The 227,252-nt window shown below is 71.3% G+C and carries 216 protein-coding genes and 4 tRNA genes (1 of these 220 running past the window's edge); 63 read left to right on the top strand and 157 right to left on the bottom strand.

All coding sequences use genetic code 11. From position 1 onward, the window contains the following. Positions 1-91 precede the first annotated feature (91 nt). Positions 92-784: a response regulator transcription factor gene (locus AB0D44_RS01700; RefSeq protein WP_362582873.1), complete on the bottom strand. Its 693-nt coding sequence runs from the start codon at positions 782-784 to the stop codon at positions 92-94. Continuing rightward, positions 781-2,076 (bottom strand): PspC domain-containing protein, encoded by a 1,296-nt coding sequence (locus AB0D44_RS01705; RefSeq protein WP_362582875.1) that lies wholly within the window; start codon positions 2,074-2,076, stop codon positions 781-783. The genes AB0D44_RS01700 and AB0D44_RS01705 overlap by 4 nt, the downstream gene beginning before the upstream one ends. A 131-nt stretch (positions 2,077-2,207) precedes the next feature. Here AB0D44_RS01705 and AB0D44_RS01710 point away from each other — a divergent pair, with 131 nt between their 5' ends. Both AB0D44_RS01710 and AB0D44_RS01715 read left to right on the top strand, forming a co-directional pair. Beyond that, entirely contained in the window at positions 2,208-3,539 is a 1,332-nt protein-coding gene (locus AB0D44_RS01710) for a PspC domain-containing protein (RefSeq protein WP_362582878.1), read from the top strand. Then, positions 3,526-3,759, top strand: a complete 234-nt coding sequence (locus tag AB0D44_RS01715) for a hypothetical protein (protein ID WP_362582881.1) — start codon at positions 3,526-3,528, stop codon at positions 3,757-3,759. The genes AB0D44_RS01710 and AB0D44_RS01715 overlap by 14 nt, the downstream gene beginning before the upstream one ends. Here AB0D44_RS01715 and AB0D44_RS01720 read toward each other — a convergent pair. The 4 genes from AB0D44_RS01720 to guaA all read right to left on the bottom strand — a co-directional run bounded on the left by AB0D44_RS01720 (position 3,696) and on the right by guaA (position 8,097). Continuing rightward, positions 3,696-4,214, bottom strand: coding sequence for a TQO small subunit DoxD (locus AB0D44_RS01720; protein WP_362582884.1), 519 nt, complete (start codon positions 4,212-4,214; stop codon positions 3,696-3,698). The genes AB0D44_RS01715 and AB0D44_RS01720 overlap by 64 nt on opposite strands. An 18-nt stretch (positions 4,215-4,232) precedes the next feature. Next, positions 4,233-5,489 (bottom strand): hypothetical protein, encoded by a 1,257-nt coding sequence (locus AB0D44_RS01725; RefSeq protein ID WP_362582887.1) that lies wholly within the window; start codon positions 5,487-5,489, stop codon positions 4,233-4,235. A 102-nt stretch (positions 5,490-5,591) separates the two neighbouring features. Then, the gene (locus AB0D44_RS01730; protein ID WP_362582890.1) at positions 5,592-6,365 is read right to left on the bottom strand and encodes a class II aldolase/adducin family protein; all 774 of its coding nucleotides are present in this window, start codon (positions 6,363-6,365) and stop codon (positions 5,592-5,594) included. A 145-nt stretch (positions 6,366-6,510) separates the two neighbouring features. Next, complete coding sequence (gene guaA, locus AB0D44_RS01735; protein WP_362582892.1) at positions 6,511-8,097, bottom strand: glutamine-hydrolyzing GMP synthase; 1,587 nt, start codon at positions 8,095-8,097, stop codon at positions 6,511-6,513. A gap of 298 nt (positions 8,098-8,395) precedes the next feature. Between guaA and AB0D44_RS01740 the strand changes: the two genes are divergently transcribed. Then, positions 8,396-8,659, top strand: coding sequence for a chorismate mutase (locus AB0D44_RS01740; RefSeq protein ID WP_362582895.1), 264 nt, complete (start codon positions 8,396-8,398; stop codon positions 8,657-8,659). 394 nt (positions 8,660-9,053) lie between these two features. Here the strand turns inward: AB0D44_RS01740 and AB0D44_RS01745 are convergent, their stop codons facing one another. The 6 genes from AB0D44_RS01745 to AB0D44_RS01770 all read right to left on the bottom strand — a co-directional run bounded on the left by AB0D44_RS01745 (position 9,054) and on the right by AB0D44_RS01770 (position 21,259). Further along, the gene (locus AB0D44_RS01745; RefSeq protein WP_362582898.1) at positions 9,054-10,850 is read right to left on the bottom strand and encodes a GMC family oxidoreductase; all 1,797 of its coding nucleotides are present in this window, start codon (positions 10,848-10,850) and stop codon (positions 9,054-9,056) included. A gap of 12 nt (positions 10,851-10,862) precedes the next feature. Beyond that, complete coding sequence (locus AB0D44_RS01750) at positions 10,863-12,491, bottom strand: succinic semialdehyde dehydrogenase (protein WP_362582901.1); 1,629 nt, start codon at positions 12,489-12,491, stop codon at positions 10,863-10,865. 93 nt (positions 12,492-12,584) lie between these two features. Beyond that, positions 12,585-14,231: a serine/threonine-protein kinase gene (locus AB0D44_RS01755; protein WP_362582904.1), complete on the bottom strand. Its 1,647-nt coding sequence runs from the start codon at positions 14,229-14,231 to the stop codon at positions 12,585-12,587. Positions 14,232-14,356: 125 nt separating this feature from the next. Continuing rightward, positions 14,357-16,801 (bottom strand): serine/threonine protein kinase, encoded by a 2,445-nt coding sequence (locus AB0D44_RS01760; RefSeq protein WP_362582906.1) that lies wholly within the window; start codon positions 16,799-16,801, stop codon positions 14,357-14,359. Positions 16,802-16,880: 79 nt separating this feature from the next. Continuing rightward, entirely contained in the window at positions 16,881-19,361 is a 2,481-nt protein-coding gene (locus AB0D44_RS01765; RefSeq protein ID WP_362582909.1) for a protein kinase, read from the bottom strand. A 176-nt stretch (positions 19,362-19,537) separates the two neighbouring features. Then, positions 19,538-21,259, bottom strand: a complete 1,722-nt coding sequence (locus AB0D44_RS01770; RefSeq protein ID WP_362582911.1) for a glycerol-3-phosphate dehydrogenase/oxidase — start codon at positions 21,257-21,259, stop codon at positions 19,538-19,540. A 256-nt stretch (positions 21,260-21,515) separates the two neighbouring features. Between AB0D44_RS01770 and AB0D44_RS01775 the strand changes: the two genes are divergently transcribed. Both AB0D44_RS01775 and AB0D44_RS01780 read left to right on the top strand, forming a co-directional pair. Continuing rightward, complete coding sequence (locus AB0D44_RS01775) at positions 21,516-22,745, top strand: nucleotide sugar dehydrogenase (protein ID WP_362582914.1); 1,230 nt, start codon at positions 21,516-21,518, stop codon at positions 22,743-22,745. 117 nt (positions 22,746-22,862) lie between these two features. Next, positions 22,863-23,339 (top strand): hypothetical protein, encoded by a 477-nt coding sequence (locus AB0D44_RS01780; RefSeq protein ID WP_362582917.1) that lies wholly within the window; start codon positions 22,863-22,865, stop codon positions 23,337-23,339. A 110-nt stretch (positions 23,340-23,449) separates the two neighbouring features. On the opposite strand, the gene AB0D44_RS01785 is transcribed toward AB0D44_RS01780, so the two are convergent. From AB0D44_RS01785 to AB0D44_RS01800, 4 genes are all read right to left on the bottom strand, one after another. Beyond that, positions 23,450-24,574, bottom strand: coding sequence for a GuaB3 family IMP dehydrogenase-related protein (locus tag AB0D44_RS01785; protein WP_362582920.1), 1,125 nt, complete (start codon positions 24,572-24,574; stop codon positions 23,450-23,452). Between the two features lie 144 nt (positions 24,575-24,718). Beyond that, positions 24,719-26,218: an IMP dehydrogenase gene (gene guaB, locus AB0D44_RS01790; RefSeq protein ID WP_362582923.1), complete on the bottom strand. Its 1,500-nt coding sequence runs from the start codon at positions 26,216-26,218 to the stop codon at positions 24,719-24,721. A gap of 126 nt (positions 26,219-26,344) precedes the next feature. Beyond that, positions 26,345-26,974 carry a sigma-70 family RNA polymerase sigma factor gene (locus tag AB0D44_RS01795; RefSeq protein WP_266574431.1) on the bottom strand — a complete coding sequence of 210 codons (630 nt, stop codon included), beginning with the start codon at positions 26,972-26,974 and terminating at the stop codon, positions 26,345-26,347. A gap of 288 nt (positions 26,975-27,262) precedes the next feature. Beyond that, positions 27,263-27,874, bottom strand: coding sequence for a response regulator transcription factor (locus AB0D44_RS01800; protein ID WP_003948568.1), 612 nt, complete (start codon positions 27,872-27,874; stop codon positions 27,263-27,265). A 379-nt stretch (positions 27,875-28,253) separates the two neighbouring features. Between AB0D44_RS01800 and AB0D44_RS01805 the strand changes: the two genes are divergently transcribed. Continuing rightward, positions 28,254-28,580, top strand: a complete 327-nt coding sequence (locus AB0D44_RS01805) for a WhiB family transcriptional regulator (RefSeq protein ID WP_362582926.1) — start codon at positions 28,254-28,256, stop codon at positions 28,578-28,580. Positions 28,581-28,716: 136 nt separating this feature from the next. Here the strand turns inward: AB0D44_RS01805 and AB0D44_RS01810 are convergent, their stop codons facing one another. Beyond that, positions 28,717-29,616, bottom strand: coding sequence for a LysR family transcriptional regulator (locus AB0D44_RS01810; protein ID WP_362582929.1), 900 nt, complete (start codon positions 29,614-29,616; stop codon positions 28,717-28,719). A gap of 88 nt (positions 29,617-29,704) precedes the next feature. On the opposite strand from AB0D44_RS01810, the gene AB0D44_RS01815 reads away from it, so the two are divergent. From AB0D44_RS01815 to AB0D44_RS01825, 3 genes are all read left to right on the top strand, one after another. Beyond that, complete coding sequence (locus AB0D44_RS01815) at positions 29,705-30,391, top strand: MOSC domain-containing protein (protein WP_362583398.1); 687 nt, start codon at positions 29,705-29,707, stop codon at positions 30,389-30,391. Positions 30,392-30,422: 31 nt separating this feature from the next. After that, positions 30,423-31,196, top strand: a complete 774-nt coding sequence (locus AB0D44_RS01820; RefSeq protein WP_362582932.1) for an SDR family oxidoreductase — start codon at positions 30,423-30,425, stop codon at positions 31,194-31,196. Positions 31,197-31,277: 81 nt separating this feature from the next. Continuing rightward, positions 31,278-31,985: an ester cyclase gene (locus AB0D44_RS01825; RefSeq protein ID WP_362582934.1), complete on the top strand. Its 708-nt coding sequence runs from the start codon at positions 31,278-31,280 to the stop codon at positions 31,983-31,985. A 130-nt stretch (positions 31,986-32,115) separates the two neighbouring features. Here the strand turns inward: AB0D44_RS01825 and groL are convergent, their stop codons facing one another. Together groL and groES are read right to left on the bottom strand one after the other, a co-directional pair. After that, positions 32,116-33,744 (bottom strand): chaperonin GroEL, encoded by a 1,629-nt coding sequence (gene groL / locus AB0D44_RS01830; RefSeq protein ID WP_362582937.1) that lies wholly within the window; start codon positions 33,742-33,744, stop codon positions 32,116-32,118. 136 nt (positions 33,745-33,880) lie between these two features. Beyond that, positions 33,881-34,189 (bottom strand): co-chaperone GroES, encoded by a 309-nt coding sequence (gene groES, locus AB0D44_RS01835; protein WP_007265952.1) that lies wholly within the window; start codon positions 34,187-34,189, stop codon positions 33,881-33,883. Between the two features lie 256 nt (positions 34,190-34,445). Between groES and AB0D44_RS01840 the strand changes: the two genes are divergently transcribed. Beyond that, positions 34,446-35,099: a hypothetical protein gene (locus tag AB0D44_RS01840; protein ID WP_362582940.1), complete on the top strand. Its 654-nt coding sequence runs from the start codon at positions 34,446-34,448 to the stop codon at positions 35,097-35,099. Beyond that, positions 35,087-36,484 (top strand): FtsW/RodA/SpoVE family cell cycle protein, encoded by a 1,398-nt coding sequence (locus tag AB0D44_RS01845; protein ID WP_362582943.1) that lies wholly within the window; start codon positions 35,087-35,089, stop codon positions 36,482-36,484. The genes AB0D44_RS01840 and AB0D44_RS01845 overlap by 13 nt, the downstream gene beginning before the upstream one ends. 139 nt (positions 36,485-36,623) lie before the next feature. On the opposite strand, the gene AB0D44_RS01850 is transcribed toward AB0D44_RS01845, so the two are convergent. Next, positions 36,624-37,241, bottom strand: coding sequence for a DUF2867 domain-containing protein (locus tag AB0D44_RS01850; RefSeq protein WP_362582946.1), 618 nt, complete (start codon positions 37,239-37,241; stop codon positions 36,624-36,626). Between the two features lie 97 nt (positions 37,242-37,338). Here AB0D44_RS01850 and AB0D44_RS01855 point away from each other — a divergent pair, with 97 nt between their 5' ends. Continuing rightward, on the top strand, positions 37,339-37,899 hold the full coding sequence (locus tag AB0D44_RS01855) for a TetR/AcrR family transcriptional regulator (protein WP_362582949.1): 561 nt from the start codon (positions 37,339-37,341) through the stop codon (positions 37,897-37,899). Between the two features lie 24 nt (positions 37,900-37,923). Here AB0D44_RS01855 and AB0D44_RS01860 read toward each other — a convergent pair whose 3' ends face one another. Together AB0D44_RS01860 and AB0D44_RS01865 are read right to left on the bottom strand one after the other, a co-directional pair. Then, positions 37,924-38,799: a polysaccharide deacetylase family protein gene (locus AB0D44_RS01860; protein WP_362582952.1), complete on the bottom strand. Its 876-nt coding sequence runs from the start codon at positions 38,797-38,799 to the stop codon at positions 37,924-37,926. Beyond that, positions 38,796-39,671 (bottom strand): polysaccharide deacetylase family protein, encoded by an 876-nt coding sequence (locus tag AB0D44_RS01865; protein ID WP_362582955.1) that lies wholly within the window; start codon positions 39,669-39,671, stop codon positions 38,796-38,798. Before AB0D44_RS01865 ends, AB0D44_RS01860 begins: the two co-directional genes overlap by 4 nt. A 197-nt stretch (positions 39,672-39,868) precedes the next feature. On the opposite strand from AB0D44_RS01865, the gene AB0D44_RS01870 reads away from it, so the two are divergent. After that, positions 39,869-41,065 carry a methyltransferase domain-containing protein gene (locus tag AB0D44_RS01870; RefSeq protein ID WP_362582958.1) on the top strand — a complete coding sequence of 399 codons (1,197 nt, stop codon included), beginning with the start codon at positions 39,869-39,871 and terminating at the stop codon, positions 41,063-41,065. A gap of 70 nt (positions 41,066-41,135) precedes the next feature. Here AB0D44_RS01870 and AB0D44_RS01875 read toward each other — a convergent pair whose 3' ends face one another. From AB0D44_RS01875 to tsaB, 5 genes are read right to left on the bottom strand one after another with little or no spacing between them, the layout of a single operon-like run. Beyond that, on the bottom strand, positions 41,136-41,756 hold the full coding sequence (locus AB0D44_RS01875; protein WP_362582961.1) for a hypothetical protein: 621 nt from the start codon (positions 41,754-41,756) through the stop codon (positions 41,136-41,138). Between the two features lie 43 nt (positions 41,757-41,799). Beyond that, positions 41,800-42,066: a hypothetical protein gene (locus AB0D44_RS01880; RefSeq protein WP_362582963.1), complete on the bottom strand. Its 267-nt coding sequence runs from the start codon at positions 42,064-42,066 to the stop codon at positions 41,800-41,802. Beyond that, positions 42,063-43,199, bottom strand: coding sequence for a tRNA (adenosine(37)-N6)-threonylcarbamoyltransferase complex transferase subunit TsaD (tsaD, locus tag AB0D44_RS01885; protein WP_362582966.1), 1,137 nt, complete (start codon positions 43,197-43,199; stop codon positions 42,063-42,065). The genes AB0D44_RS01880 and tsaD overlap by 4 nt, the downstream gene beginning before the upstream one ends. Next, complete coding sequence (gene rimI / locus AB0D44_RS01890; protein WP_362583401.1) at positions 43,192-43,671, bottom strand: ribosomal protein S18-alanine N-acetyltransferase; 480 nt, start codon at positions 43,669-43,671, stop codon at positions 43,192-43,194. Before rimI ends, tsaD begins: the two co-directional genes overlap by 8 nt. Positions 43,672-43,697: 26 nt before the next feature. Beyond that, positions 43,698-44,360, bottom strand: a complete 663-nt coding sequence (gene tsaB / locus AB0D44_RS01895) for a tRNA (adenosine(37)-N6)-threonylcarbamoyltransferase complex dimerization subunit type 1 TsaB (RefSeq protein WP_362582968.1) — start codon at positions 44,358-44,360, stop codon at positions 43,698-43,700. Positions 44,361-44,479: 119 nt separating this feature from the next. On the opposite strand from tsaB, the gene AB0D44_RS01900 reads away from it, so the two are divergent. Further along, a complete protein-coding gene (locus AB0D44_RS01900; RefSeq protein WP_362582971.1) occupies positions 44,480-45,037 on the top strand; it encodes a hypothetical protein in 558 nt (185 codons plus the stop codon). Between the two features lie 53 nt (positions 45,038-45,090). Here the strand turns inward: AB0D44_RS01900 and AB0D44_RS01905 are convergent, their stop codons facing one another. The 8 genes from AB0D44_RS01905 to AB0D44_RS01940 all read right to left on the bottom strand — a co-directional run bounded on the left by AB0D44_RS01905 (position 45,091) and on the right by AB0D44_RS01940 (position 53,281). After that, entirely contained in the window at positions 45,091-45,276 is a 186-nt protein-coding gene (locus AB0D44_RS01905) for a hypothetical protein (RefSeq protein ID WP_362582974.1), read from the bottom strand. Positions 45,277-45,450: 174 nt separating this feature from the next. Beyond that, positions 45,451-46,017: a tRNA (adenosine(37)-N6)-threonylcarbamoyltransferase complex ATPase subunit type 1 TsaE gene (gene tsaE / locus AB0D44_RS01910; RefSeq protein ID WP_362582977.1), complete on the bottom strand. Its 567-nt coding sequence runs from the start codon at positions 46,015-46,017 to the stop codon at positions 45,451-45,453. After that, complete coding sequence (locus tag AB0D44_RS01915) at positions 45,968-47,158, bottom strand: alpha/beta hydrolase (RefSeq protein WP_362582980.1); 1,191 nt, start codon at positions 47,156-47,158, stop codon at positions 45,968-45,970. Before AB0D44_RS01915 ends, tsaE begins: the two co-directional genes overlap by 50 nt. A 20-nt stretch (positions 47,159-47,178) precedes the next feature. Next, positions 47,179-48,315: an alanine racemase gene (alr, locus tag AB0D44_RS01920; RefSeq protein WP_362582983.1), complete on the bottom strand. Its 1,137-nt coding sequence runs from the start codon at positions 48,313-48,315 to the stop codon at positions 47,179-47,181. Between the two features lie 367 nt (positions 48,316-48,682). Then, positions 48,683-50,074 (bottom strand): NAD(P)H-hydrate dehydratase, encoded by a 1,392-nt coding sequence (locus AB0D44_RS01925; protein WP_362582986.1) that lies wholly within the window; start codon positions 50,072-50,074, stop codon positions 48,683-48,685. A gap of 35 nt (positions 50,075-50,109) precedes the next feature. Then, positions 50,110-50,478 carry a holo-ACP synthase gene (locus AB0D44_RS01930; protein ID WP_362582988.1) on the bottom strand — a complete coding sequence of 123 codons (369 nt, stop codon included), beginning with the start codon at positions 50,476-50,478 and terminating at the stop codon, positions 50,110-50,112. 75 nt (positions 50,479-50,553) lie between these two features. Further along, positions 50,554-52,401, bottom strand: a complete 1,848-nt coding sequence (gene glmS, locus AB0D44_RS01935; RefSeq protein WP_362582991.1) for a glutamine--fructose-6-phosphate transaminase (isomerizing) — start codon at positions 52,399-52,401, stop codon at positions 50,554-50,556. Between the two features lie 112 nt (positions 52,402-52,513). Further along, entirely contained in the window at positions 52,514-53,281 is a 768-nt protein-coding gene (locus tag AB0D44_RS01940) for a hypothetical protein (protein WP_362582994.1), read from the bottom strand. A gap of 213 nt (positions 53,282-53,494) precedes the next feature. Here AB0D44_RS01940 and coaA point away from each other — a divergent pair, with 213 nt between their 5' ends. Together coaA and AB0D44_RS01950 are read left to right on the top strand one after the other, a co-directional pair. Next, entirely contained in the window at positions 53,495-54,544 is a 1,050-nt protein-coding gene (gene coaA, locus AB0D44_RS01945; protein WP_362582997.1) for a type I pantothenate kinase, read from the top strand. Between the two features lie 38 nt (positions 54,545-54,582). Then, a complete protein-coding gene (locus tag AB0D44_RS01950; RefSeq protein WP_362583000.1) occupies positions 54,583-55,542 on the top strand; it encodes a DUF389 domain-containing protein in 960 nt (319 codons plus the stop codon). Between the two features lie 55 nt (positions 55,543-55,597). On the opposite strand, the gene glmM is transcribed toward AB0D44_RS01950, so the two are convergent. From glmM to rfbB, 45 genes are all read right to left on the bottom strand, one after another. After that, positions 55,598-56,956, bottom strand: coding sequence for a phosphoglucosamine mutase (gene glmM, locus AB0D44_RS01955; protein ID WP_362583003.1), 1,359 nt, complete (start codon positions 56,954-56,956; stop codon positions 55,598-55,600). Between the two features lie 136 nt (positions 56,957-57,092). Continuing rightward, the gene (gene rpsI / locus AB0D44_RS01960) at positions 57,093-57,614 is read right to left on the bottom strand and encodes a 30S ribosomal protein S9 (RefSeq protein ID WP_215143970.1); all 522 of its coding nucleotides are present in this window, start codon (positions 57,612-57,614) and stop codon (positions 57,093-57,095) included. A 42-nt stretch (positions 57,615-57,656) separates the two neighbouring features. Further along, a complete protein-coding gene (rplM, locus tag AB0D44_RS01965; protein WP_136213237.1) occupies positions 57,657-58,100 on the bottom strand; it encodes a 50S ribosomal protein L13 in 444 nt (147 codons plus the stop codon). Between the two features lie 231 nt (positions 58,101-58,331). Beyond that, a complete protein-coding gene (locus AB0D44_RS01970; protein WP_362583006.1) occupies positions 58,332-59,588 on the bottom strand; it encodes a glycosyltransferase family 87 protein in 1,257 nt (418 codons plus the stop codon). 66 nt (positions 59,589-59,654) lie between these two features. Then, complete coding sequence (locus AB0D44_RS01975; RefSeq protein ID WP_362583009.1) at positions 59,655-61,283, bottom strand: ATP-binding cassette domain-containing protein; 1,629 nt, start codon at positions 61,281-61,283, stop codon at positions 59,655-59,657. 51 nt (positions 61,284-61,334) lie between these two features. Then, the gene (gene truA / locus AB0D44_RS01980) at positions 61,335-62,186 is read right to left on the bottom strand and encodes a tRNA pseudouridine(38-40) synthase TruA (protein ID WP_362583012.1); all 852 of its coding nucleotides are present in this window, start codon (positions 62,184-62,186) and stop codon (positions 61,335-61,337) included. Between the two features lie 105 nt (positions 62,187-62,291). Continuing rightward, positions 62,292-62,756, bottom strand: coding sequence for a 50S ribosomal protein L17 (rplQ, locus tag AB0D44_RS01985; protein ID WP_069921530.1), 465 nt, complete (start codon positions 62,754-62,756; stop codon positions 62,292-62,294). A 108-nt stretch (positions 62,757-62,864) separates the two neighbouring features. Then, a complete protein-coding gene (locus AB0D44_RS01990) occupies positions 62,865-63,887 on the bottom strand; it encodes a DNA-directed RNA polymerase subunit alpha (protein ID WP_007265920.1) in 1,023 nt (340 codons plus the stop codon). A gap of 150 nt (positions 63,888-64,037) precedes the next feature. Beyond that, positions 64,038-64,442 (bottom strand): 30S ribosomal protein S11, encoded by a 405-nt coding sequence (gene rpsK / locus AB0D44_RS01995; protein ID WP_003956432.1) that lies wholly within the window; start codon positions 64,440-64,442, stop codon positions 64,038-64,040. Positions 64,443-64,496: 54 nt separating this feature from the next. Next, positions 64,497-64,877, bottom strand: a complete 381-nt coding sequence (rpsM, locus tag AB0D44_RS02000; RefSeq protein WP_007265919.1) for a 30S ribosomal protein S13 — start codon at positions 64,875-64,877, stop codon at positions 64,497-64,499. 198 nt (positions 64,878-65,075) lie between these two features. Next, positions 65,076-65,189 (bottom strand): 50S ribosomal protein L36, encoded by a 114-nt coding sequence (gene rpmJ / locus AB0D44_RS02005; RefSeq protein ID WP_003956441.1) that lies wholly within the window; start codon positions 65,187-65,189, stop codon positions 65,076-65,078. A 73-nt stretch (positions 65,190-65,262) separates the two neighbouring features. Beyond that, positions 65,263-65,484, bottom strand: a complete 222-nt coding sequence (gene infA, locus AB0D44_RS02010; RefSeq protein ID WP_003956442.1) for a translation initiation factor IF-1 — start codon at positions 65,482-65,484, stop codon at positions 65,263-65,265. A 137-nt stretch (positions 65,485-65,621) separates the two neighbouring features. Further along, positions 65,622-66,473: a type I methionyl aminopeptidase gene (gene map / locus AB0D44_RS02015; RefSeq protein WP_069921528.1), complete on the bottom strand. Its 852-nt coding sequence runs from the start codon at positions 66,471-66,473 to the stop codon at positions 65,622-65,624. 94 nt (positions 66,474-66,567) lie between these two features. Continuing rightward, positions 66,568-67,215, bottom strand: a complete 648-nt coding sequence (locus AB0D44_RS02020) for an adenylate kinase (RefSeq protein WP_362583016.1) — start codon at positions 67,213-67,215, stop codon at positions 66,568-66,570. Then, complete coding sequence (gene secY / locus AB0D44_RS02025) at positions 67,215-68,528, bottom strand: preprotein translocase subunit SecY (protein WP_362583018.1); 1,314 nt, start codon at positions 68,526-68,528, stop codon at positions 67,215-67,217. The genes AB0D44_RS02020 and secY overlap by 1 nt, the downstream gene beginning before the upstream one ends. A gap of 187 nt (positions 68,529-68,715) precedes the next feature. Next, positions 68,716-69,171: a 50S ribosomal protein L15 gene (rplO, locus tag AB0D44_RS02030; RefSeq protein WP_069921525.1), complete on the bottom strand. Its 456-nt coding sequence runs from the start codon at positions 69,169-69,171 to the stop codon at positions 68,716-68,718. Between the two features lie 2 nt (positions 69,172-69,173). After that, positions 69,174-69,356, bottom strand: a complete 183-nt coding sequence (rpmD, locus tag AB0D44_RS02035; protein ID WP_005313525.1) for a 50S ribosomal protein L30 — start codon at positions 69,354-69,356, stop codon at positions 69,174-69,176. Further along, positions 69,356-69,958, bottom strand: a complete 603-nt coding sequence (gene rpsE / locus AB0D44_RS02040; RefSeq protein ID WP_007265914.1) for a 30S ribosomal protein S5 — start codon at positions 69,956-69,958, stop codon at positions 69,356-69,358. The genes rpmD and rpsE overlap by 1 nt, the downstream gene beginning before the upstream one ends. Before the next feature lie 45 nt (positions 69,959-70,003). Beyond that, complete coding sequence (gene rplR / locus AB0D44_RS02045; protein WP_030026334.1) at positions 70,004-70,387, bottom strand: 50S ribosomal protein L18; 384 nt, start codon at positions 70,385-70,387, stop codon at positions 70,004-70,006. A gap of 2 nt (positions 70,388-70,389) precedes the next feature. Next, positions 70,390-70,929, bottom strand: coding sequence for a 50S ribosomal protein L6 (rplF, locus tag AB0D44_RS02050; protein WP_030773832.1), 540 nt, complete (start codon positions 70,927-70,929; stop codon positions 70,390-70,392). A 20-nt stretch (positions 70,930-70,949) separates the two neighbouring features. Beyond that, positions 70,950-71,348 carry a 30S ribosomal protein S8 gene (rpsH, locus tag AB0D44_RS02055; protein WP_007265911.1) on the bottom strand — a complete coding sequence of 133 codons (399 nt, stop codon included), beginning with the start codon at positions 71,346-71,348 and terminating at the stop codon, positions 70,950-70,952. A gap of 220 nt (positions 71,349-71,568) precedes the next feature. Beyond that, positions 71,569-71,754, bottom strand: a complete 186-nt coding sequence (locus tag AB0D44_RS02060) for a type Z 30S ribosomal protein S14 (RefSeq protein WP_003956452.1) — start codon at positions 71,752-71,754, stop codon at positions 71,569-71,571. A gap of 5 nt (positions 71,755-71,759) precedes the next feature. Next, positions 71,760-72,311, bottom strand: a complete 552-nt coding sequence (gene rplE / locus AB0D44_RS02065) for a 50S ribosomal protein L5 (protein WP_030298216.1) — start codon at positions 72,309-72,311, stop codon at positions 71,760-71,762. Then, positions 72,311-72,622, bottom strand: coding sequence for a 50S ribosomal protein L24 (rplX, locus tag AB0D44_RS02070; RefSeq protein WP_150258782.1), 312 nt, complete (start codon positions 72,620-72,622; stop codon positions 72,311-72,313). The genes rplE and rplX overlap by 1 nt, the downstream gene beginning before the upstream one ends. Before the next feature lie 2 nt (positions 72,623-72,624). Next, entirely contained in the window at positions 72,625-72,993 is a 369-nt protein-coding gene (gene rplN / locus AB0D44_RS02075; protein WP_003956455.1) for a 50S ribosomal protein L14, read from the bottom strand. A gap of 109 nt (positions 72,994-73,102) precedes the next feature. Then, on the bottom strand, positions 73,103-73,384 hold the full coding sequence (gene rpsQ, locus AB0D44_RS02080; protein WP_030008467.1) for a 30S ribosomal protein S17: 282 nt from the start codon (positions 73,382-73,384) through the stop codon (positions 73,103-73,105). Beyond that, on the bottom strand, positions 73,384-73,608 hold the full coding sequence (gene rpmC, locus AB0D44_RS02085; RefSeq protein WP_008739703.1) for a 50S ribosomal protein L29: 225 nt from the start codon (positions 73,606-73,608) through the stop codon (positions 73,384-73,386). Before rpmC ends, rpsQ begins: the two co-directional genes overlap by 1 nt. Then, positions 73,608-74,027: a 50S ribosomal protein L16 gene (gene rplP, locus AB0D44_RS02090; RefSeq protein ID WP_030026326.1), complete on the bottom strand. Its 420-nt coding sequence runs from the start codon at positions 74,025-74,027 to the stop codon at positions 73,608-73,610. Before rplP ends, rpmC begins: the two co-directional genes overlap by 1 nt. A gap of 5 nt (positions 74,028-74,032) precedes the next feature. Continuing rightward, positions 74,033-74,872: a 30S ribosomal protein S3 gene (gene rpsC / locus AB0D44_RS02095; RefSeq protein ID WP_007265905.1), complete on the bottom strand. Its 840-nt coding sequence runs from the start codon at positions 74,870-74,872 to the stop codon at positions 74,033-74,035. Further along, on the bottom strand, positions 74,872-75,219 hold the full coding sequence (gene rplV, locus AB0D44_RS02100) for a 50S ribosomal protein L22 (protein WP_007265904.1): 348 nt from the start codon (positions 75,217-75,219) through the stop codon (positions 74,872-74,874). Before rplV ends, rpsC begins: the two co-directional genes overlap by 1 nt. Positions 75,220-75,262: 43 nt before the next feature. Continuing rightward, positions 75,263-75,544 carry a 30S ribosomal protein S19 gene (gene rpsS, locus AB0D44_RS02105; protein WP_249767356.1) on the bottom strand — a complete coding sequence of 94 codons (282 nt, stop codon included), beginning with the start codon at positions 75,542-75,544 and terminating at the stop codon, positions 75,263-75,265. A gap of 12 nt (positions 75,545-75,556) precedes the next feature. Next, positions 75,557-76,393: a 50S ribosomal protein L2 gene (gene rplB, locus AB0D44_RS02110; RefSeq protein WP_362583027.1), complete on the bottom strand. Its 837-nt coding sequence runs from the start codon at positions 76,391-76,393 to the stop codon at positions 75,557-75,559. Between the two features lie 39 nt (positions 76,394-76,432). Beyond that, positions 76,433-76,756, bottom strand: coding sequence for a 50S ribosomal protein L23 (gene rplW, locus AB0D44_RS02115; protein ID WP_007265901.1), 324 nt, complete (start codon positions 76,754-76,756; stop codon positions 76,433-76,435). Beyond that, the gene (gene rplD, locus AB0D44_RS02120; protein WP_031152736.1) at positions 76,756-77,406 is read right to left on the bottom strand and encodes a 50S ribosomal protein L4; all 651 of its coding nucleotides are present in this window, start codon (positions 77,404-77,406) and stop codon (positions 76,756-76,758) included. The genes rplW and rplD overlap by 1 nt, the downstream gene beginning before the upstream one ends. A gap of 4 nt (positions 77,407-77,410) precedes the next feature. After that, on the bottom strand, positions 77,411-78,055 hold the full coding sequence (gene rplC, locus AB0D44_RS02125) for a 50S ribosomal protein L3 (protein WP_007265899.1): 645 nt from the start codon (positions 78,053-78,055) through the stop codon (positions 77,411-77,413). A 14-nt stretch (positions 78,056-78,069) separates the two neighbouring features. Continuing rightward, positions 78,070-78,378, bottom strand: a complete 309-nt coding sequence (gene rpsJ / locus AB0D44_RS02130; protein WP_003948644.1) for a 30S ribosomal protein S10 — start codon at positions 78,376-78,378, stop codon at positions 78,070-78,072. Between the two features lie 469 nt (positions 78,379-78,847). Further along, on the bottom strand, positions 78,848-79,954 hold the full coding sequence (locus AB0D44_RS02135) for a hypothetical protein (protein WP_362583031.1): 1,107 nt from the start codon (positions 79,952-79,954) through the stop codon (positions 78,848-78,850). A 90-nt stretch (positions 79,955-80,044) separates the two neighbouring features. After that, positions 80,045-82,633, bottom strand: a complete 2,589-nt coding sequence (locus AB0D44_RS02140; protein WP_362583034.1) for a peptidoglycan recognition protein — start codon at positions 82,631-82,633, stop codon at positions 80,045-80,047. A 201-nt stretch (positions 82,634-82,834) separates the two neighbouring features. Beyond that, a complete protein-coding gene (locus tag AB0D44_RS02145) occupies positions 82,835-84,706 on the bottom strand; it encodes a hypothetical protein (RefSeq protein WP_362583037.1) in 1,872 nt (623 codons plus the stop codon). Between the two features lie 32 nt (positions 84,707-84,738). Then, positions 84,739-85,638 (bottom strand): glycosyltransferase family 2 protein, encoded by a 900-nt coding sequence (locus tag AB0D44_RS02150; protein WP_362583040.1) that lies wholly within the window; start codon positions 85,636-85,638, stop codon positions 84,739-84,741. A 6-nt stretch (positions 85,639-85,644) separates the two neighbouring features. Further along, positions 85,645-86,055 carry a DUF2304 domain-containing protein gene (locus tag AB0D44_RS02155; RefSeq protein ID WP_362583042.1) on the bottom strand — a complete coding sequence of 137 codons (411 nt, stop codon included), beginning with the start codon at positions 86,053-86,055 and terminating at the stop codon, positions 85,645-85,647. Continuing rightward, entirely contained in the window at positions 86,052-86,741 is a 690-nt protein-coding gene (locus tag AB0D44_RS02160) for a glycosyltransferase family 2 protein (protein WP_362583044.1), read from the bottom strand. Before AB0D44_RS02160 ends, AB0D44_RS02155 begins: the two co-directional genes overlap by 4 nt. A gap of 68 nt (positions 86,742-86,809) precedes the next feature. After that, positions 86,810-88,141 (bottom strand): hypothetical protein, encoded by a 1,332-nt coding sequence (locus tag AB0D44_RS02165; protein WP_362583047.1) that lies wholly within the window; start codon positions 88,139-88,141, stop codon positions 86,810-86,812. Beyond that, positions 88,138-89,007 carry a dTDP-4-dehydrorhamnose reductase gene (gene rfbD, locus AB0D44_RS02170; RefSeq protein WP_362583404.1) on the bottom strand — a complete coding sequence of 290 codons (870 nt, stop codon included), beginning with the start codon at positions 89,005-89,007 and terminating at the stop codon, positions 88,138-88,140. Before rfbD ends, AB0D44_RS02165 begins: the two co-directional genes overlap by 4 nt. A gap of 47 nt (positions 89,008-89,054) precedes the next feature. Continuing rightward, a complete protein-coding gene (gene rfbB / locus AB0D44_RS02175) occupies positions 89,055-90,032 on the bottom strand; it encodes a dTDP-glucose 4,6-dehydratase (protein WP_362583049.1) in 978 nt (325 codons plus the stop codon). 82 nt (positions 90,033-90,114) lie between these two features. Here rfbB and rfbA point away from each other — a divergent pair, with 82 nt between their 5' ends. Then, on the top strand, positions 90,115-90,990 hold the full coding sequence (gene rfbA / locus AB0D44_RS02180; RefSeq protein ID WP_362583051.1) for a glucose-1-phosphate thymidylyltransferase RfbA: 876 nt from the start codon (positions 90,115-90,117) through the stop codon (positions 90,988-90,990). Next, complete coding sequence (gene rfbC / locus AB0D44_RS02185) at positions 90,987-91,586, top strand: dTDP-4-dehydrorhamnose 3,5-epimerase (protein ID WP_362583053.1); 600 nt, start codon at positions 90,987-90,989, stop codon at positions 91,584-91,586. The genes rfbA and rfbC overlap by 4 nt, the downstream gene beginning before the upstream one ends. 97 nt (positions 91,587-91,683) lie before the next feature. Here the strand turns inward: rfbC and AB0D44_RS02190 are convergent, their stop codons facing one another. The 5 genes from AB0D44_RS02190 to rpsL form a co-directional block, all read right to left on the bottom strand. Beyond that, positions 91,684-92,049 carry a hypothetical protein gene (locus AB0D44_RS02190; protein WP_362583056.1) on the bottom strand — a complete coding sequence of 122 codons (366 nt, stop codon included), beginning with the start codon at positions 92,047-92,049 and terminating at the stop codon, positions 91,684-91,686. A 219-nt stretch (positions 92,050-92,268) separates the two neighbouring features. Next, a complete protein-coding gene (gene tuf / locus AB0D44_RS02195) occupies positions 92,269-93,462 on the bottom strand; it encodes an elongation factor Tu (RefSeq protein ID WP_352214024.1) in 1,194 nt (397 codons plus the stop codon). Between the two features lie 149 nt (positions 93,463-93,611). Next, positions 93,612-95,744, bottom strand: coding sequence for an elongation factor G (gene fusA, locus AB0D44_RS02200; RefSeq protein WP_362583059.1), 2,133 nt, complete (start codon positions 95,742-95,744; stop codon positions 93,612-93,614). Positions 95,745-95,783: 39 nt separating this feature from the next. Beyond that, entirely contained in the window at positions 95,784-96,254 is a 471-nt protein-coding gene (gene rpsG / locus AB0D44_RS02205; RefSeq protein ID WP_007265894.1) for a 30S ribosomal protein S7, read from the bottom strand. Positions 96,255-96,256: 2 nt separating this feature from the next. Continuing rightward, a complete protein-coding gene (rpsL, locus tag AB0D44_RS02210; RefSeq protein ID WP_007265893.1) occupies positions 96,257-96,628 on the bottom strand; it encodes a 30S ribosomal protein S12 in 372 nt (123 codons plus the stop codon). Between the two features lie 490 nt (positions 96,629-97,118). Here rpsL and AB0D44_RS02215 point away from each other — a divergent pair, with 490 nt between their 5' ends. The 7 genes from AB0D44_RS02215 (at position 97,119) to AB0D44_RS02245 (ending at position 106,786) form a co-directional block, all read left to right on the top strand. Further along, complete coding sequence (locus tag AB0D44_RS02215; RefSeq protein WP_362583061.1) at positions 97,119-99,605, top strand: YfhO family protein; 2,487 nt, start codon at positions 97,119-97,121, stop codon at positions 99,603-99,605. 99 nt (positions 99,606-99,704) lie between these two features. Then, positions 99,705-100,427, top strand: a complete 723-nt coding sequence (locus AB0D44_RS02220) for a Crp/Fnr family transcriptional regulator (protein ID WP_362583063.1) — start codon at positions 99,705-99,707, stop codon at positions 100,425-100,427. A gap of 129 nt (positions 100,428-100,556) precedes the next feature. Next, entirely contained in the window at positions 100,557-101,228 is a 672-nt protein-coding gene (locus tag AB0D44_RS02225; RefSeq protein WP_362583066.1) for a hypothetical protein, read from the top strand. Positions 101,229-101,316: 88 nt separating this feature from the next. Further along, positions 101,317-103,422 (top strand): hypothetical protein, encoded by a 2,106-nt coding sequence (locus AB0D44_RS02230; RefSeq protein WP_362583069.1) that lies wholly within the window; start codon positions 101,317-101,319, stop codon positions 103,420-103,422. Positions 103,423-103,441: 19 nt separating this feature from the next. Further along, positions 103,442-104,851 carry a hypothetical protein gene (locus AB0D44_RS02235; RefSeq protein WP_362583072.1) on the top strand — a complete coding sequence of 470 codons (1,410 nt, stop codon included), beginning with the start codon at positions 103,442-103,444 and terminating at the stop codon, positions 104,849-104,851. Beyond that, complete coding sequence (locus tag AB0D44_RS02240; RefSeq protein WP_362583074.1) at positions 104,848-105,387, top strand: Pycsar system effector family protein; 540 nt, start codon at positions 104,848-104,850, stop codon at positions 105,385-105,387. Before AB0D44_RS02235 ends, AB0D44_RS02240 begins: the two co-directional genes overlap by 4 nt. Positions 105,388-105,412: 25 nt before the next feature. Then, positions 105,413-106,786 carry a M48 family metalloprotease gene (locus AB0D44_RS02245; protein ID WP_362583077.1) on the top strand — a complete coding sequence of 458 codons (1,374 nt, stop codon included), beginning with the start codon at positions 105,413-105,415 and terminating at the stop codon, positions 106,784-106,786. A gap of 110 nt (positions 106,787-106,896) precedes the next feature. Here the strand turns inward: AB0D44_RS02245 and AB0D44_RS02250 are convergent, their stop codons facing one another. The 11 genes from AB0D44_RS02250 to AB0D44_RS02300 form a co-directional block, all read right to left on the bottom strand. After that, the gene (locus AB0D44_RS02250) at positions 106,897-110,796 is read right to left on the bottom strand and encodes a DNA-directed RNA polymerase subunit beta' (RefSeq protein WP_362583080.1); all 3,900 of its coding nucleotides are present in this window, start codon (positions 110,794-110,796) and stop codon (positions 106,897-106,899) included. A 98-nt stretch (positions 110,797-110,894) separates the two neighbouring features. Next, positions 110,895-114,377: a DNA-directed RNA polymerase subunit beta gene (rpoB, locus tag AB0D44_RS02255; protein ID WP_362583082.1), complete on the bottom strand. Its 3,483-nt coding sequence runs from the start codon at positions 114,375-114,377 to the stop codon at positions 110,895-110,897. Between the two features lie 596 nt (positions 114,378-114,973). Continuing rightward, the gene (gene rplL / locus AB0D44_RS02260) at positions 114,974-115,360 is read right to left on the bottom strand and encodes a 50S ribosomal protein L7/L12 (RefSeq protein WP_362583084.1); all 387 of its coding nucleotides are present in this window, start codon (positions 115,358-115,360) and stop codon (positions 114,974-114,976) included. 110 nt (positions 115,361-115,470) lie between these two features. Further along, complete coding sequence (rplJ, locus tag AB0D44_RS02265; RefSeq protein WP_229337006.1) at positions 115,471-116,001, bottom strand: 50S ribosomal protein L10; 531 nt, start codon at positions 115,999-116,001, stop codon at positions 115,471-115,473. Positions 116,002-116,297: 296 nt separating this feature from the next. Beyond that, a complete protein-coding gene (locus AB0D44_RS02270) occupies positions 116,298-117,194 on the bottom strand; it encodes a hypothetical protein (protein WP_362583086.1) in 897 nt (298 codons plus the stop codon). A 50-nt stretch (positions 117,195-117,244) separates the two neighbouring features. Then, a complete protein-coding gene (locus AB0D44_RS02275; protein WP_362583089.1) occupies positions 117,245-118,114 on the bottom strand; it encodes a hypothetical protein in 870 nt (289 codons plus the stop codon). 164 nt (positions 118,115-118,278) lie between these two features. Beyond that, positions 118,279-119,007: a 50S ribosomal protein L1 gene (rplA, locus tag AB0D44_RS02280; protein WP_073912938.1), complete on the bottom strand. Its 729-nt coding sequence runs from the start codon at positions 119,005-119,007 to the stop codon at positions 118,279-118,281. 89 nt (positions 119,008-119,096) lie between these two features. Next, entirely contained in the window at positions 119,097-119,531 is a 435-nt protein-coding gene (gene rplK / locus AB0D44_RS02285; protein ID WP_069921505.1) for a 50S ribosomal protein L11, read from the bottom strand. Positions 119,532-119,696: 165 nt separating this feature from the next. Further along, entirely contained in the window at positions 119,697-120,608 is a 912-nt protein-coding gene (nusG, locus tag AB0D44_RS02290; RefSeq protein ID WP_362583092.1) for a transcription termination/antitermination protein NusG, read from the bottom strand. 84 nt (positions 120,609-120,692) lie between these two features. Beyond that, positions 120,693-120,974 (bottom strand): preprotein translocase subunit SecE, encoded by a 282-nt coding sequence (gene secE, locus AB0D44_RS02295; RefSeq protein ID WP_030298162.1) that lies wholly within the window; start codon positions 120,972-120,974, stop codon positions 120,693-120,695. A gap of 106 nt (positions 120,975-121,080) precedes the next feature. Next, a tRNA-Trp gene (locus tag AB0D44_RS02300) sits at positions 121,081-121,153 on the bottom strand. A gap of 205 nt (positions 121,154-121,358) precedes the next feature. Here AB0D44_RS02300 and AB0D44_RS02305 point away from each other — a divergent pair. Next, complete coding sequence (locus AB0D44_RS02305) at positions 121,359-122,585, top strand: pyridoxal phosphate-dependent aminotransferase (RefSeq protein WP_362583095.1); 1,227 nt, start codon at positions 121,359-121,361, stop codon at positions 122,583-122,585. 246 nt (positions 122,586-122,831) lie between these two features. Next, complete coding sequence (locus AB0D44_RS02310; RefSeq protein WP_362583098.1) at positions 122,832-123,851, top strand: adenosine deaminase; 1,020 nt, start codon at positions 122,832-122,834, stop codon at positions 123,849-123,851. Here AB0D44_RS02310 and AB0D44_RS02315 read toward each other — a convergent pair. The 10 genes from AB0D44_RS02315 to AB0D44_RS02360 all read right to left on the bottom strand — a co-directional run bounded on the left by AB0D44_RS02315 (position 123,841) and on the right by AB0D44_RS02360 (position 130,313). Continuing rightward, a complete protein-coding gene (locus tag AB0D44_RS02315) occupies positions 123,841-124,257 on the bottom strand; it encodes a hypothetical protein (RefSeq protein ID WP_362583101.1) in 417 nt (138 codons plus the stop codon). The two genes, AB0D44_RS02310 and AB0D44_RS02315, sit on opposite strands and share 11 nt — an antisense overlap. Before the next feature lie 16 nt (positions 124,258-124,273). Then, complete coding sequence (locus tag AB0D44_RS02320; RefSeq protein WP_362583104.1) at positions 124,274-125,329, bottom strand: UDP-N-acetylmuramate dehydrogenase; 1,056 nt, start codon at positions 125,327-125,329, stop codon at positions 124,274-124,276. Positions 125,330-125,396: 67 nt separating this feature from the next. Beyond that, positions 125,397-125,795, bottom strand: a complete 399-nt coding sequence (locus tag AB0D44_RS02325; protein WP_362583106.1) for a DUF3291 domain-containing protein — start codon at positions 125,793-125,795, stop codon at positions 125,397-125,399. 62 nt (positions 125,796-125,857) lie between these two features. Beyond that, a complete protein-coding gene (locus AB0D44_RS02330; protein WP_362583406.1) occupies positions 125,858-127,258 on the bottom strand; it encodes a DHA2 family efflux MFS transporter permease subunit in 1,401 nt (466 codons plus the stop codon). Between the two features lie 165 nt (positions 127,259-127,423). Further along, on the bottom strand, positions 127,424-128,017 hold the full coding sequence (locus tag AB0D44_RS02335; protein WP_362583108.1) for a TetR/AcrR family transcriptional regulator: 594 nt from the start codon (positions 128,015-128,017) through the stop codon (positions 127,424-127,426). An 852-nt stretch (positions 128,018-128,869) separates the two neighbouring features. Then, a complete protein-coding gene (locus AB0D44_RS02340; RefSeq protein WP_362583110.1) occupies positions 128,870-129,298 on the bottom strand; it encodes a MaoC family dehydratase in 429 nt (142 codons plus the stop codon). Position 129,299: 1 nt separating this feature from the next. Further along, a complete protein-coding gene (locus AB0D44_RS02345) occupies positions 129,300-129,752 on the bottom strand; it encodes a MaoC family dehydratase N-terminal domain-containing protein (protein WP_215144055.1) in 453 nt (150 codons plus the stop codon). Positions 129,753-129,866: 114 nt separating this feature from the next. Next, positions 129,867-130,031, bottom strand: a complete 165-nt coding sequence (gene rpmG, locus AB0D44_RS02350) for a 50S ribosomal protein L33 (RefSeq protein WP_003956487.1) — start codon at positions 130,029-130,031, stop codon at positions 129,867-129,869. Between the two features lie 88 nt (positions 130,032-130,119). Then, a tRNA-Met gene (locus AB0D44_RS02355) sits at positions 130,120-130,192 on the bottom strand. A 48-nt stretch (positions 130,193-130,240) separates the two neighbouring features. After that, a tRNA-Thr gene (locus AB0D44_RS02360) sits at positions 130,241-130,313 on the bottom strand. 371 nt (positions 130,314-130,684) lie between these two features. Between AB0D44_RS02360 and AB0D44_RS02365 the strand changes: the two genes are divergently transcribed. Together AB0D44_RS02365 and AB0D44_RS02370 are read left to right on the top strand one after the other, a co-directional pair. Then, the gene (locus tag AB0D44_RS02365) at positions 130,685-132,079 is read left to right on the top strand and encodes an amidohydrolase family protein (protein WP_362583112.1); all 1,395 of its coding nucleotides are present in this window, start codon (positions 130,685-130,687) and stop codon (positions 132,077-132,079) included. Positions 132,080-132,132: 53 nt separating this feature from the next. After that, a complete protein-coding gene (locus AB0D44_RS02370; RefSeq protein ID WP_362583115.1) occupies positions 132,133-132,789 on the top strand; it encodes an SDR family oxidoreductase in 657 nt (218 codons plus the stop codon). 13 nt (positions 132,790-132,802) lie between these two features. Here the strand turns inward: AB0D44_RS02370 and AB0D44_RS02375 are convergent, their stop codons facing one another. Further along, on the bottom strand, positions 132,803-133,225 hold the full coding sequence (locus AB0D44_RS02375) for a DUF3574 domain-containing protein (RefSeq protein ID WP_362583118.1): 423 nt from the start codon (positions 133,223-133,225) through the stop codon (positions 132,803-132,805). 47 nt (positions 133,226-133,272) lie between these two features. On the opposite strand from AB0D44_RS02375, the gene AB0D44_RS02380 reads away from it, so the two are divergent. Both AB0D44_RS02380 and AB0D44_RS02385 read left to right on the top strand, forming a co-directional pair. Next, complete coding sequence (locus tag AB0D44_RS02380) at positions 133,273-133,857, top strand: maleylpyruvate isomerase N-terminal domain-containing protein (protein ID WP_362583121.1); 585 nt, start codon at positions 133,273-133,275, stop codon at positions 133,855-133,857. A gap of 195 nt (positions 133,858-134,052) precedes the next feature. Continuing rightward, a complete protein-coding gene (locus tag AB0D44_RS02385; protein ID WP_362583124.1) occupies positions 134,053-134,466 on the top strand; it encodes a hypothetical protein in 414 nt (137 codons plus the stop codon). Between the two features lie 488 nt (positions 134,467-134,954). On the opposite strand, the gene AB0D44_RS02390 is transcribed toward AB0D44_RS02385, so the two are convergent. Then, positions 134,955-135,036: transfer RNA gene (locus tag AB0D44_RS02390), tRNA-Tyr, on the bottom strand. Positions 135,037-135,236: 200 nt separating this feature from the next. Between AB0D44_RS02390 and AB0D44_RS02395 the strand changes: the two genes are divergently transcribed. The 3 genes from AB0D44_RS02395 to AB0D44_RS02405 all read left to right on the top strand — a co-directional run bounded on the left by AB0D44_RS02395 (position 135,237) and on the right by AB0D44_RS02405 (position 138,599). Further along, entirely contained in the window at positions 135,237-135,725 is a 489-nt protein-coding gene (locus AB0D44_RS02395; RefSeq protein WP_069924001.1) for a YajQ family cyclic di-GMP-binding protein, read from the top strand. Positions 135,726-135,917: 192 nt separating this feature from the next. Further along, positions 135,918-137,345: a SulP family inorganic anion transporter gene (locus AB0D44_RS02400; protein ID WP_362583127.1), complete on the top strand. Its 1,428-nt coding sequence runs from the start codon at positions 135,918-135,920 to the stop codon at positions 137,343-137,345. Positions 137,346-137,363: 18 nt separating this feature from the next. After that, positions 137,364-138,599 (top strand): APC family permease, encoded by a 1,236-nt coding sequence (locus AB0D44_RS02405; protein ID WP_362583130.1) that lies wholly within the window; start codon positions 137,364-137,366, stop codon positions 138,597-138,599. Here AB0D44_RS02405 and AB0D44_RS02410 read toward each other — a convergent pair. The 13 genes from AB0D44_RS02410 to AB0D44_RS02470 form a co-directional block, all read right to left on the bottom strand. Continuing rightward, the gene (locus tag AB0D44_RS02410) at positions 138,583-139,107 is read right to left on the bottom strand and encodes an SMI1/KNR4 family protein (RefSeq protein ID WP_362583133.1); all 525 of its coding nucleotides are present in this window, start codon (positions 139,105-139,107) and stop codon (positions 138,583-138,585) included. The two genes, AB0D44_RS02405 and AB0D44_RS02410, sit on opposite strands and share 17 nt — an antisense overlap. A gap of 66 nt (positions 139,108-139,173) precedes the next feature. After that, positions 139,174-139,566, bottom strand: coding sequence for a YccF domain-containing protein (locus AB0D44_RS02415; RefSeq protein WP_362583135.1), 393 nt, complete (start codon positions 139,564-139,566; stop codon positions 139,174-139,176). Beyond that, entirely contained in the window at positions 139,563-140,426 is an 864-nt protein-coding gene (gene htpX, locus AB0D44_RS02420) for a zinc metalloprotease HtpX (RefSeq protein ID WP_362583136.1), read from the bottom strand. The genes AB0D44_RS02415 and htpX overlap by 4 nt, the downstream gene beginning before the upstream one ends. A 207-nt stretch (positions 140,427-140,633) precedes the next feature. Then, complete coding sequence (locus AB0D44_RS02425) at positions 140,634-142,214, bottom strand: NADH-quinone oxidoreductase subunit N (RefSeq protein WP_362583139.1); 1,581 nt, start codon at positions 142,212-142,214, stop codon at positions 140,634-140,636. Continuing rightward, on the bottom strand, positions 142,211-143,764 hold the full coding sequence (locus AB0D44_RS02430; RefSeq protein ID WP_362583409.1) for an NADH-quinone oxidoreductase subunit M: 1,554 nt from the start codon (positions 143,762-143,764) through the stop codon (positions 142,211-142,213). Before AB0D44_RS02430 ends, AB0D44_RS02425 begins: the two co-directional genes overlap by 4 nt. 38 nt (positions 143,765-143,802) lie before the next feature. Beyond that, positions 143,803-145,803, bottom strand: coding sequence for an NADH-quinone oxidoreductase subunit L (locus AB0D44_RS02435; RefSeq protein WP_362583142.1), 2,001 nt, complete (start codon positions 145,801-145,803; stop codon positions 143,803-143,805). Beyond that, positions 145,800-146,174 (bottom strand): NADH-quinone oxidoreductase subunit NuoK, encoded by a 375-nt coding sequence (gene nuoK, locus AB0D44_RS02440; RefSeq protein WP_362583145.1) that lies wholly within the window; start codon positions 146,172-146,174, stop codon positions 145,800-145,802. The genes AB0D44_RS02435 and nuoK (AB0D44_RS02440) overlap by 4 nt, the downstream gene beginning before the upstream one ends. Then, positions 146,174-146,764, bottom strand: a complete 591-nt coding sequence (locus AB0D44_RS02445) for an NADH-quinone oxidoreductase subunit J (RefSeq protein WP_362583148.1) — start codon at positions 146,762-146,764, stop codon at positions 146,174-146,176. Before AB0D44_RS02445 ends, nuoK (AB0D44_RS02440) begins: the two co-directional genes overlap by 1 nt. Beyond that, positions 146,761-147,372, bottom strand: coding sequence for an NADH-quinone oxidoreductase subunit I (locus tag AB0D44_RS02450; RefSeq protein WP_362583151.1), 612 nt, complete (start codon positions 147,370-147,372; stop codon positions 146,761-146,763). Before AB0D44_RS02450 ends, AB0D44_RS02445 begins: the two co-directional genes overlap by 4 nt. Beyond that, on the bottom strand, positions 147,372-148,340 hold the full coding sequence (locus AB0D44_RS02455) for a complex I subunit 1 family protein (RefSeq protein WP_362583154.1): 969 nt from the start codon (positions 148,338-148,340) through the stop codon (positions 147,372-147,374). Before AB0D44_RS02455 ends, AB0D44_RS02450 begins: the two co-directional genes overlap by 1 nt. Continuing rightward, positions 148,337-149,635 carry an NADH-quinone oxidoreductase subunit C gene (locus tag AB0D44_RS02460; RefSeq protein WP_362583156.1) on the bottom strand — a complete coding sequence of 433 codons (1,299 nt, stop codon included), beginning with the start codon at positions 149,633-149,635 and terminating at the stop codon, positions 148,337-148,339. The genes AB0D44_RS02455 and AB0D44_RS02460 overlap by 4 nt, the downstream gene beginning before the upstream one ends. Further along, entirely contained in the window at positions 149,632-150,234 is a 603-nt protein-coding gene (locus AB0D44_RS02465; RefSeq protein WP_362583159.1) for an NADH-quinone oxidoreductase subunit B family protein, read from the bottom strand. Before AB0D44_RS02465 ends, AB0D44_RS02460 begins: the two co-directional genes overlap by 4 nt. After that, complete coding sequence (locus AB0D44_RS02470) at positions 150,225-150,632, bottom strand: NADH-quinone oxidoreductase subunit A (protein ID WP_362583161.1); 408 nt, start codon at positions 150,630-150,632, stop codon at positions 150,225-150,227. Before AB0D44_RS02470 ends, AB0D44_RS02465 begins: the two co-directional genes overlap by 10 nt. A 147-nt stretch (positions 150,633-150,779) precedes the next feature. Here AB0D44_RS02470 and AB0D44_RS02475 point away from each other — a divergent pair, with 147 nt between their 5' ends. The 7 genes from AB0D44_RS02475 (at position 150,780) to AB0D44_RS02505 (ending at position 160,893) form a co-directional block, all read left to right on the top strand. Next, positions 150,780-151,955 carry a sensor domain-containing protein gene (locus tag AB0D44_RS02475; protein ID WP_362583163.1) on the top strand — a complete coding sequence of 392 codons (1,176 nt, stop codon included), beginning with the start codon at positions 150,780-150,782 and terminating at the stop codon, positions 151,953-151,955. A gap of 699 nt (positions 151,956-152,654) precedes the next feature. After that, the gene (locus AB0D44_RS02480; protein WP_362583411.1) at positions 152,655-153,974 is read left to right on the top strand and encodes a sensor domain-containing protein; all 1,320 of its coding nucleotides are present in this window, start codon (positions 152,655-152,657) and stop codon (positions 153,972-153,974) included. 259 nt (positions 153,975-154,233) lie between these two features. Further along, on the top strand, positions 154,234-154,893 hold the full coding sequence (locus AB0D44_RS02485) for a response regulator transcription factor (protein ID WP_362583414.1): 660 nt from the start codon (positions 154,234-154,236) through the stop codon (positions 154,891-154,893). Between the two features lie 143 nt (positions 154,894-155,036). Continuing rightward, positions 155,037-156,980 carry a 2-oxoacid:acceptor oxidoreductase subunit alpha gene (locus tag AB0D44_RS02490; RefSeq protein ID WP_362583166.1) on the top strand — a complete coding sequence of 648 codons (1,944 nt, stop codon included), beginning with the start codon at positions 155,037-155,039 and terminating at the stop codon, positions 156,978-156,980. Then, positions 156,973-158,040 carry a 2-oxoacid:ferredoxin oxidoreductase subunit beta gene (locus AB0D44_RS02495; RefSeq protein WP_362583169.1) on the top strand — a complete coding sequence of 356 codons (1,068 nt, stop codon included), beginning with the start codon at positions 156,973-156,975 and terminating at the stop codon, positions 158,038-158,040. Before AB0D44_RS02490 ends, AB0D44_RS02495 begins: the two co-directional genes overlap by 8 nt. 346 nt (positions 158,041-158,386) lie before the next feature. Continuing rightward, positions 158,387-159,331: an EamA family transporter RarD gene (gene rarD, locus AB0D44_RS02500; protein WP_362583171.1), complete on the top strand. Its 945-nt coding sequence runs from the start codon at positions 158,387-158,389 to the stop codon at positions 159,329-159,331. Positions 159,332-159,576: 245 nt separating this feature from the next. Then, entirely contained in the window at positions 159,577-160,893 is a 1,317-nt protein-coding gene (locus AB0D44_RS02505) for a M28 family metallopeptidase (protein ID WP_362583174.1), read from the top strand. Here the strand turns inward: AB0D44_RS02505 and AB0D44_RS02510 are convergent. The 4 genes from AB0D44_RS02510 to AB0D44_RS02525 form a co-directional block, all read right to left on the bottom strand. Next, entirely contained in the window at positions 160,890-161,306 is a 417-nt protein-coding gene (locus AB0D44_RS02510) for a hypothetical protein (RefSeq protein WP_362583175.1), read from the bottom strand. The two genes, AB0D44_RS02505 and AB0D44_RS02510, sit on opposite strands and share 4 nt — an antisense overlap. Next, on the bottom strand, positions 161,303-161,506 hold the full coding sequence (locus tag AB0D44_RS02515) for a ribbon-helix-helix domain-containing protein (RefSeq protein WP_225884906.1): 204 nt from the start codon (positions 161,504-161,506) through the stop codon (positions 161,303-161,305). Before AB0D44_RS02515 ends, AB0D44_RS02510 begins: the two co-directional genes overlap by 4 nt. Positions 161,507-161,601: 95 nt before the next feature. Continuing rightward, entirely contained in the window at positions 161,602-162,795 is a 1,194-nt protein-coding gene (locus tag AB0D44_RS02520) for a sigma-E factor regulatory protein RseB domain-containing protein (RefSeq protein ID WP_362583178.1), read from the bottom strand. A gap of 259 nt (positions 162,796-163,054) precedes the next feature. Next, positions 163,055-164,065 (bottom strand): polyprenyl synthetase family protein, encoded by a 1,011-nt coding sequence (locus AB0D44_RS02525; RefSeq protein WP_362583181.1) that lies wholly within the window; start codon positions 164,063-164,065, stop codon positions 163,055-163,057. Positions 164,066-164,413: 348 nt separating this feature from the next. On the opposite strand from AB0D44_RS02525, the gene AB0D44_RS02530 reads away from it, so the two are divergent. Next, entirely contained in the window at positions 164,414-166,423 is a 2,010-nt protein-coding gene (locus AB0D44_RS02530; RefSeq protein WP_362583184.1) for a CocE/NonD family hydrolase, read from the top strand. Positions 166,424-166,510: 87 nt separating this feature from the next. Here AB0D44_RS02530 and AB0D44_RS02535 read toward each other — a convergent pair whose 3' ends face one another. Then, the gene (locus tag AB0D44_RS02535; RefSeq protein WP_362583186.1) at positions 166,511-167,317 is read right to left on the bottom strand and encodes an HAD family hydrolase; all 807 of its coding nucleotides are present in this window, start codon (positions 167,315-167,317) and stop codon (positions 166,511-166,513) included. Positions 167,318-167,458: 141 nt separating this feature from the next. On the opposite strand from AB0D44_RS02535, the gene fahA reads away from it, so the two are divergent. Together fahA and AB0D44_RS02545 are read left to right on the top strand one after the other, a co-directional pair. Next, the gene (gene fahA / locus AB0D44_RS02540; protein ID WP_362583189.1) at positions 167,459-168,682 is read left to right on the top strand and encodes a fumarylacetoacetase; all 1,224 of its coding nucleotides are present in this window, start codon (positions 167,459-167,461) and stop codon (positions 168,680-168,682) included. 194 nt (positions 168,683-168,876) lie between these two features. After that, entirely contained in the window at positions 168,877-169,455 is a 579-nt protein-coding gene (locus AB0D44_RS02545) for a hypothetical protein (RefSeq protein WP_362583192.1), read from the top strand. 113 nt (positions 169,456-169,568) lie between these two features. On the opposite strand, the gene nuoN is transcribed toward AB0D44_RS02545, so the two are convergent. The 14 genes from nuoN to AB0D44_RS02615 are packed head-to-tail and all read right to left on the bottom strand — an operon-like array spanning position 169,569 to position 185,476. After that, positions 169,569-171,188 (bottom strand): NADH-quinone oxidoreductase subunit NuoN, encoded by a 1,620-nt coding sequence (gene nuoN / locus AB0D44_RS02550; protein WP_362583417.1) that lies wholly within the window; start codon positions 171,186-171,188, stop codon positions 169,569-169,571. A gap of 32 nt (positions 171,189-171,220) precedes the next feature. Beyond that, positions 171,221-172,816, bottom strand: a complete 1,596-nt coding sequence (locus AB0D44_RS02555) for an NADH-quinone oxidoreductase subunit M (protein WP_362583195.1) — start codon at positions 172,814-172,816, stop codon at positions 171,221-171,223. Position 172,817: 1 nt separating this feature from the next. Continuing rightward, positions 172,818-174,758 carry an NADH-quinone oxidoreductase subunit L gene (gene nuoL / locus AB0D44_RS02560; protein ID WP_362583197.1) on the bottom strand — a complete coding sequence of 647 codons (1,941 nt, stop codon included), beginning with the start codon at positions 174,756-174,758 and terminating at the stop codon, positions 172,818-172,820. A 12-nt stretch (positions 174,759-174,770) separates the two neighbouring features. Further along, a complete protein-coding gene (nuoK, locus tag AB0D44_RS02565; protein WP_045946785.1) occupies positions 174,771-175,070 on the bottom strand; it encodes an NADH-quinone oxidoreductase subunit NuoK in 300 nt (99 codons plus the stop codon). Next, the gene (locus AB0D44_RS02570; RefSeq protein WP_362583200.1) at positions 175,067-175,885 is read right to left on the bottom strand and encodes an NADH-quinone oxidoreductase subunit J; all 819 of its coding nucleotides are present in this window, start codon (positions 175,883-175,885) and stop codon (positions 175,067-175,069) included. The genes nuoK (AB0D44_RS02565) and AB0D44_RS02570 overlap by 4 nt, the downstream gene beginning before the upstream one ends. Beyond that, positions 175,882-176,481, bottom strand: a complete 600-nt coding sequence (gene nuoI, locus AB0D44_RS02575; protein ID WP_362583203.1) for an NADH-quinone oxidoreductase subunit NuoI — start codon at positions 176,479-176,481, stop codon at positions 175,882-175,884. The genes AB0D44_RS02570 and nuoI overlap by 4 nt, the downstream gene beginning before the upstream one ends. After that, positions 176,474-177,844 carry an NADH-quinone oxidoreductase subunit NuoH gene (gene nuoH / locus AB0D44_RS02580; protein ID WP_362583205.1) on the bottom strand — a complete coding sequence of 457 codons (1,371 nt, stop codon included), beginning with the start codon at positions 177,842-177,844 and terminating at the stop codon, positions 176,474-176,476. Before nuoH ends, nuoI begins: the two co-directional genes overlap by 8 nt. Next, positions 177,841-180,348 (bottom strand): NADH-quinone oxidoreductase subunit G, encoded by a 2,508-nt coding sequence (locus AB0D44_RS02585; protein ID WP_362583207.1) that lies wholly within the window; start codon positions 180,346-180,348, stop codon positions 177,841-177,843. The genes nuoH and AB0D44_RS02585 overlap by 4 nt, the downstream gene beginning before the upstream one ends. Continuing rightward, positions 180,345-181,721: an NADH-quinone oxidoreductase subunit NuoF gene (nuoF, locus tag AB0D44_RS02590; protein WP_362583210.1), complete on the bottom strand. Its 1,377-nt coding sequence runs from the start codon at positions 181,719-181,721 to the stop codon at positions 180,345-180,347. The genes AB0D44_RS02585 and nuoF overlap by 4 nt, the downstream gene beginning before the upstream one ends. Further along, a complete protein-coding gene (nuoE, locus tag AB0D44_RS02595; protein ID WP_362583213.1) occupies positions 181,721-182,482 on the bottom strand; it encodes an NADH-quinone oxidoreductase subunit NuoE in 762 nt (253 codons plus the stop codon). The genes nuoF and nuoE overlap by 1 nt, the downstream gene beginning before the upstream one ends. Then, positions 182,479-183,813 (bottom strand): NADH-quinone oxidoreductase subunit D, encoded by a 1,335-nt coding sequence (locus tag AB0D44_RS02600; protein WP_362583215.1) that lies wholly within the window; start codon positions 183,811-183,813, stop codon positions 182,479-182,481. The genes nuoE and AB0D44_RS02600 overlap by 4 nt, the downstream gene beginning before the upstream one ends. Further along, a complete protein-coding gene (locus AB0D44_RS02605; protein WP_362583218.1) occupies positions 183,813-184,550 on the bottom strand; it encodes an NADH-quinone oxidoreductase subunit C in 738 nt (245 codons plus the stop codon). Before AB0D44_RS02605 ends, AB0D44_RS02600 begins: the two co-directional genes overlap by 1 nt. Next, on the bottom strand, positions 184,547-185,101 hold the full coding sequence (locus tag AB0D44_RS02610) for an NADH-quinone oxidoreductase subunit B (protein ID WP_007265818.1): 555 nt from the start codon (positions 185,099-185,101) through the stop codon (positions 184,547-184,549). Before AB0D44_RS02610 ends, AB0D44_RS02605 begins: the two co-directional genes overlap by 4 nt. A gap of 15 nt (positions 185,102-185,116) precedes the next feature. Then, complete coding sequence (locus AB0D44_RS02615) at positions 185,117-185,476, bottom strand: NADH-quinone oxidoreductase subunit A (protein WP_008738438.1); 360 nt, start codon at positions 185,474-185,476, stop codon at positions 185,117-185,119. Between the two features lie 805 nt (positions 185,477-186,281). Here AB0D44_RS02615 and AB0D44_RS02620 point away from each other — a divergent pair. Both AB0D44_RS02620 and AB0D44_RS02625 read left to right on the top strand, forming a co-directional pair. Next, the gene (locus AB0D44_RS02620) at positions 186,282-187,121 is read left to right on the top strand and encodes an NlpC/P60 family protein (protein ID WP_362583222.1); all 840 of its coding nucleotides are present in this window, start codon (positions 186,282-186,284) and stop codon (positions 187,119-187,121) included. Positions 187,122-187,238: 117 nt separating this feature from the next. Further along, positions 187,239-187,550 carry a hypothetical protein gene (locus tag AB0D44_RS02625; protein WP_362583225.1) on the top strand — a complete coding sequence of 104 codons (312 nt, stop codon included), beginning with the start codon at positions 187,239-187,241 and terminating at the stop codon, positions 187,548-187,550. On the opposite strand, the gene AB0D44_RS02630 is transcribed toward AB0D44_RS02625, so the two are convergent. Next, on the bottom strand, positions 187,516-188,799 hold the full coding sequence (locus AB0D44_RS02630) for a geranylgeranyl reductase family protein (RefSeq protein ID WP_362583228.1): 1,284 nt from the start codon (positions 188,797-188,799) through the stop codon (positions 187,516-187,518). The two genes, AB0D44_RS02625 and AB0D44_RS02630, sit on opposite strands and share 35 nt — an antisense overlap. A 98-nt stretch (positions 188,800-188,897) precedes the next feature. Here AB0D44_RS02630 and AB0D44_RS02635 point away from each other — a divergent pair, with 98 nt between their 5' ends. Then, the gene (locus AB0D44_RS02635) at positions 188,898-189,428 is read left to right on the top strand and encodes a GNAT family N-acetyltransferase (RefSeq protein ID WP_362583231.1); all 531 of its coding nucleotides are present in this window, start codon (positions 188,898-188,900) and stop codon (positions 189,426-189,428) included. A 174-nt stretch (positions 189,429-189,602) separates the two neighbouring features. On the opposite strand, the gene AB0D44_RS02640 is transcribed toward AB0D44_RS02635, so the two are convergent. Both AB0D44_RS02640 and AB0D44_RS02645 read right to left on the bottom strand, forming a co-directional pair. Further along, a complete protein-coding gene (locus tag AB0D44_RS02640) occupies positions 189,603-190,514 on the bottom strand; it encodes a glutaminase (protein ID WP_362583233.1) in 912 nt (303 codons plus the stop codon). A 6-nt stretch (positions 190,515-190,520) separates the two neighbouring features. After that, positions 190,521-191,213, bottom strand: a complete 693-nt coding sequence (locus AB0D44_RS02645) for a demethylmenaquinone methyltransferase (RefSeq protein WP_362583236.1) — start codon at positions 191,211-191,213, stop codon at positions 190,521-190,523. A 277-nt stretch (positions 191,214-191,490) separates the two neighbouring features. Between AB0D44_RS02645 and AB0D44_RS02650 the strand changes: the two genes are divergently transcribed. Next, positions 191,491-192,405 carry a DUF3152 domain-containing protein gene (locus tag AB0D44_RS02650; RefSeq protein WP_362583239.1) on the top strand — a complete coding sequence of 305 codons (915 nt, stop codon included), beginning with the start codon at positions 191,491-191,493 and terminating at the stop codon, positions 192,403-192,405. 54 nt (positions 192,406-192,459) lie between these two features. Continuing rightward, positions 192,460-192,801, top strand: a complete 342-nt coding sequence (locus tag AB0D44_RS02655) for a helix-turn-helix transcriptional regulator (RefSeq protein ID WP_362583242.1) — start codon at positions 192,460-192,462, stop codon at positions 192,799-192,801. Here AB0D44_RS02655 and AB0D44_RS02660 read toward each other — a convergent pair. The 4 genes from AB0D44_RS02660 to AB0D44_RS02675 form a co-directional block, all read right to left on the bottom strand. After that, complete coding sequence (locus tag AB0D44_RS02660) at positions 192,767-193,411, bottom strand: hypothetical protein (RefSeq protein WP_362583245.1); 645 nt, start codon at positions 193,409-193,411, stop codon at positions 192,767-192,769. The two genes, AB0D44_RS02655 and AB0D44_RS02660, sit on opposite strands and share 35 nt — an antisense overlap. Then, entirely contained in the window at positions 193,411-194,610 is a 1,200-nt protein-coding gene (gene mqnC, locus AB0D44_RS02665) for a cyclic dehypoxanthinyl futalosine synthase (RefSeq protein WP_362583247.1), read from the bottom strand. Before mqnC ends, AB0D44_RS02660 begins: the two co-directional genes overlap by 1 nt. A gap of 72 nt (positions 194,611-194,682) precedes the next feature. Next, positions 194,683-196,446, bottom strand: coding sequence for a serine/threonine-protein kinase (locus AB0D44_RS02670; RefSeq protein WP_362583250.1), 1,764 nt, complete (start codon positions 196,444-196,446; stop codon positions 194,683-194,685). Between the two features lie 208 nt (positions 196,447-196,654). Continuing rightward, positions 196,655-197,518 (bottom strand): menaquinone biosynthesis protein, encoded by an 864-nt coding sequence (locus tag AB0D44_RS02675; RefSeq protein ID WP_362583253.1) that lies wholly within the window; start codon positions 197,516-197,518, stop codon positions 196,655-196,657. A gap of 237 nt (positions 197,519-197,755) precedes the next feature. Here AB0D44_RS02675 and AB0D44_RS02680 point away from each other — a divergent pair, with 237 nt between their 5' ends. Continuing rightward, positions 197,756-197,959: a cold-shock protein gene (locus AB0D44_RS02680; protein ID WP_030012116.1), complete on the top strand. Its 204-nt coding sequence runs from the start codon at positions 197,756-197,758 to the stop codon at positions 197,957-197,959. 273 nt (positions 197,960-198,232) lie between these two features. On the opposite strand, the gene AB0D44_RS02685 is transcribed toward AB0D44_RS02680, so the two are convergent. Next, entirely contained in the window at positions 198,233-199,921 is a 1,689-nt protein-coding gene (locus tag AB0D44_RS02685; RefSeq protein WP_362583257.1) for a hypothetical protein, read from the bottom strand. A gap of 456 nt (positions 199,922-200,377) precedes the next feature. Here AB0D44_RS02685 and AB0D44_RS02690 point away from each other — a divergent pair, with 456 nt between their 5' ends. Together AB0D44_RS02690 and AB0D44_RS02695 are read left to right on the top strand one after the other, a co-directional pair. Next, a complete protein-coding gene (locus AB0D44_RS02690; RefSeq protein WP_362583260.1) occupies positions 200,378-201,577 on the top strand; it encodes a kelch repeat-containing protein in 1,200 nt (399 codons plus the stop codon). Between the two features lie 54 nt (positions 201,578-201,631). After that, a complete protein-coding gene (locus AB0D44_RS02695; protein WP_362583263.1) occupies positions 201,632-202,837 on the top strand; it encodes a serine hydrolase domain-containing protein in 1,206 nt (401 codons plus the stop codon). Between the two features lie 44 nt (positions 202,838-202,881). Here AB0D44_RS02695 and AB0D44_RS02700 read toward each other — a convergent pair whose 3' ends face one another. Then, positions 202,882-204,108 carry an amidohydrolase family protein gene (locus AB0D44_RS02700; protein ID WP_362583266.1) on the bottom strand — a complete coding sequence of 409 codons (1,227 nt, stop codon included), beginning with the start codon at positions 204,106-204,108 and terminating at the stop codon, positions 202,882-202,884. Positions 204,109-204,261: 153 nt separating this feature from the next. Between AB0D44_RS02700 and AB0D44_RS02705 the strand changes: the two genes are divergently transcribed. The 4 genes from AB0D44_RS02705 (at position 204,262) to AB0D44_RS02720 (ending at position 208,760) form a co-directional block, all read left to right on the top strand. Beyond that, positions 204,262-207,246, top strand: coding sequence for a BTAD domain-containing putative transcriptional regulator (locus tag AB0D44_RS02705; protein ID WP_362583268.1), 2,985 nt, complete (start codon positions 204,262-204,264; stop codon positions 207,244-207,246). Between the two features lie 202 nt (positions 207,247-207,448). Then, entirely contained in the window at positions 207,449-207,637 is a 189-nt protein-coding gene (locus tag AB0D44_RS02710; protein WP_362583271.1) for a hypothetical protein, read from the top strand. 152 nt (positions 207,638-207,789) lie between these two features. Beyond that, positions 207,790-208,518 carry a class I SAM-dependent methyltransferase gene (locus tag AB0D44_RS02715; RefSeq protein WP_362583274.1) on the top strand — a complete coding sequence of 243 codons (729 nt, stop codon included), beginning with the start codon at positions 207,790-207,792 and terminating at the stop codon, positions 208,516-208,518. Between the two features lie 44 nt (positions 208,519-208,562). After that, a complete protein-coding gene (locus AB0D44_RS02720) occupies positions 208,563-208,760 on the top strand; it encodes a hypothetical protein (RefSeq protein WP_362583277.1) in 198 nt (65 codons plus the stop codon). Between the two features lie 12 nt (positions 208,761-208,772). On the opposite strand, the gene AB0D44_RS02725 is transcribed toward AB0D44_RS02720, so the two are convergent. Continuing rightward, on the bottom strand, positions 208,773-210,431 hold the full coding sequence (locus tag AB0D44_RS02725) for a FadD3 family acyl-CoA ligase (RefSeq protein ID WP_362583280.1): 1,659 nt from the start codon (positions 210,429-210,431) through the stop codon (positions 208,773-208,775). Between the two features lie 103 nt (positions 210,432-210,534). Here AB0D44_RS02725 and AB0D44_RS02730 point away from each other — a divergent pair, with 103 nt between their 5' ends. Genes AB0D44_RS02730 through AB0D44_RS02740 form a run of 3 tightly spaced genes read left to right on the top strand, consistent with a single transcriptional unit; the run spans position 210,535 to position 212,910 of the window. Further along, the gene (locus AB0D44_RS02730) at positions 210,535-211,686 is read left to right on the top strand and encodes a lipid-transfer protein (protein WP_362583282.1); all 1,152 of its coding nucleotides are present in this window, start codon (positions 210,535-210,537) and stop codon (positions 211,684-211,686) included. A 1-nt stretch (position 211,687) separates the two neighbouring features. Next, positions 211,688-212,137, top strand: a complete 450-nt coding sequence (locus AB0D44_RS02735) for an OB-fold domain-containing protein (RefSeq protein WP_362583285.1) — start codon at positions 211,688-211,690, stop codon at positions 212,135-212,137. Continuing rightward, positions 212,134-212,910, top strand: coding sequence for an enoyl-CoA hydratase/isomerase family protein (locus AB0D44_RS02740; RefSeq protein ID WP_362583288.1), 777 nt, complete (start codon positions 212,134-212,136; stop codon positions 212,908-212,910). The genes AB0D44_RS02735 and AB0D44_RS02740 overlap by 4 nt, the downstream gene beginning before the upstream one ends. A gap of 18 nt (positions 212,911-212,928) precedes the next feature. On the opposite strand, the gene AB0D44_RS02745 is transcribed toward AB0D44_RS02740, so the two are convergent. The 4 genes from AB0D44_RS02745 to AB0D44_RS02760 form a co-directional block, all read right to left on the bottom strand. Beyond that, a complete protein-coding gene (locus AB0D44_RS02745; protein WP_362583290.1) occupies positions 212,929-213,561 on the bottom strand; it encodes a hypothetical protein in 633 nt (210 codons plus the stop codon). Between the two features lie 120 nt (positions 213,562-213,681). Further along, positions 213,682-214,179: a peptidylprolyl isomerase gene (locus AB0D44_RS02750; RefSeq protein WP_362583293.1), complete on the bottom strand. Its 498-nt coding sequence runs from the start codon at positions 214,177-214,179 to the stop codon at positions 213,682-213,684. A gap of 56 nt (positions 214,180-214,235) precedes the next feature. After that, positions 214,236-216,644 (bottom strand): PQQ-binding-like beta-propeller repeat protein, encoded by a 2,409-nt coding sequence (locus AB0D44_RS02755; RefSeq protein ID WP_362583296.1) that lies wholly within the window; start codon positions 216,642-216,644, stop codon positions 214,236-214,238. Between the two features lie 217 nt (positions 216,645-216,861). Beyond that, positions 216,862-217,656, bottom strand: a complete 795-nt coding sequence (locus tag AB0D44_RS02760; protein WP_362583299.1) for a VOC family protein — start codon at positions 217,654-217,656, stop codon at positions 216,862-216,864. A gap of 400 nt (positions 217,657-218,056) precedes the next feature. On the opposite strand from AB0D44_RS02760, the gene AB0D44_RS02765 reads away from it, so the two are divergent. Further along, on the top strand, positions 218,057-218,704 hold the full coding sequence (locus AB0D44_RS02765; protein WP_362583301.1) for a TetR family transcriptional regulator: 648 nt from the start codon (positions 218,057-218,059) through the stop codon (positions 218,702-218,704). Between the two features lie 163 nt (positions 218,705-218,867). Here the strand turns inward: AB0D44_RS02765 and AB0D44_RS02770 are convergent, their stop codons facing one another. Together AB0D44_RS02770 and AB0D44_RS02775 are read right to left on the bottom strand one after the other, a co-directional pair. After that, positions 218,868-219,350, bottom strand: coding sequence for a nitroreductase family deazaflavin-dependent oxidoreductase (locus AB0D44_RS02770; protein WP_362583304.1), 483 nt, complete (start codon positions 219,348-219,350; stop codon positions 218,868-218,870). Next, a complete protein-coding gene (locus AB0D44_RS02775) occupies positions 219,350-220,594 on the bottom strand; it encodes an acyl-CoA dehydrogenase family protein (protein ID WP_362583307.1) in 1,245 nt (414 codons plus the stop codon). Before AB0D44_RS02775 ends, AB0D44_RS02770 begins: the two co-directional genes overlap by 1 nt. A 140-nt stretch (positions 220,595-220,734) precedes the next feature. On the opposite strand from AB0D44_RS02775, the gene AB0D44_RS02780 reads away from it, so the two are divergent. The 3 genes from AB0D44_RS02780 (at position 220,735) to AB0D44_RS02790 (ending at position 227,102) form a co-directional block, all read left to right on the top strand. Next, complete coding sequence (locus AB0D44_RS02780; RefSeq protein ID WP_362583310.1) at positions 220,735-221,934, top strand: acetyl-CoA acetyltransferase; 1,200 nt, start codon at positions 220,735-220,737, stop codon at positions 221,932-221,934. A gap of 294 nt (positions 221,935-222,228) precedes the next feature. After that, on the top strand, positions 222,229-226,416 hold the full coding sequence (locus tag AB0D44_RS02785; RefSeq protein WP_362583313.1) for a trypsin-like peptidase domain-containing protein: 4,188 nt from the start codon (positions 222,229-222,231) through the stop codon (positions 226,414-226,416). 11 nt (positions 226,417-226,427) lie between these two features. Then, positions 226,428-227,102, top strand: a complete 675-nt coding sequence (locus tag AB0D44_RS02790; RefSeq protein WP_362583316.1) for a pyridoxal 5'-phosphate synthase — start codon at positions 226,428-226,430, stop codon at positions 227,100-227,102. Between the two features lie 134 nt (positions 227,103-227,236). Here AB0D44_RS02790 and AB0D44_RS02795 read toward each other — a convergent pair whose 3' ends face one another. Next, a protein-coding gene (locus AB0D44_RS02795; RefSeq protein ID WP_362583319.1) for a Zn-ribbon domain-containing OB-fold protein crosses the window boundary here: on the bottom strand, positions 227,237-227,252 show its final stretch. It continues 404 nt past the right edge of the window; 16 of the gene's 420 nt are visible here — the last part of the coding sequence; the start codon falls outside the window, past its right edge — the gene reads right to left on this strand; the stop codon is at positions 227,237-227,239.

A 227,252-nucleotide genomic window follows, 5' to 3' on the forward strand; every position in this document is an offset into this window, starting at 1 on the left:
CAAGTACGTCCAGTACGGGGGCATCCGGCCGGCACGCCGAGAGCACGCACCGGACACCGCTCCTTCACCACGGACCTCCGTCAGACACCCCCTAGACCAGCCGTCGGGCCGTCGCCCAGCGGGTCAGCTCGTGCCGGTTGGAGAGCTGGAGCTTCCTGAGGACGGCCGAGACGTGCGACTCCACCGTCTTGACGGAGATGAAGAGCTGCTTGGCGATCTCCTTGTACGCGTACCCGCGCGCGATGAGCCGCAGCACCTCGCGCTCGCGCTGGGTCAGGCGGTCCAGGTCCTCGTCGACCGGCGGCGCGTCCGTGGAGGCGAAGGCGTCGAGCACGAAGCCGGCCAGCCGCGGGGAGAACACCGCGTCGCCCTCCTGCACCCGGAAGATCGAGTCCACCAGGTCGGAGCCGGTGATCGTCTTGGTGACGTAGCCGCGCGCGCCGCCGCGGATGACCCCGATGACGTCCTCCGCCGCGTCCGACACCGACAGGGCCAGGAACCGCACCTGGTTCTCGGCCGCCGCCATCAGCGGGGCGCAGCGCCGCAGCACCTCGACCCCGCCGCCGCCGGGCAGGTGCACGTCCAGCAGGACGACCTCGGGCCGGGTGGCGGTGATCACGGTGACGGCCTGGTCCACGTCGGCGGCCTCGCCGACGACCTCGACGCCGGTCCGCCCGGTGTCGCCGATCTCGGCCTGTACTCCGGTGCGGAACATCCGGTGGTCGTCGACGAGCACCACCCGGACCCGCCTGCCGGTCTGCGTCACCGCGTTGTCCTCGGTCATGCTGCGTTCGCCGCCCTCTCCATCTCCAGCTCGACTTCCGTGCCGCCGTCGGGCGCCGACCGCAGCCGTGCGGTCCCGCCGTTGCGCTGCATCCGGCCGATGATCGATTCTCGTACGCCCATCCGGTCGTCCGGTACCGCGTCGATGTCGAAGCCCGGTCCCCGGTCCCGTACGGACACGAACACCGTCTGCCCCTCCACCTCCGCGTACACCTGCACCGGCCCGCCCTCGCCACCGTACTTGGCGGCGTTGACCATTGCCTCGCGCGCGGCCTGGACCTGGGCGGCCAGGCGTTCGTCGAGCGGGCAGTCGCCGACGACGACGACCTCGATGGGGACGCCGTGGTGGTCCTCCACCTCGGCGGCGGTCTTCTTCACGGCCTCCGCGAGGCCGGCCGGTTCCTCGGCCTCCTCCTTGCCGGTTCCCCCGGGCTTGTAGAGCCAGTTGCGCAGCTCGCGCTCCTGCGCCCGCGCGAGACGGCGCACCTCTGACACGTCCTCGGCGTTGCGCTGGATCAGGGTCAGGGTGTGCAGGACCGAGTCGTGCACGTGGGCGGCCACCTCGGCCCGCTCCTGGGCGCGGATGCGCATCAGGCGCTCCTCGGAGAGGTCCTGGGTCATCCGGATCAGCCAGGGGCCGGCGAGCAGGGCGACGCCGACGAGGACGGCGAGGGTGGCGGTGAGGACGTTGCCGAGCTGGGCCGCGGAGCCGCGGACGACGATGAAGACGGTGAGACCGACGCCGACCAGGGCGACCCCGGCCAGCGCGCGGGCCGCTTGCAGCAGCCTCCCGTGCCGTCCGGCGGCCTCGGTCCAGTGGGCCCGGCGGGCGTTGTCGGCCTGTCGCCAGACGAGGACCACCCCGGCCCCGACCAGCAGCGTCGGCCACACGTACCGGCCGGAGGCGCCGCCGACCTGGACCTGCGAGATGAAGATGCCCGCCCCGACGCACAGCGCGATCAGCGCGCTGATCTGCCCCTTGTCGGGTTTGCGCAGGCGGCGGGTGCCGTCGGGCAGGGTTTCGAGGTAGGAGCGGTGCCCGCTGCGGCCGCCGACGCCCAGGGGTACGAACACCCAGAACGCGGCGTACAGCAGCACCCCCAGGCCGTCGCCCCACATGAACAGGCCGAGGAACGCCAGCCGCACCCAGATCACCGGCAGCCCGAGGTGTCCGGCGAGACCCCGCGCGACACCGCCGAGCATCCGGCCGTCGGCGCTGCGGTAGAGCTTGCGCGGCGGCACTTCCTCGCTGTCGGGTGCGAGCGGGGTACGGGGAGCGGCGGCTGCGGGCATGTCACCAAGGGTCACACGCGCCGACGCGGCCGGGCATCAGGGCAGCCCCCCAATTCCGCCCGGGGGATATCAGGGTTGCGCCAGGGTCGGGCCCGGTGCCACGGGCCGCCGGAGCCCGTCACCATGGACCCATGACCGATGTACACGATGCCCCGCCTGCGGGTCCCCCCGGAGGGAGTCCGGGGGAGGCGCCCGGGGCGCACCGGCCCTCCGACGACCGGCCTCCGCTGCGCCGCAGCAGGCGCGACAAGGTCCTCGCGGGCGTGTGCGGGGGTCTGGGCCGGTACTTCGACCTGGACCCGGTGGTCTTCCGGATCGTGCTGGGCGTCCTCGCGGTCACCGGCGGCGTCGGCCTGATCTTCTACGGCTTCGCGTGGCTGCTGCTCCCCCAGGAGGGCGAGGAGGACAGCGAGGCGAAGAAGATGCTGACCGGCCGCGTCGAGGGAGCCACCCTCGCGGCGGTGTTCGCCGCGCTGGTGGGCTGCGCGCTGTTCCTGTCGATGCTGGACAACGGCGTCCTCGCGGTCTTCTCGGTGCTGGTCGTCCTGGCGCTGGGCGGGGCCTCGTACTGGTCGCAGCGGCGGCGGACCGCGGGCCCGGTGGAGGCCGAGGCCCCGGTCGCGCCGGAGACGAAGGCCCCGCCGGAGACGAAGGCCCCGCCCGCTCCGGGCGGCCCGTCGTGGTGGCGGGACCCGCTGGTCAAGGACGGCACGACCGGACCGGTCGGCACGACGGGGTACCTGTGGGGCCCCGCCGACTCGGTCGCCCCCGCGGACCCCGGCGCCGCGCCGCCCCGGTCCGCCCAGGCGCCCGCCGCCCCGGCCCGCCGGCGCGGCGGCATCGGCGGCCGGGTCTTCCTGCTCGCGCTGATCGCCGGGATCGCCGCGACGGGCGCCGCCTGGGAGGGCAGTCCGCTGGGCCGGGCCCTGCAGACCGGGCTGGCGGCCGCGCTGGTCGTCTTCGGCCTGGGCCTCGTGGTCAGCTCCCTGCTGGGGCGCACCGGCTTCGGCACGATCGTGCTGGCCGTGCTGACCTCGGGACTGCTCGCGGGCGCCGCCGTACTGCCCCGGGAGATCGGCACGGACTGGCGGGAGGTCGAGTGGCGTCCGGCCGCGGTGGCCGACGTACGGCCCGTGTACGAGGCGGGGACCGGGCTCGCCACCTTGGACCTGAGCCGGCTGGACGTGCCCAGGGGCACCGCGCTGGCCGTCGGGGCCTCCGTGGACGCGGGGCGGCTGAAGGTGATCGTGCCCCGGGAGGTGACGGCCGTGGCCGACGTGACCATCCGGCTGGGCGACATCCAGATGCCCGGCGACACGAGCGAGGACGTACGGGTGCGCGGCGGCGGCGAGCACCGGCGGGCGACCCTGCCGCCCCCGGCCGGCACCGAGGCGGGCGGGACGATCGAGCTGTCCCTGAACGCAGGTGTGGGACAGGTGGAGGTGGCCCGTGCGGCTTCATGAGTTCCAGCCGGGACGGCTGATCGCGGGGCTGGCCCTGCTGGTGGCGGGCGTGCTGTACCTGCTCGACAGCAGCGGCGAGGCCGACGTGCCCTGGTTCCTGGTCATCCCGCTCACGGTGGGCGGGCTCTCGCTCGCCGCCCTGACCGGGATGGTGGCCTACGCCGTACGGCGTGACCGGCGCGAGGGGCGCGACCCGATCAGCGAGTCCAGCGACCAGTAGGGCGCCCCGGCGATGATCAGCGGGATCCAGGCGATCATGTAGATCAGGTCGTTGCCGTAGTAGTACGGGGTCACCGCCCACGACACCGTGAGCCACAGGCTGAGCGAGATCAGCGCTCCGCCGACGGCCGCGACGCGGGTCAGCAGACCGGCCAGGGTCCCCAGGCCGACGAGGATCTCCCCGATGGCCAGCGCGACGGCGAAGCCGACGGGGGACTCCAGGGCCAGGTCCACCATGGCGGGGACCGCGGAAGTGTCGCGCACGCCCGTCATCAGCTCCCCGATGGAGCCGGCGCCGGAGGCGGAGAGGAACGCGGAGTCGGTCAGCTTGTCCAGGCCCGCGTAGACGAAGGTCACGCCGAGGAAGAGCCGCAGGGGCAGCAGTGCGTAGCCGGCCGCTCGTTCCTTCAGCGGGGGGACTGCGGACGCGTCTGTCGAGACATCAGTTCGGGTCACGCGTCATGTGTACCCCGATCACTCGGCCACGTCGATGATGCAGCGGTTGGATTCCACCCCGGCGGCGGTCACCACCTGGATGTCGATCCGGCCCGGTTCCACCTCGGCCGGCACCGGCACCGTCAGCACCGTGTCGGAGGGGTTGGTGAACCCGCCCGGCACCGGGACCAGCGGCACGTGCACGTGCACCGCCCCGATCCGCACCACCAGCCGGGCCAGCATCTCCGGCGTCTGCGCCCCGGGCGGCACGAAGCCCACCCCCCGGATCTCGATGTCGTCCCCGGGGCGGACGGCCGCGTCCAGGTCCCCGGGCTCGCGTCTGCGCACCACCGACAGCACCAACGGGCGGGTGCCCTCCGCGTACTTGGCCGCCAGGTACACGGCGGCCGACAGGGCCACCAGCAGGGCCAGGGCCCACGGCAGCTGCGGCAGCCGGTCCGGGAAGCGGGCCAGCGACACCGCCGCGTAGGCCAGCACCACCGTGGAGACGAGCACGTACTGCGCGTCCGGGAAGCTGCCGCGTCCCGCGTCGTCCGTCAGCAGGTCCACCCCGCGCGGCCGGTCGGCCGGCAGCTTCTGCAACCGCTGGCCCATGATCCGCACCGACACCACCCGGCGCACCACCACGGCCACCACCGAGGTCAGCGAGACCACCGCCAGCAGCGGCAGCGCCCGGTTCAGCGCGAGCCCCTCGTACAGGGCCTGCCGTTCGGGACCCGGCGCCGAGGCCGCCAGGCGCAGCGCGGGCAGCAGCGCGGCGAACGCCGTCAGCACGACCCAGGCGCTGGGCACCGACTTGGACGTCGACAGCCGGTTGTCCTCGCCGACCAGCGGGGCCAGTAGTCCGCCGCGCACCGACTGGGCCCGGGCCGCGACGGTGAGCAGTCCGGCGAGGACCAGGGCCGCCAGCAGCCCGGCGGTGCGGGCCGTGGACCAGCCGGTGCCGAGCGCGGTGCCGACCTGGACGAGGAGCAGCACCCCGGCGGCGATCCACACGGCGAGCACGGCCCGCCGCGAGAACAGGTACAGCCAGGAGTTCCCGGCCTCCCGGCCCCGGTCGGCGACGGTGCGGGCCGACAGGGTCAGCTCGTCGGAGACCCACTGCCGGGACGCTCCGAGGGAGTGGGCCACGGCGGCCGGCAGCCCCTGTCCGGCGGCGAACTCGTCGCGCTTCTCCAGGAAGGCGGCCACGGCGCGGCGGTGCCCTTCCCGTGCGCAGTCGTCGCATGCGCAGGCCGCGGTGTGAGTACCCCGGGACATCTCTTGGACAGCCACGTGCGTGCCGCCTCTCTGAACTACGGTGCAATGCCAGCGAATTGTGCACCACTGCGGCAGTGTTCCGGATTGCGCACGATGTCAGAGCAGGTGATTAACGGTTCATGATGTTGACGCCACCGGCGTGTCACCGGATGGGCGCAGGGTTTGGTAGTTCACCCAGGCGGCCAGGTCGGAGCCGAACCGCTCGCGGGTGGCGAGCGCGCTGTGGTGGTCGATGAGCACCGGTTTCCCGGCCGCCCGCGCGATCAGCTGCACCTGCGCGGCCCGCTCCGCCGCGATGAACCACCAGACGGCGGCGTCCACCGAGTCCCCGACCGTCAGCAGCCCCCGGTTGCGCAGGATCAGCGCCTTGTACGGGCCGAGCGCGCGCCCGATCCGGCCCGCGTCCTCGGCTCCGGCGTATTCGTCGAGCAGCGCGTGGTCCTCGTAGAAGGCGCAGGCCTCCTGGGTGATCGGCGCCAGCAGCTCGCCGAGACTGGCCAGGGCGCGGCCGTACGGGGCCTGCGTGCGCACCACGGCCACCACCCCCGGCCGCTCCCGGTGCACGGCGGCGTGCACGGCGAAGGCCAGCTCGTTGACCCGGCGCTCCCCCCTCAGGACCCGCCCCTCCCCGTCCACCAGCAGCAGGTCACCGGGGGTCAGCCCGGCGAAGGCCCGCCCGAAGGGGTTGACCCAGTAGCAGTCCTCGAACTCCGGGTCTCGCGCGCTGACGTGCCCCGACACCCCGTCCTCGTAGCCGAGCCGCCCCAGCAGCCGCAGCGCCCCGGCGAGCCGTTCCTTTCGGTGCGCGCGCTCGTCGGCCGGATCCGCGTGCACGGGCGGCATCGCGAAGCCGAGCCGTTCCACGGGTACGGGTACGGGCTGATCCGGCATGGGACCTCCTCCGACGGCTCCGGTCGCGGCGCAAGGTACCGGCGGCCCCGCGAAGAGACCAGAGGAAGGCGGCCGGGGAACGGGGAAACGGCGAAGCCGCCGCTCCGCGGGGGAGCGGCGGCTTCGTGTCGCGTGCGGGTGGGGACTACTCCCACTCGATGGTGCCCGGGGGCTTGCTCGTGCAGTCCAGGACGACGCGGTTCACGTCCGGCACCTCGTTGGTGATGCGGGTGGAGATCCGCGCGAGCACCTCGTACGGCATGCGCGTCCAGTCCGCGGTCATCGCGTCCTCGGAGGAGACGGGGCGCAGCACGATCGGGTGGCCGTAGGTGCGGCCGTCGCCCTGGACGCCGACGCTGCGGACGTCCGCGAGCAGGACGACCGGGCACTGCCAGATCTCGCGGTCCAGGCCGGCCGCGGTGAGCTCGTGGCGGGCGATGGCGTCGGCCTCGCGCAGCAGGTCCAGGCGCTCCTTGGTGACCTCGCCGACGATGCGGATGCCGAGGCCGGGGCCGGGGAAGGGCTGGCGGTGGACGATCTCGTCCGGCAGGCCCAGCTCCTGGCCGACCATCCGGACCTCGTCCTTGAACAGCTGGCGCAGCGGCTCGACGAGCTCGAACTCGATGTCGTCGGGGAGCCCGCCCACGTTGTGGTGGGACTTGATGTTCGCGGTGCCGGTGCCGCCGCCGGACTCGACGACGTCCGGGTACAGGGTGCCCTGTACCAGGAAGGCCACCGCCGGGCCCTCCTCCTGGAGGATCTCCAGCTGGGCCTGCTCGAAGACGCGGATGAACTCGCGGCCGATGATCTTGCGCTTGGTCTCCGGGTCGGAGACCCCGGCCAGCGCGTTCAGGAAGCGCTCCTGCGCGTCGACGACCTTCAGCTGCACGCCGGTGGCGGCGACGAAGTCCTTCTCGACCTGCTCGGTCTCGCCCTTGCGCATCAGACCGTGGTCGACGTAGACGCAGGTCAGCTGCGAGCCGATGGCCTTCTGGACGAGCGCGGCGGCCACGGCCGAGTCCACGCCGCCGGAGAGGCCGCAGATGGCGCGCTTGTCGCCGACCTGCTCGCGGATGGCCGCGATCTGCTCCTCGACGATGTTGCCGGTGGTCCAGGTCGGGGTCAGGCCCGCGCCCCGGTAGAGGAAGTGCTCGAGCACCTGCTGGCCGTGCGTGGAGTGCATCACCTCGGGGTGGTACTGCACGCCGTACAGCTTCTTCTCGTCGTTCTCGAAGGCCGCGACCGGGACGACGTCGGTCGACGCGGTGACGCTGAAGCCCTCGGGGGCGGCGGAGCAGGCGTCACCGTGGGACATCCACACCGACTGCTGCTCGGGGGTGCCCTCGAAGAGGGTGGAACCGGACTTGGAAACGGCCAGGGGGGTGCGGCCGTACTCGCGGGCACCGGTGTTGTCGACCGTGCCGCCGAGGGTGGTCGCCATCAGCTGGAAGCCGTAGCACATGCCGAAGACGGGGACGCCGGCCTCGAACAGGGAGCGGTCGAGCTGCGGGGCGCCCTCTTCGTAGACGGAGGACGGGCCGCCGGAGAGGATGATCGCCTTGGGGTTCTTGGCCAGCATCTCGTCGACGGGCATCGAGCTCGGCACGATCTCGCTGTAGACCCGTGCCTCGCGGACGCGGCGGGCGATGAGCTGGGCGTACTGGGCGCCGAAGTCGACGACGAGAACCGTGTCCGGGGCGCTGTCGTGGGCGGCGGAGGGTGCTTCTGGCACGGGGCGGCCTTCCGGCGGAAGAGGTGGCTGTTTTGTCGATTCTAACGGGGGACCCGCACCTCTCTTCGTCTCACCATCCGAACCGGCTTGGCCGGGAGCGGGACGGACGGTAATAATCCGTTCCATGCGCAAGCAGCTGAGCTTCCTCTTTACCTATGGCACCGGCCGGTCCGGTCGCCATGGGTCCTCGTGATGCTCGCCTGAGCCGCTGACTTCCCAGAGCGCCCCGGTCCGACAGGACCGGGGCGCTCTGGCGTTCCGCGACCTGCCGGACCCCACCCGACAGGAGACGAAGACCATGACCACGATCACCGCCACCCCCGAGCAGCTCATCGCCGACTCCCGCGCGCGCATCGACGCCATCGACGACCGGATCATCGGCCTGATCCAGGAGCGCATGGCCGTCTCGACGGTCATCCAGGAGGCCCGGATCTCCTCCGGCGGCCGCAGGGTGCACCTGTCGCGCGAGATGGAAGTGCTCTCGCACTGGAGCGATGCCCTCGGAAAGCCCGGCACCGCCCTCGCCATGACCCTGCTGGAGCTGTGCCGGGGGCGTGTGTGACGGCTGTTCGTCACCCGTCCGGAGCGTGACCGCCCAAGGCGGCCTTCGTTGGTGAGGTTGTCCGCGCCAGCCAGGTGCGGGACGCACCACCACGCGTGGCTCAGCCGGAGCGATGAGACGCACCCCCCCGTGGGGCGTGCGCCGTGGGACCTCGCTCCCCCGCGTGACCGGACGGCAGGGGACAGCAGCCCGGTCACCCCACGAGGACGGCCGGCCCCGGGGACGCCCCGGGCCGGCCGTTCTTCCGTGCCCGCAACGGGCACGCTTCGCTGTGTGATCGACACCACAGCCCGGGATGCCGGATTCCGGTACAACCATCCGTGGCGACCGCCTGTCACTCATGTACCGCGGTGGGTACCGCGCTCGGAGGGGGAGCGCGGTACCGACCCGGTCATCAGGCCTGGTCCACGACCTTGGGCGGGATCTCGGGCACCGCCAGGAACGGCAGCCGCAGCGCGCCGAAGGCCTCCTTCGGAACCGCCGGACGGACCGGTTCCACGGCCGCGAGCCGTACGTAGCCCGCTCCTTGCTCCGGCCGCGGGTCCTGCTCCCCCTTGTTCGGCCAGTACGACATCGCCCGCTCGGCCTGCGCCGTGATCGTCAGCGACGGGTTGACACCGAGGTTCGCGGAGACGGCGGAGCCGTCCACCACGGAGATCCCCGGATGCCCGTAGAGCCGGTGGTACGGGTCCACCACGCCCTCCTCGGCCGAGGCGCCGATCGGGCAGCCGCCGAGGAAGTGCGCGGTCAGCGGGGTGCCCATGAGCTCGCCGATGTTGCTGCCGGGGAACCCGTTGATCTCCTCGGCGAGCAGGGTCGCGGCCCGGGTGGCCTCCGCGATCTGGACCGGGTTGGGGGCGCCGTGGCCCTGGCGGGCGGTGAGCAGGCCCTTCCCGATGCCGCCGGGCTTGCGGTAGGTGGTCAGCGAGTTGTCCAGCGACTGCATGACCAGGCCGATGATGGTCCGCTCCGACCAGCGCCGGTTGGACAGCGAGCGGGCCAGCTGCAGCGGGTGCCTCGCGGTACGCGCGAACCAGGCGCGGACCCGGTGCTTGGCGTAGGGCACCTGGAGGACCGTCATGAACCCCATGGCGTTGGAGCCCTTGCCGTAGCGGACGGGCTCGATGTGGGTGTCGGCGTTGGGGTGCACCGAGGAGGTGATCGCGACGCCCCGGGTGAAGTCGGCCCGCTGTGCCTTGCCGGAGCCGTCGCCGTGCCGCTTGCGGTAGCGGCGGTCGTCGGTCTGGGCGCCGACCAGGCCCTCGGAGTTGGTCCGGGTCAGATCGCCGAGCCGGTCGGAGATCCTGGGCAGCTCGCCCCGGTCCTTCATGGTGTGCAGCAGGGTCTGGGTGCCGTACGTGCCCGCCGCGACGACCACGTGCCGGGCGCGCAGCACCTTCGCCCTGCCCGTGCGGCGGGCGTCGGTGGGCACGGTGCGGACCCGGTAGCCGCCCTCGGGGTGGTCCGAGAGCGCGGTGACCGTGGTCATGGGGTGGATGACCGCTCCGGCGGCCTCGGCGAGGTGCAGGTAGTTCTCGTTCAGGGTGTTCTTCGCGCCCAGCCGGCAGCCGGTCATGCACGCGCCGCATTCGGTGCACGCCGTGCGGGCGGGGCCGGCGCCGCCGAAGTACGGGTCGGCGACCTCCTCCCCGGGGCGGACCGGGTGCCGGCCCGCGGCGTCGTCCCCGTCGCCGAAGAAGACGCCGACGGGGGCCATGTGGAAGGAGTCCGCCACCCCCATCTTCTCGGCGACCGCCTTGAGGTGGACGTCGGAGGGGGTCATGGTCGGGTTGAGGCGCACCCCGAGCATCCGCTTGGCCTGGTCGTAGTACGGGGCCAGTTCCTCGCGCCAGTCGGTGATGGACGCCCACTGCCGGTCCTCGAAGAAGGCGGCGGGCGGCACGTACAGGGTGTTGGCGTAGTTGAGCGAGCCGCCGCCGACGCCGGCGCCGGCGAGCACCATCACGTTGCCGAGCAGGTGGATCCGCTGGATCCCGTACAGCCCGAGGGCCGGGGCCCACAGGTAGTTGCGCAGGTCCCAGCTGTTCTTGGGCAGGCTGTCGCGGGTGAAGCGCCGCCCGGCTTCCAGGACGCCGACCCGGTAGCCCTTCTCGGTCAGGCGCAGGGCCGAGACCGACCCCCCGAAACCCGATCCGATGACGATGACGTCGTAGTCGTACGGCTCAGACACGGTGGTGCCCCTTCAGCGCAGTCGGAGGGCCTTCATGACCCGCAGGCTGCGGGTCATGAACGCCGCGTACTTCTCGTCGTCCATGCCCAGCGAGGGCGCCATCGGGAGGAGCCGCTGGTGGGCGACGGTCTGGGCCTCGGTGTACTTGAGGATGCCCTCGGAGCCGTGGCGGCGGCCGAGGCCGGAGTCCTTCATGCCGCCCATGGGGGCCTGCGCGCTGCCGTAGGCCGGGGCGTAGCCCTCGTTGATGTTGACGGTGCCGGTGCGCAGGCGGGCGGCGACGGCGTGGCCGCGGCGGGCGTCCTTGGTCCAGACGCTGGAGTTGAGGCCGTAGGCGGTGTCGTTGGCCTCGGCGATCGCCTGGTCCTCGTCCGTGAAGCGGTAGATCGAGACGACCGGGCCGAAGGTCTCCTCGCCGCACACCGCCATGGGCGCCTCGACTCCGTCGAGGATGGTGGGCTCGTAGAAGAGCGGGCCGATGTCGGGGCGGGCGGTCCCGCCCGCGACGAGGGTGGCGCCCTTGGCGACGGCCTCGTCCACGTGCCGCTGTACGGTCTCCAGCTGGCGTTCGCCGACCAGCGAGCCCATGTCGGCGCCGTACGCCAGCGAGCTGCCCAGGCGCATGGCCTTGGTGCGCGCGGCGAACCGCTCGACGAAGGCGTCGGCGATCGAGGCGTGGACGTAGAGCCGCTCGATGGAGATGCACAGCTGTCCGGCGGAGGAGAAGCAGGCGCGGACCGCGCCCGCGGCGGCCTTCTCCACGTCGGCGTCGTGCAGGACGAGCATGGCGTTCTTGCCGCCGAGTTCGAGGGAGACGCCGACGAGGCGGTCGGCCGCACCCCGGGCGACCTCGCGGCCGGTGCGGGTGGAGCCGGTGAAGGAGACGTAGTCGGCGTGCCGGACGACCTCGGGGCCGACGACGGGGCCCTCGCCGAGGACGATCTGGAAGACCTCGGCGGGCAGTCCGGCCTCGATGAGCAGGTCGCGGGCCCACAGGGCGGTCAGCGCGGTCTCGGTGTCGGGCTTCATGACCAGCGCGTTGCCCGCCACGAAGGCGGGCAGGGCGTCTCCGACGGAGAGTTCGAGCGGGTAGTTCCAGGGGGCTATCTGGCCGACGACCCCGCGCGGCTGGCGCAGTTCGGTGACCTTGGTGAGGGTGGGCATGGCGCCCGTGTGGCCCTTGGGGCGCAGGTAGGCGGGGGCCTTGCGCCCGTAGTGGCGGGCGGCGACGGCGACCGCCTGGACCTCTTCGTGGGCGTGCAGGCGGGCCTTGCCGGTCTCCAGCTGGATGAGGTCGAGGACCTCGGCCTGCCGGGCGAGCACCAGGTCGTGGAAGCGGAGCAGGACCGCGGCCCGCTTGCGCACGGGGACGGCGGCCCAGGCGGGCTGGGCGGCGCGGGCCCGCGCGAAGGCCTCGGCCACGTCCTCGGGGGTCGCCTCCGGGAGTTCCGCCAGCCGGTCCCCGGTGAAGGGGGTGTGGTTGGCGGTGCGGCCGGAGCCGATCACCCCGCGGGTGAGGCGGACGACCAGATCGGGGGTCACCACGTCGGCGGCGGTGCGGGCGCCGGCCGGGGCCGGGGCGACCGGGTTGGTGGGTGCCGGTGCGGTGCGGAGGGGGGCCGGGGCCTGCGAGTCCGTCATGGCGGTGAGCGTATTGCGCCCGGAAGGCTTTGGGTACCCGTGGGTAACCGGATTTTGCCATTTCCGCCAGTGATCGCTGGCAGGATGACGGGATCAGGGCTTCGCGGCGGGCGGCTCCCAGCCGCTGAGCACGATGTCGAACTGCTGCCGCGTCGTGTCCCACTCGGCGGCGGGGCTCGACATGTACACCGCGTACTCCGTGCCGTCCGGGGCGACGTACATCTGCTCCTTGGCCCGCCGGGGACCGGCCAGCGTCCCCTTCTCGGTCCAGGTGAAGTCCCACAGAGCGCCCCGGGTGGTGTCCCGGAAGCTGTTCTGCTCCAGCCGCAGCCGCTTGTACTCCGCCCGCTTGCGCACCTGCTTCTCCAGGTCGAGCAGGTGCATGTACGGGTTCTCGTAGTCCGGGGTCGGGTCGATGGCGATGCGGATGAAGTGGTTGCCGTTGTCGGGGGTGTAGTCGATCTGGGTCCCGTTCGCCTCCCGCCTCCAGCCGTCCGGCACGAACAGGGTGAACCCCTCCGGGTCGGTGACCTTGGTCCAGCCGGCCGGCGGGGCGGCCTGGGACTTCTGCGACTTGGAACCCTGGTCCTGCTGGTCGGGGGCGCTCGCGTTCTTGTCCGAGCCGCCCCCACCCCAGCCGCCCGTGTACGTGAGGACCCCGAACACACCGCCACCGCCGATCAGCGCCGCCACCAGGGCCACGGCCGCGGCGCGCTTGGTCCAGCCACCCCCCGGCCGGTCGGCGGCGGAGGCCGGCGCGGGCGCCGGGGGCTCCGGCAGCGGGGCCGTCCGGGCGGTGTCCGCGGGTGCGGCCGGTGCCTGCGGTTCCTCCTGCGGCGCTTCCTGCGCCGGGGCGAGCTCCCGAGAGGTCACCGCCCGCGTGGGCACGTACGCCTGCGCCGCCTTCGGCGCCCGGCCCTCCATCGCCTCCAGCAGCATCCGCTCGGCCTCCACGGCCGTGGGCCGGTCCGCCGGATCCTTCTGCAGCAGGGCCGTGATGACCGGCCCCAGCGCTCCGGACTGCTTCAGGGCCGGCGGATCGTCGTTGACCACGGCCTGGAGGCTCGAGATGGGCGAGGTGCGGCGGAACGGGGAACGGGCCTCCACCGCCGTGTAGAGGGTGGCGCCCAGCGACCACAGGTCGGAGGCCGTGCCCGGGGTCCCGCCGGTGACCCGCTCGGGGGCCAGGTAGTCGATGGAGCCGACGATCTCGCCGGTGCGGGTGATGGAGGAGTCCCCCTCGATCGCCGCGATCCCGAAGTCCGTCAGCAGCACCCGGCCGTCCTTCGCCAGCAGGACGTTGCCCGGCTTCACGTCCCGGTGCAGTACGCCCACCGCGTGCGCGGCGCGCAGCGCACCCAGCACGTGCAGCCCGATCCTGGCCGCCTCGCGGGGCTCGATGCGCCCGGCGGCCTTGGCCGCGTCCGCCAGGGAGGGACCGTCGATGTACTCCATGACGATCCACGGCCGGGCGTCGTGTTCGAGCACGTCGTGGACCGTGACGACCGCCGGATGCTGGATCCGGGCCGCGGCCCGGGCCTCCTTCTGCGTCCGGGCGTGCATGACGTCCCGGTCGGCCTGGGCGACGTACAGACCGGCCGTCAGTTCCTTGACGGCGACGGTCCTGTGGAGCAGCTCGTCATGCGCGCGCCACACCTTGCCCATGCCGCCGCGGCCGATCGGCTCGATGAGCCGGTACCGGCCCGCCAGCACGGCGCCCCCACCTGTCTGCTGTTCCACAAAACCCCGCCGCTCTCTGCACTTCAGGCCAGATTACGGAGCCCACGGGCGCTGTCGGAACCGCCCGGCCGCGGAAAGCCCGCACTGTGACGCAATCGCCGTACTGACCGCCCGTCAGGCACCCTTCATCCGCCCGACTTGTAACTCGTCGTGGCCTTTTCGAAGACCTCGGTCACCTTCGCCTGCTCGTCCTCCGGGCCGGTGACCATGACCACGTGGTAGCTGCCGCCGAGCGCGACGACGAAATTGCGGGCGAAGACGTTGCGGCCCGTCCCGTCGATCCACGTGTAGCGGCCCGTGGCGCGCAGTTGCTGGCCGACCTTGGTGGTCTTGACGTCGCCGACGGTGGACCAGGTGGAGGTGCGGTAGGGCGTCAGCTCCTGCTCCTTGTCCTTCTGGTACGCCGCCGGGTCCGGATTGCCCTCGACCTTGTCCCGGCCGGGGACCACGGTCAACGTGAACTGACCGCCGGTGTAGCGCACCTGGCCCGCCTCGTTGATGCCGCGGCGCTCCCAGCCCTCCGGCACCACGATCTCGAAGTGCTCCGGGTCCTGCTGGGTGGTGTAGCCGGCCGGGGCGGGCGCGGCCGGAGCCGTCGCGGTGGGGGGCGGGGTGGTCGTCTGGGGCGCCGGCTTGGACTCGGGGGTCGCGGTGGGGACCTGCGACGGGCTCTGCCGGGGCGGGGTCTGCGCGGTTCCGCCCGGACCCTCGGGGGCGGCGGACCGCGGCATGAACAGCAGCGCGTACGCCACGGCCCCGGCGAGCAGGACGAGGATGCCGAGGAGCAGGGTCCGGCCGAGGGCGCGCGGCCGCCGGGGGGCTGAGGGATTGCGGTGCCGCCCGTGCAGGTCGCCGCGACGGCGTACGACGGGCAGCCGCGCGGGGTCCGGATCGGGCATCGGGAGCATGGCGAAGCCCGCGTCGGGCTCGGGGGCGGACCGTACGAGCGAGCGCAGCCAGCCGCGGAGCTCCTCGAAGTCCGGGCGCTCGGTGGGGTCCTGACGCAGCAGCGATTCGACGACGGGGCGGAGCGCGCCGCACTCCTCGGCGAAGGCGGGGGGCTCGGCGCAGACCATCTCGACGAGCTCGGCGACGGACTCCTCGGGGTACGGGGCGTGCCCCTGCACGGCCCGGTACAGCAGCGCGCCGAGCGCCCAGAGGTCGGTGGCGGGGCCGACGGGGGCCGCCAGCTGCCAGGGGCCGGTCACGGGGCGGGCCTGCTCGGGCGCCCACCGCTCGGTGACCGCGCCGACGACCGCCATCCGCGTCTGGCGCGCCCGCTCGGCGTCCAGGCCGCTGCGCGGACCGGCCCAGCCCGTCCCGCTTCCCGCGCCTGCCTGCGGGGGTGGCGGGGTCGGGGCGGCCGGCGCCCTGTCCGGGGCCTCGGCCTGACGGTAGCCCTGCGGCAGCGCGAGCTGGGCGGGCAGCACGGGGGGCTGCGGCGGCGCCTGCGCTGCCCGAGCCGCCTCCCCTGCCGGTGCCGACTGCGCGTCGGAGTCCCGGGCGGGCTCCGGCTCGGGAGGGGTGAGCGCCGGGCGGCGGGGGGTCGCGCCGTGCCAGGGCGCGCCGGTGCCGGTCTGCGGGCCGCCGTACGGGTACGCGTACTCCTGAGGGACGGTCGACCCCTGCGGCCTGGGCTCGGGCACGACGACGGGGTCGGCCCCGCGCTGCTCGCCGACCTTGGCGGCGGCCGCCCGTGCCCCGGCCCGGTACGCGGCGATGGCCCCGGCCCGCGCGGCCGCCTTGAGCTCGGGCCGGTCCTCGGGGCGCCCGGGGGTGATGTGATCGGTGTACCGCGGCCCGGTGTCGTACCCGGGAGCCACCAGCGGCGCGTACCCGGCCTCGGGGGCGCGGGGCCGGCCCCCGGGACCGGGTCCGCGGCCGGCGTCGAGCTGTCCCTCCGGGGGGCCCGGGGGATCCGTGCCGCCAGCCCCGCCGGCCGGGGCCTGGGACGGGGCCGCGCCCCATCCCGCGTCGGTTCCGGACGCGTCCGCGACCGGGACGGGGTCGTAGCCGCACAGGGCCTCCTCCGCCGCGCCCGCCGCCAGGCCGGTCAGCACGACCCGCCCGTCGTCGCAGACCAGCACCGTCCGTACGGTGATGTTGCGGTGGGTCCAGCCGTGCGCGTGCAGCGCCCGCAGGGCGGTCAGGACGTCCGAGGCCACTTCCGCCGCCCGGTAGGGGCTCAGCGGTTCATCGGCGATCAGCGCCGCCAGCGGCCTGGCCGGGACCAGTTCGCTCACTATCCACAGCGACCCGCCCTCGGCGAACACGTCGAAGACCTGGTCGAGCCGGGGGTGGTCGGGAACGGCGGCCGCGGCCTGCGCCGCCTCGATCGCACGCCGCACGGCCGGCAGATCGCCCGGTGCGCGGTGCCCGGCCGCCGGGACGGCACGGCGGCCGTCCAGCAGCTCGGCGTCCACGACCTCCGGCAACGGAACCTGCCGGACCAGGACTTCCTGGCCGCTGCGGGTGTCGAAGGCCCGGGTCTCCACCAGCTCGTACTCGTCCGTCGGCGGCAGCGGCAGACGGTAGCGGTGGGCCAGGATCCGGCCCGCGTAGTCCTCCACATCGCCTCCCCCGAGTGCTGGGGGCGCCCCCGCGGCCCCGCTGACACGATACGTCTCCGGGGCCGCCCGCGTCCCGAGGTCAGCCGAGCGGCTGGAAGGTCTCGAAGGCGGTGGTGCGCATCTGGGAGCACTCGGGGCCGTCCCACTGGTCCGCGGCGCAGCTGATCATGATGGCGTAGCCGTGCGTCGCGTCCACCTTGAAGCCCCGGTTGAGCACCCGGACCCGGACGCCGCTCTGCTCCCGCTCGAACTCCCAGTCGGCGACGGTGGGGTAGTTCCGGTAGCTCGTCGGGTTGATCCCGATCAGCCGGTACCCCTTGCTGCTGCCCGCCACGGCGGGCGCCAACTGGGCCCAGGCCAGCCGCGCGTCGTCGCCCGGGCTCGAGTTGTAGTCGACCTGGATCCGCGGGAAGCCGCCGTCACGGCTGTATATCCCGCCGGAGTTCTCGCCCGCTATGCCCGTCTGACGGAAGCCCTGGGGCATCGCCATCGAGAAGTGGAACCCGGGGTCCGTCACCATGGCGTACCCCGCCGGGAGTCCGCCGCCCCCGCCGCCGGGCTGTGCGCCCTGCCCCTGGCCTTGGCCCTGGCCCTGGCCCTGGGCAGTGCCCGGGGTCTGCTGGCCCTGGCCGCCGGGGGTGGCGTTGCCGTTCCCCGTCCCGCCGCCCGGCTCACCGGACTTGGCCGGGGGCTGGGGGCTCTGCGCGGCGCCGCCCGACGGGCTCGCGGACGCGGAGGGGTTGCCCTTGCCGCCCTTGCCCTCGTCCTTGCGGCCGTCGGCGTCGTCGCCGCCGACGGCGTAGGCGATGAGCGAGCCGACCGCCGCGAGCACCACGACCACGGCGGCTATCGCGAGGGCGATGGTGCGGCGGGGCATGACGTCGGTGAGCGGGGCCGCCACGGGGGCGGCCTTCCTGGCCGGGGGCTTGGGAGCGGAACCGGGCTTGTCCGCCGGCGCCTCGGCAGCCGTGGCGGCGGACGCGGCCGATGCGGCGGCCGCTGCCTTGCGCGCCGACTTCAGGGCGGCGCGGGCGCGTTCGCGCTGCTCGCGCTCCTTGCGTTCGCGCTCCTTCTTCGCCGCCTTCTCGGCCGCCTTCTCCGCGGCGGCCTTCTCGGCGGCCGCCTTGGCGTCCGCGAGCGCTATCTGGCGGGTCTCCTCGGCGGCCGGAGTCGGCACCGGGACGGGCGCGGGGTCGGGGGCGTTGATGACCGCGGTCAGCATCGCCCGCGCGCGGACGTCGTCCAGGCGCTGTGCCGGGTCCTTGGCGAGCAGACCGTAGATGACGTCGGTCAGCGGGCCGGCGTTCTTGGGCGGGTCCACCGGCTCGGTCATCACCGCGGTGAGGGTGGCGAGGGCGGAGCCCTTGTCGTACGGGGGCACGCCCTCGACGGCGGCGTACAGCAGGCCGCCGAGCGACCACATGTCGGCGGGCGGGCCGGGCTTGTAACCGCGGGCACGCTCGGGGGAGATGTAGGAGGGGGCGCCGACGAGCATGCCGGTGGAGGTGACGGAGGGGTCGCCCTCGACCTGCGCGATGCCGAAATCGGTGAGGACGACGCGGCCGTTGGCGGCGATGAGCACGTTGGACGGCTTCACGTCACGGTGCAGGATGCCCTGGCCGTGCGCGGCGCGCAGCACGTCGAGCACGGCGAGGCCGACCTCGGCGGCGCGGCGCGGGGTGAGGGCGCCGTTCTCCCGGATGAACTCGGCGAGGGAGGGGCCCTCGATGAGCTCCATGACGATCCACGGGCGGGCGTCCTCGTCGACCACGTCGTAGACGGTGACCGCTCCACCGCTGCGGATCCGGGCGATGGCCTTGGCCTCGCGGAGGGTACGGGTGATGAGGCGTCGCTTCTCGTCCTCGTCGACGCCGCTGCCGAACCGGAGCTCCTTGACGGCGACCGTCCGGCCGAGGGTCTCGTCCTGGGCGCGCCAGACGGTACCCATGCCGCCCTTGCCGAGCACGGCGCCCAGCCGGTACCGGCCCGCGAGCAGCCGGCCCTTGTCCTGGCCGCCTCCGGCGGACTTGGCGGCCTCGGCCCTGGCCTTGACCTCGGCGGCCACCGCATCCGCCTTCTCCACCACGGGGTTGACGGGCTTCGCCGCCTCGGCCTTGCCGCCTCCGGCCTTCGCGTCCTCGGCCCGCGCCTCGTCCAGCCCGGGCTTCACACCGTCAGGCCCGACCTTGACCACCTTGGGCTTCGCATCGTCAGGCTCAGCCTTGGCCGCCTTGGCCCCCGCAGGCTTCGCACCCTCAGGATCGGCCTTGGCCAAACTCGGCTTCGCGCCCTCAGAGCCGGCCTTGGCCAGACTCGGCTTCGCGCCCTCAGGCCCGGCCTCGGTCCCCGCAGGCTTCGCATCCTCAGGCTCTGCGCCGGCCCGGGGCTTCGTGTCCTCGGGCGCGGCCGCAGCCGCCGACTCGGCGCCCCCGGACTCGGACTCCGCCTGCGCCGCAGGCTTCGCACCTTCGGCGGGCGCCGCCTCGGCTGACGCAGCCGGAGCCGCAGCCCCCACGTCTTCGGGCTTGGCCGCAGGCGCCTCGTGCTCCGGCTTCGACATGCGTCCCCTCTGCGATCGTGCCGCTGCTCCGCCTGCCCCGGCGACCGGCCAACCCGGCGGCCGAGCGACCCGGCGTCCGGGGTCCGCGTAACCCGCCCCGGCAGAACCTTCATTGTTCCTCACTCCGCAACGGACGGGCGCCCCGGGTCCGCGGTTCCCCCCTCCGCATCCCGGAGTTACAACGGAACGATGTCGGGCGCCCCCAGCCGCGCCGCGTCCGCCGTCTGGTCGTCCGGCTGGCGCTGCGACTCCCGCTCCGCCTGGACCCGCTTCTCGTAGTGCTCCACTTCCTTCTCGATCTGCTGTTTGTCCCACCCCAGCACCGGCGCCATCAACTCCGCGCACTCGCGCGCCGACCGCGTCCCCCGGTCGAAGGTCTCGATCGAGATCCGCGTCCGCCGCGTGAGCACGTCGTCCAGGTGCCGGGCCCCTTCGTGCGAGGCGGCGTACACGATCTCCGCCCGCAGGTAGTCCTCCGCCCCCGCCACCGGCTCGCGCAGCCCCGGATCGGCGGCGATCAGGTCCAGCAGCTCCTCCGTGAGCGAGCCGTACCGGTTCAACAGGTGCTCCACCCGCACCACGTGAAGCCCCGTCCGGGCCGCCATCCTCGCCCGCCCGTTCCACAGCGCCCGGTAGCCCTCCGCGCCCACCAGCGGCACGTCCTCCGTCACGCATTCGGCCACCCGCTGGTCCAGCCCGTGCACCGCCTCGTCGACCGCGTCCTTCGCCATGACCCGGTACGTCGTGTACTTGCCGCCCGCCACCACCACGAGCCCCGGCACCGGGTGCGCCACCGTGTGCTCGCGCGACAGCTTGCTCGTCGCGTCCGACTCGCCGGCCAGCAGCGGCCGCAGGCCCGCGTACACGCCCTGGACGTCGTCCCGCGTCAAAGGCACCGCCAGGACCGAGTTCACGTGCTCCAGCAGGTAGTCGATGTCCGCGCTCGAGGCCGCCGGGTGCGCCTTGTCCAGGTCCCAGTCGGTGTCCGTGGTTCCCACGATCCAGTGCCGCCCCCACGGGATGACGAACAGCACGGATTTCTCGGTCCGCAGGATCAGCCCGGTGCTCGAGTGGATCCTGTCCTTCGGCACGACGAGGTGGATGCCCTTCGACGCCCGTACGTGGAACTGCCCGCGCTCCCCGATCAGCGCCTGGGTGTCGTCCGTCCACACCCCGGTCGCGTTCACGATCTGCTTCGCGCGGATCTCGTACTCCCCGGCACCTCCCCGCCGCCCGCTCTCCACATCCCGGACCCGCGCGCCGACCACCCGTTCGCCCTCGCGCAGGAAACCCACCACCCTCGCCCGGTTGGCGCAGTGCGTCCCGTACGCGGAGGCCGTCCGCACCAGCGTGGCCACGTACCGCGCGTCGTCCATCTGGGCGTCGTAGTACTGCAGGGCGCCCACCAGCGCGTCCTTGCGCAGCGCCGGGGCCACCCGCAGCGCGCGCTTGCGCGAGAGGTGGCGGTGCACCGGCAGTCCCCGGCCGTGCCCGCTGGAGACCGACATCGCGTCGTACAGCGCCACGCCCGAGCCCGCGTACCACCGCTCCCAGCCCTTGTGCTGCAAGGGGTAGAGGAACGGCACCGGCTTCACCAGGTGAGGCGCGAGGCGCTCCAGGAGCAGCCCGCGCTCCTTCAGCGCCTCCCGCACCAGGGCGAAGTCGAGCATTTCCAGGTACCGCAGGCCGCCGTGGATGAGCTTGCTCGACCTGCTGGAGGTGCCCGACGCCCAGTCGCGCGCCTCCACCAGGCCCGTGGACAGGCCTCTGGTCGCCGCGTCGAGCGCGGTGCCGGCACCCACCACGCCCGCGCCCACGACCAGTACGTCCAGCTCCCGCTCGGCCATCCGGGCGAGGGCCTCGGCGCGCTGCGCCGGTCCCAGTGTCGCTGTCCTCACGGCTGCCTCCCGTTGGTGCGGGGGTTGCCCGCGTCGTGCGGGTGATCCCGCTCACATCCCCGCTTCATGATTCTGACCGTCCGGACCCACATCAGCCACCGCCTGTGGACAACACAACGGCGACCACCACCCCAGAATGCGACATATCTGTCATATATACGCCTAGTCTGACATTGCGCCAGCTTCCTCCGGGGTTTCCCCGTCCACAGGGCTTGCGCGCGCATCCCCCTCATGTCAGGGAAGGGACGGCACCCCCATGCCCGCAGACCTCGCCGTCATCGGACTCGGCCATCTCGGCCTCCCCCTCGCCCAGGCGGCCGTCGCCGCAGGGATCGAGACGGTCGGCTACGACAGCGGTCCGGTCACGGACTCCACCCTCACCGCCGCCGAGATCCGCCGCATGTCGGCGGCCGGCTTCCGGGTCACCACCAACCCCGCCGAGCTCGGCCGGGTCCGTACGGCCGTCATCTGCGCCCCCACCCAGCTCGGCGCCGACCGTGCACTGGACCTGTCCGCCATCGGGGAGGCCGGCCGCGCCCTCGCCGCCCGGCTGCGCCCGCACACCACCGTGATCCTCGAATCCGCCGTCCACCCCGGCGTCACCGAGGACTACCTGCGCCCGGTCCTCGAGGAGGGCTCCGGGCTCCGGGCCGGCCGGGACTTCCACCTGGCCTACTCCCCCAGCCGCCTCGACCCCGGCAACCGCACGCACGGCATCTCCAACACCCCCAAGGTGATCGGCGGCCTCACCCCCGCCTGTACGGAGTCCGCGCACGCCTTCTACGCCCGCCTCACCGAGAAGGTGGTCCGCGCCCGCGGCCTGCGCGAGGCCGAGACCGTACAGCTGCTGGAGACCAACTACCGGCACGTCAACATCGCCCTCATGAACGAGATGGCGGTGCTCTGCCACGACCTCGGCGTCGACCTGTGGGACGTCATCCGCTGCGCCGAGACCAAGCCGTACGGCTTCCAGGCGTTCCGTCCCGGCCCGGGGGTCGGCGGCCACGGCGTCCCCCTCGACCCCAACTACCTCCCCCACACCACCCGCACCCCCGGCCACCCCCTGCGCATGGTCGGCCTGGCGCAGGAGATCAACAACCGGATGCCGCACTACGTCATCCAGCGCTCCGCCACCCTGCTGAACGAGCACGGCAAGTCCGCCCGCGGCGCCCGCGTCCTGCTCCTCGGCGTCACCTACAAGCCCGACCTCGCCGACCAGGAGGGCTCCCCGGCGCGCGAGATCGCCAGCCGCCTCCTCGACCTGGGCGCGCTGGTCAGCTACCACGACCCGTACATCACGGGCTGGCGGGTGAGGGACCAGCCGGTCCCCCGGGCCGAATCCCTGTACGAGGCCGCCGCGAACGCGGACCTGACGATCCTGCTCCAGCACCACCGCACCTATGACCTGCAAGGCCTCGCGGTAAAGGCGCAGTTGCTCCTGGACACCCGCGGCGCCAGCCCGGCGGGCGCAGCCCACCGGCTCTGATCCCGGGAAATTCCCCCTCACGGATGCCGCCCGGGCCTGCTAGCCTGCGGCGTCACTTATCTCGCACTTACGCCCTCCGGGCGTTCGCATGCCCGAATCCCTGGGGGGGATTTCCCAATGAGCCAGAACTTCCAGCCGCCGGCGCCCGACTCCTTCACCGAGGCCCCGGCCGCCCCGGCTCCGGCCCGCACCGGCAACTTCGGTCTGGGCATCGTCGCCGCCGTCGTCGCGGCCCTGGTCGCCGCCGGCGCGTACGGCGGCATCATGAACGCCATCGACCGCGAGGTCGGCTACGCCGCGGCCGGTGTCGGCCTGCTCGTCGGCCTCGCGGCCGGCAAGATCGGCGGCCGCAACCCGGTCCTGCCCGTGATCGCCGCCGTCCTCTCGCTCGGCGCCGTCTACCTCGGCCAGCTGTTCTTCATCGCGCTCGTCCTGGCCGACTACGGCAACGTCGGCGTGGGCGAGGTCCTCAGCCAGGCGGGCGTCAGCGGCCTCAACGACGTCTGGAAGGAGAGCATGGACGCCATGTCCTTCGTCTTCCTCGCGATCGGCGGCTTCGTCGCCTTCGGCTCGGCCAAGAAGGTCAGCGACTGACCCCGCAGCGCCGCGTACGCCGGAGGGCCGGCACCCCGCTCGGGGGTGCCGGCCCTCCGGCATTGCGTACGGCAGCGCTGACCGGCACCGATCGGCGCCGGTCAGCGGTGTCAGCGGCTGTGCTGCGAGTCCGCGACCGTGACCTCGACCCGCTGGAACTCCTTGAGCTCGCTGTAACCGGTGGTGGCCATCGAGCGGCGCAGCGCGCCGAAGATGTTCATCGAGCCGTCCGGGGTGTGCGACGGGCCGGTGAGGATCTCCTCGGTGGTGCCGACCGTGCCCAGGTCCACCTTCTTGCCGCGCGGCACGTCCTCGTGGACGGCCTCCATGCCCCAGTGGTTGCCCTTGCCCGGCGCGTCCGTGGCGCGGGCCAGCGGGGACCCCATCATCACGGCGTCGGCGCCGCAGGCGACGGCCTTCGGGATGTCGCCCGACCAGCCCACGCCGCCGTCGGCGATGACGTGCACGTAGCGGCCGCCGGACTCGTCCATGTAGTCGCGGCGGGCCGCGGCCACGTCCGCGACGGCGGTCGCCATCGGGACCTGGATGCCGAGCACGTTGCGCGTGGTGTGCGCGGCGCCGCCGCCGAAGCCCACCAGGACGCCCGCGGCGCCGGTGCGCATCAGGTGCAGGGCCGCGGTGTAGGTGGCGCAGCCGCCCACGATGACCGGGACGTCGAGCTCGTAGATGAACTGCTTGAGGTTCAGCGGCTCGGCGGCGCCGGAGACGTGCTCCGCGGAGACGGTGGTGCCGCGGATCACGAAGATGTCCACGCCCGCGTCCACGACGGCCTTGGAGAACTCGGCGGTGCGCTGCGGGGACAGCGCGGCGGCGGTGACGACGCCCGAGTCGCGCACCTCCTTGATGCGCTGCCGGATCAGGTCGGCCTGGATGGGGGCGGAGTAGATCTCCTGGAGGCGGCGGGTCGCGGCCTGCTCGTCCAGCTCCGTGATCTCGTCGAGCAGCGGCTGCGGGTCCTCGTACCGGGTCCACAGGCCTTCGAGGTTCAGCACGCCGAGGCCGCCGAGCTCGCCGATGCGGATCGCGGTCTGGGGGGAGACGACCGAGTCCATGGGGGCGGCCAGGAAGGGGAGCTCGAAGCGGTACGCGTCGATCTGCCAGGCGATCGAGACCTCCTTCGGGTCCCGGGTACGCCGGCTCGGGACGATGGCGATGTCGTCGAACGCGTACGCCCTGCGGCCGCGCTTGCCGCGCCCGATCTCGATCTCAGTCACGTGTGGTGGCCTTTCCTCTGGGTCTGCCCGTCCAGTATCCCCGAACCCCGGGGGCCCGCGTTCCGGTGACCGCTGTACGGACGGGTGCGCGGGCACGGCGAAGGGGGCGGGCCCGGCCGGACCCGCCCCCTCACCTCACGCTCTTCAGCCCTTGCGGGAGTAGTTCGGCGCTTCCACCGTCATCTGGATGTCGTGCGGGTGGCTCTCCTTGAGGCCCGCCGAGGTGATCCGGACGAAGCGGCCGCGGTCCTGCAGCTCGGGGACCGTGCGGCCGCCGACGTAGAACATCGACTGGCGCAGGCCGCCGACGAGCTGGTGCACGACTGCGGAGAGCGGACCGCGGTAGGGCACCTGGCCCTCGATGCCCTCGGGGATGAGCTTGTCGTCGCCGCCCACGCCCTCCTGGAAGTAGCGGTCCTTGGAGAAGGACTTGCGGTCGCCGCGGGACTGCATGGCGCCGAGCGAGCCCATGCCACGGTAGGACTTGAACTGCTTGCCGTTGATGAAGAGCAGCTCGCCCGGGGACTCCTCACAGCCCGCGAGCAGCGAGCCGAGCATCACCGTGTCGGCGCCCGCGACCAGGGCCTTCGCGATGTCGCCGGAGTACTGGAGGCCGCCGTCGCCGATGACCGGGACGCCCGCGGCCTTCGCGGCGAGCGAGGCCTCGTAGATCGCGGTGACCTGCGGGACGCCGATGCCGGCCACGACGCGGGTGGTGCAGATGGAGCCGGGGCCGACGCCGACCTTGATGCCGTCGCAGCCGGCGTCGATCAGCGCCTGGGCGCCGTCGCGGGTGGCGACGTTGCCGCCGATGACGTCGACGGAGGAGTTCGACTTGATCTTGGCGACCATGTCGCCGACCAGGCGGGAGTGGCCGTGGGCGGTGTCGACGACGATGAAGTCGGCGCCCGCCTCGATCAGCGCCTGGGCGCGGTCGTACGCGTCACCGGCGACGCCGACGGCAGCGCCGACCAGCAGGCGGCCGTCCTTGTCCTTGGCGGCGTTCGGGTACTTCTCGGCCTTGACGAAGTCCTTGACCGTGATGAGGCCCTTGAGGATGCCCGCGTCGTCGACCAGCGGAAGCTTCTCGATCTTGTGGCGGCGCAGCAGCTCCATGGCGTCGACGCCGGAGATGCCGACCTTGCCCGTGACCAGCGGCATCGGGGTCATGACCTCGCGCACCTGGCGGCTGCGGTCCGACTCGAAGGCCATGTCGCGGTTGGTGACGATGCCGAGGAGCTTGCCCGCCGCGTCGGTGACCGGGACGCCGGAGATGCGGAACTTCGCGCACAGCTCGTCGGCCTCGCGCAGGGTCGCGTCCGGGTGCACCGTGATCGGGTCGGTGACCATGCCGGACTCGGAGCGCTTGACCAGGTCGACCTGGTTGGCCTGGTCGGCGATGGAGAGGTTGCGGTGCAGTACGCCGACGCCGCCCTGGCGGGCCATCGCGATGGCCATGCGGGCCTCGGTGACCTTGTCCATGGCGGCGGACAGCAGCGGAACGTTCACCCGGACGTTGCGCGAGATGAGGGAGGAGGTGTCGATCTCGTCCGGGGCCATGTCCGACGCGCCCGGCAGCAGCAGCACGTCGTCGTAGGTCAGTCCGAGCGTGGCGAATTTGTCGGGCACTCCGTCGGCAGTCATGACACCTTCCCAAATGGTCTTGCTCAGCGCGGATGTCCATGCTAACGGGATCCCGCAGCGTCTCATTCCACGAGCAAGGCCGATCGAAAGTTTCGTCGCTTCCTACGACGATCCGCCGGAGGGTTCCTACTGCTCGGCGAGGGCGCGCAGCCGGCTGAGGGCGCGGTGCTGGGCCACCCGCACGGCTCCCGGCGACATCCCGAGCATCTGCCCGGTCTCCTCGGCGGTCAGCCCGACGGCCACCCGCAGGACGAGGAGCTCGCGCTGGTTCTCCGGCAGGTTGGCCAGGAGCTTCTTGGCCCAGGCCGCGTCGCTGCTGAGCAGCGCCCGCTCCTCGGGGCCGAGCGAGTCGTCGGGGCGCTCCGGCATCTCGTCGGACGGGACCGCCGTGCTGCCGGGGTGCCTCATGGCGGCCCGCTGCAGGTCGGCGACCTTGTGCGCGGCGATGGCGAAGACGAAGGCCTCGAAGGGCCGCCCGGTGTCCCGGTAGCGCGGCAGGGCCATCAGGACGGCGACGCAGACCTCCTGCGCCAGGTCCTCCACGAAGTGGCGGGCGTCACCCGGGAGCCGCGAGAGCCGGGTGCGGCAGTAGCGGATCGCGAGCGGGTGAACGAAGGCGAGCAGGTCGTGCGTGGCCTGCTCGTCGCCCTCCACCGCCCTGCGTACGAGCGCGCTGACGGCCCCGGCACTGCCGCCTTTGGCGGCGCCGGTCGGGCCTGTGGCCGCGGGGGACCCCAGGGCCTCGTCGTCGCGCATCAATCCATGGTGCCTTGGCGCCGGAGGTTCCGCGGCACCACGGCCGGTTTCGTGCGTCGAAGCGTTATGAGCGGGTGCGCCGGAACTCATGGTCTGCACCCTCCCCTCCCGCTCGGCCGAATGGTCCCCGAGGACGAGGACCCCACATTTCCAAGAATGCGGCACACCCTCAAGGATGCGGCATCGCGCACGAAGCGACACGTCCCCCGGATTGTGCCCCGCCAATCCCCGGGTGCGCACCGGGTACGACGGGGCTCACGGTCGTCGGACCGGGCCGTGACCCGTGGGTCAGCGGACCAGGCCCCAGCGGAAGCCGAGCGCGACGGCGTGCGCCCGGTCCGAGGCGCCGAGCTTCTTGAACAGCCTGCGGGCGTGCGTCTTGACCGTGTCCTCGGAGAGGAAGAGCTCGCGCCCGATCTCCGCGTTGGACCGGCCGTGGCTCATGCCCTCCAGCACCTGGATCTCGCGCGCGGTGAGCGTGGGCGCGGCGCCCATCTCGGCCGAGCGGAGCCGGCGCGGGGCCAGCCGCCAGGTCGGGTCGGCGAGCGCCTGGGTGACCGTGGCCCGCAGTTCGGCGCGCGAGGCGTCCTTGTGCAGGTAGCCCCGGGCTCCGGCGGCGACCGCGAGGGCCACGCCGTCCAGGTCCTCGGCGACCGTGAGCATGATGATGCGGGCGCCGGGGTCGGCCGAGAGCAGCCGGCGCACCGTCTCCACACCGCCCAGCCCGGGCATCCGTACATCCATCAGAATGAGGTCGGAGCGGTCGGCACCCCAGCGGCGGAGGACTTCCTCGCCGTTGGCAGCCGTCGTCACACGCTCGACGCCGGGCACGGTGGCAACCGCGCGACGGAGCGCCTCTCGGGCAAGCGGGGAGTCGTCGCAGACGAGGACGGATGTCATGACCGCCCTCCGCAGCTGCTGATGCGCGTCACCTTGAGCCTCCAGGCTGGTACGTATCGTCACCTGTGCGGTCGATGTCCCCGGACACCTGTCCGAGAACTTATGGGTTCAACCGCCTTCGCACTCTCAACGATGGTCACTCGAAAGAGTTACGGGTCGGACGGACACCTTCGCAACTCTACGTGAGGAAGCGAACACGACACGGACGCCACAAGGCAACTGTCCTCCATGTGGAGCTATGCCCTATTTGGCGGCTTTCCTTCCGTTTGGCACATGTCTGAGGCTAGATTCCCAATGAGTCATATTTACATCTACTACGACAGTAGGTGTGGAGACATGGACCCTATCCGCCTCAGTACCGGCACCAAGAGGACTACCCATGGCAGATTTCTCCCGCCTCCCCGGCCCGAACGCCGACCTCTGGGACTGGCAGCTCCTCGCTGCCTGCCGCGGGGTCGACAGCTCCCTCTTCTTCCACCCGGAAGGTGAGCGGGGCGCGGCCAGGAGCGCGCGCGAGGCCTCGGCTAAAGAGGTCTGCATGCGATGCCCGGTCCGCGCGGAATGTGCCGCGCACGCGCTCGCCGTCCGCGAGCCCTACGGAGTGTGGGGAGGCCTCACGGAGGACGAGCGAGAGGAACTGATGGGCCGCGCGCGCCACCGCCTGATCCCGGCGTCCAGTGCGATCGGACCGATCCCGCCCCACTGATCCGGAGAACACACGCCCGAAGGAACGTTTCTGCGATTCCTGTGGGTTCACTCGACCCGCCACGGCCACCGGGCGTGTCGCAGCCCGGGGCGAAACGTCACGCGTTCGGCCGTACGTACCCGCCAGACACGGAGGGTCAGCGCGTGGCGGCCCGCTCCAGCTCGGCCAGCGTCGCGGCCACGGCCGGCACCCGGGCCAGGTCGGGCAGGGTCAGCGCCACGACCTCCCGCTCCACGGCCGGCTCCACGGCCACCGTGCTGACGCCCTTGGCCCGTACGGACTCCACGGCGAGCTGTGGCAGCACCGCGACGCCCAGCCCCGCGCCCACCAGGCCGACGACCGCCGGGTAGTCGTCGGTCGCGAAGTCGATCCGCGGGGTGAAGCCCGCGCTCTCGCACACCTCCACCAGATGGCGGCGGCAGCGCGGACAGCCCGCGATCCACGGTTCGTCGGCGAGCTCCGCCATGCCCACGCGTTCGGCCCCGGCCAGCCGGTGGCCCTCGGGAACCAGCCCGACGAGGCGGTCGGTCAGCAGCGGGCGCACCACCAGGTCCTCCCATTCCGCCGCCGATCCGGCCGCCCCGCCGTAGCGGAAGGCCAGCGCGAGGTCGCCCTCCCCCTCGCGCAGCATCTCCACCGAGCGCGGCGGTTCGGCCTCGACCAGGGAGATCCGGGTCCCCGGGTGCTCGGCGCGCATCGCCGCGAGCGCGGTCGGCACCAGGGTGGAACTGCCGCTGGGGAAGGACACCAGCCGGACCCGGCCCGCGCGCAGCCCGGCGATGGCCGCCACCTCTTCCTCGGCGGCGGTCAGCCCGGACAGGATGCCCGAGGCATGCCGGACCAGGGCGGCGCCGGCCTGGGTCAGCCGCATCTCGCGGCCGGTGCGGATGAGCAGCGGAGTGCCGGCCGACTGCTCCAGCGCCTTCATCTGCTGCGAGACGGCGGGCTGGGTGCAGCCGAGCTCGCGGGCGGCGGCGGAGAAGGACCCCGTCCCGGCGACGGCGCGCAGTACCCGGAGATGACGTGCCTCGATCATTTCTCGAGCATAAGCCCCGCTTTGGCCGCTGCGCGAATACCCCCGTGACGCTTTGGGGTCGCTCGGCTAATTTGACTGCATGGGCCCGATGCAACTGATCTCCGTGAACCTCGGCCGCGCCACGGCCGTCGACTACACCGACGCCGAAGGGGGCATGACCGGCCACGGCAAGCGCCCGGTCCCCGGACCGGTCCGCGTCTTCGCCCCCGGCCCCAGGGCCACCGGTCCGGGCAGCGGCCTGGAGGGTGACGCCGTCTGCGACCGCCGCCACCACGGCGGAGACCACCAGGCCGTCTACGCGTACGCGCGCGAGGACCTGGACCTGTGGGAGCGCGAGCTGGGCCGCGAGCTGCCCGCCGGCGCCTTCGGCGAGAACTTCACCACCTCCGGCATCGACCTCAACACCGCCCGCCTCGGCGACCGCTGGCGCGTCGGTGCGGACCTGGTGCTCGAGGTGGCCTCGGCCCGCATTCCGTGCCGGACCTTCCAGGGGGCCCTGGGCGAGAGCGCCTGGGTCAAGCGGTTCACCCGGGAGGCACGGCCGGGCGCGTACCTGCGGGTGATCGAGGAGGGCTCCGTCAGGCCGGGCGACACCATCGAGATCACCCACCGTCCGGACCACGACGTGACGGTGGAGTTGTGGTTCCGCGCCTTCACCACCGAGCGCACCCTGCTGCCGCGCACCCGGGCCGCGGGCGCGGCGATGGAGCCGGAGGCCCACGAGCGGGTGCGCCAGTACGTGGAGAAGTACGGGGCCGGGGCCGGGGCGAGGTAGGGCCGCCGTCCGGGAGCACTAGGTTGCGCCTATGACGACTGCGTTGATTACAGGATCCACGGCGGGCATCGGCGCCGCCTTCGCCCGGCGGCTCGCCGCCCAGGGGCACAGTCTGGTGCTGGTGGCTCGCGACACCAAGCGGCTCGGCGAGCAGGCCACCGAACTCCACGACCGGCACGGCATCGAGGCCGAGGTGCTGGCCGCAGACCTCTCCACCGAGGAGGGCATCGCGGCGGTCGAGCGCCGCCTCGACGACCGCACCCACCCGGTGGACCTGCTGGTCAACAACGCCGGCTTCGGCAACAAGGGCCGCTACCTCGAGGTCTCCATGGCCGACGAGCTGACCATGCTGAAGGTGCACGTCGAGGCGGTGCTGCGGCTGACCTCGGCGGCCACCGGGTCGATGCGCTCGCGCGGCCGCGGCGGCGTGATCAACGTGGCCTCGGTGGCGGCGTTCGTACCGCGCGGCACCTACGGGGCGAGCAAGGCCTGGGTCGTGCAGTTCACGCAGGGCGCGGCGCGTGACCTGTCGGGGTCCGGGGTACGGCTGATGGCGCTGTGCCCCGGCTTCGTACGGACGGAGTTCCACCAGCGGGCCGGCATGGGCACGGACAACATCCCGGGGTGGATGTGGCTCGACGCCGACAAGCTGGTGGCCGCGGCCCTGGCGGACCTGGCGCGGGGCAAGACGGTGTCGATCCCCGACCCGCGGTACAAGGCGCTGATGGGCGTGGTGAAGCTGACGCCGCGCGGGCTGCTGGGCGGGATGTCCTCACGTACGGGCCGCAAGTACGGTCCCCAGTAGTCCTCGTACTCACGGGTAGACCAACCTATTGGGCGAAATCTTCCTAAAATGGACATGCCCCTTCGAGTCCGGGAGACCGTCATGACATTCGTACAGATAATCGATTACAAGACCAGTCGGCAGGACGACCTCACTCAGCTGCTGGACCGGTACGTCTCGCAGAGCCAGGGCAAGCGCACTGTCACCCACAGCATCGTGGGCAAGGACCGCGAGAACGAGAACCACTACGTGGACGTGGTCGAATTCCCCTCGTACGAAGAGGCCATGAAGAACTCTCAGCTCCCGGAGACGGACAAGATGTTCCAGGAGATGGTGGCCCTCTGTGAGGGGATGCCCAGCTTCACCAACCTGGACGTCGTACGGGACGAGCACCTCAACAAGATGCTCGCGGCCCGCATGTTCGACGAGCTGGCCATGTCGGGGGACCGCTCCGTCGCCGAGGAGATCTTCGCCTCCGACTACGCCGACCACGACATGGTCAAGGCCGACACCAACGCCCAGGGGATCGACGCCCTGATGGCGGACCTCGACATGTGGCGGTCCGCTTTCGAGATGTCCTTCACCAAGAACCAGCAGATCGCCGAAGGCGACTTCGTCACCACCCTGTGGACCTGGAACGCAACGCACACAGGGGAGTTCATGGGCCTCGCCCCGACCGGCAAGAAGGTCAGCGCGACCGGCTCGACGACGTTCCGCTGCAAGGACGGAATGATCGCCGAGGGCTGGTGGCATTACGACATCTTGAGCGTGATGCGGCAGTTGGGCCTCATGGAGGGCATGCCGGCCTGACCGCGCTCCTCACGACCCGCGCGGAAGGCGCCCACGCGAAGGCGACCCACGCGAAGGCGACCCACGCGAAGGCCCCCGTCCCACCGTACGAAGCGGTGGGACGGGGGCCTTCACACATGCGGCGACAGCGTCAGTGGCTGTGACCGTGACCGTGGCCGTGGCCCGCGTCGGCCTCTTCCTCGGCCGGCTTCTCGACGACCAGGGTCTCGGTCGTGAGCAGCAGGGAGGCGATGGAGGCGGCGTTCTCCAGCGCGGAGCGGGTGACCTTCACCGGGTCGATGACGCCGGCCTTGACCAGGTCGCCGTACTCGCCGGTGGCGGCGTTGAAGCCCTGGCCCTTGTCGAGCTCGGCGACCTTCGAGGTGATGACGTAGCCCTCGAGGCCGGCGTTCTCGGCGATCCAGCGCAGCGGCTCGACGGCGGCGCGGCGCACGACCGCGACACCGGTGGCCTCGTCGCCCGACAGGCCGAGGTTGCCCTCGAGGACCTTGACGGCGTGGACGAGCGCGGAGCCACCGCCGGAGACGATGCCCTCCTCGACCGCGGCGCGGGTCGCCGAGATGGCGTCCTCGAGGCGGTGCTTCTTCTCCTTGAGCTCCACCTCGGTGGCGGCGCCGACCTTGATGACGCAGACGCCGCCGGCGAGCTTCGCCAGACGCTCCTGCAGCTTCTCGCGGTCCCAGTCGGAGTCCGTGGCCTCGATCTCGGCCTTGATCTGGTTGACGCGGCCGAGAACGTCCTCGTGGCTGCCGCCACCGTCGACGATGGTCGTGTCGTCCTTGGAGATCGTGACGCGGCGGGCGGTGCCCAGGACGTCCAGACCGGCCTGGTCGAGCTTGAGGCCGACCTCCTCGGCGATGACGGTGGCACCGGTGAGGGTGGCCATGTCCTGCAGCATCGCCTTGCGGCGGTCACCGAAGCCGGGGGCCTTGACGGCCACCGCGTTGAAGGTGCCGCGGATCTTGTTGACGACGAGGGTGGAGAGCGCCTCGCCCTCGACGTCCTCGGCGATGATCAGCAGCGGCTTCGAGGCGCCGGCCTGGATGACCTTCTCGAGCAGCGGCAGGAGGTCCTGGATGGAGGAGATCTTGCCCTGGTTGATCAGGATGTACGGGTCGTCGAGGACGGCCTCCATGCGCTCCTGGTCGGAGACCATGTACGGCGAGAGGTAGCCCTTGTCGAAGGCCATGCCCTCGGTGAACTCCAGCTCCAGGCCGAAGGCGTTGGACTCCTCGACGGTGATGACACCGTCCTTGCCGACCTTGTCCATCGCCTCGGCGATGAGCTCGCCGACCTGCTGGTCCTGCGCGGAGAGCGCGGCCACGGCGGCGATGTCAGACTTGTCCTCGATGGGGCGGGCGGTCGCGAGGAGGTCCTCGGACACGGCCTTGACCGCGGCGTCGATGCCCTTCTTCAGGGCGGCCGGGGACGCACCCGCGGCGACGTTGCGCAGACCCTCGCGGACCAGCGCCTGGGCCAGCACGGTGGCGGTGGTGGTGCCGTCACCCGCGATGTCGTTGGTCTTGGTCGCCACCTCCTTCACGAGCTGCGCGCCCAGGTTCTCGTACGGGTCGTCCAGCTCGACCTCGCGGGCGATGGTGACACCGTCGTTGGTGATGGTGGGGGCGCCGAACTTCTTGTCGATGACGACGTTGCGGCCCTTGGGACCGATCGTCACCTTCACCGTGTCGGCAAGCTTGTTGACGCCGCGCTCGAGGGCGCGACGGGCGTCCTCGTCGAACTTCAGGATCTTCGGCATGGGAGCGGTTCAGTCCTCTCGTTGCGATCCTCGGCCGCTCACCGCGACCTCCACCGCCTAGAACGAACTACGCCCCTCGCCGCCCGGCATCAGCAGGGTGACCAGGGGCGCAGCTCAAATCAAAACTGGAAGCGAATTACTTCTCGACGATCGCGAGCACGTCGCGGGCCGAGAGGACGAGGTACTCCTCGCCGCTGTACTTCACTTCGGTGCCGCCGTACTTGCTGTACAGCACGATGTCGCCGACGTTGACGTCCAGCGGGAGACGCTGGCCGTCCTCGAACCGGCCCGGGCCCACGGCGAGGACGACGCCCTCCTGGGGCTTCTCCTTCGCGGTGTCCGGGATGACCAGGCCGGAGGCCGTGGTCTGCTCGGCGTCGAGCGGCTGGACCACAATGCGGTCCTCAAGCGGCTTGATGGCAACCTTGGAGCTGGCGGTCGTCACGATCCGACCTCCCCCTTCGGAGATCCGGGGTTAACTGTCTGAGGTGGCGACCAGGTCGATCCGTCGTCGCGGGTGCCGGACCTGCCTGTCGCTGTGTTGGCACTCACCGGGGGCGAGTGCCAGGTGCGAGACTATTCCGGCGATTAGCACTCGGTCAAGCGGAGTGCCAATTATCGACGGTGGGCGTTGCGCGGACCGGCTCCCGGAACCGGCGAAATCCCGGCGCACGGACGTTCGATCTCCTTACCCTCCGGTCATGACCAGGACGAACTCCGGCGTGCGGTGGCGGTACGCCGTCCCGATCGCGGTCGGCCTCGTGGCCGGTACCTACATGCTGTCGAACGCCGTGCCGCGGCTCGCGGCCCAGGCGGCCGGGGTCGAGGGCGCCTTCAGTGCCACCCGGTGTACGGAGGAGCGGGACTCGGACGGGGACCTGCACTGGATGTGCGAGGGCTCCTTCGCGGCGGGCGACGGATCGTTCGCGATCCCCCGGGTCGAGGTCGATACCGCCTTCGACACCCGGCCGGACGGACCCACGACCGCCTTCGTCCTCGGGCCGTCCTCCGGCACGGCCGTCCGGCCGGGCGTCCTCGTGTGGCTAGGGCCGGGGGCGGTGGGGGCGCTCTCGCTCGCCCTTCCCGTGTGGGCGCTGCGTCGGGGGAGGAAGGGCGCGAGGAACCACGGGGAGGACATCAACGTCATAGACGATATGAAGATAAAGCGCCTCATTGCCGAGCAGATCGGGCCGAAGGCCCCTCCGAGCCCGAGCGCACCAGGCGCTGCTTCCCCTTCATCTCCCCCACCGTCGCCGGCGGCAGGACCTTTCGCACCCTCCGGGTCGTCCGCGTCGTCCGCCCTCACGGCCGGGCCCGGCTCCACGGACGGTGGCGGCATCCCGTGCGTGGACTGAAACCCCTGACGACGGCGGGCTCGCGCCGCCGCACCGAGGCGCTGCTGCTCGTCTTCGTCGTCGCCCTCGCCGTTTTCGGCCACGCCAACGCCGGCCTCGCCATGAACGGCGAGCTGCCACCCAACCTCACCGGCTTCACGATCAGCATGACGCTGCTGTCGCTGGTCGGGCACCTGGGCATCCGCCGGTTCGCGGCGTACGCCGACCCGCTGGTCTTCCCGTTGGCCATGCTGCTGACCGGGCTGGGGCTGGTGCTGATCCACCGCCTCGACCAGGGGTACATCGAGCGGTACAACTCGGACGCGAACGCTCCGGGCCAGCTGATGTGGACGGTGGTCGGGGTCGCCGCCTGCCTCCTGGTGGTGGCGCTGCTGCGCGACCACCGGCTGCTGCAGCGGTTCATCTACCTCACGATGGCCGTCGCGCTGGTGCTGCTGATCGCCCCGGCGTTCTTCGGGGCGGACACGTACGGCGCCAAGCGGTGGATCATCCTCTTCGGGTTCTCGCTCCAGCCCGGCGAATTCGTGAAGATCATGATTGCGATCTTCTTCGCGGGCTACCTCGTCGTCCACCGGGACTCGCTGGCCCTGGCCGGCCGCACGTTCCTCGGCATGCGGCTGCCGCCCATGCGCCAGCTGGGACCGATCATCACGGTGTGGATCGTCTCGATGCTGGTGCTGGTCTTCGAACGCGACCTGGGTACGTCGCTGATCTTCTTCGGCGTCTTCGTGGTGATGCTGTACGTGGCCACCGAGCGCACCAGCTGGATCGTGTGCGGCCTGTTCATGGCGGCGGTGGGCGCCTTCGCCGTGGGCTCGACGGAACCGCACGTCAAGGCGCGCGTGGCGGCCTGGCTGAATCCACTCTCCGTCTACTGGGACACCCCTCCCCCGGGGATCACCTCGGACCAGTCGGCGCAGGCGCTGTTCAGCTTCGGCACGGGCGGCATCTCCGGAACGGGTCTCGGCATGGGCCACCCGGAGCTGATCAAGTTCGCGGGCCGCAGCGACTTCATCCTGACGACGGTCGGCGAGGAGCTCGGCCTGGCCGGGGTCATGGCGGTCCTGATCCTGTACGCGCTCCTCGTGCAGCGAGGGCTGCGGATGGCACTCGGCGCCCGCGACCCCTTCGGCAAACTGCTGGCGGTGGGCCTCGCCTCGGCGCTGGCCCTCCAGGTCTTCGTGGTCGCGGGCGGCGTCACCGGCCTGATCCCCCTGACGGGCAAGGCCCTGCCGTTCCTGGCCAAGGGCGGCTCGTCCCTCCTGGCCAACTGGATCATGATCGCCCTGCTGCTCCGCATCAGCGACAGCGCGGAACGCCAACGCCAGGCGGACGCCCGGGGCCCGGTGGAAACGACGATCACGCCGGTGGTGTCGGGGGTGTAGGGGGCTCGGCCTTGGCCCGGGGTGGGCCCGGAGTCAGCCGGTGACATGCGCAGCACGGGTGGCCGGCGGGCGGGGGCGCCGTGCGAAGGTCGCGCCGTGCGAAGGTCGCGCCGTGCGAAGGCGCTGCCCTGATGGCCGTTCAGGCCTTGCTGCCGGGGCTGCCGGGGCTGCCCGTGGCCGGGGAGCCGGCCTGCCATTCGCGGGCGATCCCTCGGATCAGTGCCGGGTAGACGCCGAGGTACCGGAAGGGCTTGATGGCCGCCATGTACGCGGCGCCGAGCGGTCCGTTCGGTTTCACCAGGACGGCCATCTGGCCGCGGTAGCCGCCGGAGCCGTCCGGGACCCAGCCGATGTGCATCACGCCGTGCACGGTCCTGTTGGCCATCTCCGCCGCCCACTCGTCCCGCGTCTGGTAGACGGAGGTGAACGGGACCGAGTCGAGGTCCGGCCCGCGGGGACCTTCGCGGAGGTCCGCCGGCAGGCGGTCCCGCAGCGTCGGCACCCGGCCGCCGATGCCGGTGGTGGGCTTGTCCAGGCCGAGCAGTGCGCCGAGCTTCCAGCGGAGCGCGAAGAGCATGCGCCCCACCGGGGAGGGCACGGGATCGCCCTTGCCGTGCGCGAGCTGGCGCACGAGCCGCTCGAGGTCGTCGGGGCCGCCCGGCGTCGGGAGCGCCCACACGTCCTCCAGGTGGAAGTCGCCGGCGATTTCGTGGATCCGCCAGGGCTGGGAGGTGTGCGCGGTCCGGGGGAGTCTCATGAACAAGCTCCTGTCTATACGATGCCGTATAGATGCAGGCTAGCACCTGTCTATACGGCACCGTATAGACAGGGGGAGACGTGAGCGGAGACACAGCATGGGCACGACCCGCACGCCCCGCGGCAAGTGGATCGAGGAGGGGTTGCGGGCGCTCGCCTCGGGCGGTCCCGAGGCCGTCAGGATCGAGTCGCTCGCGCAGGCCCTCGGCGTCAGCAAGGGCGGTTTCTACGGGTACTTCGGCAACCGGGGCGCGCTCTTGACCGAGCTGCTCGACACCTGGGAGCACGAGGCCGCCCAGGCGGTGATCGACCAGGTCGAGAGCGGCGGCGGAGAGGCCAGGGCCCGGCTGGAGCGGCTGTTCGCGATCGCCTCGTCCGGCGCCGAGGGGCCGATGACGGGCGTCGCGGCCGAGCTCGCGATCCGCGACTGGGCCCGGCGCGACGAGGACGTCGCGCAGCGCCTGCGGCGCGTCGACAACCGGCGCATGGACTACCTGCGCTCGTTGTTCGGGGCGATCTGCACCGACCCGGACGACGTCGAGGTGCGCTGCATGCTCGCCTTCTCCGTGCGGATCGGCGAGTACTTCATCGCCGCCGATCACGGAGGTCGCAGCCGGGCCGAGATGATGGAGCTGACCAAGCGCTGGCTGCTGCGGTAGCGGCGCCCGTCCCGCCCTTCCGCCCTACAGGTAGTCCTCCAGGCGCCCTATCCGGTAGCCCTGGTCCTGGATGCGCTGGAGCATCCGGGTCGTCATCTGGGTCTCCGTCGTGCCCTTGAGCTCGGCGGGGCCGCGGAAGTGCGCCAGGATGATGTCGCCCGGTTTGAGGGCGGATCCCTCGGCGTACTGGAAGTTGTTGATCTGCATCGAGACCTTCCACAGCACCAGGGACGAGACTCCGCACTCCGAGGCGGCCCGGAGGGTGTCGTCGTTGTAGTTGCCGAAGGGCGGGCGGAAGAGCGGCGGGCGCTGCCCGAAGCGCTTCTCCAGGCGTTCCTGCTGGCCGCATATCTGGTGCTTCTGCGCCTCGAAGGACAGGGTCCGCAGGTTCGGATGCGTCAGGGTGTGGTTGTTGATCGTGCTCTGCGAGCCGTTGTCGCGGAGCTTCTCGAAGTGCCCGTAGTCCGACGAAGCCACGCTGTCCGTCAGGAACATGCTGATCGGCAGCTTCAGGTCGGCCGCCATCGTCAGGAACTCGGGGTCCTTCTCCGCGCCGTCGTCGTAGGTCAGGAAGACGACCTTGTCGTCCGCCGGGACGGGTATTCGGTCTATCACCGGGACCTTGCCCGGGGCGGCCTGGGGGATCTGCGGTTTCCGCTCCGGCTTCGGTGCGTACTGGACGGGTCCCGTCAGTCCCCATTTGCGGTACGCCTCGTCCGAGGGGGAGGACGGAGCGGAGGAGGCGGAGGGCGACGCGGAAGTGCCCGATGTCCCTTGCGTCGCCTTCGACTTGGGTCCGAGCCGCTCGGTGGTGTCCGCGCCACCCCCGCACCCCGTCAGGGACAGCGCCAGCGCGCCGGCCGCCAGCGTCCCGGCCACCAACCGGCGCGCGCGCTTCACAGATAGTCCTCCAGGCGAGCCACGGCGTACCCCTTGTCCGTGACGGTCTTCATGACATGACGGATCATGTCAGGCATCGTGCCCTTCCAGTCGTCCCTGCCCCGGAAATGGGTCAGGATGATGTCACCGGGATGCAGGTCGCGGTCCCATTCGCGGTACTCCATCCGGTTCGGGAAGGCCTCCGCGTTCCACAGCGGCACTGCCTTGATCCCACAGGACTTGGCCGCGCGCAGCGTGTCCTGGTTGTAGTTGCCGTACGGCGGGCGGAAGAGCGTGGGCCGCTTGCCGAACTGCCTCTGGATCGTGTCCTGCTGGCCGCAGATCTCCTCGCGCTGCTTCTCGTACGAGAGGCCGGGCATGTAGCGGTGGTTGAGCGTGTGGTTGTTCAGGGTGACGCCGGCGGCCTGCATCGCCTTGAAGTACGGGTAGTTGTCCTTGACGATGTAGTCGCTGAGGAAGGCCGTGTACGGGATCTTCAGCTCCTGCATCATCTTCAGGAACTCGGGGTCCTTCTCCGCGCCGTCGTCGACGGTCAGGAAGACGACCTTGTCCTCCGTGTCGATGGTGGTGAAGACCGGCGGGTACTCCTCCTGGTCCTCCACCTCGAAGCCGTCGCGCGTGGTGAGCTCCGGCTTCTCCTTGGGCGCCGGCGGCGCGGCCAGCGGGGTCTTGCGCAGCCCCCACTTCTTCGCCGCCGCGATGCGCGCCTGCTGGGCGGCCTTGGCCTTCTCGGCGGCGCTGAGCGCGCCCGCCGCGCCCGCCTCCGCGCCCTTGGCCGCCTTCGCCTTCTCGGCCTTGTCCGGTGCTCCGGACGACTCGTCTGAGCCGCACGCCGTGCCGAGGGCGGCTACCAGCAGGGCGGCCACGGCCACCCCGAACCGGCCGCGCGGACCCGCCGCGTACCGGTGACCCTGTTGCGTCTTATCTTCCTTTTGTCGGACTAGCTGCATAGCTGCGCATCCTGGCACCCGACACGCGGGTCCCCCGGAAGACACCGCGAGCGGAGCCCCACCTTCCACCGACTGGCCCACTCCCCCGCAGGCCCCGGCCCGTCACCGACAATGGACGCGTGACCCCCGAAGACTTCGCCGCCCTCCTCACCCCCGAGGGGCGCGCCCTCCTCGACTCGCTCCGCGACTACGACCCCGCCCAGGAGCTGGCCGTCGCCACCCGGCTGCGCCGCGAGCACCCCGCCCGGCTGGTCTCCGCCGCACTCGGGCAGGCCCGGCTGCGGCAGCGTGCGGTGGCGAAGTTCGGAGCCGAGGACGCCTTCCGGATGTACTTCACGCCGGGCGGCGGCGAGATGGCCACCCGGGCGTCCGTGGCCTCGTACCGCGCCGAGCGGCTCGCCGGCCTGGGCGTGCGCAGCCTCGCCGACCTGTGCTGCGGCATCGGCGGGGACGCCCTCGCCCTGGCACGGCTGGGCATCCGGGTGCTCGCGGTCGACCACGACCCGCTGACCGTCGCCGTCGCGCGGGCCAACGCCGAGGCGCTGGGGCTGGCGGAGCTGATCGAGGTCCGGGAGGCGGACGTGACGGAGGTGGACACCTCCGGCCACGACGCCGTGTTCATCGACCCGGCCCGGCGGGGCGGGCGCGGCCGCATCTTCGATCCGGAGTCCTACTCGCCGCCGCTGTCGTGGGCCGTGGAGGCGGCCCGTACGGCGAAGTACGCCGCCATCAAGATCGCCCCGGGGATCCCGCACGAGGCGGTCCCGGCCGAGGCCGAAGCCGAGTGGATTTCCGACCAGGGGGACGTGAAGGAGGCCGTGCTCTGGTTCGGGACCGCGCCGGGGACCGTGCGCGCCACCCTGCTGCCCGGCCCGCGCGCCCTGCACACCGCTGCTCCGCTGCCCGACCCGCAAGCGGGTCCGGTCGGCCGCTGGCTCTACGAACCCGACGGCGCCGTGATCCGTGCGCACCTCGTCGCCGAGGTGGCCGAGCAGCTGGGCGGCAGGCTGATCGACCCGACCATCGCGTACGTCACCGCCGACGAGCTGCGCGCGACGCCGTACGCGACGGCGTACGAGATCACCGACGTCCTGCCCTTCGGGCTGAAGAAGCTGAAGGCGTTGCTGCGCGAACGCGGGGTGGGCGTGCTGACCGTGAAGAAGCGCGGCTCGGCCGTCGAGCCGGAGGAGCTGCGCAAGAAGGTCAAGCCGCAGGGCCCGAACGCGGCGACGGTCTTCCTGACCCGGGTCGCGGGCGCCCCGTCCATGCTGATCGGCACACCGGCCGTACCACCGGCGGTGACCCCCGGGCGGTGAGGCTCCGCCCGGCCCGTCGCCGCCGGGCGGCGCTGTGCCGTGCGGCGCGAGCTGCGCGCCGGGCAGGTGGCTACGGCGCGGGCGCCCGGAAGGTGCGGACCGCCCAGCGGTAGTGGGCGGCCGCCTTGGCGAGGCCCAGCAGGCCGGTGATCCACAGGATCTGGCCGATGCCCATGGTGTACGCGACCTCTCCGTACGTCGTGTCGCCCGGGCGGGCCGAGACCGCGGCGGCGAAGGCCACCCACAGCCCGAAGGCGCCCAGGACGAGCGAGGTGACCAGCCAGGTCAGGCTCCGCCCCGGCGCCCGGACGCGGGCGTCGGCGACCGGATCGCGGTCCGACTCCCCCCAGGCGTGCAGCAGGTGGCGCACCTGCCGGTCCCGCCGGGCGCCCCGGGCGACCCAGAACCCGGCCGGGATCAGCACCCCCGCGCCGAGCACGGCGAGGATGAGGCCGTAGACGTAGCCGAACGGGTCGTGCTGCTCGAAGGCCATCCAGGCCATGCCGATGAAGGACCAGCCCAGCACGAAGACGGCCGCGACGGCCCACAGGAGCAGCAACCGCCCCACCCCCAGGCTGCGTCGGCCCAGATCGCTCAGGAAGCGTGCGCGGTCGGCCCGTACGACGGCCTCGTCCAGCCAGCCGCGCAGGTGCGCGGGCGGCGGCGGAGGCGGCAGGTCACGACAAGGCATGGACATGACGATAGCCGCCGGGGCCGCGCCGGACCGGGCGGCCCTAGTCGGCCTCGACCGACTCGAAGCGCCAGCGGTGCACCGCACGCGCGATCAAGTCGGCGGCGGGCTCCGGGAGTTCGGGGAGGTCCGCCGACACCCCCGCGGCCGCCTCCCACCAGGTGATCACCAGCACCCGGTCCTGCGGGGCCCGGAACACCTCGCGGCGCACCGGCTCCCGGGCGAGGACCTGGGCGCGGGCCCACTCCAGCAGTTCGTTGCCCCGGCCGTCGGCGGCCCGGGCCTCCCACATCAGCGCGACGGTGCTCATGAGTACAGGTTGTCCTTGCTCAGCTCGTGCACGTGGTCGTGGTCGTGGGAGTGGCCGTGACCGTGCGCGTGCCCGTGTCCGTGCCCCTGTGTCCCCGGCACGTGCGGGTCCGTCACCGGCAGCGAGGAGTCCGCCGACAGGTCCCAGTCCGAGGCCGCCCGGTTCCGCTTGACCATCTCCGCGCCCAGCGCCGCCACCATCGCGCCGTTGTCGGTGCACAGCTTCGGCCGCGGCACCCGCAGGATGATCCCCGCGTCGTCGCACCGCTCCTGCGCCAGCGAGCGCAGCCGCGAGTTGGCCGCCACCCCGCCGCCGATCATCAGGTGGTCGACGCCCTCGTCCTTGCACGCCCGGATCGCCTTGCGCGTCAGCACGTCCACCACGGCCTCCTGGAAGGACGCCGCCACATCGCGCACCGGCACCTCCTCGCCCGCGTTCCGCTTCGCCTCGATCCAGCGGGCGACGGCCGTCTTCAGCCCGGAGAAGGAGAAGTCGTACGCCGGGTCGCGCGGCCCCGTCAGCCCGCGCGGGAACGCGATCGCCTTCGGGTCGCCCTCGCGCGCGAGCCGGTCGATGACCGGGCCGCCGGGGAAGCCCAGCTGGAGCACGCGGGCGATCTTGTCGAAGGCCTCGCCCGCCGCGTCGTCGATGGTCGCGCCGAGCGGCCGTACGTCGGAGGTGATGTCGGGGGCCAGCAGCAGCGAGGAGTGCCCGCCCGACACCAGCAGGGCCATCGTCGGTTCCGGCAGCGGCCCGTGCTCCAGCTGGTCCACGCAGATGTGCGAGGCCAGGTGGTTCACGCCGTAGAGCGGCTTGCCCAGCGCGTACGCGTACGCCTTGGCCGCCGAGGTGCCCACCAGCAGCGCCCCCGCCAGGCCCGGTCCGGCCGTGACCGCGATGCCGTCGAGGTCACGGGCGCTGACTCCGGCCTCCTTCAGGGCGCGTTCGATGGTGGGGACCATCGCCTCCAGGTGGGCGCGCGAGGCCACCTCGGGCACGACCCCGCCGAAGCGCGCGTGCTCGTCGACGCTGGACGCGACCGCGTCCGCGAGCAGGGTCGTACCGCGGACGATGCCGACGCCGGTCTCGTCGCAGGAGGTCTCGATGCCGAGGACGAGAGGTTCGTCAGCCATTGCTCTCACTGCTCTCAGTTCGTGCTTGTGCGGGGTCGGTCAGTCGCATGACGAGCGCGTCGACGTTGCCGGGCTGGTAGTAGCCCCGCCGGAAGCCGATGGGCTCGAAGCCGAAGCGCTCGTAGAGCTTCTGGGCGCGGGCGTTGTCCACCCGGACCTCCAGCAGCACCTCGGCGCATTCGAAGGCGGTGGCGGCGCGCAGCAGGTCGGTCAGGAGCCGGGCGCCGAGCCCGGTCCCCCACTGGTCGCGGGCGGCCGCGATGGTCTGTACGTCGGCCAGGTCGCCGGCGGCGGCCAGCCCGGCGTAGCCCACCAGCCGGCCCGACGCGTCCTCGGCGACGACGTACCGGCGCGTGGCCTGCGGGCCGCGTGCGTGGGCCAGTTCCGACCAGAACATCGCGGCGGACCAGGCGTCGTCGGGGAACAGCTCGTGCTCCAGTTCCAGCACGGGCTCGATGTCCCACCAGCGCATCTCGCGCAGCGTGTGGGGAGTGGGGGTCACTGCGGGGTGACCACCTTGTAGTTCTTGGGCACCTGCGCGTCGGGCCGCCGCAGGTAGAGCGGGGTCGCAGGCAAGAACTCCAGGCCCGCCGCCAGGCGCTCCGCGGCCAGCGAGACCAGCGCGGCGGCCGTCTGGTGCTCGGGCCCGCGCGCGTCGGGGAAGACCTCGGGGTACAGCATGGCGCCCTGGCCCACTGCCGGGAGGCCCGCGACCTGCTCGGCGATGTCGGCCGGGCGGTCCACGGCGGGCTCGCCGACCCGCGTGCGGGGGTCCTCGTAGCGCGCCCAGTAGACCTCCTTGCGCCGCGCGTCGGTGGCGACGGTGAAGGGGCCCTCGATCCCGGCGGCACCGGCGGCGTACGCGAGCCCGTCGAGGGTGCACAGGCCGTGCACGGGCACGCCCAGCACGGCGGCGAAGGTGGAGGCGGTGACGAGGCCGACACGCAGACCGGTGTAGGGGCCGGGGCCGACCCCGACGACGATGCCGGTGACGGCGTCGAGCTTCAGCCCGGCCTCGGCGAGCACCTTGTCCACGGAGGGCAGCAGCAGCTCCCCGTGGCGGCGGGCGTCGACCAGGTTCGACTCGGCGAGGACGGACTCGCCGTCGTGCAGGGCGACGGTGACGGCGGGCGTGGCGGTATCTACAGCGAGCAAGAGCACGCGAACAGCCTACGACTCCACGGCCCCCGGGCTGTGCGGCCGGTTGCGGAGCGGGCCTGCTGCTACCTTTCGATCAGGCATCGGCCGAGGCAACAGGCAGCGCGGAGAGGTGGAGCAAGGTGGCACGCAGCAGCTCGGGAATCGTGGCCGGGCTCACCGCCGCGGCACTCGCCGCGATCGGTTTCCTCGGCTACCAGGCGTCCGCGACGGCTCCCGAACGGCCTGCGCAGGCGGCCGTGCAGGGCCCGGCCCCCGCCCCCAGCCCGGCCGCGGGCAAGCAGGACCCGGCGAAGCCGGTGCCGGTGCCGGAGGGCTCGGGCACCGGGGTGCGCGTCGTCTACTCGGTCGGGCAGAAGCGCGTGTGGCTGGTGGGCGAGGCAGGTCAGGAGCCCAAGTCGTTCACGGTGATGCCGAGCACGGTGCACCCGAAGGCGGGCAGCTACCTGGTGGGGTCGCGCTCGGGCGCGGTCACCGGCTCGGACGGGGTGCCGATCGAGCACGTCGTACGGTTCACCAGCGTGGAGGGCGTGGCGATCGGCTTCAGCGCCCGCGCGGACGGCGCGACACCGGCGCCCGACCCGAACCGCAAGACCGGCGGCATCCGCATGACGAAGGCCGACGGCGACGCGATGTGGGCCTTCGCCACGATCAACTCGAAGGTCGTCGTCGTTCCCTGACGCCCCGCACGCAGACCACCCGTACGTGCGACGGGGCCGCGTTCCCCGCCCAGCTAGGCCGCTTCGGACTCCGGAGCGGCCTGTTCGCGTACGCCGTCCTGCGGCTCCCCCTCGGCCGTCACCCGCGCGGGGGCGGGCGGCGTCGAGACGGCGCTGGCGGCCACGCCCGCGGCGAGCAGCGCCCCCATGGACACGGCGGACGGCCGGGGCTCGCGCTGCGCTCCTGCTGGTGCCGACATGGCTGCCTCCTGGACCCGGGACGCCGAACTTAGGCATGCCTAAGAAACTCTCGGTACCATGTCATCACGCTCCCGGCCGCGGGCGCAATATCTTGCCGACGGGTTGTCGGTACGCGTGTCGGGAAGTGCCCGTCGGGCGCCGTCGCCAGGAGCCCCGGGCCGCGGCCCGGCGCGTTACTCCGAGAGGGCTCCGGCCAGGGCCTCCAGCCCGGCCCCCTCGGCCCAGCGCGCCCCGATCCCGCGCACCGACACCTCCCGTACGTCGTCCAGGACCTCCTCGTGGCCGACCGCCCGGCCGATCACCACGTGCAGCCGGTCGTCGGAGAGGTCCTCCACCTTGCCGTCGCCCCATTCCACGACGACCACGGACTCGGGCAGCGAGACGTCGAGGTCCAGGTCCTCCATCTCGTCCAGCCCGCCGCCCAGCCGGTACGCGTCCACGTGCACCAGCGCGGGCCCGCCGGTCAGCGAGGGGTGGACGCGAGCGATCACGAAGGTCGGCGAGGTCACGGCCCCGCGCACGCCGAGCCCCTCGCCGAGCCCGCGGGTCAGCGTGGTCTTGCCCGCGCCGAGCTCGCCGGTCAGCAGGACGAGGTCGCCCGGGCGCAGCAGGCCGGCGAGCCTGCGGCCCAAGTCCCGCATGCGGTCCGGGGAGTCGACGGTGATCCGGGTCTGGGATCCGGCGCCGGTCTCAGGTGCCGGTGCCTGGCTGCGCTGTGCTTCCAGCGGTACTTCTTCCATGCCCGCCAACGTTAGTCGCTGCGAGGGCGGGGACCGCCCCGGTGCGCGCCAGCAGCTCGGTCAGCAGCCGCGTCACCGTCTCGGGCCGCTCCAGCATCATCAGGTGCCCGGTGTCCTCCAGGATCACCAGCTCGGCGCCCGGCAGCACCTCCTTGACGGCCACGCTGTGCCCGGGCGGGGTGATCATGTCCTTGTCCCCGGCGACGACGGTGACGGGGACGTCCGCGAACCGCTGGAGGGCCACGGTCTTGTCGTGGGTCTGGAAGGCCGGGTAGAACTCGGCGACCACGTCGATCGGGGTGGCCTCGATGAGCCGCTCCGCGAAGCGCGCGACGCCCGGGTCCACGTCGCGGGAGCCGAACGAGTACATCTTGATCATGCCCGCGAAGAGGTCGGCGGTGGCCCGGCGGCCCTTTTCGACGAGCTCCACCTGCGAGCCGAGCGCCTTCAGCACGCCCGGCAGGAGCCGGCGTACGGCCCCCACCCCGACGGAGGGCAGCCCGTACGTCACCTCGTCGAGGCGGCCGCTGGAGGTACCGACCAGGGCGACGCCGACGACGCGGTCGCGCACGAGTTCGGGAAACTGCTCCGCCAATCCCATGATGGTCATTCCGCCCATCGAGTGACCCACCAGGATCAGCGGTCCCTCCGGGGCGGCGGCGTCGATGACGGCCTTCAGATCGCGGCCGAGCTGCTCGATGGTGATCGGCTCGCCGTCCGCCTGGGCCATCCCGCGGGCGCTGCGGCCGTGGCTGCGCTGGTCCCAGTACACGGCGCGGACCACTCCGCGCAGTGCGGCGCGCTGGAAGTGCCAGGAGTCCTGGCCGAGGCAGTAGCCGTGGCAGAAGACGACGGTGGCCCCGGGGGCGGGCTTGCGGCGCAGCCGCGACCGCGGCCGCTTGGCGTCCTCGGGGAGCTCGTCGACCTCGTAGTAGAGCTCGGTGGCGTCCTCGGCCCGGCAGGTCCCCTGCGTGCCGCGCAGCGAGCCGTAGTCACCGGCGGCGTCCAGGGCCAGGCGCGCCTTCCTGCGCATGCCGCGCCCGACGGTGATCCGTTCCACGGCGACGCCGGCCGCCGCGCCCGCCGCTATCACGCCGATGGCAGCCCCGGCCCAGCCGGCCTTGCGCCAGTTCTCGCTCACGCCGCCGCCCTCACTCCGTCTCAGGCGCCCAGGTACACCCGGGGCACGCGCCCTCCGATACGGGTGACGATCTCATACGCGATGGTGTCCGACGCTCGAGCCCAGTCCTCGGCGGTGGGCTCGCCGCGCTCCGCGTCACCGAAGATGACGGCTTCGTCGCCGGCCTGCACACGGTCGCCGCCCAGGTCGACCACGAACTGGTCCATCGCGACGCGCCCGGCGACGTGCCGGATCTTGCCGCCGACCAGCACCGGGCCGCGGCCGGAGGCGTGCCGCGGGATGCCGTCGGCGTAGCCGGCCGGGATCAGCGCGAGCGTGGTCTCGGTCTCGGTGAGGTAGTGGTGCCCGTAGCTCACGCCGTGGCCCGCCGGGACCGTCTTGACCAGCGCCAGGGAGGCCTTGAGGGCCATGGCGGGCCGCAGGCCGAGCTGGGCCGGGGTACCGAGTTCGGGCGCGGGCGAGACCCCGTAGACGGCCAGTCCGCAGCGGACGAGGTCGAAGTGGGACTCGGGCAGGGTGAGCGTGGCGGGCGAGTTGGCGATGTGCCTGACCTCGGGCTCCACGCCCTCCTTCTCGGCGTAGGCGAGCATGTCGCGGAAGGCGGTGAGCTGCAGCTGGATGGACGGGTGGCCGGGCTCGTCGGCGCAGGCGAAGTGCGACCAGAGGCCGGTGACCTTGACGGTTCCCTCGGCCTGGGCGGCGACGGCGGCCCCGACCAGCTCCGCCCAGTCGGCGGGCTGGCACCCGTTGCGGCCGAGGCCCGTGTCCGCCTTGAGCTGGATACGGGCGGTGCGGCCCGCCGCGCGGGCGGCGGCGCGGACCTCGTCCAGGGCCCACATGCCGCTGACGGACACGTCGATACCGGCCTCGACGGCCTCCTGCCAGGGCCCTCCGGGGGTCCAGAGCCAGCACATGATCCGGCCTTCGACCCCGGCGGCGCGCAGCGCGAGCGCCTCCTCCGGCGTGGCGGTCCCGATCCAGGTGGCGCCGGCCTGCTGGGCGGCCTTGGCGCAGGCCAACGCGCCGTGGCCGTAGGCGTCCGCCTTGACGACGGCCATCAGGGCGGCCCGGGGCGCCCGCTCGCGCAGCGCGCGTACGTTCGCCCGTACGGCGTCCAGATCGATCTCGGCGTACACGCGCGTCGGTGTCTCGTTCATCCCGCACAGTCTCTCAGACCCCGCCGATCCGCCCCCTGCGGCGGGCCCGGCGCGGCGCCGCTCCCGGGGGCCCGGCTCCCGGGGACTCGGCCCGGGGCCCGCTCCCGGGGCCCGGCTCCCGGGGGCTCCGCCCCGGACCCCGCGCCTCAAACGCCGGCGAGGCTGGACGTGCCCCTGCCGCCCAGCCGGTGCGCCTCCCCTCCTGGGGCTCCGCCCCAGACCCCGCGCCTCACACGCCGGCGAGGCTGGACGTGCCTCCCATCGCCGTCAGGTGCGGCGCCGCTGCATGTCTGCGCGCCGGGCAGGCCCCCGGCCGGGGTGCCGCGCACGGCAGTGGCAGCAGGGCTCAGGTTGGGGCGGTGCCCCGTCAGCCGCGGCAGGCCTCGCGCCACGCCGCCGGCAGGGACTCGGCGAGCTGGTGGGCCAGGAGGGGGCCCCCTGCCAGCCGGGCCGCCAGGCCGTGGAGGTACGCCGCCACCGACCCGGCGTCGGGGCCCGACAGCCCGGCCGCCAGCAGGGACCCGGCCAGCCCGGACAGCACGTCACCGCTCCCCGCGGTCGCCAGCCACGACGTCCCCGTCGGGTTCACCCGCACCGGCCCCCCGCCGGAGGCGACCAGCGTCGTCGAGCCCTTCAGCAGCACCGCCGACCCGTACCGCTCCGTCAGCCGCCGCACCGCCCCCAGCCGTCCCGCCTCCACCGAGTCCCGAGGAACCCCCAGCAGCGCCGCCGCCTCCCCCGCGTGCGGGGTCAGCAGGGTCGGGGCCGTCCGGGCCCGCAGCACGGCCGCGTCCATCCCCCGCAGCCCGTCCGCGTCCACCAGCACCGGCACGTCCTGCGCCAGCAGCTCCGCGACCTCGCCGCCGCGCCCCTCGCCCAGCCCCGGACCGACCACCCACGCCTGCACCCGGCCCGGCCCGATGAGCGTCTCCGGGTACCGTGCGAGCACGGCCTCCGCGGCCGGCCCCACGTACCGCACCGCGCCCGCGCCGCCCCGCAGCGCCCCCGCCACGGCCAGGACGGCCGCGCCCGGGTACTGCACGGACCCGGCGGCGATCCCGACCACGCCCCGCCGGTACTTGTCGCTCGACGCCGTCGGCACCGGCAGCAGGCCCGCCACGTCCGCGTGTTGCAGGGCCTCCACCGCGGGGCGGCCGGGCAGGTCCAGGCCGATGTCCACCCGGTGGACCACACCCGCCCGCGAGGCCCCCGGATCGATGAGCAGCCCCGGCTTGTACGCCCCGAAGGTGACGGTCACCGCGGCCGTGACGGCCGGCCCCGCCACCTCCCCGGTGTCCGCGTCCACCCCGCTCGGCAGGTCCACGGCGACCACCGTGGCCCCCGGCGGGATCCGCTCCACCAGCGCCGCCGCGGCCGGCCGCAGTCCGCCGCGGCCGCCGATGCCCAGCAGGCCGTCCACCACGAGGTCCGCCCGCCGCGGTACGGCGTCCTCGACGCGGCCCCCGGCGGCCCGCAGCGCGGCGAGCCCGCCCGCGTGCACCCGCCCGGGGTCCATCGGCACCGCCGTCACCCCCGCCCCGCGCCGGGCGAGCCGCGCCCCGGCGTAGAGCGCGTCGCCGCCGTTGTCCCCAGGGCCGACCAGCAGCACGATCCGGGACCCGTACACCCGTCCCAGCAGCCCCGCGCAGACGGCGGCCAGCCCGGCCGCCGCCCGCTGCATCAGGGCCCCTTCGGGCAGCCGCGCCATCAGCTCCCGCTCGGCGGCCCGTACGGTCTCCACGCTGTAAGCAGTACGCATGGCACCACCCTGCCCCAAGAGCGCCGCCGGGCGGGCTACCCCTCGGCGATCACCACGGCCGACGCGACACCGGCGTCGTGGCTCAGCGAGATGTGCCAGGACTTCACGCCCAGCGCCCGCGCCCGCTCCGCGACCGTCCCGGACACCCGCAGGCGCGGCTGCCCGGAGTCCTCCACGTACACCTCGGCGTCGGTCCACAGCAGACCGGCGGGTGCGCCGAGCGCCTTGGCCAGGGCTTCCTTGGCCGCGAACCGGGCGGCGAGCGAGGCGATCCCGCGCCGCTCACCGCTCGGCAGCGTCAACTCGGTGTCGAGGAAGAGCCGTCCCGCCATGTTCGGCGTCCGCTCCAGCGCCGCTCCGAACCGCTCGATCTCCGCGACGTCGATCCCCACACCGATGATCACAACAACAGCCCCGCTTCGCTCACTCCACCGCCACCACGGCGCCTGATCGTCGGCGGCCCGCTCCGCTCGCTGCGCTCACTCCACGGTCACCGACTTCGCGAGGTTACGCGGCTGGTCGACCTCGTTCCCGCGCGCCGTCGCCAGCTCGCACGCGAAGACCTGCAACGGCACCGTGGCCACCAGGGGTTGGAGCAGCGTGGGCGTGGCCGGGATCCGGATCAGGTGGTCGGCGTACGGGACGACCGCCTCGTCGCCCTCCTCCGCGATCACGATGGTGCGGGCCCCGCGCGCCCGGATCTCCTGGATGTTCGACACGATCTTGTCGTGGAGCACCGACCGCCCGCGCGGCGAGGGGACGACCACCACCACCGGCAGGTCCTCCTCGATCAGCGCGATCGGCCCGTGCTTGAGCTCGCCCGCCGCGAAGCCCTCGGCGTGCATGTACGCCAGCTCCTTGAGCTTGAGCGCGCCCTCCAGCGCCACCGGGTACCCGACGTGCCGGCCCAGGAACAGCACGGTGTCCTTGTCGGCGAGGGACCGTGCGAGCGCGCGGACCGGCTCCATGGTCTCCAGCACGGTGTCCACGGCCGCGGCGATGTCCGACAGTTCCCGGATCACCGCCCGGATCTCGTCGCCCCACTTGGTGCCGCGCACCTGCCCCAGGTACAGCGCCACGAGGTAGCAGGCCACGAGCTGCGTCAGGAAGGCCTTGGTGGAGGCGACCGCCACCTCCGGGCCCGCATGCGTGTACAGCACCGCATCCGACTCCCGCGGAATGGTCGACCCGTTCGTGTTGCAGATGGCCAGCACCTTGGCGCCCTGCTCGCGCGCGTGCCGCAGCGCCATGAGGGTGTCCATGGTCTCCCCGGACTGCGAGATCGCGACGACCAGCGTCCGCTGGTCCAGGATCGGGTCGCGGTAGCGGAACTCGCTCGCCAGCTCCGTCTCGCACGGGATGCGGGTCCAGTGCTCGATGGCCAGCTTCGCAATCATGCCCGCGTGGTACGCCGTACCGCACGCCACGATCACGACCTTGTCGACCTCCCTGAGCACCGAGGCGGGGATGCGCACCTCGTCCAAGGTCAGCGAACCGCTCGCGTCGATCCTGCCCAGGAGGGTGTCGGCGACGGCCTTCGGCTGCTCGGCGATCTCCTTGAGCATGAAGTAGTCGTAACCCCCCTTCTCGGCCGCCGAGGCGTCCCAGTCCACGTGGTACGCCCGCACGGAGGCGGCCGAACCGTCGAAGTTGGTCACCGTCACCCCGTCGCGCCGCAGTTCGACGACCTGGTCCTGCCCCAGTTCGATCGCGGACCGGGTGTGGGCGATGAACGCGGCCACGTCCGAGGCGAGGAAGTTCTCGCCCTCTCCCACGCCCACCACCAGGGGCGAGTTGCGGCGCGCGCCGACGACCACGTCGGGTGCGTCGGCGTGCACCGCGACGAGCGTGAAGGCCCCCTCCAGCCGCCGGCACACCTGCCGCATCGCCGCCGCCAGGTCGCCGTCGGCCGCGAACTCCTCGGCGAGCAGGTGCGCCACCACCTCGGTGTCCGTCTCGGACTCCAGCCGGTGCCCCCGCTCGGCGAGTTCGCTGCGCAGCACGGCGAAGTTCTCGATGATGCCGTTGTGCACGACCGCCACCCGCCCGGAGTTGTCCAGGTGGGGATGGGCGTTGGTGTCGGTCGGCCCGCCATGGGTGGCCCACCGGGTGTGCCCCAGGCCGGTCGAGCCGGCCGGCAGCGGGTTGCCCACCAGCTCCTTCTCCAGGTTGACGAGCTTGCCGGCCTTCTTGGCGGCGGCCAGTTCGCCCTCGCAGAGCACGGCGACCCCTGCCGAGTCGTAGCCGCGGTACTCCAGTCGCTTGAGTCCGGCGATGACCACATCGAGCGCCGACTGCGCTCCCACGTAACCCACAATTCCGCACATAGGCCGCAGCGTACGCCGAAGTTGAGCTCCTGCCCCGTACCCGACGAGACGAAAACCCCGCCCCGGCGAATGTGCCGGAGCGGGGTTGACGTTCGATCTTCGGGGGCCGCGGTCAGCCGAGCTTCTTGACCTGCGCGTCCACGACGGCCTTCGGCTGCTCGGCGGTGCCGGTCAGGCTCACGGCGGAGAAGGTCGCGAGGGTGTTGCCCTTGCGCACGACCACGAGCTCCATCGAGAGCTTGTCGCCGTCCGCGTCGCCGACCACCGTGTAGGCGAGCGCCGCATCGCCGGCGGTGACGGACGCACCCGGGGTCAGCTTCTCGATCTTGAGCCCCTCGCCCCCCTGGCTGCCGGTGTAGCCGCCGGCGCAGGCGGTACCGGCGGCCTTCAGGGTCGCGAAGGCCTCCTCGGCGCCCTTGCCCTCGTACGAGGTCAGCGTGACGGCGGTGGCGGTGGTGCCCAGGGCGTCCATCGCGGCCTTCAGCTTCTCCTCGGCGCTGGCGTTCGCCGCGGGCTCCTTGGGCTTGGCGGCGGCCTTGACGCGGGCGGTGCCGGCGGCGGAGCCGACGGGGGCCATGGCCTGCGCCTTGACCAGCGGCAGGCATTCCGGCTTGTCGCTGGTGGCACCGGCCGCCGCCGCGCTCTCCTCGGGGGTGGCGGGCTTGATCACGTGCTCGGGCAGGTCGGCCTGGGCCACGAGGAGCCCGGCCAGTTCCGCGTCCGTCTTCGCCTTCGCGGCGGGCGCGGCGGAGGTCGCCCCGGCGGACGGCTTGGCGTCCGCCTTGGTGTCGGCCTTGTCCGAGCCGCAGGCGGTGGCCAGCAGGGCCAGGGACACCGCGGACGCGGTCAGGACGGTACGACGGACAAGAGCGGTACGCACGAAGGATCTCCCCCACAAGACAACAAGAGCAGCAATGTACTGGGAAGTACGATCAACGGCCCCGATTTTTGACCCCGGGCGGCCGATCGTGACCGCCACGAGACCCCAAGATCGTCGAATCGGTACCGAGCCCGGTGCAACCGTGCCGCGCCGGACCCGGCACGTGACCGACCACACCACCCATAACCGAGCCGGAGCGCCGACAATGGCGGTGTGATCACTTCGCCGCCACGAAGCAGCACGCCGGACAGCGCGACGGAGCGCACCGGCCCGGACGGGCACCCCGCCCGCCCCGCCCACCGCCGGGGCCCCGACGCCTCGCCGTACGTCGAGCTGACCCGCGCCGAGTGGAGCGCGCTGCGCGAGCGGACCCCGCTGCCGCTCACCGCCGACGAGGTCGAGCGGCTGCGCGGCCTGGGAGACGTCATCGACCTGGACGAGGTCCGCGACGTCTACCTGCCGCTGTCCCGCCTGCTGAACCTGTACGTGGGCGCCACCAGCAATCTGCGGGGCACCCTCAACACCTTCCTCGGGGACGCCGGCAACGGCCACGGCGCCCAGCAGGGCACCCCGTTCGTCATAGGGGTCGCCGGCTCGGTCGCCGTCGGCAAGTCCACCGTGGCCCGTCTGCTACAGGCCCTGCTGGCGCGCTGGCCCGAGCACCCGCGCGTGGAGCTGGTCACCACCGACGGGTTCCTCTACGCGATGAAGGAGCTCCAGCGGCGCGGGCTCACCTCCCGCAAGGGCTTCCCGGAGTCCTACGACCGCCGCGCGCTCACCCGCTTCGTGGCCGACATCAAGGCGGGCAAGGACGAGGTCCGGGCCCCGGTCTACTCGCACCTGATCTACGACATCGTGCCGGGCGAGGAGCTCGTCGTACGCCGCCCGGACATCCTCATCGTCGAGGGCCTGAACGTGCTCCAGCCGGCCCTCCCCGGCAAGGACGGCCGCACCCGGGTCGGGCTCGCCGACTACTTCGACTTCAGCGTGTACGTGGACGCCCGCCCCGAGGACATCGAGCGCTGGTACCTCAACCGGTTCCGCAAACTGCGCGAGACCGCCTTCCAGAACCCGTTCTCCTACTTCCGCAAGTACACGCAGGTCTCCGAGGAGGAGGCCATGGAGTACGCGCAGACGATGTGGCGGACCATCAACAGGCCCAACCTGCTGGAGAACGTGGCCCCCACCCGCGGCCGGGCCACCCTGGTCGTGCGCAAGGGACCGGACCACAAGGTGCAGAAGTTGAGCCTGCGCAAGCTCTGAACACGGACCGGACGCCGGCTCCGCATTAGGGTGCGGACATGCTGCATCTGCGGATGATCACCCCGACCCACCTCACGGACCGGGTGGTGGAGCTGATCGGCCAGACGGTCGGTACCACGCACCTGGTCGTGCTGAACGGCGCCGCCCGCGATCCCCTGGGCGACCTGGTGCTGTGCGACGTGGCCCGCGAGGCGGCCGACGAACTGCTCCAGGAGATGCGCGCCCTCGGCATCGACAAGAACGGGTCGATCGCCGTCGAGAACATCGACCTGTCGATCTCCAAGCGCGCCGACGACGCGGAGGAGGAGGCGCCGGGCGAGGCCGCCGACGCGGTGATCTGGGAGCAGCTCGCCGAGTCGACGCACGAGGAGTCCACCCTCACGATCACGTACAGCGCCTTCCTCATCGTGGCGACGATGATCGCGGCATGCGGCGTGGCGCTGGACAACGCGATCCTGATCGTGGGTGCGATGGCGGTCGGCCCGGAGTTCGGCCCGCTCGCCGGGATCTGCACGGGGCTGGTGCAGCGGGAGCCGAAGCTCGCCGCGCGTTCGCTGGTCGCGCTGCTGGTCGGTTTCGCGGCCGCGATCGTGGCGACGACGGTGTTCAGCCTGGTGATGGACGCGCTCGGCCAGTTCCATCCCGGAATGCTCGACAACCCCCGGCCGAACACGAGCTTCATCTGGCAGCCCGACCCGTTCTCGTTCGTCGTGGCCCTGCTGGCCGGCGTGGCCGGGATGCTGTCGCTGACCTCCGCGAAGGCCGGTGCGCTGGTCGGCGTGGCGATCTCCGTCACCACGGTCCCGGCGGCCGCCAACGCCGCCGTGGCCCTCAGCTACGGCGAGTTCGCCCAGATGTGGGGCTCGGCGGAGCAGCTGCTGCTGAACCTGCTCGGCATCATCCTGTCCGGCACGCTCACCCTCATCGCCTGGAAACTGCTGTGGCGCACCCAGCAGGGCCGGATGATCCGGAAGCCGGGTGCGCCACCGCGGGTCTGAGCCCGCTCCCAGGCCGTCTCCTTCGCAGAGACGTCCTAGTGCTCTGACCGGAGCACTAGCCGAGCGCCGACTTCACCGCGTCCGCGAGCCGGCCGGCGACCGAGCGGGCCTGCTCGATGTCGGCGGCCTCCACCATCACCCGTACGAGCGGCTCCGTACCGGACGGACGGAGCAGCACGCGCCCGGTGGAGCCGAGCTCGCGCTCGGCGTCGACCACTGCCGCGGCCAGCTCGCCGGAGGTCGCCACGCGGGACTTGTCCACGTCGGGAACGTTGATCAGCACCTGCGGCAGCCGCCGCATGACGCCGGCCAGCTCCGCCAGGGACTTCCCGGTGGCCGCGACCCGCGCCGCCAGCAGCAGCCCGGTCAGCGTGCCGTCGCCGGTCGTCGCGTGGTCGAGGATGATCACGTGGCCCGACTGCTCGCCGCCCAGCGCGAAGCCGTGTTCCTTCATCGACTCCAGGACGTACCGGTCGCCGACCCCGGTCTGCACGACCTGGATGCCCTCGCCCTCCATCGCCAGCTTGAAGCCCAGGTTGGACATCACGGTGCCGACCACGGTGTTCCCGCGCAGCTGCCCGGCCTCGCGCATCGCGAGGGCCAGTACGGCGAGGATCTGGTCGCCGTCGACCTCCGCGCCGGTGCCGTCCACGGCCAGGCAGCGGTCGGCGTCGCCGTCGTGCGCGATGCCGAAGTCGGCGCCGTGCTCGACGACGGCCGTCTTGAGCAGGCCGAGGTGGGTGGATCCGCAGCCGTCGTTGATGTTCAGGCCGTCGGGCTCGGCGCCGATCGTGACGACCTCCGCGCCGGCCCGGGCGAAGGCCTCGGGCGAGACGTACGCGGCCGCGCCGTGCGCCTCGTCCAGGACGACCTTCAGGCCGTCGAGGCGGTTGGGGAGGACCCCGATGAGGTGGGCGACGTACTTCTCGAAGCCCTCGGTGTAGTCGGAGACGCGGCCGACGCCGGAGCCGGTGGGCCGGTCCCAGGGGGCACCCGTGCGGTGCTCCTCGTAGACGGACTCGATGCGGTCCTCCAGCTCGTCGGCGAGCTTGTGGCCGCCGCGCGCGAAGAACTTGATGCCGTTGTCCGGCATGGCGTTGTGGCTGGCGGAAAGCATCACGCCGAGGTCGGCACCCAGCGCACCGGTGAGATACGCCACCGCCGGGGTGGGCAGCACACCGACGCGCAGGACGTCCACGCCCGCGCTCGCGAGGCCGGCCACGACCGCCGCCTCGAGGAATTCGCCGGAGGCCCGGGGATCCCGGCCGACCACGGCCGTCGGCCGGTGGCCCGCGAAGGTGCCCGCCTCGGCCAGTACGTGGGCAGCCGCCACGGAGAGGCCGAGCGCGAGCTCCGCCGTCAGATCCGCGTTGGCAACGCCGCGTACACCGTCCGTCCCGAAGAGTCGTCCCACTGTTGTCCTCCCGAGTTTCTGCATCGCTTTGTGACCGCATGTGACAGGTATGTGCCGCTTGTGGCGGTAAACGAACCGCCCCGGCAGCACGGAGAGTGCTGCCGGGGCGGATTCGTTGCAGAACAGCAGGCGCAGATTAACGCTTGCTGTACTGCGGAGCCTTACGGGCCTTCTTGAGACCGGCCTTCTTGCGCTCGACCGCACGGTCGTCGCGGGAGAGGAAGCCGGCCTTCTTCAGCGCCGGGCGGTTGTTGTCCACGTCCGCCTCGTTCAGCGCACGGGCCACACCGAGGCGCAGGGCGCCGGCCTGGCCGGAGACGCCGCCACCCGCGATGCGGGCGATGATGTCGTAGCGGTTGTCCAGCTCGAGGAGCTTGAACGGCTCGTTGACTTCCTGCTGGTGCACCTTGTTGGGGAAGTAGTCCTCAAGGGTGCGACCGTTGATCTTCCACTTGCCGGTGCCCGGAACGATCCGGACGCGGGCAATGGCGTTCTTGCGACGGCCCAGGCCGGCGGCCGGCTGGGGGTCGCCGAAGCGACCGGCAAGGGACTCGGAGGTGTAGTCGCCCTCGACGACGACCTCGGACTCGCTGGTGTACTCCTCGACGTTGCCCTCGAACTCGTCGACGGGGGTCGTCTCGGCGGTGGTCTCGGCCACGATGCTCCTCAGAATTTTCTACGTCTTAGGGGGTGGCCGGAACTACTGCGCGACCTGGGTGATCTCGAACGGCACCGGCTGCTGGGCAGCGTGGGGGTGCTGGTCGCCCGAGTAGACCTTCAGCTTCGAGAGCATCTGACGGCCCAGGGTGTTCTTGGGGAGCATGCCCTTGACGGCCTTCTCGACGGCCTTCTCCGGGTTGTTCGCCAGGAGGTCGTCGTAACGCACGGAACGCAGACCACCCGGGAAGCCGGAGTGGCGGTACGCCATCTTCTGGGACGCCTTGTTGCCGGACAGGTGAACCTTGTCGGCGTTGACGATGATGACGAAGTCGCCCATGTCCATGTGGGGGGCGTAAGTCGGCTTGTGCTTACCCCGCAGGAGGGCAGCGGCCTGGGTCGCCAGACGGCCGAGGACAACGTCCTGGGCGTCGATGACGAGCCACTGGCGCGAGATGTCGCCGGGCTTGGGGCTGAACGTACGCACGCGTATGCCTTCGCTTCTTCAGTGGTGGTATCCCAGGGGCGCAAGCCCCACGGGAAGGTCCTGACAGGGTCACCACGGACGATCACGACAGCCCTCGTTCACATCGGGGACGCAACCCGTGTGAACCGCTGGTCATCGGCCCGGTGGACCGGCGTAAGGCCCTTTCACGTGAGAATGAGCAAGCCAATACGCATAACAAACCAGCAGAGTACCCAAGCAGACCCGTACGGGTCAAAACGCGGTCCGCGATGCCGATTCTGCTGGCGTCGCGGCGCACTCCGGTTCGGTCCTGGGTGGGGACCCCGCAGTTGTTACGGGCTCCAGAGTAACCCGAGCGGGGCGCAGTGCACGACGCGCCAGCAGGATCGCCAGCCCGCACAGGGTGGCGCAGTCCTTGAAGGCGCGCCGTTTGTGGGCCAGCTCCGAGGGCCACGGGAGCAGCGCCACCTGGGGCGTCAGGGCCAGCCAGAACCAGGGCGAGCGGGGCATCGAGCCCGGCCGCACCGCCGACGCCAGGAGCAGGGGCAGCACCACCAGCAGGTAGTGGTCGAAGGACGGCCGCGAGACCAGGAATGCGGCGAGCATCACCATGCAGGCCGTCTCCGCGAGCCGCAGCTCTCCCCCGTCCGTCTCCTCCTCCGTGCGCCGCCACCGCGTCCAGGCGGCCCACAGCCCCGCCGCGGCCCCCGCGAAGGCGACCGTCACCGCCACCGGCTCCGGCACCCCCAGCCGCGGCAGCACCGCGATCGGCGAGGCGTCCCACGGCAGCGCGTAGGCGTCCTGCCCCTGGAGCAGGAACGGCAGGGTCTTGGTGAAGAACAGCGACGGGCTCGGCATCAGCAGCGCGCCCGCCAGCGAGAGCCCCAGCGGCACCAGGACGGCCGCGGCCAGCCCCCGCCACCGCCGGGCGAGCACGAACAGCAGCCCGACCGGCACCAGCATCGGCTTGCAGGCGATGGCCAGCCCGACCACCAGCCCGGCCGCCCTCCAGTGCCGCCGGTGGGCGAGCAGCAGCGCCAGCGGCAGCGCGGCCGCCGAGATGGCCGTCCAGTTGCCGATCAGCACGAGGTTCACGTACGGCTTGTAGGCCAGGGCCAGCACGGGGAACCCGACGACCGCGAAGCGCGAGCGCAGCGGCACGGAGAACATCCGCAGCGCGGCCAGCCAGCCGATGCCCAGGAAGCCGGACATCGCGACCGGCAGGCACCAGCGCAGCACGGTCTGCGGCAGCAGCGCCTCCGGAACCGCCATGAGCACGGCGCTGGGCAGGTACAGGAAGCGCTTGTCCTCGTACGGGGACCCGCCCGCCAGGAGCGTCTCGGCCGCCTTGACCACGAAGGCGTTGTCGGAGCCCCAGTTCTCCCGCAGGCTCGTGGAGACGCAGATCCCCAGGACCACGGCGAGCGAGACGAGCTGCCAGGGCCGGGAGGCGGGCCGCAGCAGCCAGTCGATCAGCCGGTTCCCGGAGCTCTGGTTCTCCCACTTCATGAGCCAGATGCTAGGCCGCAGGCCCACGACGCCCCTCCCCACTCCGACCGAGGGGGCGGTCTCCCCCTAGCGCTTGCGTTCGACTCTACGTTCGTCCCAGACGGGCTCCTGAGTCTCCCGCACCACACCGTCCGAACCGAAGACCAGGTACCGGTCGAATGTGCGGGCGAACCAGCGGTCGTGCGTGACGCACAGCACAGTGCCCTCGTACGCCTCCAGGCCGTCCTGCAGGGCCTCCGCGGACTCCAGGTCCAGGTTGTCCGTCGGCTCGTCCAGGAGCAGCGCCGTGGTCCCCGCCAGCTCCAGCAGCAGGATCTGGAAGCGCGCCTGCTGGCCGCCCGAGAGCTTCTCGAACGCCTGGTCGCCCTGGCGCTCCAGCTCGTAACGGCGCAGGACGGCCATCGCCGCGCCCAGGGGTTTGGCGGCCTCCGTCCAGAGGATGTCGACCAGGGTGCGGCCGAAGAGCTCCGGATGGGCGTGGGTCTGCGCGAAGTGGCCGGGGACCACCCGCGCACCCAGCTTCCACGCGCCGGTGTGCTTGACGTCCTCGCCGGCCAGCAGCCGCAGGAAGTGCGACTTCCCGGAGCCGTTCGAACCCAGCACCGCGACCCGCTCGCCGTAGAAGACCTCCAGCGAGAACGGCTTCATCAGCCCGGTGAGCTCGAGGTTCTCCACGGTGAGCGCGCGCACGCCGGTACGCCCGCCCTTGAGGCGCATCTTGATGTCCTGCTCCCGCGGCGGCTCCGGCGGCGGGCCGGCCTCCTCGAACTTCTGGAAGCGGGTCTGCATCGCCCGGTAGCGCGAGGCCATGTCGGGGCTGCTCGCGGCCTGGTTGCGCAGCCGCAGCACCAGGGCCTTCAGTCGGGCGTGCTCCTCGTCCCAGCGCCGCTTGAGCTCCTCGAAGCGCGCGAAGCGCTCCTTGCGGGCGTCGTGGTAGGTGTCGAAGCCCCCGCCGTGCACCCAGACGTCGCTGCCCATCGGGCTCGCCTCCAGGCTGATGATCTTCTCGGCGGCCTGGGTGAGCAGCTCGCGGTCGTGGGAGACGAACAGCACGGTCTTGCGGGTGGCCTTCAGCTGCTCCTCCAGCCACCGCTTGCCCGGGACGTCGAGGTAGTTGTCCGGCTCGTCGAGCAGCAGCACCTCGTCCGGACCGCGCAGCAGCGCCTCCAGCACGAGGCGCTTTTGCTCACCGCCCGAGAGCGTGCGCACCTCGCGGAACTGCGCGGTGTCGTACGGGACGGCCAGCGCGGCCATGGTGCAGACGTCCCACAGGGTCTCCGCCTCGTAGCCCTGGACGTCCGCCCAGTCGCTGAGCGCCTGCGCGTAGGCCATCTGGGCGGCCTCGTCGTCCACCGTCAGGATCAGCTGCTCGGCCCGGTCCACCGCCTTCGCCGCCTCCCGGATCCGCGGCTGCGAGACCGAGACCAGCAGGTCCCGCACGGTCGTCTCGTCCCGTACGGAGCCCACGAACTGCGACATCACACCGAGCCCGCCGCTCACGGTCACCCCGCCGCCGTGCGGCTGGAGCTCACCGGAGACCAGCTTCAGCAGGGTGGTCTTGCCGGCCCCGTTCGCCCCGACCAGGGCGACCACCGAGCCCTCCCCCACGCGGAAGGAGACGTCGGGGAGCAGGACCCGCCCGTCGGGAAGGTAGTACTCCAGGTGGCTGGCTTCGAGATGTCCCATGACGCGCATTGTCCCGGTCCGGCCGCGATCCGCCCAAACGGATTAGCAGCAGCCGGCGCCTTAGCAGCAGCCGGCGCCCGGGAGGGTCCGCATGTTGCGCGCTTCCTTGCTGCGGGCGGCCAGCAGCTCGTCCGCCGGATAGCCGACCTCCTCCAGGGTGAGCCCGTGCGGCTTCACCACGTGCACCGAGGAGTCCCGTACGGCCGCCGCCAGCACCTTGCCGGGCCAGTCGGTGGGCCGGTGCCCGTCCCCGACGTGCAGCAGGGCGCCCACCAGCGAGCGGACCATGTTGTGGCAGAAGGCGTCGGCCCGCACGGTCGCGGTGATGATCCCGTCCTCGCCGCGCTCCCAGCCGAGCTGCTGGAGCGTACGGATGGTCGTGGCGCCCTCGCGCTTCCTGCAGTACGCGGCGAAGTCGTGCTCGCCGAGCAGCGGGATCGAGGCCTCGTTCATGGCGTCGACGTCGAGGGGCCACTGGTGCCACAGGACGTGGCCGCGGCGCAGCGGGTCGACCCCGCCCTGGTGGTCGCCCACGCGGTAGGCGTAGCGGCGCCAGATGGCCGAGAAGCGCGCGTTGAAGCCCTCGGGGGCCTCGGCGACCTTCCACACCCGTACGTCGTGCGGCAGCCGGCCGGCGAGGCGGCGCAGCAGCTTGTCGTGGTGCTCGGCCCACACCTCTTCGGCCAGGTCGAACTGCGCGACCTGCCCGCGGGCGTGCACGCCCGCGTCGGTACGCCCGGCCACGGTCAGCTCGACGGGCTCCTTCAGCCGCATCACGGTCTGCAGGGCCGACTCCAGCTCGCCCTGCACGGTCCGCAGCACGCGCTGCTTCGCCCAGCCGGAGAAGTCCTTGCCGTCGTAGCTCAGGTCCAGCCGCACCCGGACGTGCCCGGGCTCCACCTCGTCACTCACGTGACCGATCCTCTCAGAAGCTCGAGAACGTCGGAAAAACAGAACGGGCCCGCCCCGGAAGGGGGCGGACCCGTTCAGAGCCCTTCAGCGTGATCCCGGTGGGGATCAGGCCTCCTTGGTCTCCTCGGCGGCGGGAGCCTCGGTGGCCTCCGCCTCCTTCACCGCGCGCTTGGTGGCGGCCTCGGCCTCACCAGTGGCCTGCTGGGCGACCGTCAGGGCCTCGACCAGCTCGATGACCGCCATCGGGGCGTTGTCGCCACGACGGTTGCCGATCTTGGTGATGCGCGTGTAACCACCGGGGCGGTTCTCGTAGCGCGGGGCGATCTCGGTGAACAGCGTGTGCACGATGCTCTTGTCCGTGATCGTCTGCAGCACCAGGCGACGGTTGTGGATGTCGCCCTTCTTGGCCTTGGTGACCAGACGCTCGGCGTAGGGACGCAGGCGACGGGCCTTGGCCTCGGTGGTGGTGATGCGGCCGTGCTCGAAGAGCGCCTTCGCGAGGTTCGCGAGGAGGTGCTTCTCGTGCGCGGCGCTGCCGCCCAGGCGGGCACCCTTTGCGGGACGCGGCATGGTGTTACTCCTTCATATCTGCACCGGCCGTGTCAGGTACCGGTGTCAGTTCCCCCGAGGCGGATGCCGCGGGAAAGTATCACCGGGGCCCGAAGGCCCCGGGTCAGATCAGTACTGCTCGGTCTCGACGAAGCCGGCGTCGGCGTCGTCGTCCGCGCCGAAGGCGTCGGCGGCGGCGGTCGGGTCGAATCCGGGCGGGCTGTCCTTGAGGGCCAGGCCCATGCCGGCCAGCTTCGCCTTGACCTCGTCGATCGACTTCGCACCGAAGTTGCGGATGTCGAGCAGGTCGGCCTCGGAACGCGCCACGAGCTCACCCACCGAGTGGATGCCCTCGCGCTTGAGGCAGTTGTACGACCGGACGGTGAGCTCGAGCTCCTCGATCGGCAGCGCCAGGTCGGCGGCCAGGGCGGCGTCCGTGGGGGACGGGCCCATGTCGATGCCCTCGGCGTCGATGTTGAGCTCGCGCGCCAGACCGAACAGCTCGACCAGGGTCTTGCCGGCGGACGCCATGGCGTCGCGCGGGCGCATGGCCTGCTTGGTCTCGACGTCGACGATCAGCTTGTCGAAGTCGGTGCGCTGCTCGACTCGGGTCGCCTCGACCTTGTAGGTGACCTTGAGGACCGGGCTGTAGATGGAGTCGACCGGGATGCGGCCGATCTCCTGGCCCAGCTGCTTGTTCTGGACGGCGGAGACGTAGCCGCGACCGCGCTCGACGGTCAGCTCCATCTCCAGCTTGCCCTTGCCGTTGAGCGTGGCGAGGACCAGGTCCGGGTTGTGCACCTCGACACCGGCCGGGGGCGCGATGTCGGCAGCGGTGACCAGGCCGGGCCCCTGCTTGCGCAGGTACATCACGACCGGCTCGTCGTGCTCCGAGGAGACGACCAGCTGCTTGATGTTCAGGATGATGTCGGTGACGTCTTCCTTGACGCCCGGCACGGTGGTGAACTCGTGCAGGACGCCGTCCACGCGGATGCTGGTGACAGCGGCACCCGGGATCGAGGACAGGAGCGTGCGGCGCAGGGAGTTACCGAGGGTGTAGCCGAAGCCCGGCTCCAGCGGCTCGATCACGAACCGCGAGCGGTACTCGTCGACGACCTCTTCGGTCAGCGAAGGACGCTGAGCGATAAGCATGTCTGTGTTCCTTCATTCGTGGACGCCCACTATTTGACGCCCGACGGGACGCCGTACCGGAGTACGGCTACTGCAAGGGTACGGGCGGCACGGCCCCCGAAGGGGTCGTACCGCCCGGACACTCAAGAACGCACAGGTGCGTCCGCTGCGTCAGACGCGGCGGCGCTTCGGCGGGCGGCAGCCGTTGTGCGGGGTGGGGGTGACGTCCTGGATCGAGCCGACCTCGAGGCCGGTGGCCTGGAGGGAGCGGATCGCGGTCTCGCGGCCGGAGCCCGGACCCTTGACGAAGACGTCGACCTTGCGCATGCCGTGCTCCTGCGCGCGGCGGGCGGCCGACTCGGCGGCCATCTGCGCGGCGAAGGGGGTGGACTTGCGCGAGCCCTTGAAGCCGACGTGGCCGGCGGAGGCCCAGGAGATCACGTTGCCCGAGGGGTCCGTGATCGAAACGATGGTGTTGTTGAACGTGCTCTTGATGTGGGCGTGCCCGTGAGCGACGTTCTTCTTTTCCTTGCGGCGCACCTTCTTGGCAGCGCCCTGACGACCCTTGGGGGGCATCTAAATCTCCTACGGGAGGTGGTCGGTCCTACAGCGCAAGACCGCTGAACAGGACTACTTCTTGCCCGGCTTCTTCTTACCGGCGATCGCGCGACGCGGGCCCTTGCGGGTACGCGCGTTCGTGCTGGTGCGCTGACCGTGCACCGGCAGGCCACGACGGTGGCGGATGCCCTGGTAGCACTGGATCTCGATCTTGCGGCGAATGTCGCCCTGGATCTCGCGGCGGAGGTCACCCTCGGTACGGAGGTTGGCGTCCACGTACTCGCGGATCTTGACGAGGTCCTCTTCGGCCAGGTCACGAACGCGGGTGTTCGGGTTCACGCCGGTGGAGGCGAGGATCTCCTTGGACCGGGTGCGCCCGATACCGAAGACGTAGGTGAGTGCGATCTCCACACGCTTTTCGCGCGGGATGTCAACACCGGAAACGCGTGCCACAAATGGCTCCTGTGTGTTCGGGGGTCTTCCGCAGAACCACTCCCGACCGCCGACCACCCGAAATGGGTGATGGTACGTCCGGGTCCCCGGCCCCCGCCGGAGGTACCGCCGGCCCCTCTCAGGGCTGGGCGGGTTCTGCGTATGTACGTTTTCTTACGTCGCGCGAAGAACTGCGGAAGGCAGGTCGGTCGGCGTGCGTCAGCCCTGGCGCTGCTTGTGGCGCAGGTTGTCGCAGATGACCATGACCCGGCCGTGACGGCGGATCACCTTGCACTTGTCGCAGATCTTCTTGACGCTCGGCTTGACCTTCATGTTGGTGAGGTTCTCCGGGTCAGTGCCACCACCCGCACCGGGACGGATGCCCAGGCAGGAGTGAGGACAAGATCTACTTGTATCGGTAGACGATCCGGCCACGCGTCAGGTCGTACGGAGACAGCTCCACGACGACCCGGTCATCCGGGAGGATGCGGATGTAGTGCATGCGCATCTTGCCGCTGATGTGCGCGAGGACCTTGTGACCGTTCTGCAGTTCCACCTTGAACATCGCGTTCGGGAGGGACTCGATCACGGTGCCCTCGATTTCGATGGCACCTTGCTTCTTGGCCACGCTTCGCCCTTCGAATCGGCTACCTTGATCGGCTCCGCGCCCATGCAGGCATGGAAGTGCACGAGAGCCGACGAGTCAGTCTACGTCAGGGCACCCAGAAAGACGAATCCGGAAAGTTTGCCCCAGAGTGTAGATCATTAACCGAGCGGGTCCGGGGCCGTGGTGACCCCGTACTCCGCCAGCTTCGCCTTGCCGCAGTCCGGGCTGGTCAGCACGATCGGACCGGCCTCGGTCAGCGCGATGGAGTGCTCCCAGTGCGAGGACCAGGTGCCGTCCGTCGTGATGACCGTCCAGTCGTCCGCCAGGACCTCCGTCTGGGCGGTGCCCAGCGAGACCATCGGCTCGATGGCCAGGCAGACGCCCGGCACGAGCTTGATCCCCTTGCCCCGCTTGCGCGAGACGTAGTTCAGCAGGTGGGGGTCCATGTGCATCTCGGAGCCGATGCCGTGGCCGCCGTAGTCCTCGATGATCCCGAACTTGCCGAGGCTGTGCTCACCGGTGGACGGCCGCGGCTGGCGCTTGATGTACGTCTCGATCGCCTTCGAGATGTCCACGAGCCGGTTGCCGAGCTTCATGGCGGCGATGCCGGCCCACATGGACTCCTCGGTCACCCGGGAGAGCTCCACGAGCTCAGGGGCGTGCCCGGTGCCCACGAAGGCCGTGTACGCCGCGTCGCCGTGCCAGCCGTCGACGATCGCGCCGGCGTCGATCGAGATGATGTCGCCGTCCTTGAGGACCGTCTTGTCGTCCGGGATGCCGTGGACGACGACCTCGTTCACCGAGGTGCAGATGGTCGCGGGGAAACCGCCGTAGCCGAGGAAGTTCGACTTGGCACCTGCGTCCGCGATCACCTTGCGGGCCACCATGTCCAGATCCCGCGTCGTGGCGCCCGGTACGGCCGCCTCACGGGTCGCCGCGTGGATCGCGGCGACGACCAGCCCTGCCTCGCGCATCTTCGCGATCTGCTCGGGGGTCTTGATCTGGACCATGAACATTGCCTTCCAGCTTCGGAACGAGTCTTCTCAACAGTACGGCCGCGATGCCCTGGGGACACCGCGGCCGTACCTGCACTACAGGGGGCGACTACTTCTTCAGCGCATCCATCGCGCGCTTCGTCACGTCCGCGACCTCACCGAGGGCGGGGATCGTCACGAGCAGGCCCTGGGCCTTGTAGTAGTCGATGATCGGCTCGGTCTGCGTGTGGTAGACCTCGAGCCGGTTGCGCACCGTGTCCTCGGAGTCGTCGCCGCGCTGGTACAGCTCGCCGCCGCAGGTGTCGCAGACACCCTCGGCCTTCGGCGGGGCGTACGTGACGTGGAAGACGTGCGCCGAGTCGTTGCGGCAGATGCGCCGGCCGGCGATCCGCTTCACGACCTCGTCCTCCTCGACCTCCAGGTCGAGAACGGCGTCGAGCTTCATGCCCGCGGCCTGGAGCATCTCGTCGAGGGCCTCGGCCTGCGACACGTTGCGCGGGAAACCATCGAGCAGGAAGCCGTTCACGGCGTCCGGCTTCTCCATGCGGTCCTTGGCCATGGCGATGGTGACCTCGTCGGGAACCAGGTCGCCGGCGTCCATGAACGCCTTGGCCTGCTTGCCGAGCTCCGTGCCCTGGCTGATGTTGGCCCGGAACAGGTCGCCCGTGGAGATGTGCGGGATCGACAGGTTCTTGGCAAGGAACGCGGCCTGCGTTCCCTTGCCCGCACCGGGCGGTCCGACGAGGACGATTCGCATCAGCGGAGGAACCCTTCGTAATTGCGCTGCTGGAGCTGGCTCTCGATCTGCTTCACGGTTTCCAGACCCACACCCACGATGATCAGGATGCTCGTCCCGCCGAACGGGAAGTTCTGGTTCGCTCCGAAGCCGGCCAACGCCATCGTCGGCACAAGAGCGATGAGACCCAGGTACAGCGACCCCGGCCAAGTGATCCGGTTGAGCACGTAGCTCAGGTACTCCGCAGTGGGTCGACCGGCACGAATACCCGGGATGAACCCACCATACTTCTTCATGTTGTCTGCAACTTCCTCGGGGTTGAACGAGATCGCCACGTAGAAGAACGCGAAGAAAACGATCAGGAGGAAGTAGGTCGCGATGTAGTACGGGTGGTCGCCCTTGACGAAGTGCTTCTGGATCCAGGTGGCCCAGCCGGCGGTGGAACCGCTGAACTGAACGATCAGCGCCGGGATGTACAGCAGCGACGAGGCGAAGATGACGGGGATCACACCCGCCTGGTTCACCTTGAGGGGGATGTAGGTCGAGGTGCCGCCGTACGCACGGCGACCGATCATGCGCTTCGCGTACTGGACCGGGATCCGGCGCTGCGCCTGCTCGACGAAGACCACCAGGGCGACCATCGCGAGGCCGACGAGGATGACCACGCCGAACTCGACCCAGCCGTCGGCGATCTTGCCCTGGAGCTTGATCTGCCACAGGGCGCCGATGAAGCCGGCGGCGATCGAGATGAACATCAGGATGGACATGCCGTTGCCGATGCCGCGGTCGGTCACGAGCTCACCGAGCCACATGACGACACAGGTACCGGCGGTCATGGTGACGACCATGACGATCGTGGTGAAGATCGACCGGTCGGGGACGATCTGGCTGGCCTGCGGGCAGCCCTGGAACAGGGCGCCGGTCCGGGCCGTGGCGACGAGGCCGGTGCCCTGGAGGATCGCGAGTGCGACCGTCAGGTAGCGCGTGTACTGCGTGATCTTCGCGGTGCCGGACTGTCCCTCTTTCTTGAGGTTCTCCAGCTTCGGAATGACCACGGTGAGCAGCTGCAGGATGATGCTCGCGGTGATGTACGGCATGATCCCGAGCGCGAAGATCGTGATCTGCAGCAGGGCACCGCCGCTGAACATGTTGACGAGACCGAAGAGCCCGTTGCTGCTCCCGGCCTGGTCGACACATTTCTGAACGTTCGTGTAGCTCACGCCGGGTACCGGGATGTGGGACCCGAGCCGGAACAGCACGATGATGCCGAGCGTGAAGAGCAGCTTCTTGCGCAGGTCGGGCGTCTTGAACGCCCGGGCGAACGCGGTGAGCACGGTGCCTCCTGCGACCCCCGCGCAACTGCGTCAGAGGTGACGGTCTGAGGGATCGATGAATACGTACAAGCAAAGGTGCACGCCACCTTACCGGCGAGTGCGCCTCCCGTGGAACGACCGACCGGGGATGCCCCATATGTGAGGCATCCCCGGTCGGGTTTCGAGCTATTCAGCCACTGATTTCGTCTTAGACGAGCTCGGTGACGGTGCCGCCGGCAGCGGCGATCTTCTCCTTGGCGGAGCCGGAGACGGCGTCAACCGAAACCTGCAGCGCCACGGAGATCTCGCCCTGGCCCAGGACCTTGACGAGGCTGTTCTTGCGCACCGCGCCCTTGGCGACCAGGTCGGCCACCGTGACCTCTCCCCCCTCGGGGTAGAGAGCGCCGAGCTTGTCCAGGTTCACGACCTGGTACTCGGTGCGGAACGGGTTCTTGAAGCCCTTGAGCTTCGGGAGACGCATGTGGAGGGGCATCTGCCCGCCCTCGAAGCGCTCCGGGATCTGGTAACGGGCCTTCTGGCCCTTCGTACCACGACCGGCCGTCTTACCCTTCGACGCCTCACCACGACCGACACGGGTCTTCGCGGTCTTGGCGCCGGGGGCGGGACGGAGGTTGTGGGCCTTCAGCGGGCTGTTCTCAGCCATGATTAGTCAACCTCCTCAACCGTCACGAGGTGGCGGACGGTGTGCACCATTCCGCGGAACTCGGGACGGTCCTCCTTGACGACCACGTCGTTCAGGCGCTTGAGCCCGAGCGAACGCAGCGTGTCGCGGTGGTTCTGCTTGCTGCCGATGTACGACTTCGTCTGCGTGATCTTGAGGCGAGCCATTACACACCCGCCCCAGCACGCGCACGAAGCAGAGCCGCGGGGGCGACGTCCTCGAGGGGCAGACCACGGCGAGCCGCGATCTCCTCGGGACGCTGCAGGCCCTTGAGGGCCTCCACGGTCGCGTGCACGATGTTGATCGCGTTGTCGGAGCCGAGCGACTTCGACAGGATGTCGTGAACGCCGGCGCACTCCAGAACGGCGCGCACCGGGCCACCGGCGATAACACCGGTACCGGGGGAAGCAGGCTTCAGCAGGACGACGCCCGCAGCCTTCTCGCCCTGGATCGGGTGCGGGATGGTGCCCTGGATGCGCGGAACCTTGAAGAAGTTCTTCTTGGCTTCCTCGACACCCTTGGCGATGGCCGCGGGAACTTCCTTGGCCTTGCCGTAACCGACACCTACGGTGCCGTCACCGTCGCCCACCACGACCAGCGCGGTGAAGCTGAAGCGGCGACCACCCTTGACAACCTTGGCGACGCGGTTGATCGCGACAACGCGCTCAACGTAAGCGGTCTTCTCGGCGGCAGCGCCACCGTCGCGACCCTTCCGGTCCCGCCGCTCGCCGCCACCGGCACCGCTTCCGCGGCGCTGGGGTCCAGCCATTGGATTACCTCTCTCTGTTACGTCCGTGAGTCCCGGAACCGGGGCTTAGAACTTCAGCCCGGCTTCGCGGGCGGCGTCAGCCAGAGCGGCAATGCGCCCGGCGTATCGGTTGCCACCGCGGTCGAACACGACGGTCTCGACACCCGCAGCCTTGGCACGCTCGGCAACGAGCGCGCCGACAGCCTGGGCCTGGGCGCTCTTGTCGCCTTCGCCACCGCGGATCGAAGCGTCCAGGGTCGACGCGGACGCCAGGGTGTGGCCCTGGAGGTCGTCGATGACCTGAGCAACGATGTTGCGGTTGGAACGCGTCACGACGAGGCGCGGACGCTCCGCCGTACCCGAGACGTTCTTGCGGATGCGGATGTGGCGGCGAGCCTTGGCAGCGCGCTTGTACGCGTCACCCTTGGCGATCTTCACACCGTATGCCATGGCTACTTACCAGCCTTTCCGACCTTGCGGCGGATGACCTCGCCGGCGTACTTGACACCCTTGGCCTTGTACGGGTCGGGCTTCCGCAGCTTGCGGATGTTGGCGGCGACCTCGCCGACCTTCTGCTTGTCGATGCCCTCGACCGAGAACTTGGTCGGCGACTCGACCTTGAAGGAGATGCCCTCGGGCGCCTCCACCAGGATCGGGTGGCTGTAGCCGAGCTGGAACTCCAGGTCGGAGCCCTTCGCGGCCACGCGGTAACCGACACCGCTGATCTCGAGAGCCTTGACGTACCCCGTGGTCACACCGGTGATCATGTTCGCCACCAGCGTGCGGGACAGGCCGTGCAGGGCCTTGTTCTGACGCTCGTCGTTCGGACGGGTGACGTTCAGAACGCCGTCCTCGTCCTTGACGACTGCGATGGGTGCCTTAACGGTGTGCGCGAGGGAACCCTTGGGGCCCTTCACGTTGACCGTCTGGCCATCGATGGTGACGTCCACACCGGCGGGAACCTGGATGGGGAGCTTGCCGATTCGCGACATTGCTTTTCCTCCGTTCCCGACTACCAGACGTAGGCGAGGACTTCCCCACCTACGCCCTTCTTGCCTGCCTGCTGGCCGGTCAGGAGACCGTGGGACGTGGAGATGATCGCCACGCCCAGGCCGCCGAGGACCTTCGGCAGGTTGGTGGACTTCGCGTACACGCGCAGACCGGGCTTCGAGATCCGCTTGATGCCCGCGATGGAGCGCTCACGGTTCGGCCCGAACTTCAGCTCGAGGACGAGGTTCTTGCCGACCTCGGCGTCCTCGACCTTCCAGCCGGTGATGAAACCCTCCTGCTTGAGGATCTCTGCGATGTGCGACTTGATCTTGCTGTGCGGCATCACGACGGTGTCGTGGTACGCCGAGTTAGCGTTACGCAGACGCGTGAGCATGTCTGCGATCGGGTCAGTCATGGTCATGAAGTGGCCTTCGGCCTCTCTCGCCGGGGTTTCCTGTATGCGCCATCCCTCTCCCCACTCAGTGGCGGGACGGGTGCGGTGCGGGGACCTACGGCGTAGTAAGTCGATAGGGCGGCGGACGCCCAACCCCACAAGCCTACGGCATGCGGGCAGGGCGGTCCGCCGACCTGATGCTTACCGAGAGCGTCTGGAAAACCTCAACACCCAAAGGGCGGGAGGATTACCAGGAGCTCTTGGTCACGCCCGGCAGCTCGCCACGGTGAGCCATCTCACGAAGGCACACGCGGCACAGGCCGAACTTGCGGTACACGGAGTGGGGGCGACCGCAGCGCTGGCAGCGGGTGTACGCACGCACACCGAACTTGGGCTTGCGGGCAGCCTTCGCGATGAGAGCCTTCTTCGCCATCTCGCTTACGCCTCCTTGAAGGGGAAGCCGAGGTGACGAAGGAGCGCGCGGCCCTCGTCGTCGTTGGTCGCCGTGGTGACCACGGTGATGTCCATACCCCGGGTACGGTCGATCTTGTCCTGGTCGATCTCGTGGAACATGACCTGCTCCGTGAGACCGAAGGTGTAGTTGCCACGGCCGTCGAACTGCTTCGGCGACAGACCACGGAAGTCACGGATACGCGGCAGCGCGAGCGACAGCGTACGGTCCAGGAACTCCCACATGCGGTCACCACGGAGGGTGACGTGGCAGCCGATCGGCTGACCCTCGCGCAGCTTGAACTGCGCGATGGACTTGCGGGCCTTCGTGACGGCCGGCTTCTGACCGGTGATCGTCGTCAGGTCGCGGATGGCGCCGTCGATCAGCTTGGAGTCGCGGGCGGCGTCGCCCACACCCATGTTGACCACGATCTTCACGAGGCCGGGGATCTGCATGACGTTCTCGTAGGAGAACTCCTCACGCAGCTTGCCCGCGATGTCCTCGCGGTACTTCGTCTTGAGACGCGGAGTGGTAGCCATCAGATGTCCTCACCCGTCCGCTTGGCAACGCGGATCTTGTTGCCCTCGTCGTCGAAGCGGTAGCCGACGCGGGTGACGACCTTCTTGCCGTCCTTCTCCACAACCAGCTGAACGTTGCTCACGTGGACCGGGGCCTCGGTGATCACGATGCCACCGGCCTGGTTCTGCGCGGCCTTGGTGTGCTTCTTGACCCGGTTGACACCCTCGACGAGGACGCGGTTCTCAGCGGGGAAGGCAACGATGACCTTGCCCTGCTTGCCCTTGTCCTTACCGGTGATGACCTGGACCAGGTCGCCCTTCTTGATCTTCATGCTTACAGCACCTCCGGCGCGAGCGAGATGATCTTCATGAACTTCTTCTCGCGCAGCTCACGGCCCACGGGGCCGAAGATACGGGTGCCGCGAGGGTCGCCGTCGTTCTTCAGAATGACGGCGGCGTTCTCGTCGAAGCGGATGTACGAGCCGTCCTGGCGGCGGCGCTCCTTGACGGTGCGAACGATGACCGCCTTGACGACGTCACCCTTCTTCACGTTGCCACCGGGGATCGCGTCCTTGACGGTGGCGACGATGACGTCACCGATGCCCGCGTAGCGGCGACCGGAGCCACCGAGAACACGGATGCAAAGGATCTCCTTGGCACCAGTGTTGTCGGCGACACGCAGTCGCGACTCCTGCTGGATCACGTCTATCTCCTGTTTGTCTGCCGGTTCCCGGCGGGGGCCTCACACTCCGAAGAGCGGCGGCCCCCACCGAGCCTGGCGGAACGAATCCGGGGGAAACCCCCCGGACGAATTACTTGGCCTTCTCGAGGATCTCGACGATGCGCCAGCGCTTGCTCGCCGACAGCGGACGCGTCTCCATGATGAGGACGCGGTCGCCGACACCGGCAGCGTTCTGCTCGTCGTGAGCCTTGAGCTTGTTCGTACGGCGGATGACCTTGCCGTACAGGGCGTGCTTGACGCGGTCCTCGACGGCGACGACGACGGTCTTGTCCATCTTGTCGCTGACGACCAGACCCTCACGGGTCTTGCGGAATCCGCGCTCGGTCTTCTCAGTCACGTTGTTCTCGCTCATCAGGCGCTCTCCACCGTCTCGATACCGAGCTCACGCTCGTGCATCAGGGTGTAGATGCGAGCGATGTCCTTACGGACGGACTTGAGCCGGCCGTTGTTCTCCAGCTGACCCGTGGCCGCCTGGAAGCGGAGCTTGAACAGCTCCTCCTTGGCCTCGCGCAGCTTGCCAACGAGCTCCTCGTTGCCGAGCTCACGCAGCTCGGACGCCTTGGTTCCCGTCGCCATCACGACTCACCTGCCTCGCGCCGAACAATCCGGCACTTCATCGGAAGCTTGTGAGCAGCGCGGGTGAGCGCCTCACGAGCAATCTTCTCGTTCGGGTAGGACAGCTCGAACATGACCCGACCCGGGTGCACGTTGGCGATCCACCACTCGGGAGAACCCTTACCGGAACCCATGCGGGTCTCGGCAGGCTTCTTCGTGAGCGGGCGGTCCGGGTAGATGTTGATCCAGACCTTGCCGCCACGCTTGATGTGGCGGGTCATCGCGATACGAGCCGCCTCGATCTGGCGGTTCGTGACGTAGGCGGGGGTGAGCGCCTGGATGCCGTACTCGCCGAACGAGACCTCAGTACCGCCCTTGGCCATACCGCGGCGCTTCGGGTGGTGCTGCTTACGGTGCTTGACCCTACGAGGGATCAGCATGTTGGTCAGGCCTCCGTTCCGGTGCTCTCAGCCGGAGCGGCGGCGGGAGCGTCGGCCTTGGGGGCCTCGGCACCAGCAGCCTGCTGCGGCTTGCGGCCACCACGGCCGCCGCGCTCGCCACCACGGCCACCACGGCCGGCGGGACGGTCGCCAGCGCCGGCACCACGGGCCGGGCGGTTACCCGCACGGGCCGCAGCGTTCTCGGCGCGAACCTCGGCGATGTTCTTGACGTCGCCCTTGTAGATCCAGACCTTCACACCGATACGGCCGAAGGTGGTCTTGGCCTCGAAGAAGCCGTAGTCCACGTTCGCGCGCAGCGTGTGCAGCGGCACACGACCCTCGCGGTAGAACTCGGAGCGGGACATCTCGGCGCCGCCGAGACGGCCGCCACACTGGATCTTGATGCCCTTGGCGCCGGCCTTCATCGTGCCCTGCATGCTCTTGCGCATGGCACGACGGAAGGAGACGCGGGAGGAGAGCTGCTCGGCAACGGCCTGGGCAACCAGCTGGGCGTCGAGCTCGGGGTTCTTGACCTCGAGGATGTTCAGCTGGACCTGCTTGCCCGTGAGCTTCTCGAGGTCACCGCGGATGCGGTCGGCCTCGGCGCCACGGCGGCCGATGACGATGCCCGGACGAGCGGTGTGGATGTCCACACGCACGCGGTCGCGGGTGCGCTCGATCTCAACCTTCGAGATGCCGGCGCGCTCCATGCCGGACGTCATCATCCGACGGATGGCCACGTCTTCCTTGACGTAGTCCTTGTACAGCTTGTCGGCGTACCAACGCGACTTGAAGTCGGTGGTGATGCCGAGCCGGAACCCGTGCGGGTTTACCTTCTGGCCCATTACCGGGAACCTTCCTTGCTGCTGACGACCACGGTGATGTGGCTGGTCCGCTTGCGGATCCGGTAGGCACGGCCCTGCGCACGCGGACGGAACCGCTTCAGGGTCGGGCCCTCGTCCACGTACGCCTCGCTGATGACCAGCGTGGAGGCGTCCGGGTGGTTGTAGTTGTGTGCGGCGTTGGCAATGGCGCTGTCCAGCACCTTGCCGACCGGCACGCTCGCGGCCTGCGGGGCGAAACGCAGGACCGCCTGAGCCTCCGTGGCATCCATGCCACGGATAAGGTCCACCACGCGGCGGGCCTTCATGGGCGTGACGCGGATGTACCGCGCCTGGGCCCTGGCTTCCATGGTTGTCCCTTCGGTGTAAGTCATAGTCGTAACCACCCCGCGTTTAGCGGCGCTTCGACTTCCGGTCGTCCTTGACGTGGCCGCGGAAGGTGCGAGTCGGCGAGAACTCGCCGAGCTTGTGGCCGACCATCGACTCGGTGACGAACACCGGGACGTGGGTCTTGCCGTTGTGCACCGCGATGGTGTGACCCAGCATGGCCGGGATGATCATCGAGCGACGGGACCAGGTCTTGATGACGTTCTTGGTACCAGCTTCGTTCTGAGCGTCCACCTTCTTCACGAGGTGGTCGTCGACGAAGGGTCCCTTCTTGAGACTGCGCGGCATCTAAACCCGCTCCTAGCGCTTCTTGTTCGTCTTGCGGCGGCGGACGATGTACTTGCTCGAAGCCTTCTTCGGCGAGCGAGTACGACCCTCCTTCTGACCCCACGGGGAGACCGGGTGGCGACCACCACTGGTCTTGCCCTCACCACCACCGTGCGGGTGGTCAACCGGGTTCATCGCGACACCGCGGACGGACGGGCGAACGCCCTTCCAGCGCATGCGGCCGGCCTTGCCCCAGTTGATGTTCGACTGCTCGGCGTTGCCGACCTCGCCGACCGTGGCGCGGCAGCGCGCGTCGACGAGACGGATCTCACCGGACGGCATGCGGAGGTGGGCCATGACGCCCTCCTTCGCGAGCAGCTGCACGGAGGCACCGGCGGAACGCGCGAACTTGGCGCCGCCACCGGGGCGGAGCTCGATCGCGTGGATCGTGGTACCGACCGGGATGTTGCGGAGCGCGAGGTTGTTGCCGGGCTTGATGTCGGCCGTCGGGCCGTTCTCAATCCGGTCACCCTGCTGCAGACCGCGCGGCGCGATGATGTAGCGCTTCTCGCCGTCGGCGTAGTGCAGCAGCGCGATGCGCGCGGTGCGGTTGGGGTCGTACTCGATGTGCGCGACCTTGGCCGGCACGCCGTCCTTGTCGTGACGACGGAAGTCGATCACGCGGTAGGCGCGCTTGTGGCCACCGCCCTGGTGGCGAACGGTCACACGACCGGTGTTGTTACGGCCGCCCTTGCTGTGCAGGGGGCGGACCAGCGACTTCTCCGGCGTGGACCGCGTGATCTCGACAAAGTCGGCGACGCTGGAGCCACGACGGCCCGGGGTCGTCGGCTTGTACTTGCGGATACCCATTTCTCAGTCCTCGTCCGATTCCGGACGACTAGACCTCCGTTAGGAGGCCTGGCCGCCGAAGATGTCGATACGGTTGCCCTCGGCAAGGGTCACGATGGCGCGCTTGGTGTTGGCGCGCTTGCCGAAACCGGTCTTGGTGCGCTTGCGCTTACCCTGCCGGTTGATCGTGTTGACCCCGGTGACCTTGACCGAGAAGACCGCTTCCACGGCCTGCTTGATCTGGGTCTTGTTGGCGCCGGGCGCGACGATGAACGTGTACTTGTTCTCGTCCAGCAGCGCGTAGCTCTTCTCCGAGACGACCGGCTTGATCAGCAGGTCGCGCGGGTCGGTGAAGGTCTTGCTGGTAACGGTCGCCTCAGACATCAGGCGTCGCTCCCTTCGGTCTCATCGGCCTTGGGGCCAGACACGAAGGACTCGAGCGCGGCCTGGGTGAAGACCACGTCGTCAGAGACGATCACGTCGTACGTGTTCAGCTGGCCCGGCTCCAGGATGTGAACCTGGGGCAGGTTGCGGGCGGACAGCCACGCGGCCTCGTCGGCACGCTCGACGACCAGGAGCAGGTTCTTGCGCTCCGAGATCTTGCCGAACAGCGTCTTGGCGGCCTTCGTGGAGGCGGCACCCTCGACCACGCCGGTGACGACGTGGATGCGGGAGTGACGCGCACGGTCCGAGAGGGCACCGCGGAGGGCGGCGACCTTCATCTTCTTGGGGGTCCGCTGCGAGTAGTCACGCGGCTGCGGGCCGTGGACGACGCCACCGCCGGCGAACTGCGGAGCGCGGGTCGAACCCTGACGGGCGCGGCCGGTGCCCTTCTGGCGGTACGGCTTGCGGCCACCACCACGGACTTCGCCACGGGTCTTGGTCTTGTGCGTGCCCTGACGGGCAGCTGCCAGCTGGGCGACAACGACCTGGTGGATCAGCGGAACGCTGGTCTTCGCGTCGAAGATCTCCGCGGGGAGCTCGACGGTACCGGCCTTGTCGCCTGCCGGCGAAAGGATGTCAATGGTGCTCATTACCTCAAGCCCCCTTGGCCGCGGTACGGACCAGGACGAGGCCGCCGTTCGGACCGGGGACCGCGCCCTTGATGAGCAGCAGACCCTTCTCCGCGTCAACCGCGTGGATGGTCAGGTTCTGGGTGGTGACGCGCTCGTTACCCATGCGACCGGCCATGCGCATGCCCTTGAAGACACGCCCAGGGGTGGCGCAGCCACCGATCGAACCGGGGGAGCGGTGCTTGCGCTGCACACCGTGACCGGCGCCGAGGCCCCGGAAGTTGTGCCGCTTCATGACACCGGCGAAGCCCTTGCCCTTGCTGTTGCCCGTGACGTCAACCTTGACGCCGGACTCGAACACCTCAGCAGTGATCTCCTGGCCGAGCGTGTACTCGCTGGCGTCGGAGGTGCGGAGCTCCACCAGGTGGCGGCGGGGGGTGACGTCGGCCTTGGCGAAGTGACCCTTGAGGGGCTTGTTCACCTTGCGCGGGTCGATCTCGCCGAAGGCGATCTGGACCGACTCGTAGCCGTCGATGTCGTTCGTACGGACCTGGGTAACGACGCAGGGTCCGGCCTTGACCACGGTCACCGGGACGACACGGTTGTTCTCGTCCCAGACCTGGGTCATGCCGAGCTTCTCGCCCAGGACGCCCTTGATCTGCTTTGCCATCTTCTCGACGCCTCTCAGAGCTTGATCTCGATGTCAACGCCGGCCGGAAGGTCCAGGCGCATCAGCGAGTCAACGGTCTTGGGGGTCGGGTCGAGGATGTCGATCAGGCGCTTGTGCGTGCGCATCTCGAAGTGCTCGCGCGAGTCCTTGTACTTGTGCGGCGACTTGATGACGCAGTACACGTTCTTCTCAGTGGGCAGCGGCACCGGGCCCGCGACCGACGCACCAGTGCGGGTCACCGTCTCGACGATCTTCTTCGCCGAGGAGTCGATGACCTCGTGGTCGTAGGCCTTGAGCCGGATGCGGATCTTCTGTCCCGCCATGGCTACTCCGTAGTCCTGTCTCTATGTGGAAACGCTCTGGCTCCCGGTCGGCTGCGGGACGGATCCCGCCGCTTCCCTCCGACCCACGCGGTCGGGCGTGTCGCACTCCCTCTACAGAAAATTCCCATACGGAAATTCCCTCGTCCAAGGGGGTGCGGTCCCTGTGACCGCGTTTCGGGGGAGAAACACCCACCGAGCGCCTGGTGGGCACCGTGCTGACACTTCCCAGAAGATTCCCGTACGTCCGCCCCCATTGCTGCCCCGGAAGGCAGATTAAGGACGACGAGTACTGTGGGACTCGCTTCCGGTCCTCCCGGCGGGAGGCGCGCAGCATCGGCACTCAGCCGAGCAACTTGAGTAGTCTGCCATACGAGGCACGTACCTGGCCAATCGGGCGGAAGAGAATACCCCGCCACGCTGAGTGGTCAAACCGCACCACGCACTTCGCCTGACGGGGTGACTCCCCCGGTCAGGAGCGGGTCACGGTCCCGCACCCCTCGCCCTCGATGCCCCTGCTGCGGTCGTACGGGTCCACGGCGGGCCCGGTGGGCGCCGGCCCGGTCGGCGCCTGGGCCGGGAAGTCCGGGTGCAGGAAGCCGTCGGCCGCCTTGCACCCGACGTTCGACCACTCCGAGAGGTACGAGCGCAGCTGGAGCCTGCCCCGGGTGGCCTCCCAGCGCGCCGGGTCGAGCAGGCTCAGGGTGATCTGCCGGCGCACGATGGTGCGCTGCACGCTCGTGCCCCCCTTCGTCATGGGGTGGACGAAGGTGTAGTCCGTCACCACGAGCAGTTCCCCGGGCTCCCCCTGCTCCGCGCGCATGCTGCCGCGCACCTTGACGACGTCGCCGACCGGCTTGACCTCGGCCGGATCGAAGCGGGTGAAGAGCAGCACCGGGGTGTCCTGCTCCGTGGGCTTCGCCAGGTACTGCTCCAGCCGCTGCGGGATCTCCGGCTGCCGGGGGTCCAGGAGCGCCAGGGCGGCGGCGGGCCGCTCCCCGTGCAGGGTCGCCGGGTCCAGGTTGGCGGAGACGAGGAACTGCTTGGTCTTCTGCAGCGCGTCCGCTACCTGCTCCTTGGACATCCCGCCCACGGCGGCCGCCTCGGGGACCTCGATCCCGGCGGCACCGTCGGCCCACTGGAGCGCCGGGGAGCCGCGGAAGGGGTCCTGGAGGGTCGGCTGGTCGGGGGACGACGGGGGCGGCGGCGCGGTCGGGCGAACCGACTCCGCGGGCAGCGGAGCGGCCTTGGCGGCCTCCTGCCGGTCCTCGGCCCTGCCGGTGAGCCGGTCGATCACGAGCTCGGGCCGTACCGCGACCACCGTGAGCCCGGCGATGAGGGCGATGGCCAGCACGGCCTTGAGGCGCCGCGGGCGCCGGCGCTCCTGCCATGCGGGCCCGGTCCGCCAGCCGGGCGGTTCCTGGCCCTGCGCGGCCCGCAGCCGCCCGGTCACCATCCGAGCGCGCGCGGACGGCTCCCGCGGCGCCGGGGCCCTCCCCGCGGCGGCCTCCTCCTGGAACCTGGCCCACTGCTCGTCGGAGGGCCCCTGTCCGCCGACCGTGCTGTCGTTGTTCCCCATGTTCCCCATCCCCTGGCCCCTGAAGTGCGGGAAGGGCCCCGCACCGTGTGGTGCGGGGCCCCTCACCTGTGGAAAGACGTGCTCACGCCATCAGCTGAAGTAGCCCGTGATGTCCGCGATGAGGTCCACGGACCCCGAGTTGTTGTAGAAGCTGACCTTTCCGTCCACCACCGGGACGACCACCAGGTTGGGGATCGTGAGGCCGCGGGTGAAGTTCAGGTTCGAGGCGCTCGAGCGGGTCGTACCGCTCGGGTACACCGACACGAAGCTGGCCTCGGTCGGGTTCGTCGCCGTCACGTTCAGCACCACGGCCTTCACGCCGGTGGCCGGGATGCCGCCGACGCCCGCGACCGGCAGCGTGACGACGCTGCCGCCGGCCACCGGGCCCTGGCGGACGCCGAGGCCCGCACGGGTGTCCATCAGGCGCTTGGGGCCGAAGTTCGCGTGCATGGCGCCCGTGGCGCTGTCGGAGAAGTAGCCCGTGATGTCGGCGATCAGGTCGACGGTGCCCTGGTTGTTGTAGAAGCTGACCTTTCCGTCCACGACCGGGACGACCACCAGGTTGGGGATCGTCTGGCCCGGGGTGAAGTTCAGGTTCGAGGCGCTGGAGCGGGGCGTACCGCTCGGGTACACCGACACGAAGCTCGGCTGCGTCGGGTTGGTCGCCGTCACGTTGAGGACCACGGCCTTCACACCGGTGGCCGGGATGCCGTCGACGCCCGCCACGGGCAGGGTGACCACTCCGCCGGTACCGACCGGGCCGGCCGGAACGCCCGTGCCCGTGCGGGTGTCCATCAGACGCTTGGGACCGAAGTTGGTCTGCGTGGCGCCCTCACCGTTCGAGGTGAAGTAGCCGGTGATGTCGGCGATCAGGTCGACGGTGCCCTGGTTGTTGTAGAAGCTGACGGTCCCGTTGATGACCGGCACGACCACCAGGTTGGGGATCGTCTGGCCCGGGGTGAAGTTCAGGTTCGACGCGCTGGAGCGGGTCGTACCGCCCGGGTACACCGACACGAAGCTCGGCTCGGTCGGGTTCGTCGCCGTCACGTTCAGCACCACCGCGGTGGGCGTACCACCGGTGGCGGCGGCCACCGGCAGGGTGACGACACCGCCCGCACCGACCGGCCCGGCCGCAACGCCCAGGCCCGTACGGGTGTCCATCAGGCGCTTCGGGGAGAGGGGCACGTACTTGGCGGGCTTGACGTCCGCCTCGACGGTGACCGCGAGGCTCGTGGAAACCTTGCCGTTCGCGGCGGTCGCCTTGACGCGGACCTCGTGGCGGCCGTCGGTCAGGGCGGCCGTGGCCTTGCGGGCCGAGGCGTCGGTGACCGCGACGGCCTCGCCGTCGACCAGCAGCTCGAACTTGTTCAGCTGGCCGCTCGCCGTGCTGGTGGTCCAGTCGACGGTCAGGGCCGCGCCGCTGGGCAGCGTGGCGCCCGGCGTGGCCGCCGTCCCGTTCACGGAGGCGATCTTCAGCTGGGCCGCGGGGCCCGACTTCCGGATCGAGTCCAGCTGCGGGTAGAGCTGGTTTCCGGGGCACTGGGTGTTGAAGCCGTCGCGGTGACCCGAGACGGTCTTGAAGGTGTACTGCTGCTTCTCGGTGAAGGTGGTACCGAAGAAGTTGGTCTGGGTGACGCCGGCGGTCAGCGTCGTGGTGCCGTTCATGTCGCCGTCGTACTGGCCCAGCTTGTACGCCGCGACCTTGGAGATGCCTTCGAGCGCGGCGGCCGAGGCCCCGGCGGACGTGTAGTCACCGAGGACGGCGACGCTCGTCGACTCCGCGTTCCAGCCGTAGGTGTGCGCGCCCTGCACGGGCTGGTCCACACCGCCCTGCCGGCCCTCGAAGAGCGTGCCGCACTTGTCGACGAGGAAGTTGTAGCCGAGGTCCCGCCAGCCGTTGGTCTTCACGTGGTAGACGTGCAGACCGCGCACGATGGCCGCGGACTCGGAGCACTCGTAGGGCGCGGTGGACGCCGTGTGGTGGACGAAGAGCGCCTTGACCTTCGCACCGGGCAGGTAGAGCGGGCCCTCGTTGTTCAGGGACTCGTCCGCGCCCCACTGCACGCGCGAGACCACGTCCGGCCGCGGGGCGGTCGACTCCGGTCCCGGCGTCGTCGGCGCGGGGTCCACTGCGGGCAGCGCGTAGGCGGCGGGGCCCAGGCTCAGGCTGCCCTTCTTCTTGGCCTTCGTGGCAGCGGCACCCGGGTCCACCAGGTTCAGCTCCATGCCGGCGGGCAGTTCGGCGGCGCCGCCGCCCACGCGCACCTCGGCTCCGTCGGACGGGCCGACCCAGACGGGCTCGGTGGCGCCGCGCAGGCCCGGGCGCTTGCCGTCGAGGCCGGACTCGGCCTGCTCCAGCACCTTCCACTTCGACCACTTGCCGGTCTCGGCGTCCCGGGTGCGGGCCTCGATCTTGCCCTGCACGTCGGCCTCGGGGTCGCTCCAGGAGACGCCGAGGAGCCCGAAGGGCTCGGTGTCCTGCTGGGAGAGGACGGCCTCCCCCTTGCCCTTGGGCTTCAGGGCGAGCATGTGCAGCTCCCCCTCGACCGGGCCCTTCTCACGGGCGCCCGCGCTGTACGGCGAGACCTCGCCGTCGCCGGCGTCGATACCGTTGGCGACGCCCTGGATGCCGAGAACCGTCACGACACCGAGCGCGGCGGCCAGCGCCGTCCCGCGCACACGACCTAGTTTCAAGTTGTCCCCAACCCCTGTTGTGAGTCGCCAGAAGACATGCCTGACCGGCCGGATGCTACTGGCCCCCGATGTCGGCTCGAACAGGGGGGTGGGTGTTGGGCGAACACGGGTGCGGATACGCGAGGACCCCCGGTCCGCGGCGAAGCGCGGGACGGGGGTCCTCGGTCGGGCCGGAGGCTAGACGGCCTAGTTCGCCTTCTGCCCCTCCTGCTGCTGCTTCTGCTGGCGCTTCTGCTCCTCCTGCTGCTTGTGCTGCTCCCTCTGCAGCTCCGACAGCGGTGCCTTGCGGCCGCAGACGGCCTGCCAGTTCAAGGGGCCGATGCCGCCGCACCAGATGTAGCCGCGGTCGGGGCTCTGGCGCCAGTCCTTCGTCACGATGTCCTGGCACTGGCCCCCGGGGGCGAAGCGCGGGCAGCGGCCGTCGGCCTTCTTGACGGTGTGGGCCCGGTAGGCGTCGATGCCCATCGACATCTCGTTGGACTGCGGCATGTACCGGTTCACCGACCAGGAGGCGCCCATCGTGGCGAACAGGGCGATCGCGCACACCATGCCGGCCGACAGCTGCTGCACCACCCGTCGCGGAAGGACCCGGGCCGCCGGTTCGGCGCCCGCGGGCCGCAGCGTGCGTTCGGCCCATCCGGAGCCGCGGTGGACCACGGCCATCATGCCGAGGACGGCCAGGATCATCAGGCAGTACATGATGATCCACGTGGTGCGCGGGTAGAGCTGCACCGCCTTGTCGTGCGCCATGTGCGAGGCGAACCAGAAGCGGACCAGCCAGGCGCCGGCCAGGGTGGCGGCGGCCGTGCGCACCATGATGTTGCGCAGCCCCAGGCCCACGCCGAGGCCCACGGCGAACAGCAGCAGCAGGGCGAAGCCGCTCTGCCCCGCCATCTCGCCCGCCACCGGCCAGTTCTGGTACTCCAGCTGCCCGGACCGGTCGGACACCCAGCCCAGGACGTACGCCGGGTCGACGTACACGGCCAGGAAGCCGTAGCGGTCCGGATGCTGCGAACCGAGCCGGATCATCTGGTAGAGCAGGGGGGCGCCGACGACACCGGCCGTCAGGAGGGTGATGCCGACGAACGCGGCGGCCCGCTTGACCGCCGTCCGACCGGCCCGCCAGGGGAAGAGGAACAGCGCCAGCAGGCCCACGCCGGGCGCGGACCAGACGAACCAGCCGGAGTACCAGAGGAAGACCACGCCGAAGACGAGGCCCAGGAGCGCACCGCGCAGCAGGCTCGGGCGCAGCGGCCGCGAGGCGGCCCGGCGCATCTCGCGCAGGCAGACACCGAGCAGCGGCAGCAGCACCAGCATGGAGACGTGGCTGTACGGGCGGATCGGGTCGAGGAAGAGCACCGCCGACGGCACGGCGATCAGCAGGGCCCAGAACGGCCGCAGCAGCAGCCGCCAGGCCAGGTACGTCATCGGGCCCGCGATCGCGGTGAAGAAGATCTGGAAGTCCTTGAGGGCGAACCCGGTCCCGCCGGGCACGTCGTGGCGGAACTTCGCCCAGACGGCCATCAGGCCGGGGAAGAGGGGCGGGTAGATGCCCGACATGCCCTCGCCGTGCAGGAACGAGTTGGCCATGTCGATCAGGGCGCCCGGGTCGCCCTCCTGACCGCCGAGGCCCCAGGGCGTTCCGCGCAGGGCGACGACCACGCCGCCCGCCACCACACCGGTGGCCAGGCCCGCCAGGGCCGCGCAGACCAGGCGCTTGACCAGCTGGTGGCGCAGCAGCGTGCCGCGGTAGGCGGTGTAGAGCAGGACCGCGAGCAGCGGCAGGCCGAGGACGGCCACGTACTGCTGGAGCTTGGCGAGCCCGCTGACCTGGCCGATGCGCACGAGCGGGTTCACGCTGATGTGCGTGCTCAGCAGCGTGAACCCGAGGGCCGCCACCAGGCTGACCACGGCCTCGGCCAGCGGCAGCACCCACCGCCGGGAGAGCCACGCCCGGCTCCGTGAAGGGGACAGACGGCTCTTTCCTTCCGCTGTCGGGGCGGGGCGGGGCGCCGGGGCGCCGGCCTCACCGACCTCCTCGGGGGCCAGGTGTGTCATCTCAGTCCCGTTTCGTGGTGTGCGGTCTCGGCTCAGTTCTGGCCGGAGGTGAACGCGTGCTTCGCCAGGGTGCGGGCGCCCTCCCGGTGCCCGCGGCGCAGTGCGCCGGGGAGCATGGTGAGCGCGTGCAGGCGGGAGGCGCTGTGGAAGCGCGCCGCGCGGGCCGCCTTGGGCCAGCCGCGCGCGTCCATGCGCGCGGCGACCGCGGCGAAGTACCGCTCGGCCTCGGCGAACCGGGTTCCGGAGAAGGCCTGCACCGAGGACTCGCTGACCGCGTGGCGACGGTACTGGAAGACCGTGGTCGAGTTGTCGATCACCATCTCCTCGCCGCTCTCCAGCAGGTCGACGACCAGCGCGAGGTCCTGGATCACGGAGTAGTCGTCGCGGAAGTTCACCTTGCGCAGCGCCTCGCCGCGCCAGGCGATGGAGGGGAAGTACAGCCAGTTCCCGCGCAGCACGCTGGCGGCCAGCTCCTCCCCGCCCATCAGCCGGCGGCCCTTGACCTGCGGCGCGTACAGCCGCTTCTTGGTGTTGTCCGCAAGGCCCTGGGAGACCCGGCCCGTGCCGTCGATGACCTCGACGCCCGGCTGGACCATGCCGATGCCCGGGTGGGCGCCGATGATCCCGCGGACGGTCTGCAGGTAGTGCGGGTGCAGGATGTCGTCGCAGCCCATGATGACCACGTAGTCGGCCTCGGAGAGCTCCACGCACTTCTGGAAGTTCTTGGTGATGCCGAGGTTGCGCTCGTTGCGGGTGTAGTGGACCCGCTCGTCGCCGAGCTGCTCGAACCAGCCGGGCACGCCCGGCTCCTTGCCGTCGTCGATGACGACGAGCCGGAAGTCCCGGTCGGTCTGCGCCAGGACGCTGCGCACGGCGTCCTGCATCAGCTGCACGTCCCCGTAGTAGGGGAGCATGAAGTCGAAGGTCACCATCGGGCGTCAGGCCTTCACGGAGTCGGAGCCGGCGCCCGCGCCGGTGCCCGGGGCGGAGTCCTGCCCGAGGCGCTCGTCGTTGTGCCGGACGCCCTCGTTGATGGCCACGGTCCGCGCCAGGTCGGTGATCTTCTTCTCCAGCGACCGGAAGCGCAGGAAGGTGTTGAGCGTGAGGAAGCCCATCGCGAGCACCATCACGTAGAGCACCAGGTCGGTGCCTCGGCCGACGCCGAGCTGCTGGGCGAGCCAGGTGACGTCCGTCGGGCGGAGCACCGCGTAGACGTTGACGACCACGAACACGGAGAACGCTATGCGCTTCCACGCCCGGTTCTTCGCCTGGCCCCAGGTCCGGATGAACATGAGGGCCATGGACACCGAGCCGAGGATCAGCAGCAGCTGGATCCAGAAGTACTTCATCGACGCCCACGCTCCCGCAGCGAAATGTCAAAAAGGATGTTGACGCCGTTGATCAGGGACTGACCCTTGGCGCGTGAGTAATCGGTGTAGAGGATGTCCACCGGGACCTCGGTGACCCGCAGGTCGGAGCCGGCCAGGAAACCGACGAGCTCGGACGCGTGCGCCATGCCGTTCATGGTGATGTTCAGCTGCTCGGCGGCCTCACGGCCCAGGACGCGCAGACCGTTGTGCGCGTCGGTGAGCTTGAGCTTGCGGGCGGTCGGGCTGACGGCGGCGGCCGTGCGCAGCACCACCTGCTTGATCCACGGCACCTGGCCGTTCTGCTCGATGAAGCGGGAGCCGAGGACGACGTCGGCCTCCCCGCGGCGCAGCACCGCGACCATCGTCTCGACGTCCTTGGTCTGGTGCTGACCGTCCGCGTCGAAGGTGGCGAAGTAGCGGGCGCCGGGCTGGGCGAGCGCGTACGTGAGTCCGGTCTGCAGGGCGGCGCCCTGGCCCAGGTTGACCGGGTGGCGCACCAGGTGGGCGCCGGTCGTGGCTATGTGCTTGGCCGAGTCGTCGGTGCTGCCGTCGTCGACGACGACGATGTTGGGGAACGTCTTGCGGGCCCCCTCGACCACGTCGGCGATCACCTGGCCCTCGTTATAGGCCGGTATGACCAGCCAGACATCGTCGTAATCGGACACGGTAGCTCCAGCGGAACGGGGCACAAACGAGTGCTCGGTGATCGGTGTGACGTCGTGGGCAGGCATGGCTATGGTCCGACCGCACCTACGCCCAGGCTGCCTGTGTCGGCGGTCTGCCCGGGACCTTCGGTGGCGGCCGCAGCCGCTCCGGGGAAGCTCAGCCTCAGCGCTGCCAGCATAGCGAGCACGGTGGCCAGGGAGCCGAGAGCGTAGGCAACGATCACGCGCAGGGCCACGTCCCCGGGTATCAGGGTGATGCCCACCAGGACCGCGGTGCCGAGGACCCAGCAGAGCAGCTGCAGGTTGTGCCGCTTGAATACCATGAGCGCCTGTCCGAGGACCATCGCGAACATGTACGCCACGGTGCCCGCGGACATCAGGAAGAAGTCGAAGCAGCCCAGCCTCGGCTTGGCGTCGAAGAGCACCTCGATCAGCCAGGGCCCGAGCGCGGTGGCGGGCACGCCGCCGAGCAGGCCGAGCCCGCCGACGACCAGCGCGATCCGGCGCAGCATCGCCCAGAACGCGGCCCGGTCGCCGGCCGTGAAGGCCGCGGTGAGGCCGCTCAGCAGCGAGGCCTGCAGCGAGCCGAAGACGAAGAGCGGCACCCGCGCCAGGACGAGCGCGCTGAGCAGGGCCGCGATCAGCACGCTGTCGGCGGGGGCCAGCAGCTTGGTGCTGACGACGGCCGCATTGACGACGGCCTGGGACAGCAGGGTCGCGCAGATGAGCAGGCCCAGGCCGTTGCACAGCTCCCGCCAGGCGATCGGCTCGCCGGGTCCGACCGCGCGCAGCAGCGTCGGCAGGGTGACCAGCGTCGCGGCGATCGGAGCCAGGGCCAGCACCAGGCTGAAGGCGAGCGCGGAGTGCAGCCCGAGCAGCGCGCAGCCGAAGGCGAGCACGATCCGCAGGCCGCCGTCGACGGCCAGCTGGGTGCCGTACGCGGCGAAGCGGCCGAGGCCGGCCAGGACGCCGCGGGTCAGGTAGCAGACGGCCATGCCCGCGAAGGCTCCGCCGAGCGCGCCCACCAGGGCGCGGTCGCCCTGGAAGAGCAGGTCGGCGATCGGGCCCGCGCCCAGGCCCAGGACCAGCAGGGTCGCGCCGAGCATCGCCCCGGTCAGCAGGGTGGCGCGGCGGAGCACCGGGGCCGCGCCCTGGCCGAGGACCGCGCGGGCGGAGACGATCCGGGTGAGCTCCTGCTCGATGGGGAAGAAGACGCCGATGCCGACGGACATCACGATCGTCCACAGCACGGAGACGTTCGCCATGTCCTGTGCGGACAGGCTGTGACCGGCCACGCCCAGGTGGACGTAGGAGGCCGCGCCGAGCACGACGGTGCCGCCGGCCACCGCGACGGTGCCCGGCGGCAGCGCCGCGGTCAGCTTGTTCAGCAGGGTTCTCATCCCGCTCGGCCGTCCCGGGCCTGGTCGGCCAGTGCGGCGAAGACGGGGGTACCGAGGGCCTCGGCGAGCTGTTCCCGCCAGTCGGCGAGGGGTGCCAGGCCCGCTTCGTCCCACGCGTCGTGCGCGAGCACGCTGAAGGAGGGGCGGACCGCGGGGCGCACGAAGGCCTCGGAGGTGGTCGGACGGATCCGCTCCGGGTCGAGCCCGCTCAGCCGGTAGGTCTCGCGGGCGAGCCCCATCCAGGTGGTCCGGCCGCTCGCAGTGCCGTGGTAGATCCCGCCCATGGCCCAGCCCTTCAGCGCCGCCTGGCCGAGCTCGACCAGGTGGCGGGCCAGCGCACGGGACCACGTGGGCTGGCCGTGCTGGTCGTCGACGACGTCGAGGGTGTCCCGTTGCGCGGCCAGCTTCAGCATGGTGGCCACGAAGTTGGGTCCGTGCTCGCCGTACAGCCACGCGGTGCGCACCACGTAGCCGTCCTGCGGCAGGAGTTCGGCCACGGCCCGCTCGCCGACCAGCTTGCTGCGTCCGTAGGCGTTGACCGGGCCCGTCTCGGCGTCCTCGCGGTACGGCTCCGAGGCGTCGCCGGGCAGCACGTAGTCGGTGGAGACGTGGATCAGGCGCACGTGGGCGGCGGCGCATGCCTCGGCGAGGACGCGCACGCCCGTGCCGTTGACGGCGGTGGCGGCTTCCTCGGCGGTCTCGGCGCCGTCCACGTCCGTCCAGGCAGCGCAGTTGACGACCACGTCGACGCCCTCGACGGCGGCCCGGACGGCTGCCGGGTCGGTGATGTCGAGGTCGGCGCGACCCAGGCCGACGGCCTCGATGCGGGAGTCCTTCAAGGCGGCCAGGACGTCCCGGCCGAGCATCCCGGCGGCGCCGGTGACGAGCCAGCGCGTGTCCCTGGGGTGGCCGCTCACTTCTGCAGCGCTGCCTTCGCCTTGAGGGGCTCCCACCAGGCGCGGTTCTCGCGGTACCACTCGATCGTGGCCTTGATGCCGTCCTCGAAGGTGACCTGCGGGGCGTAGCCGAGCTCGGCACCGATCTTGCTGATGTCGATGGAGTAGCGCAGGTCGTGACCCTTGCGGTCCTCGACGTGCTCGACCATGTCCCAGCCGAGGCCGGCGGCCTCGAGCAGGACGCCGGTGAGCTCCTTGTTGGTGAGCTCGGTGCCGCCGCCGATGTTGTAGACCTCGCCGGCGCGGCCCTTGCGCATGGCCAGGTCGATGCCGCGGCAGTGGTCGGAGACGTGCAGCCAGTCGCGGACGTTGCCGCCGTTGCCGTACAGCGGGACCTTCTTGCCGTCCATCAGGTTCGAGACGAACAGCGGGATGACCTTCTCGGGGAACTGGTAGTGCCCGTAGTTGTTGGAGCAACGGGTGACCACCACGTCCATGCCGTGCGTGCGGTGGTAGGCCAGCGCCAGCAGGTCGGACGACGCCTTCGAGGCGGAGTACGGGGAGTTCGGCACCAGCGGCCACTCCTCCGTCCAGGAGCCCTCGGTGATCGAGCCGTAGACCTCGTCCGTCGAGATGTGGACGAAGCGGCCGACGCCGTGCTTGCGGGCGGCGTCCAGGAGGACCTGGGTGCCCACCACGTTGGTCATCACGAAGGGGCCCGCGCCGGCGATGGAGCGGTCCACGTGCGACTCGGCGGCGAAGTGCACGACGACGTCGTGGCCGGCCATCACCTGGTCGACGGCCTCGGCGTCGCAGATGTCGCCCTTGACGAAGGTGTATCCCGAGTGGTCCGCGACCGGCGCCAGATTCGCTTCGACTCCGGAATAGGTCAGCTTGTCGAAGACCGTGATCCGGGCCGAGGCATCTGCACCGAGCTGCTGGCGGACGAATTCTGAACCGATGAAGCCGGCGCCGCCGGTCACGAGGATGCGCATAATACGAAGAGTCTAGCCGCCCGCCGAACGTCACATGCCCTGGGCTCGGCTCCCCCACACCCTCTCGCATAGGGTTCTCCCCATGCGTGGAATCCTCTTGGCCGGTGGTACCGGATCCCGACTCTGGCCGCTGACCCGGGCAGTCTCGAAGCAGTTGCTGCCCGTCTTCGACAAGCCGATGATCTACTACCCGCTGTCCACCCTGGTGATGGCGGGTATCAGCGAGATCCTGATCATCACCACTCCTGAAGACCGCGACCAGTTCGAGCGGCTGCTCGGCGACGGTTCGCAGTTCGGCCTGCGGCTCGAGTACGCCGTCCAGGAGCGCCCGGAGGGCATCGCCCAGGCCTTCGTCCTCGGCGCCGACTTCATCGGTGACGAGTCCGTCGCACTGATCCTCGGCGACAACATCTTCCACGGCAGCGGCCTCGGCACCCGCCTCGCGCAGCACACCGACGCCAAGGGCGGCCGGGTCTTCGCGTACCCGGTGGCGGACCCGACCGCGTACGGCGTGGTGGAGTTCGACGAGACGGGCCAGGCCATCTCCATCGAGGAGAAGCCGGCCAAGCCCAAGTCCCGTTACGCGGTGCCGGGCCTGTACTTCTACGACAACCAGGTCGTCGAGATCGCCCGCGGCCTGAAGCCCAGCGCCCGCGGCGAGCTGGAGATCACCGCCGTCAACGACGCGTACCTCCAGGCCGGCGAGCTGAACGTCACCATCCTCGACCGCGGTACCGCGTGGCTGGACACCGGCACCTTCGTCTCGATGGTGCAGGCCTCCGAGTTCGTCCGCGTGATCGAGGAGCGCCAGGGCTTCAAGATCGGCTGCATCGAGGAGGCGGCCTGGCGGGCCGGCCTGATCGATTCCGCACAGCTGCGCGCGCTGGCCGAGCCCCTCACCAAGAGCGGTTACGGCAACTACCTGCTCACCCTGCTCGACGAGGAGGCCGCGCGATGAAGTTCCGCGAACTCTCCATCGAAGGCGCCTTCGAGGTCACCCCGCAGCTGCACGGCGACCCGCGCGGCCTGTTCACCGAGTGGTACCGCTTCGACCGGCTGGCCGAGGTCGTGGGCCACCCGCTGAACCTGGCGCAGGCGAACCTGTCGGTCTCCTCCGCGGGCGTGGTCCGCGGCATTCACTTCGCCGATGTCCCGCGCGGCCAGGCCAAGTACGTGACCTGCGTGCGCGGCGCCGTGCTCGACGTCATCGTCGACCTGCGGGTCGGCTCCCCCACCTTCGGCCGGTGGGAGGGCGTCCGCCTGGACGACGTGGACCGCCGCGCGGTCTACATCCCCGAGGGTCTGGGCCACGGGTTCTGCGCGCTGAGCGACGACGCGACGCTCTCGTACCTCTGCTCGGAGACGTACAACCCGACCGGCGAGCACTCCGTCCACCCGCTCGACGCCGATCTCGGCATCGAGTGGCCGGCCGACGTCCCGCTGCTGTCGGCCCGCGACGAGGCCGCGCCGTCGCTGGCCGAGGCGATCGCGTCCGGGCTGCTGCCCGACTACGCCGTCTGCAAGGAGTTCACGGAGTCGCTCCGCACGAGCTGACCCCGCGCCTTCGCGACCGAGGGCCGCATCCGAGGGCCGCACCCCCTTCCCGGGGTGCGGCCCTCGGTCGTTGCGCGCCGCAACCGGCCGGGCCCGGTCAGTGGATGACGGAGAAGCTGCGCCACGGCAGGCTGCCGGGGGCGGTCACGTTCGACGTGGAGACCGGGATGTAGATGCCGTCGGCCTCCTCGGTCTTCTGGCACTTCGGCGTCCGGTACACGACCACGTCGACCAGGCTGTGGTTCTCCACGTGCGCCGCGCCGTGCGGGAGGCGGATCTCGTGGCAGCCCTGGACGGGGGTGTTCGAGTACGTGACCTCGATCGGGGAGTCGTGGGCGCGGAACGCGAGTGTGCCCACGGTGGTCTTCCCGGCCGAGCAGGCCGTGGCCGTGGCCGTGAGCAGCAGCGCCGCCCCGGTGATGACGCCGGCGTGCCGGAGCCGGGCGCCTCCGTGTTCGAACATGGCTCGGTCCTCGTCTGTGCGGTGGTCGATGCCCTTGACCGCAGCCTGACCTGCCGCGCCCCACGAGGCATCCGCTGCGCACCCGAGGGGATGACGGCCGAACGGGGAGGGACGCCCCGCGCACGCCGAAGGGCCCCGTCCCTCCGCCGGAGCGGGGGGACGGGGCCCTTCAGTGGAACATGGTGCCCGCTTCAGCGAGCTACCAGGTCAGAGCACGAATTACTTCGTGATCTTGGTGACCTGGCCGGCGCCCACGGTACGACCACCCTCACGGATGGCGAACTTCAGGCCCTCCTCCATGGCGACCGGCTGGATCAGCGCGACCGACATCTCGGTGTTGTCGCCCGGCATGACCATCTCCGTGCCGGCCGGCAGGGTGACGACACCCGTGACGTCCGTGGTACGGAAGTAGAACTGCGGACGGTAGTTGTTGAAGAAGGGGGTGTGACGGCCACCCTCGTCCTTCGACAGGATGTAGGCCTGGGCCTCGAACTCGGTGTGCGGGGTGACCGAACCGGGCTTGATGATGACCTGGCCGCGCTCGACGTCCTCGCGCTTGATGCCACGGAGGAGCAGACCGACGTTCTCGCCCGCCTGGCCCTCGTCGAGGAGCTTGCGGAACATCTCGATACCGGTGACCGTGGTGGTGGTCTTCTCTTCCTTGATACCGATGATGTCGACGGTCTCGTTGACCTTCAGGACACCACGCTCGATACGGCCGGTGACGACCGTACCGCGACCGGTGATCGTGAAGACGTCCTCGACGGGCATGAGGAACGGCTTCTCGGTGTCACGCGGCGGGGTCGGGATGGCCTCGTCGACGGCGTCCATCAGGCCGAGGAGCTTGTCGCCCCACTCCTTGTCGCCCTCGAGCGCCTTCAGCGCGGAGACGCGGACGACCGGCAGGTCGTCGCCCGGGAACTCGTACTCGGAGAGGAGCTCACGGACCTCGAGCTCGACGAGCTCCAGGATCTCCTCGTCGTCCACCATGTCGGCCTTGTTCAGGGCGACGACGATGTACGGAACGCCGACCTGGCGGGCCAGGAGCACGTGCTCCTTGGTCTGCGGCATCGGGCCGTCGGTGGCGGCGACCACGAGGATCGCGCCGTCCATCTGCGCGGCACCGGTGATCATGTTCTTGATGTAGTCCGCGTGACCCGGGCAGTCGACGTGGGCGTAGTGACGCGCCTCGGTCTGGTACTCGACGTGCGCGATGGAGATGGTGATACCGCGCTGGCGCTCCTCAGGAGCCTTGTCGATCTGATCGAAGGCCGAGGCCGCGTTCAGGTCCGGGTACTTGTCGTGCAGCACCTTGGTAATGGCGGCCGTGAGGGTCGTCTTACCGTGGTCAATGTGACCGATGGTGCCGATGTTGACGTGCGGCTTAGTCCGCTCGAACTTCGCCTTCGCCACGGGGGTCCTCCTGAGAGTGGTTCTGTACGCCTTACAGATCGGCGCCAGGTGATCTTTGCTGGATAGCCGGCTCCCCCGGGGCAACGGGAGTTTTGCTCCTGTTGCCCCAGAGGCTCCGGTGGCAAGCCTAAAGCGTGAACTCGGAAGAGTTACTCGCCCTTGGCCTTCGCGATGATCTCCTCGGCGACGTTCCGGGGAACCTCGGCGTAGGAGTCGAACTGCATCGAGTAGCTGGCGCGACCCGAGGTCTTGCTGCGGAGGTCTCCGACGTAGCCGAACATCTCCGAAAGCGGCACGAGGCCCTTCACGACGCGGGCGCCGTGACGCTCCTCCATGGCCTGGATCTGGCCACGGCGGGAGTTGATGTCGCCGATGACGTCACCCATGTAGTCCTCGGGCGTGGTGACCTCGACGGCCATCATCGGCTCAAGGAGCACGGGAGAAGCCTTGCGCGCGGCCTCCTTGAAGGCCTGCGAACCGGCGATCTTGAACGCGAGCTCGGAGGAGTCGACCTCGTGGTAGCCACCGTCGAGAAGCGTGACGCGAACGCCCGTCATCTCGTACCCGGCCAGGATGCCGAACTGCATGGCTTCCTGCGCACCGGCGTCGACCGAAGGGATGTACTCCTTCGGGACGCGTCCACCGGTGACCTTGTTCACGAACTCGTACGCCGGACCGTCGGTCTCGGTGATGGGCTCGATCGCGATCTGCACCTTGGCGAACTGACCGGTACCACCGGTCTGCTTCTTGTGGGTGTAGTCGTGACGCTCGACGGCCTTGCGGATCGTCTCGCGGTACGCGACCTGCGGCTTGCCGACGTTGGCCTCGACCTTGAACTCGCGCTTCATACGGTCGACCAGCACCTCGAGGTGCAGCTCGCCCATACCGCCGAGGATGGTCTGGCCCGTCTCCTCGTCCGAGTGAACGTGGAAGGAGGGGTCCTCCTCCGCGAGACGCTGGATGGCGACACCCAGCTTCTCCTGGTCACCCTTGGACTTGGGCTCGATGGCGACCTGGATGACCGGAGCCGGGAAGTCCATGGACTCCAGGATCACGGGTGCCTTGTCGTCACACAGCGTCTCACCGGTGGTGGTCTGCTTCAGGCCCATGACGGCGACGATGTCACCGGCGCCCACCGCGTCGATCTCTTCACGCTTGTTGGCGTGCATGCGGTAGATCTTGCCGATGCGCTCCTTCTTGCCCTTGACGGAGTTCAGCACCGCAGTGCCGGCCTCCAGGCGGCCCGAGTACACCCGGACGAAGGTGAGCTTACCGAGGTGCGGGTCGCTCATGATCTTGAACGCGAGCGCGGCGAGGGGCTCCTCGTCGGACGGCTTGCGCTTCACGACCGTCTCGGCGTCGCGGACGTCGTGGCCCTCGATGGCCTCGATGTCCAGCGGCGACGGCAGGTAGCGGACGACGGCGTCGAGCAGGGGCTGAACACCCTTGTTCTTGAACGCCGTGCCACAGAACACCGCGGTGATCGTGGGCTCGCCCTTGCCCTTGCCGGAGCCGAGGATGATGCGACGGACGGCGGCGTGCAGCTGCTCCACGGACGGCTCGTCGCCGTTCAGGAAGAGCTCCATGATCTCGTCGTCGTTCTCGGCGACGGTCTCGACGAGCTTCCCGCGCCACTCTTCAGCGGCCTCGGTGTGCGTGTCGGGGATGTCGACGATGTCGTACATCTCGCCCTTGGTCGCCTCGGCGGACCAGACGAACGCCTTCATGGTGACCAGGTCGACGACGCCCTGGAAGTCGGCCTCGGCACCGATCGGGAGCTGCATGACGATCGGAACCGCACCGAGGCGGTCCTTGATCATGTCGACGCAGCGGTGGAACTCGGCGCCCGTACGGTCGAGCTTGTTGACGAAGCAGATGCGCGGGACGCCGTAGCGGTCCGCCTGACGCCAAACGGTCTCGGACTGCGGCTCCACACCGGCGACACCGTCGAACACGGTGACGGCACCGTCGAGGACGCGGAGCGAACGCTCCACCTCGACCGTGAAGTCAACGTGACCAGGGGTGTCGATGATGTTGATGGTGTGGTCGACGTCCTCGAGCGGCCAGTGGCAGGTCGTCGCGGCGGACGTGATCGTGATGCCGCGCTCCTGCTCCTGCTCCATCCAGTCCATCGTGGCAGCGCCGTCGTGGACTTCACCGATCTTGTACGACACACCGGTGTAGAACAGGATGCGCTCGGTGGTGGTCGTCTTGCCCGCGTCGATGTGAGCCATGATGCCGATGTTGCGCACCTTGGCCAGGTCAAGCGAAGTGGTAGCCATATCGGCTCAGTCTTCTCTCGGTCTCGATGTGGGTTGGGACTACCAGCGGTAGTGCGCGAAGGCCTTGTTGGACTCGGCCATCTTGTGCGTGTCCTCGCGCTTCTTGACGGCAGCGCCAAGACCGTTGGAGGCGTCGAGCAGCTCGTTCATGAGGCGCTCGGTCATGGTCTTCTCGCGACGGGCGCGGGAGTAGCCCACGAGCCAGCGGAGGGCCAGGGTCGACTGACGACCCGGCTTGACCTCGACGGGGACCTGGTAGGTCGCGCCACCGACACGGCGGGACTTGACCTCGAGGGACGGCTTGACGTTCTCCAGCGCGCGCTTCAGCGTGATGACCGGGTCGTTGCCGGTCTTCTCGCGGAGGCCTTCCATGGCGCCGTAGACGATGCGCTCGGCGGTGGAGCGCTTGCCGTTCAGGAGGATCTTGTTGATGAGCGAGGTCACCAGAGGAGATGCGTAGACCGGGTCGATGATGACCGGGCGCTTCGGGGCGGGGCCCTTACGAGGCATTCTTACTTCTCCTTCTTGGCGCCGTAGCGGCTGCGGGCCTGCTTGCGGTTCTTGACAGCCTGGGTGTCAAGCGCACCGCGGATGATCTTGTAACGAACACCCGGCAGGTCCTTCACACGGCCACCACGCACGAGCACGATCGAGTGCTCCTGCAGGTTGTGTCCCTCACCCGGAATGTAAGCGGTGACCTCGATGCCAGAGGTCAGACGCACACGCGCGACCTTACGCAGCGCCGAGTTCGGCTTCTTCGGGGTGGTCGTGAACACACGCGTGCAGACGCCGCGACGCTGGGGCGAGGCCTCGAGCGCGGGAGTCTTTGTCTTCTCGACCTTGTCCTGCCGGCCCTTACGGACCAGCTGCTGGATCGTAGGCACTACTTCTCCGGTTTCTGTGTGCCGTGTAGTGAAGCTAACCTGGAACTTTGCCGACCCACGCGGTCGGGTGTGTCGGATCCGGCGGACCTCCGCGCAAGCACGGAAACGCATGGATCGCGGTGGCCGATACGGGCTCTCCTGCGGTTGATGGACACGCACGGGAGCCCAGGCACACCCCAGGCACAAGGTCTGAGCGTACCCACCGCATCCACTCCGGTCAAAACAAAAGCCCGGGCGCGCGGGCCCGCGGATCCGCAGGGCCCGTGCGCCGCATGGGCGACACCCCCGCGCGGCCCTGCCGACTCGCGCATGTGGTAGGGGCGTGGTAGGGACGGCCTGGTCAGCACCCGTCGGCACCCCTGCGTGCAGCCCGGCGCGGGACCGGCCGGCGTCCCGGCCCGGGCCCGGTCGGCGGGGCCGGGTACCGGCCGGGCGAACTACACTGCCGAGCGATTCATCCCGAACGGCACCACCAGCAGGGAGCGGGACATTGGGGACGGCCACCTCGGAGCCGACGACGGCGGGCAGCCCGCCCCCCGGCGGCCGCGACCTCTCCCCGCCCCGGCGCCGCGGGCGTCCGCGCCTCGCGCGGCTGTACGGGCCGCTGCTCGCCTTCCTCGTCACCTCGGGCGCCTTCTGCGCGGCCTGGGCGGTCCGCGGCACGTTCCCCTTCGGCAACACCGGCCGGGCCATCAACGACCAGGCCAACCAGTACGTGCCCTTCCACCGTGCGCTGTGGGACCTGGTCCACGGGCAGGCCGCCGGGGACCTGCTCTTCACCTGGCGCGGCGGCTTCGGACAGCAGTTCCTGTCCGACTACCACACCTACCTGGGCAACCCCTTTTCCTGGCTGGCCGTCCTGGTGCCGCGCGCACACGTCGACCTCGCCGTCTTCGCCGTCACCCCGATCACGATGGGCACCGCCGCCGCCCTGATGACGGTGTACCTCGGCAAGCTGCAGCCGGGCCCGTGGTGGCAGCGCGGGGTGCTCGGCGCCTGCTACGGCCTGTGCGGCTGGGCGCTCAGCGACGCCTCGTACATCCCCATGTGGCTGTGGGGCCTGGTCGCCCTCCCGATGCTCGGCATCGCCGTCGAGTGGTGCCTTCAGGGGCGCCGGTGGCCGGGGGCGGCCCTGCTCGTCGCGCTCGCCTGGTACGGGAACTTCTACACCGCGATGATGGCGACGATGGCCGCCTGCGTGCTGCTCGCCGTGCGCCTGGTCACCCTCGACATGACGGGCGCGCAGCGGCTGCGCGCACTGTGGCGGGCCGGGGCGGCCGCCGCCACCGGCATCCTGCTCACGCTCCCGCTGCTGCTGCCGTCGTTCCTGTCCAGCGGTTCGGCGCAGCCCACGCAGGCCGCGTCCTTCGACCCGGTCCGGATCGAGATCTTCCTCGCGGGCATGCTCCCGGCCACCCACCTGTGGGGCGGCCGCCCCCGCCTGTACGTCGCCTCGCTCGGCCTGATCCTGGCCGGCACCTTCCTCTTCAACACCGCCATCGCGAAGAAGACCCGCCTGGTGTGGGCGGCGGCGACCCTGCTCGTCCTCGTCTCGTTCCAGTTCCCGCCCACGCAGTACGTGTGGCACGGGCTCGCGGTGCCGAACGGCAACCCGTACCGCGAGGCCTTCGTCTTCAGCGGGATGGTGGTCGTCCTGGCCTGGCTGGCGCTGGCCAGCCGGCCGCGCCCGCTGCACCTGGCCCTGGCCGCCGCACTGCTGGTGGCGGCCACCTTCGTGCTCCGGCACACCAACGACTTCGGCGGCTGGACCTGGCCCGCCGTGCTCGGCGGCGGGGCGGTCTCGCTGCTGGCCCTGGTCCTGCTCGCGCTGGGCGACAAGCGCCGCGCACTGCTGCCCGTGGCGGCCGCCCTGATGGTCGGCGTCGTCTTCGCCGAGTCCACGGCGGCCGCGGCCAACGCGGACGCCCGCCGGGCCCGCGAGCGCTGGGCGAAGCCGGCCGCGACCTCCAGCAAGTCGATCAACGAGCACTTCGCCGCCGTCCGGGACGTGGACGGCTGGCCCGCCCACCGGACGGACTCCGGCGCGCCGCAGACCTCGTACAACGACGCCCTCGCGCTGCGCTCCGAGGGCCCGCAGTACTACAGCAGCTACCTCCCCGAGGCGACGTACCGGGCGCTGGAGCCGCTCGGCTACGGCTTCAAGAACGACGGCCGGACCTTCTTCGGCGCCGACAACCCGGTGCTCGACGCGATCTTCTCCATCGGCGCGCGGGTCCGCCCGGGCACCGTCCCGGGCACCTGGACGGGCTCCACGTTCCCGGCGCCGCCGCTGGTCACGGTGCGCAGCGCCCCGTACACCTCCCCCAACCCGGCGGGCAGCGTCTACGCCCACCAGGAGAACGTCCTGGGCTCCACCGTCTACCGGGTCCCGCCGGTCACCCGCGGCGGCAGCGCCACCGAGCAGACGTACGCCGCCACCTGCGCCCCCGGCTCCGAGGCCTTCTGGTACTCCCCCGCCCTCTACGGCACCCTCGCCTCCGGCGGCCGGGAGAGGTCCCTCGAGGACCGGATGACGGGGGTGGTCCCGCTCGGCGCGGTACCCGCCTCGGGCCGGGTCGAGGTCACCGTGCAGACCCGTACCGAGGGGGCGACCGCCGGCGAGCACCCGGTCGGCTGCCTGGACCGCGCCGCGCTCGACGGGGCCGTCACCCGTCTGAAGGCCACCGGGGCCACCGGGGTCACGGCGGGCGGCCACACCATCGAGGCCACCCTGCCCCGGGGCGCCACCGGAACCGCCGTCTTCGCGATGACGGACGTCCCCGGCTGGCGGTGCTCCGCCCCGATCCGCGATTTCCACGGGCTGGTCGCCCTGCCGCTGGCCCCCGGCACGGACAAGGTCTCGTGCACCTTCACCCCCAAGGGGCTCACCCCGGGCCTGGCGGGCGGGGCGCTCGGCCTGATGGTCCTCATCGGCGCAGCGGTGACCGGGCTGCGCCGCCGCAGAGCGGGCTCGTAGCGGCACTGTCCGTGTTCATCCGGCACCAATCCCGTGGTTCCGGATCTACGCGCCGCCCCCGGTCAGTACATTGACCGCCCTGATGGATCGGGGGAGCACATGGCAGGGCACGACCTCCCGGGCGACGGAGGGCTGGACGACCGCGTCCCCTTCCTGGCCCGGCTGGAGAACGAGGACGGCACGGCGTTACGCGCGCTCGGCCGCGAGCTGGCCTTCGCGCCGCGCGACCGGCTCATCCACCAGCACGAACCCTCGTCGCACATCCTGCTGGTCCTGCACGGCTGGACCAAGGTGACGGCCGTCGCCCCCAACGGCTACCAGGCGCTGCTGGCCCTGCGCGGGCCCGGCGACATCCTCGGCGAGTCGGCGGCCCTGACCCGGCGCGTCCGGTCCGCCACCGTGACCGCGCTGGAGCCGGTCCGGGCCGTGGCCGTGGACCACGAGGCCTTCCGCGCGTTCCTCGCCGACTGCCCCGCGGCCGCCCTGCAGCTGCTCGCCCTCACCTCCGACCGCACCCGGGCCGCCGACCAGCGCCGCCTGGAGTTCGCCTCGCTGAGCGTGCGCGAGCGCCTCGCCGTCCTGCTCCTGGACCTGTCCCGAACCCACGGCCGCCCCGGCCCCACCGGGGTGGAGCTGTCCGTTCCGCTCACCAAGGAAGAGCTGGCCGGAGCGGTGGGGGCCTCGCGCGAAATGGTCCAGCGCGAACTCAAGGAGCTGCGCGAACGCGGGGTCGTGACCACCGGCCGCCGCGCCCTGGTGATCGTCCGCCCGGACGTCCTGCGGCGGATCGCCCGGGCCACCCAGCCGCCCGGCCGGGGCTGAGCGCACCGTCAGGACCGCCCGTCCTTCAGTGCACGGCGTCACACTCCGGGTGCGTCATCCGCCCTCACGGCGACGCGCCCGCCTGCGCCACTGTCTTGTCACAGCAGGGATCCACCACGAGAGGCGATCATGAGCGACCCACTCCCCCGCACCATCCTTCTGGTCGACACCGAGCGGTTCAGCGAGCGCGACGACGTCCAGCAGGCCTTCCTCCGCCGGATGCTGTACGACGTCGTCGACCGGACCCTGCTGGCCGCCGGGATCGACCAGACGTTACGGCTGCGGGCCGACCGCGGCGACGCGATCATGGAGCTGATCGACCCGAACGCGCCGCTCACCACGCTGCTGCGCACGCTGCTGACCGAGGTTCCCGCCCAGCTCCGCGCCGTGAACCGGCTGGCGTCCGCGTCGGCGCAGATCCGGCTCCGGGCGGTCCTCGCGACCGGCTACGTCGCCATCGACGCGTACGACGGATGGGTGGGCTCGGACCTCAACCACGCCTGCCGGCTGCTGGACGGCGAACCCCTGAAGCAGGCCCTGCGCGAGCGCACCGACGACTACGCGCTCTGCGTCTCGGAGCCGGTGTACGCGGGCATCGTGCGGCACAACCACACCGGCATCCCGGCCGAGGAATTCAGCCCGGTCACCATGCCCAGCAAGAACGGCCCGCTGGGCGCCTGGCTGTACGGACCACTGCCGAAGGGGGCCCGGCGCCGGAGCCGGAGGGGGACTCCGGCGCCGGGACGGGGACCGGGGCCGGGGCCGGAGCCGGGGCGGCCCCGGCCCGGTCCGCGCAGGTGATCAACGGCGGACAGTTCGGCGGTGTCAACCACGGCATCAGCGGCGGCACCTTCCACGGTGACATCCGGCTGGGCGGCGGTGAGCGCCGATGAGCACCCCGGTCGGGGACGCCGCGGCGCCGGCCGAGGCGGCGGGCCCGGCGGAGTCCCCGGCCGAGCCGGCCGCCGCCGCGGCTCCCGAGGAGGCCCAGCCCCAGAGCGCCTACGACGCCCGGCGGGACCTGCTGCGCGACATCCCCGACGCCATGCGCGGCGGCGTCGGCGGCGGACAGTTCGGCGGCGTCAACCACGGCATCAGCGGCGGCACCTTCCACGGCGGCATCACCGTGAACAACCTGGCCGCCGGCGGCGCTGCGTACACCTCCGGCGAGGTCCCGAAAGCCACGCTGAAGCTCCTCGACCGGGTGTTCGCCGAGGAGGGCAGCAACTTCCAGGACCTGCTGGAACGGCTCCGCAAGGAACGCGTCCTGGTCCTCACCGGCCCCCGTTTCACCGGCCGGCGCACCGCCGCCCTCATGCTGCTGCGCCACCTGGGCGCCTCGTCGGTCCACCAGCTTGACCGCAGTACGGCGCCCGAGAACCTGGCCGAGCAGCTGGGCTCGCGGGAGGCACGGGGGTACGTCCTGTGCGACCCGATCACCACGCGGAACCAGCCGCTGCGCGACACGCACCTGCTGGCCGCCCGGGACGAGCTCGACGAGCGGAGCTTCCTGGTGATCACCGCCGGTCCGCACACCCACCTCGAGGGCATCGCGGGCCTCCCCTGGCAGCCTCCGGCGACCGCCGCCGTCCTGCACTCCTCGCTGCGTGCACGGGTGGCCGACGAGGGCGAGTTACGGCGGCTGCTGGCGCTTCCCCCCGTCACCGACTTCCTGAGCCGGCACCACCAGATCCGCGAGGCCGCGCGGTTCGCCGTCCTGCTGGAGCAGCACTCCCTCGACGGGGCCGGCGCCTCGGAGATCGAGCACTTCTCCCGGGCCGCCCTCGAACAGCAGATCCAGGAGTGGTTCGAGGACCGGGACGGGACGCTCCACCTGCGGGAGAAGGCCTTCCTCGTCGCCCTCGCCGCCTTCCACAAAGGGCCGTACGCCCTCACCGCCGAACTCAGCGACCTCCTCTTCGGCCTCCTCCAGCGCACCGAGGACCCCGCTCTGCCCGCGGCCGTCCCGGTCTTCGGCACCAACCCCGCCAAGCGCCTCCAGCTGGCCCGCGCCATCCGCTACCCCAAGGAGGAGCAGACCGAGTGGGGCCCGGTCACCCAGTCGATGGCCGCCTTCCAGGACGACCGCCTCGCGGCGGTCCTGCTCCGCGAGGTGTGGACGGGCCACCCGTCCGCCCGCCCCGCGCTGGTCGGCTGGCTGCGGCTGCTCGCGGCCGACGGGCGGTCCTTCGTACGCACCCGGGCCGCATCCACCGTCGCCGTGCTCGCGCTCCACGACCTGCCCTCCGCGATGGCCCTCGTCATCGAGGACTGGGCGCTGTCCGACCGGCCGTGGCTGCGGATCGGCGCCGTCAACGCCCTCGCGCTCGCCCACGTCATCGGCACCCCGAACATCCCGCGGATCATCGACCGCTGGTGCGCCGACGAGGACGCGCCCGCGCGCCTGCGCTGGGCCGCGATCCGCGTCCACGGGCTGATCGGCGACGAACGGCCGGCGCAGACCGTCGAAGCGCTGCGCGCGGCCGTCCGGCGCGACGGGAACGACACCGCGGTGCTGCGCGAGCTCGCCCAGTCCGTCGAGCTGCTGCTGCTCTCGGACGCGCGCGACGAGGTCCTCGAGGAGCTGCTGCGCACCCGCGACGACGACCGGGCCGCCATCGGCCTCGCCCTGGACGGCTTCCTGCGCGCGTGCGGGCACACCGAGGACGACGAGCCCCACGGCCGCCCGCTGGTCCTCCACTGGTACGCCCGCGCGGCCGCGACCAGGCCCGAGTCGGCCCGGGGCATCGCCGTCCTGTGGCGCGCCGCGCTCGACCGCCCCGGCGGCCAGGAGGAGGCCCTCGACCTGCTGCACGACTGGGTGGTGGCCGCCGACCGCGACCGCGACACCGAGTGGGCGCTCGCCGCCCTGCTGCCCGCCCTGGCCACCGGGACCCGCGAGCGCGACCGGCTGTCCCACCTGCTGCACCACGGGGTCCACGGCGAGGTACCCGCCGTCTCCGTACGCCTGCTGACCGTACTGCCGACCCACTGAACCGAGGAGAAGCCGCACGATGTCCGATCCCCGCCGCCAGCCGGACTGGGAACAGCCCGCCGACCGGCACACCCAGCTGATCGACCCGGTGATCACCGTCCAGCAGCTCGGGCGGTTCGAGGTGTTCCGCAAGCTGCAGACCCGCATCGACCACGCCCTGGTCTTCTCGACCGCCAAGGGCGGGTACGTCGCCTTCCTGCCGCCGCACCGGCCCGGCTCCACCCGCGGCTACACGGCGGTGTACGAGGTCGACACGGGAGTCCACCACGTCCGCACGGACATCGAGCTGCCCAGCGACAACGACGCCTACCAGTTCGTGGTGGCCGTGGAGATCAGCTGGCGGGTGGCGGACCCCGCCCTGTTCGTGGCGAGCGGCCAGCGCGACGTGCCGCGGCTCCTGCTGGGCGAGCTGGAGCAGGCCGGGCGACCGGTCGCCCGGCGCTTCGCCATCGCCGACAGCGCGCGGGCCGAGGGCGAGCTGCTGCGGGTGCTGCCCGAGACCCGCCCGCTGGGCCGGGACTGCGGGCTGCAGACCTCCTGGACGGTGCGGCTGCGCCGCGACCAGGAGAACATCGACCACCAGCTGCGCCTGCAGGCCATCCAGCACGGCAGCGCCGAGCAGATCCTCACCGAGGAGCTCGGCATGCGCTACGACGTCCAGCTGGACCAGCGGGCCCGCCAGCAGGACGAGCTCACGACGGGGCGGGCGCTGGCCTACGGCGTCCAGCAGCACCAGCTCGCCCTCCAGCAGCAGCAGTGGGAGCACCAGCAGCGCGTCGAGCTCAGCCGCCAGCAGGCAGAGCTGCAACGCGTCGAGGCCGAGAAGATCGCCTTCTACCAGTGGCACCTGGAGCAGGGCGGCGTGCACGGCTGGGCCCTGCACCTGGCCCAGCACCCCGAGGACTCCGCCCTCGTGATGCGGACCATGCGCGAGGACCAGCTCCAGATGATCCGGGACCAGATGAGCCTGGTCAGCCAGGTGCTCGCCGACGGCGGGGCCGAGCGGCACGAGCTGCAGGGCCCCAAGCAGCTGGCGCTGCGGGCCATGAACGACATCCTCAACCAACGCCTCCCGGGCGTCCCCCACGACCCGTCCCCGCCGGCCCCGCCGCAGTACCCGGGCCAGCTCCCGCCCCAGGCACCGCCGCCCGGACCGCCGCCCGCGCAGCCGCCCCAGGCACCGCCGACGGGACCACAGGCGGGACCACCGGCGGGCCCGCCGCCGGGGCTGCCCCAGGGACCGCCCGCGCAGCCGCCGCACCCGCCGCAGGTACCGCCGGCCGCCCCCGCCGGACAGTTCGGACCGCCCCCGACCTTCGCGCAGTGGGAGCCGCCGCCCGGGTACGGGACCGCCCCCGTACAGCCGCCGCCCCCGGCTCCCGAAGCGGAGACCGACACCGAAGCCGATGCCGGAAGGCCGCAGCCGTGACCCCGTCTCCGACCCCGGTCCCGACGTCGACCCCGACCCCGGTCCCGCCCGGCGGCGAGGCCGCCACCCGGCTGCTCGCCGACCTGCGCGCCGAGATAGCCCGGGCCGACAGCAAGGCCTCCGTGCTGGTCGGCGCCCTCGGCATGACCGCCGGTGTGATCAGCGCCCTGCTCGCCGGGAAGGGCTGGCGGCCGGACTCGCTCTCCACCCCGGGCACGGCCGTCTGGTGGACCGGAGCCACCGCCCTGGCCCTGGCCCTGCCCGCCCTGCTGCTCGCGGTGCTGCCCCGGTACCGCGCCACCGAGTGGCATCCCGGCACCCCGCTCTCCTACTTCGGCGACATCCGCTCCGCGGTCCGCCAGGGCCGTCTCGCCGAGGCCCTCGCCGACACCGACCGCGACCCGGCGGCGTCGCTCATGGCGGCCCTCGCGGAGAACAGCCGGATCGCCGCCCGCAAGCACCAGTGGATCAGGACCGGCCTGTTCGCGTTCTGCGCCGCCGCCGTCCTGCTCCCCGCCGCCCTGCTCATCGGCTGACGTCCCCGAACCCCGAAGGATCACCGTGAACCAGCCACCCGAATACCCGCAGAGCCCTCAGCACCCACCCCACCCGCAGCACCCTCAGGCCCCGGAGTACCCCCAGCCCTCCCAGACCCCGCCCCCGCAGTACCCACAGTCCCCCCAGCACTCCCCGACCCCGCAGTACCCGCAGAGCCCCCAGCACCCCCAGAGCCCACCGCCCCCGGCGTACCCGACGGCCCATCCGCCCGCCCAGCAGCCGCCCCCGCAGCCCGCGTACCCGGCGCAGCCCGCCTACCCCGCGCACCCGGCCTACCAGCCCCCCGCGACCCAGCAGCCCGCCTACGCGCAGGCCCCGCCGCAGCTCCCGCCCGGGGTGCCGGCCCAGACCCACCCCCAGGCCCCGTTACCGGTCCCCGGCCCCGCCCCGGCCCCGGCCCCGGCCCCCCTGGACGACCTGGACTACCAGATCGCGCCCGGCACCCGCGTCCACATCAAGGCGCAGCAGCGCAGCGCCGACGCCACCGCCTTCGGCCAGCTCGCCCTGCACGTCCCCGGGTTCCTGATGAGCCTGATGGTGGTGCTGCTCGTCGCCGCCCTCCTGGAAGCCCTGACCGGCCTGCCCGCCTGGGTGCCCGCCCTGCTGTGGATCGCCTCGGGGGCGCTCGTCTTCCACCGGCCCAGCGAGGACTTCTTCGCCCGGCACCTGCTGCGCCTGCAACGCCCGCTCCCCCACGAGCTGGCCGCACTCACCCCGGTGTGGCGCGAGGTCACGGCCCGCGCCGGCGTCGACGGCAGCCGCTACGAGCTGTGGATCGAGGACGGCGACCACCTCAACGCCTACGCGGCGGCCGGGCACATTGTCGGCGTCACCCGGTACGCCCTGGAGAACCTGCCGAAGTCCCAGCTGGCCGCCGTACTCGCCCACGAGCTCGGCCACCACACCGGCGGCCACTCCTGGTCCGGGCTGCTGGGCTGGTGGTACTCCCTGCCCGGGCGGATCGCCTGGCAGGTCATCCGGGCCGTGACCGTCTTCGTCATCCGGTTCACCAGCTTCTTCTCGTACCTGGCGGCCGGGTTCGTGATCATCTTCGTCGGCATGTTCACCCTGGTGACGATCACCGCCACCTACGGGCTCCCGCTGCTGCTGCTCGTGATGCCCTACCTGACGGCCGCGGTGGGCCGCCGCGCCGAGCTGCGGGCCGACGAGCACGCCGCCGTACTCGGCTTCGCCCCGATGCTCGCGCAGATGCTGCACGGGGTGATGGTCCAGGAGGAGCGGGAGAAGCACGCGGTCCTCCTCCAGACCGGCAAGCCCTTCGCCGAACCCGGCACCCTGGACCGGCTGCTCTCCACCCACCCCGACCACCGGACCCGGCTGCACCACCTCCAGCCGTACCTGCAACCCGCCCGGTGACCCACGCGGGGCACCACGCGCCGCAGGGCGGCCACCCTCTCGGGTGACCGCCCTGCGGTTGCTGCTCTGGTCCGACTCAGCCGTGCTGTGCCCTACGACGTCTGACTTCGTCAGCCGTTGTAGGGGCCGTAGTCGTAGTCCTCCAGCGGGACAGCCTGGCCGGAGCCGGTGCCGAAGGGCGAGTAGTCGATGTCGTCGTAGCCGACGGCCGAGTACATCGCGGCCTTGGCCTCCTCGGTGGGCTCCACCCGGATGTTGCGGTAGCGGGCGAGGCCCGTACCGGCCGGGATGAGCTTACCGATGATGACGTTCTCCTTGAGGCCGATGAGGCTGTCGGACTTGGCGTTGATCGCCGCATCCGTCAGGACTCGGGTCGTCTCCTGGAAGGAGGCGGCCGACAGCCAGGACTCCGTCGCCAGCGAGGCCTTGGTGATACCCATCAGCTGCGGACGGCCGGAGGCGGGGTGACCGCCCTCGGTGACCACACGACGGTTCTCGGTCTCGAACTTCGACCGCTCGACCAGCTCGCCCGGCAGGAGCTCCGCGTCGCCGGACTCGATGATCGTCACGCGGCGCAGCATCTGCCGGATGATGATCTCGATGTGCTTGTCGTGGATCGACACGCCCTGCGAGTTGTAGACCTTCTGGACTTCGCCGACCAGGTGGACCTGGACGGCACGCTGGCCGAGGATGCGCAGCACGTCGTGCGGGTTGGTGGCACCCATGGTGAGCTTCTGGCCCACCTCGACGTGGTCGCCCTCGGACACGATGACCTTGGCGCGCTTCGAGATCGGGAAGGCCGTCTCGTCGCTGCCGTCGTCCGGGGTGATGACGATCTTCTTCGTCTTCTCGGTCTCCTCGATCCGCACGCGGCCGGCGGCCTCGGAGATCGGGGCGACACCCTTCGGGGTACGGGCCTCGAAGAGCTCGACGACACGCGGCAGACCCTGCGTGATGTCGTCACCGGCCACACCACCGGTGTGGAAGGTACGCATCGTCAGCTGGGTACCGGGCTCACCGATGGACTGGGCGGCGATGATGCCGACCGCCTCACCGATGTCGACCAGCTTGCCGGTGGCGAGCGAGCGTCCGTAGCAGAAGGCACAGGTGCCGACCGCGGACTCACAGGTCAGGACCGAGCGGGTCTTGACCTCCTCGACGCCGTTGGCGACCAGGGCGTCGATGAGCACGTCACCGAGGTCGACGTTGGCCGGCGCGATGACCTTGCCGTCGATGACGACGTCCTCGGCCAGCATGCGGGCGTAGATCGAGGTCTCGACGTCGTCGGCCTTGCGCAGCACGCCGTCCTCGCCGCGAACGGCGATCTTCAGCTTCAGGCCGCGCTCGGTACCGCAGTCCTCCTCGCGGATGATCACGTCCTGCGAGACGTCCACCAGACGACGGGTCAGGTAACCCGAGTCGGCGGTACGCAGGGCGGTGTCCGCCAGACCCTTACGGGCACCGTGCGTGGAGATGAAGTACTCCAGAACGGTGAGGCCCTCACGGAAGGACGCCTTGATCGGACGCGGGATGGTCTCGTTCTTCGCGTTCGACACCAGACCACGCATACCGGCGATCTGTCGCATCTGCATCATGTTTCCTCGGGCACCCGAGTCAACCATCATGAAGATGGGGTTCGTCTTGGGGAAGTTCGCGTTCATCGCCTCGGCAACCTCGTTGGTCGCCTTGGTCCAGATCGCGATGAGCTCCTGCGTGCGCTCGTCCTTGGTGATCAGACCGCGCTCGTACTGCTTCTGGACCTTCTCGTCCATCGCCTCGTAGCCCGCGACGATGGCCTTCTTGGCCTCGGGCACGACGACGTCGGAGATGGCCACGGTGACGCCCGAACGGGTTGCCCAGTGGAAGCCGGCCGCCTTCAGGTTGTCGAGCGTCGCCGCCACGATGACCTTGGGGTAGCGCTCCGCCAGGTCGTTGACGATCTCGGAGAGCTGCTTCTTGCCCACCGAGTAGTCGACGAACGGGTAGTCCTCGGGCAGCAGCTCGTTGAAGAGCGCGCGGCCCAGCGAGGTGCGCAGACGGAAGCTGTCGCCCGGCTGGAACTCCTGCTCGCCCTCTTCGGCGACCGGCGGCACCCAGCCGCGCGGCGGGATGGTGCCCACCGGGAAGCGGATGTCGACGGACGACTGCAGCGCGAGCTCGCCGGCGTCGAACGCCATGATCGCCTCGGCCGTGGAGCCGAACGCGCGGCCCTCGCCCTTGGTGTCACGGAGCTCACCGTCGGTGGTCAGGAAGAACAGACCGAGGACCATGTCCTGGGTCGGCATCGTGACCGGACGGCCGTCGGCCGGCTTGAGGATGTTGTTCGAGGACAGCATCAGGATGCGGGCCTCGGCCTGCGCCTCCGCGGAGAGCGGCAGGTGCACGGCCATCTGGTCACCGTCGAAGTCCGCGTTGAACGCGGTGCAGACGAGCGGGTGGATCTGGATGGCCTTGCCTTCGACCAGCTGGGGCTCGAAGGCCTGGATGCCGAGGCGGTGCAGCGTGGGCGCACGGTTCAGCAGCACCGGGTGCTCGGCGATGACCTCTTCGAGCACGTCGTACACGACCGTGCGGCCGCGCTCGACCATGCGCTTCGCCGACTTGATGTTCTGCGCGTGGTTCAGGTCGACCAGGCGCTTCATCACGAACGGCTTGAAGAGCTCCAGCGCCATGGCCTTGGGCAGACCACACTGGTGCAGCTTCAGCTGCGGACCGACGACGATCACGGAACGCGCGGAGTAGTCCACGCGCTTGCCGAGGAGGTTCTGACGGAATCGACCCTGCTTGCCCTTGAGCATGTCGCTCAGGGACTTCAGCGGACGGTTGCCGGGACCGGTCACCGGACGACCACGACGACCGTTGTCGAAGAGGGCGTCCACGGCCTCCTGAAGCATGCGCTTCTCGTTGTTCACGATGATCTCGGGGGCACCGAGGTCAAGGAGTCGCTTCAGACGGTTGTTGCGGTTGATCACGCGGCGGTACAGGTCGTTCAGGTCGGAGGTCGCGAAGCGGCCACCGTCCAGCTGCACCATCGGACGCAGGTCCGGCGGGATCACCGGCACGCAGTCCAGCACCATGCCCTTGGGGCTGTTGCTGGTCTGCAGGAACGCGGAGACGACCTTGAGGCGCTTGAGCGCACGGGTCTTCTTCTGGCCCTTGCCGGTACGGATGATCTCGCGGAGGCGCTCGGCCTCTTCCTCGAGGTCGAAGGACTCCAGGCGCTTCTGCAGCGCCGCGGCACCCATCGAACCGTCGAAGTACGTGCCGAAGCGGTCGCGCAGCTCGCGGTAGAGCAGCTCGTCGCCCTCGAGGTCCTGGACCTTGAGGTTCTTGAAGCGGTTCCACACCTCGTCGAGGCGGTCGATCTCGCGCTGGGCGCGGTCACGGAGCTGCTTCATCTCGCGCTCGGCACCCTCGCGCACCTTGCGGCGCACGTCGGCCTTGGCGCCCTCGGCCTCGAGCTCGGCCAGGTCGGTCTCGAGCTTCTTGGCACGGCCTTCGAGGTCCGCGTCACGGCGGTTCTCGATCTGCTGGCGCTCGACGGAGACGTGGGCCTCCAGCGACGGGAGGTCGCGGGTGCGGCGCTCGTCGTCCACGAACGTGATCATGTACGCGGCGAAGTAGATGACCTTCTCGAGGTCCTTCGGCGCGAGGTCCAGCAGGTAGCCCAGGCGCGACGGGACGCCCTTGAAGTACCAGATGTGGGTGACGGGAGCGGCAAGCTCGATGTGGCCCATCCGCTCACGGCGCACCTTGGCGCGCGTGACTTCGACGCCACAGCGCTCACAGATGATGCCCTTGAAGCGGACACGCTTGTACTTGCCGCAGTAGCACTCCCAGTCCCGGGTAGGACCGAAGATCTTCTCGCAGAAGAGTCCGTCCTTCTCGGGCTTGAGGGTGCGGTAGTTGATGGTCTCCGGCTTCTTGACCTCGCCGTGCGACCAGGTTCGGATGTCGTCCGCGGTGGCAAGGCCGATCCGCAGCTCGTCGAAGAAGTTGACGTCGAGCACTGTGCGTCAATCCCTCTTTCGGGGTCGAGTCTCAATCATGGTCTGAACGGTCCCGGGGATGACGGGGGGCTCTCTCAGGGAGCCCCCCGTCAGGCCCGTCAGACCTCTTCGACGCTGCTCGGCTCGCGCCGGGACAGGTCGATACCGAGCTCCTCCGCCGCGCGGAAGACGTCCTCGTCGGTGTCGCGCATCTCGATGGACATGCCGTCCGAGGACAGCACCTCCACGTTGAGGCAGAGCGACTGCATTTCCTTGATGAGCACCTTGAAGGACTCGGGAATGCCCGGCTCGGGGATGTTCTCGCCCTTGACGATGGCCTCGTAGACCTTCACGCGGCCGGTCACGTCGTCGGACTTGATCGTCAGGAGTTCCTGGAGCGCGTACGCGGCGCCATAAGCCTCAAGCGCCCACACCTCCATCTCACCGAAGCGCTGACCACCGAACTGCGCCTTACCACCCAGCGGCTGCTGCGTGATCATCGAGTACGGACCGGTCGAACGGGCGTGGAGCTTGTCGTCGACCAGGTGGTGCAGCTTGAGGATGTACATGTACCCGACCGAGATCGGGTCCGGGAACGGCTCGCCGGAGCGGCCGTCGAACAGGCGCGCCTTACCGGTCGGGAGCACCATGCGCTCGCCGTCGCGGTTCGGGATGGTGTGCTGGAGCAGGCCGGCCAGCTCGTCCTCACGCGCACCGTCGAAGACGGGGGTGGCGACGTTGGTGCCGGGGGCGACCTGGTCGGCGCCGATCGCCTGGAGGCGCTGCGCCCACTCGTCCGCCAGGCCGGAGACGTCCCAGCCGCGGCTGGCGAGCCAGCCGAGGTGGATCTCCAGGACCTGTCCCGGGTTCATTCGGGACGGGACACCCAGCGGGTTCAGGATGATGTCGACCGGAGTTCCGTCCTCGAGGAACGGCATGTCCTCGATCGGAAGGATCTTCGAGATAACACCCTTGTTGCCGTGGCGGCCGGCGAGCTTGTCACCGTCGGTGATCTTGCGCTTCTGGGCGACGTAGACGCGGACCAGCTGGTTCACGCCCGGAGGAAGCTCGTCGCCCTCCTCGCGGTCGAAGACGCGGACACCGATGACCTTGCCGATCTCACCGTGGGGGACCTTGAGCGAGGTGTCACGCACCTCGCGGGCCTTCTCACCGAAGATCGCGCGGAGCAGTCGCTCCTCCGGGGTCAGCTCGGTCTCACCCTTGGGCGTGACCTTGCCGACCAGGATGTCGCCGGCGACGACGTCCGCACCGATGCGGATGATGCCGCGCTCGTCGAGGTCCGCGAGGACCTCTTCGGAGACGTTCGGGATGTCCCGGGTGATCTCCTCCGGGCCCAGCTTGGTGTCACGGGCGTCGACCTCGTGCTCCTCGATGTGGATCGAGGAGAGGACGTCGTCCTGCACGAGGCGCTGCGACAGGATGATCGCGTCCTCGTAGTTGTGGCCTTCCCACGGCATGAACGCGACGAGCAGGTTCTTGCCGAGGGCCATCTCGCCCTCTTCGGTGGCCGGGCCGTCGGCGAGGACCTGGGCCTCGACGATCCGGTCACCCTCGTTGACGATCACCTTCTGGTTGACCGAGGTGCCCTGGTTCGAGCGGGAGAACTTCGACACGCGGTACGTGGTGTACGTGCCGTCGTCGTTGGCGACGGTGATGTAGTCGGCCGAGACCTCCTGGACGACACCGTCCTTCTCCGCCTTGATCGAGTCCCCGGCGTCGACCGCACAGCGGTACTCCATGCCGGTACCGACGAGCGGCGCCTCCGCCTTGATGAGCGGAACGGCCTGGCGCATCATGTTCGCGCCCATGAGGGCGCGGTTGGCGTCGTCGTGCTCGAGGAAGGGGATCATCGCGGTCGCGACGGACACCATCTGGCGCGGGGAGACGTCCATGTAGTCGACGTCGTCACCGGCGATGTAGTCGATCTCGCCACCACGACGGCGGACCAGCACGCGGTTCTCGGTGAAGCGCATCTCGTCGTTCAGGCGGGCGTTCGCCTGGGCGATGACGAAGCGGTCTTCCTCGTCGGCCGTGAGGTAGTCGACCTCGTCGGTGACGACACCGTCGACGACCTTGCGGTACGGGGTCTCGATGAAACCGAACGGGTTGATGCGGCCGTAGGAGGCCAGCGAGCCGATCAGACCGATGTTCGGGCCTTCAGGGGTCTCGATGGGGCACATGCGGCCGTAGTGCGACGGGTGGACGTCACGGACCTCGAAGCCGGCCCGCTCACGGGACAGACCACCCGGGCCGAGGGCGTTGAGACGACGCTTGTGCGTCAGGCCCGACAGCGGGTTGTTCTGGTCCATGAACTGCGACAGCTGGCTGGTGCCGAAGAACTCCTTGATGGAGGCGACGACCGGCCGGATGTTGATCAGGGTCTGCGGCGTGATCGCCTCGACGTCCTGGGTGGTCATGCGCTCGCGCACGACCCGCTCCATACGGGCGAGACCCGTACGGACCTGGTTCTGGATGAGCTCGCCGACGTTGCGGATGCGGCGGTTGCCGAAGTGGTCGATGTCGTCGGTCTCGACGACGATCTCCCGGCCCGACTCGCCGACCGTCTCGGTCTCGCCCGCGTGGAGCTTCACGAGGTACTTGATCGTCGCGATGATGTCGTCGGTGGTGAGCACACCGGCGTCGAGCGGCTCGTCGGCGCCGAGCTTCTTGTTCACCTTGTAGCGGCCGACCTTCGCGAGGTCGTAGCGCTTCGGGTTGAAGTAGAGGTTCTCGAGCAGCGTCTGAGCGGCCTCGCGGGTCGGCGGCTCGCCCGGGCGCAGCTTGCGGTAGATGTCGAGCAGCGCGTCGTCCTGCCCCTGGGTGTGGTCCTTCTCCAGGGTGGCGCGCATGGACTCGTACTCGCCGAACTCCTCGAGGATCTGCTCGGTGGTCCAGCCGAGAGCCTTCAGGAGGACGGTGACGGACTGCTTGCGCTTGCGGTCGATGCGGACACCGACCATGTCGCGCTTGTCGACCTCCATCTCCAGCCAGGCACCCCGGGACGGGATGATCTTGGCGGAGAAGATGTCCTTGTCGGACGTCTTGTCGATGGAGGAGTCGAAGTAGACACCGGGGGAGCGGACAAGCTGCGACACGACGACACGCTCGGTGCCGTTGATGACGAAGGTGCCCTTGTTGGTCATGAGCGGGAAGTCGCCCATGAAGACCGTCTGAGACTTGATCTCTCCGGTCTCGTTGTTCGTGAACTCGGCCGTGACGAACAGCGGAGCGGCGTACGTGAAGTCGCGCTCCTTGCACTCGTCGACAGAGTTCTTCGCCGGCTCGAAACGGTGGTCGCGGAAGGTCAGCGACATCGACCCGGAGAAGTCCTCGATCGGCGAGATCTCCTCGAAGATCTCTTCCAGACCGGACTTGGTGGGGACGTCCTGTCCACTCTCAAGCGCCGACTCGACGCGAGCCTTCCAGGCGGCATTACCGAGCAGCCAGTCAAAGCTCTCGGTCTGCAGCGCCAGGAGGTTCGGAACCTCGAGGGGCTCCTTGATCTTTGCAAAGGAGATGCGCAGCGGGGCGGTGCTGGCACCGTTGTTCGTATTGGTCGAGGCGTTGCGCGAGGCGGCCAAGAGGGGGTCCTTCCGAGGGCTCGGACTCACTACGCGCGTACCGGTCCCAGCCGACACAGAAGACAGACCCCTCCTGAACTGGCCAAAAGACCAAGTCAGGGCGTATCAATCAAGTGTGCTCGAGCGTGGGCATGCCCCTGGCGACGGGCAGGGGACAGCTAACAGGCAGCGCAAAGGGTCAGTGTAGCCACTTGGCTCACTGATGTCCAGACCAGGTTTCCGGCAACCGGCAACAGGCCTTCCCCACGTCTCTTCACATCAACACTGCGTCCCACGCCATCGCGGCTCTCGTACACAGAGCGCGTATGAGTACTGCCCTCTTCGTAGCCGATCCATACCTCGGATCTCGGATCGAGCTGGATCGCATGGGATCGAGCCGATTCGAGCTGGCGACGGGACTGAGAATTGCGCGCCGCGTCCCGTTCGTCAAGGCCCCCTGCTCCGAGCGGATCATCTCCGGACCCTGCTTCGAGGCAACGAAGATCACCCTACTCCCCAACGAGACCAGGGCAAGTCAGGCACTGCCGGTACGCCAAAGGGCGACCACCCTTACGGGTGATCGCCCTTGGTTGGGGCCTCAGGAGGCCCCAGAGGTGTTACTTGACCTCGACGGCCGCACCGGCGCCCTTGAGGGCCTCGGCGGCCTTGTCGGCGGCGTCCTTGGCGACCTTCTCGAGGACCGGCTTCGGGGCGCCGTCCACGAGGTCCTTGGCCTCCTTCAGACCCAGGGAGGTCAGCTCACGCACGACCTTGATGACCTGGATCTTCTTGTCGCCGGCACCGGTGAGGATGACGTCGAACTCGTCCTTCTCCTCGACGGCCTCGGCAGCGCCACCGGCACCACCGGCGGGGGCGGCAACGGCGACGGCCGCGGCGGCGGTGACGTCGAACTTCTCCTCGAAGGCCTTCACGAACTCGGAGAGCTCGATGAGGGTCATCTCCTCGAACTGGGCGAGGAGGTCGTCCTGAGAGAGCTTCGCCATGATGGGCGATCCTTCCACTAATTCGGCAGGTGCCGGATGTATATAGAGGCGGGCGTAACGGCCCGCTACGACCCACGCACTAGGCGGCGTGGATCAGTGCGCGAGCCGAATTACTCGGCACCGCCCTGCTCGGCGAGCTTGACGCGAAGCGCTTCCGCAGTGCGGACGAACTTCGACGGCAGCGCCTGGAAGAGCGAGGCAGCCTGGGACTGCTTGCCCTTGAACGCGCCGGCCAGCTTGCTGAGCAGAACCTCGCGGGACTCGAGGTCCGCAAGCTTCTTGATCTCATCGGCGGAGAGCGCCTTGCCATCAAGGACACCCGCCTTGATGATGAGATTCGGGTTTTCCTTGGCGAAGTCACGCAGGCTCTTCGCCGACTCCACCGGGTCACCGGTGATGAAGGCGACCGCGGTCGGACCAGCGAAGTGCTCGTCCAGCGCGGTGATCCCGGCCTGGTTGGCCGCAATCTTGGTCAGCGTGTTCTTCACCACGGCGTACTGGGCGTTCTCACCGAGGGAGCGACGCAGCGTCTTGAGCTGCGCGACGGTGAGACCCCGGTACTCGGTCAGCACGGCGGCGTTGGAGCTCTGGAACGCGTCCTTGAGCTCGGCCACCGATGCAGCCTTGTTGGGCGTCGGCATGGTGCGTTCGCCTCCTTCCGGGTGATGAGGACCGCTCAGAAGGGGCTGAACAAAACGAAACGCCCCGGCGCAGGCGCACGGGGCGTAGGCTCGACCGAATCACTCCGGGAGCTTCTCCACGAACACCTGCGCAGGACGTCCGCGTCAACGGATCCTTCGGCCACCGCGCTCTTGCGGGCACGGCAACGACCAGCGGTCTTTGGCTTCTGGGGAAGCGTACGTGAAGCGGTCGACCCAAGGCAAATCGCCCTCGGGGAACGCCCCGGGAGGCCTTGTCGTCGCGCGGGGGCGGTGCGTCAGGGCTTCTTCAGACCGCCCAGCCCGGCGTCCCTGAGCGTCTGATCCGCCTCGTCCAGCTTCCGCCGGCTGTCCTGGAGGCTCTCGTCGATGCCCTTCATGACCGCGTCGAAGTCGGCCACCTGGTCCGCGGGCGGGGCGACCACCGGCAGGGCGGTGCCGTAGCCGGAGAACTTCGCCGAGACCTTGGTGGTCCCCTTGTCGATCGTCCGTACCGTGTCGACGCGGACGGGGTAGCCGTCCTTGCCTATCCACAGGTCCACTTCCAGGCTCGTGACCTCCTTCACCGCCTCGCGGAGGTACTGGCGGTTCCCCTCCTCCATCACCTTGGTGCTCTCGTCCGCCGTGAGCAGGTCCGCCTGGGTGAAGCTGCCCTTGAAGTGCTGGGCCTCGACGCCGTCGGGCTGCTCCGCGCCGACGAGCGTGAGCTTTTCCTGACCCAGGAGCAGGGCGAGGTACTCGGCGGGGTCGTCGTTGAGGCGGTAGCGGGGCTTGCCGTCCTTGTTCAGGTTCATCTTCATCCAGGACTTGCCGTTCACCGGCTCGTCGCTGTGGGTGTAGATGTCGTCGCCGATCAGGATCTGATCGCCGGCGCCCCCGGGCTGGTCGTAGATCCCCGTGGCGGCCGGGTACCAGCCCTTCGTTCCCGTGATCCGGTCCGTCTTGCCGTCGTCGCCAGTGACGGACATGTCCATCGTGGCGAACTTGGCCGGCACGGTCTTCAGGTACGAGGCCTTCACCACCTCCACGGGCGTCGGCGCCTTGGCCGCCGGCGCCTCGTCGCCCGCCGCGCCCGCCGCGCCGGCCCCGCCGCCCCCGCAGGCCGTGAGGCAGCCCGCGAGCAGTGCGGCCCCCGCCGCGGCGACGCCGGCCCGGGTCAGGACAGCCTTGTTCATTTGTTCTCCCCCATGTGCATGTTCTCCGTACTGCGGTGCTGCTGCGCCGGTCAGGCGCCCTCGCCCGAGTCCTTCATCATCTCGGCCAGGTCGATGACCTGGTCGGCCGGCGGCGCCGTGATCTCGACCGGCTTGTTGACGTCCAGGAACTTGATGGTGAGGTCCATCGGGCCCGAGTTGCCGGCGCCCCGGGTGCGGACCTGCTTGGCCTGGTCGGCCTCGTCGATCCAGATGTCGAGGGTGAGGCTCTTGATGCCCTCGGCCTCCAGCGCCTTGATGTTCTTCTCCTGGCGCTCCTTGGCCTCGGGGGCGGAGGCGGCGCTGGCGGCCCGCAGGTCCTCGAGGGTGACGGTGCCGGCGAGGTGGGTCGTCTTCTGGCCGTCGACGGTCTCCTCGCCGACCTTCGCGAGGTCCTTGGCGGCGCTGAGGCTGTCGGCCGTGTCGGCCGGGTTCTGGCCCTGCTGGGCCGAGCCGAGCGAGTCCAGCTGCTTGGCCTGTTCCGGGGCCAGCGCCTTGAGGTCGAACTTCAGCCACTTGCCGTCGGAGCCCAGGTACATGGCCCCGTCGATCAGGCGGATCCCGACCTTCTCCCCCGGCTTCTCGGGCGAGTCCATGGTCATCGCCATGCCCACGGTGGGCTTGAGCCGCATGGAGGCCTCGGCGGTGATCTTCTGCCCCGCGGCGTCCCCGGCCATGGTGTAGCGCAGGGAGGTTATCTCCTCGGACTTCTTCTTCGTCTTCTGCAGGTACGCGGCCGGCGTGACCTCCGCCGGCTTCTCCGCCGCCTTGGACGGGGAAGAGGGGGCCGCGGCCCCGCTGTCCTTCTTCGCGTCCTTCCCGCCCTCGCACGCCGTGGCGCCGCCGGCGAGCAGGACGGCGGCCAGGACGGCTGCGGCGGTCTTCTTGCGGTACAGGTTCATTCGTTTCCCCACCCCTGGACGTTCAACGGTCTTGTCAGTAGTGACAGTACGTCGGACGACTGACAGTAATCGCACGGGGTTCGCAGGGCATGCGAAAAAACGGGCCCCCCGCCACCCGTGAGGGGGGCGAGGGGCCCGTTCAGCCACTCGGTGAGCCGTCAGGCTCAGACAGCAGCCGGGTCTTCCTCGACGAGGAGGTTCCGGGTGCGGTTCGGGTCCAGCTGGATGCCGGGGCCCATGGTGGTGCTCAGGGCGGCCTTCTTGATGTAGCGGCCCTTCGCGGCGGACGGCTTCAGACGGAGGATCTCGTCCAGAGCGGCGCCGTAGTTCTCGACCAGCTTGTCATCGGAGAAGGAGACCTTGCCGATGATGAAGTGCAGGTTCGAGTGCTTGTCGACGCGGAACTCGATCTTGCCACCCTTGATCTCGGTGACAGCCTTGGCGACGTCCATGGTGACGGTGCCGGTCTTCGGGTTCGGCATGAGGCCACGGGGACCGAGCACGCGGCCGAGGCGGCCGACCTTGCCCATGAGGTCCGGGGTGGCGACAACCGCGTCGAACTCGTTCAGGCGGTTGCCCTTGGCGATCTCGTTGATCAGCTCGTCGTCGCCGACGATGTCGGCGCCGGCGGCTTCCGCGGCCGCAGCACGGTCACCGGTCGCGAAGACCAGGACCCGGGCGGTCTTGCCGGTGCCGTGCGGGAGGTTCACGGTGCCACGGACCATCTGGTCGGCCTTGCGCGGGTCGACACCCAGGCGGAAGGCGACCTCGACGGTGCCGTCGAACTTGGTCGCGGAGGTCTCCTTGGCGAGACGGACGGCCTCGAGCGGGGCGTACAGCTTCTCCCGGTCGACCTTGGCGTCCGCAGCGCGGAGAGTCTTGCTGCGCTTCACTTCTGCTCCTGTGTTGTTTCTTCAGGCGTGGAGTCGTGGTGCGGACCAGCGCTTGGCCCTACCACTGGTGGTGCTGGAGGGGGGCTGGATCAGCCTTCGACGGTGATGCCCATCGAACGCGCGGTGCCGGAAATGATCTTCACGGCGGCGTCGATGTCGTTGGCGTTCAGGTCGGGCATCTTCAGCTCGGCGATCTCCTTGACCTGGGCGGCCGTGAGCTTGGCGACCTTGGTCTTGTGGGGCTCGCCGGAGCCCTTCTCCACGCCCGCGTGCTTCAGGATGAGGCGCGCGGCCGGCGGAGTCTTGGTGATGAAGGTGAAGGAGCGGTCCTCGTAGACCGTGATCTCCACCGGCACGACCATGCCACGCTGCGACTCGGTCGCGGCGTTGTAGGCCTTGCAGAACTCCATGATGTTGACGCCGTGCTGACCGAGCGCGGGGCCGACCGGCGGAGCCGGGTTGGCCGCACCGGCCTTGATCTGGAGCTTGATAAGCCCCGTGACCTTCTTCTTCTTGGGAGGCATTGCTCTCTCCGGGTCCTAGTGAGAGTTTTCAGCCGCCGATCCGGTCATCCGGATGGAGGCATACCGCACCACGATAACGGGTATCGGTGCGGGGCTAAAAACCGAGCAGGTCAGACCGCCCTTTACGGGGCGATCTGACCTGTCCGGAAGCTTTCGCTCAGAAGATCAGTTCTTCTGGATCTGGTCGAAGCTGAGCTCGACCGGGGTCTCGCGGCCGAAGATCTCGACGAGGCCCTTGACCTTCTTCGAGTCGGGGTTGATCTCGTTGATCGTCGCCTGGAGCGTGGCGAACGGACCGTCGGTGACGGTGACCGAGTCGCCGACCTCGAAGTCCAGGACCTCGATGGTGCGCTTGACGGCGGGCGCCGGCAGGCCGGCCTCTTCCGCGGCGGCCTTGGCGGCCTTCTCCTGCGCCTCCGGGGCGAGCATCTTGACGATCTCGTCCAGCGTCAGCGGGTACGGGTCGTACGCGTTGCCGACGAAGCCGGTGACGCCAGGCGTGTTGCGGACGACACCCCAGGACTCGTTCGTCAGATCCATGCGGACGAGAACGTAACCGGGCAGCTTGTTCTGCCGGACGTTCTTGCGCTCGCCGTTCTTGATCTGAACGATCTCTTCCTCGGGCACCTCGGCCTGGTAGATGAACTCCTCGACGTTCAGCGAGACGGCGCGCTGCTCCAGGTTGGCCTTCACGCGCTTCTCGTAGCCGGCGTAGGTGTGGATCACGTACCACTCGCCGGGCAGGAGGCGCAGCTCGTCGCGCAGGGCCTGGATGGGGTCGACGGGCTCGACGGGCTCGGCCTCGGCGGCCTCCTCGCCGGCCTCGGCCCCGGCCTGGGCGTCGCCCTCACCGGTGTCGTCGGCAGCCGCCTCGACCTCGGCGTCGTCCTCGATCTCGGCGTCGGCGTCGACCTCGTCCTGGACGTGCAGCGCGGCCTCCTCGGCGGCGACACCCGCCTTGGCGTCGGCGCGCTCGGCCTCGTCGGGGTCCACAGCGTCTGCCGCCTCGACGATGTCGAGCTCGTCCTCGACGGACTCGACGGAGTCGTGGCTCGCGTTCAGGTTCGGGTCAGACACGGTGGCTGCTTCTTCCTGGATACAAAAGGTGGTGGAACATGCGAAAACGGGCGGCACCCATCAAGGCGCCGCCCTCCGCGGGGATCAGCCGAAGACGAACTTGATGGCTTCCTGGAACCCATAGTCAATCACGGTCACCAGACCGATCATGATGACCACGAAGACAATCACCACGGTGGTGTACGTCGTGAGCTGGTTGCGAGTGGGCCATACAACCTTGCGGAGTTCCGCGACGATCTGGCGGTAGAACAGCGCGAGCCGGCCCAGAGGACCCTTCTTGCCGCGCTTGCCGCCCTTGCGGGCCTTCTTCTCGCGGGTGTCGTCCTCGGCGTCAGGCATGTCGATGGAGCCCAGGGCGTCCGTCACGTCTCTCACCTGAATCCGGGTCGTGGCCGTACCGCGCCCGGTTGCGCCGCACGGCGTTGCATCGAAGTACGTACCTGCGCACACACATCCGAGAAGGAGTGTGGAGCAGGGCCGGAGGGACTCGAACCCCCAACCGCTGGTTTTGGAGACCAGTGCTCTACCAATTGAGCTACGACCCTTTGCGTCCCCCAACCTACCGCATCCGAGCGAGTGCACGGAGTGCTCACGCTTTGGGCCGGTCGACGAGGTCCAACGACAGGTGAGTGTACGTGAACCACGCCCTGACGTCGAACAGGATCCCGTCGGGCCGACCCTGAGCCGTCCCGCGGTCCGGTAACTGAAACGTTGTGCGGCACCTCTTTGCCGTCTGGGACGATTGCTCACATGACCTCTGCAACGCCTTCCTCCGAGCGCCGGGTGTCCGCCCGTATCGGCGCCATTTCCGAGTCCGCCACCCTCGCCGTGGACGCCAAGGCCAAGGCCCTCAAGGCCGCCGGACGCCCGGTGATCGGCTTCGGCGCGGGCGAGCCCGACTTCCCCACCCCGGACTACATCGTCGAGGCCGCGGTCGAGGCCTGCCGCAACCCGAAGTACCACCGCTACACGCCGGCCGGCGGTCTGCCGGAGCTCAAGGCCGCCATCGCCGCCAAGACCCTGCGCGACTCCGGCTACGAGGTCGAGGCGTCGCAGGTGCTGGTGACCAACGGCGGCAAGCAGGCGATCTACGAGGCCTTCGCGGCCATCCTGGACCCGGGCGACGAGGTCATCGTCCCGGCTCCGTACTGGACCACCTACCCGGAGTCCATCCGTCTCGCCGGCGGTGTCCCGGTCGAGGTCGTCGCCGACGAGACGACGGGCTACCGGGTCTCCGTCGAGCAGCTCGAAGCCGCCCGCACCGAGCGCACGAAGGTCGTCCTGTTCGTCTCCCCGTCCAACCCGACGGGCTCGGTCTACAGCGAGGACGACGCCCGCGCGATCGGCGAGTGGGCCGCGGAGCACGGCCTGTGGGTGCTGACGGACGAGATCTACGAGCACCTGGTCTACGGCGACGCGAAGTTCACCTCGCTGCCGGTCCTGGTCCCCGCCCTGCGCGACAAGTGCATCATCGTCAACGGCGTCGCCAAGACCTACGCGATGACCGGCTGGCGCGTGGGCTGGGTCATCGCCCCGCAGGACGTCGTCAAGGCGGCGACCAACCTGCAGTCGCACGCCACCTCCAACGTCTCCAACGTGGCCCAGGTCGCCGCGCTGGCCGCCGTCTCGGGGAACCTGGACGCGGTCGCGGAGATGCGCAAGGCCTTCGACCGCCGCCGCCAGACGATGGTCAAGATGCTGAACGAGATCGACGGCGTCTTCTGCCCGACCCCCGAGGGCGCGTTCTACGCGTACCCCTCGGTCAAGGAGCTCCTGGGCAAGGAGATCCGCGGCAAGCGCCCGCAGACCTCCGTCGAGCTCGCCGCCCTGATCCTGGACGAGGCCGAGGTCGCGGTCGTCCCCGGCGAGGCCTTCGGCACCCCGGGCTACCTGCGCCTGTCCTACGCCCTGGGCGACGAGGACCTGGTGGAGGGCGTCACCCGCATCCAGAACCTCCTCGCGGAGGCCAAGGCGTAGCACTGCGGAGCCCTGTGCGGCCGGCAAGCACGCCCGAGCGGCGCCTCCCCCACCGGGGCGGGCGCCGCTCGGCCGTTTCCGCCCCGCCGGCGTGTGAGGCGCGCCCCCGCCGGCGTGTGAGGCGCGCCCGGGGCGGCGCCCGGAAGGCCGCGCGCGGCGGCCCCGGCCACCGCTCACGCGTACGGGCAAGCCCCCGATCGGTAAAACCCCCTCCCGCCGAGCGCAGCGGTACGGCAGGATCACCTGATGGAGCACGCACGCGATCTCACGCTTCTGCCGAAGGCCCACCTCCACCTGCACTTCACCGGCTCGATGCGCCCATCGACCCTCCTGGAGCTCGCCGACAAGTACGGCGTCCGCCTCCCGGACGCCCTCACCGCCGACGAGCCGCCCAAGCTCCGGGCCACCGACGAGCGGGGCTGGTTCCGCTTCCAGCGGCTCTACGACGCCGCCCGCTCCTGCCTGCGCGAGCCCGACGACATCCGCCGCCTGGTCCGCGAGGCCGCGGAGGAGGACGTACGGGACGGCAGCGGCTGGCTGGAGATCCAGGTGGATCCCACCTCCTACGCGCCCCTCCTCGGCGGGATGATCCCGGCCGTCGAGATCATCCTCGACGCCGTGGACACCGCCTCCCGCGACACCGGCCTCGGGATGCGCGTCATCATCGCCGCGAACCGCATGAAGCACCCCCTGGACGCCCGGACCCTGGCCCGCCTCGCCGTCCGCTACGCCGACCGCGGCATCGTCGGCTTCGGCCTGTCCAACGACGAGCGCCGCGGGATGGCCCGCGATTTCGACCGGGCCTTCGCCATCGCCCGCGAGGGCGGCCTGCTCGCCGCCCCGCACGGCGGCGAACTCACCGGCCCGTCCTCCGTCCGCGACTGCCTCGACGATCTGCACGCCTCCCGCATCGGGCACGGCGTCCGGGCCGCCGAGGACCCCCGGCTGCTGAAGCGGCTCGCCGACCGGCAGATCACCTGCGAGGTCTGCCCGGCGTCCAACGTCGCCCTGGGCGTCTACGAGCGGCCCGAGGACGTGCCGCTGCGCACCCTCTTCGAGGCCGGCGTGCCGATGGCGCTGGGGGCCGACGACCCGCTCCTGTTCGGGTCCCGGCTGGCCGCCCAGTACGAGATCGCCCGACGCCACCACGCCTTCACGGACGCTGAGCTCGCCGAGCTGGCCCGCCAGTCGGTGCGCGCTTCGGCCGCGCCCGCCGACGTACAGGAGAAGCTGCTCGCCGGGATCGGCCACTGGCTCACCGGGTGAGCCGCAGGTCCCCCTCGTAGCAGTCGGCCCGCACCCGGTGACCGTTCTGGAAGCCGATCTCCAGGTGGGTGCGGCCCTGCTCGGGCAGGGCGAACTCGGCGACGGAGGCGACCGTCTCGCCGACGTGCCGCAGGAAGGGGTGGTCGCCGAGGTCCTCGCCGACCTCGATGCGGCCCCATTCGCCCAGGTCGTACGGCTCGTGGGGCGCGGCGGACTCGACGATGAGGCACTGGTCGGACCCGGTGGTGATGCGGATGCAGTCGCCGACGCTGTCGATCAGCCAGACGTCCAGGGGGGCCTCGGAGCGCTCGCCGTCGCTGATGTGCCAGGACGCGACGACTCTGCTGAGCGTGCGGCCCACGAGGCGGGTGGGGTCCGTACCGGCCCCGTGCAGGGGACAGAGCATGGGCGGCCGGGACTCCTCAGATGCTGACGCCGACCGTCACCGGTTCGTTGACCAGGGTGACGCCGAAGGCCGCGTGGACGCCCGCGACGACCTCGCGTGCCAGGGTGAGGAGGTCCTCGGTGGTGGCCTCCCCGCGGTTGGTGAGGGCCAGCGTGTGCTTGGTGGAGATGCGCGCGGGGCCGGTGCCGTAGCCCTTGGTGAAACCGGCCTTGTCGATCAGCCATGCCGCGCTGGTCTTCGTACGGCCGTCGCCGGCGGGGTAGGCGGGCGGGGCCGTGTCGGGGCCGAGGCGGTCCTGGACGCGGGCGAGGAATGCGGCGTAGGCCTCGTCGGTCAGGATCGGGTTGTGGAAGAAGGAGCCGGCCGACCAGGTGTCGTGGTCCGCGGGGTCGAGGACCATGCCCTTGCCGGCGCGCAGGCGCAGCACGGTGTCGCGGGCGGTGGCGGCCGGGACCCGGTCGCCGGCCTCGACGCCGAGGGCGCGGGCGGTCTCGGGGTACTTGATCGGCGCGGACAGTCCGCCCGCGTCCTCCAGGGCGAAGCGCACGCGCAGGACGACGTAGCGCTCGGGCTGGTCCTTGAAGGTGCTGTTGCGGTAGCGGAAGGCGCACTCGGCGGCGCTGAGCGTGACCGTCTCTCCGCTGGTGCGGTCGTAGGCGACCACCTCGGTGATGGTGTCGCAGACCTCCTGGCCGTACGCACCCACGTTCTGGATCGGTGTGGCGCCCGCGGAGCCGGGGATGCCGGCGAGGCACTCGATGCCGGCGAGCCCGGCCTCGACGGTGCGGGCGACGGCGTCGCTCCAGTTCTCCCCGGCCGCGAGCTCCAGGGTGGTGCCGTCTAGGACGAAGCCGGTGGTCGCAATGCGCAGGGCGGTGCCGTCGAAACCCTGGTCGCCGATGACCAGATTGCTGCCGCCGCCGATGACGAGGAGCGGGGTTCCGCTCTCGTCCGCGGCGCGGACGGCGGCGACCACCTCGGCGTCGGTGGTCGCGGTGACCAGGCGGGCGGCGGGGCCGCCGAGGCGGAAGGTGGTCAGCGGGGCGAGGGGGGCGTCGTGGAGTTCCTGCACGTGGACAAGAGTACGGTCCGTGCCCCCCGCGTCCCGGCGGGGCCACGACGAGGCCACGGACCCTGGCTCAGGAGGGGTTCTGCTGCTCGGCCAGACGGCGCTGCGCCTCGGCCCAGCCGATGGGGAGCTCGGATGCCCGTACGGTCCAGAAGGTGAAGGCGGACTCCTTCATGAAGGCGGCGGCTGCCCGGGAGCTGGAGCGGTGCGGCTCGCTGCGGGCGAACCGGAAGAGCGCGTCACGGTCCTCCCAGGCGGACAGGGTGAGGAACGTGCGGCCGAGGACGCGGGCCCGGAGCGCGACGCCGTGCGCGCCGGGGGCCTTGCGGATCTGGCCGATGATGCCGGGGGCCTTGAGGAAGAACCGGAAGGCTCCGGCGAGGGTGGCGGTCTCGAAGCGGGAGGCCATCACGTAGACCTCGGCGTCGGGGGCGGCGGGTGTGGGCGTCGACCAGGGGATGTCGGGCATGGCGGCACTCCTCGGCTGTGAGGTGGGGTGCTGGGAGATGGAATGGGGCGTGGGGGGCGGGGTCAGCCGGCGACGGGGGCCTTCGCGGTCGCGGTCGGTGCGGTCGCGTCGGCGGCGGGAGCGCGGGAGGGCTTCGGCCGGCCCGGCAGCAGGAGGGCGAGCGCGGCGGCCAGGGCGACCGCGGCGGCGCCGATCCACAGGGCGGGGACGGTGCCGTCGGTGAAGGCCTGCGGCGACTGGTAGCCGCCCTGGGCGGAGAAGACCGAGGCCAGTACGGCGACACCGAGGGCTCCGCCGACCTCGCGCAGGGCGTTGTTGGTGCCGGAGGCCTTGCCCTGGTCGGCGGGGGACACGGTGGACATGAGCACGTTGGAGGCGGGGGCGAAGTACAGGCCCATGCCGATGCCGCTGAGGATCAGCGCCGGGAGCTGGGCGGCGTACGAGACGTCCGCGCTCAGGATCACCGCGAACCAGGCGAGGCCCAGGGCCTGGAGCCCGAGCCCGGCGGCTATGACGGGGCGGCCGCCGATCCGGTCGGAGAGGATGCCCGAGATCGGCGCGACGATCATGGGCATGCCGGTCCAGGGGAGCATGCGCAGGCCGGCCTGGGTGGGCGAGTACCCGGCGACGCCCTGGAGGAACTGGCTGAGCAGGAAGATCGAGCCGAACATGCCCAGGAACATCAGCAGGCTGGCGAGGTTGATCCCCAGGAAGCCGCGGTTGCGGAAGAGCCGCATGGGGAGCATCGGGTTCGTGCTGCGGATGCCGTGGTGGACGAAGCCGCCGACGAGCGCGGTTCCGCCGATCAGGCCGGTGAACACGGGGGCGCTGGTCCAGCCTTCGGCGTTGGCGTTGACCAGGGCGTAGACGATGCCGAAGAGGCCTGCGCTGATGAGCAGGGTGCCCGGGAGGTCGAGGCGGGACCCGGGGGCGGTGGACTCGGCGAGCCGCAGGCGGGCGAGCGGGATCAGGGCCAGGCCTATCGGAACGTTCAGCCAGAAGATCCACTGCCACGAGATGTGCTCGGTGAGGCTGCCGCCGATGAGCGGGCCGCTGGCGACGGCGAGGCCGGTGACGGCTCCGTAGATGCCGAGGGCCATGCCGCGGCGGGCGGCCGGGACGGCGGCGGTGAGCAGGGTCAGGGTGAGCGGCATCATGATCGCGGCACCGACGCCCTGGACGGCGCGGGCGGCGATGAGCGCGTCGATGCCGGGCGAGAGGGCGGCCGCGGCGGAGGCCCCGGTGAAGATCGCGAGACCGACGACGAACAGCCGGCGGCGCCCGAACCGGTCCCCCAGGGCGGCGCCGAACATGAGCAGGACGGCGAAGGTGAGCGTGTACGCGTTCACCGTCCACTCCAGGTCCTCCAGCCGGCCGCCGAGGTCCTCGCGGATGGCGGGCAGGGCGGTGGTGACGACGAGGTTGTCGAGGGCGGCCATGAAACTGGCGACGCCGGTCAGCACGAGGGCCCAGAGCGCGGGCCCGCGGAGCTTGGTGTGGTCGCTTGCTTCGGTGGGTCGGGTGGGTTCGGTGGCTTGCGTGTGCACGATCTCCCCCTGCTGATTGTTAGTTATTGCTGACTAACTTGCGGGCGCATGCGTGACCCGCCGAACGGGCGGCACGCCCCCTCACTTCTCCGGGTGGTCCTTCGGGTGGGCCGTCGGGTGATCCTTCGGGTGGGCCGAGAGGTACAGCCCCTCCCAGACGCGGTGCCCGGGCGGGAACCCCATGGCAGCGAGGGTGTTGATGAGCATTCCGTACGCCATGAAGGTGGTGGTCTCGTTCACGTCCCCGCCGAACGGCACGCGGACCGTGTCCCAGAGCTCCATCCAGCCCTTCCGGACGAGCTCGCCGAGCTCGCGGTCCCCGGCCGCCTCGGCTGCGGCCACAGTGACGTACATCTGGAGCTGCATCTGGAGCTTGTCGGGGTCCTCGGCGATGAGGCGGGTGTAGGCGTTCGCCATGGCCTGCGTGGCCTCTTCGCCGTGCAGCCCTTCGCCGGCACGGGCGAAAACCTCCCGGGTCTCGCGCAGACAGCGCTCCGCGGCGGCGAGGAAGATGGCGGGCTTGTTCGGGAAGAGCCGGAAGAGGTACGGCTGCGAGACACCCACCCGCTTGGCGATCGCCTCGGTGGAGGTCCCGTAATAGCCGCCCCGAGCAAACTCGTGCACGGCCGCCCGAATGACGCTCTCGCGCCGCTCCTCTGCGCTCATCCTTGCCATGCATCCAAGTTAGTGCTCAATCACTAACTAAGCAAGCGGCTTGCCGAACCGGGCGCGGCTGCAGCCACCGCCGGGGCCGGCAGCAGCCGGCGCCCAGGCGGGCGGCCGGGTCGGCCAGCGGCGAGAGCCGGGGGCCGGGGCCGGGAGCTGGGTATCGCCAGCAAACCGACGGCAGCCAGGGCCCGCTTGGGGAGCCGGCGCCGAGGCAGGCGGCGGGGCCGTGCGCCGAGGCCGGGCGGCGGGGCCGTGCGCCGAGGCCGGGCGGCGGGGCCGTGCGCCGAGGCCGGGCGCGAGGTTGGGCCGGTCGGCGAGAGCGGGAAGCCGGAAGCCGGAAGCCCGGCAGCAGAGCAGCAGCCGGGGCCGGCGGCGGACGCCGGAAGGCCTGCATCGGCAGCAGCCGGGGCCGGAGCCGGGAGCCGGGAGCTGAGGCCGGCGGCAGGAGACAGGACGGGGGGCGGGCTACGGCGGCGGGGGCGCGCCCCCACCGGCAGCGGGGACAGGCTGCGGCGGCAGCGGGGGCGGACCGGACGGCAGCCGGGGACGGGCCCCGGCGGGAGCCGGGACGGGCGGGCTGCGGCAGCGGGGCGGGCCCGGGCGGCAGCCGGGGACGGGCCCCGACGGGAGCCGGGACGGGCGGGCTGCGGCAGCGGGGCGGGCCCGGGCGGCAGCCGGGGACGGGGCCCCGGCGGGGGCGGGGCAGGCTCCGACGGCAGCGGGAACGGGCCCCGACGGCAGGGGGGGGACGGGGCTGCGGCAGCGGGGGCGGGCCCCCGCAGCAGCGGGGACTGGCCCAGGCGGGAGCCGGGGACGGGCTGCGGTGCCGTCAGGCCTTCGTTCCGCCCCCGCGTGCCCCTACGCCAGTGCGACCACCGCGCGGGACATGCCCAGGACCTTCTGGCCGGCGCTCGTCGCCGTCAGGTCGACGCGGACGCGGTTGTCCTCCAGCTTGGCCGCGACCTTGGCGGTGACCTCGATCAGGCCGCCCCGGTCGTCGTTCGGGACCACGACCGGCTTGGTGAAGCGGACCCCGTATTCGACCACCGCGCCCGGGTCGCCGACCCAGTCGGTGACCACGCGGATCGCCTCGGCCATGGTGAACATGCCGTGCGCGATCACGTCCGGCAGTCCGACCTCCTTGGCGAACTTCTCGTTCCAGTGGATCGGGTTGAAGTCGCCCGAGGCGCCGGCGTACCGGACCAGCGTGGCGCGCGTCACGGGGAAGGACGCCGCCGGCAGCTCCGTGCCGACCTCGACGTCCGCGTACTGGATCTGCGCTGCCATGTCAGGCCTCCTCGGGGGCGCGGGAGACGAGCTTCGTCCACGCCGTCACCACGTGCTCGCCGGTCTCGTCGTGGACCTCGCCGCGGATGTCGATGATGTCGTTGCCCGCGAGGGACTTCACGGCCTCGATGGTCGAGGTCACGGACAGGCGGTCACCGGCACGCACCGGGCGCGAGTACGCGAATTTCTGGTCGCCGTGCACGACGCGGCTGTAGTCCAGCCCCAGCTGCGGGTCCTCGACGACCTGTCCCGCCGCGGCGAAAGTGATCGCAAACACAAAAGTCGGCGGAGCGATCACGTCGGGGTAGCCGTACCCCTTGGCGGCTTCGGGGTCGGTGTAGACGGGATTGGCGTCACCCACGGCTACCGCGAATTCGCGGATCTTCTCCCGGCCGACCTCGTACGGATCGGTGGGGGGGTAACTCCGCCCCACGAAGGACTGGTCGAGAGCCATGACTCACTACCTCCTGATGAAGGGACACGAAAGACGATCGGAAACGACACGAGGCCGCCCCCCAAAGAAGGGGACGACCTCATGACGGTGCCTGTATTCGAGACTTCGCTGGGGTCAGCGGGTCTCGCGGTGCGCGGTGTGCGAGTTGCAGCGCGGGCAGTGCTTCTTCATCTCAAGACGGTCCGGGTTGTTACGCCGGTTCTTCTTGGTGATGTAGTTCCGCTCCTTGCACTCCACGCAGGCCAGCGTGATCTTCGGGCGGACGTCGGTGGCAGCCACGTGAGTGCTCCTTGACGGACTATGGGACGGATGAACGCATAAAAGAGTAGCCGATCGGGAGACCGACCCCGCAATCGGCTACTGTGTGTAGCGGCGACCGGACTTGAACCGGTGACACAGCGATTATGAGCCGCTTGCTCTACCGACTGAGCTACGCCGCTTTGATGTGATCAGCTCCCCACCCGAGGGTGGGGAACCTCTCTCACCAGAGCCCCAATGCGGAATCGAACCGCAGACCTTCTCCTTACCATGGAGACGCTCTACCGACTGAGCTATTGGGGCGAGCGATGAAGACATTACACGGTTGCCCGCCGATCGCCCAAATCCTTTGCGGGGACCGGGCTCCGAGGGGGTCCGGACGCCTTTCTTGATCAGCCCGCGCAGAGCCCGCAGGTCACTTCGGGCACGGATTGTGTGCGGCCTCACACCCCATCGCCCTCCTGCGGAGGCGACTTGGGCCCGCTCGGTCCGGGCACGGGGCGCAGGCCCGCGCCCGCTGGTGGACTGCGGCGCGCGGCCACCACACCGGTACGACTATTGCGCTCTTCCGTGAAGCGGGGTGTGCCGCGCCCTAGGCTCTGAGCACGCTGCGTGATCTTGGGCCGCGGGCCGCGGCCACGGCCCAGGACCGCCCGAGCCACCGCAGGAGCGCGATGTCCGACAGCCAGCCGCAGCAGCCGTTCCACCCCCCGCACAGCGGCCGCGGCGAGGACGGAGGACACGGACCCGCGCACGGTTCCTGCCCGAGCCCCTCCCAAGGCCACGCGCAGGGCCCCTCCCGCGGCCGCAGCCACCTCCCCGCCCACGAGCACGGCCGGCACCCCGACCGGGGCCGTGCGGCCGCCGGCGAGGCCACCACCCTGCTGCTGGCCGGGGCGCGCCTGACCGACGGCCGGACCGTCGACGTCCGCCTCAGCGGCGGCCGGATCCAGGCCGTCGGCACTGCGGGCAGCCTCCCTGCCCCCGCCCTGTCCCGGGTGGACCTGGGCGGCTACCTGCTGCTGCCCGCCCCCGCCGAGCCCCACGCCCACGGGGACACCGCCCTGACCGCCGACGGCGAGGGCCCCGTCTCGTACACCCCCGACGAGGTCCAGCGCCGCGCCACCGAAGCCGCCCTGCTCCAGCTCGGCCACGGGGCCACGGCCGTGCGCTCCCACGTCCGGATCGGCGACGTGCACGGACTCGGCCCCATGGAGGCCGTGCTCCAGGCCCGCCGCTCGCTGCGCGGGCTCACCGACCTGACCACCGTGGCCGTACCCCGGCTGCTGACCGGAGTGGCCGGCGCCGACGGGCTCGCGATGCTGCGGGACGCGGTCAAGATGGGCGCCTCCGTGATCGGCGGCTGCCCCGACCTCGACCCCGACCCGACCGGCTTCCTCGAAGCCGTCCTGGAACTCGCCGCCGAGCACGGCTGCCCGGTGGACCTGCACACGGACGGTGACGATCCCGGCCGCCTTGCGCGGCTCGCCGCGATGGCCGGCGGGCTGCGCCCCGGCGTGAGCATCGGCCCGTGCGGCGGCCTCTCCCGGCTCCCGCTGGATGTGGCCGCCCGCGCCGCCGACCAGCTCGCGGCGGCCGGGGTACGCGTGACCTGCCTGCCCCAGGGCGACTGCGCGGCCCTGGAACGCCGCGGCCTGCGCACCGCCCCCGTACGCCTGCTGCGGGCCTCCGGGGTGCGGGTCACGGCCGGCAGCGGGGCCCTGCGGGACGCGGGGAACCCGGTCGGCCGGGGCGACCCCCTGGAGGCCGCCTACCTGCTGGCCTCCCAGGGCGGGCTGCGGGCGGGCGAGGCCTACGAGTCGGTCAGCGCCGCCGCGCGGGAGGCCATGGGCCTGCCGGAGGTCCGGGTGGAGGCGGGCTTCCCGGCGGAGCTGCTGGCCGTGCGCGGTGACCGGCTCTCTGGCGTGCTGTCCCTCGCGTACAGCCGGATCGTGATCCACCGGGGGCGGGTGGTAGCCCGTACGAGTGCGGTGCGGGAGTACTGCGATTCGGCCGTCGCCGTGGCCCTGGACCTGCCCCGCCAGGGCCGTACGGAACCCGGTCCCTGAACTTCGCCGGGCGTTCGCGGGCGCGGCAGCCCGGCTCGTCGTACGGTCGGGGCATGCGCATCGTCATCGCGGGTGGACACGGTCAGATCGCGCTGCGGCTGGAGCGACTGCTCGCCGCGGGCGGGTACGAGGTCGCGGGGATCATCCGCGACCCGGCGCAGGGCGACGACCTGAGGGAGGCGGGCGCCGAACCGGTGCTGTGCGATCTGGAGTCGGCCACGGTGGAGCACGTGGCGGGCATCCTGCAGGGCGCGGAGGTGGCGGTGTTCGCCGCCGGCGCGGGTCCGGGCAGCGGGATCGAGCGCAAGGACACCGTGGACCGCGGCGCGGCGGTGCTCTTCGCCGACGCCGCCGAACGGGCCGGAGTACGGCGCTTCCTGATGGTGTCTTCGATGGGCGCGGACGCACGGCACGAGGGCGACGAGGTCTTCGACGCCTACCTGCGGGCGAAGGGCGAGGCCGACGACCACGTCCGCACCCGGCTGGGCCTCGAGTGGACGGTCCTGCGGCCGGGCTCGCTGGTCGACAACGCGGGGACGGGCCTGGTCCGCCTCGAGGCGCGGACGGGCCGCGGGTCCGTCCCGCGCGACGACGTGGCGGCAGTGCTCGCCGAGCTGGTCGAGACCCCGGCGACGGCGGGGCTGACCCTGGAGCTGACCTCCGGTTCGACCCCGGTCGCGGTGGCGGTCAAGGACGTGGCGGGCAACTGAAACCGACCGGGCGTCAGAATTCGGCGGACACCTTGTCGTCGGACCGTCCGACCGAGTCCTGCTGGTACTGGCCCTCGTACGCCCGGCGGATCCGCTCGATGCGCCCGCTGCGCTCGGCGGCCTCGTTCTCGGGGTACAGCAGCACCACCTCGTACGAGGACTCGCGCACCGCCTTGCCGTCCTGCCCGCGCCACTGCCCGTACCCCTCGTGGACGGTCAGCCCCTCGGGGAAGGCCGGGGTGATCTCGCGCTCCAGGAACCGCATGAACTCCCGCTCCCCGACCGGACTGCGGCCGTCGGACCGCTCGGTGCCGAAGTACAGCCGGGTCTCCTGGTAGGGCTTCCCCACGTCCGTGTGGAGCGCCGCCCCGACCAGGGCCGGAATCCCGGCGCCGAGCAGGGCGATGAGCACCCCGCCGCCTACTTTCCCCCGCATGTCAGATGTCCATTTCACTCAAGGTGAACGAACAGGAGACCCCAACGATGCGGTCGATGACGGGCCCGGACGTCGAACGGGCGGCAGCCGCGGCGGTGGCGGCCCTCGGCCCGCACGGCGGCTTGGACTGGGGGGTGCCGGCCGGTTCCCTCGAATGGTCCTGTTGGACGACCGCGGCCCACATGGCGCACGACCTGACGGCGTACGCCGCGCAGGTGGCCTCCCGCGCACGGTCGAACTACCTACCGCTGGACCTGCGGGTACGCCCGGGCACTCCCCCGGCCGAGGTGCTGACGGTGGTGTCGGCGAGCGCCCGCCTGCTCAGCACGGCGATCTCGGCCGCCGACCCGGAGGACCGCGCCTGGCACTGGGGCCCCTGCGATCCGGGGGGCTTCGCGGCGATGGGTGTGGCGGAGCTGCTGCTCCACACCTACGACATCGCCCAGGGCCTGGACCTCCCCTGGCTGCCGCCGTCCGACCTGGCCGCCCCGGTACTGGCCCGCCTGTTTCCGGACACCCCGCCGGGTCCGCCGACCGAAGCCCTGCTCTGGTCCGCGGGCCGCCTCGCCCTCCCCGACCGCCCCCGCCGCACGTCCTGGTCCTGGCAGGCGGCCCTCACGGGGAACCACTGAGCCCGCACGAAAGACCCGCACGTCCGCCGCGGTCACGACGGCGCCGCTTAGAGGATCCGCCGACCACGGCCATCGCCCGGTGGCAAGACCCGAACCTTCGCGGCATGACGCCCACCCCCCGGCCGGGAGCTACTTGGGACATCAGTCAGCACAGGGTCGACATGCGTCGGCGCCATCCCGGACGGAGAAGTTCCCATGCGACACACATCCCGGAGGCAGCGGTTTGCGATGTTCGGCGTCTCGACCGCCCTGGCCGCGGCCGGCGCGCTGTTGCCCACCAGCGCCTTCGCCGCCCCGACGTCGCCGCATCCCGGCGTTGCGAGCACCGTGGCAGGCAGCCACGGCGGCGACAACGGCGGGCAGAACAAAAACGGCCAGAACGGGCACGGTCGCCATCAGGGCGGTCACAGCGAGCACAGCACCGGCACGGCCGACCCCTCACCCCCGACGCCCAACCTGCCCAACCGACCCGGGGACCACATGTGCGACCCCGGCCCCTGCACCCCGAACTTCCCGCCCCCGACGCCCAACCTGCCCAACCGACCCGGGGACCACATGTGCGACCCCGGCCCCTGCACCCCGGACTTCCCGCCGCCTGCCCGCCTGTGAGTCAGGAACTTCCCAGGCTGGAACGACGACTGCGTGACCTCGTCAAGAACGACACCGCATCCCGGGGTGGCCCGCCAGCGCTGGGCCACGCCGGGCGGTGTCGTCACCTGCCAGTCCGGACGACGCGCGGCGGCCTGGTCCAGAGGAGCGTTCACGGCGCCGCGGCGGAGGCGCGGAACGAGGTTCTCGACCCGCACGATCACGCGTCCAAGTCGGCTGGACAGCCGCATGAAGCTCGCCACACGGCGGGTGTCCACCTGACCTGAGTGCCGGTGGTGCTGCGCAGACCGTTGCGGCGCGCCTGGACGGTAAGCGACCCGAAGGGCCGTAGCGGCAGGTCAGGCACCGGAGTCCCGTCGGCGCCCCGGCCAGACGCGCTGGTAGAGAGCGCGAGTGGGGCGACACCGCGAGACAGCGCTCGGTCGCTGTGCGAAGAACGAGAAAGCCCTTCTGGCTGCGTTTCCGCAGTCAGAAGGGCTTTCTTCGCGTGGCGGCGCCAGGATTCGAACCTGGGTAGGCTAAGCCGACGGATTTACAGTCCGCTCCCATTGGCCACTCGGGCACACCGCCATGGGATGTCGCCGGTGAGGCCGCTTTGGGGCGGTGCTCGGTGGCAACGACGTAAACGATACCTGATGACCGGGGGTGCTCCGCCACCGGATTGATCAGCGCCGCGGGTGGGTGCGGTGGCTAGGCTTTGCCGCGCGGGCCGGGGATGTCCCGCCGTGCCCTCCGGGGCGACCACAACCGACTTCAAGGAGCCACAGCACATGGCCGACTCCAGTTTCGACATCGTCTCGAAGGTCGAGCGGCAGGAGGTCGACAACGCCCTCAACCAGGCCGCCAAGGAACTGTCGCAGCGCTACGACTTCAAGGGCACGGGCGCCACGATCGCCTGGTCCGGCGACAAGATCCTGATGGAGGCGAACTCCGAGGAGCGCGTCAAGGCCGTCCTCGACGTCTTCGAGACCAAGCTGGTCAAGCGCGGGATCTCGCTCAAGGCGCTGGACGCCGGCGAGCCGCAGCTGTCCGGCAAGGAGTACAAGATCTTCGCCACGATCGAGGAGGGCATCTCCCAGGAGAACGCCAAGAAGGTCGCGAAGATCATCCGGGACGAGGGTCCCAAGGGCGTCAAGGCCCAGGTCCAGGGTGAGGAGCTGCGCGTCAGCTCCAAGAGCCGCGATGACCTCCAGGAGGTCCAGGCGCTGCTCAAGGGCAAGGACCTGGACTTCGCGATCCAGTTCGTGAACTACCGCTGACCCAGGTCCCAGACCTGTCCGCACGCCGGCCCGGCGGTCCTCACGGACCGCCGGGCCGCGGCGGTTGCGGGGAGTGTGTGCGGGGCGTGAGCGGCGCGTGCGCCACCGCGGGCTTCCGTGGGCACTTGGGCGGGACGGGTGCGCCCACCAGGCTGGGTGGCATCCGTCAACCGAGTGGCAGGGGGTTCTCGCATGCCTGGGGCCGGCACGTTTCGCGAAGACTTCGGGGCGTCCGTCGTCGTCGCCCTGGTCGCGCTGCCCCTCTGTGTGGGGGTGGCCGTCGCATCCGGGGTGCCGGCCGAGCTGGGGATCGTCACCGGGGTGGTGGGCGGGCTGGTCACGGGGTGGTTCCGGGGCAGCTCGCTGCAGGTGAGCGGGCCCGCGGCCGGACTCACCGTGCTGGTCTACGAGGCGGTGCAGACGTACGGCCTGCCCGCGCTCGGCGTGCTGGTGCTGGCGGCCGGGGTGGCGCAGCTGGGCATGGGTGTGCTGCGGCTCGGGCGGTGGTTCCGGGCGATCTCCGTCGCCGTCGTCCACGGGATGCTGGCCGGGATCGGGCTGGTGCTGATCTCCGGGCAGCTCTACGCCCTGGGCGGGGTGGAGGCTCCCGGGCAGACCCTGGCCAAACTGGGCGGGGTGCACGGACTGGGGGCCCAGGCCGACTGGGCCGCCGTGGCACTCGGCGTCGGGACCATCGCCGTCATGGCGCTGTGGCGCCGCGTGCCGCCACGGCTGCGCCTGGTCCCGGGGGCGCTGGTGGCCGTGGCGGCCGCCACGGCAGTGGCCGCGCTGCTGCGGCTTCCCGTGGAGCGGGTGCGGGTGACCGGGGTGCTGGACGCCGTGGCCCCGCCCGCTTGGGACGACTTCGGCGTGCTCGCCTCCTTCGGGGCGGTCGGGACGGTGATCGCGCTGGCCCTGATCGCGTCCGCCGAGACCTTGTTCAGTGCCGCCGCCGTGGACCGGATGCACGACGGACCGCGGACCGACTACGACCGGGAACTCGTGGCCCAGGGCGTCGGGAACACCGTCTGCGGGGTGCTCGGGGCCCTGCCGATGACCGCCGTCATCGTGCGCAGCGCCGCCAATGTGGAGGCCGGAGCCCGCACCCGCGCGGCAAGGGTGCTGCACGGCGGCTGGCTGCTGCTCTTCGCCGTCGCCGTTCCCCAGGTCCTGGAGATCGTGCCGCTCGCCGCGCTGGCGGGGGTGCTGCTGCACGCCGGATGGAAACTGCTCCCCGCCCGGGCGGTGGCCGCGCTGTGGCGCACGCACCGGGGTGAGGCGGTGGTGCTGCTGGTCACCGCCGGCGCGATCGTGGTCACCAACCTCTTCGAGGGCGTGCTGATCGGCCTGGGGCTCGCCATCGCCAAGGCGGCCTGGGAAACCTCCCACGTGCACATCGAGGAGGTCTGGGAGGGCGGGGACCTGTGCGTCCGGGTGGTGGGGAACGCCAGCTTCCTGCGGCTGCCCAAGCTCCTCGACGCCTTGGACGCGCTGCCGCACGGGAAGCCCGTACGGCTCGACCTGAGCGGGCTGCGTCATCTCGACCACGCCTGTCTGACCGCCCTGGAGGGGTGGGAGCGCCAGCGGGTGCCGGCGCCCGGCCGCGAAGGCGTCATCTAGCCCGGTTACCCTCCGCGCGTGGACAACGAGTTGAAGCGCAGCCTGGGAGTGTCCGACGCCGTCGTGGTCGGACTCGGCGCGATGGTCGGCGCCGGTATCTTCGCCGCCCTCGCCCCGGCGGCCCGCGCGGCGGGCGGGGCCCTGCTCGCCGCCCTCGCGCTGGCGGCCCTGGTGGCCTACTGCAACGCGCACTCCTCGGCCCGGCTGGCCGCCCGGTACCCGGCTTCCGGCGGCACGTACGTCTACGGGCGCGAGCGGCTCGGGCCCTTCTGGGGGTATCTGGCCGGCTGGGGGTTCGTCGTCGGCAAGACGGCCTCCTGTGCGGCGATGGCCCTGACGGTCGGCGCGTACGTGTGGCCGGGCCAGCAGCACTCCGTGGCCGTCGCGGCGGTGGTGGCGCTGACCGCCGCGAACTACGGGGGCGTGCAGAAGTCCGCCCGGATCGCCCGGCTGATCGTGGCGGCGGTGCTGGCGGTACTGGCCGGGGTGGTCGTGGTGTGCCTGTCTTCGGGGGCCGCCGACGCCGGGCGGCTCGGCACCGCGGACTGGGGTGCCGTCGGGCTGCTGCAAGGGGCCGGGCTGCTGTTCTTCGCCTTCGCGGGCTACGCCCGGATCACCACCTTGGGCGAGGAGGTGCGCGACCCGGAGCGGACGATCCCGCGGGCGGTGCCGCTGGCGCTCGGGATCGCGCTGGTGGTGTACGCCCTGGTGACGGTGGCGGCTCTGTCGGTGCTCGGCGTCGACGGGCTGGCGGGGGCGGCGGCCCCGCTCGCGGACGCGGTCCGGGCGGCCGGCCGGCCCGAACTGACCCCGGTCGTCCGGGTGGGTGCGGCCCTGGCCGCGCTGGGCTCACTGCTGGCGCTCGTCCTGGGGGTCTCGCGGACCACGCTGGCGATGGCCCGGGACGGCCATCTCCCCCGCGCGCTGGCCGCAGTACATCCCCGGCGTCAAATGGCGCACCATGCGGAGCTCGCCGTGGGTGCGGTGGTGGCGGTGCTCGCGGCCACCACCGATCTGCGGGGCGCGATCGGTTTCTCCTCCTTCGGAGTGCTGGCCTACTACGCGATCGCGAACGCCTCCGCGTGGACTCTCGATTCAGGTCTCAAGGGCCGGGCCGTGGCAGCGGTCGGGCTGTCCGGCTGTGTGGTGCTGGCCTGCTCGCTGCCCCTCGCGTCGGCGGCCGCGGGGGCGGGGGTGCTGGTGCTCGGCGCGCTGGCCTACGGGGTGCGCGGCCGGATCAGATCCGCGATCTGAACTCCGCCCAGGGGAGCAGTTCCAGGTCGCACTCCTCCCCCACGGCGGACTCCTCGCAGAACCAGGCGGTGCCGTCCAGCCAGCCGCGGAGCCAGGCCGCCAGGCTCGGGGTGTCGAGGGACCAGGCGAGGTCCGGCTCCCCGGGATTCGGGTCGAACAGCAGGACTTGGGCGGTCTCGGAGCGGCAGTCCACGCACACGTACGTGCCGCAGCCGAAGTCGGCTATGGGCAGCACGCCCTCCGGCCAGCGCCATCCGGATGCGCGCTGCGCCCCGTACGTCCCAACGGCCTGACGCAGCGGCAGCAGGCCTTGCCCGGGCCCGAATCCGCCGTCGCCGATGCGGGTGTGGAGCAGGGCGAGCAGCGGGGGCAGGGCGAAGCCGAGTATGGCCTCGGCCCGGGCGATCTCCCCGCTGCCCAGCGGCGCGGGCCGGGCCTTCCCGGTCCCGCGCGCGCAGGTGCGTACGCGGTCTGCGACTTGCTCCAGCAACTGCTCGGTCTCGTTCATGCGTTCATGGTGACGCACCCCACCGACAGCCCGCTCAGCCTGTGGACAACCCCGTCGGAGGCGAGGTCAGCGGGAGGCGAACGGTGCGTCCGTCGGGACGATTTCGCGGCCCAGCGGGAGCAGCGAGAGCGGGACCATCTTGAAGTTGGCGATGCCGAAGGGGATGCCGATGATCGTGACGCACAGCGCGAGGCCGGTGAAGATGTGGCCGAGGGCCAGCCACCAGCCGGCCAGGATCAGCCACAGGACGTTGCCGATGGCGGATCCGGCGCCCGCGTCGCGGCGCTCGACGGTGGTGTAGCCGAAGGGCCACAGGGCGTACACCGCGATGCGGAAGGCGGCGACGCCGAAGGGGATGCCGATGATGGTGATGCAGAGCAGCACGCCCGCGAGGCAGTAGCCGAGGAACAGCCAGATGCCGCTGAGGATGAGCCATATGACGTTCAGGATTGTCTTCACTGCCTGCGGCCTGCCATCTGTTCGAGCCGGGCGATGCGCTCGGCCATCGGAGGGTGTGTGGAGAACATCTTAGAAAGCCCCTGGCCCGGGCGGAACGGGTTCGCGATCATCATGTGGCTGGCGGTTTCCAGCCGCGGTTCCGGGGGCAGCGGGAGCTGTTTCGTGCCCGCGTCCAGCTTGCGCAGGGCGCTGGCCAGGGCGAGCGGGTCGCCGGTGAGCTGGGCGCCCGAGGCGTCGGCCTCGTATTCGCGCGAGCGGCTGATGGCCAGCTGGATCACGGAGGCGGCCAGGGGCCCCAGGATCATGATGAGGAGCATGCCGAAGAGGCCAGGTCCCTCGTCGTCGCTCGAACGACCGACCGGTATCAGCCAGGCGAAGTTCACGAGGAACATGATCACCGAGGCGAGGGCGCCGGCGACCGACGAGATCAGGATGTCCCGGTTGTAGACGTGGCTGAGCTCGTGGCCGATGACCCCGCGCAGTTCGCGCTCGTCGAGGATGCGCAGGATGCCCTCGGTGCAGCAGACCGCGGCGTTGCGCGGGTTGCGCCCGGTGGCGAAGGCGTTGGGGGCCTCGGTGGGCGAGATGAACAGGCGCGGCATGGGCTGGCGCGCGGACGTGGAGAGCTCGCGCACCATGCGGTAGAGCTCGGGGGCCTCGAACTCGCTGACGGGACGTGCGCGCATCGCGCGTAGAGCGAGCTTGTCGCTGTTCCAGTACGCGTAGGCGTTCGTCCCGAGGGCGATCACGACGGCGACGATCAGGCCGCCCCGGCCGAAGAAGCTTCCGATGGCGATGATGAGTGCCGACAGACCGCCGAGGAGTACGGCGGTCTTCAGCCCGTTGTGCCGGCGGTGCACGGTACGCCCTCCTAGTGGTGCGGCAGGGGGACCCGGAGCGAGGGTCTACGGTCCAGTGGACCCTCCCTTCCTGGTCAACGCGAGGTGGGCGCGTCTGGTTCCCAGGGCACACGGGGCCGCCGTCCCGGGGGCCGGGGCGGCGGGGCTGCGGCGGGCGTTGGGCCGTACGGGTCACGTGCACGGGGCGGGCGGCGTACGGCGCACCGGCTACTGCGGGAAGAGGCTGCCCGACGCGACGCGCAGGACCAGCTGCGGGGCGCCCGAGAGGACGATCGCCGTGACCGCGGTGACGGCGATGGCCGCCGTGACCGGCCAGGGGGCCTTCGGGCGGGCCGTGGTGGCGCCTGCGCCGCCCTCCGCTCCCTCCGCGCTCCCGGTGCCCTCGACGCCCTCGACGCCCTCAGGAGCGCGGAAGAGGAGCGCGGTCCACCGCAGGTAGTAGTAGAGGGCGACGACGACGTTGGCGGCCATGACCACGGCCAGCCAGCCCAGGCCCGCGTCGACCGCGGACCGGAAGACGGCGACCTTGGCGAACAGGCCGATGATGCCCGGCGGCAGACCGGCCAGGCACAGCAGGAAGAAGGCCAGCGCGAGGGCGGCCGCCGGGCGCTCCGCGTACAGGCCGCGGTAGTCGCTGATCCGGTGGAGCGGCTTGGTCCGGGCGACCAGGGCGGCCACGGCGAAGGCGCCGAGGTTCACGGCGGCGTACATGAGGGCGTAGGCGAGCGTGGTGCCGATCTGGTCGCGCTCGGAGTAGGCGGCCGATGCGATCGGGACCAGCAGGTAGCCGGCCTGGCCGACCGAGGACCAGGCGAGCAGCCGTACGGCGCTGTGGGTGCGGTCGGCGGACTGGCGCAGCGCGGCGGCGTTGCCGAGGGTCATGGTGAGGGCGGCCAGTACGGCCAGCGCCGGGCCCCAGATGGCGGAGTACGCCGGGAAGGCGATCACCGTGACGAGGATGAGTCCGGTGAAGCCGACGGCCTTGCCGATCACCGAGAGGTAGCCGGCGATGGGCAGGGGGGCGCCGACGTAGGTGTCGGGGACCCAGAAGTGGAACGGGACGGCCGCGGTCTTGAAGGCGAACCCGACGAGGGTGAGCGCGACGCCGGCCATGGCGAGGGTGTCGAGCCGGCCGGGGACGTGTTCGAGGCGGTCGGCGACCTGGGTGAGGTGCAGGGAGCCGGTGGCGGCGTAGACGAAGCTGACGCCCATCAGCGACACGGCGGTGGCGGTGACGGAGGAGAGGAAGAACTTGAGGGCGGCCTCGGAGGAGAGCCGGTCGCCGCGGCGCATGCCGACGAGGGCGAAGGCGGGCAGCGAGGCCACCTCGAGGGCGACGATCAGGGTGGCGAGGTCGCGGGAGGCGGGCAGCAGGGCCGCGCCGGCGGCGGAGGAGAGCAGCAGGAACCAGTACTCGCCGGCGGGCATGCGCGTGTCGCGGACGGCGGTGACCGACATCAGGGCGGTGACCAGGGCGCCGGCCAGGACCAGGAACTGCACGACGAGCGCGAAGTGGTCGGCGGTGTAGCTGCAGGCGGCCGGGTCGCCGGTGAGGCAGAAGGTGCTGCGGTCGCCGGCGCGCAGCGGCAGCAGGGCGGCGGTCGCGACGGCGAGGCCGGCGACGGAGATCCAGCCGAGGGCGGGCTTGGCGCGCTCGGACACGAACAGGTCGGCGATCAGGACGACCAGGGCGACGGCGGCGGGAAGGACGACGGGCGTGATGGCGAGCCAGTCGACGGACTGGACGAGGCTGGGGGTGTCGGCGGCGAGGACCGCGAGGGCCGTCATGCGTTGCCTCCTGCGAGGAGCTTCTGGACGGCCGGGTCGGTGAGGCCGAGGAGGACCGCGGGCCACAGGCCGGCGAGGACGGTGAGGGCGACGAGCGGGGTCCAGGCGGCGAACTCGTAGCGCTGGATGTCCGCGACGGCGAGCTCCGGGCCGGCCTTGGGGTCGCCCATGCAGACGCGTCGTACGACGATCAGCAGGTAGGCGGCGGTGAGCAGGGTGCCGAACGCGCCGAGGGCCGTGTAGGTGAGGAAGGCGGGGCGCGACAGCCCGTCGGCGGGGGCGAACGCGCCGAAGAGGGCCAGCATCTCGCCCCAGAAGCCGGCCAGGCCGGGAAGGCCGAGGGAGGCGACGGCGGCGAAGGCGAGGAGGGCGCCCAGGCGGGGGGCGCGGCCGTAGAGGGCGGCGCCGGTGGCCCCGGCGAGGGTGTCGAGGTCGGCGGTGCCGTAGCGGTCCTTGAGGGCGCCGACCAGGAAGAAGAGCAGGCCGGTGATCAGGCCGTGGGCGATGTTGGCGAAGAGCGCGCCGTTGACGCCGGTGGGGGTCATGGACGCGATGCCGAGGAGCACGAAGCCCATGTGGCCGACCGACGAGTACGCGATCAGGCGCTTGAGGTCGCCCTTGCTGCCCTTGCGGGCCAGGGCGAGGCAGGCCAGCGATCCGTAGACGATGCCGATGGCGGCGAGCGCGCCGAGGTAAGGGGCGAAGGTGGCCATGCCGTCGGGGGTGGCGGGCAGCAGGATGCGGACGAACCCGTACGTGCCCATCTTGAGCAGGACGCCGGCGAGCAGGACGGAGCCGACGGTGGGGGCAGCGGTGTGGGCGTCCGGGAGCCAGCTGTGCAGGGGCCACATCGGGGTCTTCACGGCGAGGCCGATGCCGATGGCGAGGACGGCCAGGAGCTGGGTGGTGTGGGTCAGTCCCCGGCCGTTGTCAGTGGCGAGTGCCACCATGTCGAAGGTGCCGCTCTTCAGTCCGATGAGCAGCAGTCCGAGCAGCATGACGACGGAGCCGAGGAGCGTGTAGAGGATGAACTTCCAGGCGGCGGCCTGCCGCTGAGCGCCGCCCCAGCGGGCGATGAGGAAGTACATCGGGATGAGGACCATCTCGAAGGCGAGGAAGAAGAGCAGCAGGTCGAGGACGGCGAAGGTCGCGAGGGTGCCGGACTCGAGGACGAGCAGCAGTGCGACGAAGGCCTTCGGGGAGGGGCCTTCGGGGAGCTTGAAGTAGCTGTAGAGCGCGCACAGGAAGAACAGCAGCGCGGTCATCAGGAGGAGGGGGAGCGAGATGCCGTCGATGCCGAGGTGGATCCGGACGTTCAGCGCCTGGATCCAGCTGATGTCCGTCGTCGCCTGGAAGCGGGACGGGGCGTCGTGGTCGAAGCCCAGGGTGAGGGCGATCGCCGCGGCGAGGATCACGCCGGTCACGGTCACGCCGTGGCGGAGCACGGCCTGTTCGGGGCTGCGGCCCTTGAGTCCGGGCGGGGGCGGCAGGAGCGCCGCGGCCGCGCCGAGGAGCGGTGCGGCCACGATGAACGCCAGAAGGAACTGCATCACGGACGGGCTGATATCAATCACGGCTGACTCACGGCTCACGATCCGGCGTTGACGTTGGCGAGGACGGCGGTGGCGATCGCCAGGACCACGGCGCCGGCGAGCAGGGCGCTCAGGTAGCTCTGCACGTTGCCGGTCTGGGCGCGGCGTACGAGGCTGCCGAGCAGCCGGGTGCCGCTGCCCGCACCGCGGACGTACGTGTCGACGACCTCGCGGTCGAGGAAGCGGACCAGGCCGGCGGCAGCGCGCACAGGGCGGACGAACAGCCGGTCGTAGACGGCGTCGAGGTGGAAGCCGTCGGCCGCGTGGCGGTGCAGCGGGCCGAGGAACGCCTTGCCGGGGTCGGGGGCGGAGCCGGCCGGGACGGCGGGGTGGTCGTGGGTGACCTCGGATACCTCGGGGGTCTCGGCGGCGGACTCCGCGGCGGCGGCCGAGGCGGAAGTGCCGGCTCCGTACCCGGCTGCGACGGCCTTGACCGTGGCGCGCTGCCACAGGGCGTAGGTGAGCAGCGCTCCGACGACGGCGGCGCCGGTACCCAGGAGCGAGGTGGTGAGGGTCGGGGTGAGTTCCTTGCCGTCGAACCAGTCGGCGAGGGGGCCCGCCGCGAGGCCGAAGGCGATGGACGGGATCGCCAGCAGCCACAGCACGCCGGTCATGGCGAGGGGCTCCTTGCCGTGGTCGGGGGCGGCGGCGCCCCGGCCGCGGAAGGCCATCAGCCACAGCCGGGTGGCGTAGGCGGCGGTGAGCAGGGCGGTCAGCAGGCCGGCGGCCAGGACCAGCCAGCCGGCGGCGCCGGGGGCGGACTCCGAGTGGCCGGTGGCGGTGTGCTCGGCGGCGACGAGGACGGCTTCCTTGGAGAAGAAGCCGGCGAACGGCGGGATCGCGGCGAGCGCGAGCAGCGCGATCGTCATCGTCCAGAAGGCGTCGGGGATGCGCTTGGCCAGGCCGTCCATTCGGGACATGGCGGCCAGGGAGTTCGTCCCGGCGGCGTGGATGATCACGCCCGCACCGAGGAACAGGAGCGCCTTGAAGGCGCCGTGGGACAGGAGGTGGAAGACGGCGGCGCCGCGGTCGCCGACGGCCAGGGCGCCGGTCATGTAGCCGAGCTGGCCGACCGTGGAGTAGGCGAGCACCCGCTTGATGTCGTCCTGGGCCAGGGCGGCGAGGGCGGAGCCGACCATCGTGACGGCCGCCATGACGGCCATGACCACCAGCGCGGCGCGGGACGCCGCGAAGACGGGGAGGAGGCGGGCGATGAAGTAGACACCGGCGGCGACCATCGTCGCGGCGTGGATCAGCGCGGAGACCGGGGTGGGGCCCGCCATGGCGTCCGGAAGCCAGGTGTGCAACGGGAACTGCGCGGACTTGCCCGCGACACCGGCGAGCAGCAGCAGCGCGATCAGCGTCGGGTGGTCGAGCCCGCCCGCGGCGACGGACCCCAGGATCTTGGTGATCCGGAAGGAGCCGGCGTCGGCGGCGAGCGCGAACAGGCCGATCAGGAAGGGGACGTCGCCGAGCTTGGTGACGAGGAAGGCCTTCAGGGAGGCGGAGCGGGCCGCCTCGGTCTCCCAGTAGTGGCCGACGAGGAAGTACGAGCAGATGCCCATGACCTCCCAGCCGACCAGCAGCACCATCAGGTCGCCGGAGTAGACGACGAGCAGCATGGCGGAGGTGAACAGTGAGACCAGAGCGGCATACGACGGGTAGCGCGGGTCTTCGCGCAGGTACGCCGTCGAGTAGAGCTGTACGCAGGTGGCGACGATCCCGACCAGGACGGCGACCAGCACGGCGAAGCCGTCCAGGTGGAGCGAGAGCTCGATCGGCACCGAACCCGTCGGGGTCAGTTCGGTCGCGGTGTCGATCGCCGTGCCGCCGCCGTGCCGGATGGCGACGAGCACGGCCAGTACGGCGGCGCCGAGCGTCGGCAGGATCGCGAGCGGCCGGACGAAGCCGGGGGCGGTGCGGCCGAAGAGCAGTCCCGCGACCGCGCCCAGGAAGGGCAGGAGGGGGACCAGGACGGCGAGGGTCGTCGTGCTCACGCGGTGACCTCGCTCCGGTTGTTCGCGGTGGCCGGGGTGTTCGGGGTGTTCGGGGCGGGCTCGTGGCCCTCGGCGGTGTCGCGGAGCCGGTCGACGTCCGAGGTGCCCCGGTTGCGGTACACCATCAGCACGATCGCGAGGCCGATGCCGATCTCGGCGGCGGCGATGGCGATGGTGAAGAGGGTGAGGGCCTGGCCGGCGTGCAGGGTGTCGCGGAGCCAGACGTCGAAGGCCACCAGGTTGAGGTTGACGGCGTTGAGCATCAGCTCGACGGACATCAGGACCAGGATGGCGTTGCGGCGGGCGAGTACTCCGTAAAGGCCCGTGCAGAAGAGCAGCGCCGCGAGCACGGCGGGGTAGGCGAGGTGCATCAGCGCTGCCCCTTGTCACTGGTGGCGCCGTCTTCGGCGGGACTGTTCCTGCGGGACAGCACGATGGCACCGATCAGGGCGGCGAGGAGGAGGACGGAGAGCGCTTCGAAGGGCAGCACCCAGTGCTGGAAGAGGATCTCGCCGGAGACCTTCGTGGAGCCCTGGACCGGGCCGTCGAGGTCGATCCAGGTCGTGCGGAAGGCGTCGACGACGACCCAGACGAGCGAGACGGCCGCGACGACGGCGACGCAGAGCGCAATCCAGCGGTTGCCGGAGTCGGCGTCCGGGGAGCGGCCGATGGGGGCCTTGGTGAGCATCAGCCCGAAGAGGAGGAGGACGACGACGGAGCCGAGGTAGATCAGGACCTGGACCCAGGCGATGAACTCGGCGGTCAGCAGCAGGTACTCGACGGCGATGCCGCCGAGCGCGACGACCAGCCAGAGGGCGGCGTGCACGAGCTGCTTGGTGGTGACCGTGACGAGGGCCGCGCCGAGGGTGGCGAGGCCGACGAGGACGAAGGCGATCTCGACGCCGGTCGGGGAGAGGAAGCCCGGGCCTCCGGCAGCGGCGAGAGTGGCGGCGGGGGTCACGCGTCTCCCTCCGGGGTGGTCGGCGGCTGGGTGGCAGCGGCTTCGGCTTCGCTGGCGGCTTCGGCTTCGGCGGCAGCGGCGGCTGCCGCGGCGGCTTCGGCCTTCTCGACGGCCTTGCGGGCGGCGGCGATCTCCTTGGGCTCCTCGGCGGCCGGGTCCAGGGCGGGCGGAGCCGGGACGGTCCACATCCATTCGCGGAGCTTGTCGCGCTCGTGCGTCAGGTCGTGGATGTCGGTCTCCGCGTACTCGAACTCCGGCGACCAGAAGAGGGCGTCGAAGGGGCACACCTCGATGCAGATGCCGCAGTACATGCAGAGGGAGAAGTCGATGGCGAAGCGGTCGAGGACGTTGCGGCTGCGCTCGCGGCCACCGGGCGCGGCGGCCGGGATCGTCTCCTTGTGGGAGTCGATGTAGATGCACCAGTCGGGGCACTCACGGGCACACAGCATGCAGACCGTGCAGTTCTCCTCGAACAGCCCGATGACCCCGCGGCTACGCGGCGGGAGCTGGGGCTGGACGTCCGGGTACTGGGCCGTGTGCGAGCGCTTCGTCATCGTGCGGAGCGTGACGGCCAGGCCCTTGGCCAGGCCGGATCCGGGGATGGGCATTACTGGATCGCCACCTTCACGATGCCGGTGAGCGCGATCTGGGCGAGCGCGAGCGGGATGAGTGTGGTCCAGGCGAGCTTCTGGAGCTGGTCCTCGCGCAGCCGGGGGTAGGTCACGCGGAGCCAGATCACGAGGAAGGCCAGGACCGCGGTCTTGAGCAGGGTCCAGACCCAGCCGAGGCCGTCGGCGCCGAAGGGGCCCTGCCAGCCGCCGAGGAAGAGGACGGTGGTGAGGGCGCAGAGGACGACGATGCCGGCGTACTCGGCGAGCAGGAACAGGGCGAAGCGCAGGCCGGTGTACTCCGTGTACGCGCCGAAGATGATCTCGGAGTCGGCGACGGGCATGTCGAAGGGGGGCCGCTGCAGTTCGGCGAGGCCGGCGGTGAAGAAGACGAGTGCGCCGACGATCTGCCAGGGCAGCCACCACCACTGGAAGCCCTCGACGATGCCGGGGAGGGAGACCGTCCCGGCCGCCATCGCCACCGAGGCGGCGGCGAGCAGCATGGGCAGCTCGTAGGCGAGCAGCTGGGCGGCGGTGCGCAGGCCGCCGAGCAGGGAGAACTTGTTCGCGGACGCCCAGCCGGCCATGAGCGAGCCGAGGACTCCGACGCCCATGACGGCGAGCACGAAGAACACGCCGGCGTCGATGACCTGGCCGACCGCGCCCTCGCCCGGGCCGATCGGGATCGCGAGGAGGACGAGGAGGTACGGGAGCAGGGCGACGGCGGGGGCGAGCTGGAAGATCCGGCGGTCGGCGTTGGCCGGGACGATGTCTTCCTTCTGCGCGAACTTCACGCCGTCGGCGACGAGCTGGGCCCAGCCGTGGAAGCCGCCGGCGTACATCGGGCCGAGGCGGCCCTGCATGTGCGCCATCACCTTGTGCTCGGTCTGCCCGACGACGAGCGGGAGCACGAGGAAGACGGCGAAGACGACGATGAGTCGCAGGGCGACGTCGAGGACGTCGTTCACGCGTCGCCTCCGTTTGTGTCAGGAGTTTCGGGGGTTACGGGTGGTGCGGGAGTTTCGCGTGTTGCGGGAGTTTCGCGGGAGGCCGGGGTGCCGGGGCGGCCGGCAGGGGTGCGGCCGGCTTCCGGGCCTCGGGGGTTGGGCTGATCCGGGGTCTCCGGGGCAGCGGGGGTGTCCGGGGCAGCGGGGGTGTCCGGGGCTGCCGGAGTAGCCGGGGCTGCCGGGCCTGCCGGAGTGGTCGGGACCGCCGGAGTGGTCGGGACCGCCGGAGTAGCCGGGCCCGCGGGAGTCGCCGGACCTGCCGGAGTAGCCGGGACCGCTGGAGTAGCCGGGCCTGCGGCGTCTGCCCGGGCTGCCGGGGGCTGTGGTTCGTCGAAGGCGGGCTTCGGGTTGTGCCAGGGGGCGTCCGAGCTGGTTCCCGTCGGGCGGGCCCCGGGCATGGGCGCCTCGCCCCCGGCCGGGGTTTCCGGGGTGGTCGGCGTGGCCTGGCTGGCCGAGCCTTCCGATGCCGAGCGGGTGCGGCGGGGCGGGCGGGCCGGGGAGTCGGGGCCGGCACCGGGTGCCGGGGTTTCCGGCGTGGTCGGCGCGGCCTGGGTGGCCGAGCCCTCGGCGACCGAGCGGGTGCGGCGGACCGGGGCACCCTCGCGCGGGGTGCGCGCGGCGGCGCCCGCCGCGCCCGCAGCGCGCGGGGTGCGGGCCGGGCGGGCGGGGGCCGGCGGGAGCTGGCCCTTCATCGGGCCCCAGTCGTTGGGGTCCGGGACGCCCGGCGGAAGCATCTGGCGGCGCTTCGGCGCGTCCGGATCGTGGGCCTCGCCCGGCTCCTTGGCACCGGGCCAGGCCTTGGCGACGCGCGCGGCCAGGACGAAGTCCTTGCGCAGCGGATGTCCTTCGAAGTTCTCCGGAAGGAGCAGGTGGACGAGGTGCGGGTGGTCCGTGAAGACGACCCCGAACATCTCGTACGTCTCGCGCTCGTGCCACTCGGCTCCCGCGTACACGGCGACGGCCGACGGCAGGGAGGGTGCGGAGTGCGGGACCGTCGTGCGCAGCAGGAGCCGGCGTACGCGGCGGTTCTCCAGCGCGACCACGTGCGCGCAGATCCTGAAGCCGGTGCCCGGCTCGTCCACCGCGCTCAGCCAGTCGAAGTACGTGCAGCCCAGCTTGCCCCGGGCGATCTCGAGCGAGGAGACCCAGGAACCGACGGGCACGTCGACCGTCAGGACGTCGTACGCGTACGAGCCCACGGCCTCCTCACCGAAGACCGCCGGCGCCGCGTCGGGAAGGGTGTCGTAGAGGTTCACGCGCCGCTCCCGGGGGTCGGCGGGGCCGTGACCAGGCCGCTCGTGAGCTGTCCGACGGAGGGGCCGGACTCATAGCGGTCCGCGAGCGACTCGCGAGCGATCTTCTCCTGGAGCTTGAGGATCCCCTGGAGCAGCGCCTCCGGGCGCGGCGGGCAGCCGGGTACGTAGACGTCGACCGGGATGATCTGGTCGACGCCCTTCGTCACCGAATACGAGTCCCAGTACGGGCCGCCGCAGTTGGAGCAGGCGCCGAAGGAGATGACGTACTTCGGCTCCGGCATCTGCTCGTAGAGCCGCTTCACGGCGGGCGCCATCTTGTCGGTGACCGTGCCCGAGACGATCATCAGGTCGGCCTGCCGGGGCCCGGGCGCGAAGGGGATCACGCCGAGCCGGATGAAATCGTGGCGGGCCATCGAAGCGGCGATGAACTCGATGGCGCAGCAGGCCAGGCCGAAGTTGAAGACCCACAGGCTGTACCGGCGGCCCCAGTTCAGGACCACCTTCATCGGCTCCGGGGCGAGGCGGGAGAGCACGCCCAGCCGCTTGGGTTCCGGGAGCATGACGCCCTCGGTCGGTGTCACAGCCGGTGTCACGTCCATTCGAGGACGCCCTTCTTGTACGCATAGAGCAGGCCGACGGCCAGGAAGCCCAGGAAGATGAACATCTCCACCAGGGTCGTGGCGCCGTAACCGGCGGCGGCGAACACCGTCGCCCACGGGAACAGGAAGATCGAGTCGACGGCGAAGATGACGTAGAGGAACGCGTAGACGTAGTAGCGGACCTGGGTGTGCGCCCAGCCCTCACCGACGGGGTCCACGCCGCATTCGTACGTCAGCAGCTTCTCGGGGGTCGGGACCGCGGGCCGGAGCAAGCGGCCTGCACCGAAGGCCACGGCCACGAAGAGCACACCGAGGAGCGCCAGCAGACCGACGACCGAATAACTCCGGAAGTAGTCCGCCGCGAGCACGGTTACGGTCGATACCGTTGGTTCGGGCACGTCCGTTCCTCGCTCCTCGGTCACTGTCGACGATCTGGTACAGGCGGGAGTCTAGGGCCTGCCTCACACGAGGTGGGGTTATCCCCCGTTCACAGCACCCCGGCCACCCCATGGCGCCGGAGTACGGCCCTTGGCAGGCTGTGCCGCATGACCACGAGCCATGACCTCCCCGACAACGACCGGCCGCCTCCCGTCCGGGCCGTCTTCAGCGCCGTGACGTGGAAGGAGATCGCCTATCTGGTGAGCAACCTGCCGCTGGCGGCGGTCGGTTTCCTGTACGCGGTTGTCATGGTCGTGAGCACGGGCGGTCTGTCCGTGACCGCTGTCGGACTTCCCCTGCTCGCATGTGGTCTTTGGTTGTCTCGGCAGTTGGGACGGCTGGACCGGGCACGGGCCCGGGCGCTCTTGGGCGTACGGGTGGACGAGCCGACGCCGATTCCCGGCCCGCGGCGGGCCGGCGGGTTCTTCCCCTGGCTGTGGACGAGCATCAAGGACCCGGTCGGCTGGCGGACGGTGCTGTACCAGCTGATCCGGCTGCCCTGGGGAGTGCTCACCTTCACGGTAGCGCTGGCGGGGCTGTTCGTGCTGTGGCCGGTGCTGCCGTACGTGGTGCGGCTGCTGGCGAACGCGGACCGGGGGATGGTGCGGGGGCTGTTGTCCCCCTCGGACGACCTGGAACGGCGGATCGCGGAGCTGGAGTCGGACCGGGGCGTGGTGGTCGACACGGCAGCGGCCGACCTGCGGCGGATCGAACGGGATCTGCACGACGGGGCGCAGGCGCGGCTGGTGGCCCTGGCCATGGGGCTGGGCCTGGCGAAGGAGAAGCTGCTGGAGGACCCGGAGGGCGCGGCGGCGATGGTCGACGAGGCCCACGGGGAGGTGAAGCTGGCGCTCCAGGAGCTGCGGGACCTCGCGCGCGGGATCCATCCGGCGGTGCTGACCGACCGGGGGCTGGACGCGGCGCTGTCGTCGGTGGCGGCGCGGTGCGTGGTGCCGGTGAAGGTGGCGGTGGACCTGCCGGCGCGGCCGGCGGAGGCGATCGAGGGGATCGCGTACTTCGTGGTGTCGGAGCTGCTGCAGAACGTGAGCAAGCACGCGGGGCCGGGGGCGCGGAGCGCGGGCGTGGAGGTGTGGCGGGCCGGGGACCGGCTGCTGATCCGGGTGTCGGACGACGGGCGCGGGGGTGCGGATGCCGGCCGGGGGTCGGGGTTGGCGGGGCTCGCGGAGCGGCTGGGGGCGGTGGACGGGGTGTTCGTCGTGGAGTCGCCGGAGGGGGCGGGGACGGTGGTGACGGCGGAGTTGCCGTGGCGGGGGCGGGGGTAGCTGCGCTGCGGGGCGCTGGTGGTGGATCGGGATCTCCGTCCGGGTGGACGGGGGTCCCGTTTTCGTGTCCTGGGGGGCGGGGGCCGCCTTGGTGTCCGGGTGCAGCGCCGCTGCCGGGGCTCCGCGCCGGGCCCCGCGCCTCAAACGCCGGCGGGGCTGGATAGGCCGGTCCTCGGCCGGACGGGGGATCGGGCTCCACTGAGCGTGTCCGGGTGCAGCGCCGCTGCCGGGGCTCCGCGCCGGGCCCCGCGCCTCAAACGCCGGCGGGGCTGGATAGGCCGGTCCTCGGCCAGGCGGGATCGGGCTCCACTGAGCGTGTACGGGTGCAGCGCCGCTGCCGGGGGCTCCGCCCCGGGCCCCGCGCCTCAAACGCCGGCGGGGCTGGATAGGCCGGTCCTCGGCCAGGCGGGATCGGGATCCACTGAGCGTGTACGGGTGCAGCGCCGCTGCCGGGGCTCCGCCCCGGGCCCCGCGCCTCAAACGCCGGCGGGGCTGGATGTGCCGGTCCTCGGCCAGAGGGGGCGGGACGACGGTGGAGGGGGCGGTGCGAGGTGGATGTGTCCGCGGCTGGAGGGGGTGGGGTGGGGTTAACCCCCCGGTGGGGACGCCGATGGGCCGGATGGATCGGGGGGTGGGGCGACGGGAGGGTGGAGGGGTGGCGCGGACAGCGGGAAGGGTGGGTCGGAGATGGTCGACGGTATGGGCACGGGGACGGGTAGGGGCGCGGGTACGGGTACGGGTGGGGGCTTCGTGGCTGTGGTGCGGGCTCCTGTGGCGGGGCGGACCTGGCGCGAGTTCGGGTTCCTGCTGATCGGGCTGCCGCTGAGCGTCCTGTACTTCTCGCTCGTCCTCGCCGGGCTGAGCGTCGGCGCCGGGCTGCTCGTCACCTTCCTCGGGGTGCCGGTCCTCGCCGGGGTGCTCGCCATGTCCCGCGGGTTCGGCCGGCTGGAGCGGACCCGGGTGCGCGTCCTGCTCGCGGCCGACATCGCCGATCCGGCGCCGGTCCGGGGACGCAAGCCCGGGGCCGCCTCCGCCATGGGGGCGCTGCTCAGGAGCGGGAGCGCCTGGCGGCACGTGCTGTACTGCCTGATCCACTTCCCGTGGGGCGTCTTCTCCTTCACGGTGGCGCTGGTGTTCTGGGCGTCCGGGTGGGCCTACCTGCTGTATCCGCTCTGGTTCTGGGTCTTCCCGGCCTACACCGACCAGCCCGGACTCCAGCTCTTCCAGAACGGCGACTACGCCTTCTACCTCGACTCCCCCGCCGAGATCGCCCTGACCTGCCTGGTCGGGCTGGCCTTCACCCTCGCCACGCCGTGGGTGCTGCGGGCTCTGACGACCGTCGACCGGGTGCTGGTGGGCGGGCTGCTGGGGCCGTCCCGGCTGGCCACCCGGGTGACCGAGCTGGAGTCCGACCGCGGGGTGGTCGTGGACACCGCGGCGGCCGACCTGCGACGCATCGAGCGCGATCTGCACGACGGGGCGCAGGCCCGGCTGGCGGCCCTGGCGATGGGCCTGGGGCTGGCGAAAGAGAAGGCGACCGAGGACCCGCGGGCGGCGGCCCGGCTCGTGGACGAGGCCCACGGCGAGGTGAAGATCGCCCTCCAGGAGCTGCGCGATCTGGCCCGCGGCATCCACCCGGCGGTGCTGACCGACCGGGGGCTGGACGCGGCGCTGTCCTCGGTGGCCGCGCGGTGTGCCGTTCCGGTACGGGTGACCGTGGACCTCCCGGCCCGGCCGACGGCGGCGATCGAGGGGATCGCGTACTTCACGGTCTCGGAGCTGCTGCGGAACATCGGGAAGCACGCGCGGGCCCGCGCGGCGAGCGTGGAGGTGTGGAAATCCGGGGAGCGGCTGCTGATCCAGGTCGCCGACGACGGCCGGGGCGGGGCCGGTGTCGCGGAGGGGTCCGGTCTGGCGGGGCTCGCCGAGCGGCTGAACGCCGTGGACGGGATCCTGGTCGTCGACTCCCCCGCGGGGGTGGGAACGACGGTGACCGCCGAGCTCCCGTGGCAGGTCTGAGCCGCTGACGCTCACCCCGGGTCACCGGGGCCGGCACGAGCGGGGAGCCCGTTCCCCATCCGGCCCCCGCCGCTCCCCCACGCCCCGCCCCGGGCCCCACGCCTCCCGCCCACGCCCTACGCACCGCGGGCGAAAACTTCCCCCGTGCGCCCCGCGTTGTCCCGGCTCAGCCTGGATCCGGCCTCGAGGCTGGGATGCTTGGCTGAGTCAGGGAGTGCGGATGAGTGGACGCGGGAGCTGCTGAATCGTGGAAGACAGGGTGCGGGTGGTCATCGCCGAGGATTCGGTGCTGCTGCGGGAGGGCCTGACCCGGCTGCTGACCGACCGGGGGCATGACGTCGTGGCGGGCGTCGGGGACGCGGAAGCCCTGATCAAGACCGTGTCGGACCTGGCGGCGCAGGACGAGCTGCCGGACGTGGTGGTGGCCGACGTACGGATGCCGCCGACGCACACCGACGAGGGCGTACGGGCCGCCGTACGGTTGCGCCGCGAGTACCCCGGCGTCGGGGTGCTCGTGCTGTCGCAGTACGTGGAGGAGCAGTACGCCACCGAACTGCTGGCCGGTTCCAGCACCGGAGTGGGGTACCTGCTCAAGGACCGGGTGGCCGAGGTGCGCGAGTTCCTGGACGCGGTGGTGCGGGTGGCCCGGGGCGGGACCGCCCTGGACCCCGAGGTCGTCGCCCAGCTGCTCGGCCGCAGCCGGAAGCAGGACGTGCTGGCGGGGCTGACGCCGCGCGAGCGCGAGGTACTGGGCCTGATGGCCGAAGGACGCACGAATTCCGCCGTGGCGAAGCAGCTGGTCGTGAGCGACGGAGCCGTGGAGAAGCACGTCAGCAACATCTTCATGAAGTTGGGCCTGTCGCCGAGTGACGGGGATCACCGGCGTGTACTGGCCGTTCTCACCTATCTGAAATCTTGATCGACTGACACTCTGTCAGATACGGCATACCGGTCGGGTCGTCTCGAAGGGCGGTCCAACGGTCCAGAATGTGGCCGCCCCCGGAGACCTGACCGACGTAGGGTTGGTTCTGGGGGGCCACGCCTCGAAGGAGGTCCAGTTCAGTGACCAGCCAGGTCAGTAGCCCAGCCGAGCAGGCCGACGGGGCCGGGGGTGCGGTTGTCGCAGGGCAGCGCACCCCGGCGAGCCCGGGAGGCAAGGAAGTACGGCGTCTCGATCGTGTGATCATCCGATTCGCGGGTGACTCCGGTGACGGTATGCAACTCACCGGCGACCGGTTCACCTCGGAGACGGCGTCGTTCGGCAACGACCTCTCGACGCTCCCGAACTTCCCCGCCGAGATCCGCGCCCCCGCCGGAACCCTGCCGGGCGTGTCCTCCTTCCAGCTGCACTTCGCCGACCACGACATCCTCACGCCCGGGGACGCCCCGAACGTGCTGGTCGCGATGAACCCGGCCGCCCTGAAGGCGAACATCGGCGACGTGCCGCGCGGCGCGGAGATCATCATCAACACGGATGAGTTCACCAAGCGCCCCATGGCCAAGGTCGGCTACCAGACCTCCCCGCTCGAGGACGGCTCGCTGGCCGCCTACAACCTCCACCCCGTCCCGCTGACCACCCTGACCGTCGAGGCGCTGAAGGACTTCGGACTCTCCCGCAAGGAAGCCGAGCGCAGCAAGAACATGTTCGCGCTGGGGCTGCTGTCCTGGATGTACCACCGGCCGACGGAGGGGACGGAGGCCTTCCTGCGGCAGAAGTTCGCGAAGAAGCCGGAGATCGCCGAGGCGAACGTGGCCGCGTTCCGCGCGGGCTGGAACTTCGGGGAGACGACGGAGGACTTCGCGGTCTCCTACGAGGTCGCCCCGGCCACCCGGGCCTTCCCCACCGGCACCTACCGCAACATCTCGGGGAACCTGGCCCTGTCCTACGGCCTGATCGCGGCGAGCCGGCAGGCGGACCTGCCGCTCTACCTGGGCTCCTACCCGATCACCCCGGCTTCGGACATCCTGCACGAGCTGAGCAAGCACAAGAACTTCGGCGTGCGGACCTTCCAGGCCGAGGACGAGATCGCGGGCATCGGCGCGGCGCTGGGTGCCGCGTTCGGCGGGGCCCTGGGCGTGACGACGACCTCCGGCCCCGGCGTGGCCCTGAAGTCGGAGACGATCGGTCTGGCCGTCTCCCTCGAGCTGCCGCTGCTGATCGTGGACATCCAGCGCGGCGGCCCCTCCACGGGCCTGCCGACCAAGACGGAACAGGCCGACCTGCTCCAGGCCATGTACGGGCGCAACGGCGAGGCCCCGGTGCCGATCGTCGCCCCGCGCACCCCGGCGGACTGCTTCGACGCCGCCCTGGACGCGGCCCGGATCGCACTCACCTACCGGACCCCGGTCTTCCTGCTCTCCGACGGCTACCTCGCCAACGGCTCCGAGCCCTGGCGGATCCCCGACATCGCGGACCTGCCCGACCTCACCGTCCAGTTCGCTTCCGGCCCCAACCACGAGCTGGCGGACGGCACCGAGGCGTTCTGGCCCTACAAGCGGGACCCCGAGACCCTGGCCCGCCCGTGGGCGGTCCCCGGCACGCCCGGTCTCGAGCACCGCATCGGCGGCATCGAGAAGCAGGACGGCACCGGCAACATCTCGTACGACCCCGCCAACCACGACCTCATGGTGCGCACCCGCCAGGCCAAGGTCGACGGCATCCGGGTCCCCGACCTGGAGGTCGACGATCCGGACGGGGCCCGCACCCTCGTCCTGGGCTGGGGCTCCACCTACGGCCCGATCACGGCCGCGGTCCGCAGGCTGCGCGCGGCCGGACACCCGATCGCGCAGGCACACCTGCGCCACCTCAACCCCTTCCCGAGGAATCTCGGCGAGGTCCTGGGGCGTTACGAGAAGGTAGTGGTGCCGGAGATGAACCTCGGGCAGCTCGCCACCCTGATCCGGGCGAAATACCTGGTCGACGCCCAGTCCTACAACCAGGTCAACGGAATGCCGTTCAAGGCGGAGCAGCTCGCGAAGGTTCTCGAGGAGGCCATCAATGACTGAGGTGACCGACGCCCCGACCCTGCTGTCCCTGGTCCCGAAGGCCGAGGCCGTGCAGTCGGCCAAGGACTTCAAGTCGGACCAGGAGGTCCGCTGGTGCCCCGGATGCGGTGACTACGCCGTCCTCGCGGCCGTGCAGGGCTTCATGCCCGAGCTCGGCCTCGCGAAGGAGAACATCGTCTTCGTCTCCGGCATCGGCTGCTCCTCCCGCTTCCCGTACTACATGAACACCTACGGGATGCACTCGATCCACGGCCGCGCCCCGGCCATCGCCACGGGCCTGGCCACCTCCCGCCGCGACCTGTCGGTCTGGGTCGTCACGGGCGACGGCGACGCGCTGTCCATCGGCGGGAACCACCTCATCCACGCCCTGCGGCGCAACGTCAACCTCAAGATCCTGCTCTTCAACAACCGGATCTACGGTCTGACGAAGGGGCAGTACTCCCCGACCTCCGAGGTCGGCAAGATCACCAAGTCGACCCCGATGGGCTCGCTGGACGCGCCCTTCAACCCGGTCTCGCTGGCGATCGGGGCCGAGGCCTCGTTCGTGGCCCGCACCGTCGACTCGGACCGCAAGCACCTCACCGAGGTGCTGCGCGCGGCCGCCGACCACCAGGGCACGGCGCTGGTGGAGATCTACCAGAACTGCAACATCTTCAACGACGGGGCCTTCGAGGTCCTGAAGGACAAGGACCAGGCCCAGGAAGCGGTGATCCGGCTGGAGCACGGGCAGCCGATCCGCTTCGGCAGCGACGGCCACAAGGGCGTCGTGCGCGATCCGGCCACCGGTGACCTCGAGGTCGTCACGGTGACGCCGGAGAACGAGTCGCGGATCCTGGTCCACGACGCGTACGGTGCCAGCCCGACCACGGCCTTCGCGCTCTCCCGGCTGGCCGACCCCGACACCCTCCACCACACGCCCATCGGTGTGTTCCGGAGTGTCGAGCGGCCGGTCTACGACACCCTGATGGCCGACCAGCTCGACACGGCCGTCGACCGCAAGGGCAAGGGCGACCTCGCCACCCTGCTGGCCGGCAACGACACCTGGACGGTCGTCGGCTGACCTCGCACGACGCACGGAGCGCAAGCCCGGATCCCTCTCGGGGGATCCGGGCTTCCTGCATGTGCGGAGCACGACGGGGGCCTCAGGAGCAGGGTGCCGGCGCCTTCCGGGCCGACGGCCGCCCCCGATCTCCAAGGCGACCGCCCCGGTCTCCAAGGCGACCGCCCCGGGTCTCCAAGGCGACCGCCCCGGTCTCCGAGGCGATTCCCGCCGCGCCGGCCTCCTGACGGCCGGCGCCGCCAGGGGTTTCCCCAGATGTCATGAGTATCTCCCGTTGACGGGCATGACATCTGGCCCCAGCGGCGCTACCGTCGAGAGGTTGGCTGAAAGTCGTACAGGAGGCCCCGTGAAGGCAGAGACCGACCAGCGCGCGGGTTTGTTCTACGGATTCGGCGCGTACGGGATGTGGGGGCTCGTCCCCCTCTTCTGGCCGCTGCTCCAGCCCTCGGGAGCCATCGAGATCCTGGCGCACCGCATGGTGTGGTCCCTGGCCGTGGTCGGGCTGGCGCTGCTCGCCCTGCGCCGCTGGGGCTGGATACGGGAGCTGCTGCGCGAGCCCCGCAAGCTAGGCCTGACCGCGCTCGCCGCCTCGGTGATCAGCGTGAACTGGGGCCTGTACATCTGGTCCGTCAACAACGGCCACGTCGTCGAGTCGAGCCTCGGCTACTTCATCAATCCGCTGGTCAGCATCGCGATGGGCGTGCTGGTGCTCGGCGAGCGGCTGCGCCGCGCGCAGTGGGTGGCGGTCGGCATCAGCTTCGTCGCGGTGCTCGTGCTCGCCATCGGCTACGGGCGGCCGCCGTGGATCTCGCTGGTCCTGGCCTGCTCCTTCGCGTCGTACGGGCTGATCAAGAAGAAGCTCAACATGGGCGGACTGGAGTCGCTGACGGCCGAGACCGCGGTGCTGTTCCTGCCGGCCCTCGGCTACCTGCTGTGGCTCGGGGCGCAGGGTCGGTCCACCTTCGCCTCGCAGGGCGCCGGACACTCGCTCCTGCTTGCCTCGACCGGGCTCGTCACCGCGATCCCGCTGGTGTTCTTCGGGGCGGCGGCGATCCGGGTCCCGCTGTCCACCCTCGGCCTGCTCCAGTACCTGGCCCCGGTGTTCCAGTTCGGGCTCGGCGTCCTCTACTTCCACGAGGCGATGCCGCCCGAGCGCTGGGTCGGGTTCTCCCTGGTGTGGGCCGCCCTCGCGCTCCTGACCTGGGACGCACTGCGCCGGGCTCGCCGCTCGCGGGCCGCGCTCGCCATGGCGGGGGCGGCCGTCGCCGCGCCGGCCCGCGAGCCCGCCTAGCCGCTCGTACCGCCCCCGCGCAGGGCCTGCTCGCAGCCCGTACCAGCGGGCACCCGGACCCCACGATCCCCGTTACGGAACCCCCGTAGCGGGGATCGTCCGTTTTCCGAACCGCCCTGACCGAATTGTGGTCTTGACGGACAGTCACACTCTCACTGACCATCGGGCTCGCACAGACGCACTATCGCTCACCTGCTCTATCCCCATAGTTCCGTCACATCCCCGCGGAATCCCGGAGCCCCCACATGAGCCTGTCCGTCTCCCGGCGCCTCGCCGCCGTGACCGCTTTCGCGGTCGCCGGCCTGTTCGCCGCCACCACTCCCGCCGCGTTGGCCGCCCCGACGGCGGTCGCCGCGGCGCCGACGCCGCCCGACATCCCGCTGGCCAACGTCAAGGCCCACCTCTCGCAGCTGTCGACGATCGCGGCCAACAACGGCGGCAACCGCGCCCACGGCCGCACCGGCTACAAGGCGTCGATCGACTACGTGAAGGCCAAGCTCGACGCGGCCGGCTTCACGACCACGCTGCAGACCTTCACCTCCAGCGGCGCGACCGGCTACAACCTGATCGCCGACTGGCCGGGCGGTGACCCGAACTCGGTCCTGATGGCAGGCGCGCACCTGGACTCGGTGTCCTCGGGCGCGGGCATCAACGACAACGGCTCCGGCAGCGCGGCCGTGCTCGAGACGGCCCTGGCCGTCTCCCGGGCCGGTCTCCAGCCGACGAAGCACCTGCGGTTCGGCTGGTGGGGTGCGGAGGAGCTGGGCCTGATCGGTTCGAAGTACTACGTCAACAACCTGCCGGCCACCGAGCGCGCGAAGTTCTCCGGGTACCTGAACTTCGACATGATCGGCTCGCCGAACCCGGGCTACTTCGTCTACGACGACGACCCGACCATCGAGCAGACCTTCAAGAACTACTTCACGGGCCTCGGGGTCCCGACGGAGATCGAGACCGAGGGCGACGGACGCTCGGACCACGCCTCCTTCAAGAACGTGGGCATCCCGGTCGGCGGCCTGTTCACCGGCGCCAGCAACACGAAGTCGACGGCCCAGGCGCAGAAGTGGGGCGGCACCGCCGGTCAGGCCTTCGACCGCTGCTACCACTCCTCCTGCGACAACACGGCGAACATCAACGACACCGCCCTGGACCGCAACTCGGACGCCGTCGCCTACGCGGTCTGGACCCTCGGGGCGGCCACCCCGGTCCCGCCGGGCCCGTCCTTCGAGAACACGGCGGACGTGAACATCCCGGACTCCCCCGGTGCCGCGGTGAACTCGCCGATCACGGTCTCCGGGGTCGCGGGCAACGCGCCCGCCACCACCAAGGTGGACGTGAACATCGTCCACACCTACCGCGGCGACCTGGTGGTCGACCTCGTCGCACCCGACGGCACCGTCTACAACCTGCACAACCGCAGCGGTGGCAGCGCGGACAACCTCGTCCAGTCCTACACGGTGAACGCCTCCGCCGAGGTGGCCAACGGGACGTGGAAGCTCCAGGTCAAGGACGTGGCCGCACAGGACGTCGGCTACATCAACAGCTGGAAGATCACTTTCTAGCGCTGTTGCCGGCCCTGGCCGTGCGAGGCGGGCTGCGGGTCCTGTATGTGGGCCCGCAGCTCTTCGGCGACCGCCCCGATGTCCGCGAGGCCCGTCTTCGCCGCTTCGACCAGGTCGCCCAGGACCTCGGGCGAGGGCAGCTGCTTGGCCCCGGCCACGCGCAGGTACGAGCGGGTCGCGGCGGCGGCGTAGAACTCGTTCATCGGGGACTCCAGCGCCGGGCAGACGGCGAGGGTGTGCAGAAACGCGGCGGCCCGCCACGCGGTGTCCGGGGCGGGCTGTTCGGGCACCAGGACGAGGTCGTTCTGGTGCCGGGCGACCGCGGCGGCCACCCCGGAGGGGTCCCATACGGCGGGATCGGACGGGAGATGGTGGGCCAGAGCGGTCCAGGCCCACTCCATGGTGATCTTCAATTGCCGAACCGCTCCTGGAAGTAGCCCCAGTGGTCGGCGAACTCCTCGATACCGGACAGGAAGTTCTTCCGGTCCTCGTCGAGTTCGCGTTCCGTGACCTCGGTGATCAGCGCGGTGACCGTCGTGCCCAACGCCGCCGCGCGCGCCTTCAGGCGTTCGTGGAACTCTTCGTCCAGGCGGATGGTGACGTGTCTCGACATGCCCAACACCGTACAGCGGCCCTGCTGTACGAAGGGCGGTAAAGCCGGAAGGGTGGGCAGGGACACAGTCCCCGCCCACCCTTCGGACGTGCGGATTATCGGGCGGAGTCGGCCGTCTTCACGAGCTGGTCCTTGGTGACCGCGCCGACGTAGACCTTGCCGTCGTCCGTGATCAGGGCATTGACCAGGCGGGTGGAGAAGATGCGGCCCTCGCCGAACTTCCCGGAGACCTTGCCCCCGAGGGAGTCCAGGAACTGCTTGGCCTCCTTCGGGGCGTTCTTGTCCGCCTCCAGGTCCTTCAGGCTCTTTCCGGCCCCGGTGTTGATCTGCGCCACCGTGGACCAGCCTTCGCCGAGGACCTTCACCTCGCCCTTGCCGTGCGCGCCGCCGGTGAGCGCGTCCAGGCCGGGGAAGGCCTCCAGCGCCTTGAACTCCTTGTCCGCGCCCTTGCCCTTGTCGTCCCCGTCCGCACCCTCGGTCACCTTGGCGCCCTTGGGCGGGGTGAACGTGAACGTGTCGGCGGACGGTTTGGTGAAGTCCACCTTGGTGAAGCCCGCGTCCACGATCGGCTTGCCGCCCTGGGAGGACAGCAGCTGCACGCGCAGCGGCACGCCGTTCTTGGCGTCGACCGCGATCTGGACCGAACCCACCGTGGAACCGGCCTGCTTGGGCTTGAGCACCAGCTGGTAGGCGTCCCGCCCGGCCACCTGCGCCGTGTCGCCCACACCGACCTCCGTGGTCGGGCCGGCGGCCTTCAGGACCTCCTCGGCCAGCTGCTGGGGCGAGGCGTCGAGCCGCCGGCCCGTCTTCTCGTGGCCCCCGGCGCCGGCGTTCTTCTCGTGGAAGACCTCGTTCGACTGGGAGGCGTAGCCCCACACGTCGTCGCCGTTGTGGATGAGGCTGTACTCGTCCTTGCCGTCCAGGAAGGTCAGCTTCTGGCGGTCCGGCCCGTCGGCGGCGACCCGGAAGGTGTGCGTACCGTTCGCCAGCTGCGCGATCTTGTCCTCCGGAGCGGCGGAACCGGCCGCGACGCCGCTGCCGCCGAGCAGACCGCCGGCGATCTTCGGCAGGCCCAGGTCGGTGCTGATCTTGGCGGTTCCCGACAGCTCCTGCACGTCCGAGGCGGCGATCTTCTCGATCAGCTGCTGTGCCGTCACCTTCGGCAGATCGGGTCCGCCGGCGTTGGCGAAGGCCGGGACCATCGCGACGGTCGCCGCGGCCACACCTGCCACCGCGACCGGTACGGCGTACCGGGCGACCTTGCGAGAAGTCTTCGTGTTCGCTGACATGTCAGTGCCCTGCCCTCTGTGTCGACGGCGGCGACCCCCGTGTCGCCGCGCTCACCCGATCTGGTGGGGTTTGATGACTCCATCTGACCAAAACGGGGGCCGGGAAGCGTCAGTCCCCGGACGCAACTGTGCGTACGACCGTGGGATGACACGCAACGGGCCCTGCTCCCCCGACCCGTAGGGGTCGACGGGACGCAAGGCCCGTTCCGGTCCGACGGGCCGTAAGGCCCGTTCCGATCCTGCCGTCACACGGCGGCTTCTAGCCCGCGCGGTGGACCACCGCGTCGCAGAGCTCCTCCAGCGCCGACTTCGCGAAGCACTCCGGCAGCGGCGCGAGGGCGGCCCGCGCGTCCTCCGCGTACCTGATGGTGTCGCGGCGGGCCTGCTCCAGCGCGGGGTGCGCCCGCAGCCGGGTGAGCACCTCGGCGTGGCGGGCGTCGTCCGTCAGGTCGCCGTCCAGGAGCGCCACGAGTTCCAGGTCCTCCGGCCGCCCGTCGCGGGCGGCCATCTCGCGCAGCCGCAGCACGGGCAGGGTCGGAATGCCCTCGCGCAGGTCGGTTCCGGGGGTCTTGCCGGACTCGTGCGCGTCGGAGGCGATGTCCAGGACGTCGTCGGCGAGCTGGAAGGCGGTGCCGAGCCGCTCGCCGTACTGGGTCAGGATGTCGACGACCGACTCGTCGGCGCCGGCCATCAGCGCACCGAAGCGGCCGGAGACGGCGATCAGCGAACCGGTCTTGCCGGCGATGACGTCGAGGTAGTGCTCGACCGGGTCGCGGCCGTCGCGCGGGCCGGCCGTCTCCAGGATCTGGCCGGTCACCAGGCGCTCGAAGGCCTCGGCCTGGATGCGTACGGCCTCCGGCCCGAGGTCGGCAAGGATGTGCGAGGCGCGGGCGAACAGGAAGTCACCCGTCAGGACGGCCACCGAGTTGCCCCAGCGGGTGTTGGCGCTCTCCACCCCCCGGCGTACGTCCGCCTCGTCCATGACGTCGTCGTGGTAGAGCGTCGCCAGGTGGGTCAGCTCCACGACCACCGCGGACGGCACGATTCCGGGCGCGTAGGGATCACCGAACCGGGACGCGAGCATCACCAGTAGCGGGCGGAAACGCTTGCCACCGGCCCGCACCAGGTGCTGGGCGGCCTCGGTGATGAAGGGGACTTCGCTCTTGGTGGCTTCCAGCAGACCCGCCTCGACGGCGGCCAGTCCGGCCTGGACATCGGTCTCAAGAGCCTGGTCCCGCACGCTCAGTCCGAACGGCCCGACGACGGTCACGAGGGGTACTCCTGTCTGCTGACGATCACGTTGACGATCACCTGGATTGTCGATGTGTCGCTGCCATCACTCAACCCAGCGTATCGGGTCCGTTTTCGATCACCGTGAGCGCCCGTCCGGTCCTCGCCCGCGCACCGCCCGAAGCACACCGGTATGTTCTTGAAGAGCCGGATCCACCGGAGAATACGCTTTGTCCACAACGTCGACCGACATGGAGGAACGCGCGGATCCGGAGGCCGGCCGGCCCCCGCCCCGCGGTGGCCGCGGGCCCGGCCGTGATGGCGCTCGCGCCCTGGCAGCGGCGTACGAGGCACCCCGTCCACTGAGGCCCATGGGGGCTGAGACCTGATGATCATCCGCACCGATTTCCCGTACGAGACCACCCGCGAGGACGTCCGGATCCCGATGCCCGACGGGGTCGAGCTCTACGCCCGGATCTGGCGCCCGGTGACCGAGGAGCCCGTACCGGCGCTGCTGGAGTACCTCCCGTACCGGCTCACCGACTGGACCGCGCCCCGCGACGGGCAGCGCCACCCCTGGTACGCCGGACACGGCTATGCCTCGGTCCGCGTGGACGTCCGCGGTCACGGGTGCAGCGCAGGCCGTCCGGGCGACGAGTACGACGCCCGCGAGCTGGCCGACGGGGCCGCGGTCGTCGAGTGGCTGGCGGCGCAGCCGTGGTGCACCGGGTCGGTGGGGATGTTCGGCATCGCGTGGGGAGGCTGCAACTCGCTCCAGATCGCCGCCCTGGCCCCCGGGCCCCTGAAGGCGATCGTCACGGTGTGCTCGACGGACGACCGCTACGACAACGACGTGCACTACATGGGCGGCTCCCTGCTGGCCGTGGACATGCACGCGCGGGCGGCCACCATGCTCGCCTTCGCCTCCTGCCCGCCGGACCCGCAGTACGTCGGCGACGGCTGGCGGGAGCAGTGGCTGGACCGGCTGGAATCGGTCGAACCGCTGATCCACACCTGGCTCTCCCACCAGACCCGCGACGGCTACTGGCGCCACGGCAGCGTCTGCGAGGACTACTCCGCGGTCGGCGCGGCGGTCCTGGCCGTGGGCGGCTGGCACGACCCCTACCGGGACACCGTGCTGCGGCTGGTCTCCGCGCTGCCGTCCTCCCGGGTGCGCGGCCTGATCGGCCCGTGGTCCCACCAGTACCCGGACCGCGGGCTGCCGCCCGGTCCGTCCATCGGCTTCCTGCAGGAGACCCTGCGCTGGTGGGACCACTGGCTGCGCGGCGAGGACAACGGCGTCCTGGACGAGCCGCTGCTCCGCGCCTGGATCAGCGGCTCCCACCCGCCGGCGACCTCGTACGGGGAGCTCCCGGGCCGCTGGGTCGGCGAGCAGGCCTGGCCCTCGCCGTCCGTGGTCCCGGTGTCGTACGGGTTCCAGGGCACGCCGGTGGCCGTCGCCTCCCCCCAGCACACCGGGCTGGACGCGGGCCGCTTCCTGCCCTGCGGCCACGACGCCGACCTGCCGCCGGACCAGCGGGAGGAGGACGCGAAGTCGGCCTGCTTCGAGTTCCCGGTGGCCGGCGGGGAGCCGGTGGAGATCCTGGGGCGGCCGTCGGTGACGCTGCGGCTGCGGATGGACGTCCCGTACGGCCAGGCCGTGGCGCGGCTCTGCGACGTCGCCCCCGACGGCTCCTCGACGCTGGTCACCCGGGGCGCGCTGAACCTCTCCGCCCGCCAGGGCCGGCACCGGGCCGTGCCGTGGCCGGTGGGCTCGTACGAGGACGTCACCTTCGAGCTGAACGGCATCGGCCACGCCTTCGCGCCGGGGCACCGGATCCGGCTCGCCGTCTCGTCCGCGTACTGGCCGTGGATCTGGCCGCGGGCCGGCTCCGAGGCGGGCTGGACCCTGGACCCGGCCGGCAGCGCGCTGACGCTGCCGGTGCGGGCGGGGCCGGCTCCCGGCGCGGACGAGGAGATCCTCTTCGAGGCGCCGGAGCAGGCGGAGCCGCTGGGGGTGGTGGTCCCGGCCACGCTCGACGAGCCGCGGCCGGAGCGGCTGGTCGTACGGGACATCGCGCGCGGGAGCTGGCGGCTGGAAGTGGACCCCCGGTACGGGGGCACGCGGGTGTATCCGGACGGCCTGGAGTTCGGCGAGGACGCGCTGGAGCTGTACGAGATCCAGGACACGGACCCGCTGTCGGCCCGTACCCGCTCGGACTGGCGGATCCGGCTCCACCGGCCGGAGCGGGGCTGGGACGCGCGGGTCGAGACCCGGTCGGAGATCTCGTGCGACGAGGGCGGCTTCGTGACGTCGAACGAGGTGGTGTGCCGGGAGGGCGACGAGGTGGTCTTCCACCGCACCTGGGAGCGCCGCCTCCCGCGCACGGCGACCTAGCTGTGTGGTCCGCAGAGGTGGGTGCCGCGGCCGGCGGGGGCTCGGCAGGATGCGAAACAGACGGCCGGCGGTCCCGCCGGCCGACGGTCAGCCGAAGAGCCGTTCCAGGACCACCGCGATGCCGTCGGACTCGTTGGACAAGGTGACCTCGTCCGCCACGGCGACCAGTTCGCGGTGCGCGTTGGCCATCGCCACCCCGTACGCGGCCCACGCGAACATCGGGACGTCGTTCGGCATGTCGCCGAAGGCGATCGTCGCCGCGCCCGGCACCCCCAGCACGGCCGCCGCGCGCGCGAGCCCGCTGGCCTTGTCGATTCCCGGGGGCTGGAGCTCCACCGTGTGCTCCCCCGCCATGGTGACGTTCACCAGGTCCCCCACCACCGACCGCGCCACCCTCGTCAGCTCGTCGTCGTCCAGCCGGGGATGCTGGAGCAGCACCTTGTTGATCGGCGCCGACCACAGGTCCGACCGCCGCGGCACCCGCACCGTCGGCAGGTGCGGATGCCACATCCGGTAGCCGGGCCCTATCAGCATCTCCGCGTCCACGCCCTCCTGGTTGACCGCCGCGTAGACCTCGCCGATCTCCGCCTCGATCTTGCCGAGCGCCACCTCGGCCAGCCCCCGGTCCATGGACACGGAGTGCAACAGGCGCCCGCGCGCTGCGTCGTACACCTGCGCGCCCTGCCCGCACACCGCGAGCCCCCCGTAGCCCAGGCCGTCCAGGACGTGCCGGACCTGCGGGACCGGACGGCCGGTGACGATGATGTGCTGCGCGCCCGCGGCGCGCGCCGTCGCGAGGGCCGCGTACGAGCGGGCGGAGACGGTGTCCCCGGCGCGCAGCAGAGTCCCGTCCAGGTCAGTGGCGATCAAGGCATAGGGGAGGGCGGAAGTCACGGCGCCAAGGATACGGACCCCTTTGGACAAGTCCTACAAATAGCGCCCGAATCCGGCCTCCCGCAGGCCCCACCAGCCACGTAACGTGTCAACCAGCCCCCGGGACACCCCCGGACCGCGTCGAAAGCGAGGCAGTACCCCATGCCCCAGCAGAGCCCCCTCGATGTTCCCGAGGGCGACCCGTTCGGGCCGCACAACCTCCCCTACGGCGTCTTCTCGACCGCCGGGGAAGACCGCCGCCGGATCGGCGTGCGGATCGGCGGACACGTGCTCGACGCGGGGGCGGCCGCGGCCGCACTCGGTTCCCCCTACGCCGGGCTGCTCGGGCAGCCCTCGCTCAACCCGCTGCTGGCGGCCGGGCGCACCACCTGGCGCGACGTGCGCCGCGCGCTGACCGCGTGGGTCACCGACCCCGGCCACCGTCCCGCCGTCGAGCCGCACCTGACGGCGCTCGACGCCGTGACGCTGCACCTGCCGTACGAGGTCGCCGATTACGTCGACTTCTACGCGAGCGAGCACCACGCCACCAACGTCGGTCGGATCTTCCGGCCCGACGGGGACGCCCTGACCCCCAACTGGAAGCACCTGCCGATCGGTTACCACGGCCGATCGGGCACCATCGTCGTGTCCGGCACGGACGTCGTACGGCCCTGCGGGCAGCGCAAGGCGCCCGCCGACCCGGCGCCCGTCTTCGGCCCGTCGGTCAAGCTCGACATCGAGGCCGAGGTCGGCTTCGTCGTCGGCACCCCCTCCGAACTGGGCCGCCCGGTGGCGCTGGGCGAGTTCGAGGACCACGTCTTCGGGCTGTTCCTCCTCAACGACTGGTCGGCGCGCGACATCCAGGCCTGGGAGTACGTGCCGCTCGGCCCCTTCCTCGGGAAGTCCTTCGCCACCTCCGTCTCCGCCTGGGTGACCCCGCTGGAGGCCCTGGACGCGGCCCGGGTCGCCCCGCCCGCCCGGGACTTCCCGCTGCTGCCCTACCTCGACGACGCCTCCGCCGACCGGCCCGGCGGCTTCGACCTGCGCATCACCGTCTCCATCAACGGGCAGGAGGTCGCGCAGCCGCCGTTCGCGTCGATGTACTGGACCGCCGCCCAGCAGCTCGCCCACATGACGGTCAACGGCGCCTCCCTGCGCACCGGTGACGTCTACGGCTCCGGAACGGTCAGCGGCCCCGAGACCGGCCAGCGCGGCTCGCTGCTGGAGCTGACCTGGAACGGGCGCGACGCGATCGAACTCGCCGACGGCAAGCGCACCTTCCTGGAGGACGGGGACACCGTCACGCTCACCGCCTGGGCGCCCGGCGCCGCGGGCACCCGCGTGGGCCTCGGCGAGGTCACCGGCCGCATCGTGGGATCCCGCTAGTCCGGCATTCGGTTGTGGCGGGGTGGCGGATCCTTCCACCGCCCCGCCCGGCCGGCGTACGCGCGGACGGCCCGCGCCCGCCCCCCGTTCGGAGGCGCGCCGGGTGCGGGGCGGGGGACGGGCCGGGATGGTGGACGGACGACCGGGAAGCGGGAACCCGTACCCCGTACCCCCACCGCGAGGAGCCGCCGCCCATGACCGTACGCAGCTTGAAGACCGCCCTCGCCTGCGCGGCCGCCGTGTCACTCGGCCTGGCCGCCGTGGCCCCGGCGCACGGGGTCGACGGGCCCGCGCCCGATCCGCGCAACGTCCAGGCCATGAGGGACATGGCGACGGCGATCCGGGTCACGGCCAAGTACGTGGACGAGCAGGAGGCGATCAAGGACGGGTACGTCCCGCACGGCGAGGAGTGCATGACCAACCCGTTCGGGGTGGGCTCCATGGGCTACCACTACGTCAAGCAGGCCAATTGGGGCTCGCTGGATCCCAGCAGGCCGACCGCGCTCCTCTACAGCACCGAGAAGGACCGCAACGGCCGCCGCAAGCTGCAGACCGTGGAATGGATGGCCACGGACGGGGACCAGGACCTGGCGACCACCAATGACCGGCCGAGCATGTTCGGGCTGCCCTTCGACGGGCCCATGCCCGGCCACTGGGCGGGCATGCCCAAGCACTACGACCTCCACATGTGGGCGTACGCGAAGAACCCGGCCGGCCGTTTCCACAATTGGAACCCCGCGCTCACGTGCCCCGGGCATATGACTCACCCGTGAGGGCGAGTTCTCCGGGAATCTCCGGCGATACGCTGGTCGGACTCGCGAGACCACGGCAAAGGGTCCGACTCCCTTCCACAGGGAGCCGGACCCTTCACCACGCGCCGGACCGGTCAGCGGACGAAGGTGCTCGCCTGCCCCGCCAGGTCCAGGAAGTACTGCGGGGCCACGCCCAGGACCACGGTCACCGCGACGCCCACCGCGATCGTCGTCATCGTCAGCGGCGAGGGGACGGCCACCGTGGGGCCGTCGGCCTTCGGCTCGCTGAAGAACATCAGGACGATCACCCGGATGTAGAAGAACGCGGCGATCGCGGACGAGAGGACACCGACCACCACCAGCGCCCCGGCGCCGCCCTCCGCCGCCGCCTTGAACACGGCGAACTTGCCCGCGAAGCCGGACGTCAGCGGAATACCGGCGAAGGCCAGCAGGAACACCGCGAAGACCGCCGCGGTCAGCGGCGAACGGCGGCCCAGACCGGCCCACTTGGACAGGTGCGTCGCCTCCCCGCCCGCGTCGCGCACCAGCGTGACCACCGCGAAGGCGCCGATCGTCACGAAGGAGTACGCGCCCAGGTAGAACAGGACGGACTTCACGCCCTCCGCCGAGGTCGCGATCACACCGGCCAGGATGAAGCCCGCATGCGCGATCGAGGAGTAGGCGAGCAGCCGCTTGACGTCGGTCTGGGTCACGGCGATCACCGCGCCCGCGAGCATCGTGACGATCGCGACGCCCCACATCACCGGCCGCCAGTCCCACCGCAGGCCGGGCAGGACCACGTAGAGCAGACGCAGCAGCGCGCCGAACGCGGCCACCTTCGTCGCTGCCGCCATGAAGCCGGTGACCGGGGTCGGAGCGCCCTGGTAGACGTCCGGGGTCCACATGTGGAAGGGGACGGCGCCGACCTTGAAGAGCAGGCCCATCAGGATCAGCGCACCGCCGATCAGCAGCAGCGCGTCGTTGCCCATGGTGTCGGCCAGCGCCGGGTCGAGCTTGGTGACCGTGCCGTCCACCACGTCGGCGATCGCCGCGTACGACACCGAGCCCGCGTACCCGTAGAGCAGTGCGATGCCGAAGAGGAGGAAGGCCGAGGAGAAGGCGCCCAGCAGGAAGTACTTGACCGCGGCCTCCTGCGACATCAGCCGCTGGCGGCGGGCGACGGCGCAGAGCAGGTACAGCGGGAGGGAGAAGACCTCCAGCGCGATGAACAGCGTCAGCAGGTCGTTGGCCGCCGGGAAGATCAGCATTCCGGCGATCGCGAACAGCGCCAGCGGGAACACCTCGGTGGTGGTGAACCCGGCCTTGACGGCGGCCTGCTCGCTCTCGCTGCCCGGTACGGACGCCGCCTGGGCGGCGAAGGAGTCCACCCGGTTGCCGTGCGCGGCCGGGTCGAGGCGCCGCTCGGCGAAGGTGAAGACCGCGACAACCGAGGCCAGCAGGATGGTGCCCTGCAGGAACAGCGCGGGACCGTCCACGGCGATGGCGCCCATCGCCGCGATGTGCGCCTTGGTGCTCCCGTACCCGCCGGCCGCGAGACCCACGACCGCCGCGAAGGCCGAGGCCAGCGCGGCGACGGCGAGGAACACCTGCACGTAGTAGCGGGACTTGCGCGGTACGAAGGCCTCGACCAGGATCCCGAGCACCGCCGCGCCCACCACGATCAGCGTGGGTGCGAGCTGCGCGTACTCGATGACCGGGGCCGGGATCCGGTCGGCCGGTGCCTCGGCCGCCAGCGGCCACAGGCTGTGGGCGGAAGTCAGTGTGCTCACTTCGCCGCCTCCACTTCAGGTGCGGGGTCGGTCTGCTTCACGTCCGACATGGTGTGCTTCACCGCCGGGTTGACGATGTCGGTCAGCACCTTCGGGTACACGCCCAGCCCGATCAGCAGCGCGATCAGCGGGGCGACCACCAGCACCTCCCGCAGGCGCAGGTCCGGCAGGCTGCGGACCTCCTCCTTCACGGGGCCGGTCATCGTGCGCTGGTAGAGCACCAGCGTGTAGAGCGCGGCCAGCACGATGCCGATGGTGGCGATGATGCCGACGACCGGGTACCGGGCGAAGGTGCCGACCAGGACCAGGAACTCGCTGACGAACGGGGCGAGCCCCGGCAGCGAGAGGGTGGCGAGGCCGCCGATCAGGAAGGTGCCCGCGAGGACCGGGGCCACCTTCTGCACGCCGCCGTAGTCGGCGATGAGCCGCGAGCCGCGCCGCGAGATCAGGAAGCCGGCCACCAGCATCAGCGCCGCCGTCGAGATGCCGTGGTTGACCATGTAGAGCGTCGCACCGGACTGGCCCTGGGAGGTCATCGCGAAGATGCCGAGGATGATGAACCCGAAGTGCGAGATGGAGGCGTAGGCGACCAGCCGCTTGATGTCGCGCTGCCCGACCGCGACCAGCGCGCCGTAGACGATGCTGATCAGGGCCAGGACCAGGATCACCGGCGTGGCCCACTTGCTGGCCTCGGGGAAGAGGCCGAGGCAGAAGCGGAGCATCGCGAAGGTGCCGACCTTGTCGACGACCGCGGTGATCAGTACGGCGACCGGGGCGGTGGCCTCGCCCATCGCGTTGGGCAGCCAGGTGTGCAGCGGCCACAGCGGGGCCTTCACCGCGAAGGCGAAGAAGAAGCCGAGGAACAGCAGCCGCTCGGTGTTGGTCGCCATGTCGAGCGTGCCCGCGGCGCGGGCGGCGGCGATCTCCTGGAGCGAGAAGTTCCCGGCGACCACGTACAGCCCGATGACGGCGGCCAGCATGATCAGGCCGCCGACCAGGTTGTAGAGGAGGAACTTGACGGCCGCGTACGAGCGCTGCGCGGCCGCGTTCTCATCGGACCCCGCGTGGGCCCGGTCCCCGAAGCCGCCGATGAGGAAGTACATCGGGATGAGCATGGCTTCGAAGAAGATGTAGAAGAGGAAGACGTCGGTGGCCTCGAAGGAGATGATCACCATCGCCTCGACCAGCAGGATCAGGGCGAAGAAGCCCTGCGTCGGCCGCCAGCGCGAAGGGTGCCACGTGGCGGAGCCACTCGTGGACTCGGCCGGCGGATCGGCGTCGTGCCAGCCGGCCCCGATCACGAAGGGGACCAGCAGGGCCGTGAGCGCGATGAGCGCCACCCCGATGCCGTCCACGCCCAGCTCGTAGCGGACCCCGAAGTCGGCGATCCAGGCCCGGGATTCGGTGAGCTGGTAGCGGTCGCCGCCGGGCTCGAAGCGGACCGCGACGAGCACGGCCAGGACCAGGGTCGCCAGGGAGAAGAGCAGGGCGAGCCACTTGGCGGCGGTCCGGCGGGCGGCCGGGACGGCCGCCGTCAGGATCGCGCCGACCGCGGGGACCGCGGCCGTCACCGTCAGAAGCGGGAAACTCATCTCACACCGCCCTCATCAGCAGGGTCGCGGCGACCAGGATCGCCGTCCCCCCGAACATCGAGACCGCGTAGCTGCGGGCGTAGCCGTTCTGCAGCCTGCGCAGCCGGCCGGACAGTCCGCCGACCGAGGCGGCCGTGCCGTTGACCACCCCGTCGACCAGGCTGTGGTCGACGTACACGAGGGAGCGGGTCAGGTGCTCCCCGCCGCGCACCAGCACGACGTGGTTGAAGTCGTCCTGGAGCAGGTCCCGTCGGGCCGCGCGGGTGAGGAGCGAGCCGCGCGGGGCGACCACGGGGACGGGCCGCCGGCCGTACATCGCCCAGGCGATGCCGACGCCGATGACGAGGACCACCATGGTCGACAGGGTCACCGTCATGGCGCTGACCGGCGGGTGGCCGTGCTCGTACCCGGTGACGGGCTCGAGCCACTTCAGGAAGCGGTCGCCGACCCCGAAGAGCCCGCCCGCGAACACCGACCCGAAGGCCAGCACGATCATCGGAACGGTCATCGACTTCGGCGATTCGTGCGGGTGCGGCAGCTCCCCGGGGTGGACCTCGATGCCGGGCTCCACGCCGGGCGTCGTGTCCGGGTCCGGCGCCGGCTGCCAGCGCTTCTCGCCGAAGAAGGTGAGGAGCATGACGCGGGTCATGTAGAAGGCGGTGATGCCGGCGCCCAGCAGGGCGACACCGCCGAGGATCCAGCCCGTGGTGCCGCCCTTGGCGAAGGCCGCCTCGATGATCATGTCCTTGGAGAAGAACCCGGACAGGCCCGGGAAGCCGATGATCGCCAGGTAGCCGAGGCCGAAGGTGACGAAGGTGACCGGCATGTACCTGCGCAGGCCGCCGTACTTGCGCATGTCGACCTCGTCGTTCATCCCGTGCATCACGGAACCCGCGCCGAGGAAGAGGCCGGCCTTGAAGAAGCCGTGCGTCACGAGGTGCATGATCGCGAACACGTAGCCGATCGGGCCGAGGCCCGCGGCCAGGATCATGTAGCCGATCTGGGACATCGTCGACCCGGCGAGGGCCTTCTTGATGTCGTCCTTGGCGCAACCGACGATCGCACCGAAGAGGAGCGTGACCGCGCCCACGACGGTGACCGCCAGCTGGGCGTCCGGGGCCGCGTTGAAGACGGCCCCCGAGCGGACGATCAGGTACACGCCCGCCGTCACCATGGTCGCCGCGTGGATCAGGGCCGAGACCGGGGTCGGGCCCTCCATGGCGTCGCCGAGCCAGGACTGCAGCGGCACCTGCGCCGACTTTCCGCAGGCGGCCAGCAGCAGCATCAGGCCGATCGCCGTCAGCGTGCCCTCCGACGTCTCGCCCACCGCCCCGAGCACCGGGCCGAAGGCGAAGGTCCCGAAGGTGGTGAACATCAGCATGATCGCGATCGACAGGCCCATGTCGCCGACCCGGTTGACCAGGAAGGCCTTCTTCGCGGCCGTGGCCGCGCTGGGCTTGTGCTGCCAGAAGCCGATCAGGAGGTACGAGGCGAGGCCCACGCCCTCCCAGCCGAAGTACAGCAGGAGGTAGTTGTCGGCGACGACCAGCAGCAGCATGGCCGCGACGAACAGGTTGAGGTAGCCGAAGAAGCGGCGGCGGCGCTCGTCGTGCTCCATGTACCCGATCGAGTACACGTGGATGAGCGTGCCCACCCCGGAGATCAGCAGGACGAAGGTCATCGACAGCTGGTCCAGCTGGAAGGCGATGTCCGCCTGGAAGCCCTCCACCGGCACCCAGCTGAACAGCCTCTGGTGCAGGGCCCGGTCCTCGGCGCCGCGCCCCAGCATGTCGGCGAACAGCACGGCGCCGATGCCGAAGGAGACGGCCGCGAGCAGGGTGCCGATCCAGTGGCCGGTCTTGTCGAGGCGCCGGCCGCCGCACAGCAGCACCGCCGCTCCGAGCAGGGGCGCTGCCACCAGCAGCGCAATCAGATTCTCCACTGTGAACGCCCCTTACAGCTTCATCAGGCTGGCGTCGTCGACCGAGGCCGAGTGGCGGGTACGGAACAGCGACACGATGATCGCCAGGCCGACCACGACCTCCGCGGCGGCGACGACCATCGTGAAGAACGCGATGATCTGGCCGTCGAGGTTGCCGTGCATCCGCGAGAAGGCGACGAAGGCGAGGTTGCAGGCGTTGAGCATCAGCTCGACGCACATGAACAGCACGATCGCGTTCCTGCGGATCAGCACTCCGGCCGCGCCGATGGTGAACAGCAGGGCGGCCAGGTACAGGTAGTTGACCGGATTCACTTGGAGGCCTCCTCGCGCGCGTCACGGCCGAGGCGCTCCGCGGACCGCCGCTCCAGTGCCTTGAGGTCGTCCAGCGCCTCGGCGGAGACGTCCCGGATCTGGCCGCGGGCGCGCAGGGTCTTGCTGACCGTCAGCTCGGACGGGGTGCCGTCCGGCAGCAGACCGGCGATGTCCACCGCGTTGTGCCGGGCGTAGACGCCGGGCGCGGGCAGCGGCGGGAGCTGCACGCCCTCGCGGACGCGCCGCTCGGCCAGCTCGCGCTGGGTGGCGGCCCGCTCGGTGCGCTCGCGGTGGGTGAGCACCATCGCGCCGACGGCCGCGGTGATCAGCAGCGCGCCGGTGATCTCGAAGGCGAAGACGTACTTGGTGAAGATCAGCTGGGCCAGCCCCTCGACGTGCCCGGCGGAGTTGATCCGGCCCAGGCCGTTGAAGTGGGTGAGCCGGGCGTTGCCGATGCCGGCGATCAGCAGGATGCCGAACCCCAGCCCGCACAGGACGGCCAGCCAGCGCTGTCCCTTGATGGTCTCCTTCAGGGAGTCGGCGGCGGTGACGCCGACGAGCATGACCACGAAGAGGAAGAGCATCATGATGGCGCCGGTGTAGACGATGACCTGGACGACGCCCAGGAAGTACGCCCCGTTGGCGAGGTAGAAGACCGCCAGGACGATCATCGTCCCGGCCAGGCTGAGGGCGCTGTGCACGGCCTTCTTCATCAGGATCGTGGCCAGCGCGCCGATGACGGCAACGGTGCCGAGGACCCAGAACTGGACCGCCTCGCCCGTGGAGGTCAGGGTGGCGGCGGCGAGGGCGCTCATGCCTGGACCTCCTCGGTGTCTTCCGCGGCCTCGCCCTTGGAGACGGCCGCCTGCCGGACCGTGCCCGGGGCCGCCCCGGTCACCAGCCCGCGGTAGTAGTCCGTGTCCTCGGTGCCGGGGAACATCGCGTGCGGCGCCTCGACCATGCCCTCGGTGAGACCGGCGAGCAGCTGCTCCTTGGTGTAGATGAGCGATTCGCGGCTGGCGTCGGCCAGTTCGAACTCGTTCGTCATGGTCAGCGCCCTCGTCGGGCACGCCTCGACGCACAGCCCGCACAGGATGCAGCGGGCGTAGTTGATCTGGTAGACCCGGCCGTACCGCTCGCCCGGGGAGTAGCGCTCCTCCTCCGTGTTGTCCGCGCCCTCCACGTAGATGGCGTCGGCGGGACAGGCCCAGGCGCACAGCTCGCAGCCGATGCACTTCTCCAGGCCGTCGGGGTGCCGGTTGAGCTGGTGGCGTCCGTGGAAGCGCGGGGCGGTGGTCTTCTGCTGCTCCGGGTACTGCTCGGTGAGGCGCTTCTTGAACATGGCCTTGAAGGTCACGCCGAAGCCGGCCACCGGGTTCTGCCACTTTTCGCTCTGGTCGGCGTCAGACATTTTCAGCACCCTCCTCTCGGTCACTCTCAGTATTCGTCCCGCCACTGACAATCAGCTCCCGCTCGCTGCGGGGCCGCCTGCGCGGTACGGGTGCCAGGTGCTGGCCGGGCTTGGGCGGTACGGGGAATCCGCCGGCGAGCGGGTCGAAGGGCTCGGCCGCGGCGGCCTTGCCCTCGGCCTTTGCGGCGGCCTTCTCGCGCTTGTCCCGGAACAGGTCCGCGACGAAGGAGAGGAGCAGGATCGCCACGACGGCGCCGCCGACGTAGAGGACGATCTCGCTGAAGTCGTACCTCTCGTTGCGCAGCGCCCGGACGGTCGCGACCAGCATCAGCCAGACCACGGAGACCGGGATCAGGACCTTCCAGCCGAGCTTCATCAGCTGGTCGTAGCGCACGCGGGGCAGCGTGCCGCGCAGCCAGATGAAGAAGAAGAGCAGCAGCTGCACCTTGAGGACGAACCAGAGCATCGGCCACCAGCCGTGGTTCGCGCCCTCCCAGTACGTGGAGATCGGCGCCGGGGCCCGCCAGCCGCCCAGGAAGAGGGTGACCGAGACCGCCGAGACGGTGACCATGTTGACGTACTCGGCGAGCATGAACAGCGCGAACTTGATGGACGAGTACTCGGTGTTGAAGCCGCCGACCAGGTCGCCCTCGGACTCCGGCATGTCGAAGGGGGCGCGGTTCGTCTCGCCGACCATCGTGACGACGTAGATGATGAAGGAGACCGGCAGCAGGACGATGTACCAGCGGTCCGCCTGTGCCTCCACGATCGCCGAGGTCGACATCGACCCGGAGTAGAGGAAGACCGAGGCGAAGGCCGCGCCCATCGCGATCTCGTAGGAGATCATCTGCGCGCAGGAGCGCAGGCCGCCGAGGAGCGGATAGGTCGAGCCGGAGGACCAGCCCGCCAGCACGATGCCGTAGATGCCGACCGAGGCCACGGCGAGGACGTAGAGCATCGCGATGGGCAGGTCGGTCAGCTGCATCGTGGTGCGCTGGCCGAAGATGGAGACCTCGTTGCCCGAGGGGCCGAAGGGGATCACCGCGATGGCCATGAAGGCCGGGATCGCCGCGACGATCGGGGCCAGTACGTAGACCACCTTGTCGGCCCGCTTGACGATGACGTCTTCCTTCAGCATCAGCTTGACGCCGTCGGCGAGCGACTGCAGGAGGCCCCAGGGACCGTGCCGGTTGGGTCCGATGCGCAGCTGCATCCAGGCGACGACCTTGCGCTCCCACACGATGGAGAAGAGCACGGTCACCATCAGGAAGGCGAAGCAGAACACCGCCTTGATCACGACGAGCCACCAGACGTCCCTGCCGAACAGGGACAGGTCCTCGGCGGCAAGCTGTACCGCGTTCACGCGCCCACCTCCGCAGTGGTGTCACCGGTGCCGGCCGGGGTCGCGGGGCCGATCCGGACGAGGGTGCCCGGGCGGGCACCGGTGTCGGAGAGGACCCCGGACCCGGTGGAGTTCAGCGGGAGCCAGACCACGCGGTCGGGCATCTCGGTGATCCGCAGGGGCAGTTCCACGGAGCCGGCCGGGCCGGTGACCGCGAGGACGTCCCCGTTCTTGACGCCCGTCTCGGCCGCCGTGGCCGCCGAGAGCCGGGCGCTCGCCTCGTGCCGGGTGCCGGCCAGGGCCTCGTCGCCCTCCTGGAGCCTGCCCTGGTCGAGCAGGAGCCGGTGGCCCGCGAGGACCGCCTCGCCGGTGCCGGGGCGGGGCAGCGGCACCGGGTCGGCGGACTGCTCGGTGGCGAGCGGTCCCTCCCACGGGCCGAGCCGCTCCAGCTCCCGGCGTACGGCGTGCACGTCGCCCAGCGCGATCGGCCGGTCTGCGGCGTCGGCCAGCATGTGCAGCACGCGGGCGTCGGCCGGGGCCAGTCGGCGGGTCATCTGGTCGGGCTTGAGCGCGGCCTCGAACGGCCGGACCCTGCCCTCCCAGTTGATGAAGGCGCCCGCCTTCTCGACCACCGCGGCGACCGGGAAGACCACGTCCGCGTGCGCGGTGACCTCGCTGGGCCGCAGCTCCAGGCAGACCACGAAGGCCTCCTGGAGAGCGGTCCGCGCGCGGGCCGGGTCGGGCAGGTCCGCGATCTCGACGCCCGCCACCAGCAGGGCGGACAGTTCGCGGGTGGCCGCGGCCTCGACGATCTGGCCGGTGTCGCGGCCGTAGCGGTGCGGGAGTTCGTCCAGCCCCCAGGCGGTGGCGACCTCGTCGCGGGCCCGCGGGTCGGTGGCGGGACGCCCACCGGGCAGCAGCGACGGCAGCGCGCCCGCCTCGACCGCGGCCCGTTCACCGGCGCGGCGCGGGATCCACACCAGCGCCGCCCCGGTCGCGGCGGCGGCCCGTACCGCGGCGGTCAGCGCGCCCGGCACCCCGGCGAGGCGCTCGCCGACGACGATGACCGCGCCGCTCTGGCGCAGCGCCTCGGCGGCGGCCGCGCCGCCCGCCTCCAGACCGGTCCGGGAGGCGAGGGCCTCCAGCCACTCGGGCTCGGTGCCGGGGGCGGCGGCCAGCAGGGTGCCGCCCGCCTTCTCCAGGCCGCGGGTGGCGAAGGGGGCGAGGGCGAAGGTCCGCTGCTTGTGCTTGCGGTGGGCCTTGCGCAGCCGCAGGAAGACCCCGGGGGCCTCCTCCTCGGACTCGATGCCGGCGAGCAGGACGGCGGGCGCCGCCTCCAGGGAGGCGTACGTGACGCCCGTGCCGTCGAGGTCCTTGCCGGTGCCGGCCACGGTGGCGGCCAGGAAGTCGGCCTCCTCCGCGCTGTGGATCCGGGCCCGGAAGTCGATGTCGTTGGTGTCCAGGACCACCCGCGCGAACTTGGCGTACGCGTAGGCGTCCTCGACGGTGAGGCGTCCGCCGGTCAGCACCCCGGCCCGGCCGCGCGCGGCGGCGAGACCGTTCGCCGCGGCCTCCAGGGCCTCGGGCCAGCTCGCGGGCTCCAGGACTCCGGCGGCGCTGCGCACCAGCGGGGTGGTGAGCCGGTCCCGCTGCTGTGCGTAGCGGAACGCGAAGCGGCCCTTGTCGCAGATCCACTCCTCGTTGACCTCGGGGTCCTCCGCGGCCAGCCGGCGCAGCACCTTGCCGCGGCGGTGGTCGGTCCGGGTCGCGCAGCCGCCCGCGCAGTGCTCGCACACGCTCGGGGAGGAGACGAGGTCGAAGGGGCGGGAGCGGAACCGGTAGGCGGCGGAGGTGAGGGCGCCGACGGGGCAGATCTGGATGGTGTTGCCGGAGAAGTACGACTCGAAGGGATCGCCCTCGCCGGTGCCGACCTGCTGGAGCGCGCCGCGCTCGACCAGCTCGATCATCGGGTCGCCGGCCACCTGGTTGGAGAAGCGGGTGCAGCGCGCGCAGAGCACGCACCGCTCGCGGTCCAGCAGCACCTGGGTGGAGATCGGGACCGGCTTCTCGTACGTCCGCTTCCTCCCCTCGAAGCGGGACTCCGCGTTGCCGTGCGACATCGCCTGGTTCTGCAGCGGGCACTCGCCGCCCTTGTCGCAGACCGGGCAGTCCAGCGGGTGGTTGATGAGCAGCAGCTCCATCACACCGCGCTGGGCCTTGTCCGCGACCTGGGAGGTCAGCTGGGTCTTGACGACCATGCCGTCGGTGCAGGTGATGGTGCAGGAGGCCATCGGCTTGCGCTGGCCCTCGACCTCGACGATGCACTGGCGGCAGGCGCCGGCCGGGTCGAGGAGGGGGTGGTCGCAGAACCGGGGGATCTCGATGCCGAGCTGCTCGGCGGCCCGGATGACGAGCGTGCCCTTGGGGACCGACAGCTCGATGCCGTCGATGGTGAGAGACACCAGGTCCTCAGGAGGTACGGGGGCCCCTCCGCCACCGGCGGGAGCGTTACTGGTGACGGTCATGCGTTCACCTCCGTGTCAGCCCAGAGGGTCGACTTCCTGGGGTCGAAGGGGCAGCCCTTGCCCGTGATGTGCTGCTCGTACTCCTCACGGAAGTACTTCAGCGAGGAGAAGATGGGGCTGGCGGCGCCGTCGCCGAGTGCGCAGAAGGACTTGCCGTTGATGTTGTCGGCGATGTCGTTCAGCTTGTCGAGGTCGGACATGACGCCCTTGCCGGCCTCGATGTCGCGCAGCAGCTGGACGAGCCAGTACGTGCCTTCGCGGCACGGTGTGCACTTGCCGCAGGACTCGTGGGCGTAGAACTCGGTCCAGCGCGTCACGGCCCGCACCACGCAGGTCGTCTCGTCGAAGCACTGCAGCGCCTTGGTGCCCAGCATCGAGCCGGCCGCGCCCACGCCCTCGTAGTCGAGCGGGACGTCGAGGTGCTCGTCCGTGAACATGGGCGTGGAGGAGCCGCCGGGGGTCCAGAACTTCAGCCGGTGCCCGGGCCGCATCCCGCCGCTCATGTCGAGCAGCTGGCGCAGGGTGATGCCGAGCGGGGCCTCGTACTGGCCGGGGCCCGCGACGTGCCCGGAGAGCGAATACAGCGTGAAGCCGGGGGACTTCTCGGTCCCCATCGACTTGAACCAGTCCTTGCCCTTGTTCAGGATCGCGGGAACCGAGGCGATGGACTCCACGTTGTTGACGACAGTGGGGCACGCGTAGAGCCCCTCCACGGCAGGGAAGGGAGGACGCAGCCGGGGCTGACCGCGCCGGCCTTCGAGGGAGTCGAGCAAAGCCGTCTCCTCGCCGCAGATGTACGCGCCCGCTCCCGCGTGCACCGTGATGTCGAGGTCGAGCCCGCTCCCGAGGATGTCCTTCCCGAGGTACCCGGCCGCGTACGCCTCGCGCACCGCCTCGTGCAGGCGCCGCAGGACCGGTACGACCTCGCCGCGCAGGTAGATGAAGGCGTGCTGCGAACGGATCGCGTAGCAGGCGATGATCATTCCCTCGATGAGGGAGTGCGGGTTGGCGAAGAGGAGGGGGATGTCCTTGCAGGTTCCCGGCTCCGATTCGTCCGCGTTCACGACGAGGTAGTGCGGCTTTCCGTCGCCCTGCGGGATGAACTGCCACTTCATGCCGGTGGGGAAGCCCGCGCCGCCGCGTCCGCGCAGACCCGAGTCCTTCACGTAGGCGATGAGGTCGTCCGGGGTCATCGCGAGGGCCTTGCGCAGGCCCTCGTAGCCCTCGTGCCGGCGGTAGGTCTCCAGCGTCCACGATGCGGGCTCGTCCCAGAACGCGGACAGGACGGGAGCGAGGAGCTTCTCCGGACTCGTCCCTCCCCCTGCCTCCGGCTGGGCGGTGCCCTCGTGACTCTCCTTGGAAGACACGGACATCACTCCCCTCCCTCGGTGGTGGTGTCGCCGCGGGACGCGCCGCCGGCCTCGCCGCGCGGGTGCACGATCGGGGTGCGCGGGGACTCGCCGCGGGCGATGCGCAGGCCGATCAGGGAGGCGGGGCCGGCGCCGCCGGTCGCCTCGACCGCGCCCTCGCGCTCGTCGGGGAAGCCGGCGAGGATCCGGGCGGTCTCCTTGTACGTGCACAGGGGCGCGCCCCGGGTCGGCTGGACGGGCCGGCCGGCCAGCAGGTCGTCCACCATGGCCTTGGCGGACTCGGGGGTCTGGTTGTCGAAGAACTCCCAGTTGACCATCACCACGGGGGCGTAGTCGCAGGCCGCGTTGCACTCGATGTGCTCGAGGGTGACCTTGCCGTCGGGGGTGGTCTCGTTGTTGCCGACCCCGAGGTGCTCCTTGAGCTCCTCGAAGATGGCGTCGCCGCCCATGACCGCGCACAGGGTGTTCGTACAGACGCCGACCTGGTAGTCCCCGGAGGGCCTGCGCCGGTACATCGAGTAGAACGTCGCCACCGCCGTGACCTCGGCGGTGGTCAGCCCCAGCACGTCCGCGCAGAAGCGGATGCCGGTGCGCGAGACGTGGCCCTCCTGTGACTGGCACAGGTGCAGCAGCGGCAGCAGTGCGCTGCGGCTGTCGGGGTAGCGGGCGATGACCTGCTTCGCGTCCGCTTCGAGGCGCTCGCGTACGTCGGCCGGGAAGTCGGGGGCGGGAAGCTGCGGCATGCCCAATGAGATGTCGGTCATCGGTCGACGCCTCCCATCACGGGGTCGATGGAGGCGACGGCGACGATGACGTCGGCGACCTGGCCGCCCTCGCACATCGCTGCCATGGCCTGGAGATTGGTGAAGGACGGGTCGCGGAAGTGGACCCGGTAGGGGCGGGTCCCGCCGTCGGAGACCACGTGCACCCCGAGCTCGCCCTTGGGCGACTCGACGGCCGCGTAGGCCTGTCCGGCCGGTACCCGGAAGCCCTCGGTCACCAGCTTGAAGTGGTGGATGAGGGCCTCCATGGAGGTGCCCATGATGTTCTTGATGTGGTCGAGCGAGTTGCCGAGTCCGTCGGGGCCCATGGCCAGCTGTGCCGGCCAGGCGATCTTCTTGTCGGCGACCATCACCGGTCCCGGCTCCAGCCGGTCCAGGCACTGCTCGACGATCCGCAGCGACTGGCGCATCTCCTCCAGGCGGATCAGGAAGCGCCCGTAGGAGTCGCAGGTGTCGGTGGTCGGCACGTCGAACTCGTAGTTCTCGTAGCCGCAGTACGGGTCCGACTTGCGCAGGTCGTGGGGCAGTCCCGCGGAGCGCAGGATCGGGCCGGTGGCGCCCAGCGCCATGGCTCCGGTGAGGTCGAGGTAGCCGACGTCCTGCATGCGGGCCTTGAAGATGGGGTTGCCGGTGGCGAGCTTGTCGTATTCCGGCAGGTTCTTCTTCATGGTCTTCACGAACTCGCGCAGCTGGTCGACCGCGCCGGGGGGCAGGTCCTGCGCCAGCCCGCCGGGGCGGACGAACGCGTGGTTCATGCGCAGTCCGGTGATCAGCTCGAAGATGTCGAGGATCAGCTCGCGGTCCCGGAAGCCGTAGATCATGATCGTGGTCGCGCCCAGCTCCATGCCGCCGGTGGCGATGCACACCAGGTGGGAGGAGAGCCGGTTGAGCTCCATGAGCAGGACGCGGATGACCGTGGCGCGGTCCGGGATCTGGTCGGTGATGCCGAGCAGCTTCTCGACGCCGAGGCAGTACGCCGTCTCGTTGAAGAACGGCGTCAGGTAGTCCATGCGCGTCACGAAGGTGGTGCCCTGCGTCCAGTTCCGGAATTCGAGGTTCTTCTCGATGCCGGTGTGCAGGTAGCCGATGCCACAGCGGGCCTCGGTGACCGTCTCGCCGTCGATCTCCAGGATCAGGCGGAGCACTCCGTGGGTGGACGGGTGCTGCGGGCCCATGTTGACGACGATCCGCTCGTCGTCGGCCTTGGCCGCGGACTGGACGATCTCGTCCCAGTCGCCCCCGGTGACGGTGTAGACGGTGCCTTCGGTCGTCTCGCGCGCGGAGGCGTGGTGCGATGCGTTCGGGGTGTTCATCAGCTGTACGACCTCCGCTGGTCGGGAGCCGGGATCTGGGCGCCCTTGTACTCGACGGCGATGCCGCCGAGCGGGTAGTCCTTGCGCTGCGGGAAGCCCTGCCAGTCGTCCGGCATCATGATCCGGGTGAGGGCCGGGTGCCCGTCGAAGACCAGGCCGAAGAAGTCGTACGTCTCGCGCTCGTGCCAGTCGTTGGTCGGGTAGACCGAGACGAGCGAGGGGACGTGCGGGTCGCTGTCCGGGACGGACACCTCCAGCCGAAGGATCCGGCCGTGGGTGAGCGAGCGCAGGTGGTAGACGGCGTGCAGCTCGCGGCCCTTGTCCCCGGGGAAGTGCACGCCGGAGACGCCGGTGCAGAGCTCGAAGCGCAGGGCCGGGTCGTCGCGCAGGGTGCGCGCGACGCGGACGAGGTGCTCGCGGGCGATGTGGAAGGTGAGCTCGCCGCGGTCGACCACGGTCTTCTCGATGGCGTTCTCGGGGACCAGGTCCTGCTCCTCCAGGGCGCCTTCGAGTTCGTCGGCCACTTCGTCGAAGTAGGAGCCGTAGGGGCGGCTGGCCGCGCCGGGCAGGGCCACGGTGCGCACCAGGCCGCCGTAGCCGCTGGTGTCGCCGCCGGCCTCCGCTCCGAACATGCCCTTGCGGACGCCGATGACCTCGGGGCCGCTCGCGCGCGGGGCGGGGACGTTGTTCTCGCCGTTGCCGTTGTCGCCGTGGTCCGGCTCTCGGGTCTCGCTCACCGGAGCAGCCCCTTCATCTCGATGGTGGGGAGGGCCTTGAGGGCCGCCTCCTCCGCCTCACGGGCCGCCTCTTCCCGGTTCACGCCGAGCTTCGAGCCCTGGATCTTCTGGTGGAGCTTGAGGATCGCGTCCATCAGCATCTCGGGGCGCGGCGGGCAGCCGGGCAGGTAGATGTCCACCGGGACGATGTGGTCGACGCCCTGGACGATCGCGTAGTTGTTGAACATTCCGCCCGAAGATGCACAGACCCCCATGGAGATGACCCATTTCGGAGCCGGCATCTGGTCGTACACCTGGCGCAGCACCGGCGCCATCTTCTGGCTGACGCGGCCGGCCACGATCATGAGGTCGGCCTGGCGGGGGGAGCCCCGGAAGACCTCCATGCCGAAGCGGGCCAGGTCGTACCGGCCGGCTCCGGTGGTCATCATCTCGATGGCGCAGCAGGCCAGCCCGAACGTCGCGGGGAAGACGGACGACTTGCGCACCCAGCCCGCCGCCTGTTCGACGGTGGTCAGCAGAAAGCCGCTCGGCAGCTTCTCTTCCAGTCCCATGGGAAATTCAGCCCCTCAGTCCCATTCCAGGCCGCCGCGGCGCCACACGTAGGCGTAGGCGACGAAGACGGTGAGCACGAAGAGCAGCATCTCGACGAGCCCGAAGATCCCCAGGGAGTCGAAGGTGACGGCCCAGGGGTAGAGGAAGACAACCTCGATGTCGAAGACGATGAAGAGCATCGCCGTCAGGTAGTACTTGATGGGGAAGCGGCCGCCGCCGGCCGGCACCGGCGTCGGCTCGATGCCGCACTCGTATGCCTCAAGCTTTGCCCGGTTGTACCGTTTTGGGCCGATCAGCGTGGCCATGACCACGGAGAAGATCGCAAACCCTGCGCCGAGGGCGCCGAGCACGAGGATGGGCGCGTACGCATTCACGCTCCTCGCTCCTTCCAGTCGTCCTTGACCGTTGGACCGCTGCGCCGGCTGGGGGTACGTCCCAGCGGCAGCCGGGGCGTGCCCCGCCTCGCGAGGATCGCTCCTTGATCGAACGGTTCCATGTGAGGCAGTTCACAAGCCGGACTCGTGCGCATCTTATGCCTGCTCCTCTGTGATCTGCGACACGGGTAACAACACCGAGTTTGTGATCTCCACCACCTGACGAACGATCATGAAGTCCGATGAGTGGTGATCTTCATACGCGAAGCATCCACATGATCACCAAAGGTGACATCCGGGCCGGTTGTCGCAGGTGGAAGGGCTGTCGCCCTATCAAATGATGGCCCGTGCAGGCAAATTGGCCTGGTGGCCGCCGCAGTGATAAAGGAACCGGCGTCGCCCGGTCGAGGGAGCCCCCGCGTACGGAGGTGGACACGGGGCAGGAGCGGGTCCCGGGACGCCGTCGCCACGTGCATCCGTTCACGAACCCGGGCGGGGAGTTCACGGCGAGGTCACGGAAGGCCCACAGCGTCCGCACAGTGTGATGCTCCTGTGACCTGCGCCACTCCCGTTTCGTGATGGGAAAAGAGGGCTTGGCCATCTGTGCGACGGGATGGTAGTCCGACGATCAAATCGGACTTATTGCGGAAACCCCATGATCACAGCCTTGTGAAAGGGTGTCCGTTCTGCCCGTTACGGCGTCAATAAGAAGCGCGGCGCGCCCGGTTAGCGCCTTTCGCGCGCAACTGTGGCGCAAGCCACGTTTCTTGAAGGGAACCCGCACGCCCTGATAGCGGTTGTCCTCATGTCCATCACCGCTCACATACCCAGCCACCGGAAGCCCCGCCGCAGCGCCTCGAAGCTCGCGGTCCGCGCCGGAGTTGCCGGTGGCGTCCTCAGCACCCTCGCCATGGCCGGCACCGCGAGCGCGTCCCCCGCCGAGCCCGTGGCCGAGACGACGCTCGAAATGCCGGTCCTGAACCTGGACCTGGCCGCCGAGGTCTCCTCCGCCGTCGCCACCGCCGCCGAGAACACCCGCGCGGCCGCGGTCGAGGGTGAGCTGACCGCCCAGGAGGAGAGCGCCCGTACCGGCGCCGCCGCCGAGGCGAAGCAGGCCAAGGAAGCGGCCCAGAAGAAGGCCGAGGACGAGGCCAAGAAGGCCCAGGAGGAGGCGAACCGCAAGGCCGAGGCCGAGCGCGCCAACCGCAGCACCTCCCGCACCGCCCTGTCGACCAAGTCCGGTTCGACCCCCAGCGACGGCTCCGGCGCCTCCGTGGCCGCCCCGGCGACCGGCTCCGCCGCCGCCATCGTGAACTTCGCCCGCGCGCAGGTCGGCAAGGCGTACGTCATGGGCGGCACCGGCCCGTCCTCGTTCGACTGCTCCGGCCTCGTCCAGGCCGCCTACCGCCAGGCCGGCATCTCCCTGCCGCGCATGTCCCAGGCGCAGTCCTCGGCGGGCACCTCGGTGTCGCTGAGCGCCCTGCAGCCGGGCGACATCCTGTACTGGGGCTCCAAGGGCAGCGCGTACCACGTCGCCATCTACGTCGGCGGCGGCAAGTTCGTCGGCGCGCAGAACCCCAGCACGGGCATCGTCGAGCGCAGCCTGAGCTACGACAAGCCGACCGGCGCCGTCCGCGTCCTCTGAGACGCCCGAGACGCCCGGGACGCTCCCCACGGCCGGAAGGGCCGGTACTCCCCCGCTCGGGGGCGGAGTACCGGCCCTTCGTCCTGCCCTCGACCCGGGCCCTGCGAAGATGGCGGGGTGAACCTGAAGCCGTACGAGAACCACGGCGCCGGTGACGACCCCACCGCCGTCCGGGCCGCGCTCGGCCTCGGCCTCCTCGCCGTCGGCGGCTGGCTGCTGACCACCGCACGCCCCTGGCACAAGCCCGGGCACCCGCTCGCCCTGGCGCTGGGCTGGACCGCCTCGGGCGCGATGCTGCTGTGCGGGCTGGTCCTGCTGGCCAGGTGCGTGCGTACGGTGCACGCGGAGGCGGACCGGAGCGGGGACGCCCCGCCCGGCCCGCCGGACAGCAGCCTCAGGCCTTCGGGGCCACCTTCGAAAGGCCGTTGATGATGCGGTCCATCGCGTCGCCGCCCGTCGGGTCGGTGAGGTTGGCCAGCATCTTCAGCGTGAACTTCATCAGCACCGGGTGCGTCAGGCCGCGCTGCGTGGCGACCTTCATGACCTTCGGGTTGCCGATCAGCTTCACGAACGCGCGGCCCAGCGTGTAGTAGCCGCCGTACGTCTCCTTCAGCACCTTCGGGTAGTTGTGCAGCGCCAGTTCGCGCTGCGCCGGGGTGGCACGGGCGTGCGCCTGGACGATGACGTCGGCCGCGATCTGCCCCGACTCCATGGCGTAGGCGATGCCCTCGCCGTTGAACGGGTTGACGAGGCCGCCCGCGTCACCGACCAGCAGCAGGCCCTTGGTGTAGTGCGGCTGCCGGTTGAAGGCCATCGGCAGGGCCGCGCCGCGGATCGGCTGCGTCATGTTCTGCGGGGTGTAGCCCCAGTCCTCCGGCATGGACGCGCACCAGGCCTTGAGGACCTCGCGCCAGTCCAGCTCCTTGAAGGCGGAGGAGGAGTTGAGGATGCCGAGGCCGACGTTGGACGTGCCGTCGCCCATGCCGAAGATCCAGCCGTAGCCGGGCAGCAGCCGGTCCTGCGGGCCGCGCCGGTCCCACAGTTCCAGCCAGGACTCCAGGTAGTCGTCGTCGTGCCGGGGCGAGGTGAAGTACGTGCGCACGGCCACGCCCATGGGGCGGTCCTCGCGCCGGTGCAGACCCATCGCGAGGGAGAGCCGCGAGGAGTTGCCGTCGGCCGCGACGACCAGCGGGGCGTGGAAGGTGACCGGGGTCTTCTCCTCGCCCAGCTTCGCCTGCACGCCGGTGATGTGGCCCGTGCGGGGGTCGCGGACGGGCTCGCCGACGTTGCAGCGCTCGTAGAGGCGGGCGCCGGCCTTCTGCGCCTGGCGGGCGAGGGTCTCGTCGAAGTCGTCGCGCTTGCGGACGAGTCCGTAGTCCGGGTAGGAGGCGAGTTCCGGCCAGTCCAGCTGGAGGCGCTGCCCGCCGCCGATGATGCGCAGGCCCTTGTTGCGCAGCCACCCGGCCTCTTCGGAGATGTCGATGCCCATCGCCACCAGCTGCTTGGTGGCGCGCGGCGTCAGGCCGTCGCCGCACACCTTCTCGCGCGGGAACGCCGTCTTCTCCAGCAGCAGGACGTCGAGTCCGGCCTTGGCGAGGTAGTACGCGGTGGTCGAGCCCGCGGGCCCGGCCCCGACGACGATCACGTCCGCGGAGTGTTCGGAGAGGGGCTCGGTCACGGCGGGGTCTCCCGAAGGCTCGATAAAGGGTGCCCAACGGCACCGGACATGTGCAGTCTATGCAGCGAGAGAGATCGCGAACCGAAGGGCTGCCTCCTGTGACCACCTCGCCGACCCGGCCGCTCCCCGCCGTCCAGCTGCGCGTGCCCACCCATGAGGACGCGCACGCCTGGCACGGGGTGTTCGACGACCCGGACGTCATGGAGTTCCTCGGCGGACCGGCGGAACTCTCCTCGTACGTGGAGATCACCGCGCGCCAGCGCATGCACGACGCCCAGCTCGGCTACTGCCTGTGGACGCTGCTGGACGAGCAGGGCACGGTCCTCGGCTTCACGGGCGCGCAGCCGTGGCCGCGGGAGAAGGAGTGGGGGCCGGTGGGGGAGATCGAGATCGGCTGGCGGCTGGGGCGGTCCGCGTGGGGGCGGGGGTACGCGTACGCCGCTGCGCTGGCGACGGTGCGGCGGGTGCGGGAGGCGGGGGTTCCGCGGGTGGTGGCGATGATCGACGACGCCAACGCCCGCTCGATCGCAGTGGCGGAGCGGTTGGGCATGACCCTGGCGGTGCGGTTCCCCCTGCCGGGCGGGACCCGGTACGGCCGGCGGTACGAGCTCGCGCTCACCCAGGCCTGACCGAGCCGCTGCGCGGAGCCTCTCCCGGGCTCCGCCCGAACCCGCGCCCCACACGCCGGCGCGACGCAAAGCCCTGGGGCTGTGACGTCGCGCCCGCGTGACCGGCGCACGAAGTCCGGCGCAGCGGCGCGAAGCCGGAGCGGCCCTCGGGGGCCGAGCCGGGCGGGCGGCGCATCAAAAGACGGACAGGCCCGTCAGGGTCGTGAAGCGGTCCAGGGCGGCCACGCCCGCCACCGAGTTGCCCTGGGGGTCCAGGCCCGGGCTCCAGACGGCCAGGACGCACTGGCCGGGGACGACGGCCACGATCCCCCCGCCGACGCCGCTCTTGCCGGGGAGGCCCACCCGGTACGCGAACTCGCCCGCCGCGTCGTACGTCCCGCACGTCAGCATGACCGCGTTGATCTGCTTCGCCTCGCTGCGCGTCAGCAGCCGGGAGCCGTCCGCGCGCAGGCCGTGGCGGGCCAGGAAGAGGCCCGCGCGCGCCAGGTCGGCGCAGCTCATCTCGATCGAGCACTGCCAGAAGTAGTGGTCCAGGAGCGCCGGCACGGGGTTGTCGATGTTCCCGTAGGAGGCCATGAAGTGGGCGACGGCCGCGTTGCGGTCGCCGTGCTCCTGCTCGGAGGCGGCCACCTCCGCGTCGAAGCCGATGTCCGGATTGCCGCTCTCCTCCCGCAGGAAGCCCAGCAGTTCGCTGCTCGCGTCGCCCGTCAGGGTCTGCAGCCGGTCGGTGACCACCAGCGCGCCCGCGTTGATGAACGGATTGCGCGGAATGCCGTTCTCGTACTCCAGCTGCACGAGCGAGTTGAACGGGTTGCCGGAGGGCTCCCGGCCGACCCGCTCCCACAGCCCGTCGCCGCCCTCCGCCAGGGCCAGCGCCAGCGCGAAGACCTTGGTGATGGACTGGGTGGAGAAGGGGACCTGCCAGTCCCCGACCCCGAAGACGCTGCCCTCGATGTCGGCGAGGGCCATGCCGAACTGGCCCGGTTCGACGGCGGCGAGCGCCGGGATGTACTCCGCGGGGGTGCCGCTGCCCACCAGCGGGGCGATGTCGGCCGCGACCTGCTCCAGCAGGGCCTGGTAGTCCACTGCTTCCTACGCCTTGGAGCCCCGGTGCAGCGCCACGATGCCGCCGCTCAGGTTGCGCCAGGCGACCTTGGACCAGCCGGCCTTCTGCAGCAGGGAGGCGAGCGCGGGCTGGTCGGGCCAGTCGCGGATGGACTCGGCGAGGTAGACGTACGCGTCGGGGTTGGAGGAGACGGCGCGGGCCACCGGCGGCAGGGCGCGCATCAGGTACTCGGTGTAGACCGTGCGGAAGGGGCCCCAGGTCGGCTGCGAGAACTCGCAGATGACGACCTGGCCGCCGGGCTTGGTCACCCGGTACAGCTCGCGCAGCGCCGCGTCGGTGTCCTGGACGTTGCGCAGGCCGAAACTGATCGTCACCGTGTCGAAGGCATCGTCCTTGAAGGGGAGCTTCGTCGCGTCGCCCGCCGTGAGGGGCAGCCACGGGTGCTTCTTCTTGCCCTCCCGCAGCATCCCCAGCGAGAAGTCGCAGGGGACGACGTAGGCGCCGGTCGCGGCGAAGGGCAGCGAGGAGGTCGCGGTACCGGCGGCCAGGTCGAGGACGAGGTGCCCGGGGCGGGCGCCGACCGCCTTGGCGACCTCCTTGCGCCACAGCCGCGCCTGGCCGAGGGAGAGCACGTCGTTGGTGAGGTCGTAGTTCGCCGCGACGCCGTCGAACATCGAGGCGACTTCGTGCGGCTGCTTGTCCAGGGAAGCCCTTGTCACTGGTGTTCGCCCCTCGGTGTGCGCTGCGGATCGGCGGATACCGCCCCATCCTCTCAGGCCGGGCCGGAGCGCAAGGACAGGCCCCGGCCGTCCCCCTGGCCGTCCCCCGGGGCGGCTCGGGCCGGGTCAACCGGACAACTGGCCCGAAGGACAGTTCCGCCCGGGCCCCGGGGCGCGTTGACTGGGGGCCGGTGCGGCCCGGTGACGGTCACCCAATGGATCATGGGTCTGAGCAGCGGCCGGATCCTGGCGGCCGCCACGAGCAAAGGGCTTCACGATGCCGGCAGGCCATTCCACCGGTCGCTCCCGCCTCAGCCCCCGCGCCCAGCGCCGGGCAGAGCGGCGCAAGCGGCTGCGGCGTACGATCATCCTCGGCTCGGCGGCCCTCGTCGCCGTCTCGGCGACCGCGTACGCGATGGCCCCGGGCGAGGACGGGGGTACGGCGGCCGACGGCCGGCCCGCGGCGGCCCGGCCCGACGACGCAGAGCCCGCCGGGGGATCGGACACGGCCGCGCAGGGCGGCAGACGCTCCCCCGCCCCGCCGCCCTCCGGCGCCCACTCGCCCCATCCCCCCGGCTCGCCCGCCGCCACCACCGGCGCCCCCGCATCGCCCGCCGCCCCGGTCCCGGCCTCCGGCACGGGCGCCTTCAAGGCCTCCGCCGCCGCCGGCGCCGCGAAGGGAAAGGGAACCGTGCGCCGCTGGCGCATCGAGGTCGAGGAGGGCAGCGGGGTGGACCCGGACTCCGCCGCCCGGTCCGTCGAGGCGATCCTCGCGGACCCGCGCGGCTGGACCAGGGACCCGGCGTACGCCTTCCAGCTCGCCGGACCCGGCCAGCCGGTGGACTTCACCGTCAAGATCGCGACGCCCACGACCACCGACCGGCTGTGCGAGGTGGTCACCCCCGAGCTGATCGGCGAGACCAACTGCCGGGCCGGCCACACCGTCGTGGTCAACCTCAAGCGCTGGCAGGAGGGATCACCGCAGTTCAGCGGCACGGTGGAGGAGTACCGGGCGCTGATCGTCAACCACGAGGTGGGGCACGAGCTCGGCCACGAGCACGAGACCTGCCCGGGCCCCGGCCAGCCGGCGCCCGCGATGATGCAGCAGATCAAGGGGCTGCTCGGCTGCAAGTCCAACGCCTGGCCGTACGACGTGAACGGAACCTACCTGTCCGGTCCACACGTCCCTTAGGGGGAGAGCCGGACAGACACCCGACGGGCCGGCCGGGGGCTAGGAGTCACAACCGTGCGCGTCGTCAGCTTCAGCGTCCCCGCGTGGTTTCCCCCGTACGAGACCTCCTCCGCGGACGCGCGGCCGCCGGTGCAGTTGACGGACCAGGAGTCCGCGGTGTTCCTGTGCCTGGCCACCGGCGCCTCCAACGCGGAGCTCGCCGCCGAGCTGCAACTGTCCGTCAGCACCGTCAAGTTCCACGTCGGCAACATACGGACGAAGCTCGGCGGGATCAGCCGCCTCCAGGCCTGCCTGCTGGCCGCCCTCGCCCGCCAGGACGTACGCGAGGACGCCCGCCAGGACGTACGGCAGGATGCCCCGCTCAGCGACGGCGGTGCAGCAGCCGGCCCCCGATGACCGTGGCCACGCACGTGGTCGCTCCCTGCACCGGCAGCGCCGCCGGATCCGGGACCGCGAAGACCGCGAAACGGGCCGGGGCGCCCTGCTCCAGCACCCCGTGGAAGGCCTCCTCGGCGGCGTCCCGGCCGGCGAACGGGTCCAGGGCGGGCGCGCCTTCGTACGGGGCGGGCGGCAGGATCGCCAGCCCCGAGCGGGCCACCGCCGTGCGCACGGCCGGGACCGTGAAGCGGCCGGCGACCGCCACCACCCCGCGCGCCAGGAGCTTCTGGGTGCCGCGCCGGGCGCTGTGGCCCCACCGCACCTCGGTCATCTTCAGCGCCTCGAGCGCGTCCGCCCCGCTGATCGGGTCGGTGCCGAGCTCGGCGCTCTCGTAGGGGTCGTCCGGGTAGTACGTCCGCTCCAGGAGCACGTCCGCGCCGCGCACCAGCAGCCCCGGGGTGAGCACCCCGGGCCAGCGCCGGGCCCGGGCGTGCGGATGGACCGCGGCGAGGTCCTCGTACGGTCCCACGTTCGCGATCCGGTCGCCCTCGACGAGGACCGCGCCGCCGGTCAGCGGAGCGGATCCGGCCCCGGGGACGAGGAGTTCGGCGGTGTGGAGCGTCAGCATCAGTTCGTGGAGATGAGCTTCAGCTCGGGGTGCGCGGTGCCGCCCTCGATGGCGGTGGAGGAGATGTGCGAGACGACGCGGTCGTCGGCCGGGTCGTTCGCCGGGTCGTCGTGCACCAGGAGGTGCTCGTACGTCGTCGCGCGCTGCGCCGGGGTGCGGCCCGCCTTGCGGATCAGGTCGATGATCTCCTGGCGGTTGGAGCGGTGCTTGGCGCCGGCCGAGGAGACGACGTTCTCCTCGAGCATGATCGAGCCGAGGTCGTCCGCGCCGTAGTGCAGGGAGAGCTGGCCCGCCTCCTTGCCGACGGTGAGCCAGGAGCCCTGGATGTGGGCGATGTTGTCGAGGAACAGGCGCGCGATGGCGATCATGCGCAGGTACTCGAAGATCGTCGCCTGGGTGCGGCCCTTGAGGTGGTTGTTCTCGGGCTGGTAGGTGTACGGGATGAAGGCGCGGAAGCCGCCCGTGCGGTCCTGCGTGTCACGGATCATCGCGATGTGCTCGATGCGTTCGGCGTTGGTCTCACCGGTGCCCATCAGCATGGTGGAGGTGGACTCCACGCCCAGCCCGTGGGCGATCTCCATGATCTCCAGCCAGCGCTCGCCGGATTCCTTGAGCGGGGCGATGGCCTTGCGCGGGCGCTCCGGCAGCAGTTCGGCGCCGGCGCCCGCGAAGGAGTCGAGACCGGCCGCGTGGATGCGCCGGATGGCCTCCTCGGCACTGACGCCGGAGATGCGGGCCATGTGCTCGACCTCGGACGCGCCGAGGGAGTGGATGACCAGCTGCGGGAAGGCCTTCTTGATGGCGGAGAAGTGGTGCTCGTAGTACTCGACGCCGTAGTCCGGGTGGTGCCCGCCCTGGAACATGATCTGCGTGCCGCCGAGCTCCACGGTCTCCGCGCAGCGGCGCAGGATGTCGTCGAGGTCGCGGGACCAGCCCTTCTTCGTGTCCTTGGGGGCCGCGTAGAAGGCGCAGAACTTGCACGCCGTGACGCACACGTTCGTGTAGTTGATGTTCCGCTCGATGATGTACGTGGCGATGTGCTCGGTGCCCGCGTAGCGGCGGCGGCGCACCGCGTCGGCGGCCTGGCCGAGCGCGTGCAGCGGCGCGTACCGGTAGAGGTCGAGCGCCTCTTCCTTGGTGATCCGGCCCCCTGCGGCGGCGCGGTCGAGGACAGACTGGAGAGCGGCCTGGTCGGTCACCGGTGCGTCACCTTTCGGCGGTGTGTCAAGGTCCGGACCGATCCAGCCTACGCCAGGGCCTGCGGCTGCCCTTCACGGGCTTCGGGTCAGGTCGCCCTCCGGGTTTCCGGCCGGGCCGTCCCCCGACTTGTAGTGCAGGGTGCCGTTGGCGTTGAGGGTGAAGCGCTCGTCGGCGGAGCCGTTGGAGCAGATCCCCGGGGCCGGGTTGGGGCCGCCCGCGGTGTCGAGGACGAGCGAGCGGTCGGTGGCCGAGGCGAGCTTCCAGTCGCCGCTGCAGTCGGTACCGAAGACGGGAACGACCGACTTGTCCCGGGCGACGACCTCGCCGACCCGGCCCGCCCTGATGGTGATCTCGAACTCGCTGGAAACGCCCATGCGGGCGGTGGTCACGGTGCCCTTCCACGTGCCGACGAGTTCCTCGGGGACGTCCTGGCGGGTCCCCCGGGGAGCCTCGGTACCGCCGCCGGTGGAGCCGCCGGTGGACGGCGTCGCGGCCGGGGGCGTGGCCGGGGCGGAGGTCCGCGGGCCGTCGCCGGCCGCGGTGTCCCGGCCCTTGGCGCCCTGACCGGGCAGTAGGCCCATCCCGTACAGCCCGCCGGACACCATCGCGAGCACGGCGGCCGCGGCGAGCACGAGCGTGCAGCTGAAGCGGCGCCCGGCCGCGCTGACGGTGACCTGCCGCCCGTCGGGGGCGGAACGCGGCCCGGGCACGCCCGCGCCGGCGGTCTCGGTGGGTGAACCGTAGGGGCCGTACGGGCCGCCGGCGGGGGTGGCCGCGCCGCCGGCCGTCCGGCTCGGGCTCCCGTACGAGCCGTAGGGGCCCTGGTGCGCGTACGAGGGGTCGGGCGCTCCGAAACCGGCACCCGCCGGGCCGCCGTGGGAGGCGGAGGTGAACGGCACCGGCCCCGACGGCTGCTCCGCGGCCGCAGCCCCGCCGCCCCCGGAGGGACCGGCGTCCAGGTCGAGCAGGGCGACCGCGGCCCGGCTGGCCTCCTCGACCAGGGGCGCGGGCAGCCAGCCCGGGGTGAGCGGGGCCCCGTCCAGGGAGGCCGCGACCGCCTCCGGCGCCGGCCGGTCGGCGGCCGTCTTGGCCAGGCAGGCCTCGATCAGCTCGCGCAGCGGCCCGGCCGGTACGTCGCCGAGCTCGGGCGGCTCGTGGACGACCTTGTAGAGGAGGGTCGCCGAGTTGTCCCCGGTGAAGGGCGGCCGCCCGGTCGCCGCGAAGGCCAGTACGGCGCCCAGCGAGAACACGTCGGAGGCACCGGTGACGCCCTTGCCGAGGATCTGCTCGGGCGACATGTAGCCCGGGGAGCCGATGGAGACCCCGGTGGAGGTCAGCGAGGCGGTGCCGTCGGTGGCCCGCGCGATCCCGAAGTCGATCAGTCGGGGCCCGTCGAGGGTCAGCATCACGTTGGACGGCTTCACGTCCCGGTGGACGAGGCCCAGCCCGTGCACGGCCACCAGCGCGCGGGCCAGCCCGGCGCCGACGGCCCGTACCGAGGCCTCGGGCAGCGGCCCGTGCGCAGCCAGCGCCCGGTCCAGGGAGGGGCCCGCCACGTAGCCGGTGGCCACCCACGGCACCGGGGCGTCCGGGTCCGCGTCGAGCACGGGGGCGGTCCACTCGCCGCCCACCCGCCGGGCGGCCTCGACCTCGCGGCGGAACCGGGCCCGGAACTCCTCGTCGGCGGCGAAGTGCGGGTGCACGATCTTGACGGCCACGGTTCGGCCGCCCGCGCTGCGTCCCAGGTAGACCCGGCCCATACCGCCCGCGCCGAGCCGGCCCAGCAACCGGTACGCGCCGACGGTCCGCGGCTCACCGGCTTCCAGCGGCTGCATCGTGTCCCCCCATCCCCCGGCTTGCGGGGCCCCTCGTGTCACCCGGCCAAGCAGCACACTAAAGGTCCCCGGGGCCGCCCGGGGGGCGTGCGGCCGGGGCGGGCGGCCTCATCCCCTCCCCCTCCCCTCCCCGCGGGGTGTCCGGAAGCAAAAGGGGATCCGAATTCCAGGGAAACGGCATATCCGTTGCACAGGGGCCCGCACGCGATCAGTGTTCCGCGACGGCCGCCGCCAGGAGCTCCAGGGTCACGTCCGCGGGATACCCCGTCGTCGCTCCCGTGCGGCGGGCGAATTCCCTCACGCCCGCGATCTGTTCCGGTCCGAAACGGAAGTCGAGCGTGGTGAAGTACCGCTCCAGCAGCTCCGCGTCGAAGGCCTCCCAGCGCGCCGCCTGCTCGGCGACCTTGGTGACCTCTTCCAGGGACACGTCGCGCGAGGCGAGGAAGGCCTCGTGGACCTTGCGCACGACGACGGGCTCGCGGGCGAGGTAGTCCTTGCGGGCGGCCCAGACGGCGAAGACGAACGGCAGCCCGGTCCACTCCTTCCACATCTGCCCCAGGTCGTACACGGCCAGGCCGAGCCGGGGGGCGTCGTGGAGCGAGGCGCGCAGCGCGGCGTCGCCGATCAGCACGGCCGCCTCGGCCTCCTGCATCATCACCCCGAGGTCGGGCGGGCAGGTGTAGTAGTCGGGCCGGACCCCGTACTGCTCGGAAAGCAGCAGCTGGGCGAGGCGTACGGACGTGCGGGAGGTCGAGCCGAGGGCGACGCGGGCTCCGTCGAGCTCCTCCAGCGGGACCTGCGAAACGATCACGCAGGACATCACGGGTCCGTCGCAGCCGACCGCGAGATCGGGGAAGGCGACGAGTTCGTCGGCGTTGCGGAGGAACTCCACGAGGGTGATCGGGGCGATGTCGAGCTCGCCCGCCACCAGGCGTTCGCTGAGCTTTTCGGGAGTGTCCTTCGTCAGCTCCAGGTCCAGCAGCGTGCCGGTTCTGGCCAGGCCCCAGTAGAGGGGCAGGCAGTTCAGGAACTGGATGTGGCCGACGCGGGGCCGGCTGCGGTAGACGTCCACATCGCGAGACTAGCCCCCGGGTCCACGTCAGCCTTCTGGCGGGTCTCAAACGTCCGAGTGACGTGATCTTTCCCTCTGGTCTCCGCCGCCGGGTGCGTGCTAGGCTCGACGCAAGTTGCAGTTTGGTTTCCCTTGCAGTACGAGGCCTGCGGAGAATGTGACCCGCAGGCTTTTGTAGTTTTCAGACTTCTTAGCAGGTTCTGGAGCAGGGCGACCCTTTGGCCCATAGGAGGGCTCATGGCTACCGGAACCGTGAAGTGGTTCAACGCTGAAAAGGGCTTCGGCTTCATCGCCCAGGACGGCGGCGGCCCGGATGTCTTCGTCCACTACTCCGCGATCAACGCCTCTGGCTTCCGCTCCCTCGAGGAGAACCAGACGGTGAACTTCGACGTCACGCAGGGTCCGAAGGGCCCGCAGGCGGAGAACGTCACCCCGGCCTAATCGCCTGGGCCAACCTTCATCGCGGTTGGAAAAGCAGTACCCAAGGAGCCCTGTCCCCTCTGCGCGAGCAGAGCGGCAGGGCTCCTGCCTTTGTCCCCATTGCTTTTGTCCCCCGTCTTTGCCCCCGCCTTTGCCCCCGCCTTTGCCCCCCGCCTTGTGGCCCCGGTCTTCGCGCGGCGGCTTTGCCCTGTCGGGGAGGGCGGGGAAACGACGGGGGCCCGCACCGTGTGCACGGTGCGGGCCCCTGTCGTTCGCGGGCGGGCTGGCGGCGCCTTACGGCGTCGGGGTCGGCGCCGGCGTGGCCGGCGGGGCCGTGACCTTGACGTCCAGGAGGAGGGTGACCTTCTGGGGGGTGGTCAGGCGCAGGGTGTACGTACCCGGGGTCAGGTCCGCGTCGGTGAAGAGCTCGGGCAGGACGATCTTGCCGTCGGCCCCCGAGGTCAGCAGCGGAAGCCTGAAGATCTTCTTGCCGGCCCCGTCCTTGAAGTACGGGCCCTTCGCGGTCGCCGGGTCCACCGGGACCCACGCGCCGGCCGCGTCCTTCACGACCAGCTCGGCGAAGACCTCCGTACCCTCCACGGCCTTGCCGGCGGCCGTGGCCAGGACCGTGATGTCCTTGATGCCCGTGCCGGCGACGGCCTCCAGCGGCTGCGAGCCGTCCGGGCGGGCCAGCAGGTCGGCGACCGGCTTCGGCTTGGCCGTGACCGTGCCGGTGAAGGCCGTCGTGAGCCTGCCCGCCGTGTCGGTGGCCGAGACCCGCAGGGTGAAGGTGCCGCTCTGGGGGCCCGCCGTGAGGCCGGGTGCGGCGGCGATGCCCTGCGCGTCCGCCACGGCCACCAGCGAGTCGGTCGGGGCGTTGGGGAAGCGGGTGCCGCCGGTGGTGTCGCCCTCGACCGCGAAGACGACCTTCTGACCGGCGGCGGGCTTGCCGTCGCTCAGGACCACCTTGACCCGCGGGACCTGGGCGAACGCCGCTCCGGCCTCGGCCGTGAGGCCCGGGCCGGCGAGCACCGAGAGCTCGCTCAGGCGCGGGGCCGGGGTCGGGGTCGGGGTGGGCGTCGGAGTCGGCGTCGGAGTCGGAGTCGGCGTCGGGGTCGGCTTGGGGGTGGGCGCCGGGGCCGGGGTGGTCTTGGCCGGTGACTGCGGGGTGGGCAGGGTGCTGCCCGGCGTCTCGATCGGGTAGTTCCCGGCCGGCGGGTTCGGGACCTCGCCGACGCCACCGGTCTGGTACTGCTTCATGTAGCCGAGCACCGTGTTCACGTACTCGCGCGAGTTGTTGTAGCTGAGGACCGCCGCGTCGAGCTTGGCCGCGACCGAGAGGTCCCGGTCGCCCGCGCACAGGTAGAGGCCCGCGCCCAGCGCCGCGTCGTAGATGTTGTTCGGGTCCCGCTTGGCATCGCCGTTGCCGTCGGCGCCCCACGTGCTCCAGGTGGAGGGGATGAACTGCATCGGGCCGACGGCCCGGTCGTACTCGGCGTCCGCGTCCCATTCGCCCTTGTCGGTGTCGCGGATCTCCGCGAAGCCGTTGCCGTCGAGGCGGGGTCCGCGGATCGGCTTCTCGGTGTAGCCGTCGGCCTTGAGCCCGTAGCCCGAGGCGTGCACGGACTCGACCCGGCCGATGCCGGCGAGCAGCTGCCAGGGCAGGTTGCAGCCGGGGAGCGCGGCGGACACGGCCACTTCGGCCCGCCGGTAGGCGTCGAGGGCGGTCGCGGGTATGCCGCTGGCGCCCTCGGGCGCGGTGCCTCCGGTGCCGGGCTGCGGGTTCGCGACGATGTCGGGAAGTTCCAGCCGGGCGTCACCGCGGTCGGTGGCCTGCGGGCTGTCGGGAGTCGGTTCGGACTCCCCCGCGTCGGCGGTCGACGGGTTGGTCACGACCGCGGCGGTGGTCAGGCTGGCCGCGAGTGCCGCGGTGCACAGGACCTTGCGCGAGGTGTTGACGAGGTGACGGTGAAGCGGCTTCACAGTGCGGCGATCCCCCCAGGAGCCGTCATAAGGCTTACGGCCGATCGGGCCGTGAATATCCCCTGTCTATCAGGTCTTCGCAGAAGACTCGCCGTCGCCCCTGCAGATGTGACGGACCATTCGTCTCGCCTTCACGCGGGTCTCGTGACCGAACGAACAAAGGACCCAAACCCTCACCCGAATTGGCCATATGATTCCTCTTTTGTCCATTTCCCCTCCCTGTGCCGGGCTTTATGGCCATCAGCACCACAAAGGAACAGCGCGGTCCGGTTCGCCTCGCACGGCGCCGCCCGGCGCCCGAGCGGGCGCGCGGCCGGGGCGGTGCGCCTCACGGTGTTCCCGAGGGGCCGAAGTCCGCGTTACGGCATTCGGTCGCCACGGCAAGCGATCATCCGATCACCCTATGTAGCTTCACGGTGCCGGAATCCCCCGCGAGATAGGTAAGCGATGAGGCACGTGAGTCACAGTCGTACCCGGGGCTGGCGGCGGATCGCCGTCCTGGCCATGGCCCCGCTCCTGGCCCTGCCGGCCCCCGCCGCGACCGCGCAGGGGGTGTGGGTGACGGCCCCGTCGATGCCGACGGCCCGCGCCGGCGTGACCGGCGCCGCGGCGGACTGCCCGGAGGGGCTCCGCGGTACCTGCGTCTACTCCATCGGCGGCGCCAACGGCGGCGCCCTGGAGGCATACAGCCCCGCGGTGGGCACCTGGGCCACGCTGCCCCGGATGAAGACCCCCCGGTTCGGTCAGGCGACCACGACGGCCCCCTGTCCGGACGGGGTGCGGGGTGACTGCGTGTACGCCGTCGGAGGGATCTTCGGCGGCGGCCCGGTCCAGGCCACGGCGGAGGCCTACAGCACCGAGACGAACGCCTGGCTGACCGTGCGCTCCATGCCGACCGCCCGCGCGAACGCGGCGGCGGCCACGGCGCCGTGCCCGGAGGGGCTGGGGCTGCGCGGCACCTGCGTGTACGTCTTCGGCGGCACCGACACCGTCAACCCCACCCTCGCCACGGTGGAGGCGTACAGCCCGGCCACCAACACCTGGGCCACGCTGACCCCCCTGAAGACCCCGCGCGCGGCCCACGCCGGTACCGCCGCCCCCTGCCCCGGCGACCTGGGCCTCAAGGGCACGTGCGTGTACGCGATCGGCGGCGGGAACACCACGACCCCGGACCTCGCCTCGGTGGAGGTCTACAGCCCCCTCCTCAACGCGTGGCAGTACGTACCCGACATGCCGACCGCCCGCAGCGACGCACCCGGCGCGGCCACCGCCCCCTGCCCCGAGGGCATGAGCGACGGCTGCGTCTACGTCCTGGGCGGGCTGAACGGCAGCACGGGCCTGACCACGGCCGAGGCCTACAGCCCGGTCGCCAACGCCTGGGTGACCCTGCCGTCGATGCCGACGGCGCACCGGGAGCACGGGGTGGCGGCGGCTCCGTGCCCCAAGAACACGAGGACCGACTGCGTGTACGCCTACGGCGGTCTCGACACCGCCGGCGCCCAGACCGCGGTGACCGAGGCCTTCGCCATCGAACGCGAGGAGGCCGGCCCCAAGCCGAAGCCGTCCCCGCACCCGACTCCGACCCCCTCGGCCGACGACCCCTTCGAGGACGACGGGCTCGATGTCCAGAAGAAGGCCCCCCGGCCCGCCTCCTGAGGCACCGGCTCCGCCTGCCGTGCGCGGGGCACCCCACCCGGCCATCATGGGGGGATGAGGCGTACTCGTACGGTGCTGCTCTCGATCGCCGGACTGGTTGCGGCCACGCTCCCCACGGGGGCGGCGGCCGCAGCGCCGCAGGCCTGCGTCAGCACCCCGGGACCCGCGCAGGGCCGGGCCGCGCAGGTGCTCGGCGTCGCCGAGCGGGCCAAGCGGGAGCTCGGGCTGAACTCCCTGATCCTGCGGGTCTCCACGGACGGCAAGGAGCTCGTCACCGCGGCCCTCGGCGAATCCGTGACGGGTGTCCCGGCCGATCCGGCGATGCACTTCCGCTCGGGGTCGGTGGCGATCGCGTACATGACCACCGTGCTGCTGCAACTGGCCGACGAGGGCAAGGCGGGTCTCGACGACCCGCTCGCGCGCTGGCTGCCGGACGCCCCGCACGCCGAGGAGATCACCCTGCGCCAGCTCGGCAGCTCCACCTCGGGCCTGCACGACTACGTGACGGACCCGAAGTTCGTCGCCGAGCTCGAGGCCGCGCCGTTCCGGCACTGGACCCCGGCGGAGGTCATCGGCATCGCCGCCGCGCATCCGCTCTGGTACGAGCCGGGCACCAACTTCAGCTACTCGCACGCCAACTTCCAGCTCCTGGGCGCCGCGCTGGAGAAGATCAGCGGCGTCTCGCTGGAGCGGCTGCTCAAGGAGCGCGTGATGCAGCCGCTGGGCCTGGGCGAGACCGCCAGCGGCGCCACCGCGGAGATCCCGGTCCCCGTGCTGCACTCCTTCACCTCGGACCGCGGCATCTACGAGGAGTCCAGCTACTGGAACCCGTCCTGGACCACCGCTCCGGGCGCGGTCCTCACCACCGACATCTGCGACCTGGAGCGCTCCGCCCGCGCCATCGGCACCGGCGAGCTGGTGTCCGCGCAGGCGTTCAGGACCCAGCTCGACCCGGGCACGGTGGGCCTGGGGACGACGACGGACGGCTGCCCGGCCTCCGTCTGCCTGAAGAACACGGCGGCCGAGCACTTCGGCTTCGGGGTCATCCTCGTCAACGGCTGGATCGAGCAGAACCCGTCGTTCTCCGGGTACGCGGCCATCCAGGCCTACCTCCCGTCGCAGAAGCTGGCCATCGCGGTCAGCGCGACCAAGGGTCCGAAGACCCCCGAGGGCAACCAGGCGCAGGCGGTGGCGGAACGCATCGCCGCCCTCCTCGCCCCGGACCACTCCCTGAAGGGGAAGCCCCACCCCTCCTCGTAGGCTGCCGACCCCACCCCTCCTCGTAGGCTGCCGCCGGCGCTCTCCTACGCGCCAGGGCCCGCCCACAGGCCGTCCTCGGTCAGCCCCAGCAGGCCGATGGCGTTGCCGCGCACGATGCGGTCGACCACGTCCGGTGCCAGGTGGCCCATCTGGGCCTCGCCGACCTCGCGGGACTTGGGCCAGGTCGAGTCCGAGTGCGGGTAGTCCGTCTCGTAGAGGACGTTGCCGACGCCGATCGAGTCCAGGTTCTTCAGGCCGAAGGCGTCGTCGAAGAAGCAGCCGAAGACGTGCTCCGCGAAGAGCTCCGACGGCGGGCGCAGCACCTTGTCCGCGACGCCGCCCCAGCCGCGGTTCTCCTCCCAGACCACGTTCGCGCGCTCCAGGATGTACGGGATCCAGCCGATCTGGCCCTCCGCGTACATGATCCTCAGGTGCGGGAAGCGCTCGAACTTGCCGCTCATCAGCCAGTCGACCATCGAGAAGCAGCAGTTCGCGAAGGTGATGGTGGAGCCGACGGCCGGCGGGGCGTCCGCCGAGGTGGACGGCATCCGGCTGGAGGAGCCGATGTGCATGGCGATGACCGTGCCGGTCTCGTCGCAGGCCTGGAGGAACGGGTCCCAGTAGTCGGTGTGGATGGACGGCAGGCCCAGGTGCGGGGGTATCTCCGAGAACGCGACCGCGCGGACCCCGCGCGCCGCGTTGCGGCGGACCTCCGCGGCCGCGAGGTGGGCGTCCCACAGCGGGATGAGGGTCAGCGGGATGAGGCGGCCGCGGGCGTCGGGGCCGCACCACTCCTCCACCATCCAGTCGTTGTACGCCCGCACCCCCAGCAGCCCCAGCTCGCGGTCGGCGGCCTCGGTGAAGGTCTGGCCGCAGAAGCGCGGGAAGGTCGGGAAGCACAGGGCCGACTGGACGTGGTTGACGTCCATGTCCGCGAGGCGTTCGGGAACCGAGAAGGACCCGGGGCGCATCTGCTCGTAGGTGATGACTTCCAGTTTGATCTCGTCGCGGTCGTATCCGACGGCCGTGTCGAGCCGGGTGAGCGGCCGGTGCAGGTCCTCGTACACCCACCAGTCGCCGATCGGGCCGTCGTCGCCCCTGGCCCCCATCACGGGGGCGAACTTGCCGCCGAGGAAGGTCATTTCCTTCAAGGGGGCGCGGACGACCCGGGGGCCGGTGTCCTTGTACTTGGACGGGAGCCGGTCCCGCCAGACATGGGGGGGCTCCACCGTGTGGTCGTCCACCGAGATGATCTTCGGGAAGGTCTCCATACCCGATACGGTAGCGCCGATCTGACGAACCGTCAGCTAGTTGGGCTCCGAACAGGACCGGATCGGGAACCGATCAGTCCGGGACGGGCTGACGTGTACGCGCAAGACAGGGCAGACTGACCCTTACACCGACGGAAGGCAGGGGGACGACAGATGGACGGCGTACCGGCCATCCCACGCCCGCGGAACCACCTCGAAGCATCCCGGGCCACACCCGGACCCCCCACTCCCCAGAACTGCCGCTTCGCCGTACTCGGCCCCATCCGCGCCTGGCGCGGAGCCGACGCACTGCCCTCCGGCACCCCCCAGCAGCGCGCCCTGCTCGCCACGCTGCTCCTGCGCGACGGCCGCACCGCCACCGCGCCCGAGCTCATCGACGCCATCTGGGGCGAGGACCCGCCGCAGCAGGCCCTCGCCACCATCCGCACGTACGCCTCCCGCCTGCGCAAGGTCCTCGACCCCGGGCTGCTCGTGTCCGAGTCCGGCGGCTACGCCATCCGCCTGCGCTCCGCCGCCACCCTCGACCTCGGCGTCGCCCGCAGCCTGGCCGCCGACGCCGAAACCGCACGCGCGGCCGGTGACCGGGCCCTGGCCCGTACGCTGCTGGCCCGCGCCCTGGACCTGTGGGACGGCGAACCCCTCGCCGGAGTCCCCGGCCCCGCCGCCGAGACCGAGCGCACGCGTCTCGCCGAATGGCGCCTCCAGCTGGTGGAGACCCGCCTCGACCTCGACCTGGAGGTCGGCCACCACGCCGAGGCGGTCTCCGAGCTCACCGCCCTCACCGCCGCCCACCCGCTGCGCGAACGCCTGCGCGAGCTGCTCATGCTCGCCCTGTACCGCAGCGGCCGGCAGGCCGAGGCCCTGGCCGTCTACGCCGACACCCGCCGCCTCCTCGCCGATGAACTCGGCGTCGACCCGCGCCCCGAACTCGCCGCCCTCCAGCAGCGCATCCTGAACGCCGACGCCGACCTGGCCCGCGCCGAGGACCCGGCCCCGGCGGCCACGGCCGTGCACGTGAGGCCCGCCCAACTGCCGGCCACCGTCCCGGACTTCACGGGCCGCAACGGCTTCGTCGACGAACTCGGCGCCATTCTCTCCGGCGGCGCCGAGGGCCAGGTCATGGCCGTCTCCGCGCTCGCCGGGATCGGCGGCGTCGGCAAGACCACCCTCGCCGTGCACGTCGCCCACGCCGCCCGCCCGCACTTCCCGGACGGCCAGCTCTACGTCGACCTCCAGGGCACCGAGCCCCGCCCCGCCGAACCGGAGGCCGTCCTCGGCTCCTTCCTGCGGGCCCTGGGCACCCCCGACACCGCCATCCCCGACTCCCCCGCCGACCGGGCCGCGCTCTACCGCTCCACCCTCGACGGCCGCCGCGTCCTGGTCCTGCTCGACAACGCCCGCGACGCCGCCCAGGTCCGCCCGCTGCTGCCGGGCACCGCGGGCTGCGCCGCCCTGGTCACCAGCCGGGTCCGCATGGCGGGCCTCGCCGGGGCCCATCTCGTCGACCTCGACGTGATGAGCCCCGAGGAGGCCCTCCAGCTGTTCACCCGGATCGTCGGCGAGGAGCGTGTGCGCTCCGAACGCCAGGCCGCCCTCGACGTCGTCGGCGCCTGCGGCTTCCTGCCGCTCGCCATCCGCATCGCCGCCTCCCGGCTCGCCGCCCGCCGCACGTGGACCGTCTCCGTCCTCGCCGCCAAGCTCGCCGACGAACGCCGCCGCCTCGACGAGCTCCAGACCGGCGACCTCGCCGTCAAGGCCACCTTCGAACTCGGCTACGGCCAGCTGGAGCCGGCCCAGCAGCGCGCGTTCCGCCTCCTCGGCCTCGCCGACGGCCCCGACATCTCCCTCTCGGCGGCAGCCGCCGTACTGGACCTGCCCGAGCACGACACCGAAGACCTCCTCGAGGCCTTAGTCGACTGCTCCCTCCTGGAATCGGCCGCTCCCGGCCGCTACCGCTTCCACGACCTCGTACGCCTCTACGCGCGTGCGTGCGCCGAGCGCGACGAGCAGCCGCCGAGCGGGCGCGACGCCGCCCTGGACCGGCTGCTGGACTTCTACCTGGCCACCGCCTCCGGGGTGTACGCCCTGGAACGCCCCGGCGACCGGCTCCCGGCCCACCTGTCCGACACCCACTACCCCGGGCTGGTCTTCGGCGAGCCGCGCGCCGCCCTGGACTGGCTGTACGCCGAGGCCGACCCGCTGCTGGCGTGCGTCCGGCAGGCTTCCGTACGGGGCGGCGAGACGCTCGTCCTGCGCCGGGCCGTGGACCTGCTGTGGGCGGCGAAGGACCTGGCCGAGTCGGGGGCCAACTCCAAGCAGTACGAGTCGGCGGCCGTCGCGCTGCGCGACGCCGCCCAGGCCGCGAAGGACCCGTACGCCGAGGGCCGGGCCCGCACCACGCTCACCAACGTGCACCTGGTCGCGGGCAGGTTCACCGAGGCCGACGACGAGGCCCGCCAGGCCACGGCACTGGCCCGGGAGGCCGGCGACCCGCTGCCCAGCTGCTGGGCGCCCAACGACCGCGGGATCATCGCCCTGTACCAGGGCCGCTACTCGGACGGCGAGCGCTACCTGCTGGAGGCCATCGAGGGCTTCCGGGCCGACGCCAACAACGTGGGCGAGGCGAGCGCCCTGTGCAACCTCTCCCGCATCCACGTGGAACTGGGCCGCCTCACCAGCGCCATAGACCTCGCCCAGCAGGGCATCGCCATCTACGACCGGATGGGCCTGACCCTGCGCCTGGCCAACGGCCGCTACGCGCTCGGCATCGCCCTTACCCAGGCGGGCCGGCTGGGCGAGGCCCTCACCCAGCTCACCGAGGCCCTGTCGCTGTTCCACGACAACCGCCAGCCGCTGTGGGAGGGCGTGACCCACTTCCGGCTCGCCGAGGCGCATCTGGCGGCGCGCCGCCCGACGTTGGCCGCCTCGCACGCCGAGCAGGCGATCGCGCTGCGCGGGATCGGGGGCGAGTGGCGGCGGGCGACCGTGCTGACGGTGCTGGGCAAGGCGCTGCGGCGGCTGGGACAGACGGACCGGGCACGGGCGTGCTGGCGGGATGCCGAGGCCGTGTTCGCTCAGCTGGGGTCGGCCGAACTGGCCGAAGTACGCGCGCTGTTGGCGTCCGAGATCGCCGCCTAGCCCGTGGTGTCCCGCGATGCCCCGCGGTGACCTGCGGTGACGTCCGATGAACGCGACGTTCATCGTTCGTTTATCGCCCCGCGGCACTATTGGTTCATCGACCCGGCGCGTCGGGGGGCAACCGGGTCGGTTGGAGGACCACCCGTTCGGCGGTCCGCGGGGGAATCGCCGAACGGGCCCTACCCATCCACCAGGAGATCCGATGACGACGAACGAGAACATCCTGCCGACCGACGGCGACATCAAGCCGCTCGACAACCACGCCTCGGGCGTCGAGATCGAGACCCTGGACAACCACGCTTCGGGGATCGAGATCAAACCCCTCGACAACCACGCGTCGGGCGAAGAGCTCCAGACGATGGACAACCACGCGTCCGGTCCTCGTCCCTAAGCAGCACCGACGTACGGGGGAATCGTACGGGGGAGCACGGGGGGACGGCGGTCGCGGTGGCCCGGAGGGGGAGCCACCGCGACCGCCGTCGCATGCCCGCGTCCGGCCCGCATCCGGCCCGCATCCGGCACGCTTCGGCCTAGGCTGGAGCCGTGTTCACCAGCAGCGGCCCGAGCGTCCGCGAACTCGCCGTGCAGGCCCTCTCCTCCGTCGAGCGCGGCTACGACCTGCTCGCGCCGAAGTTCGACCACACGCCCTTCCGCACGCCGGAGCGGATGCTCGACGCCGTCGAGGAGACCCTGGCCCAGCGGGAGGGCTCGTTCGGTTCCGGGCTGGACGTCTGCTGCGGCACGGGCGCCGGGACCGGCATGCTGCTGCGGCTGTGCCGGGGACGGGTGACGGGGGTGGACCTCAGCGCGGGCATGCTGGCCGAGGCCCGGCGGGCGCATTCGCAGGAGCGCGTGGACTTCGTACGGGCCGACGCGCGGGCCCTGCCGCCCTCGCTCGGGGACTCCTACGACCTGGCCGTGAGCTTCGGGGCCTTCGGCCACTTCCTCCCCGCCGAGCGGCCCGCCCTCTTCTCCGGGGTGCACTCGGCGCTGCGCGAGGGCGCGGTGTTCGCCTTCCCGATCGGCGCGCCGATCCCGCCGGGCCACCCGCTGTGGTGGGCGGTGGCGGGCTTCGACGCGGCGATGCGGGTGCGCAACGCGGTGTGGCGCCCGCCCTTCGTCATGTACTACCGGACCTTCCCGCTGGGCGGGGTCCGCGCCGATCTGCTGGCGGCCGGCTTCACGGTGGAGACCGTGCCGCTGGAGCACTTCGGGCGACAGGCCTCGGGCGCCCCGCGCTGGCGGCTGGTCCTGGCCCGCAAGGGCAGGTGATCAGGCCGAGAGCCCGTGCGGAGTCGGCGGACCGGGACCGGTCCATGAAGCCGTTCACGTACGCCCAGGCCGGCATCCCCCACTTCTGGCGGGTGGAGGACGAGCCGGCCGGGCCCGCCGTGCACGTCTACGAGCTGGACACGGTCACCCGGTCGTACGTCGCGACCGGGATCCACCGCGAGTGGCTGAAGGTGTCGGTACCGTTCCCCGCGGCCATCGACCTGGGCGAGCTCGTCCCCTGACCCGCCCCCGCCTCAGCGGGCCCGCAGCTCGCGTTTGAGGATCTTGCCGCTCGCGTTGCGCGGCAGTTCGGCGACGAACTCCACAGCGCGCGGCACCTTGTAGTTGGCCATCTCCCGCCGGGACCAGGCGATCAGGTCGTCGGCCGTGAGGGTGGAGCCGGGGCGCCGGACCGCGTACGCCTTGCCGACCTCGCCGAGCCGCGGGTCCGGGATGCCGACCACCGCGACGTCGGCGACGTCCGGGTGCAGGCCGAGGAGCTGCTCGATCTCGGCGGGGTAGGCGTTGAACCCGCCGACGATGAACATGTCCTTGATCCGGTCGGTGATGCGCAGGTTTCCGTCGGCGTCCATGAACCCCACGTCGCCGGTGAGCAGCCAGCCCTCCGGTGTGATCGCCTTCGCCGTCTCGTGGGGGTCCTCGAAGTACCCGCGCATGACGTGGTGGCCGCGGACCGCGATCTCGCCCACCTGCCCGGCCGGCTGGGGCCGGCCCTCCGCGTCCCTGATCACGACCTCGGTGTCGGGGATGGCCCGTCCCGAGGTCTCGGCGATGATCTGCGCCGGGTCGCCGCGGCGGCACATGGTGACGAGGCCGCTCGCCTCGGAGAGGCCGTACGCGGTGAGGACGGTGGCGATGCGCAGTTCGCCGCGGAGCCGCTCGACCAGCTGGAGCGGGACCACGGCCGCGCCGGTGACGACCAGGCGCAGGGCGGAGAGGTCGTGCTGGTCGCGCTGCGGGTGGTCCAGGAGGGACTGGTGGAGGGTGGGCGGCCCGGGGAGTACGGAGATCCGCTCGGCGGCGATGTTGGCGAGGACGGTGTCCACGTTGAACACGGGCTGCGGGACCATCGTGGCCCCGCGCATCAGGCAGGCGATGATCCCGGCCTTGTAGCCGAAGGTGTGGAAGAAGGGGTTCACGATCAGGTAGCGGTCGCCCTCGCGCAGTCCGGCGAGCTCGCTCCACACGTCGTAGCAGCGCAGGGACTGCGCGTGGGTGATGACGGCGCCCTTGGGGCTGCCGGTGGTGCCGGAGGTGAAGATGATGTCGGAGGGGGCGTCGGCGGGGATGGCCGCGGCGCGCTCTCGGACGGCCTCGGCCGGGACGCGGTCCCCGCCCGCGAGGAAGTCCTTCCAGGTGCGGAAGGACTCGGGGGCGTCCTCGGCGAGGACGACGACCTGCTCGAGGTGCGGCAGCCCGGGCAGCGGCCCGTCGCCGGTCCCTTCGGCCGCGGCGCGGCGCAAGGAGGCGACGTAGGAGGTGCCGAGGAAGGTGCCGGTGACGAAGAGCAGCCGGGCCCGGCTGCGCCGCAGGACGTACGCGGCTTCCGTGCCCTTGAAACGGGTGTTGAGGGGGACCAGCACCGCGCCCGCGGAGACGGCGCCGAGTGCGGAGACGATCCACTCCAGGGTGTTGGGGGCCCAGACGGCGACCCGGTCGCCCGGTTCGACGCCGGCGGCGATGCAGGCGGCCGCGGCGCGCTCGACGCGTTCGCCGAGCTGGGCGTAGTCGACGCGGACCCGGCCGTCGACGACGGCCTCGCGGTCGGCGAAGCGCGCCGCGGCGTCCCTGACCAGCCCGGCGATGCTGCCCCAGCGCAGATCGCCCCGGACGTCCTCGCGCCCGCTCTCGTAGCCGCTCCCGTATCCGCTCTCGCGCCCGTCCTCGGTCATGGCGTGTCACCCTCCCCCGAACCCGAACCCAGTAGCTGACTATCCGTCAGATTAGCTGTAGCCTTCGCGGCTGTCAGTACCGATACACCCCCCGGAGGTGGCGATGGCGGCAACGCTCAAGGACGCGACGGCGATAGTCGGCATCGGACAGACCGCCTTTGCCAAGCAACTGCCGCAGTCCGAAAAGGAGTTGGCCTGCCGGGCCATTCTGGCAGCCCTCGCTGACGCGGGCATAGGGCCCGCCGAGGTCGACGCCTTCGCCTCCTACACCATGGAGGAGACCGACGAGGTCGAGGTCGCCAAGGCCATTGGCGCAGGCGACGTCACCTTCTTCTCCAAGGTCGGCTACGGCGGCGGCGGCTCCTGCGCCACCGTCGGCCACCTCGCCTCGGCCGTGGCCACCGGCCAGGCCACCGTCGGCGTCGCCTGGCGCTCGCGCAAACGCGGCTCCGGCCCGCGCCCCTGGAAGAACACCGCCGTCCAGCTGCCCACCCCCGGCCAGTGGACCCGCCCCTTCGGCCTGCTGCGCCCGGCGGACGAGATCGGCATGCTGGCGCGGCGCTACATGCACGAGTACGGCGCCACCCGCGACCACCTCTTCAACGTGGCGATGGCTTGCCGCAACCGGGCCAACGAGAACCCGGCCGCGATGATGTACGAGCGCCCGCTGACCCGCGAGATGTACATGACCTCCCGCATGATCAGTGACCCGCTCTGCCTCTTCGACAACTGCCTGGAGACGGACGGCGCGCTGGCCTGCGTGATCGTCTCCGCCGAGCGGGCCCGGGACTGCCGCCACAAGCCCGTCTACGTCCACTCCGTCGCCCAGGGCCTGCCCGCCCAGCACCACGGCATGGTCAACTACTGGAACGACGACCCCCTGTCGGGCCCCGCCTGGACGGCCGCCCGGCACCTGTGGAAGCAGGCCGACTTCGGGCCGCAGGACGTGGACGTCGCCCAGATCTACGACGCCTTCACCCCGCTGATCCCGCTCTCGCTGGAGGGCTACGGCTTCTGCGGACGCGGCGAGGGCGCCGCCTTCACCGAGGGCGGAGCCCTGGAGATGGGCGGCCGGCTCCCGATCAACACCGGCGGCGGCGGCCTCTCGGAGGCATACGTACACGGCTTCAACCTGATCAACGAGGGCGTCAAGCAGCTGCGCGGCATCTCCACCGCCCAGGTCCCGGACGCCGCCACCTGCCTGGTGACGGCGGGCGAGGGTGTCCCGACGTCCGCGATCCTGCTGAGGAGCTGATATGACCACCGCCGGCGAGGAATCGCTTCTGCTCCCGGTCCCCGACGAGGACGGCGCCCCGTTCTGGGAGTACGCCGCCCGGGGCGAACTGCGCGTCCAGGCCTGCACGGCGTGCGGCAGGCTCCGCTTCCCGCCGCGCCCCTGCTGCCCGCACTGCCAGTCCTTCGACTCCGCGTGGCAGCCGATGAGCGGCCGCGGCCGCATCTGGTCCTACGTCCGGCCGCATCCGCCGCTGCTGCCCGCCTACGCCGCCCAGGCCCCGTACAACGTGATCCTGGTGGAGCTCGCCGACGCCCCGCACATCCGGCTGGCCGGAAACCTCGTCGCCTCGCCCGACGCCCCGCTGAACTCGATGGACCCGGCCCGGCTGCGCATCGGCGCGCGGGTGCAGGTGGTGTTCACCGAGACCGGCGGGATGGCGGTGCCGCGCTGGGTCCTGGAGAAGTCATGACGCTGCGGGTGGAGCGGGACAAGGCGAGCGGGGTCGCGGTCGTCACCCTGGACCGGGAGCGCCGGCACAACGCCCTGGACCTGGCGACGGCAGCCGAACTCGCCGCGGTGTGGCGCGCGTTGCGCTTCGAGGACGAGGTACGGGCGGTGGTGCTGACCGGCGCCGGGACGGCCGCCTTCTGCACGGGCATCGACCGGGGCGTGGAGGTGCCGCAGCCGGGATCACCGTACTCGGTCGACGATCCGCTGGTCTCCATCGGCCCGAAGGCCAACGACCTGTGGAAGCCGGTGGTCGCCGCGGTCAACGGGATGGCGTGCGGCGGGGCCTTCTACCTGCTGGGCGAGGCGGAGTTCATCGTCTCCTCGTCCCGCGCCACCTACTTCGACCCGCACACCTCCTACGGGATGGTCAGCGCCTACGAGGCCGTCTACATGGCCCAGCGGATGCCCTTCGGGGAAGCCGCCCGGATGGCGCTGATGGGCACGGCGGAGCGGCTGTCCGCGCAGCGGGCGTACGAGATCGGCCTGGTCTCCGAGCTGGCCGAGCCGCAGGAGCTGCTCGAGGCGGCCCTGCGCGCGGCCGCGACGCTGGCCGGCTTCCCGACGCAGGCCGTACAGGGAACCGTACGGGCCCTGTGGTCGGCGAAACAGGCGGCGCTCCAGCAGGCCCTGGCCCAGGCCCCGGCGCTGATCGCGCTCGGGAACCTGCCCCCGCAGCGCCAGGCCGACCTGTTCGCGGGCCGGCGGCCGGGGACGGAGTTCAGGCTGCGCTGAGCCCCCGTCGGGCCCCCGTCAGCGGGGCTTGCGGGTCTTGCCCGTCGTGGGCGCCGGCGGGGTCGCGGATCCGCCCGAGGACGGGCCGGCGGTGGTCCTCGGCGTCGCGCTCGCGGTGGATCCGCTGCTAGTGGACCCGCTGCCGGTGGACCCGCTGGTGGTGGGCTTGCCGACTCGGCAGTTCCCGACCTGAGCGGCCTTCGAGGGATCGTCGAGGGCGACGTCGACCGTACGGGTCTCGCGCGCCGCCAGGTCCACCCGGACGACCTTGGACTCGACGGCCGCCCCGGCGGCGTCCTCCCGGCGGAGATCGACCTCGAACGTCGCCCTGCGGTCGAGCCGCGAGGTGAAGCGGAGGGTGGTGACCGGCGTGGCCGAGCTCGTGCAGGTGACCACCACGACGGTGGCCGGGTCGCCGGTCGGGCTCCCGGAGGGCGCGGCCGACGCGGAGGCCGTACTGCCGTTCGTACCGCTGTGGCTCTTCTTCTTGCTCTTGGAGCTGGAGCAGCCGCCCCCGCCGCTGCTCTTGCTCTTGCCCGAGCTCTTCCCGCTGCCGCTGCTGCCGTGCCCGCCGCCGGAAGAGAACCCCGTCAGCGCGAGCACCACGGTCACCAGGACCGCTGCCAGTCTGATGTGACGCCAAGCCGCCATGGCCCGAACCCCTCCCCGTTGCACGGACGGCCGGTCACGCTACCAGGCAGCCCTGGAAACGGCGGCGGCCCCGGCCCCCGGGAGGGGGCGGGGCCGACCGGCCGTGGTGGCGGGTGGTGATCAGGCGGCGTCGACGACGCCCGAGGCGGCGATCTCGACCTTGCCCTTGGGGGCGCCGGACTGGGAGCCCAGGGCCTCGATCTGGTCGACGAGCTCCTGGCCCTCGACGACCTCGCCGAAGACGACGTGCTTGCCGTCGAGCCACGGGGTGACGACGGTGGTGATGAAGAACTGCGAGCCGTTGGTGTTGCGGCCGGCGTTCGCCATCGACAGCAGGTACTTGCGGTCGTGCTTCAGCTGGAAGTTCTCGTCCTCGAACTTCTCGCCGTAGATGCTCTTGCCACCGGTGCCGTTGTGGTTGGTGAAGTCACCGCCCTGCAGCATGAACTGAGGAATGATGCGGTGGAAGCCGGAGCCGGCGTAGCCGAAGCCGTTCTGGCCGGTGGCCAGCTCGCGGAAGTTGCGCGCGGTCTTCGGGACGACCTCGTCGAAGAGGTTGAAGACGATGCGGCCGGCGGGGGCGCCGTTGATGGTGATGTCGAAGTAGACGTTGCTCATGGGGTCCATCCTGTCACTCCCGGTGCGTTCCGCTACCGGGAGGGGGCCGAGTCGCCTCAGCCACTCGTACGGGTGCCGGTTCCCTTCGCCGCGTCCAGGGCGTAGACGCAGCGGTCCTTGCTGCACGCGTAGACCACCCCCGCCTCGGCCACCGGGGCGCCGGTGATCTCGCCGCCCGTGGCCAGCTTCCAGCGCAGCTGGCCGCCCGCCGCGTCCAGCGTGTACAGGCAGTGGTCCGCCGAACCGAAGTGCACGCGGCCGTCCGCGACCGCCGGGAGGCCGGTGATCTCGCCGCCCGCCGCGAACCGCCACTTGGGGGTGCCGGTGACCGCGTCGAGTGTATACAGGGCGCTGCCCGCGCCCAGGTGGACGTTGCCGTTCGCGACGAGCACCGGGTCCGGGGAGGTGCGCGCCTCGGTCGCGATGCGCCAGCGGTCCTGACCCGTGGCCGCGTCCAGGGCGTAGACGGTGCCCAGGTAGTCGACGAGGTAGACCCCGCCGCCCGTGACGGCGGCGCCCGGCGCGAAGGCCGGGGGCGCCAGGAAGACCGCGGGGGCCTCGAAGTGCCAGCGGACCCGGCCCGAGGCCCGGTCCACGGACAGCACGCGGGTGCCGGCGGCGACGTAGACGTTGCCGTCCGGCGCCGGGGTGACCCGTACGGGGACGTTCCCGCAGGAGGCCGCGTCGCCGACCGGGTAGGACCAGGACTCGCGCCCGCTGCGGGCGTCGAGCGCGCGCAGCCGGGCGTCCTGCCACACGTACACGGTGCCGTCGTGGAGGACGGGGGCCGCCTCCGGGGTCTCGAAGTCGGTCTGCGCGCCGGTGATCTCCCACAGCTTCTGGCCGTTGGACGCCTCCCAGCCCTGTACGCCGCCCCCGCGGGTGGCGGTGACGACGGTGCCGCGGTCCGCGCGCAGGGCGTACACCCAGGCGTCGGCGGACAGCCGCCACCGCTCGGAGCCGTCGGAGGCGTCGAGCGCGAAGAGGGAGGGGCCGTCGGAGGCGTGGATGCGGCCGTCCGCGACGGCCATGGACCAGGCGACGTCGCGGGTCTTGAACTGGCGGCGGCCGCTCGCCACGTCCAGGGCGTGCACCTCGAAAGAGGTGACGTAGAGCAGGTCGCCGGCCACGGTGGGGGTACCCCAGACGTCGTTGGACATCCGGAAGCGCCACGGGCGCCAGCGCCCGCTGTCCGGGGCCGGAGCGGGGGCCGGTACGGCCGGCAGCGCGGCGGGAGCGGCCGCCGAGCCGCCGGGCGGGCGGATCCAGCCGGTCGCCGAGTCGGCGCCGGCGTGCGCCGCGGGCGCCGAGGCGGTCGCGCGCGGCCCGGGCCCGATCGGCACCGGCGAGCCGGCCAGCAGGACGGGCTCGCCCGAGCGGGCCGACGACATCGGCGGGTGGTGCGGGCGCTGCGGCACGGCCTGCCCGGTGCGCGGGTCCACCCATCCCTCGGCGCCGCGCTGGCGGCGGTGGGTGGCGGGGCCGGAGATGGGCCCCCTGGAGCCGGACCCGCCTCCGCCGTCCCGGCCGGGGCCGGGCGCGGGCACCGGCACGGCGGCGGCCGGCGTACGGTTGCCCGCCCGGCGGGCCTCGATCATCGCCACGGCCCGCCCGGGCAGCCACGCAGAGGCCGTCCCGCTGTCGTCGCCGCCGTCGAACAGGTGCGGGGCCAGCTGCGCCTGGAGGTCGGCCGGGGTCGGCCGCAGGGCGGCGTCCATCTGCATGCAGGACTCGATGAGCGGCCGCAGCTCGGCGGGCAGGCCCTCCAGGTTGGGGCCCTCGCGCAGCAGCATGAAGACCGTCTCCACCGGGTTGGCCCCGTGGTAGGGCGGGTGTCCGGTCGCGGCGAAGACGAGGGTGGAGCCGAGCGAGAAGACGTCGCTGGCGCCCTTGACGCTGCGCGAGTCCTTGGCCTGCTCGGGCGACATGTAGGCGGGGGTGCCGACGGCGACGTTCGTCATGGTCAGACGGGTGTTCGAGACGCCGCTCGCGATGCCGAAGTCGATCACCCGCGGGCCGTCCTCGACGACCAGGACGTTGGACGGCTTCAGGTCGCGGTGGACCAGGCCCGCGCCGTGGATGGACTGCAGGGCCTCGGCGATGCCGGCCGCGAGCCACCGTACGGCCTGGGCGGGCATGGGGCCGCACTCGTTGACGATCTCCTCCAGGGAGGGCGCCGGCACGTAGGCGGTCGCCAGCCACGGCACGGCGGCGCGCGGATCGGCGTCGACCACGGCCGCGGTGTAGAAGCCGGACACGGCGCGGGCCGCCTCCACCTCGCGCGTGAAGCGGACCCGGAACAGCTGGTCCTCGGCGAGCTCGGTGCGCACCGTCTTGATCGCGACCCGCCGTCCGGACGCGGACCGCGCGAGATAGACCAGCCCCATGCCGCCGGCGCCGAGCCGTCCCAGCACCTCGAAGGGGCCGATCCGTCTCGGGTCGTGCTGCGTCAGCTGCTCCACCACTCGCCTCCACACATCCCCGTACGGGCCCTCGCTCCGGGCCCGTTTCCACCGGCACGCGACGCCGGTACGGGGCCTCGCCCCGTGCAGCGTCTCACTCCGGGGCGCCGCCCGGGTCGCGCAACCCCGATTCTGTCAGGCCCGCGCCCGGTCCGGCCCCGGCACGGCGGGCCGCGCCGGGGTGGGATAGCCCACTGCGCGCCGCGCCGCCCGCGTTCGCCTACGCCCGCAGCCGCGTCCGGGGTTCCGACAGGAGCCCGAAGACGGCCCCCTGATTGTCGGCGACGACCGCGATGCGCCCGTACGGGGTGTCGAAGGGCTCCGCGGTGACGCGGCCGCCGAGCCGCTGCACCGTCGCGACGGACCGGTCGCAGTCGGGGACGGCGAAGTAGGCGAGGAAGTGCGCGGGCATGATCTCCGGGAAGGCGTCGGTGATCAGGCTGCGGCCGAGGACGGCGGTCTCGCTGCCCGGCGCGCTGCCCGGCGGGGACCAGACGCGGTACTCGACGCCGGCGTCGTTCTGGTCCTCCGGGACGTAGCCGAACACTTTGGCGTAGAAGACGTCCACGGCGTCGCGGGCCCGCGTGTAGACCTCGCTCCAGCAGTACGTGTACGGCTCCATCTGGGCTTCGAAGCCGTGGTGGGTGCCGGGCTGCCAGAGGCCGAAGACGGCTCCACCGGGGTCGGCGGCCATCGCGGCGGTCCCGTACGGGCCGACCGGCATCGGGTCCATCACCATCTGGCCTCCCGCGGCGCGGATGCGCTGGGCGCAGGCGTAGGCGTCGGTGGTGTAGAGGTAGATCCCCCATACGGTCGGCATCCGGCCGTCGGGCTTGGGGGCGAGGGCGGCGACGTTGCGGCCGCGGCTGTAGGCCTGGGTGTAGTGGCCGTACTCGGCGCCCGCGCTGTCCCCGAAGGTCCACCCGAAGAGCTCACCGTAGAAGCGCTTGCCCGCCTCGACGTCCGGAAGTGAGGCGTCCACCCAGCAGGGTGCGCCTTCCGCGAATGCGGCCATGAGCCCGGTTCCTTCCGTTGTGCGGGGGTGTGTACCGTCCCACCGATCCCCCGCATCCCACGTCTCCCAGCCATGGTCCGCCCGAAAACTTGTCCACAGCCTGTTGACAAGACTATTCGGGGGAAACGCTGAGGAAGCGGGCGGCCCCGCCCCTGGCGGCCGGCGACGCGGGCCGTGGGGCGCAGACCGGGCTGCGGCCGGGCTCCGGCCGGGCTCCGGCCCGGCTGCGGCCCGGCTGCGGCCCGGCCGCGGCGGGCGTCCGCCCGGGCAAGGGCGAAGATCAGGCCGGATTGCGCCCCATCGGCCGTGCGGGACCGGCTTCCGCCCAGGCCAGGGACCCCGTAACCCCATTTGCAGGCGGCCGAATAGCGCGCCGATCACCCCTCGGTAAGCTGACGGCATGACAGGACAAGTACGCACCGTCGACGGGCGTGTCGCCGGCCGGCGCGGCCAGGCGACGCGGCAGAAGCTGCTCGACTGCCTCAGCGAGATGCTCAGCTCCTCGCCGTACCGCGACGTCAAGGTGATCGACGTCGCGCGCAAGGCCGGCACCTCCCCCGCGACCTTCTACCAGTACTTCCCGGACGTCGAGGGCGCCGTCCTGGAGATCGCCGAGGAAATGGCCACCGAGGGCGCGCAGTTGACGCAGCTCGTCGAGGGCCGCACCTGGGTGGGCAAGTCCGGTTGGGCCGCCGCCGAGGAACTCGTCGAGGGATTCCTGGACTTCTGGCGGCGCAACGACGCGATCCTGCGGGTCGTCGACCTCGGCGCGGCGGAGGGCGACAAGCGGTTCTACAAGATCCGCATGAAGATCCTGAACTCGGTCACCAACTCCCTCACGGAGTCGATGAAGGAGCTCCAGGCCAAGGGCAAGGTCGACAAGGACGTCAGCCCCGCGGCGATGGCCGGTTCACTGGTCGCGATGCTGGCCGCGGTCGCCTCGCACCAGAAGGGCTTCCAGACCTGGGGCGTCAAGCAGGCCGAGCTCAAGCCGAACCTGGCGCTGCTCGTCCACCTCGGCCTCACCGGCAAGAAGCCGACCAAGTGACGGCGGGCCCTGCAGAGGGTCCGCCGCTCCGGGCACCGATGCGGCGTCGCACCGATGCCGCTTTCCGATCGGTGCCGCTGCCGACCGCCAGTGGTCCCGCGACCCCGTGATCCCGCGATCCCGCGATCCCATCCCGCGATCCCATGACCCCGTGACCCCGTGATCAGCGGCGCTCCAGGCGGAACAGCCTGATCTCGCGCTCGATGCGCGCCTGGTAGGTCGCGTACGGCGGCCAGAACGCCAGCACCGCCCGCCATGCCGCCGCACGCTCCTCCCCCGCCAGCAGCCGGGCCCGCACGGCGATGTCCCGGCCTTTCCAACTCACGGACGCGTCCGGGTGCTTGAGCAGGTTGCCGGTCCACGCCGGGTGCCCGGGCCGGCCGAAGTTGGAGCCGATGAGCAGCCAGCTCACCCCGTCCTCCTCCGGCATGCAGGCGAGCGGCGTGGTGCGCGGCTCGCCGGTCTTGGCGCCCTTCGCGGTGAGGATCACGCCGGGCAGCATCCGGGCGCTGAGCATGACCTTGCCGCGGGTCAGTTTGTGCACGGCCTTGTCCATGGCGGGGATGAAGTGCGGTGCGATCTTGGCGAACAGCAGGGTCGAGGAAACCTTCTGCATCAGCTTGACGCCGGGGGCCACGCGAGCCATCAGACAGCCACCTTCTCGGATGCGGGTGCGGCGGACGGAGCAGACGGGGCGGGCGGGGCGGACAGGGCGGGCGGGGCTGACGGGGCGAACAGGCCCGCACGGTCCGCGGCGTACGCCCGCAGCCGGTGGACCGGGCCGAACAGCAGCTCGTCGGCCGCCGCCCGCTTGAAGTAGAGGTGTGCGTCGTGCTCCCAGGTGAAGCCGATGCCGCCGTGCAGCTGGATCGCCTCGCCCGAGGCCGTCCGCAGGGCCTCCAGCGCCTGGGCGAGGGCGAGGGCGCCCTGCCCCGGGTCCCAGGCGGAGTAGTAGGCCGCCGAGCGGGCCGCCTCCACCTGTACGTACAGGTCGGCGAGGCGGTGCTTGACCGCCTGGAAGGACCCGATCGCCCGGCCGAACTGCTCGCGCCGGCGTACGTACTCCACGGTCCGGGCGAGCGCCTGGCCGGCCGCACCGACCGCCTCGGCGGCGAGCACGGCAGCCGCGGAGCGGCCGGTGGCGGCGAGCGCCGCGAGCACGTCGTCCTCCTCGGTGCCCAGCAACTCGGCGGGCACGTCGCGCAGTTGCACCCGCCCCTGGGGGCGGGTCTCGTCCAAGACGGTCTGCCGCGACCGCACGAGGCCGGGCGCGTCCTCCCGTACGAGGAAGAGGAGGGTGCGGCTGCGGGCGAAGCCGCCGGTGTGCGCCGCGACCAGCAGCAGCGCGGCGCTGTGCCCGTCGAGCACCTGGGCGGCCTCTCCGTACAGCCGCCAGCCGCCCCCCGCTCCCGCGGCCCGGGCCTGGACCCCGCCCGCGCGGCCGCCGCCGGACCACGGACCGGCGGCGTTGTCGCCGGTCAGTGCGAGGGCGGTGGCCAGGGCCGGGCCGGGGACGGCGAGGGCGGCGGTGAGCCCGCCGGAAGCCAGCTGCGGGAGCAGTGCGGAACGCTGGGCGGCCGTACCGAGGGCGGTGATCAGCGGCACGCAGAGCGCGGCCGTGGCGAGCAGCGGCGAGGGCAGCAGCGCCCGCCCGGTCTCCTCGCAGGCCAGCGCCAGGTCGGCGGCGGCGCAGCCCACGCCCCCGTACTCCTCGGCGACGGCGAGGCCGGGCAGCCCGAGCCGGCGGGCGAGTTGCTGCCACAGCTCGCGGTCGTGCCCGTCGGCGGTGCGCACGGCGGCCTTGACCTCGTCGGGGCCGCAGCGTTTGCCCAGGATCTCGCGCAGGGTGCGGCGCATCTCGTCCTGCTCCGCGGTGAAGGCGGCATCCATCGTCTGGCTCCTCCTGGGGGCTCCCAGCGGCGGCCGGGGAAACTGACGGGGCGTCATATTAGGACGGGGGGCGGCAGATGCACAGGGGCCGGGGGCGAGGGGCTAGAAACTGACGTTCCGTCAGTTGTACGGTCGTGGGCATGCCTGGACTCACACCCGGACCCTCGTCCTCCCCCCGCCCCCGCCGCAGGGTCGCGGTGGTCGGCGTCGCGCTCTCCGACTGCGGGCGGGTCGACGGCCCCACCCCGTACGCACTGCACGCGCAGGCCGCCCGCCGCGCCCTGGCCGACTCCGGACTCGACCGCTCCGTCATCGACGGCTTCGCGTCGGCCGGCCTCGGCACGCTCGCGCCGGTCGAGGTGGCGGAGTACCTGGGCCTGCGCCCCACCTGGGTCGACTCCACCACGGTGGGCGGCTCGACCTGGGAGGTCATGGCGGCCCACGCGGCGGACGCGATCGCGGCCGGGCACGCGCGCGCCGTGCTGCTGGTCTACGGATCCACGGCCCGCGCCGACATCAAGGCCCGGCGGCGCACCTCGAACCTCTCCTTCGGCGCGCGGGGGCCGCTGCAGTTCGAGGTCCCGTACGGCCACACGCTGATCTCCAAGTACGCGATGGCCGCCCGCCGCCACATGCACGAGTACGGGACGACGCTGGAGCAGCTCGCCTCGGTGGCCGTACAGGCCCGGGCGAACGCGGCGACGAACCCGGACGCGATGTTCCGCGAACCGCTGACCGTGGAGGAGGTCCTGTCCTCCGAGATGATCGCGGACCCCTTCACGAAGCTGAACTGCTGCATCCGCTCGGACGGCGGCTGCGCGGTGCTCCTGGCGGCGCAGGACCTCGTCCCGGACACGGCCAAGGCTCCGGTGTGGATCCTGGGCTCGGGCACGTCCGTCTCCCACACCACCATGTCGGAGTGGGAGGACTTCACGGTCTCCCCCGCGGCGGTCTCGGGCCGCATCGCCTTCGAGCGGGCGGGCGTGAGCCCGGCGGACGTGGACCTGGCCGAAATCTACGACGCCTTCACGTACATGACCCTGGTGACGCTGGAGGACCTCGGCTTCTGCGCGAAGGGCGAGGGCGGCGCCTTCGTGGAGAAGGGCCGCCTGCTGCGCGACGGGGAACTCCCGGTCAACACGGACGGCGGCGGCCTCTCGGCCTGCCACCCCGGCATGCGCGGCCTGTTCCTCCTGGTCGAAGCGGTCCGCCAACTGCGCGGCGAGGCCGGCGCCGGCCAAGTCACCAAGCGCGGCGGCCACCTCCCGGAGGTGGCCGTTGCCTCGGGCACGGGCGGCTGGTTCTGCTCCTCGGGGACGGTGGTCCTGGGTCGGGGCTGAGCCGTCACCGCCCCCGCCGCGCCCTCCGTCATGTCGGCGCTCAGGGGCGCGGACCTCCGGATGCGCCGGGCTCCGAAGTGCGCGACGATCAAAAGAGGCGGCGGGCTTCCCCGCCACGGCCGAGGCTGCGGCCGTGAGCACCGGGAGCAGCACCCGGGCGGCACCGGGAGCAGCACCCGGGCGGCACCGGGCGCAGCACCGCGAGCAGCCTCAACTCCCCCTTGAAGGTCGCCATGATGTGGACGAAGGAGAGCCGCAGCCGTCCGGGGGCGGACGACCGCGAGGAGTGATCCCGTGGACGTCACCGGACCGGACGGCAACCGCGCGAACAGCGACCGCACCTCGGGACTGGCCCTCGCCATCGCCCAGGTCCTCGGACCGGACGACGAGGTCGCCGGGGCCGGTTTCCTGGTCGCCGAGGACATCCTGGCCACCTGCGCCCACGTCGTACGGGCCGCCGGTGGCGGGCCCGGCGCACACCTGGAGCTGCGCTTCCCCCACGCGCAGGGCGCGCCCCGGGTGGAGGGCCTCGTCCTGGAAGCGGCCTGGCGTGACCCGGAGGCCGAAGACGTGGCCATGGTACGCCTGAGCGGTCCGTCGGACGGGCCGGCGCCCTTGGCGCTGGGTTCGGCGTCGGGCTGCGGGGGCCACCACGTGCGCTCGTTCGGGTTCCCCGCCCAGGCGCCGCCGGGCGGTCACTACGGCTACGGCAGGGCCGGGGACCTGCTGCCGCCGACCGGGAGCAGGGGTGTTCACCTGCAGTTGACCGACGCGAACGACCTGACCACCGGATTCAGCGGCGGGCCCGTCGTCGACGAGGTGACCGGCCTGGTCATCGGCGTGATCACCGAGATCACCGCCCCCGACGAGCACGAGCGGGGGCAGGGGATCGCCTACGCCACCCCCACCCAGGTGCTGCGCGAGGTGTGGCCCGGGCTGGCCGAGCAGGACGTGTGCCCCTACCGGGGGCTGGAGTCGTTCACCGCGGAAGACGCCCAGTGGTTCGAAGGCCGCGAGGACGCGGTGCGCCAGGTCCTGGCGAACCTGGCCGAACAGCGGGTCACCCTCCTGCTCGGACCCTCCGGCTCGGGCAAGTCGTCCCTGGTGCAGGCCGGTGTCCTGCCGGCCCTCGCCGCGGGCGAACTGCCGGGCAGTGACACCTGGCTGCCCGTCCTCACCCGGCCGAGGCAGGACCTGCTGGCCGAACTCGAACGTGCAGGACTGCTCGGGGCGGACAGCGACGGGATCGCCGCGGCCGTGAGCCGCAGACTGGCCGGCGAACCGGGCTGTCAGCGCCTCGTACTGATCGTCGACCAGTTCGAGGAGCTCCTCACCCAGCCCGCCACCGGACGGCAGTTGGAGCGCCGTCTGGCCGCCACGGACCAGATCACCACGGCCGTCGCCTCCCATGCCGCGCTCTCGGTGATCCTGATCATGCGCGACGACTTCTACCCCCAGCAGGCCGCGCTGGCCCCCAAGTTGCTGAAAGCGGCCATGCCGGGACTCCTCAACATCCCGGGCACCCTCAGCGGGGAGGACCTGCACGACATCATCACCAGGCCCGCCCACCGCGCGGGCGCCCACTTCGAGCTCGGGCTGGCCGAGCAGATCATCGCCGACGTGCTGGAGACCACCCCCGAGGGAGCCGCGACCCGCTGCACGCCGGTCACCGTGCTGCCCCTGCTGGAACTGGCGCTCAGCCAGCTGTGGCAACGGCGCAAAGACGGATACCTCACCCATGACGCCTACCGCCGCATCGGGGGAGTCACCGGCAGCCTCACCACGTGGTGCGACACGGCCCTCGACCAGCTGCCCCCCGAGCACCTGCCGATCGCCCAGCGCGTCCTGACCTCCCTGGTGCACTCGGCCGACCCCCGCCACAACATCCCCGCCATCCGCGAGCAGGTGCCCCTGCAAGAGCTGCGCGAACTGGCGTCCGACGTCGGCGCAGGGTCCGACAGCGGCGAGGACGTCGACGAAGTCATCGCCGCCCTCACCCGTCACCGCATCATCACGACCTACGCACCCCGCGTCTCCCTGCTCCGCAACACCCCTCCCGCGCTGCCGGTGGCCGAACTGATCCATGACGCACTCATCCGCGACTGGGGCACCCTGCGCGAATGGGTCCGCCAGGACCACCGCTTCCGGGAGTGGCTGGACCACACCCGCGAACGGCGGGCCCGCCATGCCGACGGGAACCACCCCGGAGACCTGCTCGGCGGAACCGCGCTCGCGGAAGGCCTGGAATGGTCCCAGCAGCGCCGCCTGCCGAACGACATCGCCGCCTTCCTCACCGCCAGCAAGGAGCACCAACAGGACGCCGTCCGGCGCAGCAGACGCCTCATCGCCGTCCTGGCCGCCCTGCTGGTCCTCGCCCTCGTCGCCGCGGGGAGCGCCCTGTGGCAGGGCCGCAGGGCCATCGCGGAGCGGGAAACGGCCCTTTCCCGTCAGCTCGCCGCCCAGTCCAGCACGCTCCTCTACACCGACCCCGACCTCGCTTCGCTGCTGGCCGTCCAGGCCTACCGCAGCAGCCACACTCCCGAGGCCGTCGAAGGCCTGCAGAACGCCGCGGCCCTCCCGCTCCAGCGGCGCCTGGCCGGTCACGCGCACACCGTGTGGTCGGTCGCGTTCAGCCCCGACGGACACCTCCTCGCCAGCAGCAGCGCCGACCGCACCGTACGGCTGTGGAACGTGGCCACCGGTGCCCCCCACGCCACCCTGACCGGCCACACCGACGGCGTGACCTCGGTGGCGTTCAGCCCCGACGGGCACACACTCGCCACCAGCAGTTCCGACAAGACCGTGCGACTGTGGGACGTGGCCGACGGAACCAGCCGCACCACCCTGAAGGGCCACACCGACGCCGTGACCTCGGTGGTCTTCAGCCCCGACGGACGCACCCTCGCCAGCAGCAGCTACGACCACTCCGTACGGCTGTGGGACGTGGCCACCCACGAGACCCGCACCAAGCTGACCGGCCACACCGACACGGTGTGGTCGGTGGCGTTCGACGCGGACGGGCGCACCCTCGCCAGCAGCAGTGCCGACAGGACCGTGCGGCTGTGGGACGTGGCCCGCGGAACCAGCCGCACCACCCTGAAGGGCCACACCGACATGGTGTGGTCGGTGGCGTTCAGCCCCGACGGGCACACCCTCGCCACCGGCGGCCAGGACCTCACCGCGCGGCTGTGGGACGTGGCCACCGGCAAGGCACGCGCCACCCTGGCCGACCACACCGACGCCGTGGTCTCCGTGACGTTCAGCCCGGACGGGCGCACGCTCGCCACGGGCAGTACGGACTCCTACGTGCTGCTGTGGGACCTGGCCACGAAAACCAGCCGCACCACCCTGACGGGCCACACCGACGCGGTGTGGAACGCCGCGTTCAGCCCCGACGGGCGCACCCTCGCCACCGGCGGCGAAGACACCACCGTGCGGCTGTGGCAGGTGGCCGCCGACAAGACCCGCACCGTCCTGACGGGCCACACCGACAGCGTGATAGCGGTGGCGTTCAGCCCCGACGGGCACACCCTCGCCACCGGCAGCAGCGACACCACCGTGCGGCTGTGGGACCCGGACACCGGTGCCGGCCGCTCCATCCTGACCGGCCACACCGCGAGGGTCTCCGCGGTGGCGTTCAGCCCCGACGGACGCACCCTCGCCACCGGCGGCGACGACACCACCGTGCGGCTGTGGGACGTGGCCACCCGCACGACCCGCACCACCCTGAAGGGCCATACCGACATGCTGACGGCCGTGGCGTTCAGCCCCGACGGGCGCACCCTCGCCACCGGCAGCCGCGACACCACCGTGAAGCTGTGGGACCTGGCCACCGGCAAGGCCCGCGCCACCCTGACCGACCACACGGACACGGTCAACTCCGTGGCGTTCAGCCCCGACGGGCGCACCCTCGTCACCGCCGGCCACGACACCACCGTGAAACTGTGGGACGCGGCCACCGGCCACGGCCGCCGCACTCTGACCGGCCACACCCGAACGGTCAACGCGGTGGCCTTCAGCCCCGACGGGCGCACCCTGGCCACCGGCGGCGCCGACACCGTCGTGCGGCTGTGGAACACGGACACCTTCGAGACCCGCACCACCCTGACCGGTCACACCGGGCCCGTGTTCTCGCTGGCGTTCAGCCCCGACGGACGCACCCTCGCCACGGGCAGCTACGACAATTCGGTGCGGCTGTGGGACGTGTCCACCGGCAAGACCCGCACCACCCTGATCAGCCACACCGACACGGCGGCCTCGGTGGCGTTCAGCCGCGACGAACGCACGCTCGCCACCGGAAGCTACGACACCACCGTGCGACTGTGGGACGTCGTCCTCCCGCAACCGGCCGAAGCGATCGAGAAGATCTGCCGGACGGTCAACCGCGATCTCAACCGGGAGGAACGCGCCACGTATCTGGACGGCCGTTCGGGTACTCCCGTCTGCCCCACCGGCGAAAGCCGCACCACCGCGCCGGACTAGGCTCACGCCCCATGAGCCGTGAGATCAGCAGCGACGAGTTCCACCGAGCCCTGCACTCCCTGCGGGTATGGGACACCCCGCTCCCCGGCTTCGACCCCGAGGACGCGCCCGGAGAGCCGGTGGGGCTGTTCCGGGAGTGGTTCGTACAGGCCGTCGGGGCGGGGCAGGTGGAGCCGCACGTCATGAGTCTGGCGACCGTGGACGGTGCGGGGCGACCCGACGCGCGGGTCCTGATGCTGCACGACGTCGACGAGCGCGGCTGGCACTTCGCCACCCACGCCACCAGCGCCAAGGGGGTGCAGCTGGCCGGGCAGCGCGCGGCCGCGCTCGCCTTCTACTGGCCGGCCGTGGGGCGCCAGGTGCGCGTCCGGGGCCGGGTCGCCGCCTGCGGACCGCAGGAGAGCCGGGCGGACCTGGCGGTCCGCTCGCGCGGGGCGCTCGCCGCCGCGCTCACCGGCCGCCAGAGCGAGGTGCTCGGCTCGCGGGAGGAGCTCGTCCGTGCGTCGACGGCCGCCTGGGAACGGGCCGGTGCCGAGCCGGACGCCCCGGCACCGACCTGGACGCGGTACGTGCTGGACGCGGACGCGGTCGAGTTCTTCCAGGGCGACACCGCGCGCAGGCACGTACGGCTGCGGTACCGGCGGACCCCGGACGGGGAGTGGGTGCGCGAGCTGCTCTGGCCGTGAGGCCGGCACGGCCGTGAAGCCGGGGCCGCGAGGCCCCGCTTCACGGCCGTAATGCCGGGGGCCGATGCGGCGACGGGGAAGCCCCGGCCGGCGCCCCGCCCCGTCGGCCCTGCCCCGCCCCGTCGGCCCCGCCCCTAAACCGGGGCCGGC

Source organism: Streptomyces sp. NPDC048349, from assembly GCF_040651925.1.
GTDB lineage: Bacteria > Actinomycetota > Actinomycetes > Streptomycetales > Streptomycetaceae > Streptomyces.

Bases quoted from the DNA above. Each gene is read 5' to 3' on its own strand.
- AB0D44_RS02735 (WP_362583285.1), top strand. From the start codon at position 211,688: ATGACCACCGCCGGCGAGGAATCGCTTCTGCTCCCGGTCCCCGACGAG.
- AB0D44_RS02275 (WP_362583089.1), bottom strand. From the start codon at position 118,114: ATGAACCTGTACCGCAAGAAGACCGCCGCAGCCGTCCTGGCCGCCGTC.
- AB0D44_RS02720 (WP_362583277.1), top strand. From the start codon at position 208,563: ATGAAGCCGTTCACGTACGCCCAGGCCGGCATCCCCCACTTCTGGCGG.
- AB0D44_RS02705 (WP_362583268.1), top strand. From the start codon at position 204,262: ATGGACGGCGTACCGGCCATCCCACGCCCGCGGAACCACCTCGAAGCA.
- AB0D44_RS01700 (WP_362582873.1), bottom strand. From the start codon at position 784: ATGACCGAGGACAACGCGGTGACGCAGACCGGCAGGCGGGTCCGGGTG.
- AB0D44_RS02165 (WP_362583047.1), bottom strand. From the start codon at position 88,141: ATGAGAACCCTGCTGAACAAGCTGACCGCGGCGCTGCCGCCGGGCACC.
- nuoK (WP_362583145.1), bottom strand. From the start codon at position 146,174: ATGCACCTCGCCTACCCCGCCGTGCTCGCGGCGCTGCTCTTCTGCACG.
- glmS (WP_362582991.1), bottom strand. From the start codon at position 52,401: ATGTGCGGAATTGTGGGTTACGTGGGAGCGCAGTCGGCGCTCGATGTG.
- rpsS (WP_249767356.1), bottom strand. From the start codon at position 75,544: ATGCCGCGCAGTCTCAAGAAGGGACCCTTCGTCGACGACCACCTCGTG.
- AB0D44_RS02230 (WP_362583069.1), top strand. From the start codon at position 101,317: ATGAGCACCCCGGTCGGGGACGCCGCGGCGCCGGCCGAGGCGGCGGGC.
- AB0D44_RS02365 (WP_362583112.1), top strand. From the start codon at position 130,685: ATGTCCGACAGCCAGCCGCAGCAGCCGTTCCACCCCCCGCACAGCGGC.
- AB0D44_RS02345 (WP_215144055.1), bottom strand. From the start codon at position 129,752: ATGGCTCTCGACCAGTCCTTCGTGGGGCGGAGTTACCCCCCCACCGAT.
- AB0D44_RS02740 (WP_362583288.1), top strand. From the start codon at position 212,134: ATGACGCTGCGGGTGGAGCGGGACAAGGCGAGCGGGGTCGCGGTCGTC.
- AB0D44_RS01780 (WP_362582917.1), top strand. From the start codon at position 22,863: ATGAGCCAGAACTTCCAGCCGCCGGCGCCCGACTCCTTCACCGAGGCC.
- rpsG (WP_007265894.1), bottom strand. From the start codon at position 96,254: ATGCCTCGTAAGGGCCCCGCCCCGAAGCGCCCGGTCATCATCGACCCG.
- AB0D44_RS02545 (WP_362583192.1), top strand. From the start codon at position 168,877: ATGACCGTACGCAGCTTGAAGACCGCCCTCGCCTGCGCGGCCGCCGTG.
- AB0D44_RS01730 (WP_362582890.1), bottom strand. From the start codon at position 6,365: ATGCCGGATCAGCCCGTACCCGTACCCGTGGAACGGCTCGGCTTCGCG.
- AB0D44_RS02745 (WP_362583290.1), bottom strand. From the start codon at position 213,561: ATGGCGGCTTGGCGTCACATCAGACTGGCAGCGGTCCTGGTGACCGTG.
- AB0D44_RS02375 (WP_362583118.1), bottom strand. From the start codon at position 133,225: ATGCGGGGGAAAGTAGGCGGCGGGGTGCTCATCGCCCTGCTCGGCGCC.
- fahA (WP_362583189.1), top strand. From the start codon at position 167,459: ATGCCCCAGCAGAGCCCCCTCGATGTTCCCGAGGGCGACCCGTTCGGG.
- AB0D44_RS02400 (WP_362583127.1), top strand. From the start codon at position 135,918: ATGCCTGGGGCCGGCACGTTTCGCGAAGACTTCGGGGCGTCCGTCGTC.
- rplB (WP_362583027.1), bottom strand. From the start codon at position 76,393: ATGGGTATCCGCAAGTACAAGCCGACGACCCCGGGCCGTCGTGGCTCC.
- rplC (WP_007265899.1), bottom strand. From the start codon at position 78,055: ATGGCAAAGCAGATCAAGGGCGTCCTGGGCGAGAAGCTCGGCATGACC.
- AB0D44_RS02020 (WP_362583016.1), bottom strand. From the start codon at position 67,215: ATGCGAATCGTCCTCGTCGGACCGCCCGGTGCGGGCAAGGGAACGCAG.
- rfbC (WP_362583053.1), top strand. From the start codon at position 90,987: ATGAAGTTCCGCGAACTCTCCATCGAAGGCGCCTTCGAGGTCACCCCG.
- AB0D44_RS02750 (WP_362583293.1), bottom strand. From the start codon at position 214,179: ATGAGCAACGTCTACTTCGACATCACCATCAACGGCGCCCCCGCCGGC.
- AB0D44_RS02670 (WP_362583250.1), bottom strand. From the start codon at position 196,446: ATGCAGCCGCTGGAAGCCGGTGAGCCGCGGACCGTCGGCGCGTACCGG.
- AB0D44_RS01970 (WP_362583006.1), bottom strand. From the start codon at position 59,588: ATGAAGTGGGAGAACCAGAGCTCCGGGAACCGGCTGATCGACTGGCTG.
- AB0D44_RS02385 (WP_362583124.1), top strand. From the start codon at position 134,053: ATGCGACACACATCCCGGAGGCAGCGGTTTGCGATGTTCGGCGTCTCG.
- AB0D44_RS02775 (WP_362583307.1), bottom strand. From the start codon at position 220,594: ATGGATGCCGCCTTCACCGCGGAGCAGGACGAGATGCGCCGCACCCTG.
- AB0D44_RS02505 (WP_362583174.1), top strand. From the start codon at position 159,577: ATGAGCCTGTCCGTCTCCCGGCGCCTCGCCGCCGTGACCGCTTTCGCG.
- groL (WP_362582937.1), bottom strand. From the start codon at position 33,744: ATGCCGAAGATCCTGAAGTTCGACGAGGACGCCCGTCGCGCCCTCGAG.
- AB0D44_RS01775 (WP_362582914.1), top strand. From the start codon at position 21,516: ATGCCCGCAGACCTCGCCGTCATCGGACTCGGCCATCTCGGCCTCCCC.
- AB0D44_RS01825 (WP_362582934.1), top strand. From the start codon at position 31,278: ATGACATTCGTACAGATAATCGATTACAAGACCAGTCGGCAGGACGAC.
- AB0D44_RS01805 (WP_362582926.1), top strand. From the start codon at position 28,254: ATGGCAGATTTCTCCCGCCTCCCCGGCCCGAACGCCGACCTCTGGGAC.
- AB0D44_RS02480 (WP_362583411.1), top strand. From the start codon at position 152,655: ATGGGCACGGGGACGGGTAGGGGCGCGGGTACGGGTACGGGTGGGGGC.
- AB0D44_RS02555 (WP_362583195.1), bottom strand. From the start codon at position 172,816: ATGAGTTTCCCGCTTCTGACGGTGACGGCCGCGGTCCCCGCGGTCGGC.
- rpsK (WP_003956432.1), bottom strand. From the start codon at position 64,442: ATGCCCCCCAAGGGTCGTCAGGGCGCTGCCAAGAAGGTGCGCCGCAAG.
- AB0D44_RS02235 (WP_362583072.1), top strand. From the start codon at position 103,442: ATGTCCGATCCCCGCCGCCAGCCGGACTGGGAACAGCCCGCCGACCGG.
- AB0D44_RS01750 (WP_362582901.1), bottom strand. From the start codon at position 12,491: ATGACGGACTCGCAGGCCCCGGCCCCCCTCCGCACCGCACCGGCACCC.
- tsaE (WP_362582977.1), bottom strand. From the start codon at position 46,017: ATGGAAGAAGTACCGCTGGAAGCACAGCGCAGCCAGGCACCGGCACCT.
- AB0D44_RS01815 (WP_362583398.1), top strand. From the start codon at position 29,705: ATGCAACTGATCTCCGTGAACCTCGGCCGCGCCACGGCCGTCGACTAC.
- map (WP_069921528.1), bottom strand. From the start codon at position 66,473: ATGGTCCAGATCAAGACCCCCGAGCAGATCGCGAAGATGCGCGAGGCA.
- rplV (WP_007265904.1), bottom strand. From the start codon at position 75,219: ATGGAAGCCAGGGCCCAGGCGCGGTACATCCGCGTCACGCCCATGAAG.
- AB0D44_RS02725 (WP_362583280.1), bottom strand. From the start codon at position 210,431: ATGACCGAGGACGGGCGCGAGAGCGGATACGGGAGCGGCTACGAGAGC.
- AB0D44_RS02190 (WP_362583056.1), bottom strand. From the start codon at position 92,049: ATGTTCGAACACGGAGGCGCCCGGCTCCGGCACGCCGGCGTCATCACC.
- AB0D44_RS02150 (WP_362583040.1), bottom strand. From the start codon at position 85,638: ATGGTGACCTTCGACTTCATGCTCCCCTACTACGGGGACGTGCAGCTG.
- rplX (WP_150258782.1), bottom strand. From the start codon at position 72,622: ATGAAGATCAAGAAGGGCGACCTGGTCCAGGTCATCACCGGTAAGGAC.
- AB0D44_RS01875 (WP_362582961.1), bottom strand. From the start codon at position 41,756: ATGCCTTGTCGTGACCTGCCGCCTCCGCCGCCGCCCGCGCACCTGCGC.
- AB0D44_RS02380 (WP_362583121.1), top strand. From the start codon at position 133,273: ATGCGGTCGATGACGGGCCCGGACGTCGAACGGGCGGCAGCCGCGGCG.
- AB0D44_RS01925 (WP_362582986.1), bottom strand. From the start codon at position 50,074: ATGCGTACTGCTTACAGCGTGGAGACCGTACGGGCCGCCGAGCGGGAG.
- AB0D44_RS02395 (WP_069924001.1), top strand. From the start codon at position 135,237: ATGGCCGACTCCAGTTTCGACATCGTCTCGAAGGTCGAGCGGCAGGAG.
- AB0D44_RS01710 (WP_362582878.1), top strand. From the start codon at position 2,208: ATGACCGATGTACACGATGCCCCGCCTGCGGGTCCCCCCGGAGGGAGT.
- rplO (WP_069921525.1), bottom strand. From the start codon at position 69,171: ATGGCTGAGAACAGCCCGCTGAAGGCCCACAACCTCCGTCCCGCCCCC.
- AB0D44_RS02430 (WP_362583409.1), bottom strand. From the start codon at position 143,764: ATGCAGTTCCTTCTGGCGTTCATCGTGGCCGCACCGCTCCTCGGCGCG.
- AB0D44_RS02660 (WP_362583245.1), bottom strand. From the start codon at position 193,411: ATGCTGACGCTCCACACCGCCGAACTCCTCGTCCCCGGGGCCGGATCC.
- rpsC (WP_007265905.1), bottom strand. From the start codon at position 74,872: ATGGGCCAGAAGGTAAACCCGCACGGGTTCCGGCTCGGCATCACCACC.
- AB0D44_RS01950 (WP_362583000.1), top strand. From the start codon at position 54,583: ATGCTGCATCTGCGGATGATCACCCCGACCCACCTCACGGACCGGGTG.
- rpmC (WP_008739703.1), bottom strand. From the start codon at position 73,608: ATGGCGACGGGAACCAAGGCGTCCGAGCTGCGTGAGCTCGGCAACGAG.
- AB0D44_RS01975 (WP_362583009.1), bottom strand. From the start codon at position 61,283: ATGCGCGTCATGGGACATCTCGAAGCCAGCCACCTGGAGTACTACCTT.
- AB0D44_RS02765 (WP_362583301.1), top strand. From the start codon at position 218,057: ATGACAGGACAAGTACGCACCGTCGACGGGCGTGTCGCCGGCCGGCGC.
- nuoI (WP_362583203.1), bottom strand. From the start codon at position 176,481: ATGTCTGACGCCGACCAGAGCGAAAAGTGGCAGAACCCGGTGGCCGGC.
- AB0D44_RS02610 (WP_007265818.1), bottom strand. From the start codon at position 185,101: ATGGGACTGGAAGAGAAGCTGCCGAGCGGCTTTCTGCTGACCACCGTC.
- rplJ (WP_229337006.1), bottom strand. From the start codon at position 116,001: ATGCCGACGCCCAACAAGGCTGCATCGGTGGCCGAGCTCAAGGACGCG.
- AB0D44_RS02340 (WP_362583110.1), bottom strand. From the start codon at position 129,298: ATGGCAGCGCAGATCCAGTACGCGGACGTCGAGGTCGGCACGGAGCTG.
- AB0D44_RS02710 (WP_362583271.1), top strand. From the start codon at position 207,449: ATGACGACGAACGAGAACATCCTGCCGACCGACGGCGACATCAAGCCG.
- AB0D44_RS01990 (WP_007265920.1), bottom strand. From the start codon at position 63,887: ATGCTTATCGCTCAGCGTCCTTCGCTGACCGAAGAGGTCGTCGACGAG.
- AB0D44_RS01705 (WP_362582875.1), bottom strand. From the start codon at position 2,076: ATGCCCGCAGCCGCCGCTCCCCGTACCCCGCTCGCACCCGACAGCGAG.
- AB0D44_RS01820 (WP_362582932.1), top strand. From the start codon at position 30,423: ATGACGACTGCGTTGATTACAGGATCCACGGCGGGCATCGGCGCCGCC.
- AB0D44_RS02450 (WP_362583151.1), bottom strand. From the start codon at position 147,372: ATGCCCATCCCCGGATCCGGCCTGGCCAAGGGCCTGGCCGTCACGCTC.
- AB0D44_RS02730 (WP_362583282.1), top strand. From the start codon at position 210,535: ATGGCGGCAACGCTCAAGGACGCGACGGCGATAGTCGGCATCGGACAG.
- AB0D44_RS02475 (WP_362583163.1), top strand. From the start codon at position 150,780: ATGACCACGAGCCATGACCTCCCCGACAACGACCGGCCGCCTCCCGTC.
- AB0D44_RS02600 (WP_362583215.1), bottom strand. From the start codon at position 183,813: ATGAACACCCCGAACGCATCGCACCACGCCTCCGCGCGCGAGACGACC.
- AB0D44_RS02650 (WP_362583239.1), top strand. From the start codon at position 191,491: ATGCCGGCAGGCCATTCCACCGGTCGCTCCCGCCTCAGCCCCCGCGCC.
- AB0D44_RS02695 (WP_362583263.1), top strand. From the start codon at position 201,632: ATGAGGCGTACTCGTACGGTGCTGCTCTCGATCGCCGGACTGGTTGCG.
- rplP (WP_030026326.1), bottom strand. From the start codon at position 74,027: ATGCTGATCCCTCGTAGGGTCAAGCACCGTAAGCAGCACCACCCGAAG.
- rimI (WP_362583401.1), bottom strand. From the start codon at position 43,671: ATGCGCTGGTGGGACATCGAGCCCGTGCTGGAACTGGAGCACGAGCTG.
- AB0D44_RS02760 (WP_362583299.1), bottom strand. From the start codon at position 217,656: ATGGCCGCATTCGCGGAAGGCGCACCCTGCTGGGTGGACGCCTCACTT.
- nuoF (WP_362583210.1), bottom strand. From the start codon at position 181,721: ATGTCCGTGTCTTCCAAGGAGAGTCACGAGGGCACCGCCCAGCCGGAG.
- AB0D44_RS02520 (WP_362583178.1), bottom strand. From the start codon at position 162,795: ATGTCAGCGAACACGAAGACTTCTCGCAAGGTCGCCCGGTACGCCGTA.
- fusA (WP_362583059.1), bottom strand. From the start codon at position 95,744: ATGGCTACCACTTCGCTTGACCTGGCCAAGGTGCGCAACATCGGCATC.
- AB0D44_RS02135 (WP_362583031.1), bottom strand. From the start codon at position 79,954: ATGGGGAACAACGACAGCACGGTCGGCGGACAGGGGCCCTCCGACGAG.
- AB0D44_RS02410 (WP_362583133.1), bottom strand. From the start codon at position 139,107: ATGAACGAGACCGAGCAGTTGCTGGAGCAAGTCGCAGACCGCGTACGC.
- AB0D44_RS02270 (WP_362583086.1), bottom strand. From the start codon at position 117,194: ATGAACAAGGCTGTCCTGACCCGGGCCGGCGTCGCCGCGGCGGGGGCC.
- AB0D44_RS01840 (WP_362582940.1), top strand. From the start codon at position 34,446: ATGACCAGGACGAACTCCGGCGTGCGGTGGCGGTACGCCGTCCCGATC.
- AB0D44_RS01795 (WP_266574431.1), bottom strand. From the start codon at position 26,974: ATGCGCGACGACGAGGCCCTGGGGTCCCCCGCGGCCACAGGCCCGACC.
- rpsJ (WP_003948644.1), bottom strand. From the start codon at position 78,378: ATGGCGGGACAGAAGATCCGCATCCGGCTCAAGGCCTACGACCACGAG.
- guaB (WP_362582923.1), bottom strand. From the start codon at position 26,218: ATGACTGCCGACGGAGTGCCCGACAAATTCGCCACGCTCGGACTGACC.
- AB0D44_RS01740 (WP_362582895.1), top strand. From the start codon at position 8,396: ATGACCACGATCACCGCCACCCCCGAGCAGCTCATCGCCGACTCCCGC.
- AB0D44_RS01800 (WP_003948568.1), bottom strand. From the start codon at position 27,874: ATGACATCCGTCCTCGTCTGCGACGACTCCCCGCTTGCCCGAGAGGCG.
- AB0D44_RS02570 (WP_362583200.1), bottom strand. From the start codon at position 175,885: ATGAGCGCCCTCGCCGCCGCCACCCTGACCTCCACGGGCGAGGCGGTC.
- rfbA (WP_362583051.1), top strand. From the start codon at position 90,115: ATGCGTGGAATCCTCTTGGCCGGTGGTACCGGATCCCGACTCTGGCCG.
- rplE (WP_030298216.1), bottom strand. From the start codon at position 72,311: ATGGCTACCACTCCGCGTCTCAAGACGAAGTACCGCGAGGACATCGCG.
- AB0D44_RS02495 (WP_362583169.1), top strand. From the start codon at position 156,973: ATGACTGAGGTGACCGACGCCCCGACCCTGCTGTCCCTGGTCCCGAAG.
- AB0D44_RS02220 (WP_362583063.1), top strand. From the start codon at position 99,705: ATGGCAGGGCACGACCTCCCGGGCGACGGAGGGCTGGACGACCGCGTC.
- rplW (WP_007265901.1), bottom strand. From the start codon at position 76,756: ATGTCTGAGGCGACCGTTACCAGCAAGACCTTCACCGACCCGCGCGAC.
- nuoE (WP_362583213.1), bottom strand. From the start codon at position 182,482: ATGACCGACATCTCATTGGGCATGCCGCAGCTTCCCGCCCCCGACTTC.
- AB0D44_RS02335 (WP_362583108.1), bottom strand. From the start codon at position 128,017: ATGGCAAGGATGAGCGCAGAGGAGCGGCGCGAGAGCGTCATTCGGGCG.
- AB0D44_RS02465 (WP_362583159.1), bottom strand. From the start codon at position 150,234: ATGGACGTGACACCGGCTGTGACACCGACCGAGGGCGTCATGCTCCCG.
- AB0D44_RS01880 (WP_362582963.1), bottom strand. From the start codon at position 42,066: ATGAGCACCGTCGCGCTGATGTGGGAGGCCCGGGCCGCCGACGGCCGG.
- rpmJ (WP_003956441.1), bottom strand. From the start codon at position 65,189: ATGAAGGTCAAGCCGAGCGTCAAGAAGATCTGCGACAAGTGCAAGGTG.
- AB0D44_RS01810 (WP_362582929.1), bottom strand. From the start codon at position 29,616: ATGATCGAGGCACGTCATCTCCGGGTACTGCGCGCCGTCGCCGGGACG.
- AB0D44_RS02780 (WP_362583310.1), top strand. From the start codon at position 220,735: ATGCCTGGACTCACACCCGGACCCTCGTCCTCCCCCCGCCCCCGCCGC.
- alr (WP_362582983.1), bottom strand. From the start codon at position 48,315: ATGAACGAGACACCGACGCGCGTGTACGCCGAGATCGATCTGGACGCC.
- AB0D44_RS02585 (WP_362583207.1), bottom strand. From the start codon at position 180,348: ATGACCGTCACCAGTAACGCTCCCGCCGGTGGCGGAGGGGCCCCCGTA.
- rpsQ (WP_030008467.1), bottom strand. From the start codon at position 73,384: ATGAGCGAGAACAACGTGACTGAGAAGACCGAGCGCGGATTCCGCAAG.
- AB0D44_RS01765 (WP_362582909.1), bottom strand. From the start codon at position 19,361: ATGTCGAAGCCGGAGCACGAGGCGCCTGCGGCCAAGCCCGAAGACGTG.
- AB0D44_RS02325 (WP_362583106.1), bottom strand. From the start codon at position 125,795: ATGCCCGACATCCCCTGGTCGACGCCCACACCCGCCGCCCCCGACGCC.
- tsaD (WP_362582966.1), bottom strand. From the start codon at position 43,199: ATGGCTGACGAACCTCTCGTCCTCGGCATCGAGACCTCCTGCGACGAG.
- rpsH (WP_007265911.1), bottom strand. From the start codon at position 71,348: ATGACCATGACTGACCCGATCGCAGACATGCTCACGCGTCTGCGTAAC.
- AB0D44_RS02305 (WP_362583095.1), top strand. From the start codon at position 121,359: ATGACCTCTGCAACGCCTTCCTCCGAGCGCCGGGTGTCCGCCCGTATC.
- AB0D44_RS02790 (WP_362583316.1), top strand. From the start codon at position 226,428: ATGAGCCGTGAGATCAGCAGCGACGAGTTCCACCGAGCCCTGCACTCC.
- rplK (WP_069921505.1), bottom strand. From the start codon at position 119,531: ATGCCTCCCAAGAAGAAGAAGGTCACGGGGCTTATCAAGCTCCAGATC.
- AB0D44_RS02700 (WP_362583266.1), bottom strand. From the start codon at position 204,108: ATGGAGACCTTCCCGAAGATCATCTCGGTGGACGACCACACGGTGGAG.
- AB0D44_RS01905 (WP_362582974.1), bottom strand. From the start codon at position 45,276: ATGTCGGCACCAGCAGGAGCGCAGCGCGAGCCCCGGCCGTCCGCCGTG.
- AB0D44_RS02425 (WP_362583139.1), bottom strand. From the start codon at position 142,214: ATGACGGCCCTCGCGGTCCTCGCCGCCGACACCCCCAGCCTCGTCCAG.
- AB0D44_RS02310 (WP_362583098.1), top strand. From the start codon at position 122,832: ATGGAGCACGCACGCGATCTCACGCTTCTGCCGAAGGCCCACCTCCAC.
- rpmD (WP_005313525.1), bottom strand. From the start codon at position 69,356: ATGGCTCGCCTCAAGATCACGCAGACGAAGTCGTACATCGGCAGCAAG.
- AB0D44_RS02530 (WP_362583184.1), top strand. From the start codon at position 164,414: ATGATCATCCGCACCGATTTCCCGTACGAGACCACCCGCGAGGACGTC.
- AB0D44_RS01850 (WP_362582946.1), bottom strand. From the start codon at position 37,241: ATGAGACTCCCCCGGACCGCGCACACCTCCCAGCCCTGGCGGATCCAC.
- rfbD (WP_362583404.1), bottom strand. From the start codon at position 89,007: ATGCTCGGCCGGGACGTCCTGGCCGCCTTGAAGGACTCCCGCATCGAG.
- rfbB (WP_362583049.1), bottom strand. From the start codon at position 90,032: ATGCGCATCCTCGTGACCGGCGGCGCCGGCTTCATCGGTTCAGAATTC.
- rplQ (WP_069921530.1), bottom strand. From the start codon at position 62,756: ATGCCGCGTCCCGCAAAGGGTGCCCGCCTGGGCGGCAGCGCCGCGCAC.
- AB0D44_RS02370 (WP_362583115.1), top strand. From the start codon at position 132,133: ATGCGCATCGTCATCGCGGGTGGACACGGTCAGATCGCGCTGCGGCTG.
- rplL (WP_362583084.1), bottom strand. From the start codon at position 115,360: ATGGCGAAGCTCTCTCAGGACGACCTCCTCGCCCAGTTCGAGGAGATG.
- AB0D44_RS02145 (WP_362583037.1), bottom strand. From the start codon at position 84,706: ATGACACACCTGGCCCCCGAGGAGGTCGGTGAGGCCGGCGCCCCGGCG.
- AB0D44_RS02515 (WP_225884906.1), bottom strand. From the start codon at position 161,506: ATGTCGAGACACGTCACCATCCGCCTGGACGAAGAGTTCCACGAACGC.
- AB0D44_RS01855 (WP_362582949.1), top strand. From the start codon at position 37,339: ATGGGCACGACCCGCACGCCCCGCGGCAAGTGGATCGAGGAGGGGTTG.
- rplF (WP_030773832.1), bottom strand. From the start codon at position 70,929: ATGTCGCGAATCGGCAAGCTCCCCATCCAGGTTCCCGCCGGTGTGGAC.
- AB0D44_RS02620 (WP_362583222.1), top strand. From the start codon at position 186,282: ATGTCCATCACCGCTCACATACCCAGCCACCGGAAGCCCCGCCGCAGC.
- rpsE (WP_007265914.1), bottom strand. From the start codon at position 69,958: ATGGCTGGACCCCAGCGCCGCGGAAGCGGTGCCGGTGGCGGCGAGCGG.
- rplD (WP_031152736.1), bottom strand. From the start codon at position 77,406: ATGAGCACCATTGACATCCTTTCGCCGGCAGGCGACAAGGCCGGTACC.
- AB0D44_RS02770 (WP_362583304.1), bottom strand. From the start codon at position 219,350: ATGGCTCGCGTGGCCCCCGGCGTCAAGCTGATGCAGAAGGTTTCCTCG.
- AB0D44_RS02680 (WP_030012116.1), top strand. From the start codon at position 197,756: ATGGCTACCGGAACCGTGAAGTGGTTCAACGCTGAAAAGGGCTTCGGC.
- rplR (WP_030026334.1), bottom strand. From the start codon at position 70,387: ATGGCATACGGTGTGAAGATCGCCAAGGGTGACGCGTACAAGCGCGCT.
- AB0D44_RS02155 (WP_362583042.1), bottom strand. From the start codon at position 86,055: ATGAAGTACTTCTGGATCCAGCTGCTGCTGATCCTCGGCTCGGTGTCC.
- AB0D44_RS02060 (WP_003956452.1), bottom strand. From the start codon at position 71,754: ATGGCGAAGAAGGCTCTCATCGCGAAGGCTGCCCGCAAGCCCAAGTTC.
- AB0D44_RS02225 (WP_362583066.1), top strand. From the start codon at position 100,557: ATGAGCGACCCACTCCCCCGCACCATCCTTCTGGTCGACACCGAGCGG.
- AB0D44_RS02315 (WP_362583101.1), bottom strand. From the start codon at position 124,257: ATGCTCTGTCCCCTGCACGGGGCCGGTACGGACCCCACCCGCCTCGTG.